Genomic DNA, 224,046 nt, shown 5'->3' with positions numbered 1-224,046 from the left:
GCCCGACGTCGCCGCGCGAGAGGGAGCGGCGGCGCGAGTCTTCTTCGACCGCGTCGCACGGCACCGCAGCGCTGCGATCGGCGGCGACAGCGTACGCGAGCACTTCGCGTCGGACTTCTCGAGCATGTTCATCGCGCGCGAGGGCCCCGAGACCTGCAACACCTACAACATGATCAAGCTCGCCGCCGAGCTGCACGTGCTCACCGGCGACGACGCCTACCTGTCATGGGCCGAGCGGGCGCGGGCGAACCATCTGCGCTCGGCACAGCATCCGCAGCACGGCGGCCTGGTGTACTTCACCCCGCAGCGCCCCGCGCACTACCGCGTCTACTCGCCCGACGCCGAGGGCTTCTGGTGCTGCATGGGGTCGGGGTTCGAGGCGCAGTCCCGCCACGGCGCACTCGTCTACGCGACATCGCCGGGCGAGGTGCGCGTGAACGCTTTCGTGCCGTCCCACGCGATCCTCGACGAGACCGAGATCGCCATCACCGTCGATGACGGCGCCGATCCCGCGGTGGTCCACGCGACCGTCGAGGTGCGCGCGCCGCGACCGACGCGCCTCGCGGTCCTCGTCCCGGACTGGGTCGAGGGCGCGGCGGTCGTCGAGATCGAGAGCAGGGCGGATGCCGGACACCGGCGTGCGGCGGCCGGGAGGCGGCTGGACGTCGAGGTCGGGGCCGGCGTCACGCTGCTGCGGTTCGCGCTGCCACGGCGGCTGCGCTTCGAGCGCCCGGCCGACGGCTCGGACTGGGCGTGGATCGTCGACGGCCCGGACGTGCTGGCGCGGCGCGAGCCCGACGACGCTGTCGCCTACCGCGGCAGCGGCGCGCGGATGGGACACATCGCCGTCGGTCCGCTGCGCGCGCTCGCCGACACCCCGGTGCTGACCGCCGATGCGCTCGACCGCGCCGTGCGCCTCGCGTCGGGGCGCCTCCGTGTTCCCGTCGCCGGCGGCGGTGCTGTCGACCTGGAGCCGTTCGCCGGCATCCACGACGCGCGCTACACGGTGTCGTGGCCCGTCGCGGAGGCGACGGATGCCGCCGCCGTCGCCGCTCGCCGCTCCGAGCTCGAGCGGATCGACGCCGCGTCGTTGGGTATCGAGGCCCGCACGCGTGATGTCGTCGGGTTCGGCGAGCAGCAGCCGGAGTCCGACCACGGGCTCGCGGCATCCGACGAGGTGATCGGCGTGCAGGGCGACGCCCGCTGGCGCCGCACGCGCGGCGCGCTCACCCTGACGCTGCGCGACTGGAGCGGCACGGCCGATGCACTGCGGGTCTCGTGGCTCGGCGGCGATGACGAAGCGCGCCTGCGCGTGTCGGTGGGGGACCGGGTGGTGCTCGACGAGCCGGTGCCCGCCGGCACCGGCGACGCGACGCGCGAGGTGGCTCTCGGGTCGGCGACAGGCACGGTGGAGGTTGCCGTGCGGATCGAGGCGGCGGGAGCGATCACGCCGCGTCTGCGGGAGCTGCGCCTGCTGTCGGCGGCCTCGGACCGCTGACCTCGCCTGCGGCTGCCGCGGAGAGGCGAGAACCGGCGGGCGTCCGGCCGCTGCGTGCTGCCCGGGAGTCGCAGGCTTCCCGGCGGGGGTTCCTGGTGAAGCTGGACCGAAGACCGAAGACCGAAGACCGAAGACCGAAGACCCGCCCGAACACCGCACCGAGGATCAGGAGCGCAGCGTCCGCGCGAGGTACGCCAGGGCCTCGTCCTGCATGGCGGCGGTGAACTCGTGGCCGGCGTCGTGCCAGGCGCCGGTGTAGCGGCGGCCGAGCAGGGCGCGGAGGCGGGTGTCGGCATCCCTCATCCCCTGCGGCGGGAAGAGCTCGTCGTGCTCGCCGTACTGCACGAGCACCCGGCGACCCAGGGCGGCGAGGTCGGGCAGGTCGAAGCGGCTGGCGAGGCCGGGGGAGTGCAGCAGCCACGAATGCGTGTCCAGGTAGTCGGGAACCAGCGACGCCGACATCGCCATCATGCCGGAGACGACGGATGCCGCGACCCGACCGTCCAGCGCCGCCACGAACAGCGCGCGCCCGCCGCCGCCCGAGAAGCCCAGCGCGCCGAGGCGTGCGGCGTCGACTCCCGGCCATCCGGCGAGAACCTCGAGAGCTGCGAGATCATCCGTCGCGACGGCCCCGGCGAAGCTCGTGCCGAGCGCTCCGGCGGCCTTCGCGAGGCCGTACTCGTGAAGCGATGAGAGCTCGTCGAAGCGCTCCTCGTCCGAGAGCGTCTCGCCGCGCTCGCGGTGGAGTGCGTCGAGCGCGGCACCGAGCCGCGCCAGCACGTCCGGCGGTGATGACAGGTCGAACGCGCGGCTGCCCCACGAGAAGGCATCGGGCGCCAGCACCGCGAAGCCGGCGCGCGCGAGGTCATTGGCGGGCGTCCGGCCGGCGTAGCCGCGGGCGCGCAGGCGGGCGGCGCTCGGATGCGGTGCGCGGCCGGTGTCGACGAGCTGCTCGGCGCCGGTCGAGCGCACACCGCCGTGGGCGTGCAGCGCGAGAACGCCGGGCAGATCGCCGTCGTTCTCGGCGGGCTCGAGCAGATAGGCGTGGGTGCGGGGACCGAACCCGAGCGACCACGACACCAGGCGGCCGCGCACATCGTCGACCACCCATTCGCGCTCGACCCGCACGTCGCCGGCGGTCGCCGCACGGACCCCCAGCACGTCGACCAGGACGCGGCGGTCTGACGATCGCTCGTCCACAACCGCGCTGCCGGGCGCGATCGCCGCCTCGCCGGCGTCGACGGGCACGAACGCCGGAGCGCCCGCCAGGTACGCCGGCCAGTCGTCGTACCCCGCGAGCGCTCCTGTGCTCATGCGTTCGGGTTCAGCGTGCGACGCGGGCACGCAGATGCGGCGACACGGATGCCGCGAACCCGGCGGCGGTGCGCTGCACGGCGACGAGCGGGTCGGTGGCCCAGATCTCCTCGTTGAAGATCTCGACCTCGATGTCGCGGTCGTAGCCGGTCGCCTCGACGGCAGTGGTGAGCGAGGCGAAGTCGATGACGCCGTCGCCCGGGTAGTGGCGGGCCAGCAGCACGTCGGCCGGGAGCGGGGTCTTCCAGTCGCACACCTGATACGTGGCGATGCGGCCCTCGCGACCGGCGCGCGCGATCGAGGGCAGCACGTCGGGATCCCACCAGATGTGGAAGGTGTCGACGGTCGCGCCGACGACGGCCGGGTCGAAGTCTGCGGCGATGTCGAGCGCCTGACCGAGCGTCGAGACGACGCAGCGGTCGGATGCGTACATCGGGTGCAGCGGCTCGATCGCGAGCGTCACGCCGGCGGCGGCGGCATCCGGAACCAGCTCGCCGATCGCATCACGCACCCGCTCGCGGGCACCCACCAGGTCGCGAGACCCTTCGGGCAGGCCGCCGGCGACGAGCACGAGGATCGCGGTCGAGCCCTCGGCGCCCGCGGCGGCGAGCGTCGCCGCCTCTTCGATCGCGACGCGGTTGTCGTCGATCGACGCCCGGCGGGCGGGGCCCTCGGGCATCGTGAAGAAGCCCGAGCGGCAGTGCGTCGTGAAGCGCAGTCCCGAGTCGGTGAGCATCGACGCCGCCGTGGCCAGGCCGACCTCCTGCACCGGCTCGCGCCACAGGCCGATCGCCGAGACGCCCGCCTCGGCGGTCACCCGCAGCGCGGTCGCGAGGTCGGCGTACTTGATGGTCGCCTGATTGATCGACAGGCGGGGATCAACGCTGCTCATGCGATCACCCCGGGAACGTCGACGCCGTTGTGGCGGAGCATGCCGTGCCAGCGGATCATCGCCAGCTCCGGCCGCTCGAGGGCGAGCGACGCGTTCGCCAGCTCGACGATGCGCGACAGGTGCGGGAGGCTCCTGGCCGAGTGCAGGCCGCCCACCATCTGGAACGCCGGCTGGTGGCCGTTGAGCCACGACAGGAACGCGACGCCGGTCTTGTAATAGAACGTCGGCGCGGCGAAGACCTGGCGGCTGAGCTCCTCGGTCGGGCCGAGGATCTCGAGGTACCGTGCCGGGTCGCCGGCGTCGAGCGCCTGGATCGCGGCCGAGGCGACCGGCGTGATCGCGGCGAAGGCACCGAGCAGCGCGTCGGAGTGCTGGCGTGCGCTCGCCGCATCGCGGTCGGGCTGCGTCGCTTCGGGGACGTCGGCGCCGCCGATCAGCCCGACGTAGTTGAAATCGTCGCCGGTGAACATGCGCACGCCCTCGGGAAGGCGCTCGCGCACCGACACCTCGGAGGCGGCATCCAGCAGGCTCATCTTGACGCCCGCGACCTTGTCGACGTTCTCCTCGATGATCTCGAGCAGCACCGCCGACGCGTCGCGCCAGTCGGGCGAGCCGAAGTAGCCCTCGAGCGACGGGTCGAACGCGGTGCCGAGCCAGTGCAGCACGACCGGGGTCGTGGCGGACGCGAGCACCTCGCGGTAGACACGGCGGTAGTCGTCGGCCGACTCCGCGACACGGGCGAGGTGGCGCGAGGCCATGAGCACCGGGCCGGCGCCCTGCTCCTCGGTGAAGTGGAGCTGCTCCTTGTAGGCGTCGATCACCTCGTCGATCGATATGCGCTCCTCGTCGACATGGTCGGTGTTGACACCGACGACGACCGAGCCGCCCTCTTCGCGGGCGACCTGCGCCGAGCGGGCGATGAGGTCACGCGTGGCGGCGGCGTCGAGGCCCATGTTCCGCTGGGCGGTATCCATGGCATCGGCGACGCCGAGTCCCCACGAGTACACGGCGCGGCGGAAGTCGAGCGTGGCGTCCCAGTCGACCTCGGCCGGCCGGCCCGGGGTGTTGTCGGCCCAGGTCTGGGGCACGACGTGCGCGGCGGCGTAGGCGACGCGGCTGCGGAGCGGGCCCTCGGGCTTGGTGTAGCCCGGGGACTCGTTCAGCTGCACCGTCGAGGTCGCGCCGTCGGGTGAGAGGAGTGTGAGCTGCGGCATCCGGCGATCCCTGCTCAGTCCAGGGACAGTGCGGGCAGCTCGACCTTGCGGCCCTCACGGCTCGACTGCAGGCCGGCTTCGGCGAGCAGCACGCCGCGCGCGCCCGAGAGCAGGTCGAACTCGTACTCGGTGCCGAGCACGTACGACTCGAGGAACTCCTCCCACTGCTGGCGGAAGCCGTTCTGGAACACGTCGTTGGTGGGAACCTCTGCCCAGTCCGCGTCGTAGTCGTGGTCGTCGGCCAGGTCGGGGTTCCAGACCGGCTTCGGCGTCGCGTTGCGGTGCTGGATCTTCGCGCCGAACAGGCCGACGACGGCCGACCCGTGCGTGCCGTCGACGTGGAACTCGACGAGCTCGTCGCGGTTCACGCGGACGGTCCACGACGAGTTGATCTGCGCGACGATGTCGCCCTCGAGCTCGAAGATGCCGTAGGCGGCGTCTTCGGCGGTCGCCGTGTAGTGCTCGCCCTTCTCGTCCCACCGGTCCTGGATGTGCACGGCGGCCTGCGCATAGACGGTCTTGACGTCGCCGAACAGGTTCTCGAGCACGTAGTTCCAGTGCGGGAACATGTCGACGATGATGCCGCCGCCGTCCTCGGCGCGGTAGTTCCAGCTGGGCCGCTGGGCGGGCTGCCAGTCGCCCTCGAACACCCAGTAGCCGAACTCGCCGCGCACCGACAGGATGCGGCCGAAGAAGCCGGAGTCGATGAGGCGCTTGAGCTTCTGCAGCCCGGGGAGGTACAGCTTGTCGTGCACGACACCGGTCTTCACGCCGGCCTCCTGCGCGAGCTTGGCGAGTTCGAGGGCCTCCTCGACCGTCTCGGCCGTGGGCTTCTCGGTGTAGATGGTCTTGCCCGCGGCGATGGCCTTGCGCAGGGCCGACGCACGCGCCTTGGTCACGAGGAAGTCGGCGTAGATCTCCCAGCGCGGGTCGGCGAGTGCGGCGTCGAGGTCGGTGGTGTAGTCCTCGATGCCATGCTTGGCGGCGAGGTCGGCGAGCTTCGCCTCGCTGCGGCCCACCAGGAGCGGCTTGACGGTCACCTTCGTGCCGTCGGCGAGCTCGATGCCACCCTGGTCGCGGATCGCGAGGATCGAGCGCACCAGGTGCTGGCGATAGCCCATGCGGCCCGAGACGCCGTTCATGATGATGCCGATCTCACGCACGGCGGGGCGGGCGGAGGCCTCGGCCGAGGCCGGGGCGAGTGTCGTGTCAGTCACGGGGTCCTGCTTTCTTCTCTGAAGGCTCGTGGGTACCCGGCGGTGCGGTTCAGCGACACATGCGGGTAAACGCTTTCCAGTAGTGTGCCACGCGATCGGATGCCGCGCAAGCGCTTTCCGGTCGCGACCGGTCTGTGCTGCCGGGCGTCGGTCTGCGCGCCTGTCACGGTAGAGAGTCGACACGACTCGCGACAGGCGAGCCAGGGTCAGGCCCGCAGCAGCACGCAGCCGTGCGGCTCCAGTGCGAGCCGCACGACCGAGCTGCCGGGCGCGACGCCGCGCGCGGCATCCGACTGCACGTGAACGGGTTCGACGGAGACGTCCGAGCCGCTCCAGACGTCCACCACGCGGGCCGGCGCGGGACCGAGGCCGAGCGACCGCGTGTCGAACGGCACCTCCCGAGCCTCGTCGCCGGTGTTGAACACGGCGGTCCAGCGCGTGTCGCCGCGTGCCGCGGTCCACACGACGAGGTCCCGCTCGCGCAGGAGCTCGCGGTTGCCGGCGGAGTCGCGCAGGATCTCGAGCACCTCGTCGTTGGTGAACAGCGCGATCGTCTCGGGCGCGCTCGTGGGCAGGTCGCCGCCGATCATGAGCGGGGACCGCGCCATCACCCAGAGCGTCACGAGCGCGCGGCGCTCGGCGAGCGTGAGCGCACCCTCGCGGGGCTCGCCGCGCTCTGCGCGCAGTCCGATGCGTCCGAGCGGCAGCATGTCGGCATCGGGCCAGCCCTCGGGTCCGCCGAGCGGCGCCCAGCGGGCGAGGCGCGCGAAGTTGGGCTCGATGTCATCCCAGCGGTCCCACACGTCGTCGCACACGCGCCACATCGTGGCGTGCGCGCGCAGGTGGTCCAGGTGCGCGGCCGACAGGTCGCGGCCGGGCGAGAGCGAGAGCGCGATGTCGCGGTCGGCGCGCTGCACGGCGCGCGAGTAGGCCTCGATCTCGGGCACCTGGTACGGCCACAGCATGTCGTCGGCCTTGAGGAAGTCGACACCCCATTCGGCGTACTGCGCGACGCACGAGTCGTAGTACGCCTGCGCGCCGGGATGCGCGTGATCGAGGCCGAGGTAGTGGGGGTTCCACTCGCAGACGTTCGCCGGGTCGGCGATCTGCGACGCCGTGGCGTCGGTCCCGGCGATCGGGACGTCCGCGGCGACCGCGACGCGAGGGATGCCGCGCATCACGTGGATGCCGAGCTTGAGGCCGAGCGCGTGCAGGCGTGCGGCGAGCGGCGCGAAGCCCCCGCCGTCTGCGGAGCTCGGAAACCGCGCGGGGTCGGGTTGCAGGCGGCCGAAGCCGTCGATGATCAGCGGCGCCGTCTCGTTGTACCCGTGCGACCGCGCCGTGGGATCGGCCCAGTCGATGTCGACCACGATCGTGTCCCAGCCGTGCGGCAGCAGGTGCTCCGCCATGAACTCGGCGTTGGCGAGCACCTCCGCCTCGGTGACGGTGGTGCCGTACGAGTCCCAGCTGTTCCAGCCCATCGGCGGCGTGGCGGTCTTGCGCAGCGTCATCGCTCTCTCGTCTTCCTGTCGTCAGCGACATGTTCAGGGTTTCCGCTCGGCGGGGTCTTCTCGGTCCACAGCGTGCGCTCGTCGATCCGGGCGGCGCTGACCTCGCACAGTGCGCGGTCGGATGCCGCCAGCCGGGCGGCGGCGTCGGCCGGCAGGTGCACGCGGCTGTCGGTCCGCAGCGGCAGGACGCGCAGCTCGACGCGGGTCGCCGGGCCGGCTCCGATGTCGCGCAGGTTCGCGACGAGCTCCGACCCGTCCCAGAACCGGTCCGTCGCCGTGACCCCGTCCACGCGCAGCTGCGCGACGTCTCCGGCCCACTGCACCCGCAGCACGGCATCGTCGTCGAACGCTTCGGGCACGTCGAGGCGGTACACCGCGGCGTGGGCGTCGAGCACCGCATCGTGAGGTGCGGCCTGCCTTCCGTCGCGCGAGCCGTAGTCACCCGACGGCATCGTCTCGGGGCGTACCAGCCGGATGGGGACCGATGCCGCGCGCTCAGGCTGCGGGCCGCGCTCAGGTGCCGAGGTGCTGCCGACCGCCGAACGCTGAGCGGCGGTGGCGTCGGCGGCTTCCCACTCGAGGTCGCGCCATGCGCCACCGCGATAGTCGCGCAGATCGGGCTCGGCGCCGCTCGCCCGCACGGCGACCCGGCCGTCGGCATCCCACGTCACCTCGCCGGCGCCGACGAGCAGCCGCCGCCCGCCGGCGGCGGCGTCGACGACCCAGACGTGGTCGGCGGCGTCGGCGGCGAGGACGAGCACGTCGAGCGCGGCGCCCTGCGGCTCCTCGATGCGCAGCGGCGCCGCTCCCGGGGTGAGGCGGTGAGTGGAACCGTCGTGTGCGAGCTCCACGGGGATGCCGGCATCCTCGATCAGCACCAGCGTGGGTGCGCCGTCGCCGGTCGCAGCGGGAAGCACGGTGAGCGCGGAGGCTGTCGCCCAGTCGACGGTGACGCCGCCCAGCTCGAGCCCGAGCGGCCAGCGGGCCAGCGTCCCCGCGGGGATGTCGACCGGAGCGGTGGGCAGCTCGACCGCGCCGCCGGCGGTCTCGACGCGGAACCGCGCACCGCGGCAGGTCGGAAGCGGCACATGCGGCTGATGCCACCCGATGAACAGGAACCCCGAGCCGTCGTCGACGCGCACGGCCCAGCGCAGGGTCTCGGCATCCTCGACTCCCGCCGGGCGGACGTCGGGAAGATGAGACGGCAGGGGCGCGAGCCGCTCGCCGAACGCCTCGATGAACGCATGCTGGCGTCGCAGCGCCGCATGGCTCGGCGCTGCACGGCCGGACTCGCCGATCGGCGCATGGAAGTCGTAGCTCAGCCGCGTCATGTCGTTGGGGTAGTCGGTGGCCTGCGTCTCTTCGAGGCCGGGCCCGGGGTTCGTGCCGCCGGCGTACATGTAGTAGCCCTGCCAGGCCGAGCCGCTGCCGAGCTTGGCGTGCGCGACCGCCGCAATGTCACGGGCGTCGGGCCGCGGCCGCCGGTGGTACGCCGTCGCCATGCCGCCGCCCAGCTCGCACGTGGCGGCGGGGAACCACGGCGACAGCTCGGCGCGGCCGGTCGTCGAGGCATCGTCGGCGCCGCGCACGTCGGCGCCGATGCCGGGATCGTCCCAGGTGTCGGAGAAGAAGTAGTGCGCGCGGAAGGTGGGGTCGCACGGGGCGCCCGGGTCGACCCAGAACCCGTCGCCGTAGCCGCCCCAGAGCGGCAGCACCTCGGGGTCGGGGAGCTGGGCGCCGCCCCATGCGGTCGCCGTCCACAGCGGTGCCGACAGGCCCGCCTCGCGTGCCAGCCGCTTCAGGGTGGCAAGGTGACCGGGCTGGTCGTAGAGCTCGTTGTCCAGCTGGATCGCCAGCACGTTCTCGGGGGTGCACCGCCCGGCGAGGGCATCCGCGATGCGCGCGAACCACTCGCGCACGAGGTCGAGGTATGCGGGGTCATCGGTGCGATGGCGCACCGCCGCGTGCTGCACCCAGTCGGGCAGTCCGCCGTTGCGCATCTCGCCGTGCACCCAGGGGCCGATCCGCAGCACGATCTCGAGACCCTCGGCCCGCACCGCGTCCACGAACGCGCCGACGTCGAATCGTCCGTCGAACCGCGCCTGACCGCGCACGGGCTCGTGGTGCAGCCAGGGCACGTAGGTCGAGACGACCGACACGCCGCCCGAGCGCATGAGGCGGAGCCGCTCGGTCCACCGCTCGCTCGGCACGCGCGTATAGTGCAACTCGCCCGAGACCGGCAGCCACGGCCGCCCGTTCCGCAGCAGGCTGCGGCTGGTCACCGCGAGCCCGCGGCGCCGGTCCTCGACGTTCGCCATGGCGGGCCGAAGCTCGTCGCGCCCCGGCCGGGTCGCGTCCACTCGCAGCATCAGGGTCTCCGATCGGCGGGGGAGGAGGGGATCAGGGGAGGAGATGCGGGGAGCGGAGGAAGCATTCGCGGAGAAACGTCCTCCGCTCGTCACATCTCCTCCGCTCCTCGCGGTGATCACGCGAGTCGGATGGCTGCCCACGACACGGCGGGCAGTGCGACGGTGAGGACGTCGCCGTCGACGGATGCCGCGGCCTCGCGCACCCCGACCCGCTCCGTGTTCTCGAGCGTGTTGGCCGCGTAGAGGTCGTCGTCGTGCAGCAGGTGCGACTCGATCACCTCGACGCCGCGTCCGAGCTCGCGCACGAGCGGGGTCAGGTCGACACGGAGGTCCGCGGCATCCGTCGTCGAACGGTTCACCACGAACAGCGACACGCCCTCGTCGTCGATCGTGGCGACGGCGTTCAGGGTCGGCACATCGCCGAGCTTCTCGCTCGTGAAGGATGCCGACGACACGGGCACGCGGAGCGCCCGGCCCTGCCCCAGACGCGAGGTGATCGCGAACGGGAAGAACGTGGTCTGCCGCCACGCCGGGCCGCCGGGCTCGGTCATGATCGGCGCGATGACGTTCACGAGCTGCGCGAGGGATGCCGAGCGCACGCGGTCGGCGTGCTGCAGCAGCGTGATGAGCAGGTCGCCGAAGACCACCGCGTCGAGCGCGTTGTACTTGTCCTCGAGCAGGCGCGGCGCGACGGGCCAGGCGCCGCCCTTGAACTCGTGGCCCGACTCGGTGCCGTCCTCGCGGTGCAGGTACCAGACGTTCCACTCGTCGAACGAGATCATGATGCGCTTGTCGTTCTTCTTCGTCGCCGCCACGGTGTCGGCGATCGCGACGACCGACTCGATGAAGCGGGCCATGTCGACGCCCGAGGCGAGGAACTCCTGCGCATCGCCGTCGTGCTCCTGGTAGTAGGAGTGGCACGAGATGAAGTCCACGTCGTCGAACGTGTGCTCGAGGACCGTGCGCTCCCACGAGCCGAAGGTCGGCATGCCGCGGCCCGACGAGCCGCAGGCGACCAGCTCGACGCCGGGATCCAGCATCCGCATCGCCTTCGCGGTGCGCGAGGCGAGCTTGCCGTAGTCGTCGGCGTCGAGGTGCCCGATCTGCCACGGACCGTCCATCTCGTTGCCGAGGCACCACATCTTGACGCCGAACGGCGTCTCGCGGCCGTTCGCCGTACGCTGGTCGGTCCAGGCCGTCTGGGCGTCGCTGTTGGCGTACTCCAGCAGGTCGAGCGCCTCGGGCGTGCCGCGGGTGCCGAGGTTGACCGCGAGCATCAGCTCGCTGCCGACCCGGTCGAGCCAGGCCTGGAACTCGTGCAGTCCGACCTCGTTCGTCTCGGTCGAGTGCCATGCCAGGTCGAGGCGGCGCGGCCGGCCGGCCTTCGGGCCGATGCCGTCCTCCCACTTGTACCCCGAGACGAAGTTGCCGCCGGGGTAGCGGATGGTGGAGACCCCCAGCTCCTTGACGAGCTCGATCACGTCGGTGCGGAACCCGTCGCTGTCGGCGGACGGATGCCCGGGCTCGAAGATGCCGTCGTAGATGTGTCGGCCGAGGTGTTCGACGAACCCGCCGAACAGGCGCCGGTCGATGTCGGCGATCTCGTAGTGCGGATCGAGGCGTGCGGAGGCGTCGGTCGGAGAGGTCATGGGGCTCCTTCTGCGAAGAGGTCGGTCGGAGAGACGGCGCGCGTGCGCAGCGCCGGCGGTGAGGGTCAGGCGGACGCCGGCTCGTGCCGGAGCACCAGCGAGATGGCCGCGGATCGGGCCGGCAGCCGGTAGCGCGGCAGGACGCCGGGTCCGCAGGTCGCGGTGCCGACGCCCGACTGGGCCAGGTCGATCGACACGAAGGTGCGGCCTTCGGCGGGCAGCTCCCAGTTGTGCGCGGTGGCCGCGAGAGCCTGCCGGCTGTGGCGCGACACCGTGAGTGCGAACGACCTGTCGAGCGTCGAGACGTGCAGCGCACCGGAGCGCGTGCGGATCCGTGCGTCGCGGACTCCCACGCGCGAGCCGCTCTCCTGCGGGCGGACGTTGTCGACGGTGAGGTCGTCGGCGTCGAGGTGCCACCACCCGAACCTGGCCGCGGAGCGCAGGTCGGGGTAGCTCGGCATGGGGCCGTAGCCCGCGATGTCGGCGCCCAGCGGCTCACCGTCGAGGACGAAGTCCAGGCCGAGCCGGGCCCATTCGGTCGTCCACGCGTCGTTGGGCTCGAGCTCGACGTCGAGGCGCACGGCGTCGTCCGCGATCGCGGTCCACCGCAGGCGGGCGTCGATCGCGCTGGCGAGGATCGGCGTGCCCGTCCGGGTGCGCACGACCAGGCCTCCGTCGCCCGCGCTGAGGTCCACCAGGCGCGTCACCATGCGGTCGATGCCCGCCGCCCGCCACCGGTCGGCGTACGACGGCAGGTCGAGCTCGTCGTTGCCGAGGTCGCGGTCGTTGTCGGTCGGGGCGCGCCAGACTCCCACGGTCGGTCCGGCGATCGCCAGGCCCGCCAGCGCCTGGAGGCCGCCCGTCGCGACGTCGAAGCGCGCGGCGCCGACGCTGTCCTCGCGCGGCTCGGCGGCGCTCGCCGCCGGCTGGGCGGGATGCCCCTCCGTCACGTGCTGGCCGCTTCCGACCACGTGTCCGGCGTCCGCCCAGGGAGCAGCGACGGTGGTGACCGCCTCCACGGTGAGCACGTCCGCGACGCGCGGCGCGGCATCCGTCCGGCTCTCCTCGGGCAGGTCGACGGAGACCGTCGAGCGCGGCGGGCACGGCGGGAGATCGAGCGTGCCGGATGCCGTGACCTCGCCGTCCACGACGCGCCTCCAGTGCACGGCGACATGCGCGAGACCGAGGAAGTCGTACCGATTCGCGACGTGGACCGCCGAGCGGTCCGCGTCCACGTTCACCGCCACCGGCGCGATCACGGCCGCGTAGTGGAGCAGACCCGGGCGCGGGTTGCGGTGCGCGTCGACGAGCCCGTCGATGACGAAGTTGCCGTCGTGCACGTCCTCGCCGAAGTCGCCGCCGTACAGGATGCGCGTCTCGCCCGAGGGCCCGTCGACGGCGATGCCCTGCTCGACCCACTCCCAGACGAACCCTCCCGCATGACGCGGGTACGCCTCGAAGAGGTCCCAGTACTCCTGGAGGGCGCCGGGGCCCGTCCCCATGGCGTGACCGAACTCGCACTGCAGGAACGGCAGCGTGCGGCGGTGCATCTCGGCCGGGGTGGCATCGTGCGGCGCCGGCCGGAGCGTCTCCTCGCCGATCTCGCGCACCTCGTCATGGGGTGCGTACATGCGCGAGTACACGTCGACGTAGCGACTCGCGTGATCGCCCTCGTAGTGGATGAGCCGGCTCGGGTCGGTCAGCTTCGCCCACCGCGCCATCGCCTCGAGGTTGGAGCCGGAGTGCGACTCGTTGCCGAGCGACCACATGATGACGCTCGCGTGGTTCTTGTCGCGGTGCACGGTGCGCCGCATACGGTCGAGGAAGGCGTCGCGCCAGGCCGGATCGGCGCTCGGGTTGCCGCGCCAGCCTACGTGCTCGAAGCCGTGCGTCTCGAGGTCGCATTCGTCGATCACCCAGAAACCCAGCTCGTCGAACAGGTCGAGGACGTCGGGATGCGGCGGGTAGTGCGACGTGCGGACCGCGTTGATGTGATGGCGCTTCATCAGGAGCAGCTCGTCTCGGGCGACGGTGGCGTCGAAGACGCGCCCGTGCCGGGGTCGGTGCTCGTGCCGGTTCACGCCGCGCAGCATGATCGGCGCTCCGTTGACGAGGAGGCGTGCGTCCCGCACCTCTACCCGCCGGAACCCGATTCGCACCGTGACCGCCTCGCTGCCGGTGCGCACGGTGGCCCCGTACAGGCGGGGCCGTTCCGCGCTCCAGGGCTCGACGCCGGGGATGCGCAGTGTCTCGCCCGCGGGGACGTCGTCGATGCCCAGCTCCGCGATGGTGAGACGGGCGCTCCCGCCCTGGTCCACGACGGCGGTGATGTCGAGAATCCCCTCGGATGCCGTCGCGTCGTAATCGGCGTGGACGAACAGGTCGTCGATGCCGCCGTCCGGCCGGCCGAGCAGAGTGACGCTGCGGAAGATCCCCGGCAGCCACCACATGTCCTGGTTCTCGAGGTACGTCGCATCGCTGAACTGGGCCACGCGCACGGCCAGGCGGTTCACGCCGTCGGCGAGGATGCCGGACACGTCGAACTCGTGGGTGAGCCGGCTTCCGCGCGTCGTGCCGAGGAGCGTGTCGTTCAGCCAGACCTCGGCAGCGGATTCGATCCCGTCGAAGCGCAGGAGCCTGCGACCGTGGGCGAGAACCTCGGGCGAGGCGTGGAAGTCGAGCCGGTAGTCGCCGATCCGGTTCGCGTCCGGCGGGTGCGGCGGGTCGACGGGGAAGGGCATCTGCACGTTGGAGTAGGCGGGCGATCCGTACCCCTGCAGGTTCCAGTGGCCGGGCACCTCGATCGTCCCCCAGTCCGCGGCGTCCTCGTCGCGCCACTCGTCGGGGGCGGTGCGCAGGGACGGCGAGACACGGAAGCGCCACGCGCCGTCCAGCGATTGCTGCGGAGCGTCCGAGTGCAGGCGGGCGCGGGGAGGGATGGTGCCGGACCCGGGGCGGGTGGTGGCGATCTCCATGGATTCCTCATCGATGAGTGAAGAGCGTCGAAGCTCGACCTTACCGCGTGGAATGCGTTTACCCCAGACGGGGGATCTCCACGGGAAGGCGCTTGCCCGCTGGTGAACTTTGCATTAATGTCCTAACATCGTATCAGCGATCGGATCCGTCCTTCGGGGCGGTGACACACACGGGGCGCGAAATCCCGCGCTCATCGACAACGACGTTGACCCTGGTCTCCCGGGGTGAAAGGGAAGTCCAATGAAGCATTCAGTCTCATCCCGCACGCGAGTGGCTCTCGCCCTCGCAGCGGCTGCCCTGACCGCCGTCTCGCTGACGGCGTGCAGCTCGGGTGACGCCGGCGAGTCCGACGAGCCGATCCAGTTCTTCCTCTCGGGCGACGCCAACCAGGGTGGCGGCTACGCCCACATGGCCGAGAAGTACGAGGAAGAGACCGGCGTCAAGGTCGAGATCGTCGACATCGCCAACGACGACCTCGCCACCAAGCTCCGCAACGCGGCGCAGGCCAACGACCTTCCGGCCATCGCCCGCGTCGGCGCCGTCGACCCGGTGTGGCGCAACGTCACCACCGACCTGTCGGACATCACCGACGGCAGCGAGATCCGCACCGACCTGTCCGACAAGGACGACGACGGCAACGTCATCTCGCTCCCGTCCGACATCACGGCGGTCGGCATGTTCATCAACAAGACCCTGTTCGACCAGGCGGGTGTCGCGTACCCGACCAGCGAAGACGACATCTGGACGTGGGACGAGTACGTCGCGGCCGTGAAGCAGGTTCAGGCCGCGACCGGCACCAGCTACGGCATGGTGATGGACAAGTCCTCGCACCGCCTCAAGGCCCTGCTGTACGAATTCGGCTCGGACTACTTCCAGGCCGACGACAGCGGCGAGTTCAGCACCAACGGCCAGACCAAGGTGGCGCTGGAGTACTTCAACTCGCTGAACGACGACTCGTTCATGCCGCGCTCCGTCTGGCTGTCGGATGCCGACCCCAACGCCCTCTTCAAGAGCGGCGACGTGGTCTCGTACCTGTCGGGGTCGTGGCAGATCGCGGACTTCGCGGTGAACATCGCCGACTTCGAGTGGGCCTCTGTCTACATGCCGCAGGAGGAGGAGCGCGCGACCAACTTCGGCAACGCCGCGTCGATCGTCGTCTTCGACGGTCCGCAGGAGGAGGCCGCGCACGACTTCATCAAGTGGCTGTACGAGCCGGAGAACTACACGGAGCTGTCGGAGACCTCGTCGTTCATCCCCGCGATCGACGGACTCGACATCACGTACGCGTCGCACGCGGACGCCTTCGCCATCTACAACCAGGACATCGCCGCCTCGCCGAAGATCGTGGGCGAGATCAAGGCGATGGAGCTGCAGTACGGCGCGCAGGGCGTGACGACCGACGGCGACCCGGTGCGTGACGAGACGGTCAAGTACCTCAACGGCGAGCAGGACGTGGACACCACGATCGCGAACATCAACGCGCTGTTCACCGACCAGCTGGGCGCCCTGGAGTGACCATGTCCACCACCAAGTCCGTCGAGGGGCGCAGTGCCGAGACTTCTGCGCTCATCACCGTGGGGCGGGGCGCGCGTCGCGCGCGCCGCCCCCGGCGGAGCTCTACGAGGTTCGTGCTCGCCCCGCTGGTGTTCATCGCGGCGGCGGTGGTGCTCTTCGCACTCTTCTTCCTGTGGCCGGGAGCGCTCGGACTCTGGTACTCGTTCACCGACTACTCGGGTGTCGGCACGCCCGAGTTCATCGGGGCCGAGAACTACATCGACCTCGCGCAGGATCCGGTGTTCTACACCGTGCTCGGCCGCACCCTGCTCTACACGGTGCTGTCGGTGCCGCTGCATTACGTCGCGGCACTCGGCATCGCCATGCTGCTGACCAGCACCTTCGCCAAGGGCAAGTCGGTGGCGCGGATCATCTTCTTCCTGCCGTGGCTCATCTCGCCCATCGTGGCCGGTGTCATCTGGAAGTGGCTGTTCGGCGAGAACTTCGGCCTCGTGAACTACCTCATCGAGATGCTCGGAGGCAACGGGCTGCAGTGGGAGACCAATCCCAACCTGGCGCTGGTGCTCATCCTCATCGTGAGCACGTGGGGCGGGACGGCGTTCAACATGCTGCTGTTCATCGCCGCCATCCGCAACATCCCCCAGTCGTATCTCGAGGCCGCCCAGCTGGACGGCGCCAACGGCTGGCAGCGGTTCTACCGGATCGTGCTGCCGCTGCTGCGGCCCACCTCGTTCATGGTGATCCTGCTCACCACGATCGGGGCGATGAAGGAGTTCGCCATGGTCCAGGCGCTCAACGGCGGTGGGCCCGGCACGTCGAACATGTTCATCGTCCAGTACATCTACCGGACCGGATTCGAGCGCGCCGACGTCGGCTACGCCAGTGCGGCGTCGATGGTCCTCATGGTGATCCTCATCATCATCGCGATCATCCAGCTGCGCTTCGACAAGAGGAACGATCTCGCATGACGACTCTTCGACCCGGGACCCGCACCGGCACTGCCGGCACCAGCACCGCCCGCCCCCGCGCGCGCACTCGCACGTCCCGTCCTCTCCGCGCCCTGCCGAGCAGCCTCGTGCTCTGGCTCCTCGCCCTCGGGTTCCTCATCCCGGTCGCGTGGTTCCTCCTCAGCTCGTTCAAGCCGGGGTCCGAGCTGTTCAGCCTGCCGCTGACGCTCTTCCCCGAGAACTGGACGGTCAGCGGCTACACGACCGCCTGGAACCGCTTCAACTTCGCGCAGTACTTCCTCAACACCTCGATCGTCGCGGTCGTCACGACGGCGCTCACCGTCCTGGTCAGCGCCATGACCGGCTACGCGCTCGCCAAGTACCAGGCGTGGTGGCTGAAGCTGTTCTTCATCTGCATCCTGGCCACGACGATGCTGCCGACCGAGGTCATCATGCCGAGCTCATTCGCCGTGGTGCGCGACCTGGGTCTGTACAACACGCTCGCCGGCATCATCGTGCCGTCGATCATCACGGCCACCGGCATCTTCATGTTCCGGCAGTACTTCAAGACCATCCCCGACGAGCTGCTCGAGGCGGCGCGCATCGACGGCGTCTCGGAGTTCGGGGCGTTCTGGCGGATCATGCTGCCGCTGGCGAAGCCGATCGCGGTGGTGCTGGCCATCTTCTCGTTCCAGTGGCGATGGAACGACTACATCTGGCCGCTCATCGTGCTGCGCGACCCCGACCGCTACACGCTGCAGGTCGCGTTGCGCTCGATCGTCGGAGCGGACAACGTCGATTGGTCGGTGCTCCTGTCGGCCTCGGTGATCTCGCTGGTGCCGATGCTCATCCTCTTCGCGATCTTCCAGCGGCAGATCATGAACGCCGACGTCAACTCGGGCCTGAAGGACTGAGATGGCGGAGGACTCCCATTTCCATGCGGTGCTGAGCGAGGCGGTGGCCGACGAGGTCCGGATGTCGCTGGTCACCGCGATCGATCCCGGCGACGGGCACCGCCGGCTCATGGATCGGGCGAAGCTCTTCGTGTCGGCATACGTGTGGCCGCGGTCGGCGCACGCCGGCGATCCGGCGCTCATCGTGGCCGCGCACGAGAGCGTGCGTGCGCTCCGCGCCCGGCAGGGCGCCGGAGGGCTTTTCATCGGCGGCGACAACGTCGACTCGCCGCCCGACTCGTCGTTCACGGTGAACGACCTGTGCGACACGCTGCACATCATCGGTGCCGCGCCGGTCGGGGCCCGGGACGCGCTCGCCGAGCTGGCCAGGGAACTCGATGCGATCGCGGACGCCGTGGAGCCCGCCCTCATCGCGGGCGGGGTGCACACGCCCAACCACCGCTGGGAGATCTCCGCCGCCCTGGCGCGCCTGCATCGCCGGCGCGCGTCGCCGCAGCTGCGCGACCGCGCGGCCGAGTGGCTCGCCGAGGGCATCGACATCACGCCCGACGGGGTCTACTCCGAGCGCAGCGCGAACTACGCGGCCTACGTCTCGAACCCGTCGCTGAGCGTCATCGCCGATGTCCTGGACCATGACGAGGCGCGCTCCGCCGTCGTCCGCAATCTCGAGAGCACCCTCGGACTCATCCACCCCGACGCCACCGTCGAGACCGTGCACTCGCGTCGGCAGGATCAGCTGCGCCGATTCTCGGTGGCGCCGTACCTGACGGCGTACCGGCGGTATGCGGTCGAGCTCGGCCGGGGAGACTTCGCCTGGGCCGCGTCGCGCGCACTGCACGCGGGCATGATGCACCCGGGCGCCGTGCTCACGGACCTCCTCATCACGCCGCAGATCGGCGAGGAGCTGCCGGATGCCGCACCGCCGGCTCCGCGAGGCCGCTGGGAGCAGTCCGCCCTCGTCGTGGATGCGTCTCCGCGTCGACGCCTGGTGGTGTTCGGCGGAAGCGACTATCCGCGGTTCCGCCGCGTACGCTCCGGCCTGTCGGCCAATCCCACGTTCCTCCGCATGTTCGCCGGCGACGCCGTGCTCGACTCGGTGCGGCTCTCCCGCGACTTCTTCGGCCTCGGTCCGTTCCGCGCCGACCGGATCGTCTCCGAGCCCGGGCCCGACGGCGCGCTGCATCACGAGCTGCGCGAGACGGTGGCCGCGCACTACTACCAGCCGATGGACGCCGCGCGTCGTTCGCCCTCCGGCGAGTACGCGTTGAGCGACGACGGCCGGTTCTTCGGCTCGATGGCGTTCGCCGACCGCGCGCGGGACGAGGTGCGCCTGCGCACCACGGTCGAGATCCACCCCACCGATGAGGGCGCGGTCGTCGCGATCGCGATCGACGGTCCCGACAGTCCGTGGGCACTCGAACTCGCGTTCCGGGACGGTGGTCGGTTCGAGGGCGTGACGACGCAGGATGACGGCGTCGCACTGCTGACCGGCGGGGTCGGACGCTACCGGGTCGGCGGCAGCGTCATCGTCTTCGACGCGGGCGACGGGTACGCCGCGCAGGGACCGGGACGCTATCACCCCGGCGAGGACTACGCGTTCCTCGGCGCGACGGATGCCGCGGACGGCCAGCGGGTCTACCTCACTGGCCGCTCGCCCGGCCGTCTCGAGCTCACGCTTCGCGCCGAAGGCGGCGGCCGATGAGCGCCGTCGTCGACGCGGTCGGCTTCCACGCGCTGCGGACGCTCCGCGCCGAGCGCCCGCACGCCGTCGAGGAGGCACTGTCGTCGCGCCGTCGCCGCGACATCGTGCGCGGCGACGGGAGGCTCTTCATCGTGGCCGCCGATCACCCCGCGCGCGGCGCCCTGTCGGTCGGAGGCCGCGACGACGCGATGGCGAGCCGGTACCTGCTGCTGGAGCGGCTGGCGATCGCCCTCGGGCGTCCCGGCGTCGACGGCGTGCTGGGAACGCCCGACATCATCGACGACCTCGCGCTGTTGGGGCTGCTCGACGACAAGGTGGTCGTGGGCTCGATGAACCGCGGCGGCCTGCGCGGTGCGAGCTTCGAGATGGACGATCGCTTCACAGGCTACGACGTTGCGTCGATGGTGCGCTCGGGTGTCGACTTCGCCAAGGTTCTGCTGCGCGTGAACCTCGCCGACACCGCGACCGCGTCCACGCTGGAGGCGACCGCGCGTGCGGTGACCGCCGCGGCCGAGGCCCGCATGCCCATCATGATCGAGCCGTTCATCAGCCGCTGGGCGGGCGGACGCATCGTCAACGACCTCACGCCCGACGCCGTCGTGCTCTCGCTGGCCATCGCCGCGGGGCTCGGCGCCAGCAGCGCGTACACCTGGATGAAGCTGCCGGTCGTGCCCGACATGGAACGCGTGATGCAGGCGACGACCCTGCCGACGCTGCTTCTCGGCGGGGACTCCGGCGGCGACCCGGACGATACCTTCTCCTCGTGGGAGGATGCCCTCGCCCTGCCCGGCGTCCGCGGGCTGACGGCGGGGCGCGCGCTGCTGTATCCGCCCGACGGAGATGTCGCGGGCGCCGTCGACGCCGCCGCCCGCCTCGTCCACCCTCTAGACCCGATGGAGACGTCCATGCACAGTGCCGAGGAGACCCGATGAACGCCGAGGTGGCCGGTGCGCCGGTGAGCTTCGGCGTCTTCGAGATGACGCCCGAGGGCGCGGCCACCGTGGCGGCCGACGACATGCTGGCCGTGCTCGCCGACGCCGGCTACGGCGGTGTCGACCTCGGTCCCGTCGGCTTCCTCGGTCGCGACGCCGAGCTGCGATCCCGGCTCGCGCACTTCGGGCTCGAGCTGGCCGGCGGGTGGGTGCAGCTGCCGCTGTCGGACGACGAGGCGTTCGAAGCCTCGCTCCCGTCGCTGCACGAGGCTCTGCGCGTGTTCTCGGATGCCGCCGAGGCGGGGCCCCGCCGGCTGCCGCTGCCCACGCTGGCCGACGACGGCTCGCTCACCCGCCGAGCGCATCCCGGGCGCGGGGCCGAGGTGGACGCGCTCGACGCCCGCGCATGGGAGCGGCTGTTCGCCAACACCGAGCGCGCCGGCGCGATCGTGCGCGCCGCCGGCTTCGAGCCGACGTTCCACCACCACGCCGGCACCTTCGTCGAGTCGCCCGACGAGATCGACCGCTTCCTCGCCCATGTCGACGTCGATCTCACCCTCGACACCGGTCACCTGCTCATCGCCGACGGTGACCCCGTCGATGCCGTGTCGCGCTGGGGTGACCGCATCAACCACCTGCATCTCAAGGACGTCGATCGCGCCGAGCTGCGACGCGTGCTCGCCGGCGGCGGCGGGATGACCGAGGTGTGGTCGTCAGGATCATTCGTCGCCTTCGGCCACGGCGATCTCGACCTCGCACGGGTGATGGATGCCATGGCCGCACGCGGTTTCGACGGCTGGATCGTCGTCGAGCAGGATGTGCTGAACACACCCGACGTCGACATCGACGCATTCCGCGCCGCGCGCGGCGACGACCAGCGTGTCAACCGCGCGGCGCTGCAGCCCTGGGCCTGACGCCCGACTCCCGCACGAACCGATCCCTCACCGACAAGGACACCACCGTGACCGACGCCCCCCTCCGCTTCGGCCTGATCGGCACCGGTCGCATCGGCCAGGTGCACGCCGCGAACATCGCCACGAGTCCTGACACCGTGCTCTCCTGGGTCGCCGACCCCATGGTCGACGGCGCCCACGCCGTGGCCGAGCGCTTCGGCGGTCGGGTGACGGATGCCGCTGACGAGCTGTTCGCCGCCGGTGACGTGGATGCGGTGCTCATCGCCTCGCCGACCCCGACCCACGTCGACCTGATCGCGCAGGCGGTCGATCGCGGCATCCCGGTGCTCTGCGAGAAGCCGATCGACCTCGACATCGCCCGCGTCGAGGCGCTGCGCCCGAAGGTCGCGGCCTCCGGCGTACCCGTCGCGCTGGGATTCAACCGCCGCTTCGACCCCGCGTTCGCCGAGGTGCAGGCGCGCGTCGCGGCGGGCGAGATCGGGGCTCTCGAGCAGCTCACGATCATCAGTCGTGATCCGGCCGCGCCACCCGCCGCCTACATCGGGGTCTCGGGCGGCATCTTCCGCGACATGACGATCCACGACTTCGACATGGCCCGGTTCTTCCTGCCCGACATCGTCGAGGTGACGGCGGTCGGCACGACGACCTTCGATGACGGCGCGCGCGAGCACGGCGACTTCGACACGGCCGTCGTGACGCTGCGGGCCGCCTCCGGTGCCGTCGTCACCGTCATCAACTCGCGCCACAGCGCGGTCGGCTACGACCAGCGGCTCGAGGCCTTCGGCGCGAGGGGCTCGCTGCAGGTGGCGAACCGCTCGACCAGCCTCGTCAGCCTCTCGACCGCCGAGCGGGTGGACGCGCGAGCGCCGTTCGAGGACTTCTTCCTGCAGCGCTATGCCGACGCGTACGCGGCGGAGCTCGACGCCTTCGTCGCCCTGGTGCGCGGCGGCGCCTCGACGAGCCCGACCTTCGAGGACGGCCGCGCCGCGCTGGTCCTGGCCGACGCGGCGCAGCGGTCCGCGACCGAGCACGTCTCGGTGGCCGTGCACACCGACTGATCCGCGCGGGCATCGACCCCGCAGACGAAACACGGATGCCGCGGCACGAGGCCGCGGCATCCGTGTTCCTGCCTTCGACAGGTCCCAGGTTTCGACGAGTTCAGCCGAGGATGGCGTCCGCCTCGGAGAAGAACTGCGTCACGGCGTCGTCGACCGAGAGGGCGCCGAGGCCGATCGACTTGCCGAGGTCCCAGAAGGTCTGCTCGAGCGAGCCGTATCCGACGACCGGCACGGGCGGGGCGTCGCCGATGCGGTCGGCGGCGGATTCGATGTAGTCGGCGACCTGCTTGTCGGCGCCCTCGAGGGTCGTGCCCTCGAGCTTCGACGACGACGCCGGGAAGCCGAGCGTGGTGCCGAAGATCTCGCCGGCCTCGGGGCTGTTCACCACGAAGTCGAGGAAGAGCGCCGCGGCCTCGGGGTGCTCGGTGTTCTTCGCGATCGCCACCTGCAGACCGGCCTGACGGTAGAGGTCCTTCGAGCCCTCCTCAGCGGTGGGCGGAGCGACGATCGAGATCGACGAGGCGCCCGAGTCGGCGAGGTAACCGCCGAGGAAGTTGCTCCAGCTCATCTCGCTCGCCGTGATGCCGGCGCCGAAGCCCGACTTGGGGGAGAGCTCCTCGAGCTTCTGCTGCGGCACGGTGACGCCGTCGCGGATCTCGGCGCCCGACTCCCAGAAGTCGCGCAGCTCGTCCTCGGTGAAGCCCAGCTCGCCGTCCTCGGTGTACAGGTTGCCGCCGTTGGCGCGGAGCGCGAGCTCGAACACCTGGATGCGCTGCGTGTAGTCGGTGCCGCCGTAGACCGCGCCGCCCGTGGCGTCCGTGACGTCGGCCATCCAGTCGTCGAAGTCGACGAAGCTGGTGCCGGCCTCGGGTGCCTCGACGCCCGCCTGCGCGACGAGGTCGTCGTTGACGAAGTTCGCCCACAGGCTGTAGCCGGTCGGAAGCGAGTACTGCACGCCGTCGAGCGCGCCCGTGCCGAGCAGCGAGTCGTCGAACGTGGTCGTGTCGATGTAGTCCGACACCTCGCCGAGGTCGAGCAGGTTGCCCGACTCGGCGTACTGACGAAGGTAGCTGTCGGAGAACTGGAACACGTCGGGCAGTCCGCCGCCCGCGGCCTCGGTCTGCCGCTTCTCCCAGAAGCTCGGGAAGTCGGTGAACGAGGTGTTGATCGTGATGTTCGGGTACTCCTCGTTGAACGCCGCGATCAGGTCGTTGTAACGGGTGGCGCGGTCGTCGTTGCCCCAGAACGCGAAGTCCAGGGTGACCTTCTCGTCGGGGTCGAAGGCGGCGGCCTCATCCGGCTCGCCGCCGGCGCAGCCGGCGAGGACGAGTGCGGCGCCTGCGGTCAGGGCGGCTGCCGCGAACAGGGTGCGAGGTGCGGGCATCAGGGTGCTCCAGTCGTTGATCGGGTTGGGGTCAGGAGAGGCTCAGGGCATCACGCGCGGCGGACGCGGGGGCGGGGCCCGCGCCGGGGATGACCGGTGCGGTGATGAAGGCGACGCCCTGCGCGTCGAGCACCACACGGTCGACGGCGACGCCGGTCTCGGCATCCGTTCCGTCGATCGCGATCTCGACCCGGGCGTCGCCGTGGTTGATCAGGGTGACGAGGTCGCCGCGGCGTGCCGCCTCGACGCCTGCGGGCAGTCCCTCGACCACGGGACGGACACCGGATGCCGCGACCACGGTCGCCACGACGGCGCCGAGCGCGTCGGCCACGCCGCTCGCACCGCCGCCGGCGGAAGGGCCGTTACCCACCGGCCGCTCACCCGCCGGCACGGTCGCGACGTACCAGGCCTCGCCGGATCCGTAGCGGTGGCGCGTGAGAGCGGGCGATCCCGCCCGCAGACCCGACGCGAACGAAGCGACGACGTCCGCTCCGGCCGCGTGGACGGCCTCGGCGACCAGGCGGCCGCGCTGCTCCGCGCCGTCGAGGCCGAACGTCACGGTGCCCGCCGCGGCGGCGGTGCGCGCGGCGCGGACGGCGTCGGTGCTGAGGGCGCCCACGCCGCCGGCGCTCGCCGCGGATCCCGCGAGCGCGCCGAAGTCCTCGAACCGCAGGCCGAGCACGGGCCCCAGCTGCGTCAGGAATCCGCCGTCGCGGAACTGGTCGTGCTGGTCGACGATGTCGGTGAAGGGACCGGTGAGCAGAGTCCCGCCGTCGTGGACGAAGCGCGCGAGCGCGGCTGCGCCCTCATCGCGGAGGAGGTACAGGGCGGGGGCGACCACCAGTCGATAGGCGTCACCGACCTCTTCGGGGCCGACGATGTCGACCTGGATGTTGCGGGCGTGGAACGCGCCGTACCACTCCAGCACGAGCGCCAGGTAGTCGACCTCGGTCGGGTGGTCGCGCTCCTCGACCGCCCACCAGTTCTCCCAGTCGAAGACCAGTGCGACCTGCGCGTCGCGGCCGGGCGCGGGAAGCTCCGGCAGCGCGGCCAGGCGCGCGCCCAGCTCGGTCACGGCGTCCCACGTGCGGGTCTGGGTGCCGGCGTGGGGCAGCATCGCCGAGTGGAACTTCTCGCTGCCCGCGCGGGACTGGCGCCACTGGAAGAACATGATGCCGTCGGCACCCCGCGCGACGGACTGCGCGGTCTCGGCCATCAGGGCGCCGGGGCGCTTGCCCGGGTTGGCAGGACGCCAGTTCACGGCATCCGTCGCCTGCTCCCACAGCAGCCACGGCACACCCGGCTTCAGCGAGCGGATGAGGTCGCGCTGGAACGCGGCGTCGCGCACGCGGTTCGGGTTCGCGGGGTCGGGGTAGCAATCGTCGGCGATGACGTCCATGAACGGCGCCCACTTGCGGTAGTCCGCCGGCTTGAACGGGCCCATGAAGTTCGTGGTGATCGGCTGCGTGGCGCCGGCGCGCTGCAGGATCTCGCGCTCCATGAGGTAGCACTCGAGCAGCATGTCGCTGGTGAAGCGCCGCCAGTCGAGCATCGACGACGGGTTGTGGCTGTAGGGGGCGAGACGCGGCGGGAAGATCTCGTCGAAGGCGCCGTAGCGCTGCGACCAGAAGCTCGTTCCCCAGGCCGCGTTCAGCGCGTCGATCGTCTCGTACCGGTCGCGAAGCCACACGCGGTACGCGTCGCGCGCGGCATCCGAGAAGTCCATCCAGAGGTGGCAGCCGAACTCGTTGCCCACGTGCCACATCACGACGGCGGGGTGGTGCGCGTAGCGCTCGCCCAGGCGTCGCACCAGCTCACCCGCGAGACGCCGGTACGTCGGCGACGACGGGGCGAAATGCTGGCGGCTTCCCGGCCAGTACGAGGCGCCGGACTCGTCGGCGGGAAGGGTCTCGGGGTACGTGGCGCTCACCCAGGGCGGGGGAGAGGCGGTGGCGGTCGCGAGGTTCACCGCGATCCCGCCCGCGTGCAGCTTCTCGATGACGGTGTCGAGCCAGGCGAAGTCCCACACGTCCTCGGCGGGCTGGATGCGCGACCACGCGAAGATGCCGAGGCTGACGATGTTCACGCCGGCCTCCTGCATGAGGCGCACATCGTCGTCCCACACCTCTTCGGGCCACTGGTCGGGGTTGTAATCGGCGCCGTACAGCACGTCGAGCAGCTCCTGTCTCGGTCTTGCAGCGGGGTTCGGAGGCCGTGTCAGCGACGGCCGCGGCGCGCCGGGACGGCGACGACCGCGAAGGCGGCGCAGCCGAGTCCGGCGACGATGAGCGGGGCGAGCATCCACGTCATCACGCCGACGAGCACGGCTGCAGCGGCGAGGTACAGGGCGCCGACGGGATCGGCCGCGAGCGCGGACGGGATGCCGCGGACCGCGCCGCGCCAGCCGTGCTCGGGCGTCCAGGCGCCCGCGGCCCCGAGCAGTGCGACCGCCCCGGCCACCAGCCCCAGCCATCCGACGATCGAGATGAGCGGACCGCCGGGCAGCGCGCCCGAGTTCGCCAGGTCGATGTCGAGCAGCAGCAGGAGCGTCAGCGCGATGGCGGCGATGCCGACGACCAGTCCGCCCGGGAGCGCGGCACGCCAGTCCTGCCAGAACGTCCGCACGTGCGACTGCTCGGCGTTCACATACCGGCGCAGGTGTCGGATGCCGGCGGCCAGTGCTGCGGGGAGCGTGACGACGAGGATCCCGGCGACGGTCACCAGCAGGCCGGTGAGCAGCACCTCGCCGAACAGCGCGAAGGCGCCCTTCGCACCCGGGAAGCGGGCGGGCTCGCGCTCCTCGAGCGTCGGGCCGCTGCCGGAGGCGTCGGCCCGGCGCGCGGCGCGGAGTTCTCGGCGGTTCATGTGCTGTCTCTTTCCGGGATCCGTCAGCCCTTGAGGCCCTGGGTGGCGACGCCGTCCACGAGGAAGCGCTGGAACACCAAGAAGAAGAGGAGGACGGGGATGAGGGCGATGAACGACGCGGTGACGGTGGCGCCGTAGTCACTGACCGAGGTCTGGTCGTTGTAGAGGCGCAGCGCGATCGGCAGCGGGTAGTTCTCGGGGCTGGTCAGGTACAGCAGGGGGCCGAGGAAGTCGTTCCAGGCCCAGATGAACGCGAAGATCGAGCAGGTGATCAGGGCAGGCTTGATCAGCGGCAGGATGATCGACCAGAAGATGCGCATGTGGCCGGCGCCGTCGATGCGCGCCGCCTCGTCCATGTCGCGGGGCATCTGGCGGATGAACTGCACGAGCAGGAACACGAAGAACGCCTCGGTGGCAAGGAACTTCGGCAGCAGCAGCGGCCAGAAGGTGTCGATCATGTCGAGCCGGTTGAAGATGATGTACTGCGGGATGATCACGACGTGGAACGGCAGCAGCAGCGTGCCGATCATCGCGGCGAACAGCACGCTGAGACCCTTGAACTGGATGCGGGCGAACGCGTACGCGGCCAGCGACGACGACAGCAGCACGCCGATCACGGAGCCGGCGGCGATGATGAACGAGTTCAGGAAGAACCGCCACATCGGCACCCCGGCGATGCCCTCGAACACCTTCGTGTAGTTGTCGATGGTGGGCGCGTTCGGGATGAGGCCCATGTTCGAGCCGAACTCGCTGTTGGGCTTGAACGTGGCGAACAGCAGCCAGACCAGCGGGTAGAGCACGACCGCGGTGACCGCGATGAGCACGATGAACCAGATCACGGTCTGCCAGGTCTTGCGCTTGACCTTGCGTCGCGGGGCGCGGGGGGTGGCGTCGACCTGGTTCTCGAGGGTGGCGATGGCGGGTTCGCCGAAACTTGTGGTGCTCATCGGTTGTCTCCGGCGTAGTGGACCCAGCTTCGCTGGGTGCGGAAGAGGATGAAGGCGATGACGGCGACGACGATCAGCAGCACCCAGGCGATGGCGGCCGCGTAGCCCATCTGGCCGTCGCTGAAGCCGCGCTTGTAGAGATACAGGGTGATGAAGTTCGTCATGCCGGCGGGGCCGCCGGTGCCGTTGCTGATGATGTAGGCGGACGCGAAGACCTGGAACGCGCCGATCAGGCCGAGCAGCAGGTTGAAGAAGATCACCGGGGACAGCATGGGCAGCGTCACGGCGCGGAACCGGTGCCAGGCGCCGGCGCCGTCCATCTCGGCTGCCTCGTACAGCTCCTTGGGGATCTGCTTGAGGCCGGCGAGGAAGATGACCATGGTGGCGCCGAACTGCCAGATCGCGAGGAGGATCATCGCGGGCAGCACCAGCGCGGGGTTTCCGATCCAGCCGCCCAGATCGATGCCGATCGAGGACAGGCCGTTGTCGACCGGGCCGTCGCTGGCGAACATCGCCCGCCACACGATGGCCACCGACACGGACCCGCCGATCAGCGACGGTGCGTAGAACGCGGACCGGAAGAACCCGGCGCCACGGTCGCGGTAGTTCAGCAGCATCGCCACCGCGAGAGCCGCGGCGAGGGTGATCGGAGTGCCGACCACCACGTAGATCAGCGTGATCTGCGCCGACTGGATGAACGCCGGGTCGCTGGTGAACATCCGGATGTAGTTGTCGAAGCCGATCCACTTCGGCGGACTGAAGATGTTGTAGCTCGTGAACGACAGGTACAGCGAGTACGCCATCGGGATCAGCGTCAGGCCGAAGAACCCCACCAGCCACGGCACCAGGAACCCGTAACCGGCGGCCGTCTCCTTCACGGCACGCTTGCGCATGCCCGGACGATCCACCTGCTCCGGACGGGACCGGCGGAACAGGGAACGACGCGATGACTTCTCACCGGTCACGATGACTCTGGTCGCTGTGGTGCTCACGAGACTCTCCGATACGGGTTGGGAGTGGTGTTCCGGGCCCGGGCGCTTCGTGCACCCGGGCCCGGAAGGCTGTCACTGGTTGAGGACGACGTCCATCTCGGCGAAGAACTGCGAGACCGCGTCATCGACCGTGACCGTGCCGAAGGCGAGCTCGGTGCCCAGCTGGCGGAACTTCTCCTCCAGCGTGCCGTAGCCGACGATCGGCACCGGCGGGGCGTCGCCGAGGCGGTCGGCGATCGAGGCCTCGTAGTCCTTGACCTGCTGGCTCAGCGGGTCGAGCTCGGCGGCCTCGAGGGCGGTCTCCGATGCCGGCAGGCCACGGTTCGTGCCGAAGATCTCGCCCGACTCGGGCGAGTTCACGAGGAAGTTGACGAGCGTCGCCGCGGCCTCCGGGTGCTCGGTGCTGGCGGAGATCGTGTGGAGCATCGAGGGCTTGAGGTAGAGGTCCTTCGCGCCTTCCTCCGTCACGGGCGGAGCGATCAGGCCCAGCTCGGTGTAGCCCGCGCCGAGGCCGGCGAGGTAGCCCGCGCCGAAGTTGTCCCACGTGAGCTCGCTGGCCGTCAGCGCGCTGTCGAAGGCGCCCTTCGGGGCGACCTCCTCGACGCGCTGCTGCGGGATGCCGATGCCGTCGCGGACGTCCTGGCCGGACTCCCAGAACTCGGTGAGGCGCTCCTCGTCGAAGCCGGGCGTGCCGTCCTCGTTGAAGAGGTTCTCTCCCTCGGAGCGCAGCTGCAGCTCGAAGTTCTGGATGCGGCCGGTGAAGTCGGCACCGCCCCAGAACTCGCCGCCGGCGCCGTCGGTGACCTCGCCCATCCACTCGGCGTAGTCGTCCCAGCTGCCGCCTTCGAACTCTGCGACGCCCGCCTTCTCGAGGAGGACCGGGTTGGTGAAGAGGCCCCACGCGTTGGTGGAGGTGGTGATGCCGTATGTCGTGTCGTTGACGACGCCGATGTCGAGGATGTTCTCCGGGAGCGGGTCGGTCTCGATGATGTTGCCGAGGTAGGGATCGAGGTCGAGCAGCAGGTTGTTCTCGGAGTACTGACGCAGGTAGGAGTAGTCGAACTGCATGACGTCGGGGAGGTTGCCGCCGGCCGCCTCGGTCTGCCGCTTCTCCCAGAACTCGGGGAAGGTCAGGAACGTGGCGTTGACCGTGATGTTGGGGTATTCCTCGTTGAACGCGTCGATCGCCTGGTTGTAGAGGTCGGCGCGCACGTCGTTGCCCCAGAACGCGAGGTCGAGGCTGACCTCCTCGTTGGGATCGAAGGTCGGGGCGGCATCGGGGGCCTCATCGCTGCCGCCGGCACAGCCGGCGAGCACCAGGGCGGCGCCGGCCGCGATCGCGGCTACGGCGAGTGCCCGCTTCTTGCTGAACATCCTTGTCCTCCTTGTGAACGTCTGCGTTCGCTTCTCCGCGCGAGACATTCGTCGTCTGTGAGTGCGGTGTGGGCGCATCCGGGTGCAGAACGTGCGGTGCTGGAAAGCGCTTGCCCGCTACGGTACCTGTTCTAAAAACGTTTCGCAAGACGTTCACGAGAAACTTTGGAACGATTCAGTAACGAGCGCGCGCGTGGTCGGAGTCGGATGCCAAACCGCCGACATCGGGCCGCTCGGGCGGCGGGCGGCCCGTGGACCTCAGCTGCTCAGTGGTCGGGGCGGAGGTCGATCACGGCGCTGGCGAAGCTCTTGCGGTGCGTCGGGTGCGCGGCGAGGTCGGCCGGCGTCACCACCGCGCCGTCGGCATCGGCCGACGCGTAGATCGCCGCGACCAGCTCGATCGACCGGGCGGGGGCATCGGCCGTCGGCGGGAGCGGAGCCCCCGATCGCAGCGCATCGAAGACGTCGCGCAGCAGATAGATGTGGTCGCTGCGCTCCTCGGGGCCGGTGATCTCCCACGTCGCCGACTCATCGGCGTCGACGTGAGCGGCGGGCGTGATGCGCCAGTCGTCGTGGCCGTGACCGTACAGGTGGTCGACAGTGATCGTGGCCTTCTCGGTGTCGATGCGGATCGCGCTCACCTCGCGCGGTGAGAGCGTGCTCGAGACGACCTGGGCGACCACGCCGCCCTCGAACACGACGGTCGCCGTCGACACGTCCTCGGTCTGCGTCTCGCGGTCCAGGCGCCACAGTCGGCCTTCGACGCGAGTCCAGTCGCCGAGCAGGAACGCGAGCAGGTCCAGCTGGTGGATGGCGTGGCCGAGGGTCGTACCGCCGCCTTCGGTCTCCCACTTGCCGCGCCACGGCACCGCGAAGTAGGCGGCGTCGCGGTACCACAGCGTCTGGCATTGGGCGACGAGCGGGCGCCCGAGCGCGCCGGAGTCGAGCAGCCGCTTCACGTGCGCGGGCGCCGTGCCGGTGCGCTGCTGGAAGACGACCGCGAGCCGGCGGTCGGCGGCGGCTGCGGCATCCGTCATTTCCTGGAGCTCGTCGAGCGACGGTGCCGGGGGCTTCTCGACGACCACGTGCGCGCCGGCCGCGAAGGCGGCGATGGTCTGCGCGGCGTGCGCGCCCGGGGGAGTGCAGACGTGGACCACATCGGGGTGCTCGGTGGCGAGGAGGGTCTCGAGGTCGTCATAGACGACGGGTCCGCCGTAGGAGGCGGCGAAGGTCTCGGCCGATGCGCGGCTGAGGTCGGTCACGGCGACCAGCTCGGCCCGCGGGTACGCGGCGATCGCCCGCGCGTGCGAGTGGGCGATCGCCCCGGTGCCCACGATGGCGCAGCGCAGGTTCTCGGTCACGGTGGCTCCTTCGGGTGGATCGAGGGCGGATGCCGCAGCCTGCGGCATCCGCTCCTCCAGGGTAGGCGGTGCGAACGGAAAGCGCTATCCCGCAGCGGCGGTCGCCCCACGAGCCGGCAGGCTCCCGTCAGCGCGGCCGTCCGGCCTGCGTGGCGTGGAGGTGGGCGTAGCGGCCCTCGGCGGCGAGCAGCGCGTCGTGCCCGCCGACCTCGACGACCTCGCCGTGCTCGAGGACGACGATCCGGTCCGCCTGGCGGATCGTCGACAGGCGGTGGGCGACGACGAGGGTGGTGCGCCCGCGCATGAGGCGGTTGAGCGCGTCCTTCACGAGTTCCTCCGACTCGGGGTCCAGTGCCGACGTCGCCTCGTCGAGGAGGAGGATCCGCGGGTCGCGGACGAGCGCCCGCGCGATCGCGAGACGCTGTCGCTGCCCGCCCGACAGGCGGGCGCCCCGCTCGCCGACGACGGTGTTCCAGCCCTCGGGCAGCCGGTCGACGAACTCTGCCGCGTTCGCATCGCGCAGCGCCTGGTGCAGTCGCTCCTCCGACACGTCGTCGAGGCCGTACGCGATGTTGTCGCGGATGGTCCCCTCGAACAGCACCGACTCCTGCGGCACGACCGAGACGGCCTGGCGCACCGTCCGCAGGTCGAGGCTCTGCATGTCGGCGCCGTCGAGCAGGATGCGCCCCGACGTCGGGCGCACGAAGCCCAGCACGAGGTTGAGCATCGTCGACTTGCCCGATCCCGACGACCCCACGAAGGCGACGGTCTCGCCGGGCGGGATGTCGAGCGAGACGTCGTGCACGGCATCCCGTTCCGCCCCGTCGTAGCGGTGCGACACGTGTTGCAGCTCCAGGTGGCCGCCGACCTGGGCGACCGCGCGCTTGCCCTCGTTCTGCTCGAGGTCGGGCTCCTGGAGGACCTCCGAGATCGAGCGCATGGACTCGAGGCCGCGGGCGCCCACCGGGATGAGCATCAGCAGCGACGTCAGCCCCTGCGTCAGCAGGGTGAAGTACGTCGACAGCAGCACGACCTCGCCGGGAGTGATCGGGAGGATGCCGGTGAGCGCGAAGATCGCGGCGAGCACGAGGCATCCGAGTCCGAGCAGCTGCATCGTGACCCACGAGATCGACGCGACGTGGCCGTTGAGCATGTCGAGGTCGAGCCCTGCGCGGCGGACGCCGTCGGCACCGGCCTGGACGCGCGAGACGGCGGTGCGCTCGAGGCCGTGCGCGCGGGTCACCGGGATGAGTGAGGCCATCTCGCCGACGCGTGCGGCGAACCCCTCGACCTCGCGACGGAACACCTCGTTGCGGGCGCGCGAGCGGCGGCTGAGTGTGGCGCGCAGCACGAGGGCGATCGGCACCGCGAGAGCGTACACGGGCAGGAACTGGGGCACGGCGATCGCCGTCATCACGATCGCGCCGATCAGCACCATCGTCGACGACAGCAGCGGGTGCGTCACCTGCTGCAGCATGAGCTCGACGTTCTCGACGTCGCGCACCACCTTCGTCTGCACGATCGAGGAGCTCACCCGCGTGTGGTAGCCGATCGACAGGCTCTGCAGGCGCGCGGCGAGGGCGTTGCGCAGGCCGGCGCCGGTGTCGCGCACGACCGTCATGAAGTTGCGCGTGTACACGATGTGCATCGGGTAGTTCTGGATGAGCAGCACCGCCGCGATCGCGAACCACACCAGCACGGTCGACACATCGCCGCCGGTCGCGACGAGGTCGATGATCTTCGCCGTCACGACCGGCAGGAACCACAGCGGGATCTCCTTGCACGCGAACGCGAGGATGGCGGCGGTCATGCGCGCGGGGCGGCGCGCGAGCAGCGCCAGCACCGAGCGGCCTGGGCGGGGGTTCTGGGCGATGGTGATGATGCGCACCGCGCCGGTAAACGCTTTCTGCGTCATGATGTCATGGTACTGACGGATGCCGCCGCCGCGGCACGACGGAGGGTTCCATGACGTTCGAGCGGCACGACCGCCCGCCTCGGCGACGGCTCACTGCCGACGTGACAGCCCGCGGTCTGGGCGCCTTGTCCCGCGGGTCGGGCGGCTGAGGCCGTGGATCTATCCCGCGGTCGAGGCGCGGACGACGAGCTCCGGCTGATAGATCACGTTCCCGAGATCGGCACCGGCGGTGCCGGCGATCCGGGCCAGCAGGATCTCCGCGGCCGTGCGGCCCATCTCGCGGGCAGGCTGGCGCACCGAGGTGAGCGGCACGCCGGCGATCGCCGCGAACTCGATATCGTCGTAGCCGACGACGGCGACGTCGTCGGGCACGCGCACGCCGCGCGAGATCAGGCCGTGGACGAGTCCGATGGCGAGGTGGTCGTTCGACGTCACGATCCCCTCGGGCCGTTCGGCGGAGGACCGGGCCGCGAGCTGCTCGCCGAAGGCGCGGCCGAGATCCGACGTGGTGCGAGACGTCCAGATGGGCTCAAGGGAGGCGCCGTCGTGCGCGGCGACGGCCAGGCGTGCGCCCTCCAGGCGCTCGCGCACCTGCCGCACCTCTTCACGCGCCCCCACGAAGGCGAGGCGACGGCGCCCGGTCGCGAGCAGGTGCTCGGCCGCGAGCCGGCCGCCGGCGAGGTCGTCGAACGAGACCGAGGGCAGCTCGCCGCTGTCGTCCACCGCATCGACCAGGACGACGGGGATGCCGCGGCCGCGGAGCCGCTGCAGCCAGGGCTCGAGGGGCCCGAACGGGCTGACCAGGGCGCCCTCCACCTGCACGCGCTCGAAGAGCTCGAGGTGATCGCGTTCCTTGGCGACGTCGTCGCTGGAGTTGCCGACGAGCACGCGGAGCCCCGCGGTGGATGCCGCGTCCTCGGCGCCGGCGACCATGTCGGCGAAGAACGGGTTCGCGATGTTGATCACGGTCATGCCGAGGAGGCCCGACCGGCCCGCGCGCAGCTGCTGCGCCGCCTGCAGCGGCACGTAGCCGAGCTGGTCGGCGGCCGAGCGGACCCGGTCGACGAGACGCTCGCTGACCATGTGCGGACGGTTGAGCGCGTTCGAGACGGTGCTGATCGATACGCCGGCGCGTTCGGCGACATCACGGATGCCGACTCGCTTCATGTCGCTCGTCCCGTCCTGTTCTCCCGGCGCCCGACCGGGAACGGGCGCCCCCGCGCGCCCGGTCCGACCATGGTAGGCGTTTTCCCTCGTATGGACGCCGTGCGCAACCGCGCCCGATCGTTACCTCCGCGTTACGCGAGGACATTTGACGAATCAGGCCCTCCCGCCTACTCTTCAATCGAAGCGGTTCGAAATCGAAGCGATTCGACACTCGATCCCGAAAACCCGCCCTCGATGGAGCGGCAGCCACGTACACGAAGGAGTGACATGGAACGGCGTCATGCTCACCCGGCGGCAGTCTCGGCGGATGCCGCGCACCCGGGCACGGTCCGATGACCACGCAGGCTCAAGCGCAGACGGTCTTCCAGGAGGCCGCCGTCCACAACCTCGATCAGGGGGCGAAGCGACGCCGCGGTCGCCGGCTGCGTCCCGCAGGCAGCCGCACGTCGTTCACGCTGTTCCTCTGCATCGTCCCGTTCCTGGTCCTGGCGTTCCTGTTCTCGTACCTGCCGCTGTACGGCTGGATCTACTCGCTCTACGACTACAAGCCGGCCCTCGGTCTCGAGGGCAGCGAGTTCGTCGGGCTGCAGTGGTTCCAGATGCTCGTGAGCTCGCCGACGCAGATGGCCCAGATCGGCCAGGTGCTGATGAACACCCTGGCGATCAGCTTCCTGGGCATCGCGACATCCGTGCTGCCGTTGTTCTTCGCGATCCTCCTCAACGAGGTCAAGGCGCCGTGGTTCCGCAACTCGGTGCAGACCCTCACCGCGCTCCCGAACTTCATCTCGTGGGTGCTCGTGTACATGATCGCCTTCTCGCTCTTCTCCAGCTCGGGGCTGGTCAACGATGTGCTCAACGATGCGGGGCTGATCACGGCGCCGATCAAGTTCCTCGACAGCGACCAGAACGTCTGGATCACCATGACGCTCTGGAGCATCTGGAAGGGACTCGGCTGGGGAGCGATCATCTACCTCGCCTCGATCGCGGGCATCGACCAGTCGCTCTACGAGTCGGCACGCATCGACGGCGCCGGGCGCTTCCAGCTGATGCGCTACATCACCGTGCCGCAGCTCATGCCGACCTACCTCGTGCTGCTGCTGCTGTCGATCGCCAACATCCTCAACAACGGCATGGAGCAGTACTACGTGTTCCAGAACGCGTTCAACAAGGAGTGGATCCAGGTGCTCGACCTGTACGTCTACAACATCGGCATGACGGGCAACAGCCTGTCGCTGGCCACCGCGATCGGCATGCTGAAGAGCCTCATCTCGGTCGCCCTCCTGCTCACCGTCAACGCGGTCTCCAAGCGCGTCCGCGGCGAATCGATCGTCTGAGGGCCGGGTCATGACCACGACGATGACGAAGACGCTCACTACGGCCAAGCGCGGCGACACCTCCGCCCGCTACCGGGTGACGGTCGGCGATGTGCTGTTCCGCATCGCGAACTACGCGCTGTTCCTGCTGTTCGCGATCATCTGCGCGTACCCCTTCTACTACCTGATCATCAACTCGGTCAGCGCGAACGACGTCTCAGCGCTCGGCGACGTGCGCCTGTGGCCCGTCGGGTTCCACCTGTCCAACTACACGCAGGTGTTCCAGCTGCCGGGCCTGCCCATGGCGACCGTGGTCAGCGTGGGCCGCACCGTGATCGGCACCGTGCTGACGGTGCTCGCCTCCGCGTTCCTCGGGTTCATGTTCACGCAGACCCGCATGTGGGGACGCAAGTTCTGGTACCGCTTCCTGATCATCACGATGTACTTCAGCGCGGGCCTGATCCCGGTGTTCATCATCATGAAGACGCTCGGCCTCACCAACAACTTCTGGGTCTACGTGCTGCCGTTCGTGGTGCAGCCGTTCAACGTGATCCTCGCCAAGACCTACGTCGAGTCGATGCCGCGAGAGCTGCAGGAGGCCGCCGAGGTCGACGGCGCCAACATCCTGCAGGTCTTCTTCCGGGTCTACCTGCCGAACATGACGCCGATCCTCGCGACGATCGCGATCTTCAGCGCGGTGACGCAGTGGAACAGCTTCCAGGACACGCTGATCTACATCACCGATCAGAGCCTTTACACGCTGCAGTACCTGCTCTACATGTTCATCAACCAGGCGTCGAGTCTCGCGCAGGCCGCGCAGAACGCCGGCGGCAATCTCGGCCAGATAGCCGGGGTGGCGACCCAGCAGACGCCGACCTCGATACGCATGACCGTCTCGGTGCTGGTCGTGCTGCCCATCATCTTCATCTATCCCCTGTTCCAGCGCTTCTTCGTGAAGGGCATCATGCTGGGCGCCGTCAAGGGTTGACGGCGGCCACGCACCACCAAGAAAGGAAAGCAATGAAGCTTCGAAAGAAGGTGTCCCTGGCGCTCGTGGCGCTGCTCGCCGCGGGATCGCTGGCCTCGTGCAGCGCGGGCGGCGGCGACGATCAAGGTGCGATCGACCAGTTCCCCGAGAAGTGGGACAAGGAGATCACGATCGACGTGTTCGACGGTCTCGCGAACTACATGGGCGTCCAGCAGGGCTGGTTCGCCAAGATCGTCAAGGACAAGTTCAACATGAAGTTGAACATCATCGCCCCGAACGTCGCGGGCGGTGGCGACACCTTGTACAACACGCGCGTCGCCGCCGGTGACCTGGGCGACCTCATCATCACCGACAAGGGTGAGAAGCTCGACGAGCTCATCGAGGGCGGCCTGGTGCAGGACTCGTCGAACTACTACCCGGCGATGGACAACGCCGCCGAGTTCGACGCGGCCGTCGAGAAGCTCAACGACGGCAAGGACGGCATCTACGGCTTCCCGTCCGCGGTCTCCTCCCTCAAGCCCACCGAGCCGTCGGAGGGCCTGAATCCGACCTTCGGCCCGTATGTCCGCTGGGACTACTACAAGGAGCTCGGCTACCCCGAGATCGGCACGCTCGAGGACCTGCTCCCGGTGCTCGCCGACATGCAGGCGGCCCACCCCACCGCCGACAACGGCCAGCCCACCTACGCCTTCTCGCTGTTCAAGGACTGGGACGGCAACATGATGGTCACCGCCAAGCAGCCGGCGTGCTTCTACGGCTACGACGAGATCGGGTTCGTGCTGGCCAAGGCCGACGGGTCGGACTACCAGAGCATCCTCGACCCCGACGGCGAGTACATCCGCAACCTGAAGCTCTACTTCGACGCCAACCAGCTCGGTCTCGTCGACCCGGAGTCGACCACGCAGAACTACGACACGCTGTTCTCGAAGTTCCAGAACGGCCAGGTGCTGTTCTCGTGGTGGCCCTGGCTCGGGCAGTCGGCGTACAACACCGAAGAGAACATGGCCGCCGGCAAGGGCTTCGAGATGGCGCCCCTGCAGGACCAGAACATCTTCTCGTACGGCGCCGAGGCGTACGGCGGCAAGCAGGTCTTCGCGATCGGGTCGAAGGCCGACGACCCGGAGCGCATCGCCGCGTTCGTCGACTGGCTGTACTCCGCCGAGGGCGCGTACGCCAACAGCAGCCAGACAGGAGCCTCAGCCGGACCCCAGGGTCTCACGTGGGAGGTCAACGACGCCGGCGAGCCCGAGCTCACGGACTTCGGCAACCAGGTGTTCCTGCAGGGCGGCGCGACGGTTCCCGAGGAGTGGGGCGGCGGCGAGTACGCCGACGGCGTCTCCGCGCTGAACCTCAGCGCGGTCCTCCCGATCGACACGGACGCCGAGACCGGCCTGCCCTACAGCTACACGTTCTGGCCGACCTACCAGGCCGCCATCGCCAACCCGCTGACCGAGGACTGGTCGGCGAAGATGGGCGACGTCACCTCGACGATGGAGTACCTGCAGGCCAACGACCAGGTGCTCGTCGCCCCGGGTGCCAGCTACGCGGCTCCTGCCGACGACTCCGAGATCGAGACGCTGCGCAACCAGGTCAAGGAGATCATCAAGCAGTACTCGTGGCAGATGGTCTTCGCCGAGAGCGAGGCGCAGTTCGAGTCGCTCCGCGACGAGCTCATCGAGACCGCGAACGGCCTCGGCTACGAGCAGGTGCTCGAGTTCGACATGGACAACGCGAAGTCGCAGAACGACGCGCGAGTCGCCGTGGCGGAGGAGTTCGCAAACTGATATCCGCATGACGCGAGGGGCCCGGGATGCTGCATCCCGGGCCCTTCGTCTGTGTTCGGGGTGGGGCATCCGCGTCCCCCTCGGCGGCGACCGGTGTGGGAAACACGGATGCCGAGGGTGGCTGTCGCGGATGGCGTCGGCTGCGTTCCGAGGCGGCCCGCACGCCACAGCGCCGCGCGCCGCCCGGCGCGTCAGGCGTCGTGGCGGGTGAAGACGCTCCGGAAGAGGAAGGCGGTCGCGTAGGCGCCGACCGAGAAGCCGATCGTGCCGACCAGGATCGCGGCCGGCGGGAACAGGATCATGAGGGCGACGGCGGTCACCGGGATCACCAGCACGCCCAGCGTGCGGACGGGCTCCGCGGCGGGCAGCAGCAGGGCGTTCTTGAGCGTCTGGCGCACAGTGTTGCGGAAGTACGCCACCTGGGCCATCGCGTACAGGAACGCCGCGAAGAGGTACACCGCGCCGATGACCGCGGCGATGCCGGCCGCGCCCGCGAGCAGCGCGGGGTGTGAGAACCAGAAGACGCTCGAGAAGCCGAGCAGCGCGGCCGGGAGCAGCAGGCACAGCATGAGGACGGTCGCGCGACCGAAGTTGGCGCGGAACGCCGGGAAGTAATCCTTGAGGGGCCGCCCGCTCTCGTCGTCGGAGTAGCGGAGGGTCACCTCGTACAGTGCGCTGGTGGCGGCGCCGATCGTCACGACCGGAAGGCACAGCACGATGTACAGGAGGTTGAGTCCGACGAAGGTCAGGAACGTCGAGAAGCCGCCGATGGTGCGGCTGTCCGGGTCGATCCGCATCAGCGGGTCACCCGCTGTCCGGCGTGGGGCGGGGAGGCATGCGCGCAGGTCACCGTCATGTCGCCGCGGGCACTCCGGTCAGGGCGGGCGGCAGCAGTCGCACGGCCGGCTTCGCGCCGTTCGCGAGGATCTCGCAGATCATGTCGGTCGCGGCGGCGCCGATCGCCTCGGCCGGCACGGCGATGCTGTCGGCGAGCCCCGACACCGACCGGGCGACGTCGTCGGGGCACAGCGCGACGACGGCGAGGTCGTCGCCACGCACGTGACCGCGCTGTGCGATCGTCGTGGCGACGTGCGGCAGAGCGCCCTCGTTGTGGACGAAGAAGCCGGTGATGTCGGGGTTCTCGGTCATCACCGCCTCGACGGTGGCGACCGACTCGGCGCTGCTCGGGCACGCGTGCACGGTGCCGGTCACGCCGTTGGCCTCGCACGCAGCGAGGAAGCCGCGCGCCAGGCGGTCGGCGTAGGAGGTGTGGCGCGACATGACCTCGGGCGGCGAGCCGATGAGGGCGAGGCGCCGGTGTCCGAGCGCGACGAGGCGATCCACCGCGAGCCAGCCGGCGGCCTCGAAGTCGAAGTCGACGCACGGGATCGCGCGCCGCCCCTCGGGGAGGCCGATCAGCACGCTCGGATGCCCGAGGCCCGAAAGCGTGTCGATGCGCGGGTCGTCGGACTCGACATCCATCACCAGCAGGGCGTCGACCATCGATCCCTTGGCCGCCCGCTGCAGGGCCTTGGCGTCGTCGCTGGCGAGCAGCAGGATGTCGTAGCCGTGCTGGCGCGCCTGCGTGACGACGCCGGTGACGATCTGCATCACGACGTGCACGTCGACGCCGGTGCGCAGCGGCGCCTGGAGGCCGATGACGTTCGTCGAGCGCGACGCCAGCGAGCGGGCGCCCGCGTGCGGGCTGAAGCCGAGGTTGTCGATGGCCTTCTCGACGCGGTCGCGCGTCTCCTGCGAGATGGCCCGCTTGCCGCTCATGACGTACGAGACCGTCGAGATCGACACGCCCGCCGCCTGTGCGACGTCCGCGATCGTCACCATGAGGTTCCCCGTTCTCCTGCTTCGATCACCCGCGTGGTTCCGGGGGCGAGCTCGTACGTGCCCAGCGGACCGTCCGGCCCGTGCACCATCATTGTCGTCGGTCGCGCGCCCGCCCGAAGCCGCGACCGCACGAGGCGTCCGCCCGCCCATTCGACGTCCACCGACACGTCGCCACGGGAGCGGATGCCGCGCACGGCGCCGTCCGGCCATTGCGGCGGGAGCGCGGGCAGCAGCAGCAGCCGCACGCGCGCGGGGTCGATCGACTCCGCCTCCGATCGTGGCAGAGACCCGGTCTGCTCGGCCTGCTCGTCGAAGGACTGCACGAGAGCCTCCGCGATCGCCGCAGTCACGCCCAGGTTGCCGTCGATCTGGTACGGCGGGTGCGCGCTGAAGAGGTTCGGGTAGAGCCCGCCGCGGTGGGCGGCAGTGCTCTCCGGCTCGTGCCCTTCGCGGGCGGCGCCTTCGTCGGCGGGTCGAAGTGCCAGCCGCAGCTGGGCGTGCACCGCCTCCCCGTCGCCCAGGCGCGCCTGCATGCCGGCCCGCCACGCGAGCGCCCAGCCCGTCGACTCCGGACCGCGCAGGCGGATCGACTCGGATGCCGCGCGCGCGAGCTCCGGCGTGCCCTCGGGCGTGATCTGCGCGAGCGGGAACAGCCCGAGAAGGTGGGACAGATGCCGGTGCTCCGGCTCGGCCCCGGTGCGTTCGCGATCCCACTCGAGCAGGTCGCCCCGCGCCGAGACGCGCGGGTCGGGCAGCCTCCCGGTGCGCGCAGTGAGCTCCGCCACCCAGCTTTCGTCGATGCCCAGCGCCGCGGCGCCGGCACGGCAGACGGCGGCGAGCTCCCGCAGCAGTGCGACATCCATCGTCGCGGTGACCGCGACGCCGCGCTCGCGGCCGTCGGCGTCGAGGTAGTGGTTCTCGGGCGAGGTCGACGGACTCGTCCACGCGCGCTCGCCGTCGTCCTGGATCCACGACAGGGCGAAGGCCGCGGCCGAGGCGAGCGCCGGCCAGGCCTCGTCGCGCAGGAACCTGCGGTCGCCTCCGAACGCGTAGTGCTCCCACAGGTGCAGGGCGAGCCACACGCCGCCGAGCGACCAGTTCGCCCACGCCGGGTCGCCGTGGCCGGCGCCCACGGGTGCCGCGTAGGCCCAGGCATCCGAGTTGTGGTGGGCGACCCAGCCGTCCGCTCCGTACAGCTGCCGCGCGACGACCGGGCCGGTGGTGTCGGACAGCCGCCGGGTGAACCGCAGCAGCGGCTCGTGGCACTCGGCGAGGCTGGTCGTCTCGGCCGGCCAGTACGCCATCTGCGTGTTGATGTTGAGGGTGTACGCGCTGGACCACGGCCCAGGGAGCTCGGCGTTCCAGAGACCCTGCAGCGTGATCGGCAGCCCGCCGGGCTGCGACGACGCGATGAGCAGGTACCGTCCGTAGTGGAACGCCAGCGCCGCAAGTGCGGGGTCGTCGCGCTCCTGGGCGCGCCGCACCCGGTCAACGGTGTCGACCGGGCCGGCGTCGATGCCATCGGGGGCGGGCAGCTCGAGCGCGCAGCGCTCGTAGAGGACGCCGTGGGCCGTGCCGTGGGCTCCGAGGAGCGCCGTCGCGGTGGCCGCGACGTCGGCGGACGCCGGGATACCGCCGAGCAGATCCTCGGCGCGCTGCAGCGCATCGCGGTCGTCGGCGGGCTCGCCGGGCAGCGAGGGTGCGGTGGCCGTCGCGACGGCGAACAGATGCGTGGTCGCGGCGGCGCTGCTGAGGACGCCGTCGGCCACCTCGGCGGAGCCGAAGGAGCGCACGACGACCGCACCGTGGCGTCCGATCCGCTCGTCGTATCGGACCGGCTCGGCCGGCTGCTCGTGGCCGGGCGCGACGTCGATCGGAAGCCACCACTGCGTGGTGAGGGCGCTGCCGGAAGGACCGGCGCCGGAGCGCGGGCGCAGCAGCGATCCCACCTCCACGTTCACCTGCACGGGCTCGCTCGCGGTGATCTCGTGCATGATCGCCCCGGTCACGAGATCCGCCCAGGTGCGGTGGCGCACATCGACGCCGCCGGCGCGGTACTCGTGTGCGGCGACGCCCGTGGTCAGGTCGAGGCGGCGCGACACCGGCCCCGCTGCCTCATCGGACGCGAGCACGTCGATGTCGATCCAGCAGAGCGGCAGATAGGCCTGCACCCAGGGCGTCTGCATCCGCTGCAGCAGCGCGTCGGCGGCGTCGAGATCGCCCGCGTCGATCGCCGCACGGATCGCCTCGAGCGCCTCCGCTCCGCGCGCGGTGACGCCTTCGAGCGGATCGGCGTCGGCGTGACCCGACCACGCAGTGATGTCGTTGAGCCAGAGCTTCTCGCCTCCCGCGCGTCCGGCGCACATGGCGCCGCGCAGGCCGTTGCCGACGGGGTACGCCTCGAGCCACCGTGAGGCCGGAGCGGACGCGCGCAGGGCGTGGAGAGCCTCGGAGGGAAGGCGCGTGGCCGCATCATCGCGGCGCGTGGACATCGTCACACCCTTAGTATATGGTCTCGGTGTTGAAGCGCTTCGAAAGATCGATGCCCACTTCGGCTTCCGCTCGTCGAACACCCCGCCCGCCGCACGAAACTCAGCGAAGAGGTTCTCCGCTCCATGGCCGCCACTCCCCACCCGCGCCGCACCGACACGTTCGGCGAACTCACCCGCGAACTGGGCATCTGCTTCGGCGGCGACTACAACCCCGAGCAGTGGCCGCGTGAGATCTGGGACGAGGATGTCGAGCTCATGGTCCGCGCCGGCGTCAACCTCGTGACGGTCGGCGTCTTCAGCTGGGCACGCCTCGAGCCGTCGCCGGGGGAGCGGGACTTCGCCTGGCTCGACGAGGTGCTCGACCTGCTCCATGCGCACGGCATCGCCGTCGACCTCGCTACGCCGACCGCGTCGCCGCCGCCGTGGCTCGGCATCCTGCACCCCGAGACGCTGCCCGTGAACGCCGACGGCGTGCGCCTCGCCGCCGGATCGCGCAACCAGTTCACGCCGGCCTCGCGGATCTATCGCGAGCGCGCGCTGTCGATCGCGACCGCGCTGGCCGAGCGCTACACGACCCACCCCGCGGTGCGCATGTGGCACGTCGGCAACGAGTTCGGCCAGATCGACTTCGGCGACGACGCCGCACGCGAGTTCCGGCTGTGGCTGGCCGACCGCTACGGCACCATCGACGCACTCAACGACGCCTGGGGCACTCTCGTGTGGGCGCAGCGCTACCGCGACTTCGACGAGATCGTCCCGCCGCGGCGCATGCCCTACCTCGTCAACCCCGCGCAGTCGCTCGACTTCCGCCGCTACACGTCGTGGGCGCTGCAGCGCGTCTACGCCGAGCAGCGAGACGCGATCCGCGACGCCGGTGCGACGCAGCCGGTCACCACGAACTTCATGGGGTTCGAGCCGCTCACCGACCTGTGGGAGTGGGCGGGCGGCGTCGACGTCGTCGCCGACGACCAGTACCCCGACCACGCGGCCGCCACCGCGTCGTCCGACATCGCCCTCGTGCAGGACCTCATGCGCTCGCTCGGCGACGGCCGCCCCTGGGTGCTCATGGAGCAGGCGGTCAGCGCCACCTCGTGGCGCCCGCACAACCTGCCCAAGAGCCGGGACCGCGCGCGCCTGGACTCGCTGCAGGCCGTCGCGCGCGGCGCCGATGCGATCTGCTTCTTCCAGTGGCGCCAGGCGCGCACGGGCGCCGAGCGCTTCCACTCGGCGCTCCTGCCCCATGCCGGAGCCGACACCGAGGTCTTCGAGGGCGCCTGCGCACTGGGCGCCGAGCTGCAGCGGCTGCGGCCGGTGGTCGGCGGCCGGGTGGCGGCATCCGTCGCGCTCCTGTTCGACTGGCCCTCGCGCTGGGCCGCCGACGAGCCCGGCCGCCCGACCGAGCGGCTCGACACCCTCGAGCAGGTCCAGCGCTGGCACCGCGCGCTGTGGCGCCGCGGCATCGCCGTCGACCTGGTGCGCCCCGGCGCCGACCTCTCGGCGTACCGGGTGGTGCTCGTGCCGCACACCTACATCGTCGAGACGGATGCCGCGACCAGCCTCCGCGCGGCAGTCCAGAGCGGTGCGAGCCTCGTCGTGGGTCCGTTCTCGGGGGTCGCCGACGTGAACGCAGGCATCCTCACCGGGCGTTCGCCGGTGCTGCTGCGCGATCTCGTCGGGGTCAGCGGCGAGGAGTGGGTGGGGCTTCCCGATGCGCCGACGCCGCTCACGGTCGAGGCCGCCTGGACGACCGGTCCGGCGACGGCCGAGGCGACCGTGCTCGGCGAGCGGCTGCGCGCCGACGGCGCGGACGTGCTCGCCCGCTTCGGCGAGGGGCATCTCGCCGGAGCGCCCGCGATCACGCGCTACGCCGTCGGTGGCGGCACCGCCTGGTACGTGGGCGCCGTCGCGTCGGACGAGGCGCTCGCCGCCGTCCTCGACGACGCGCTCGACGCCGCGGGCGTGACCGGCGTCGTGCCCGATCGCGTGCTGCCCGACGACGTCGAGGCCGTGCGACGCGGCGCCGCGCTCTTCCTTCTCAACCACGGTCAGGCGACGCGGCACCTCACGGTGCCCGGGCCGCACCGGGATCTCTTGTCGGACGCGGACGTCGACGGGCGGGCCACGCTCGCCCCCGGCGCCGCCATGGTGCTCATCGAAAGGCACGCAGAGTGAAGTTCACCGATGGCTACTGGCTCACCCGGCCAGGGCTCGCCCCGCTGTACGCGGTCGAGGTCGACGACATCCGCCACGACGAGGCGGCCGGCACCATGACGGTGTACGCCCCGACCGCCGTGATCCGCGACCGGGGCGACACCCTCAACCGCGCGATGCTGACGATGACGCTCTCGGCCCCGGCGCCCGGCGTCGTCAAGGTGCGGGTCGAGCGGCACGCGGGCGCCGTGCACCACGGCCCCGACTTCGAGGTGTTCGGCGAGGAGGGCTTCCAGCCCGACATCGCGATCGACGACCAGTGCGGCGTCCTCACTTCCGGCTCGCTGGCCGCGCGGGTCTCGCGGTCCGCCGGTCAGTGGCGCGTCGACTTCGAGAGCGACGGGCGCGTGCTCACCAGCTCGCTGCCGCGATCGATCGGGCACTTCACCGGCACCAGCGGCAAGAACGGCACGACCGGAACCCCCGGCACCGCGGGCACGGCCGCCGGCGGCACGCAGCCCACCTGGGTGCACCAGCAGCTGAGCATCGAGCCGGGCGAGCGCGTCTACGGGCTCGGCGAGCGCTTCGGCGCGTTCGTGAAGAACGGCCAGGTCGTCGACACGTGGAACGCCGACGGCGGCACGTCGAGCGAGCAGTCGTACAAGAACGTGCCGTTCTACGTCACGTCGCGCGGCTACGGCGTCTTCGTCGACAATCCCGCCAACGTCTCGTTCGAGGTCGGCAGCGAGGTCAACTCGCGCGTGCAGTTCTCGGTCGACGGCGAGTCGCTCGACTACTACGTCATCGCCGGCCCCGAGCCGAAGGACGTGCTGCGCCGCTACACCGCACTCACCGGGCGTCCGGCGCGGGTGCCGGCCTGGTCGTTCGGGCTCTGGCTCACGACCTCCTTCACGGCCAGCTACGACGAAGACACGGTGAGCGCCTTCGTCGACGGCATGGCCGAGCGCGACATCCCGCTGTCGGTCTTCCACTACGACTGCTTCTGGATGCGGGAGTACCAGTGGACGGACTTCGAGTGGGACGCCCGCGCCTTCCACGACCCGGTCGGTCAGATCGCGCGGATGCACGAGCGGGGCGTCCACGTGTCGGTGTGGATCAACCCCTACATCGCCCAGCGGTCGGCCCTGTTCCGTGAAGCGGCCGACAAGGACTACCTGCTCCGGCGCATCGACGGCAGCGTGTGGCAGTGGGACATGTGGCAGGCCGGCATGGGGCTCGTGGACTTCACGAACCCCGAGGCGGCGGACTGGTACGTCGCGAAGCTGCAGGGACTGCTCGACCAGGGCGTCGACGCGTTCAAGACCGACTTCGGCGAGCGGATCCCGGTCGAGGGCGTCGTGTGGCACGACGGGTCGAACCCCCACCGCATGCACAACTATTACGCGAAGCTCTACAACGAGGTCGTCTTCCGCGCGCTCGAGCGGCACCACGGCGTCGGCGACGCGGTCGTCTTCGCGCGGTCGGCGACCGCCGGGTCGCAGCAGTTCCCGGTGCACTGGGGCGGCGACAACGACTCCACCTTCCTCTCGATGGCGGAGTCGCTGCGCGGCGGTCTGTCGCTCGCGATGTCGGGCTTCGGCTACTGGAGCCACGACATCGGCGGGTTCGAGGGCACGCCCGACCCGGGCCTGTTCAAGCGGTGGCTCGCCTTCGGCCTGCTGTCGTCGCACTCGCGACTGCACGGCTCCTCGTCGGTGCGCGTGCCGTGGGCGTTCGACGACGAGGCCGTCGACATCGCCCGGGAGTTCACCAAGCTGAAGATGCGGCTCATGCCGTATCTGGCCGGTGCGGCCGAGCAGGCGCACACGGACGGCACGCCGATGATGCGTCCGATGGTGCTGGAGTTCCCCGGCGACCGCTCCGGCTTCGACGCCGACACCCAGTACATGCTGGGCGAGTCGCTGCTCGTGGCCCCGGTGTTCACCGCCGACGGCAGCGTGGAGTACTACGTGCCCGAGGGGCGATGGACCTCGCTCCTGGACGGATCGCTCGTCGACGGCCGCCGGTGGGTGGCCGAGACCCACGGCTACGACTCGGTGCCGTTGCGCGTGCGTCCCGGCACCGTGCTGCCGTTCGGCGCCGACGACAGCCGCCCCGACTACGACTGGGCGGACGGCGTGACCCTGCGCTGCTTCGAGCTGCCCGACGGCTACGACGCCGTCACGACGGTGCCCGGCCACGACGCGAAGGGATCCATCGGCGCCTCCGGTGCCACCACGTTCCGCGTGCGCCGAGAAGGAGGGACGATCATCGCCGCGTCGGACGACGCCCGCGCCCCGTGGGCGTTGCAGGTGGGAGAGCGGATCGTCCGGGCCGAAGCAACAGGAGAGATCCGCATCGAGATCGAGGAGGACTCACGATGAGTGAGACGGTGACCGAAGACCTCGAGACGGCCGCGCAGCAGCCCCTCGAAACCGCCGACGCCGGTGGACCCGGCGCGCCCGGCGCACCCGGCGCGCCCGCCGAGGAGCAGCCGCTGTTCCGGCGGGTCGACAAGCCGCTCGAGGCGCGTGCGCGCGACCTGCTCGACCGGCTGACGTCCGACGAGCGCCTCGCGATGCTGCATCAGGCGGCACCCGCGATCGACCGACTCGGGCTCTCCGCCTGGCACACCGGTTGCGAGGCGCTGCACGGCGCCGCGTGGCTCGGCCGGGCGACGGTGTTCCCGCAGCCCGTCGGCCTCGCCGCGACGTGGGACACCGACCTCGTCGAGAAGGTGGGCGAGGTGGCCGCGATCGAGGTGCGCGCCAAGCGTGCCGAGAACCCGCTCGTGAGCCTCAATGTCTGGGCACCGGTGGTCAACACGCTGCGCCACCCCGCGTGGGGGCGCAACGAGGAGGGCTATTCCGAAGACCCCCACGTCACCGCTGTGTTCGGCACGGCGTACTCGCGGGGCCTGCGCGGCGACCACCCCCGGGTCTGGCGCACGGTACCGGCGCTGAAGCACTTCCTCGCCTACAACAACGAGACGGATCGCTCCACGACGTCGTCCGAGATGTCACTGCGCACGCTCCATGAGGAGGAGCTCCCGGCCTTCCGCGGCGCTATCGAGGCAGGTGCCGCGGGCGGCATCATGCTCGCCTACAACCGGGTCAACGGCATCCCGGCGCACACGCAGCCCGAACTCGTCGCCGAGGCCCGGTCATGGACCGACGAATCACTTGCGGTGGTGTCGGATGCCGGAGCGCCGACGTTCCTCGTGACCACCCAGCGCTCGCGGCCCGACCACGTCCACGCCGCCGCGGCGCTGGTGCGCTCGGGGCTCGACTCGTTCACCGACAACGAGACGAACGCGGCGCCGACCATCGGCTACCTGCGCGAGGCTCTCGAGGCCGGGCTCCTCACCACCGACGACATCGACCGGGCGGTGGTGCGACTGCTCGAGCTGCGCATCCGCACCGGTGAGTTCGACGGCGCCGACGACCCGTACGCGGGCATCGGCGTCGAGGCGATCGACGCGCCGGAGGCGCGGACGCTCGCCCGAGAGACGGTGGCGCGCTCCGTCGTCGTGCTGCGGAACGACGACGGAGTGCTGCCACTCTCGGATGCCGCGAAGGTCGCGGTCGTCGGACCGCTCGCCGACCTCGTGCTCACCGACTGGTACGCCGGCACGCCGCCGTACTCGGTGGGCATCGGCGCGGCGGCGGCCGAGCGCTTCGGCGCGGCGGAGGTCGTGACCGGCGCCGACACGGTGGCCCTGCGCGCCGCGTCGAACGGCCGCTACGTCGTCGCCGCCGCGGACGGCTCGGTCGTCGAGGCTTCCTCCGACTCCGCCGGCGACGACGCGCTGTTCGACGTCACGGACTGGGGCGACGGCATCCTCACCCTCCGCTCCCACGCGAGCGGGCTGCTCGTCACCGGCGGCTCCTGGCCGATGCGCGCCGACGCCGCCCGCGTCGGCGGGTGGATCGTGCAGGAGAGCTTCCGCGCACACGTGCACGCCGACGGCACCTGGTCGCTGCTGCACCTCGGCACGGGCCGCTGGGTGCGTACCTTCCGCGACTCCGGGCTGCTCGCGGCCGAGGCGGTGACCCTCGAGAACGCCGAGCGGTTCGGCGTGCGCGTCGTGCGCTCGGGCGCAACCGCGGTCGCCGAGGCGGCCGCGCGAGCGGACGCCGTCATCGTCGCGGTGGGCAACGACCCGCACCTCGCGGGGCGCGAGACCGAGGACCGCCCGCACCTGCGGCTGCCCGCCGCGGCCGCAGAAGTGTGGCGCGCGGCACGCGAGGCGAACCCGCACGCGGTGCTGACGGTCGTGTCGAGCTACCCCTACGTGCTGGACGATGTGGACGCCGCCACCGTCGTGTGGTCGAGTCACGGCGGTCAGGAGCTCGGGCACGGCGTCATCGACGTGCTCTCGGGCGATCGCGAGCCGTCCGGCCGCCTGTCGCAGAGCTGGCCCGCCACCGAGGAGCAGGCGGGCGATCTGTTCGACTACGACACGCTGCGGCAGGGTGCGACGTACCGGCATCAGGCCGGCGCGCCGGCCTTCGCCTTCGGTCACGGCCTCACGTACGCGCCGGTCGCGTACGAGTCGGTGACGCTGACCGAGGCCGCGTCCGTTGCGGCGCCGGCGCCGACGCACCGTCACTCCGGCTTCGCGCCGCGCACGAATGAACCCGTCGTCCGGGCGGTGGTTCGGGTGCGCAACACCGGCGACCGCGATGCGGAGGAGCTCGTGCAGCTGTACGCGCTGCCGGCCGGCGGCTTCGCGATCGCGACGCCGCGCCGGTTGCTCGTCGCGTACCGCCGCGTGCGGCTCGCCCCCGGCGAGGTCCGCGACGTCGAGCTGTCGTTCTCGCCCGACCGCCTCGCGGTCTGGGATGACGACGTGCGTCTGCCGGGAGCGGTCGAGGACTGGCTCCACGTCGGCGCGCTCCGGGTGCAGCCGGGGTCCTACGTCGTCGCGGCAGGTCCCTCGGCCTGGGACCTCCCCGTCCGCGACAAGCTCGAGGTCACCGCACGCTGACCGGAATCGCGAAAGGGTGGATTTCCGCACACGGCGCGCGCGGAGATCTGCCCTTTCGCGACTCCCGGGGTTGCGACGCGGAGCGAGCAGCGCCGGCGAGACGAGGCGTCGCCCCTCTCCTCAACAGGTCAACCGGCCTTCCACAGGAGACCCGGCACTCGAAGCTCCTGCGGAAGCGCGGTCGACCTGTCGGGCGTGCGGCACGCTGAGCGCCGGCGAGACGACGTGCTCAGGGCGCGAGCTCGGCCGCGAGGGCGCGGGTCTCGTCGGGAGTCCAGATGCGGTCGCCGAAGACGTGCCGGTGCGCGAGCGAGAGCTCGGCTCCGGGCGCGAGCACGATGTGCTCGTCGAACGAGGGGGAGGGCGCGAGGATCGGGAACGGCTCGCTGCGCACGAACCAGCGGATCGCGGGGCAACCGCTCGACGAACCCGCGAACGCGAGCACCGTGCCGCCGCCGTCGGACTCGTCGTGCTCGCCCGACAGCGCGACCCACGAGGCGTCGAGACCCATGACGGCGTCCGCGCCGGCGTCGTCGGGCAGGCCGTCGGCCAGCACGCGACCGCCGGTCCAGGCGCGCGGCATCCGGATGACGAACCCCGTGTAGCCCGCGTTCGGGCGGCCCTGCGTGGTCGGGCTGCCGAACTCGAGGTCGCGGCCGGCGATGTTGCGGAGCGTCGTCGAGAAGTCCAGCAGCCACAGGCCGCGCTCGGCGTCGACGCCGTGGAAGCGGTGCGTCCGGGCCTCGGCGACCCACTCCTCACCGCCCTGCGTGATCCAGGTGAGCTGCTCGGTGAACGACACCTCGGCGCCGGCATCCGTCATCTCCGTGAAGCCGTCGTGGCGCATGCGGCCGACGTTGTCGAGCAGGGCATAGTCGCCGGTGCCGGGGCGGTACGTGTTGCCGCCCCAGAAGTTCTCGCCCGACACGTGGGTCCACGTCATCTGCAGGCCCTTGTGCCAGCGGTGGTCCCAGGGGCGGTACGCCGTGAGCGGAGCACCGTCGAGCGCACGCACCGGATGCAGGAAGGGCTTGGGTCCTTCCGAGGGCGCGCCGCCCGGGTCGAAGGCGTACCGCGCGATGTCGACGCCGGCCGGACCCACGCGGCCGGAGGCTCCGCTCGACGCGCCGGCGGCGAGTGGAAGGGCCGTGAGGACGGTCACGGTCAGGTCGGTGTCGTCGAGGCGGAGCGTCAGATCGGGCACGGTCTCATTGTGGCGCATCGGGACGGAAAACGCTTCCCCACGCGAGCGGACGCGCGATTTTCCCGCTCGCTCAGGCCCCGTGTCAAGGGGCACCGGTTTCCGGGCGCTCCCGCCCGGGGAGCGGTAGCGTCTTCGACATCTCACAGGAGACACCGCACCCCCCGCGGTGTCCACGAGACAAAGGAGAGATCATGCTCTGGACAATTCTGGGCCTCATCATCATCGGCCTCATCGCCGGCCTCATCGCTCGCGCCGTCATCCCCGGCAAGCAGAGCATGGGCATTCTGTTGACGATCGTCCTCGGAATCGTCGGCTCGTTCGTCGGCGGCTTCCTGGGCTTCCTGATCTTCGGCAGCGACCCCAACGGCGGCTTCCTGCAGCCGGCCGGCATCATCGGTTCCATCCTCGGCGCGATCATCGTGCTCGGCCTTTACGTGCTGATCACGCGTCGCCGCGGCGTGACGCGGTCCTGACCGCACCGGGTCGCCCGGCCTCGCCGCCGAGCACCCGCGGACGACAGACCGTCGCCCGAACCCATGCGTCCCTCGCGTGGGTTCGGGCGATTCTGTGTGCAGGGAAGGCGGGAGTGTGACTCCGCGCCCCGGCCGTCCGTCCCGAGGGCCCGTCGGCGGAAAGCGTCAGGCGCCGGTGAACGTTGCCGACTCGCGCGGGTCAGGCGCCGGCGAGCGCCTGCGACACCACCTCGCGGGCCTCGGCCTGCACCTGTGCCAGGTGCTCGGGACCGCGGAGCGACTCGGCGTAGAGCTTGTAGACGTCCTCGGTGCCCGACGGGCGAGCGGCGAACCACGCGTGCTCGGTCTGCACCTTGAGTCCGCCGATCGCCGCCCCGTTGCCGGGCGCGTGCGACAGCTTCGCGGTGATCGGCTCGCCGGCGAGCTCGGTCGCGGTGACCGCCTCGGGCGCCAGCTTTCCGAGGGCGGCCTTCTGGGCGGGGGATGCCGGGGCGTCGACGCGCTGGTACGCCGAGGCGCCGAACTCGGCCTCGAGCTCCGTGTAGCGCTGCGAGGGGGTCTTGCCGGTCACCGCGAGGATCTCGGCGGCCAGCAGGCACAGCAGGATGCCGTCCTTGTCAGTGGTCCAGACGCTCCCGTCGCGGCGCAGGAACGACGCGCCCGCCGACTCCTCGCCCCCGAACGCGACGGATCCGTCGAGGAGACCGGGGACGAACCACTTGAAGCCCACCGGAACCTCCAGCAGCCGACGCCCCAGGGACTCGGCCACGCGGTCGATGATCATCGAGCTCACGAGCGTCTTGCCGATCGCGGCATCCGCGGGCCATTCCGGGCGGTGGGAGTACAGGTAGTCGATCGCGACGGCCAGGTAGTGGTTGGGGTTCATCAGCCCCGCATCGGGCGTCACGATCCCGTGACGATCGGCGTCCGCGTCGTTGCCGGTCAGGATGTCGTACTCGTCGCGACGGCCGATGAGGCCGGCCATCGCCGACGGCGACGACGGGTCCATGCGGATCTTCTCGTCCCAGTCCAGCGTCATGAACCGCCACGTCGGGTCGACGTCCGGGTTCACGACGGTGAGGTCGAGCCCGTGCACCTCTGCAATGAGCGCCCAGTACTCGACGGAGGCGCCGCCGAGGGGGTCCGCGCCGATGCGCACGCCCGCGCGGCGGATCGCCTCGACGTCGATGATGTTCGAGAGGTCGCGCACGTAGGCGTCTCGGAAGTCGTACTCGCCGAGCGTGTCGGCGTCGATGTCGCGGAACGGCGTGCGCGCCACGCCCTCCAGGTGCGCGGCGATGAGCTCGTTCGCCCGGTCGGCGATCCAGCCGGTGGCGTCGGTGTCGGCCGGGCCGCCGTTCGGCGGGTTGTACTTGAAGCCGCCGTCGCGCGGCGGGTTGTGGCTCGGGGTCACCACGATGCCGTCGGAGCGGCTCGGATCGGCGGCATCCTTCCCGCGGTTGTACGTGAGGATCGCGTGGCTGAGCGCCGGCGTCGGCACCCAGGAGTCGCGGGCGTCCACTCGCACGTCGACGCCGTTGGCGACGAGCACCTCGATGGCGCTGCGCTCGGCCGGAAGCGACAGGCCGTGGGTGTCGCGACCGAGGAACAGGGGCCCCTCGATGCCCTGCGACCGGCGGTAGTCGACGATCGCCTGTGTCGTGGCGAGGATGTGGGTCTCGTTGAAGCTGGCCGACAGCGAAGAGCCGCGGTGGCCGCTGGTGCCGAACACCACGCGCTGCTCGGGCACGCCCGGATCCGGGGTGATGTCGTAATAGGCGGAGATCACCTCATCGATGTCGATGAGGTCGGATGCTTCGGCGGGCTGTCCTGCGCGACTCATGCGTCCCAGTCTGCCTGCCATCGCCGTGCCGCGCATCGTCGTGTCGCCCGAGGACGGTGCCGCAACTCCTCCGAATGGGCGGGAACGGCCGGAATCGTGCGACGCAGGCTCGGTGGGCCCACGGTCGAGAGGCGCTGGTGCGCGGCTAGGCTGGCACGCGTGACTTCCGAGGTCGCCTCCGCCGAGGCATCCGTTCCCACCCGCCGCACGTACAGCTATCTCGGGCCCGCGGGCACGTTCACCGAGGCGGCGCTCGCGCAGGTGCCCGAGGCGCGCGGCCACGAGTGGAGGTCGGTCCGCAACGTCGGCGAAGCGCTCGCAGACGTCGTCGAAGGTCGATCGGATGCCGCGATGATCGCCATCGAGAACTCCGTCGACGGCGGGGTGTCGACGGCGCAGGACGCCCTCGCGACCGTGCCCGGGCTCCGCATCGTAGGGGAGTACCTCGTGCCCGTCGAGTTCGTCTTGGTCGGGCGACCGGGCGCGCGGCTCGAGGACGTGTCGCTCATCGCGGCGCATCCGGTGGCCTACGCCCAGTGCCTGCAGTGGCTCTCGGGGAGCCTCCCCGCCCACGCCCACGTGCCGGCGGCCAGCAACGTCGCCAGCGCGATGGGCCTCCTCGACGGATCGAGCGATGCGGATGCCGCGATCGCACCGCCCGGCATCCTCGAGCACCACGAGCTCGAGCTGCTCGCCTCGAACATCGGCGACAACCCGAACGCCGTCACCCGCTTCGTGCTCGTCAGCCGCACGGTCGTGCCGCCGCCCCCGACCGGCGCCGACAAGACCTCGCTCATCGTCGAGCTGCCCGACGACCACCCCGGTGCCCTGCTCGAAATGCTCGAGCAGTTCGCCACCCGGGGCATCAACCTGTCGCTGCTCGCGTCCCGGCCGATCGGCGACGAGCTGGGCCGGTACCGCTTCGTCGTCGACGCCGATGGGCACCTGGAGGACGAGCGGATGGCCGACGCCCTCCTGGGCCTGCGCCGCTTCAGCCCGCGCGTGACCTTCCTCGGCTCGTACCCGCGGGCCGACCGCGCCGTCGTCCGCTACCCGGAGCGGTACGCCGACGACGTGTTCGTCGAGGCCCGCGACTGGCTGCGCGGGCTCATCTCGGGGGAGCCCGAGGTGCAGGAATGACCGCCGAGGCGTTCGCCTTCGACCCCGCGAACGAGATCCACGCCCGCGCGCTCCGGCGCCTCGAGATCGAGCAGGTCGCCTGGTTCGGCACGATCGGCCGTGACGGCTACCCCCACGCCGTGCCTATCTGGTTCCTGTGGCGCGACGGGCGCGCGCTGATCATGAGCGAGCCCGAGACGGCGAAGGTGCGCAACCTCCGCGCGAACGACCGCGTCCTCCTGCACCTGGAAGCCGGTGCCGACGGCGAGCAGCTCACCGTCCTGCGCGGTACGGCCGCGATCTCGCCGGAGCCGTCGCGCGGCTGGGTCGAGCGGATCGGAGACGCCTACGCGGCGAAGTACGACGCGTGGCTGCAGCGGCTCGGCCTCACGACCGCGACGATGGCGGAGCGTTACTCGGTGGTCATCGAGGTCACGCCGCACAAACTGCTGGCCTGGTAGGTCGGCGCTCGGTCCTGGGGCTGAGTGCGGTGGCCTGCTGCGCGGGAATCTCCTCCGGCGCGCTTACCCGCGGCGTCGGGTTCGCCGGCGGGCTCACCTCCGGCGTCAGGACGCGAGGCCGAGCTCGGCGGCGAGCAGCTCGAGCGTCTGCAGGCGGCCGGGGGCGGCATCCATCGGCTCGTTCTCGTACGAACCGGCGATCGGCGAGATCATGACCTCGTCGACGCCGTGCCGGGAGGCGAAGGCGCGGAGGTCGGATGCCACGGCCGGCGCAGTGCCGACGAACCACTTCGCACGTGCCGACGCCATGAACGTGTCGCCGAGACCGGCGAACTCGGCGGCGTCGGCGATCGAGGCCTCGACGGTCTCGAGGGCCACGAGCGGCCGGTTCGTGCGCAGGCGGGCGGTCATGCGCAGGTTCGGCAGCACGCGCGCCTCCGCCTCGTCGTCCGTCGGCGCGACGAGGACGTTCGCGGTCAGGAACGTCCGCGGGGCGGCGAGCGTCTCGGATGCCACGAACGCCGTGCGGTAGAGCTCGAGCGCCCGCTCGAGGCCCTCTCCCGAGAAGTGGTTCGCGAAGACGTACGGCAGGCCGAGGGATGCCGCGAGCTGCGCCGAGTAGTCGCTCGAGCCGAGCAGCCACACCTCCGGCGTCGTGGTGGCGGCCGGCGTCGCGTGCACGTCGTACGTGCCGCCCGACGTGAAGCGCAGGGAGGCGCCGTCGGGAGCGACGAGGGAGAGGATGTCGCGCACGTGGTCGGGGAAGCGCTCGACGTCGCTCGTGGTGCCGCTCTGGCGCAGCAGCTGGGTGATGACCGGGTCGGACCCGGGCGCGCGACCGAGGCCCAGGTCGATGCGACCGGGGGCGAGTGCCTCGAGCGCCGCGAACTGCTCGGCGACCACGAGCGGCGAGTGGTTCGGCAGCATCACGCCGCCGGAGCCGAGGCGGATCCGCGAGGTCCGTGCCGCCGCGGCCGCCGCCAGCACCGGCGGCGTGGTCGAGGCGACGGCGGGCATGTTGTGGTGTTCGGCGAACCAGTAGCGGCGGTAGCCCAGCCGGTCGGCGGCGTCGACCAGGGAGAGGGATGCCGCGACCGCCTGCGCGCTCGTCTGGCCGGTGCGCACCGGGACGAGGTCGAGGACGGAGAGGGCGAAGTCAGGCGTGGCCGGGGCGGGGACTGCAGTGCTCATCCTCGACTGCAACCGCCGGCCCCGGCATCCGCATTCCGGATCGGGCCGGATCTCGCGGGATCCGGCCCGATGACGCGGTGCTCGGTCAGGGGAGGCGGTTGCCCTTCGCGATGTTCTCACGCAGCTCGGCGGCGGTCTGGCGCGCCGTGTACGCGGGCCGGTCGCGCTCCAGGCGCCATGACTCGCTGAGCGGTCCGGCGCTGACCGTGTCGAACCCGAGGGCGTCGTAGACGCCCGTCACGAGCTCGACGGCATCATCGTGGTCACTCGCGGTGCCGAGGGCGCGGCGGTCGGGATCGCCCGCCGGCAGACCGGTCGTGTTGATCTCGGACGCGAGGATCTGGTTGAACGCCTTCACCACCTTCGAGGCGGGCAGGTGCGCCTGCACCAGTCCGGATGTGGTGGCCTCGCCGCGGTCGAGGGCGTCGATGTGGCCGTCGCGCTCGAAGTAGTAGTTGATGGTGTCGAGCACGATCTTGCCGGCGAGCGCCTCGACCGGCAGATCCTTCAGGGCCTTGAGCGGGACGGTCACCACGGCGATGTCGCCGGCGTCGGCCGCGTCGGCGGCGGTCGCGGCGGTGACCTTCGGTCCGAGCTCGGCGACCAGGCCGGCCAGACTCTCGGGTCCGCGCGAGTTGGCGATCACGACGTCGTACCCGAGTCCCGAGAAGGCGCGTGCGAGCGCGCTGCCGATGTGTCCTGCACCGATTATTCCGATCGTTGTCATGACGGGCGGCAACCGGGTACGGGCCGCACGCATTCCGCGCCTCGACACGGGAGGACATCCGGGAAACGTTTTCGGCAAGCCGCCCCGGCGCCCGGGGAGCCGTGTGACGATGTCGGGATGGACTACGTGCATCTCGGACGAACCGGCACCTCCGTCTCGCGGATCGTGCTCGGCACGATGAACTTCGGCGACCGCACCTCGGAAGAGGACGCCTTCGCGATCATGGACCGCGCGCTGGAGCTCGGCGTGAACTTCTTCGACACCGCGAACGGCTACGGCGGCGCAGGCGGCCGCGGCACCACCGAGGAGATCATCGGCCGGTGGTTCGCCGCCCGCCCCGGCGTGCGCGACGACATCGTCCTGGCGACGAAGGTGCACTCGCCGATGGTCGATCCCACGCCCGACGGCGACGTCGTGAACGCGCGCGGCGCGTCGGCGTGGCAGGTGCGCCGGGAGGCCATCGGGTCGCTGCGCCGGCTGCAGACCGATCGCATCGACCTCTACCAGTTCCATCACATCGACCGGCACATCTCGTGGCCCGAGCTCTGGCAGGCCATGGAGGTGCTGGTGGCGCGCGGCGAGGTCGTCTACACCGGCAGCTCGAACTTCGCGGCGTGGAACATCGCGCAGGCGAACGAGATCGCGAAGCACCGCAACTTCCTGGGGCTGGTCAGCGAGCAGTCGCTGTACAACCTCGTGCAGCGCTCCATCGAGCTCGAGGTCATCCCCGCGGCGCAGAACTACGGCCTGGGCATCCTGCCGTGGTCGCCGCTGGCGGGCGGGCTGCTCAGCGGCGGATCCTCGGATGCCAACGCACGGTCGGCCACGGCCCGCGTCGCGTCCCAGCGCGAGGAGCGCGTTGACCAGCTCGCCGCCTACGAGCGCTTCGCCCGCGAGCGCGGCTGGGCGCCGTCGGCCCTCGGGCTCGCGTGGCTGCTGCACCAGCCGGGTGTCACAGGGCCGATCATCGGCCCGCGCACCGTCGAGCAGCTGGAATCCGCGGTGTCGGCGCTCGACATCCGGCTCAGCGACGACGACCTGACGGCGCTCGACGAGCTGTTCCCCGGCCCCGGCGGTCAGGCGCCCGAAGCGTACGCCTGGTAGTGATCGCGGCGGGCCGGTCAGTCGCGCGCGGCGCGCTTGACGTGCTCGTACGCGTCGAGCGCAGCCTTCCGTGTCTCGCCGAGGTCGACGATGGGCTCGGGCGAGTCCTCTCCGAGATGCTCGGGTGCCCACTCGCGCACGTAGTGCCCATCGGGATCGAACTTCCTTGCCTGCAGCTGGGGGTTGAAGATGCGGAAGTACGGCGCCGCGTCGGCGCCCGACCCCGCCACCCACTGCCAGTTGAACGGGTTGTTGGCGGCGTCCGCGTCGACGAGCGTGTCCCAGAACCACTCCTCGCCGCGCCGCCAGTCGATGAGCAGGTTCTTGACGAGGAAGGATGCCGCCACCATCCGCACGCGGTTGTGCATGTAGCCCGTGTGCCAGAGCTGCTTCATGCCGGCGTCGACGAGCGCGACTCCGGTGCGGCCCCGCTGCCAGGCGTCGAGGTGGGTGGGCTGCAGCCGAGGCCACGGGAAAGCGTCGAACTCGGGCCGCAGGTTGCGCCTCGCGAGATCGGGGTGGTGGAAGAGGACGTGCCACGCGAACTCGCGCCACCCGAGTTCGGAGAGGAACCTGCCTCCTGCACCCGCTTCGACGGTCTCGTGCCACACGGTGTGCGGGCTGAGCTCGCCCCAGCGCAGGCGCGGTGAGAGCAGCGAGGTCGCGCCGGCGCCGGGCTCGTCCCGGGCGCGGTCGTACTGGGCGAGGTCGTCGCGCAGGAACTCCTGCAGCCGCCGACGCGCGGCCGGCTCACCCGGCTCCCACGTCTCGCGCAGTCCGCCCGCCCAGTCCGGCCGGGTGGGCAGCAGCGCCCAATCGCCGAGCGAGTCCGATGCCGGAGTTCGGCCCGGCCCGGCGATCTCCCGCGGTTCGGCGAGCGGCGCGCGCGGTGCGGGGAGAGCGAGGCACGCGCGCCAGAAGGGTGTGAACACCGAGAACGGGGTCCCGGCGCCGGTGCGCACCGTCCACGGCTCGAACAGCAGCGAGGCCGCGAACGATGAGACCTCGACGCTGTCGGCGCGGAGCGCGGACTTGAGGCCGGCATCGGCCTCGCGCTCGGGCCCGCCGTAGCGCCGGTTCCAGAAGACCGCGCCGGCCGCGGCATCCGACACCGTCTCGCGCACCACCCGATCGGCCGGGCCGCGCCGCAGCACCAGGGCGCCGCCGCGCTCGCGCAGCCGTTCACCGAGGGAGGTGAGTGAGTGGTGCAGCCACCAGCGCGCCGCCTCGCCGAGCGGGCGGATGCCGGAGCTCTCCTCGTCGAGCACGTAGAGCCCGATCACCGGCTCATCCCGGTCGAGGGCCGCTCGCAGCGCGGGGTTGTCGGCGAGGCGGAGGTCGTCACGGAACCACACGACCGAGGGACCGGGCATGGGCCCATCCTGCCGCGCGACCAGGTTGCCGGACCGGTCTTGACAGGTCGGCGACGATCGGCATGCGCCGCTTGCGCACACTTGCGCGATCCTGCAAGTTCTTGCGTACACTGAGCGCATGTCGAAGCGTCTCGCCGAAGTGGCGCGCAAGGTGGGGGTCAGCGAAGCCACCGTCAGTCGCGTGCTCAACGACAAGCCCGGGGTGTCGGAGGCCACGCGCCAGGCCGTGCTCACCGCGCTCGACGTGCTCGGGTACGAGCGGCCCACCAAGCTCCGCGGTGAGCGGGCGCGTCTGGTCGGACTCGTGCTGCCCGAGCTGCAGAACCCGATATTCCCCGCGCTCGCAGAGATCATCGGCGGTGGCCTGACGCAGAATGGCTACACGCCGCTGCTGTGCACCCAGAACGCCGGGGGCATCACCGAGTCGGACTACGTCGACCTGCTGCTGCAGCAGCAGGTGTCGGGCGTGATCTTCCTCGGCGGCAATTACAGCCAGGCGGATGCCGCGCACGAGCACTACGAGAGGCTCCGGCAGGTGCACCTGCCGACCGTGCTGGTGAACGCGCGCATCGACGCCCTCGACTTCGCCACCGTCTCGACGGACGACGGCGCAGCCGCGGAGCAGGCCATCCAGCACCTGCATCAGCTCGGCCACCGCCGAATCGGCCTGCTTCTCGGGCCGCTCGACCACATCCCCTCGCAGCGCAAGCTCGCCGCCGCGCGCCCACTGCTGGAGCGCCTGGGTTCACCACTCGCGGACTCCCTCGTGGTCCGGGGCCTGTACTCGCTCGAGTCCGGCCAGGCCGGGGCATCCCGGCTCTTCGCGGCCGGAGCGACCGCCATCGTGTGCGCCAGCGACCCGCTCGCCCTCGGCGCCGTGCGCGCCGCACGGCGGCACGGCCTGCGGGTGCCCGACGACGTCAGCGTCGTCGGGTTCGACGACTCCTTCCTCATGAGCTGCACCGAACCGCCGCTGACCACCGTGCGCCAGCCCATCGAGTCGATGGGACGCACCGTCATCGAGCTGCTGCTCTCGCAGATCGCGGGAACGACCGAGCCCGGCGACGAGCTGCTGTTCGAGCCCGAGCTCGTGCTGCGGTCCTCCACCGGTCCGGCCGCCGACACCTCGCGCTGAGCGTCCCTCCTTCCCCCTTTCCCCTGCGCTGGGGTGTTCCCGGCCGCAGCACGCGCGGGCGGAAGATCGCGCTCCGCAGGAACCTCCTTCACGCGCCCTGATGCAAAATCGTGATCTTGCGCGATTCTGTAGAAGAGTTGCAAAGGACGAGCACCACGAATACATTCGTCGCATCGAGTCCTTCCATCGACGACGAGGAGTCACGTGGACACCGAGGTCCTCACCCGCGGCGAACGAGCCGTTCCCGCGAGCGACAACCCGCTGTGGTGGCGGTCGGCCGTCATCTACCAGGTCTACGTCCGCAGCTTCGCGGACGGGAACGGCGACGGCACGGGCGATCTCGCGGGTGTGCGTGCCCGTCTCGGCTACCTCAAGGACCTCGGCGTCGACGCCCTCTGGTTCAACCCGTGGTACCCGAGCCCGCTGGCCGACGGCGGCTACGACGTGCAGGACTACCGCGACATCGACCCCCGGTTCGGCACGCTCGACGAGGCGGAGCTGCTGATCCAGGAGGCGCTGGCCCTCGGCATCCGCACGATCATCGACGTGGTGCCGAACCACATCTCGGATCAGCACCCGTGGTTCCAGGCGGCACTCGCCGCAGGTCCAGGCAGCCCCGAGCGCGAGCGCTTCTGGTTCCACCCGGGCAAGGGTGAGAACGGCGACGAGATCCCCACGCGCTGGGTGTCGAGCTTCCAGGGCGAGACGTGGACCCGCACGACCAATCCGGACGGCACGCCGGGGGAGTGGTACCTCCACATGTTCACGCCTGAGCAGCCGGACCTGAACTGGAATCACCCCGACGTGCGCCGCGAACACGAGGAGATCCTGAGGTTCTGGTTCGACCGCGGTGTCGCCGGTGTGCGCATCGACTCGGCAGCGCTGCTCATCAAGGACCCCGAGCTTCCGGAGGTCGGCGACAAGAAGGGGCCGGGGCAGCACCCGACCGAGGACCGCGACGAACTGCACGATGTCTATCGGTCATGGCGTCAGATCGCCGACTCCTATCCGGGCACGCGGGTGCTCGTCGGCGAGATCTGGGTGGCCGATATCGTGCGGTTCACCAACTACCTGCGTCCCGACGAGATGCACACCGCGTTCAACTTCGACTTCCTCGCGCGACCGTGGGGAGCGGCATCCTTCCGGGAATCCATCACCGCGACACTCGCCGCGCACGCGCCCGTCGGCGCGCCGAGCACGTGGGTGCTCAGCAACCACGACGTCACGCGTCCGGTCACCCGCTACGGGCGTGAAGACACGGCGTTCGCGTTTCTCAAGAAGCGGTTCGGCGTCCCCACCGATCCCGAGCTCGGCCTCCACCGCGCCCGCGCGGCGGCTCTGCTCGTCGCTGCCCTTCCGGGGAGCCTGTACATCTACCAGGGCGACGAACTCGGGCTGCCCGAGGTCGAGGACCTGCCCCTGGAGCTCATCGAGGACCCGATGCACTTCCGCTCCGGCGGGACGGATCCCGGACGAGACGGATGCCGCGTACCGCTGCCGTGGGCCGGCGAGCGCGCGCCGTTCGGCTTCAGCTTCGGCGACGCACGCGCCTGGCTGCCCCAGCCGCAGGGCTGGAGCTCCCTCACCGTCGCAGCGCAGGACGCCGACCCCGCGTCGACCCTCAACCTGTACCGCGACGCGCTGCGACTGCGGCGGGAGCTTCCCGAGCTCGGCGATGGTCCCCTCGAGTGGTGGGACGACGCCGTCCCGGCCATCGCTGGACACGGCTCGAGTACCGCAGCCGACATCCTGGCCTTCCGCCGAGGCGACGGCTTCGCGTGCGTCGTCAACACGGGCGACGACCCGGTCGAACTGCCCTCCGGCACGAGCCTGCTCCTCTCGAGCGGCCCGCTTCAGGCAGGACGGCTGCCGGGCAACGCCGCCGCATGGCTGCGGCTTGCGCCCAGAGCATCCGCCTCCGATCCCTCACGCACCACCATCACCACGGAGCAGTCCGCGCCGAGAGGCTGACGCGGGGCTCCCCCCAGAAAGGAAAGACGATGAAGTCACCAGCAAGGGTCCTGCTCGCCGGCGTCGCCGCTCTGGCGACCGTCGGCGCGCTCGTCGGCTGCTCGGCGCCCGGCGGCGACGACAGCAACGACGGCAAGGTAGAGCTGCGCGTCGCGACGTTCCCGCCGGGTGCCGACGAAGCCGCCTACACGGCGTTCGCCGACCAGGAGAAGCAGTTCGAGAAGGAGCACCCCGACATCGACATCATCGGGGTCGAGTACGAGTGGGAGGGCCCGACGTTCGCCGTGCAGCTCGCCGGCGGCAGCCTTCCCGACGTCTTCACCGTGCCGTTCACGGACTCCAAGACGCTCCTCGAGAACGGGCAGCTCATGGACGTCACCGCCGAGGTCGAGGAGCTCGGCTACGAAGACAACTTCAACCCGATCATCCTCGACGGCGTCAAGGATGCCGACGGCAACATCTTCGGGTTCCCGCGCCAGGCGTACGCCATGGGGCTGCACTACAACCGCGACCTGTTCGAGCAGGCGGGGCTCGACCCGGACCAGCCGCCGACCACGTGGGATGAGGTGCGCGAGTACGCCCAGCAGATCCACGACGCCACCGGCAAGGCCGGCTACGCGCAGATGGCCATCAACAACACCGGCGGCTGGCAGCTGACCGCGCAGACCGTCGCGCGCGGCGGACGCACCCAGGTCGACAACCAGGACGGGTCCGCCGAGTCGACGATCGACAACGACGCGACGAAGGCCGCGCTGCAGTTCCTGCACGACCTGAAGTGGGAGGACGACTCGTTCGGCGCAAAGGTCGATCTCGACTGGGGCACCATCAACCAGGAGTTCGCCGCCGGCAACATCGGCATGTATACCTCGGGCTCCGACGTCTACACCGCCCTGGTGCGCGACTTCGGTCTCGACCCGGCCATCTACGGGCTGGGCGTCGTGCCCATCGAGGGCGACGACCCCGGCACGCTCGGGGGCGGCGACATCGCCGTCATCAGCCCCACCGTCGATGACAGGACCAAGGAAGCCGCGGTCACCTGGATCGACTGGTACTACATGCAGAAGCTGATGGACGAGGACGCCGCAGTGGTCGACGCCAAGACGCTCGCCGAGTCCGACCAGGCCGTCGGCACGCCGCTGCTGCCGGTGCTCAGCCGCGAGTTGTACGAGGAGTCGCTCACCTGGATCGAGCCGTACATCAACGTGCCGCGCGACCAGATGACGGCCTTCACCGACAACATCTGGGAGCAGACGCCCGTCGGCGAGCCGAAGCAGCAGACCCAGGAGGTCTACGCTCTCCTCGACACGGTCGTCCAGACGGTCCTCACCGACGAGAACGCCGACATCGACGCCCTCCTCGCGCAGGCCCAGACCGACGCCCAGGCGCTGCTCGACGAGTAGCAGATGAGCGGATGCCGCGGCCCCGTGCCTCGCAGGCGCAGGGTCGCGGCATCCCCGACATGATGTCTCGTCTCGCTCGGCGGACCGAGCACCCACCACACAGCAGAAGGCAACGATGACCGCGACCCTCCCGGAGCGTCCCGCAGCCGCGGCGGCGTCCCCACGCGCCGTACCGCCGGCTCGGCGCAGGACGCGACGCACCCCGCTCACGTGGTACCGCGGGGGCGGACTGGCGAACCTCCTGTTCGTGCTGCCGATGGTGTTCGTGTTCTTCTTCTTCTCGTGGTCGCCGATCGTGCAGTCGGTGCTGATGAGCCTGCAGAAGACGAACCTCATCGTCTCGGAGTGGGTCGGGCTCGACAACTACATCGCCGTCATCACCGATCCGCAGCTCGGGCGGGCAGTGATCAACACCGTCTACTTCGCGGTGCTGGCGCTCCTCTTCGGGTTCCCGCTGCCCCTATTCATGGCGGTGCTCATGAGCGAGGTGCGGCGGGGCAAGGGACTGTACTCGGCGCTCGCCTACCTGCCGGTGGTCATCCCGCCGGTGGTCGCGGTGCTGCTGTGGAAGTTCTTCTACAGCGCCGATCCCTCGGGCGTCTTCAACACCGTACTGGGGTGGTTCGGCATCCCGCCGCAGCCGTGGATCTCGTCTGCGGTGCAGGCGATGCCGTCGCTCGTCCTCGAGGCGACCTGGGCGGCGGCCGGCGGCTCGATCATCATCTACCTCGCCGCGCTGCTGTCGGTGCCGCCGGAGCTGTACGACGCGGCCGAGGTGGACGGCGCGGGCATCTGGCGCAAAGTGTGGCACGTCACGCTGCCGCAGCTGCGCGGCATTCTCTTCATCATGCTGATCCTGCAGGTCATCGCCACCGCGCAGGTGTTCCTCGAGCCGTTCCTCTTCACCGGCGGCGGACCGGCGGGGGCGACCAAGACGATCCTGCTGTACATCTACGACAAGGCGTTCCGCAACAGCCTGGGCGGGGACTACGGCGAGGCCACCGCGGTATCGGTGCTGCTGGCGATCGTGCTCGCGATCCTGTCCTGGCTGTACTTCAAGCTCACGAACCGCTGGAGCACGCAATGAGCGCCCCGATGTCCACCTCGCCGCTGCGCGAGGGCATGCGCGGCTTCCTGTCGCGCCGCGACCGTTTCGGCAGGCGCAAGCGCGAATCGATCGACGATCTCGCCGAGCGCACGATCGTGTCGGCGTCGGAGCGACGCCGGCCCGGCACCCGATTCGGGATGTCGGTCACCCATGTCTTCCTGTTCGTCACGCTCGTGATCGCCGGTCTCGGTCCCATCCTGTGGCTCGCGAAGTCCGCCGTCACCCCCACGCAGGACACCCTGCAGCAGCCCTTCGCCCTGTGGCCGAACGGCATCGACTGGCAGAACCTGTCGACCGCGTGGAACGACATCCACATCGATCAGTACTTCTTCAACACCATCGTCATCGCGGCAGGGGCGTGGTTCGTGCAGCTGTTCATCGCGACGACCGCCGGGTACGCGCTGTCGGTACTGCGGCCGACGTACGCGCCTGTGCTCAATGCCCTGGTGCTGGCGACCCTGTTCATCCCAGGCATCGTGCTGCTCGTGCCGCTATACCTGACCATCGTGCGGCCCCCATTCCTCGGTGAGGACGTGAGCCTGCTCAACAACTACCTCGCCGTGTGGCTGCCGATGGCGGCGAACGCCTTCAACATCCTGCTCGTCAAGCGGTTCTTCGACAATCTGCCGCGCGAGGTGTTCGAGGCTGCGAAGACCGACGGAGCCGGACCCTTCCGGCTGTTCTGGTCGATCGTGCTGCCGATGTCGAAGCCGATCCTCGGTGTCGTCTCGGTGTTCGCGATCATCGCGGCCTGGAAGGACTACCTCTGGCCGATGCTGGTGCTTCCCGACCCGGCCGTGCAGCCGCTGTCGGTGCGGCTGCCGGCAGTGCAGTCGCAGACCGAGCTGGACGTGTTCCTCGCTGCGCTCGCCATCGCGACGCTCATCCCGATCGCGATGTTCCTGCTTTTCCAGTCGGTGTTCCTGCGCTCGGCGGGTCTCGGCGGCGCCGTGAAGGGCTGAGTCTCGTCAGAGGCCGTCGGTGTCGTGGCCTTTGGGCACGACGACCAGGAGTGCGGCGGGGGCGACGCGGGTCTTCACCGAGAGGGCCTTGCCGAACTCGTCGCCGTCGAGCTGCACGGGACGCGGCTCGTGGGTCGCCAGCTCGATGCCCGCGCCGCGCGAGTAGATCACGGCGTTGTCCTTGGTGCGCAGCGACAGCACGCGGCGCCCGGCGCGGAAGCGGCGGAGGAAGCTGTTGTCCCACGCGACGCGCCGCCAGACGAACAGCCAGCCGAACGGACCTTTGGGTTGGAAGATGACGATGTCCAGCGCGCCGTCGGCGATGGAGGCCTCGGGGATGAGGTCGAGTCCCGCGGGCAGCTTCCCGCAGTTCGCGAACAGCACGCTCTGCACCCGCGAGGAGTGCAGGCGGTGCCCGGGCAGCTCGTAGACGACGCGGAACGGCTTGGCGTACGGCAGCGCACGCGCCGCTCCGTCGACGTAGGCCACCCAGCCGACGGTCTTCTTCAGCTGCGGGTTGGTGTTGGCGATCATCGCGGCATCAAGGCCGATGCCGCCCATCACCACGAAGGCGTGCTCGGCGGTCGTCCCGTCGGGACGGCTGAGCTCGGTCCAGCCGACGTCCATGGCGAGCCTGTCGCCGTCGAAGACCGCCCGCACCATGGCGTCCGGCTCGGTCAGCGGCAGCCGCAGATTGCGGGCGAGCAGGTTGCCGGTGCCGCTGGGCACGATCGCGAGAGGAACGCCGCTGCCGCTCATCGCCTCCGACACGGCGCGCACGGTGCCGTCGCCGCCGGCGACGAGGACGGTGTCGGCACCCTCGTCGAGCGCCTGACGGGTCACGTCGTCACCGAGGTCGTCGACCGTCGTCTCGTAGAAGAGGGGCTCGGCCCAGCCGGCGTCCGCCGAGAGCCGGGTGACGGTGTCGCGCAGGGTGTCGGCATCCACCTTGATCGGGTTGTATACGAGGGCCGCCTTAGGCGAGGGGCGCTCACCTGCTGTCTCCAAGGGGCGGGTCCGCCCCGCCGGGTCGACGCGCCGCGCGTAGCCGGTCTCGCCATCCGCCGTGTCGGCCTCGACGTCGTCGGGCTCGCGGATCACATCGTCGGGCTTGGCGGCCTCGGCCGGGTCGGGCGCTTCCGGCTTGGACGGCCCGGCCGGCGTGGCGGGTTCGACGTCGGAGATCGTCTCCTCGATCTCCGCCTCGGCGAGGTCGAGTTCGGCCGTGCTGGGCCCGTCGGCATAGATCGCGTCGGCGGGATGCGGGATGAGGTCGGCCTCGGGCGGTGTGTCCTCGGGTCGTGCGTCCTCGGGTCGTGCGTCCTCGGGTCGTGCGCCGTCGCTCGATCCAGATGCCGCCATGTGGTCCAGAGTAGGACGGGAAACGCCGGTCGGGCGCATCCGAGGTGAAGGTATCTGCGCGGGTGTCTCGGCGGCGAGGCGGTCGGGAACCGTCACACTCTGCCCTCGTGGAGGCGCCGACTAAGCTTGCAGGGTGATCGATCCCGTGCTGCTTCGCGACAATCCCGAGCTGGTCAAGCGCTCGCAGGAGGCGCGGGGCGAGTCGCCCGACACCGTCGACGTCGCCGTGGAGGCCGATCGGGCACGACGCGCCGCGATCACGGCGTTCGAAGAGCTTCGCGCCGCGCAGAACGCCCACGGCAAGAGAGTCGCGCAGGCGCCGAAAGAGGAGAAGGCGGCGCTCGTCGCCGAGGCGAAGCAGCTGAGCGAGCAGGTGAAGCAGGCTCAGCACGCGGTCACCGCCGCTGAGGAGGCCTCCGCCGAGGCCTTCGCCGCCCTCGAGAACATCGTCATCGAAGGTGTGCCGGCCGGCGGTGAGGACGACTTCGTCACGCTGCGCACCCACGGCGACGTCCCCGCCTTCAGTTTCGAGCCCCGCGACCACCTCGAGATCGGCGAGCGGCTCGGCGCCATCGACATGGATCGCGGCACCAAGGTGTCGGGCAGCCGGTTCTACTTCCTCACCGGCATCGGCGCGCGCCTCGAGATCGCGCTGATGAACCTCGGCCTCGACCGCGCGCTGCAGGCGGGCTTCACACCGATCATCCCGCCGACACTGGTGCGCCCCGAGGTGATGCGCGGCACCGGATTCCTCGGCAAGCACGCCGCCGAGGTCTACCACCTCGACGACGAGGACCTCTATCTCGTCGGCACCAGCGAGGTACCGCTCGCCGGCTACCACATGGACGAGATCCTCGACCTCTCGCGCGGCCCCAAGCGCTACGCCGGCTGGTCGACCTGCTACCGCAGCGAGGCCGGGTCCTACGGCAAGGACACCCGCGGCATCATCCGCGTGCACCAGTTCAACAAGCTCGAGATGTTCGTCTACACCACCCCCGAAGAGGCAGAGACCGAGCACCTGCGCCTCGTCGAGCTGCAGGAGCGCATGCTGCAGGACCTCGGCCTGTCCTACCGCGTGATCGACGTCGCGGCGGGCGACCTGGGTTCGAGCGCCGCTCGCAAGTACGACGTCGAGGCCTGGGTGCCCACGCAGAACGCCTACCGCGAGCTCACCTCCACGTCCAACTGCACGACCTACCAGGCACGTCGGCTCGACATCCGCTACCGGCCGGAGGGCGGCAAGACGCAGCCGGTCGCGACGCTCAACGGCACGCTGGCGACCACCCGCTGGATCGTGGCGCTGCTCGAGACGCATCAGCGGGAGGACGGCTCGGTCACGGTGCCGGAGGTGCTGCGACCGTTCCTCGGCGGACTCGAGGTCATGGAGCCGATCGCGTGACCGACGCGCACCTGCCCGCGACCGGGTCGATCAAGGTCGTCGCGCCGAAGAAGGCCGCGAAACTCGTCGAGCGGGTGGCGCGCGACACCGAGAACCCCGCGGTCGCGACCGAGCAGCTGCTGATCGCGCTCGACATCGACGGCACCGTGCTGCTCGAAGACGAGTCGCTGAGTCCGGGAGTCGTCGACGCCGTCGAGCACGCCCACCGCGCGGGGCACGAGGTCATGGTCGCGACTGGTCGCAGCTGGGAGGGCACCCGCGGCATCGTCCGCGTGCTGGGGATCGCGCCGGAGTTCGTCGTGTGCTCCAACGGCGCCGTCGTCCTCAAGCGCCTCGAGGCCGACGAGCTGCAGTACGAGCGCTGGCATGTCGAGACCTTCGATCCGAGTGCCGTACTCGAACAGCTGCGCGAGCACCTGCCCGACGCCCGTTACCTCGTCGAGCTGCCCGACGGCCGTCGGCTGTACACGGAGTACCTCGAGGACTGGAATCTCACGAACGCGCGCCGGGTGCCGTTCGAAGAGCTCGGTGCGCAGCCCGTGTGCCGCATCGTCGTCGTGTCGCCCGACAAGCGTGAGAAGGACTTCGTCGACCTGGTGGCCCGGATCGGGCTCAACCACGTCTCGTACGCCGTCGGCTGGACCGCATGGCTCGACATCGCGCCGCAGGGCGTCGACAAGAGCACCGGTCTCGAACTCGTGCGCACCGAGCTCGGAATCGACCCTGCTCATGTGCTCGTGATGGGCGACGGCCGTAACGACGTCGGCATGTTCCGCTGGGCGCTCGACAACGGCGGGCGTGCCGTCGCGATGGCACAGGGTCCGCAGGAAGTGCGGGATGCCGCGGGCGAGACCACCTCGTCGGTGCACGAGGGCGGCGTCGCGGCCGTGCTGCGCCTTCTCTGACGGGAAAGCGTGCGTCCTTCAGAGGATTGCCAGGCGCCGTTGGAAGAATGGGGCGACAGTGCTGTCGGCTAGACTCGACGCCTGTTCGACGGATGCTGCCCTCAGGGGCGGTATCGGTCGGGAGGGTTGTCCGAGCGGCCGATGGACCTGGTCTTGAAAACCAGTGGGCAGCAATGTCCCGTGGGTTCGAATCCCACACCCTCCGCAGAAGTGATGTGCCGGGGGGCGACCGTGAGACCGCAGCATCCCTGAGAGGAACCGAGTGAGCTCGACGCACAAGCCCACGAGACGTGGCCGCCGAACGGTGGCCCGTCATGGTGAGCTGTCGTCTCCGGGCCCGTTCGGCTTCGTCGCGAAACTCATCGGCATCGTCGCCGCGGTGGTGCTGGTCTCGGGCATCGGCGTGGCGGCATATGCCGTCACCGACATCACCACCAGCTTCACGGCCGATGCCGTCGAGCTGGAGGGCCAGGGATCCGTTCCGCCCGATATCGGGGCGATCGAAGGCGGCGTCGACATCCTGCTCGTGGGCACCGACGAATGCGAAGAGGAGTACGCCTACCTCTTCGGTGCCCGCTGCACCGGTGCGGATGCCGGCGGTCAGCTCAACGACGTCAACATGCTCGTGCACATCTCCGACAATCCGCGCCGGGTGACGGTGGTCTCCTTCCCTCGCGACCTGATGATCCCGATCCCGTCGTGCACGCGCGAAGACGGCTCGACCACGTCGGCGACCTCCAAGACGCAGATCAACGAGGCGTGGGGGTACGGCGGCCTGTCATGCGTCGCGAAGACGATCAGCGACCTGAGCGGCCAGAACATCCCGTTCGCCGCCAAGGTCAGCTTCGGCAACGTCATCAACATCACCGACGCGATCGGCGGCGTCGATGTCTGCATCGGCAACGGCGGCATCAAAGACAAGTACACCGCCATCAACTGGCCGGCGGGTCCGCGCACGATCCAGGGCGTCGAGGCGCTGCAGTTCCTGCGCACCCGCCACGGCCTGGAGAACGGCAGCGACCTGGCGCGCATCAGCAACCAGCAGCAGTACATGTCGAGTCTCGCCCGCAAGCTCGTCAGCAGCGAGGTGCTGTCCGATCCGGGGACGCTGTACAAGCTGGCCACCACGGCGGTCGACAACATCACGCCGAGCGAGTCGCTGACCAACCCGATGACGCTCATGCAGATCGCGCTGGCGATCAAGGACGTGCCGTTCGAGGACATCGTGTTCGTCCAGTACCCCGTGCTGACGGACCCCGCCGACGTCAACCGCGTGGTGCCCGACCACGACTCAGCCGATCAGCTGTGGGCGGCGCTCGCGGCGAACGAGTCGATCGAGGTCACGCACGACCAGGATCTCACCGGAGGAGTGATCGTGGCCGACCCGCAGCCCACTGAGCCGACCACCGATCCCGCCCCCACCACCGACCCCACGGCCACGCCTGCGCCGAGCGAGCCCACGGTGGCGCTTCCCGACAACATCCCCGGTCAGAACGCGGCACAGCAGACCTGCTCCGCCGGCAACGTCAGGGCCAACGGCTGATGGCGGCGTCGAAGCGGTCCTCGCGAGAGGGCCGGGCGCCCCTCGCGCGCCACGGTGCCCTGAAGTCGCGGCATCCGCTGGTCACCGTGTTCGCCATACTGGGCGTCGTGCTCGGCGTCTTCGGCGTGAGCGCGGCCAGCCTCGCGGCCTACAACGTGTGGGATGCGACGCAGACGGTGGCAGCCAACGCCGTCGTGCTCGACGAGGGCGAGGTGCTGCCGCCGTCGCTGGGCGCGATCGAGGGTGGCGTCAACATCCTCATGGCCGGCACCGACTCGTGCGAGGGCGACAACGCGAAGCTGTCGTCCGCCTGCCAGCGCGGCGACACGGAGGGTGAGCGCAACGACGTCACCATGCTGGTGCACATCTCGGACGAGCCCCGTCGCGTGACGGTCGTCTCGTTCCCGCGCGACATGCTGGTGCCGATCCCGTCCTGCCCCAAGGAGGACGGCAGCGGCAACTACTCCGCGATGTCGTCGCAGATGATGAACGCGTCGTACCAGTACGGCGGCCTCGCCTGCACCGTGCTCACGGTCGAATCCCTCATCGAGGACAAGATCGACTTCGCCGCCGCGATCCGCTGGACCGGCGTCATCAACATGTCCGACGCCATCGGCGGCGTCGACGTGTGTGTGGCAGACGACATCAGCGACGTGCACACCGGCCTCAGCCTGACCGCCGGCAACCACACGCTGCAGGGCGTGCAGGCGCTGCAGTTCCTCCGCATCCGCCACGGCATCGGTGACGGCTCAGACCTCGGCCGCATCTCGAACCAGCAGCAGTTCATGTCGTCCATGGTGCGCAAGCTGCAGTCCGGCGCCGTGCTGTCGAACCCCGCCACCCTGCTGAACCTCGCGTCGACCGCGATCAACCAGGTACAGCAGAAGCAGTTGGTGCTCAGCTCCGGTCTCACCAACCCCACGCTCATGGTGCAGATCGCGATGGCGGTCAAGGACGTGCCCTACGAAGACATCGTGTTCGTCCAGTACCCGACGCGGTATACCTCCGGCGAGGGCGCCAGCCGGGTGGTGCCGGTGAAGGATGCCGCGACCGTGCTGTTCGACGCGCTCAAGGCCAACCAGCCGCTGACGCTCACCGGCGACGCCAGCCAGGGTTATGGCGTCGAGGTGACCGGGGAGGCCGTGAAGCCCGAGGTGGCGCCGACGCCGGCCGCGACGGCGGAGGTGGGGGAGACCCCGGCCGCCGGTGAGACGCCCGCGACGGCGGAGACGCCCGTACCCGAGCAGCGGGTCGAGCTGCCCTCCGACATCGCGGGGCAGACTGCCGCGCAGACGACGTGCACGCAGAAGGAAGGCCGGTAGCGCCTTCCGCGTGGCCGTGTCCAGTTCGCGGTGAACCGAGCGGGCCGGGTCGTCAGACCGGGTGCCCTTGGCTGTCGGTGTGATCGCGTTGGGTGGAGAACTTCGAGACGAAGACGAGCCAGCTGCCGTCTGCCTGCAACGTTGCGACACCGCCGTCCTGCCAGATCCCGTTCTCCGGCCACCACTGCGAGCCGGCGGGGTCACCCTGATTCTGATGGACGTTGTGCATGCCCAGCACCGAGGCCGGTGCCGCGTTCTCGGGGAATGGCTCGCCCCACACCAGGGTGAGCGCGCCGACGCGCAGCGTCGCCTCCAGTGCCTCGGACGCCTGCAGATGGTCGCCTGAGCGCCAGGGCCGAAGCACCGGGATCCAAAACCACGACCGCTCGGCGGGCACAGCATCCCTCACTCGGAACAGCCAGTGCAGGAGCCGTCGGATGCCGATCACGCGCAGGGCGGGATGCCGGATGACATCGATCGCTCCGGTCGTCGGCGCGGACACGAGCCGGGTGAACGCCGGCGACGGCAGCGTCGGCCAGCCCAGCTTGGCACTCGTCGTGCGAATGGTCTTCCACTGGACGCCGGCCGCAGAGTTCTTGCTGTCGACGTCGATGGCCACCCGGAACTCGCGCGCTCCGCTGCGCACCCGGAGGTTGACGTGCCACCACCGCCCGAACTCGTCCGGGTCGTCCCGCACGTGCGACGTGAGGGTCCCGCTGAGCACTCCGTACTGTGTGAACGGCATACCGGGAAGAGCGCTGCGCTCGCGCGGGTGATACGAGGATGCGGCCCGAGGTGACCACGGGGGATGTCGCGTCGGCCGCACCGGCGGGTGCAAGAAGCGGCGTCGGTCTCGGTTATGATTGCTGGGTGCATCCGTGCTTCGCGGCCGGATGCCTGGAGACGTCGCATAGTCAGGCCTAGTGCACCACCCTGCTAAGGTGGAGTCCTCGTAAGGGGACCGAGGGTTCAAATCCCTCCGTCTCCGCACTGTCTCCCTTCCCGACTCCGTTGAGTTTCCGGGGTTTTCTGGCTATTTGCTGACCTTGTTCGGGTGACAGGTTGGGCGCGGCTCGTTCGCTCTCCTTCGCTCCTACGGGTCGAACCGGGGTTGTCAACACCCGCCTGAACACCATGCCCGCTGCATAGTGTTGGCGGCGCGGCGAACAGATACGCCGGGAATCGATGGCGATCATGCATGACTGTGGAACCACGACCAGGACGCGCGCGGCGCGATCGAGGACGAACTGAATGTCTGCGAAGAAGGCGATCAAGTCGTCGGGCAAACGCCTCCCCAAGCGGCTGTACGAGGCTGAGCTCGAGCGTCTCCAGGTAGAGCTCGTCGAGATGCAGCAGTGGGTGGCAGCGACCGGCGCGCGCATTCTGGTGATCTTCGAGGGTCGCGACGCCGCGGGCAAGGGCGGCGCGATCAAACGGGTGGTGCAGTACCTCAACCCAAGACATGCGCGCGTCGTCGCACTGCCGAAGCCTTCGAAGAAGGAGCGCGGCCAGTGGTACTTCCAGCGCTACATCGAACGGCTGCCCACCAAGGGTGAGATCGTCCTGATGGACCGGTCCTGGTACAACCGCGCGGGAGTAGAGCGCGTGATGGAGTATTGCTCCGAGGAGGAGTATCAGGCCTTCCTCCGTCAGTGCCCGATAGTGGAAGGTCTGTTGATCGAGGACGGGATCATCCTGATCAAGTACTGGTTCTCGGTCTCGGACGACGAGCAGCAGTCGAGGTTCGAATCCCGGCTGGGGGACCCGATGCGTCGGTGGAAGCTGTCTCCGACCGACCTCGAGTCGATCCTGCGGTGGGAGGCATACTCACGAGCGAAGGATGCGATGTTCGCTGCGACAGACACTTCCGAGTCGCCGTGGTGGACGATCGAGAGCGATGACAAGCGCCGCGCGCGGTTGAACGTGATCGGACACTTGCTGAGCAGCATCCCGTATCAGCGTCTCCAACTGGACGACGTCTCGATTCCCGATCGACCTGACGCGAACGACTACGAACGACCGCCCATCGAGCAGTTCCGTTACGTTCCCGACCTGGCCGGTCAACTCCTCAAGGCCAAGACCAAGCGGTCCTGACGCGCAGCGTCGGCAGCGCCCGCGGCGGGCGGCTCGAGTGACCGGGACGTGAGCGACGCCGCCGCGTCCAGCCCACTCGAGACTCTCGAGCGGGCTGGACGCATCGCCGATGCTCAGAGCGCCGCGCGCAAGCCTTCGTCCAAGGGCGTCGTCGGGCGACCGAGCAGGCGCGAGAGCGTGCCGTCGGTCTCGGCGAGTGCACCGTCGCGAATATTCGCGTCAAGTGCCGTCACGAAGCCGACCGTGCCGGCGTCGAGGCCGGCGGCCTCGAGTGCGACGGCGTGCTCCGCGGTCGTGAGCGCGGTGTAGCGCACCTCTCGGCCCGTCAGCTCGGACGCAGCAGCGGCAAGCTCATCGAAGCTCCACGCGACGTCGCCACCCAGCTCGTAGACCCGGCCGATGTGCCCGTCCTCCGTGAGCGCGACCGCAGCGGCCTCGGCGTAGTCGATGCGGCTGGCAGAGGCGACGCGGCCCTCGCCGACGCTCGCGGCGATGACGCCGGTCTCCTTGGCGCGCGCCACATCGGCGACGTAGTTCTCGGTGTACCAGTTGTTGCGAAGGATCACCGCGGGGATGCCGGACGCTGCGATGGCCTCCTCGGTCGCCTTGTGCTCGGGTGCGAGCACAAGGTCGCTCGTCGTCGCCTTCGACGCGCTCGTGTAGACGAGCTTCGCGACGCCTGCGGCGCGAGCCGCATCGATGACGGCCTGGTGCTGCACCGCGCGCTTGCCGACCTCGCTGCTCGAGATGAGCAACACGCGGTCCACGCCGTCGACGGCGGCCGCAACAGTCTCGGGAGCGTCGTAATCGAGGGTCACGACCTGCACGCCGCGATCGGCGAGGTCGGCGGCCCTGGCGACATCGCGCGCGCCCGCTCGGATGGCGGATGGCTCGACGCCGCGAGCAAGGAGGCTGTCGATGACGAGGTGGCCGAGCTGGCCCGTGGCACCGGTTACGAGGATGGTCATGAGGAGTCCTTTCTCAGGGATCGCTCACGACAACGCCATATCTCTTACCCGCCTTCCCGCCGGAGGGTACCCACTTTCCGGTAAGGTACCCACATGGTGGTTAGTTTCGCGCAGATCCGCGCGTCGCAGGATCGCATCTTCGACGAGGGCTGCGGCACGCGGGTCGTCCTGGATCACATCATGAGCAAGTGGGGAGTGCTCGTGCTCTCTGCCCTCTCCGACGGAACGCTGCGGTGGGGCGAGCTGCGACGGCAGGTCGACGGCATCAGCGAGAAGATGCTCGCGTCGACCCTGCGCACCCTCGCCTCCGACGGGCTCGTGCATCGGGAGTCGTTGCCCAGCGTTCCTCCCCACGTGGAGTACAGCCTCACGCCTCTCGGCCGCGACCTGATGGAACGGATGCTGCCGCTCGTCGCGTGGGTCGCCGACCATGCCGACGCCATGGTCGGGAGACCTTAGCGGGCCGAGACGGCGGATCCATTGATCTGCGCAGGCCGGTTCGTCATGCTCGGCTGGTGGGCAGATTCGAAGGTCTCGAAGCCGGCGCGACGCGGATCGCGACGGATCTTGTCGCTGGGATCCGAGCATGGCGGTGATCGGGGACGTTCGAGCGCTGGGTGCGGGGTTGGAGCGCTCGTACCCCGTGTATGTGCACGGGAGGTTGAAGTTCCGCGTCGGTCAGATGGTGTATGTGGCGTTCTCGCTCGACGAGAGCGTGATGGGATTCGCCTTCCCCAAGGAGGAGCGGGCGGCGCTCGTGGGGGGCGATCCACGCAAGTTCCAGATGCCATCGGCATCCGACCTGCGCTTCAACTGGGTGCACGCGGATCTCGCATCACTGGAGCCCGCAGAGGCCCGTGAGCTCGTCGTGGACGCCTGGCGCATGGTCGTCCCTCAGAAGCTCTCTCGCGCCTACGACCTCGCGCATCCAGACGGCCCGGGTTGAGGGGCCTGGACGGACGCCATCCAGCTCGATCCTGGCGACCCGTCGGCAGCTCGAGAGTGCCGTGGGTACGAGTCGGGCGGGGCGCGCCACGCGCTCCGGCCGGCGGCGAGCGCTACGCCGGTTTACGCCATACGGACACGTGGCTGGTGCTGTCGGAGGTGAAAGGCGTGCGCTTCCAATCCTCGTATCGTTCCTCGAACACGAGACCCGCGAGCCGCGCCATGAGGTCGCACTCTGCGGGCCAGATGAAGCGGAAGTTGCTCGCCCCGTACCGGACCGAGCCGTCGCTGTCTCGGCTGTAGTGGTGCGAGGTGCCCTGCTGGGTGACGAGATCCATCGTGTCGAAGCCGAGGTGAGAGTCGCTGACGTCGAAGGGGACCGCGGTCTGGCCGGGTGGGAACCGCCGCAGCGGCGGCACCCACAGCTCGATGACGAAGCGTCCACCCGGCGCGAGATGGTCGGCGGCGTTCTGGAAGCACGCCACCTGCTCGTCTTGCGTGCGCAGATTGCCGATGCTGTTCCACACGAGGTAGACGAGCGAGAAGGCTCCCGAGACCTTGGTGGTCGCCATGTCGCCGACCGTGACGGGGATGTCGTCGGCGGATGCCTTCGCCCGCAGTTGGTCCGCCATCGGCTGCGACAACTCGATACCCGCCACGCGGATGCCGCGCGCCGCCAGCGGGATCGCAACCCGGCCGGTCCCGATCGCGAATTCGAGAGCCGGTCCGTGGCCCGCGAGGTCCGCGAGGAAGTCGACCGCCGGGTCGAGCACCTCCGGCGCGAACATGGCCGCAGAAGAGGAGTCGTAGCCCCGCGCGGCCTCGGCATCCCAGTAGTCGCTGCTCACCATTCGCCCGACGCTAGCCGAACCTCTGCGTCCGTGTCAGGGTGACAGGCCAGCGAGCGGCGTTGATGTCGTGCACGAGTCGAGGCGTGCTCCATCGGCTGATCGCGCAGCGCCTCGATCTACAGGCCGCGTCCGTGTGGCTCGCCGCCGTCCGGACCGGCGTCATCGTGCCCTGTCAACCCGACGATTCGGAGCACGCGGCCCCGCTAGGTTGTTGCCCGTGACTGCGGAGAAGAACGCGAATCTGGCGCAGAAGGTGGCTCGGTGTGCGAGCGACCGCGACCTCACGGTCGCGGTGGCGGAGTCCCTGACGAGCGGGCTGCTCGTGAGTGCGCTGGGCGCAGCCGACGACGCATCGGTGTGGCTGCGCGGCGGGGTGGTCGCTTACGCGACGGCGGTGAAGCAGAAGGTCCTCGGGGTGTCGCCGGGCCCGGTGGTGAGCGCTCGATGCGCGGAGGAGATGGCCGCCGGGGTGGCGGCGCAGCTGGACGCGGATGCCGCTGTCGCGACGACCGGAGTGGGCGGACCAGACAGCGAGGAAGGCCATGAGCCGGGGACGGTCTACATCGGCTGGTGGGTTCACGGACAGGTCGGCAGCAGGCTGTACGACTTCGACGGCACACCGGAAGAGGTCCTGGAAGCGACGGTCGCTGCTGCGCTCACCGACCTCTTAGGTGCCATGGATGCCGCCGAGCGCGGGGAGTCCTGACGGTCGACGCCGTGCTGTCCGCTCATCGTCGCGGCGAGCGCGCCGTCAGAGGCGGTAACGCAGCAGCTGCATGTCGGTGGTGCCGGGTTCCAGACCTTCGTCGACGAAGCCGGCGCGCTCGGCGACATGGCGTGCGACAGCGTTCGCCGGACGAGTCCGCACGACGACATCCGTGCCCGGCGCGACGAGGGGTGCCAGCGCGAGCGACTGCTCTACGACGATGCGCGCCAGCCCGCGCCCCTGCGCGGCCGGGGCGAAGCGGTAATAGACGTTGAGCACCGACCGACCCTCCAGCCTGTGATTGCGGATGCCGCCGAGGCCGGCGAACACCCGCGCGCCGTCCTCGGCCTCGGCGCCCGGCACGCCCTCCGGCCAGTCCGCCGCGGGGAGGAGCACCGCCCAATACCCGAACCCGTACTCGGCCCAGTGGTCGAGCATCGGCTCCAGGAACCGCGCGGAGTGTTCGACGTCGGCGTGCGTCTCCTGCGGGTCGTAGCGGTACACGGAAGGGTCGCTGTGGACGGCGAACACGCCCGCGGCGTCGGCTTCGGACGGCCGGCGCAGCAGCACTCCGGTATCGGTGGTGATCCGCAGCGCCCGTCGGCGCGCCTCCTCTGCGGTCGTCATGCGGTGAGGGTGACGGCGCCGACGAGGACCGCGACGAGGACGTCGAGCACGGCGCAGAAGCGGGCGAGCGCGTGGTCGACGACCCGTCCGGTGCGATGGTGCTGGATGTCCCACGCGGCGTGGCCGAGGAGTGCGGCCGCGACCAGCAGGCCGCCGACCGTCGGATCGAGCTGCAGGGCGAGCACGGCGGTCGCGCCGAGCACGAGCATCGCCGCGGTCTGGAGCGGCAGCGCCCACCAGGGATGGGTGCGGCGCGAGGCCGGCCCGACGACGAGGAGCACTCCGGCGAGCGCGAGCAGCCACGGCATGGCGTCCAGATCTGCGAACTTGTCGAGCGTGATGAGAGCGAACGCGATGCCGAAGGCGACCCACGCCGCCCACCGCCGCTGCGTTGCGGCCGCCGCGAGATAGACGAGACCGGATGCCGCGACCACAGGGGCGACGGCTCGTCCGTCCGTCAGCCCGTATGCCGTGGCGGCCGCGACCAGCACCGCGAGGGCGATGGGCCATGCGATCTGCCACCAGGTGCCGGCACGTCCGTGCGGCAGCGGGTGCTGAGGCGACTCGTGCGTCAGGACGGCATCCATCTCCAACCCCTTTTCTTGAACACTGGTGTGCGAGTTATTAAACTGTACGCTGGTGTCCGAGTTAATGGAAGCGATTCCTCGATCGCCGCGGTGTACGAGCCTAGGGTGACGCGCCAGCAGGCTAAAGTGCACATGACTGTCTGGTTTAGGAGGGCATCGTGGCCGCAGCGGAAACGAAGGTCGCCGAGCCTGCGCGTGCGTCCTCCCAGGATCGGACGAAGCGCGCGGATGCCGTGCGCAATATCGAGGCGATCGTCGCCGCCGCCACCCGCCTCCTCGCCGTCGACCCCGACGCGAGCATCAACGACATCGCCAAGGCCGCGCACGTCGGGCGAGTGACGCTCTATGGTCACTTCGACTCTCGCGCGACGCTCATCCGCGAGGTCGTGGACCGCGCGATCGCCCAGACCGACGAGGCGCTGGCGAGCCTCGACCTCGACGGCGACCCCCGCGAGGCTCTCGGCCGTCTGCTCGAGGCCACCTGGCACCTGACCCACCGTTTCGGTGCCGTCGTCGTCGCGGCCTCGCAGGCACTGCCGCCCGAGCAGATCCGCCGTGCCCACGACGAACCCGCGGCCCGGGTGCGTGCACTGCTCGAGCGCGGACGCGACGCCGGCGAGTTGCGCCGCGACATGCCCATCGACTGGCAGATCAGCGTGATCCAGGCGATTCTGCACGGGGCGTCGGCGGCTGTTCATCGTGGCGAGATCACCGCCGAGGAGGCTCCTGCCCTGGTGCGTGACACGATCCTCGCCGCGGTCGCCGCCTGACACTCGGCTCACCGGCCGAGGTCGCCCGGCTCGGCCCCGGCCTCGGCGTCGCCTCGGATGAAGGCTGCCGCGGTCACACAGGTTTCACGCGCCCGGAACCCGAAGCGCCAGGGCTCGCCCTCAACGGCTGCGACATCGCCTCTTGTCGAACATGCGTGTACGGTTTATCGTACTCGTACATTGGTGTTCAACTTGCGAAAGGTCGTCGTCGTGCACACTTCAGATCCCGCAGCCGCGAAGGCGCTCCCCACCGCCGATCCGTCCCGCTGGCGCATCCTCGCCCTGCTGGGCGTGGCACAACTGATGCTGATCGTCGACGTCACGGTCGTCGCCATCGCATTGCCCCAGATGCAGGTCGATCTCGGTCTGGACCGGACGACGGTCGCGTGGGTCGCGAGCATCTACGCACTGGTGTTCGGCGGCTTGATGCTGCTCGGCGGCAAGGCCGCCGACATCCTGGGTCCACGTCGCGTGGTGCTGGCCGGCCTGACGGTGTTCGTCGTCGCCTCGCTGCTCGCGGGACTCGCGGGCAGCGGCGAGATTCTGCTGCTCGCCCGCGCGCTCCAGGGCGTGGGTGCCGCTGCGATGTCGCCCGCGGCGCTGTCGGTGATCGTGCGCACATTCGCGGGCGCGGAGTTGACCCGTGCCCTCGGCGTGTGGTCTGCCCTCGGCGGTGCAGGCGCGGCGATCGGCGTGCTCCTCGGCGGCCTGCTGACCGCCGGGCCGGGGTGGCCATGGGTGTTCTTCGTCAACGTCCCCGTCGGCATCCTGCTGCTGGTCGGTCTGGTGCGATCGGTCCGACCGCTGCCGGGATCCGGCGGCCGCCTCGACGCGGTCGGTGCGGCGCTGGTGACCGCGGCAACGGGCGCGGCGGTGTACGGGCTCGCCGCCGCCGGCGACGACGGCTGGTTGAGCGCCTCCACTCTCATCGCGATCTGCGCGGCGCTCGCGGGATACGGGCTCTTCGCATGGCGGATCCGCACCGCCGCGGCCCCGCTCATCGAACCGGCGATGCTGAGGCGAGGACCGGTGCTGCGCGGGCTGGGGCTGATCTTCGTCGCGGCCGCCCTGATGATCTCGGTCTTCTTCCTGGGCTCGTTCTCGCTCCAGCAGCTCCACGGATTCACGGCGCTGGAGACCGGGCTGTCGTTCCTGCCCGTCGCCGCCGGCACCATCCTCGGCGCCACCCTCGGCGGACGCATAATCCCGCGGTGGGGCGTGCGGACGGTCTCGGTCGCCGGGCTGCTTCTCACCGCTGCAGGACTCGCAGCGGCGGCGGGGATCTTCTCCATGACGGTGCTGATCGTCGGCACGAGCGTCGCGGGCTTCGGCGTCGGAGCGGTGTTCGTGGCGGCCGCGGGCAGCATGTTCTCGGCGGTGGAGCCGGGCGAAGCCGGCGTGGCGTCCGGCGCGCTGAGCACCTTCCACGAGTTCGGCGCCGCTGCGGGGGTGTCCGCCGTGTCGAGCGTGGCGGCGGCGGCGCTCCTGGCTCCCGGCTTCGCCGCCTTCGCCTCGGGCTACTGGTTCGCCGCAGCCGTGGCGCTCCTGGCCGGTGTGGCGTCGCTGCTGTGGCCGCGGCGGGCGGGCTGACGGATGCCGCGGCCCGGCGCGGACGGGATCAGGGCGTCTCGGCCACCGGCCGGGGGAGGAGGGCGCGGACGACATCGGCGGCCGGGCTCGAGGCGCGGCTCGCCGGCTGACCGATCCGGCCGCTACGGCACGCGCACGACCGTCTTCCCACGTGAGCCGCCCGCGGCGACGAGCCGGAGCGCCTCGGCGGTCTGGTCGAAGGGCAGCACGCGGCCCACCACGGGCCGCAGCGCCCCGTCGTCGACCAGTCGGGCGATGTCGCGCAGCTGCTCGCCGCTGGCACGCATGAACAGGAACTCGTAGCTGACGCCGAGCTTTCGCGCCTGCCTTCTGACCTTGCGGCTGAGGCCGCGGATCGCGAGGCGCACCAGGGGATTGAGTCCGGCCTCCCGGCCGAACTGCGGGTCGGGTGGGCCCGCGATGCCGATTGCTCGCCCGCCCGGCTTCAGGATCTGCAGCGACCTCTCGAGGTTCTCGCCGCCGACGCCGTCCAGCACGAGGTCGAAGCCGCTGAGCTGCTGCGCGAAGTCCTCGGACCGGTGGTCGATGACGGCGTCGGCGCCGAGATCGCGCACGAACTGTGCGTTCGCGCGGCCGGCGGTGGTGGCGACCGTCGCGCCCAGGTGCTTGGCGAGCTGGATCGCGATGGATCCGACGCCGCCGGCGCCTCCGTGGATGAGCACCTTCTGGCCGGGTTGGAGCCGACCGCGCTCGACCAGCGCCTGCCACGCCGTCAGCGCTACGAGCGGCAGCGACGCCGCGGCCACGATGTCGACCGAGGCGGGAGCGACCGCGAGGTCGGCTTCGTTCACCGCGATGCGCTCGGCGAACGTGCCGATGCGATCGTCGTCCGGGCGACCGTAGACCGTGTCGCCCGGCTTGAGGCCCCGTACGTCGGCGCCGACCCGGATCACCGTTCCCGCGACATCGTGGCCGAGGATGAGCGGAAACGCGTGCGGCAGGATCTGCCGGAACTCGCCGAGCCGGATCTTCTCATCGAGGACGTTGACCCCGGCGGCGCGCACGCTGACAAGGACGTCGGAACGTCCGACGTGCGGCTCGGGCACCTCGATCTGCTCGAGCGGGCCCTGGAATGCGGAAACGGCGAACGCCTTCATGTCTCTGTCGTGCTCCTCGTCGTGGGCGAGGCATGCCGTGCACCTCGATGCTACCGATCATACTCAAGAATGAGTGCACTCGATAATCGTCGGTCGCGTCGCTCAGTTCGCGCGTCTGCAGCAGCGACCGGAAGCCGCGTCGCCTCACCGCCTCGGCACGCGCTCGTGCAGCTCGTGAAGCTCGGCGGCGGCGCCCGCCGCCGCGAGACGCCCACCTCCGCGAGACACCCGCCGCATCGACTGACGGGATCTCGGCCGTGCGCGCCGCCGGGCGCGTTAGCATCGCACCGATGGAACGCGTCGGACGAGAGGCAGGCCCGATGAGCCTGGATGAGATCGACCCCACGGTGCCGCCCTCGGGCGAGGGCTGCGCCGACTGCGATGCGGTCGGCGGCTGGTGGGTGCACCTGCGACGGTGCGCCGTGTGCGGGCACGTCGCATGCTGCGACACGTCTCCGGCGCAGCACGCCACCGCGCACTTCCGCACGAGCGGGCATCGCTACGTGCGCAGCTTCGAGCCGGGCGAGGACTGGTTCTGGGACTACGCCGCGCGGGACTACGTGGACGGGCCCGACCTCGCGCCGCCCGTGTCGCGACCGGCTGCGCAGCCGTCGCCCGGCCCGGCGGGCAGGCTGCCCGCCGATTGGCGGGAGCTGATCCACCGATGACGTCGCACGAGATCTCACCGGCGAAGCAGCGCGAGATCGAACGCATGATGAAGCCGGCGCTGTCGGACGCGCAGTGGCAGCGGCTGATCGCCTTCGGCGAGCCGCAGGAGGTCGCCGAGGGCGAGTACCTCTTCCAGGCCGGCGATCTCGACTACGACCTGATCCTGGTCGACACCGGCGAGGTCGAGATCGTCCGTGTGGCGTTCGGCTGGGTCGGCGAGACGGTGGTCGGAACGATGGGTCCGCGCAGCTTCGTCGGCGAGCTGGGCCTGCTGAACGGGCAGGGCGCGTTCCTTTCGGCTCGCGCGTCGCGCGCCGGCCGGATGCTGCGCGTCAGCCGGGCGCGCCTGCGCCTGCTCATGGCCGAGGACGACGAGCTCTGCGACATCGTCCTGCACGCGCTGTGGGCCCGGCGCGAGATGCTCCGCCGCGGACCGGCGGCGCTCACGCTCAAGCTGGTCGGCCCGCGGTCGTCGCGCGACTTCCTGACGCTGCGCAGATTCGCGGAGCGGCTGGACCTCGTGCACACGGCCGTCGAACTGGTCCCCGGCGAGCTCGGTGTGCTCGCCGAGCACGGGATCACGCTCGACGACCTCCCCGTCGCCTTCATCCAGGGCGAGCCGATGCCGCGGGCGACGCCGGGCATGGTCGCGGAGCGCCTCGGGCTGAGCTATCAGGCGCGCGCCGATGAGGTGGTCGATCTCGTCGTCGTCGGGGGTGGACCGGCCGGTCTGGCCGCGGCGATCTACGGGGCGTCCGAAGGCCTCGACACGGTGCTGCTGGATGCCGTCGCCCCAGGTGGGCAGGCGGCGGCGACCTCGAGGATCGAGAACTTCCTCGGGTTCCCGTTCGGAGTCAGCGGCGGCGACCTCATCGGCCAGGCCTCGCTCCAGGCGCTGAAGTTCGGGGTCCGCGTCTACGCGCCCTGCGAGGCCGTCGACCTCCGACCCGTCGGCGACGACATCGACATCGCTCTGACCGACGGGCGCCTCATCCGCACGCGGACGGTGATCGTCACCTCCGGCGCCGCCTATCGCACCCTCGATCTGGAGCGGTGGAACGAGTTCGAGGGCGCCGGCATCTACTACGCGGCGACACCGCTCGAGCTGCGTCAGGTGATCGAGTCGCCGGTCGTCGTCGTGGGCGGCGCCAACTCCGCCGGCCAGGCGTCGCTGTATCTGGCGGCGAACGGCTGCCCCGTGCACCTCGTGGTGCGCGGCTCCGAGCTCGGCACCCGGATGTCGTCGTACCTCGTGGATCGCCTGCTCGAGGACCCGCGCATCGACGTCCACACCGGGTCGCGCGTCGTGGGGCTCGACGGGGACTCCGCCCTCGAGCGCGTGAGCATCGATTCGGTGGGGGATGTCGCGGCGCGCGGCCTGTTCTGCTTCATCGGCGCCGAGCCCGCCACGTCCTGGCTCGCCGACCTCGACCGTGATGCCGACGGGTTCCTCCGCACCGGCACGGACGTGTCGGTCCAGTCGCTCCAGCGCTGGCAGGGACTCAGGAGGGAGCCGCTGCCGTTCGAGACCTCCGTGCCGCGGATCTTCGCGGCCGGCGACGTGCGCCGCGGGTCGATGAAGCGCGTCGCCGCCGCTGTCGGCGAGGGCTCCAGCGCGGTCGCGTCGGTGCACCGGGCGCTCGCCGACTTCCGCTGAGCGGGTCCGGCGACAGCCGGCCGACGCTTCGCCCGACCCGCCGCGGCAGGTGGGTTCGGCCTGCGCTGGACCCGAGCCGGCGGGTATCACCGCCGTCGTCGGCCCCTCCTTGCCCGTGGTGGAGGTACCACCGGGCGTGCGCTCGGAAGGGACGCGCCGATGGATGGAGGAAACCATCATGAGGTCCAGAATCGTCTCCATACTCGCCGCGTGCGCAGTGACGCTCGGGGTGGTGGCCGTCAGTCCGCCCGCGTACGCCGCTCCACCGGACCGGGTGCGCGTCATCGTCGAGCTCGACCGCAAGGCGTCGGCCGACGAGGTCGTGCGAGGAGTCGCCGGGGGTGCGACCGATGTGAAGAAGACGGCCACGATGCCGTACGTGATCATGGAGGTGCCGGAGCCGGCACTGCGAGGCCTGAAGAACAATCCGCACGTCGTCGGCGTGGTGAAGGACTTCGCCGATCCGCCTGCGCTCGCCAGCACACTGCCGGTCGTGAACGGCGACGACGTGCAGGCGCTCGGCTACACCGGCGCAGGTGCCACCGTGGCGATCCTCGACTCCGGCATCGATGCCGATCATCCGTTCTTCGGATCGCGGATCGTCGCCCAGCACTGCTTCTCCGACCCCGGGGACGACGACGGCGACGGCGATGAGGCGAGCCTCTGCCCGGACGGCACGACCGAGGACACCTCGGCCGACATCGACAGCGACAACAACGCGACCTGTGTGAACGGCGGCGGCAACATCTGCGACCACGGCACGCACGTCGCGGGCATCGCAGCCGGCAGGTCGGCCGACGACGCGGGGGGTTCGCCTCCGGGCAACGGTGTCGCACCGGGCGCCCAGATCATCGCGGTGCAGGTGTTCACGCGGGTCAACGTCGCGAGCGATTGCGCACCCAACCCGGCACCCTGCGTACTGTCGTTCGTCTCGGACCAGATCCAGGGACTCGACTGGGTGCGCGGCCAGGCGGCCGCGAACCCGGGTTGGAACGTCGTGGCGAGCAACATGAGCCTCGGCGGGGGCAACAACTCGTCGGCCTGCGACGGTGACACGCGCAAGGCGGCGATCGACAGCAACCTGGCAGCCGGCATCGCGACCGTCATCGCCTCGGGGAACAACTCGTTCCTCAACGCGGTGGGCGCACCGGGGTGCATCTCTACGGCGTTCACCGTCGGTCGCACGAACGACGACGACACGACGACGAACTCGGGCAACCGCGGTGCGCTGCTGGACGTGATGGCGCCGGGATCGTCGATCGACTCCGCGATCGACGATGACGTGTACGGCAGCAAGAGCGGCACGTCCATGTCGACGCCGTTCGTGACCGGAGCGCTGGCCGTGCTGCGGTCGGCCTATCCGTCACGGCCGATCGCCAACCTGCTGGCCGACATCACCTCGACGGGCGTGCCCATCACCTACACCACGAACGCGGCCGGGACGACGACGAACACCACGCCGCGCCTCGACCTGCTCGCGGCGCTGCAATCGCCGAACGCGGCCCCTGTGGTCGCCGCGGACGTCGCCGCGGTGACGGTGGACGAGGGAGCGCAGGCGACGAACACCGGAACGGCGACGGATGCCGACGGCACCATCACCGCTCTCACTGCGAGCATCGGCACGGTGATGCCTTCGGGTTCGTCGTGGTCATGGTCGTACACACCGGCCGAGGGACCCGCCGACGAGACGGTGACCATCACCGCCACGGACGACAAGGGCGAGACGGGCCAGACGTCGTTCTCGCTGCACGTCGACAACGTCGCGCCCGCGGTCGTGGTCGACACGGTGACCGCCGCCGACGAGAACGCCGTCGTCACGCTCGCGGCGCACTTCGCCGATCCGGGTGTCAACGACACGCACACGGCCAGCGTGGACTGGGGCGACGGCACTGTCACCGCGGCCACGGTGAGCGGCACCGCGGTCGAGGCGACGCACGTGTACGGTGACGACGGCTCGTTCCCGGTGACCCTCACCGTGACCGACGACGACGGCGGGGCGGGTTCCGACGCGGGCACGGCGACGGTAGCCAACGTCGCCCCGACGGCCGAGATCACCGGACCGCCGACCACGTCGTGGAACGGGCAGGACATCGTGTTCGGCACCGCCGGCGACCCGGTGGCGTTCGAGGCGCGGGGCACCGACCCGGGCAGTGACGACCTGGTGTTCGCGTGGGAGTACGGTGACGGCGCGACCGCCGTTCACACGAGCCTGGTGAACCCGCCGGCGGTCGACGGCGACCCGAGTCCGAGCATCCAGCCTCGGGATGTGACGGATGCCGCGCCGCACACGTACGCGATCGCGTGCGCCGCGACCACCGGCGTCGAGGTGTCGGACGATGACGGGGGCTCGGCGTCCGACGATGTCCAGGTCGTGATCCTGGGCACCAGCACGGATGCCGGAACGCTGGGCGTGTGGCAGACCGACTACCGCGACAAGCGCAGTGCGCTGCACACGGAGCAGGAGAAGCTGTGCCTGCTGTCCGTCGTTCGGGTGCTGAGCGCGGTGTTCGACGAGAAGGTGCCGCTCACGACCATTCCGCAAGCGGTGTCCGCACTGTGGCCGAAGCAGACGAAGAACGCCGAGAACCAGTTCGACGCGCATCTGCTGTCGCTGTGGCTCAACGTCGCCGACGGGTCGATCGCGCTGAGCGATCCGGTCGACACGAACGGCGACGGCATAGCCGACTCCACGGTCGGCGCCGTGATCCAGGCCGGCGAAGCCGCGCGCACGGCGGCTAGTCCGTCGCAGAGCGCGCTCACCTCGTTCAAGAACCTGTTCGAGGCGATCAACGCGGCCGCGTGAGCCGACACGCGGGGCCCGGCCGGACGGCCGGGCCCCCCTGTGTGTCGGGGGGTCTGGTGGTACCTGTCACGCCGGGGTCTCCCGTCGGCGCCGCCACGGGAGTGAGATGGGGATGCCGCGGGGAGCGAGCGCCCCGGGCGCGAGGAGGAACCATGCACACCAGGAAGCTCGGTCAGGGCCTCGAGGTCTCCGCTATCGGCATCGGCGCGATGGGGATGTCGATGAGCTACGGCCCCAACCCCGGCGACCGCGACGACATGATCGGCGTGCTCCGCTACGCGGTCGAGCACGGCGTCTCGTTCATCGACACCGCCGAGGTCTACGGGCCGTACGACAACGAGGTGCTCGTCGGCGAGGCGATCGCCCCGATCCGCGACCAGGTCGTCGTGGCCACCAAGTTCGGGTGGAACATCGTCGACGGCAGCATGCAGGGCACGGACTCGCGGCCCGAGCAGATCCGCCGCGTCGCCGACGCGTCGCTGCAGCGGCTCGGCGTCGAGGCGATCGACCTGTTCTACCAGCACCGGGTCGACCCGGGCGTGCCGATCGAGGACGTCGCGGGTGCCGTGGGCGAACTCGTCGCGGCGGGGAAGGTGAAGCACTTCGGGCTCTCGGAGGCGGGGGCCGGGACGATCCGCCGCGCGCACGCGGTGTTCCCGGTAACGGCCGTGCAGAGCGAGTACTCGCTGTGGACCCGCGACCCCGAGCCCGAGGTGCTGCCGACGTGCGTCGAGCTCGGCATCGGCTTCGTGCCGTTCAGTCCGCTGGGCAAGGGCTTCCTGACAGGCACCGTGTCGGCCGAGTCCACGTTCGGCGCCGATGAGATCCGCGGCCGGGTGCCCCGCTTCCAGCCCGACAATCTGCGGGCCAACCAGGCCATCGTCGACGGGGTGCGCGACGTCGCCGATGCACGCGGGGCGACGCCCGGCCAGGTGGCCCTCGCATGGCTGCTGTCCCGGCATCCGTTCATCGTCCCGATCCCAGGAACCCGCCGACGCGAGCGCGTCGACGAGAACGCCGGGGCATCCGCCGTGCCGCTGTCGGCGGACGACATCGCGACTCTGGACGCGCTCGCCGCCGTCGTGGCCGGCAACCGCTACGACGACGGCGGCATGGCGATGGTGGGTCTCTGACGACCACGGCGACGGATGCCGGTCAGCGCGCAGCCGCGCCTGCGGCATCCGTCTCCGCCGCCGTGGCGTCATGGGCCGCGAACTCGGCTGCCTGAGTGGCCGCCCACGACGCCAGCAGCTTGAGGCCATCGGCGGACGACGAGTTCATCGGGGCCGTGTAGACGTTGAGCACGAGGCCCGGTTCGCTGGGCAGGTCCATGGACTCGTAGTTGAGATCGAGATCGCCGACCACCGGATGGTGCAGGCGCTTCAGGCCGCTGCGGTGGAACTTCACGTCGCGCGACGCCCAACGCTCGCGGAACAGCTCGCTCTGCGTCGAGAGTTCTCCGACGAGCCGGATGAGGTCGGGGTCATGCGGGTTGCGGCCCGCTTCCATCCGCAGCATCGCCGCGGAGTCGTGGGTGATCTGGTCGTAGTCGCGCCAGAACTCGCGGGCCGCCGGGTTGAGGTAGGCGAAGCGCGTGGTGTTGACCGGCCGCCGCGGGTCGTCGAACACGGGGGAGTAGAGCGCGCGCGCCAGGAGGTTCGCCGCGATGATGTCGTGCCGTCCGTTGCGGACCCAGGCAGGCGCCTCGGTGATCGCATCGAGCACCTGCATGACGGCGGGGCGCACGGTGGACGCGGCGCGCCGTGCGGGCTTGCGGGCGGGGCCCGCTGCGCGGGCGAGGTCGAACAGGTACTGGCGCTCCGCCTCGTCGAGCTGGAGGGTGCGGGCGATCGCATCCAGCACGCCCTCCGAGGCGCCTGCGAGATTGCCGCGCTCGAGGCGCACGTAGTAGTCCACCGAGACGCCGGCAAGCATCGCCACCTCTTCGCGACGCAGCCCCGCGACGCGGCGGTTGCCGCCGTACGCGGGCAGTCCCGCCTGCTCCGGGGTGAGCCGGGCGCGGCGCGAGCTCAGGAACTCCTTCACCTCGGCACGAATGTCAGCCATGACTCCACGCTAGGCGGCGCGGAGCGCCGGTGACAGGCTCTGCGAATGCCCGTCGGGCGTGATCACCACCCGCCGCGGGTCGGCGTGTGCCCCTCGCGGGCGTCGTCGGGCATCGCCATCTCGGCGCGCACGCCGAGCAGGCGGATCGGGCGGCCGGGCTCGATCTTCGCGATGAGCTCGAGGGTGCGCGCCAGCACGACGGCGCGGTCGGCGGTCGAGGGGATCTTCTTCGTGAAGGTCTTGGTGAGGAACGGCGCGTAGCGCACCTTGAGTCCGAGGCCCACGACCGGGCGGTCGTCGGCGGCCACCTCGTCCAGCACCTGGTCGAGCAGGCTTCTGGCGGCTGCTTCGATCTCGGCCGGATCGACGATGTCGGCCTGGAACGTGGTCTCCTTGCTGTGCCCGCGGGCGACCCAGGGCGTGTCGTCGACGACGGCCGAGCCGTCGCCGCGCCCGAGCTGCCTGTACCAGAGGCCCATCCGCGGCCCGAACTCGCCGGTCAGGGCGGTCTCGTCGGCGACGGCGAGCTCGGCAACGGTGCGGATGCCGAGCAGCGCGAGCCGCTTCGACACCTTGGACCCCACGCCCCAGAGCTCGATCGTCGGACGCTCGCCCATGACCTCGAGCCAGTTGTCGGCGGTCAGTCGGAAGGTGCCGCGTGGTTTGCCGAAGCCCGTCGCGACCTTTGCCCGTACGAGCGTGTCGCCGATGCCGACCGAGCAGTGCAGCCGCGTGCGGTCGAGCACGTCCTGCTGCAGACGGCGCGCATACGCCTCGGGGTCGTCGGTCTCGGTGCCGACGAACGCCTCGTCCCAGCCGAGCACCTGCACCACGGCGCCGGGCTGAGCGCGCAGGGCCGCCATGACCTGCTCGGAGGCTGCCAGGTACAGCGGTGCGTCGACCGGCAGGATCACGGCATCCGGGACCTTCCGCGCCGCGATGCGCAGCGGCATCCCCGACCCGACGCCGAACTCGCGCGCCTCGTACGACGCGGTCGAGACGACGGCGCGCTCCGTGGGGTCGCCTCGGCCGCCGACGATGACCGGCTTGCCGGCGAGCTCCGGGCGGCGCAGCACCTCGACCGCCGCGATGAACTGGTCGAGGTCGACGTGCAGCACCCACCGCTTGACCAGAGGAGCGGACGGCCCGGCTGCACTCCCGACCCGGGCTTCGCTCATGACCCCGCCTCTCGCGACCGGCGCATGTCCTGAGACTAGGCCGCATCGCCGACAGAGCGCACGTGCCCGCGCCCGGCCGGTCAGTCGGTTCCGGCGTCCGCTCACTATCGTCCACCACGCCGAGCGTCAACCCCGTGCCCCGGCACTGCCGGGTTTCGTACGGTGGCTGTTCCAGTGAGAGGAGCCGTCATGGCAACCAGCATTGTGACAGCACAGATCGACGTCGACGCCCCGATCCGGGCCGTGTACGACCAGTGGACGCAGTTCGAGGAGTTCCCGCGCTTCATGTCGGCGGTCGAGCGCATCGACCAGCTCGACGACCAGCGGACCCACTGGGTCGTCAACGTCGGGGGAGTGGAGCGCGAGTTCGACGCCACCATCACCGACCAGGTCCCCGATGACCACATCTCGTGGGCGAGCCACGGCGAGAAGGTCCACACCGGCCGCGTGAGCTTCCTCCCGGCCGGCGACGGCACCCGCGTCTCCCTCGAGATGACCTGGGTGCCCGAGTCGCTGACCGAGAAGGCCGGCGCTGCGCTCGGCATCGACGAGCGCGCCGCGGAGAAAGACCTCGCGCGGTTCAAGGAGTTCATCGAGGAGCGCGGCCGCGAGACGGGCGGCTGGCGCGGCGAGATCCACGGCACGCCGACGCGCGACGTCTGACCGAGCTCGAGAACAGGAGAACCCCATGTCCGACAGCCTTCCCGCAGACATCCCCCCGGCGCCCGACGGTCAGGTCGGGGTGCAGCCGCTCCGCGACCGCGACACGTCGATCGAACCGGACCCCACACGCGACCCGGCGCAGGCCGAGTGGGATCGCACCACTGCGCTCGACGCCGGCGAGGACCCCGACATCGAGACCACCACCGGCGACGATCCGGCGCACCTGCCCTCCGATGACGAGGAGGTGCCGCGCGAGGACCTGCCGTCCTCGGCGATGCAGCCCGACACCCAGGGTTTCAGCCCGGAGATCGCCGAGCTCGGCGAGACCGGCCAGGGCGACCTCGCGCCCGAGGACTACTAGGCAGGCGGCGTGCAGATCCTCCTGTGGCCGATCCACGGCGGCTACACCGACGCCTTCGTCCGCGGCGAGCACGAGTACCTGCTGCCGGTACCCAGCGTGCTGCCCGGCGAGGACGACGGCGTCAGCGGCTGGGAGTGGGAGCGGGCGCGCCCGGTCGCCCTGGAGGCCCTGCGCTCCGAAGCCATCGACATCGTCGTACTGCAGCGGCCGGAGGAGATCGCACTCGTCGAGTCGCTCACCGGTCGCGTGCCCGGCCGCGATCTGCCGGCGGTCTACCTCGAGCACAACACGCCTGGTCCCGGCGCGTTCACCACGCGGCATCCGCTCGCCGACCGCCGCGACATCCCGATCGTCCATGTCACGCACTTCAACCGGCTGTTCTGGGACAACGGCACGGCGCCGACGACCGTTGTCGAGCACGGCGTCCCCGACCCGGGTCCGCTCTACTCCGGGGAGCTCGCCCGGATCGGGGTCGTCGTCAACGAGCCGGTGCGGCGGTGGCGTGCCACCGGCACCGACCTGCTGCCCGCGTTCACTCCCGAAGCACCGCTGGACGTCTTCGGCATCGACGCCGGGCGGTTGCGGGACACGTTCGAGGACCCCGCGATCGTGGGGATCGAGAGTCTCGCGCCGGGGCGTCTGCACGCCGAGCTCGCCCGGCGCCGCGTGTACCTGCATCCGTTCCGGTGGACCTCGCTCGGGCTGTCCCTGATCGAGGCGATGCATCTCGGGATGCCGGTGGTCGCGCTCGCGACGACCGAGGCCGTGCGGGCGGTCGCCGCCGGCACCGGGGTGGTCTCGACCGACGTCGACGATCTGCGCCGGGCCGCGCGTGCCTTCCTCGAGGAGCCGGAGTGGGCCGCGGAGGTCGGCGCCCGGGCGCGCGAGCACGCGCTGGCGCACTACGGCCTGCCGGCGTTCCTCGAGCGATGGGACGAGGTGCTCCTGGAGGCGATCGCGGCCCGGCCGGGCTCCGGCATGGTCTATGCGAACGCGAACAGCGGCGGGAACGCCACGACGACGATCGCCGCCCACGCGAGGTAGACCGGCAGGAAGCCTGTCTGCCACCGCTCCAGGCGCTCGAACGGCGTGCGCCGCATCGCGAACCGCAGCTGCAGCCACGCGGCGCCGACGAGGTTGGCGAGCAGGATGACGTTGAGTCCGAGCGAGGCGAGCTTGTTCGGGCTCGCCCCCCACTCGGCGATCCGGCCGATCATCGCGACGAGCACCATGATGTCGACGACGAGCGCCGCCACGACCATCAGCAGCTGCAGCCGGTCGAACCACGACGGCGGCGCGAGCGGCTCGCGGGCCGACAGGGCGTAGAGAAGCAGGCCGACGACGACGACCAGCACGATGTCGAACAGGATCAGCAGGTCCCGCTGCCCGAACGCCTCGGTCTCGCCCCCGTCGACGAGGTTCCCCTGCAGGAGGCCGGCGACGATGAAGGCGAGCAGCAGCAGCGTGAACAGGGGAGTGAACAGCTTGGTCAGCACCGGCGCGATGTTCTCGATGACGCTCTGCTTCGCCTCGACGAGCCACGCGGCGACGACGACGGCTCCTGCGACGCCGCACGGCACCATGAACTGCTCGACGAACCATTCCGCGTCGAGGCCGATGGCCGAGAACACGCCCATCGTCAGCGCCACGAGCACGCCGCCGCCGAGGGCGATGAGGGCGAGGTAGACCACCCATTCGCCGGTGAACCGGATGAAGTCCATGCGGGCGCGGCTCGATCTGACGCGCCCGTCGACGTACGCGATGCCGGTCACGATCCACAGCGCCACGGCGACGTGGGTGGCCGCGAGCACGAGGGTCGCGCCGTCCGGCGCGAAAGGGTAGACCGCCATCACGACGGCCGCGAGCACGAACGGGACGCCGACCACGGCGACGGTGGCGACGGTCGCCCGGCGGCGCACCAGGAAGTACGCCGCGAGGAAGGGCAGCACGAGCAACGCTGCGAAGCGCGCGTAGAAGGCCGGTTCTTCGCCGAAGCGGATGCCGAACAGCGCCGGGATCTGGATCGCGAGGGCCGCGCCGATCGCGAGCCCGACGGCGAGCCGAAGGCCGCCGCCGCTGCGCGGCGCGCGCGGTTCACCGGGGAACATCAGCTGCTTCCAGAGCCGGTCGGAGTGCTCGCGCGCGAATTCCCGAGAAAGGTCGTCGAGTCCGCCGAGTCGCTTAACGGCGACGAGGAACGCCTCATCGCCGTCGAGGCCAGAGGCCTCGAGCCGGTCGATCTGGCCGCGCAGGTGGTCTTCGAGCTCGTCGACGTCGCGGCCGTCGATCGCCTCGGGGCGCGAGACGTACGCGCGCCACGCCGAGATCTGGTCTTCGATGCGGGGTTCGAGGTCGTCCGCCATGTCACGCACCCCCGAACACCGGCGCGCCGGCGAAGTCGGTACCGCCGTCGCGGTCGGACCACACCCGCTGCAGCGCCCGGCTCACCACCGCCCACTGCTGTCGCTGCTCGGCGAACGCCGCGCGGCCGCTGGTGCTGAGGCGGTAGTGCTTGCGCGGGCGACCGCTGGGGGAGGCTCCCCACGACGACTCCACGTGCCCGAGCCGCTCCAGCCGGTGCAGCAGCGGGTAGAGCATGCCGTCGCTCCATTCCAGCTCGCCGCCGGACAGCTCGCCCACGCGCTGCAGGATGGCGTAGCCGTACGACTCGCCGTCGGCGAGGATGCCGAGCACCATCGGCGTCGCCGCCGCGGCGACCAGGTCTTTGCCGATCTTCATATCGCACTCCATACGTAGAAGTCCTATGTACATAGAAGTACAAGTTACCTAGAACTGCAAGGCAAGAGGCTGATGACGCCACGTGACGGCGCACGCGGGCTGCGGGAATGCGTTCGCCCGCGGCGTGTTGGGATGGGAGGAGCGAATCGCCGCCCCGCCCCGGACGAAGGACCCGCATGACCCTCCCCACGAGCACCCCCGAGACCGTCACCGACGCGCGCTGGGAGGCTGTGTCGTCCGAACACGGCGTCGCGGCGCTGCGGTACACGCACTGGCTGGATGCCGAGGCCCGCGCCTATGACGGCGCACCCGGCCTCTGGCGCGCGGTCGACGACCGGGTGGTGGGCACCGGTCTGCGCGCACAGGCGCCGGACGCGCCGCTCGACGAGGTCGTGCTGGCGCCCGGAGAGCACCTCGATGTCGGACGACTGCGGCTGAAGGCGATCAGCCGCGAGGGTGCACCCGCGCTGCGCGTGTTCGACCCCGAGACTCCCGGGCGCACGGGGCTGCGCGGCATCCTGTCGTTCCCGCATGACGACGGGTGGGCGCTCCCCGGTGTCTTCCGCCCCGCACCCGAGGGGCAGATCAACGTCATCCGGAGCGTCGACGGGTACGAGCGCGAAGAGCCGGCCGTCGGCACGATCGCCCTCGAGGTGGGCGGCACGCCTGTCGAGCTCACCGTGACCGGCGACCCGGCATCCGGTCTCAGCGCCGTGATCGCGGATGCCACGAGCAACGTCGACGCGTACCGCTTCCGGTTCCTCGAGATCGACCCGCCGGCCGCCGACGGAGCGGTCACCGTGGACTTCAACAACGCCTACCTGCCGCCGTGCGCCTTCAGCGACCACTACGTGTGCCCGCTGCCGCCGGCGGGCAACCGGCTCGGCGTCAGGGTGGAGGCCGGGGAGCGCGCCACCGTCCTCGACTGAGCCCGGTCGACTTCGGGCGACCGCCACGTGCCGGTCGCGACGCGCGGAGCGGTACGAGGACAATGGTGCCTCAGCCGGAGGGTGTCCGGCATGGCCCGATCCGAGGAGCCGACATGGCCCGTTCCCTCTCCGAGATCCGCGAACGCTCCCGCGAGCGCGCCCGGCTGCGCGCCGCGGCGCGCTCCGAGCTGAAGAACACCGCGTACGAGATCTTCATCGGCGCGCTGTCGATCCTCTCGATCTTCAACCTCGTGTTCGTCTACGTGATCGCGGGCGACTCCGCGATCGAGCTCGTGCTGTCGGTCATGAACGCCCTGTTCAGCGCGATCTTCCTGGGCGACTTCATCTTCCGCATCTCGACGGCGCCGTCGGCGGGCCGCTACTTCTTCCGCGGCTTCGGGTGGGCGGACCTGCTCGCGAGCCTGCCCTTCCCGCAGTTCAAGATCCTGCGCGTGTTCCGCCTGCTGCGCGTGTTCCGGCTGCTGCGCGAACTCGGCCCGCGCACGGTCTGGGCGACGCTGGTCCACGACCGCGCCAACAGCGCGCTGATGACCCTGCTCCTGATGGGCGTCCTCGTGCTGCAGTTCGGCAGCATCACGATCCTGGCGGTCGAGGAACACGCGGACGGCGCCAACATCAAGACGGCGTCGGACGCGCTCTGGTACACCCTCGTCACGATCTCGACCGTCGGCTACGGCGACCAATACCCGGTCACCAACGCCGGCCGGCTCATCGGCACCCTCATCATCGTCGTCGGCGTCGGTATCTTCGGCACGTTCACCGGTTACCTGGCCAACCTGTTCCTCGGGCCGCGCAGGGCCGAAGCGGAGGCGGCGCAGACGGATGCCGCGCCCGTTCATCAGCGCGACGAGCAGCCCGACGAAGCCACCGCCGACGCACCCGCCGCGATCACCGCGCAGCCGTCGATCGCGCGCCACGCGGCGAAGGGAGTGGCGGCCGGCGCGGTGGCGGGTGCCGTGAACGCCGGCGTCTCGGCCGGCGCGGGCACGGCGGACGGCAGCGATGCCGACGGCCCGTCGGCCGGCGTGACCGATGCGGCAGCTGCCGCCGTGCCCGATCCGGGCGACACGGCCGAACGGCTCCGCACGCTGCTGGCGCAGTCCGAGGAGGCGATGGCCGAGATGCGGCGGCTGCTCGCCGCCGCACCGTAGCCCGGCGGGCCGGGCTGATGCCCGAGAGGAGCGTCAAGCCTCAGCGGTGCGGGGGCCCTGCGGGCGGGTCGAGCTGCGGACGATCAGATGCGTCGGCAGCGGTGTGTCCTCGGTGACGCTGTCGGGCTCCTCGACTGCGATCAGAACCTTCTGCATCATGAGCTCGCCGAGGCTCGCGAAGTCCTGGCGCACGGTGGTGAGCGCCGGGTAGAGATAGCCCGCCTCGGGCACGTCGTCGAAGCCCACCACGCTGACGTCCTCGGGCACGCGCAGTCCGCGCTCGCGCAGCGCCGACAGCAGACCGATGGACATGTGGTCGTTGGATGCGAACACCGCCGTGCCGGGGTCGATGTCGAGATCGGCGCCCAGCCGGTAGCCGCTCGCCGCGGACCAGTCGCCGTGCCTCGGCTCGACGACCTCGAGGCGACGCGACCCGAGTTCGTCCCGCCAGCCGCGGATGCGCTCGACGGCGTCCGGAGCGCGCTGGGGACCGGCGAGATGGAGGATCCGGGTGTGGCCGAGTTCGGCGAGGTGTCGGACGGCCGATCGGGCGCCGCGGTACTGATCGATCGAGACGATGAGGGGGCTCCGCCGCGCGGTCGCGGCGGCGGCGACCACCGGGATGCTGAGATCGAGGCCCCGCACGACCTCGAGCACGCCGATGTCGACGACGATGAGCACGATCGCGTCGACGCGCTGACGGAGCAGAGACTCGATCACTGCCCGCACGGCGGCGGGGTCGGGATCGAGCGCGCTCACCGTCTCGACGCTGTAGCGCTCCGCGCGGGCCGCGAAGTTGAAGGCCGTCGCCACCGATGTCGGGCCGTAGTCCGAGACACCGGGCGCGACGAGCCCGATCGTGCGGGTGCGGCGCGTGACCAGTGCGCGGGCGGCGGGGGAGGGGCTGTACCGCAGCTGCGCGATCGCCTGCTCCACCCGTGCGCGCGTCGCGGGGCGGACGTTGGGCAGGTCGTTGAGCACCCGCGAGACCGTCTGGTGCGAGACGCCGGCGAGCCGGGCCACGTCGAAGATGTTCGCGGAGCGTGCCTGCTTCTCGTCGGTCACCGAGCTCCCTCCTCGTCGGCGTCGTCGGCCTGTGCGACGAGCGCCATGAGGGATTCGACGGTGAGCGAGTCGGACGGCAGCGTGTCGACCACCCGGCCCCCGCGCAGGATCGCGACGCGGCCGGCGACGCGCAGCACCTCCTCGAGCTCGGCGGAGATGAACACCACGGACAGTCCGTTGTCGGCGAGCTCGCCGACGAGGTTCTGGATCTCGACCTTGGCGCCCACGTCGATGCCGCGCGTCGGCTCGTCGAGGACGAGCACGCGCGGCGACAGCGCGAGCAGTCGTGCCAGCAGCACCTTCTGCTGGTTGCCGCCCGAGAGCGTGCCCGCGGGGCGGTCCGGGTCGGGGGGCCGGATGTCGAGCGCCTCGATCCAGCTCATCGCCAGTTCCCGGCGGCGCTGATCCCGCATGCGCCGGAACACGCCCCGCTCCGCCTGCAGTGCGAGGGTGATGTTGTCCTGCACGCTGAGTTCGCTGATGATCCCCTCGGTGCGGCGGTTCTCCGACGAGTAGACGATGCCGAACGCGATCGCCTCGCGCGGGCTTCTCGGCTCCATCGATTTGCCGCTGATCCTGATGATCCCGGCGTCGAGCCGGTCGGCGCCGGTGATCGCGCGCGCCAGCTCGGTTCGTCCCGACCCGAGGAGGCCCGCGAATCCGAGCACTTCACCCTCATGCAGCGCGACGTCCGCGTCGGCGATGCCGGGAGCGACTGTCACGCCCTGAGCGTGGAGGAGAGCGGATGCCGCCTCCGGCGCGGCGTCCACGCGGTCGCGTGTGCCGAGATCCGAGACGCTGCGCCCGAGCATCTTCTCGACGAGGTCGATGCGCAGCAGCTCCGTCGGCAGGTACTCGCCGACGAGCCGGCCGCCACGGAGGACGGTGATGCGGTCCGCGATCTCGTAGACCTGGTCCAGGAAGTGCGAGATGAAGACGATTGCGACCCCTCGCTCCTTGAGGTCGCGCATGACGCGGAAGAGTTCGGCCACCTCGTCGATGTCGAGGCTCGAGGTGGGCTCGTCGAGCACGAGCACCCGCACGTCGATCGAGAGCGCCCGCGCGATGGCGACGAGCTGCTGCACGGCGAGCGAGTGGCTGCCGAGCATCGACGCCGGATCGATGGTCAGGCCCAGCCCCGAGAGCACTTCAGCGGCGCGCTCCCGCATGGCCGACCAGTGGATGGTGCCGAGTCGACGCGGCTCCCGGCCGAGGCAGATGTTCTCGGCGACGGTGAGGTTCGGCAGCAGGTCGATCTCCTGATAGACCGTGCTGATCCCGGCGCGCAGCGCATCGGCCGGTGTTCCGAAGCGGACGGGATGGCCGTCCAGCTCGATGAGTCCGCTGTCGAGGTGCAGGGCCCCGGTGAGCGCTTTGATGAGCGTCGACTTTCCGGCGCCGTTCTCTCCCATGAGAGAGTGCACCTCGCCCGGGAAGACGCGGAAGCGCACGTCGTCGAGCGCGGTCTCCGCGCCGAACCTTACCGTCGCCCCGGTGAGTTCCATGAGCGGACGCCGCTCGTCCATCACGCCATTATGTCGTGAGACGCGAACGGGCCCGCTCATGGCACTCGGGTCATCGGCGACGGTCGGACCGCGTGACGATGAATCGCTGCACGACGATGAACACCAGCAGCAGCCCGCCGATGATGATGCGGGTCCACGACTGCTCCGCGCCCATGAACGCGATGACGGTCTTGATCACGCCGTACACGAGCACGCCGATCATCGACCCGATCACGTAGCCGGAGCCACCCGTCAGGAGCGTGCCGCCGATGACCACCGCGGCGATCGCATCCAGCTCGGTGCCCACGCCGTTGAGCGGGTAGCCGGCGCCCGAGTAGGCAGTGAGGACGAGGCCCGCGAGGCCTCCGCAGACGCCGCTGATGACGTAGACGAGGATCTTCGTCCGCGCCACCGGCAGACCCATCAGCCGCGCCGACTGCTCGTTGCCGCCGATGGCGTAGATCGTGCGGCCGAATCGGGTCCACTGCGTGATGAAGACGCCGATCGCGACGATGAGCAGGGCGAGGATGCCGGTGGGCGTCAGGTACCAGTCGCCCACGGTCAGCCGCGTCCGCTGCAGCCACAGCACGGCGGGGTCTTCCACGCGGATCGACGAGAGGCTGACCACGAACGCCAGCCCGCGCGCAAGGAACAGGCCGGCGAGCGAGGCGATGAACGGCTGCACGTCGAAGTAGTGCACGAGCACTCCGATCAGCAGCCCGATCGCGGCGCCGCCGAGCAGCATGAGCGGTATCGCCACGATCGCGGGCAGCCCCTCGGCCAGCAGCTTCGCGCACAGGATGCCGGTGAACGCCATCACGGAGCCGACCGACAGGTCGATGCCGCCCGTCAGGATCACGAACGTCAGGCCGACGGCGAGGATCAGCAGGTAGGCGTTGTTCAGCAGCAGCGCCGACAGATTGCGAGGCGTGATGAAGTTGCCGAACGCGAGCTGCGCGCCCACGAGGAGCACGATCAGGATCACGATGGCCGCGAACGTCGGCATGAGCGACGAGTGGCGGCTCATGAAAGTGGCATAGCGGGCACCGAGCGTCGGGCGCCCGGCCTCGGTCTGAGTCGTCGTGGTCATCGGACCGCCTCCGCCTTCGTCGGCTCCGTCGTGGTCGAGGGTGTGGGTGCGGACGTGCTCGGACCGCCGCCGCCGGAGCGGCCACCACCGCCGGAGCGGCGCGAGGCGATCAGCCCGCGGGCGAATCGGTGCAGCCGCGGCGACTGCACCAGGACGACCACGACCACGACGGCTGCGAAGAACACGGGCGCCTGCGCCGACGGCACGCCGAGGAACAGGATCGTGGACTCGAGCGTCTGGATCGTGAGGACGCCGACGACCGTTCCTGCGATGGTGAACTTGCCCCCCATGAGCGACGTGCCGCCGAGTACGACGGCGAGGATCGCGTAGAGCTCGATGTACAGCCCCGCGGCATTCGCGTCGGCGGCCATGATGTTCGAGCTGTAGAGCACGCCCGCCATGCCGGCCAGCACCCCGCTCGCGGCGTAGGCGCCGAAGACGATGCCCCGGGCGCGGACGCCCGCCAGCCGGCTCGCCTCGGGATTGATGCCGACCGACTCCGTCAGGACGCCGAGCGCGGTGCGCCGCTCCAGCAGGGCGATCACCGCGATCGCCGCGATGGAGATGAACAGGGCGAACGGGAGTCCGATGACGTATCCCGTCGCGATGAACTTGTAGGGCGCGCTGGTGACCGTCGTGATGAACCCGTCGGTGATGAGCAGGGCCACGCCGCGTCCCGCCAGCATGAGCACGAGGGTCGCGATGATCGGCTGGATGCCCAGCACGGCGATGAGGAAGCCGTTCCAGACGCCCAGGACGAGGGCCACGAGGATGCCGATCAGGAGCGCGACAGCGACGGTGGCACCGCTGCCCGGGTCACCGGAGGTGTCGATGATCGTCAGCGCCACCGCGCCCGAGACGGCCATGATCGCGCCGACCGACAGGTCGATGCCCCGGGTGGCGATGACGATCGTCATGCCGAGGGCTACGAGCATGAGCGGGGCGCTGTTGCGGAGGATGTCGATCAGCGCGCCGTACAGCTGGCCGTCGCGCACGGTGACGCTGATGAACTGCGGCCGCGCGATCGTGTTGACCACGATCAGTGCGAGCAGGGCCGCGACCGGCCAGAACAGCCGGTGTGTGATGAGCTTCTTCACGCTGCGCTCCCCTCGCCCTCGTTGGCGATGTAGTCGATGAGCAGATCGAGGTCGACGGTGCTGGAGTCCAGCTCGCCGATGCGGCGTCGGTCGCGCATGACGACGACCCGCTGTGCCAATCGAAGCACTTCTTCGAGTTCCGATGAGATGAAGACGACCGACAGCCCCTGCGCCGAGAGCTCGGCGACCTTGCGCTGGATGTCGGCCTTCGCCCCGACGTCGATGCCGCGCGTCGGCTCGTCGAGGATGATGAGCTGCGGCGCGGTCGCCAGCCACCGGGCGAGCAGCACCTTCTGCTGGTTGCCGCCCGACAGATTGCGCACCAGCATGTCGGGGTCGGCCGGCCGGACGCCCAGCGCCGAGATGTACTCCGAGACCACCTGGTCGCGCTCCGCGCGGCGCACCGGCCGCATCCATCCGCGCTTTGCCTGGATGCCGAGCACGATGTTCTCGGCCACCGTCAGGTCGGCGATGATCCCCTCGGCGCGGCGGTCCTCGGAGGAGAACGCGATGCGGTGGTCGATCGCGTGCCGTGGCGATGTGAGCCGTGCCGGCCGACCGGCGATCTCGACGGCTCCCGAGTCGGCCTTGTCGGCGCCGTACAGCAGCCGCACGAGCTCGGTCCGTCCGGAGCCGAGGAGCCCGGCGAGGCCGACGACCTCGCCCTCGTAGATGTCGAGGTCGGCAGGCTCCAGCATCCCTCTGCGTCCGACCCCGGTGGCGCGCAGCACCGGCACCGCCGTGCGGTCGATGACGCGATCCGCGGTGCGCGAGATCGCGGCGAGCTCGTCGAGCTCGCGCCCGATCATCTGGCTCACGAGGCTGTCGCGGGGCAGATCCGCCGCGACGTGCTCGCCGACGAGCCGGCCGTTGCGCAGCACCGTGATGCGGTCGGAGATCTCGTAGACCTGGTCGAGGAAGTGGCTGACGAACAGGATCGCGACGCCGTGGTCGCGGAGTTCCCGGATCACCGCGAACAGGCGTTCCACCTCGCCGCGGTCGAGGCTGGAGGTGGGCTCGTCGAGGATGAGCACCTTGGCGTCGAGAACCATGGCGCGGCTGATCGCCACGAGCTGCTGGATCGCGATGGAGTGGCTCGAGAGGATCGAGCGCGTGTCGATGGTGAGGCCGAGGCCGGCGAGGTGGTCGGCGGCGAGCCGGTGGACCGACTTCCAGTCGATGCCCGCACGGCCACGCGGCTCGTGCCCGAGCATCACGTTCTCGCCGACCGAGAGGTTGGCGCAGAGGTTGACCTCCTGGTAGACGGTGGAGATCCCCGCTGCCTGAGCGTCGGCGGTCGCCGAGAACACCCGCTCCTCGCCGTCGACCGCGATCGTGCCGCTGTCGATCTGGTACACGCCGGTCAGCGCCTTGATGAGGGTCGATTTTCCGGCGCCGTTCTCGCCCATGAGGGAGTGGACCTCGCCGCGACGCAGCGTGAAGTCGACGTGATCGAGGGCGAGGACGCCGGGGAAGCTGATGGTGATGCCCCGCATCGCGACGGCGGGGATGTCTTCGTTGACGGTCATGCGCATCCGTGCTTTCGTATCGAGTCCGACGTCCGTCGGGGATCGGCCTCGCCGACCCCCGACGGACGCGGGGACGGGGATCAGTACGCGCGGGAGTCGATGACCTCGGCGGCCTGCTCCTGCGTGAAGGACTGGTCCTCGACGTAGACTTCCTTCTCGACGTCCTTGCCGTCGAGAACGTCGGTCACAAGGCCCGCGGCGAGCTCTCCGAGTAGCGGGTTGCACTCCACGATGAAGTTGATCTTGCCGTCGACGAGGGCCTGCATGCCGTCATGCACCGCGTCGATCGAGATGATCTTGATGTCTTCACCGGGAACGCCGCCCGCAGCCTCGATCGCCTCGATCGCGCCCAGCGCCATGTCGTCGTTGTGCGCGTACAGCAGGTCGATGCCGTCCACGCCGTACTTCTGGAGGAAGCCCTCCATGACCGTCTTGCCGCCGTCGCGCGTGAAGTCGCCGGTCTGCGAGTCGATCGTCTCGATGGACGTGCCCTCGATCGCCTCGTTGAAGCCCTCGGCGCGGTCGTTCGCGGGCGCGGAGCCGGTGGTGCCCTCGAGCACGACCATCTTCGTCGGAGTGTCGGCGAAGTTCTCGGCCGCCCACTCGCCGGCGGTCACGCCCTCCTTCTTGAAGTCGAGGCCGACCCAGCTGGCGTAGAGGTCGTCGGACGAACTGACCGTGCGGTCTTCCAGCACGACCGGGATGCCGGCATCCGACGCCTCCTGGAGCACGTCATCCCACCCGTCCTCCACGATCGGGGCGATGACGATCGCGTCGACGCCCCGGCTGATGAAGTCGCGGACCGCCGCGATCTGGGCCGCGGGGTCGTTGTCGGCCGCGTTGAAGATGAGCTCGAAGCCGTTGTCCTCGGAGAACGCCTCCTTCATCGACTCGGTGTTGGCGCTGCGCCAGCCCGACTCGGAACCCGTCTGCGCGAAGCCGACCGTCACGAGCTCGTCGCCGCCGTCGCCACCTGCGCCGGCTCCGTTGCCCGAGCTCGCGCAGCCTGTGGCCACCAATGCCAACGCTCCCAGAAGCGCTGCACCGGCGAGAATCCTCTTCTTCATTCCCAAAACCTCCTCGTTCGGGTCCGGCATCGACGCCGGTATCAGTGTGCCCCGGGCCGCACTCGTGCCGCCCGTCCGCCTGAATGTTAGCCTTCACATTCCCGGATCGCGCAAGATGTGAGCGGTAACATTTGCGTAACGCGGGCGGTCCGGTGGTTCGTTCACGTCGGAAATCCAGTGCAATTCTGCGGAAAGTGAGGGATCACATCCGCGAAGCGTGGCAGACACCGGCCATCGGGGTCGCTGGCGAAGCGGATGGGCGCGTTCACAATGCGCCCGGCGGCGGACACCCCGTCCGCGGGGTATGCCTCGGGATCAGCGGCGCGAGGCCACCGCGTTCCAGACGCCCGCACCGAACACGACGGTGGCGGCTACCAGCGGCGCGACCAGGGCGTTCGCCGCGCCTGAGGTGTCGGCCACGAGACCGGTGACGGCCGCTGCGGCGGACTGTCCGACGACGACGGCCGAGCCGAGCATGGTCATGACTGTCGCCGAGCGCCCTCTGGGGCTGTAGGCGGCCGCGAGGCTGTACTGGGTCACGAGCGTAGGGCCGATGCCCACGCCGATCACGAGCAGGCAGATCGCCATCGCGCCGACGGTGCCGACGAACGGCAGCGAGAGGGCTCCGCCGACGAGGATCGCCGCGAACGTCAGCCACCGTGCCCGCAGGGTGAAGCGCGCCGGGAAGAGCGCGACGCCGAGAGCCAGCGCGGCGGATCCGATGCCCATCGCCCCGTAGACGAGGCCGGCCTGCTCGGGCACGCCGCGCTCGGCCATGAACGCCGTGAGCGAGGTCAGCATGGCGCCGAAGAACAGGCCCATGCCGAGTGCTCCCACGACGGGGGCGAACACGCGCGCGCCGAAGAGCTCGCGCAGCGGCGCCTGTTGGGGGCGGGCGCCTCCTGCGGATGCCGCCGCCTTCGCGGCGGTCGGGTGCAACGCGAATGCGGTCACGAAGACCAGGCCCAGCACGGCCGCGCCGATCACCGGTGCCGCAGGGTTCAGCGTCGTCGCCAGCAGGCCGACGATGACCGGGCCGAAGACGAACACGATCTCGTCCGCCGCGGACTCGTACGCCATCGCGCCGTTCACGACGGGCGTGCGGCGCTCCTGCGGGTACGCCCGCCCGATGATGCCGACCAGGCGGCTCCGCGAGAGGGGCGCGACCTGGGGCATCGATGCGCCGATGAAGAAGGCGACCGCCAGCAGTGCGGCATCCGGCACCGGCGCGAAGGCCAGCCACGCGAAGGCGGCGAGCATGACGCTGTTGGTCGCGCCGGCGATCAGCAGCACGCGGCGCTGACCGAAGCGGTCGGCAGCAGCACCGAGGAGGGGCCCGACGAGTGCGGTGCCGAGGCCGGTCATCGCGCTCGTCGCACCGCCGAGTGCGAGCGATCCGCGCGCCGATACGACGAGCGTCAGGATGCCGACCACCATCATCGCGAACGGCAGGCGCGCGATCAGCGCGATGGGGAAGTACGCGTAGCCGGCTTCGCGGATGAGGCTCGGGCGCCGGGCGGTGTGCGCAGGGCGCTGTCGTGCGCCGGTGAGTGTCGTGTGCATCGTGGTTCGGGGCTTTCCGGCCGCAAAGTGCGGCATAGCGTGCCGCCTTGTCCGCAGCGGAGAGGCCGCAGACAGGTAGATGCACATCGAGGATGGCTCGGCCAGTCTACCGGTGCCACCTGAGCGGCGCCTGGCGACGGGTCATGCCGGAAGGCGGGGGTCAGAGCACGGCGCCGACCATCGCCTCGCCGAGCGGTGTGCGGCGGTGCAGCACGCGCGCGCCCTCGCGCGTGCTGGCGAGAAGGCCCGCATCGCGCAGCACGGTGAGGTGGTGCGACGCGGTGGAGATCGCGAGAGCGGTGTCGCTCGCCACCTGGGAGGTCGTCCTCGGCTCGTGTGCGTCGAGCAGGATGCGGGCGCGCGCAGGGCCGAGCAGGGCGCCGAGGGCGGTGGTCACGTCGGCGGAGTCGCGCGCCCACGTCGCCGTCACTCCCTGGGCCGGGTAGAACAGCGTCGGCTGCGCGGGTGGCTCGGTGAGCACGAAGCACCCCGACGCGCCCATCACCGACGGCACCAGCACCAGCCCGCTGCCGCGGCAGTCGACGACCTCGCTCCAGATCCGCATCGTCACGCGCACCGCCCCGTCGGTCCACGCGACGCGATCGTGCAGCGTCTGGATCATGGCGCCGATGCCGCTCTCGGCGATGCGCCGGGATCGCACCGCGATGTCGGCGCGGAGCAGCCGCTCCAGCTGCGTCCACACCGGGGCGACGCCGGCGTTCCAGACCGAGAGCCACGCCTCCGCGATCATGGCGCGGGCGCGGTCGGGCTGGTCGAGCATGCGCTGCACGGCAGCGCGACGGGCGCCCTCGGTGCGCACGAGCACCTTGGTCATATCGACGCGGAACCGCTCGTCGTCGATGTCGCGCAGCCGCTCCGCCTCCGCCTCGGGCGTGAGCTCCCACGTCGGAGTGGTGGTGAAGAAGTCGGGGAAGTAGCCCTCGTCACGGATCAGCAGCGCGAGCACCTCGAAGTCCTCGCGCGTGATCGCGCCGCGGGTGGCCCGCATCCATCCCCACTGCAGCGGGTACTCGTCGGGTCGCAGCAGCGCGCGCACCGCGTGGCACAGCTCGTGGCCGGGCGAGACGCCGAACCGGATCGCGGTCAGGTCGTCCGGCGCGAGCTGGAAATCGACGAACTTTCGATCCACATCGAAACTATAGGCCGCCTCGCGGGCGACGAGGAGGCTGAAGTCACACCGACAGCAAGCGGACGGAGCACCTCATGCCCACCACCATTCCGGCCATCGTCCCCGCCGCCGACCTCGTCGTCGGCACGGGCCGCCTGCGCCGATTCATCGGCGTCGAGCACGGCGCGGCCGTCTCGTACTTCTTCGTCGACAACGAGCCCGGGCAGGGCCCCGACATCCATCGCCACCCCTACGCCGAGACCTGGGTGCTGCTGGAGGGGCAGGCGCGCATCACGATCGACGGTGAGACGCTCGATGCCGTCGCCGGCGACACGGCCACCGCCCCTGCGGGCGCATGGCACGGCTTCAAGAACTCCGGAAGCGGCCGGTTGCGCGTGCTGTGCATCCACGCCTCGGACCGCATCATCCAGGAGTGGCAGGACGAACCCGGCGTGCTCGACATTCCCACCGGCGACTGATTGGATCCGGTTCATGACATTCCAGGCATACCTCGACAACATCGAGGAGAAGACCGGCCTCACGCCGCGCCAGTTCGTGGAGCTGGCGCACGAGAAGGGCTTCGACGAGAGCACGAAGGCCACGCCGATCGTCGAGTGGCTCGCCGCCGACTACGGCCTCGGCCGCGGGCACGCGATGGCGCTCGTCCACGTCATCACCAAGGGCCCGCAGATCAGCGACAGGCACGTCGGCACCGGCACCGCTCACTCCGATCCGTCGAACACGCTGTGGCTCGACGGCAAGGCGACCAACCCCAACCGCTGAGTCACGTGGCGACGGGGATCCACACGCGCATCGTGGAGGGTCCGCGTTCCGCCCACTCGTGGTACGCGACGAGCGGGACCTCCGCGGTCCCGACACCCTCGTCCCACGGTGCCGTCGCGCTGCGGCGTGCCTCGAGGCGCGAGGCGCCCACGGGCTCGCGCGATTCGTCGGCCCTGCGTGAGTAGGGCCACGCGCCGGTCTCATCCGCGTCGTCCGGGATCACGACCTCCACCCAGACCCGGCCGTCGCGCCAGAGCGGCGCTGCGCCGCGGGCGAGCGCGACGCCGGCGACATCGTCGACGCCGAGTCCACCGAGATCCACGGATTCGAGGGCGAACACCTCGGGCCCGCGTTCGATCGCCAGGCACCCGCGCACCGCGTCGATCCGCGGGTCGGGCGACACGATGCGCGGCGCCATCGGCAGGTGCAGCTCCACGACGTCGCCCTCACGGAACGCCCGGCGCACCTCGACGAGACCGGGGGAGGCCTCGCTCTCGTCGCCGCTCTCGCCGGCCGCCTGAACACGCAGGCGGGCTCCCGCCGCCCACGCCGGCACGCGCAGGGTGAGCGTCCACGGGCCGCCGGGTGCGGCGTCACGGCGCATGATCACGCGGATCCGGCCCGACGCCGGGTAGTCCGTCTCGACGTCGAACGCGACGTCCCGGCCGTCGGGCAGCGTCGTGCGCACGCTCGCGGGGGCGTACTGGTGCAGCTGCACGCCGTCGTCGTCGGAGGTCGCGAGGTAGGCGTCGAGACTCGCGAGCGTCCGCGCGACGTTCGGCGGGCAGCACGACACCTCGAACCAGGGGGCGCGCAGCGACGACGAGGCGCGCGGCGAGGTGGCCTCCTCGTCCGCGGGCACGCCGGGCACACGCTGGTGCAGCGTGTTGGCGTAGAAGAACGCGCGACCGTCGGGCGCGGGAGAGGTGGCCACGACGTTGTACAGGGTGCGCTCGATGAGGTCCGCGTGGCGCGGGTCGCCGCCCGCGAGCAGCAGGCGCCACGAGGACATGACCGATCCGACGCCGGCGCAGGTCTCGGAATAGGCGCGGTCGGCGGGCAGCTCCCAGTCCTCGCCGAACGCCTCGTCCTGATGGTGCGAACCCTGGCCGCCGGTGACATACGTCCGCCGCGCGACGGTGCGGTCCCACTGCCGACGGAGCGCCCCGAGCAGCTCATCGTCGCCGGTGTCCACCGCGACGTCGGCCGCGCCTGCCGCCAGGTAGTTCGCACGCACCGCGTGGCCGCGCAGGGCGGTCGCCTCGCGCACCGGCACGTCGTCCTGGAAGTACCTGCGCCCCCATTCGATGTCCCGGAGCGTGCCCCGGCCGTGGCGCTCCACGAACAGGCGCGCCTGCTCGAGGTAGCGCGGCTCGCCGGTCGCCCGGGCGAGTTCGGCGAGCCCGACCTCGACCTCGGCGTGGCCGCATATCGCGTCGCGTCCGTCGGGCCCGAACTCCGCGCACACGAGGTCGGCGGCGCGCACCGCGATGCGGAGCAGTCCGTCGTCCGCACCCGGGCGTGTGCGCTCCCGCGCCACGGCCGCCTGGAAGAGGTGGCCGAGGCAGTACAGCTCGTGGCCCCACTCGAGGTCGGACCACCGCGCGCCCTGGCCCTCGCGGCCGAACCGGGTGTTGAGGTATCCGTCGGCCTCCTGGGCCGCCGCGACACGGCGGACGACAGCGCGGAGCCGCGCTTCGAGGCCGGCGTCGTCGGTGCGGCCGATCTCCCAGGCGAGCGCCTCGAGGTACTTGTACACCTCGGAGTCCGAGAACTCGCGTCCGCGGCGTCCGGCCGGCAGCGTGCCGGCGGCGGCACGGTCGAAGTTGCCCAGCCAGCCCTCGGATTCCAGGCGGCTCTCGATGTGCGCGAGCGTGTTGCGGCCGTTGACGGCCTGCCGCTCGCCCCAGAAGCCGCCGGTGATGCGGACCTCCTGCTGACCGAGGGGGCGGAGGCGGCCGCGCGCCGGAGCGACGGGTGCCTGGGGCGTGGTGGTGGTCTGCATGGTCATCCCTTGAAAGCTCCCGACATGAATCCCCGGACGTAGTGGCGCTGCAGCACGAGGAACAGCACGATGCAGGGGAGGGCAAGCACGACCACTCCCGCCTCCGTCGCCCCGTAGTCGATGACGCCCTGCACCTGTACGCGGAGGTTCGAGACGGCCAGGGGCAGCGTCATCCGGTTCGTGTCGGTGATGAGGATCAGCGGCGCCATGAAGTCGTTCCAAGCCGCGAGGAAGGCGAACATTCCGACGGTGATGAGCCCTGGCTTGACCGCGGGCAGCAGCACGAGCCGGAGCGCCCCGAAGGTCGTCGCGCCGTCCACCAGGGCCGCCTCGTCGAGCTCGCGCGGGACGGACTCGAAGGAGATCCGCATCATGAACATCGAGAACGGCAGCTGGAACATCGTGAGCACGATCGCGACGCCGACCAGGGAGTTGCTGAGGCCCACGGCATTGAGGATGACGTACAGCGGGATGAGCAGCGTCGTGTACGGCACCATCAGGATCGCGAGCACCGTGAGGAACAGCAGGTTCTTCCCGGGGAACGAGAATCGCGCGAAGGCGTAGCCGCCGAGGGTGGAGACGACGAGGGTCAGCAGCACCGTCAGCAGCGCGACGAACGTCGAGTTGCCCAGGTACACCCAGATGCCCGCCTGGTACCCGGCGAGCGCCGCGTAGTTGCCGAGCCCCCAGCCTTCCGGCTGACTGGTGCCGGCACGCGGGGCCACGGACGACACCGCGGTCCAGATGAGCGGGTAGAGGAACATGATCGCGATCGCCGTGGTCAGCACGGCATACGGGATGCCGAACACGATGCGCGCCGCGGGGGAGCGCCGCGCGCGGCGGGAGGGCTGCACCTCGATGAGGCGGGTCGAGGACGGAAGTGTCTGTGCGGACATGGTGGGAACCTCAGTCCTCGTCCGTGCGGCGGAACGCGCGCAGCTGGAAGATGTTGATGACGATGAGCGCCAGCAGCACGATCACCGACAGTGCCGCTGCGATGCCGAGGTTGTTCTGGCCCTGGAAGGCGACGTTGTAGATGAGCTGCACGATCGTCATGGTGCTGTTGTCGGGTCCGCCCTTGGTGAGGATGTAGAACTGCTCGAACGCCAGCAGCGAGCCGGTGACGCACAGCACGATGGTGAGTGCGAACGTGGGCCGCAGCAGCGGAAGCGTGATGCCGCGGAAGGTCTGCCACGCCGAGGCGCCGTCGATGCGCGCGGCCTCGTAGACGTCGTCGGGGATGGCCTGCAGGCCCACCAGCATGAGCAGCATGTAGAAGCCGGCGTACCGCCACACGATCAGGAACACGGTCGACCACAGCGCGCCCTCGGGGGTGCCGAGGAATGTGAAGCCCCACGACTGCATGAGGTCGGCGAACGGACCTGCGTAGGGCGAGTAGAGCACGTAGAAGAGGAGGGATGCCGAGGCGAGGCCGAGTGCGCTCGGCACGAGGAACGACGTGCGCAGCAGCGACTTCCACCGTGTGGACTCCTGCACCAGCAGCGCGAGCCCCAGGCCCAGGCCGATGAGGAGGATCGTCGTGATGACCGTGTACTTCAGGGTGAACCAGATGGCGTCCCAGAAGAGGCGGTGGTCGACGGCGTCGACGTAGTTCTCGGGGAGGTTCCAGCCCTGGTTGCCTGAGAGCAGCGGCCAGTCGGAGGCCGACATCTGCAGCACGAGCAGCAGCGGCAGGAGGAAGACGAACACCACGAACAGGGTGGTCGGCGATGCGTAGAGCCACCCGCGCAGCGCCTCGCGCCGGGCGCGCGACGAGCGGTGCGGCGGCGGGGACGGGGTGGTCGGTGGACTCGTCGGCGGACTCAGCGTCTCGGCGGACATGGCGTTCGTTCTCCGGGGGATGGGGGCGGTGGCCCGGTCGCCCGGGCCACCGCCGCGGCTCACTGCGCGAGGATCTCGGTGATCGCGTCGTTGTCGGTGTCGACCGTGTCGGTGCCTTCGAGCACGGCGTTGCGCACGAGCGTCAGCCAGGGGCTGCCGGGAGCGTTGAACGCCTGCTGGAAGTTCAGCGCCACGGGCGTGTCGCCCTGCGAGGCCACCTCGTTGATGGTCACGAGCCGCGGGTCCTTCGCCGCGTACTCGTTGTCGGCGAAGTCGGCGCGCGAGACGACGTCGTTGTCCTTCGCCAGGACGTCCACCTGGGCCTCCTCCGACATCAGCCAGGTGAGGAAGTTCCAGGCCTGGGCAGCCTTCTCGGAGTCCTTCGAGATGCCGATGCCGTCGCCGCCGACGAACGTCGAGGCGCCGCCGTCGACGCCCGGGATGCCGGCGACACCCGCGTCGAACGGGGTCGACGACAGCAGGGTCGCGGGGTAGAACATCAGGCCGACGTTGCCCTCGGTGAAGCCCGCGGTCCAGGTCGGACCGGCCTCGTCCTGCGAGCTGGGCAGCACGGCGCCCGACTCCCACAGATCGCGCCAGGTGTCGTAGACCTCCTTGGCGGCGTCGTTCGCGAGCAGCGACTCGTGGCCGTCGTCGCTCAGCACCTCTTCACCGGACGCCCAGATGCTGGGGAACCACGTGAAGACGAGGCATCCGCCGCAGTTCAGGCCCGTCGCGGTGCCGTACACGCCGTCCTTGCCCAGCGCCTGGATCTTCTTGGCCGCATCGGCGTACTCCGCCATGGTGGCGGGAGCCTTCTCGGGGTCGAGCCCGGCCTCTTCGAACAGCTCCTTGTTCCAGAACAGCATCGACAGGTCGAGCACGAAGGGCAGGACATGCTCCTTGCCGTCGGCATCCGTCCCGGCCGAGAGGTGGCCCTGATTGATCTGGTCCTTGTAGTCGAGGCCGTCGACCTGGGCGCTGATGTCCTGGAACAGGCCCTGCTCGACCCAGTTCGGCACGTAGACGATGTCGGCGGCGAACAGGTCGGGCAGCCCGCCCGAGCCGGCAGCGGCGCCGACCTTCGCGACGTAGTCGTCGTTGGGCACGACCGTCAGTTCGACCTGGTTCTCGTGCGAGGCGTTGTAGGCGTCTACCAGCAGGTTCGCCTGCTTCTCGAGCGGTGCGCGGGTCCAGAGGGTGAGGGTCGTCCCGTCGTCCGTGCCTTCGGCCGGGATGTCCTCCGCAGGCGTCGCCGCGCCGCCGCCGGCGCAGCCGGCGAGGCCCACGAGGGCGCCTGAGAGGAGGAGTGCGGTCGCCGCGCGCCAGCCGGCGGCGCGACGTCGGGTGTTGGTCATTGCAGTCTCCTTGGCTCGTCTTCGAGCGTGCGCGTGCAGGATCGCCGCGCCGCTGCCGTGATGGATTCCGAAATTATCGAAACCGCTTTCGGCACGGTATCGTGAGAGTTCACGAGCGGTCAAGACGCTACTTCGATAACGTTTCCGCAACGAGGAGGGGTGATGGCCGCCAACGAGTCCGGGGGACGCAGCGCGACACTGAGCGATGTCGCGAGGCGTGCGGGAGTGTCGATCGCGACAGCGTCGAAGGCGCTCAACGGCCGGGAGGACGTCGCGCCGGCGACCCGGCGGCGTGTGATGGATGCCGCTGAAGAGCTGTCGTTCACGCCCAACGCCATGGCGCGCGGCCTCCTCGCGGGACGCACCGGCACCGTGGGCTTGCTCACGAGCGACCTCGAGGGCCGCTTCATGATCCCGATCCTGATGGGTGCCGAGGACGCCTTCGGTGCCGGGCAGGTCAACGTGTTCCTCTGCGACGCACGCGGCGACGCGATCCGCGAGCAGCACCATCTCAAGGCGCTGCTGAGCCGCCGCGTCGACGGCATCATCGTCGTCGGCCGCCAGACCGATCCCCGGCCCTCGCTCGGTCAGGAGATCCCCGTGCCGGTCGTGTACGCGTACGCGCCCTCCGACGACCCGCGCGACCTCTCGCTGACGCCCGACAACTACGCCGGCGGCCGGCTCGCCGTCGAGCATCTCATCGCCTGCGGCCGCACCCGCATCGCCCACATCACCGGCGACCCCGCCTACGCCGCCGCACAGGATCGCATCGCCGGGGCGCGGGCGGCGCTCGACGCGGCCGGCCTCGAGCTCGTGGGCGACGCGATGTTCTCGGAATGGACGGAGCACTGGGGGCGGGATGCCGCCGCCATGCTGCTGCAGCGGCACCCCGATGTGGACGCGATCTTCTGCGGATCCGACCAGCTCGCCCGCGGCGCCCTCGACACCGCGCGCGATCTCGGCCGTCGCGTGCCGGAGGATCTCGCCGTCATCGGCTACGACAACTGGGAGGTGCTGTCGACGAACTCGCGGCCTGAGCTGACGAGCATCGACGCCAATCTCCAGCAGCTGGGTCGCCAGGCGGCTCAGCGGCTGTTCGACGCGATCGACGGCGTCGACATCGGCGATGGCACCCACCACCTGCCCGTGCGCCTCATCATCCGCGGCTCGACCATCGCGCGCCGCTGACGCGGCAGCCGCTTCGCGCGCCCGCGGCTGCGCGCACGCCGGCGCAGAAGCTAGGCGCGCCCTCGTCGCCGCCACCAGGGGTGACGACGCCGCTCGGCGGCATCCTCCGCATCCGCCTGCGCCTGCGCCGCGACGCGCGCACTGCGCCGCTCGCGCCACGCCGCCACTTCGGCGTCGATGTCGCGAGTGGGCGTCACGACCGGCGGACCGCCCTGCAGCTGCCGCCGGGCATCGATGACGCGACGGTTGAAATCCTCGAGCGCCTCGCGCACCTCTGCCTCGCGCGACAGCGCGTCGAGCCGGCCGTCGAGCTCGGTGTTCTCGACGCGGAGCCTGAGGGCCGGCGGGCCGAGCCCGGTGAGCTTCTCTGTCTCGATCTTCCGGCGGATCCACCAGTCCGGATCATGCGTCGCGCCGAGGCCGGGGATCGGCTTGCCCGCACCGGGCAGGTCGTTGAACTCGCCCCGTCGGATCGCCTGCTGGATCGAGTTCTCGACGACCGCAGCACGCTCCGCCGCCGAGAAGCCCCGTGCCGGCGGTGCGGCGGCCTCTGCGGCATCCTCTTCGTCCGATGTGTAGCCCTGATCGCGCTGCCACTTCTGGAAGCGGTAGCGCTCAGCGGCTTCGCGAGGCCCCTCGGTCATGACCCCGGGATGTGATCCCGCCACGAGTGCTGCGGGTCGTACCCGAGCAGACGCCGGGCCTTGTCGATCGAGAGCAGGGTGTCGTGCTCGCCGAACTCGCGGGTCGGCACACCGGGGAAGACCTCGGCGACGAGCTCGGCGTTGGGCCGCGACATCACGGTGTCGGCGGCGGCGATGATGTACGTCTCGAAGCCGGGCGGGGCGACCTCGAGCGCGCGCTGCACGGCCTGGGCGCCGTCGCGGGCGTCGATGTAGCCCCACAGGTTCCACTTGCGCTGCCGCGCGTCGGCGTCGTACGAGGGGAACGCCGCGTAGTCCTCGGGCACCATCACGTTCGAGAACCGCAGTCCGGTGATCGACAGCTCGGGATGCCACCGCACGAGCTCGACGGCCATGCGCTCCTCGAGCGTCTTCACGAGCGAGTACACCGACTCGGGGCGCGGCGGATACTCCTCGTCGACCGGGATGTACGGCGGCGGCACGTCGAACGGCAGACCCAGCACGGTCTCGCTCGACGCGTAGACGAGGCGACGGATGCCGAGCCTCACGGCCGCCCAGAAGACGTTGAAGGTGGCCGTCATGTTGTTGTGGAAGGTCGCCACATCGGAGCGGATGCCGGGGGCCGGGATCGCGCCGAGATGCACGACCGCGTCGAACCCGTCGTGGCGGTCGCCGACCGCGGTGAGGGCGTCGACGACCTGGCCGTAGTCGGTGAGGTCGACCTGGACGAAATCGGGACCGCGGGTGCCCACGACGTCGATGCCGATGACGTCGTAGCCGGCCGCGCGCAGTTCGCGGGCGACGACGGTGCCGAGCTTGCCGGACGAGCCGGTGAGGGCGATGCGCATGACTCCAGCCTGCCATTTCGCGGGGCCGGCGGGGCGACCGGGCGACGGGCGATGTCAGTGCGCGGCGGCCGCATCGGGCGCTGCCGACGCCGTGTCGCTGAGCCGGCGGAGCCGCTGCCGGGCGAAATCCTGCGCGCGCGGGCCCTCTTCGAGCGCCTTCGCCGACACCGCGAGCACGATCCTGGTGAGGGTCACGACGGGAAGCGGCGACCGGCGGAGCCCGAGCAGGCGCCGGTAGCTGCGCGGCAGGCTGGCGACGGCCGCCGCGAACAGCACCCGGTAGGCGATGCGCATGACGCCCGTGAAAGGCGCGGTGCGGAGGAACCGCACCACGTCGTCCACGCGGTCGTCGCGGCGGAGCTCGCCGCGGGCGAGGAACCCGTCCATCCGCGCGAGCAGTTCCGCCTCGGTGAGCGGCGGGTTCTCCAGGCGCATGAGACGCCCGGCCTGTGCCCACTCGCCGACGTACGCGTCGGGGCCGCCGGGGATCGGTCCGCCCCACCGCTGGTGCGCACCCAGGAACGCCTCGGTGAAGGCGAGGTGCACCCACTCGACCAGGTCGGCATCGCCCGCCGAATAGGAGCGCTCGCCCGCAACGGATTCGTACGAACCCTGCACCCGCTCGTGCAGTCGCGCGACGCGCTGCGTCTCGCGCGCCGCCTGCGCGGTCGAGCCGTAGGTGACGCAGATGATCCACCGCACCGTGCCCGTGAGGCGCCCGATCGGATCGTCGCGGTAGCGCGAGAAGTCGTGGACTCCCGCCATCGCACCCGGGTGCAGCGCCTGGATGAGCAGCGCGCGGATGCCGGCGACGAACGTTCCCGTGCCCGCGTGCACCGTCCACACGGCGCCGCCGTCGGCGAAGTACCCGGCGTCGTCGCCCTCGGCGAGTGCCCGAACCCACGGCGGCGTGCCGTCGGGGTCGCCGGCGAGGGCGGTCAGCAGCCGCGCGCGCAGCGTCGGCCGCGGCCTCTTCGAAGAGCGTGCACCCATGCGTCCAGCGTGCCACCGACATGACGAGGCGGGGCCGGTTCGTGGTCGGCCGAGTCGGTGCGTGCGCAGCGACTCGCCCCCGCGCACGACGCCACTCGCTGCCGATCGCCGGAGTCCGCAGGGGTGCCGACGCCCGGATAGGGTGTGCGCCATGGACGACACGCGGCCGCTGCCCGCCGACCCCACCCGGGTGGGCGTGCGCGATGTGGCGCGGGCGGCCGGCGTGTCGACGCAGACGGTGTCGCGTGTCATCAACCAGCACCCGAACATCCGGCCCGAGACCCGCGACCGCGTGCTGCAGGCGATAGCCGCGCTCGGCTACCGGGTCAACAACGCCGCCCGCACCCTCGGTACCCGTACGACCCGCACCCTGGGCGTCATCGCGTCCGACGCGACGCTGTACGGGCCGGCGGTGGGTATCGCCGCGCTCGAGGCGGCCGCCCGCGACGCCGGACGCTGGATCGCGACGGCGTACTCGGACGCCTCGGACGAGGCATCCGTCCGCGATGCGGCCGATCGACTGCTCGGCCAGGGCGTGGACGGGCTCATCGTGCTGGCACCGCACGCGGCCACGCTCACGGCGCTCACCGGTGCGCACCCGGGAGTCGCGATCGCTGCGCTGCACACCGGACCCGGCGCCGAGCAGCAGGAGGCGGGCGCCGCTCTCGCGATCTCGCACCTCATCGAACTCGGCCATCGGCGCATCGGCCGGGTCGCCGGACCCGAGGAATGGCTCGAGGCGCGCTCACGCGAAGCGGGGATGCGGCGCGCGCTCGAGGGTGCGGGGCTCGGCGTCGAGCCGCACTGGAGCGGCGACTGGACCGCCGCCGCCGGTGCTGCGCTCGCCGGGCGCATCGCCGCCGCCGTCCGCGCACCGGGCGGGCCGACCGCGGTGGCGGCCGCGAACGACCAGATGGCGCTGGGCCTCATCGCCGGCCTCCGCGAGGCGGGCGTCGATGTGCCGGGCGACGTGAGCATCGTGGGCTTCGACGACAATCCGGATGCCGCGTTCTACCGCCCGGCGCTCACCACGGTGGGGCTCGACCTGGCGGGGGAGGCCCGCCGGGCCGTCGCGGTCGTCCTCGGCGAGCGGCCCTCGGCCGCCGGCGCACCCCGGCTCATCGTGCGCGCCTCCACCGCCCCGCCGCGCTGATCCCGCCCGTCCGCTGCGCCGATCCTGCCGCGTCGTCGCGGCGATCCTGCCGGCCCGCGCGACCGGACGAGACCGCTCGCCGGTCGCGATCCGTGTCGAGCAACCACGGATCGCGACAGCGGAGCTGCCGGCTGCCGGGAGAAGCGGGTTGGCGACCGGCGATGTTACCGGTAACATCATTCCGCGCGACCGAGCGAGCCGCGCGACCGCACGAGACCCGACGGAGGACCCCGTGACCACCCCCGAGCCGACGACTCCGGCACCCGCGTTCACCCCCGACGTCGAGGCATCCATCGCCGCCGTCCGGGCCGACGTCGCGAAGCTCCACGGCGAGCTGGTGCGCTACGGCCTCGTGGTCTGGACCGGCGGCAACGTGTCGGGACGCGTTCCCGGCGCCGACCTCTTCGTCATCAAGCCGTCCGGCGTCTCGTACGACGATCTCGCCCCCGAGAACATGATCCTGTGCGATCTCGACGGCAACGTGATCCCCGGCACGCCCGGCAGCGACCGCAGCCCCTCCAGCGACACCGCGGCGCATGCCTACGTATACCGCCACATGCCCGACGTGGGCGGCGTGGTGCACACGCATTCGACGTTCGCCGTGGCCTGGGCCGCGCGCGGCGAGGAGATCCCGTGCGTCATCACCGCCATGGCCGACGAGTTCGGCGGGCCGATCCCCATCGGCCCGTTCGCGATCATCGGCGACGACTCCATCGGCCGCGGCGTCGTCGAGACCCTGACCGGCCATCGCTCCCGCGCCGTGCTGATGCAGAACCACGGCCCCTTCACCATCGGGGTGTCGGCGAAGGACGCGGTCAAGGCCGCGGTCATGGTCGAGGACGTCGCTCGCACCGTGCACTACGCGCGTGAGGCCGGCCCCCTCATCCCGATCCCGCAGGATGCGATCGACCGCCTCTTCGACCGCTACCAGAACGTCTACGGCCAGTCGTCCGACGAGCGCCGCGACGGTGCCGATGAACCTCGCGACGGCGCCGAAGAGCGCGCCGCAGGGGTCGGCCGATGAGCGCCGACGCGATCCGGTCCGGGCGCACGGCGCTCGGCATCGAGTTGGGCTCGACGCGCATCAAGGCGTGCCTCGTGGACGCCGACGACCCGGCGAAGGTGCTCGCCGTGGGCTCGCACGCGTGGGAGAACCGGTACGAGTGGGGGCTCTGGACCTACTCGCTCGACGAGGTGTGGACGGGGCTCCAGGCCACGTACGCCGATCTCGTCGCCGACGCGCAGCAGCGCCACGGCGTCGCGCCCGAGACGTTCGGCGCGATCGGCGTCTCGGCGATGATGCACGGCTACCTCGCCTTCGACGAGGCGGGCACGCTGCTCGTGCCGTTCCGCACGTGGCGGAACACCAATACCGGCCCCGCGGCGGCCGAGCTCACCGACGCGTTCGGCGTGAACATCCCGCTGCGCTGGTCGATCGCGCACCTTCATCAGGCGGTGGTGGATGCCGAGCCGCATGTCCCCGACATCCGCTTCGTCACGACGCTCGCCGGCTTCGTGCACGAGCGCCTGACGGGGGAGAAGGTGCTCGGCGTCGGCGATGCGTCGGGGATGTTCCCGATCGACTCCGCGACGAGCGACTACGACGCTGGCATGCTCGCGCGCTACGACGAGCTCGCCGCGGGGCGGCTCCCCGTCCCCCACGTCTCCGAACTGCTGCCGCGGGTGCTCGTCGCCGGCGCGTCGGCGGGTGCGTTGACGCAGGACGGCGCCGCCCTCCTCGACCCGACGGGCGCGCTGCGCCCCGGCATCCCGTTCTGTGCTCCCGAAGGGGACGCCGGCACGGGGATGGTGGCGACCAACGCCGTCGCGCCGCGGACCGGCAACGTCAGCGCGGGCACCAGCATCTTCGCGATGGTCGTTCTCGAGCGGCCGCTCGAACGCGTCCACCACGAGCTCGACCTCGTCACGACCCCGTCCGGCGACGCGGTCGCCATGGTGCACTGCAACAACGGCGCCAGCGAGCTCGCCGCCTGGGCGGGCATGTTCGCCAGGTTCGCCGCCGCGTCGGGGACACCCCTCGCCGACGACGCCGTATACGAGACGCTGTTCCGCGAGGCGCTCGAGGGCGAAGCGGATGCCGGCGGACTGCTGGCCTACAACCACCTCGCCGGCGAGCCGATCGCCGGCCTCACCGAAGGTCGCCCGCTGTTCGTGCGCACGCCCGACAGCCGCTTCACGCTCGCGAACGCCATGCGCGCCCAGCTCTACGGCGTTTTCGGCACGCTCGCGCTCGGCATGCGCGTGCTCGACGACGAAGGGGTCGGCCTCGACCGCATGTTCGCGCACGGAGGCATGTTCCGCACTGCCGGGGTCGCGCAGCGCTTTCTCGCCGGCGCGCTGGGCGCTCCGGTCTCGGTGGGCGACACCGCCTCGGAGGGCGGGGCGTGGGGCATCGCCGTGCTCGCGGCCTACCTGCCGCATGCCGGCGAGCTGAGCCTGGCCGCCTACCTCGAGGACCGCGTCTTCGCGAACGCGGCGATCGCGACCGCCGAACCCGACCCCGCCGATGTCGCGGGCTTCGCCGCCTATCTCGACCGCTATCGCGCGGGCCTGGCCGTCGAGGTCGCCGCCGTCACCGCCCTCTGAAACCGAAGGAACCACGATGACCCGCACGCCCCTGTCCACCTCGCTCGACGCCTACGAGATCTGGTTCGTCACCGGCAGCCAGAATCTCTACGGCGACGAGACGCTGCGCCAGGTCGCCGAGCAGTCACAGGCCGTCGCGGAGGGCCTCGCCGGCCTTCCCGTCAAGGTCGTGTGGAAGCCGGTGCTCAAGGACTCCGACTCCATCCGCCGTCTCGCTCTCGACGTCAACGCGCGCGACGACGTCATCGGCGTCGTGGCATGGATGCACACGTTCAGCCCCGCGAAGATGTGGATCGCGGGACTCGACGCGCTGCAGAAGCCGCTCCTGCACCTGCACACGCAGGCCAACGTCGAGCTGCCCTGGGCCGAGATCGACTTCGACTTCATGAACCTGAACCAGGCGGCGCACGGCGACCGCGAGTTCGGCTACATCCAGACGCGCCTCGGCGTCGCCCGCAAGACCGTGGTGGGCCACGTCTCGAACCCCGCGGTGCGCCAGCAGGTCGAGGACTGGCAGCGCGCCGCCGCCGGCTGGGCCGCCTCGCGCACGCTGAAGCTCGCCCGCTTCGGTGACAACATGCGCTACGTCGCCGTCACCGAGGGCGACAAGACCGAAGCCGAGCTCCGCTTCGGCGTGCAGGTCAACACGTGGGGAGTGAACGAGCTCGTGGCGGCGGTGGATGCCGCGTCCGACGCTGAGGTCGACGCGCTGGTCGCCGAGTACCTCGAGTCCTATGACGTCGCCCCCGAGCTGCGGCCGGGCGGCGACCGTCACCAGTCGCTGCGCGACGGCGCCGCCATCGAGGTCGGGCTGCGCTCGTTCCTCGAAGAGGGCGGCTTCGGCGCCTTCACGACCTCGTTCGAGGACCTCGGCGCGCTGAAACAGCTGCCCGGTCTCGCCGTGCAGCGCCTCATGGCCGAGGGCTACGGCTTCGGCGCCGAGGGCGACTGGAAGACCGCCATCCTGGTGCGGGTTGCGAACGTCATGGGCGCAGGCCTCCCCGGCGGCGCGAGCCTCATGGAGGACTACACCTACGATCTGGTAGCCGGCGATGAGAAGATCCTCGGCGCTCACATGCTCGAGGTCTCGCCGTCGCTGACCACCGCCAAGCCGCGCCTCGAGGTGCACCCGCTCGGCATCGGCGGCAAGGACGACCCGGTGCGTCTCGTCTTCACGGCCGACCCCGGGCCGGCGCTGGTCGTCGCGATGAGCGACATGCGCGACCGCTTCCGTCTCGTGGCGAACGTCGTCGAGAACGTCGACGCGCCCGACCTGCCGAAGCTCCCCGTCGGCCGCGCCGTTTGGAAGCCCGCGCCGGACTTCGCCACGAGCGCCGCCTGCTGGCTCGCGGCCGGCGCCGCGCACCACACGGTCATGACCACCGCGGTGGGCATCGAGGTGTTCCGGGACTTCGCCGAGATCGCGGCCACCGAGCTCGTCGTCATCGACGAGGACACCACGGCGCGCGGCTTCCAGCGCGAGCTGCGCTGGAACCAGGCCTACTACCGTCTCGCACAGGGGCTCTAAGCCCGTCGCAGAATCCTCGGTCTCGATGAGACCGAGGATTCCGCGCGAAGCAGGGGGCACCGCCCTCGGTCTCGGCGCACATCCCCTGGTTCGAGGCGCGCGACCCTCGCCGCTACTGTGGTTGGCGGCATCCCCGATCTCCAAGGAGCCCTCATGGCACGTCCCCCCGCATCCGGAATCCAGCACGCGCTCCGCGCCGGCGACTACGAAGCCGTCGTCGCGAGCGTCGGCGCGACGCTCCGCTCGCTCACGTATCGCGGCCGCGACCTCGTCGTGCCGTTCGAGGCCGACGAGGTGCGCCCCGCCCATCGCGGTGCGACCCTCGCGCCGTGGCCGAACCGCGTGGTCGACGGGCGCTACTCGTTCGGTGGGCGCGACTTCCAGCTGCCTCTCACCGAGCCCGCGCGCTCGCACGCGTTGCACGGCCTGGCGACGTGGCTCGACTTCGAGCCGATCGACAAGGGCCCGGATCACGTGACCCTGGCCGCCGTCATCCAGCCGCAGACGGCCTACCCGTGGCGCATCGTCGTGACGACCACCTTCGCCCTCGGGCCGGAGGGGCTCACCCAGACCGTCACCGCTCACAACGAGAGCGACGAGCCGGCGCCGTGGGGCACCGGGCCGCACCCGTACCTCGTCGCCGGCGACGGCCGCGTCGACGGCTGGACGCTCGAACTGCCGGCGACGCAGGTGCTCGCCGTCACGGCGGACCGCCTCATCCCGACAGGTCTCGTCGCGGTCGACGCCGAGGACCCGGAGCGCTTCGACTACCGGTCGGCGCGGCCGATCGGCTCCGCCGAGATCGATCACGCGTACTCCGGTCTCGCCCGTGACGCCGACGGGACGGCCACGGTCCGGGTGACGGATGCCGCCGGCTCGGGCGTTCAGATGTCCTGGGATGCCGCGTGCCCGTGGGTGCAGGTGCACACCGCCGACAAGCCGGACGCCGCGCAGAGCCGGCTGGGACTGGCCGTGGAGCCGATGACCTGCGCACCCGACGCCTTCAACGCCGACTCGTACGACTACGACGCGGGCCTCCTCGTGATCGAACCCGACGCCTCCGTCAGCGCGTCGTGGCGGATCGGCGCCATCGGCTGATCAGCCGCCGCCGATCAGCGTCATTGCTGATCCGGCGATCGCGGTCCGTCCCGCGATGTGCCGCACACGACGAAGGCGGAGCCGGCCCCCCGGTCGGCTCCGCCTTCATCATGAGCGGGGCTCAGGTGCTGTCCCGCAGGTCTTCCTTGATGTCGTTGCGCGTCTTCACCGAGTCGCGCTCCGCTTCGGCCTTCTTGACGTCGGCATCAGCCTTCATCTCGTCGACCTTGTCGCCGACTCGATCGGTGGTGTCTTCCCACGCGTCTTTGATCTTCTCGCCGACGGCCGCAGCCGTCTCCTTCGCGTCGTCCATGAATCCCATCGATCTCTCCTCTCGTGAGGGATGACATCGACGCTACGCCGGGGCCTTCGACCCGGTCAGGGGCTTGCACACAGGCGAGCCGCTTGATACGGAGGGCTGCGACGGCGCATGCGGGACGCAGCCGAGGCCCCAGCCGCGGGCGTGGAGCACAGGCGCGACGGCGAGCGCGACGCCCATCGCCCCGGCCCCACCGCAGCCGCGGTCAGCGGATCGGGGTCGTGGTGTCGATCGCGTCGCGCAGCGGCCGTCGCATGGGCGCCCAGTAGCGGGTCGGCGTGACGCGCGCGAGCACGTCGACCAGCCGCGCCTCCCGCCCGATCATGGTGCGGGGGCGACGGCGGATCGTCGCCTCGACGATGCGGGCAGCGGCATCCGCGGGTTCCGTGTGATACATCGCCGCCTGGGCAGAGGCGGCGCGCTGGGCGATCGCGGGATCGATCGCCGCGGCATATCGGCCGTGCAGGATGATCCCGGTCTTCACCCCGGCCGGGTAGACGGCGCCGACGGTGACGGTGGAGCGCTCCAGCTCGTGCCGGAGCGATTCGGTGAACCCGCGCACAGCGAACTTGCTCATCGCGTAGGGGATGCGTCCCGCCGGTGCGGCGAGGCCGTAGATCGACACCAGGTGCGTGATGTGGGCGGCGGGCTCGCGCCGCAGCGCCGGCAGGAGCGCCTTCGTGACGTTGACGGTGCCCCACAGGTTGACGTCCATGAGCCAGCGCATCTCGGCCATCGTCAGCTGGTCGATGTCGCCGAGCATCGACGACCCGGCGCAGGTCACGAGGGATTGGACGTGGGGATGGGATGCTTCGACCTCGGCGGTGACGTCTGCCACCGCGTCGTCGTCGGTGAGGTCGACGACGTGCATCGTGTGGCCTGTGCCCGCGAGATGTGCGGCGACTGCGGCGAGCCCGTCGGCGTTGCGGTCGAGGAGTGCGATGCGGGCACCGCGCGAGGCGAGCTGGCGAGCGACCTCGGCACCCATCCCGGCGGCTCCGCCCGTGATGACGGTGGTGCGTCCGCGCACGTCCAGGGGTCGCGTTCTCGTCATCAGCTGCCTCTCGCTGTGCTCGTCGCCGTCGACGGGCCGTGCCTACGATTCTCGCTGACTCGGGACGCCGCTTCGGACGCTAGCCTTCTGGGGGGAGGTGCGATGGGCAAGACCGCAGAGGCGATCGCCGAAGGGGTGTCCATCGCGTCCGCCGCAGCACGGCTGGCGATCCGCAACCGCATCCTCGTCGAGACGATCGCGCATGACGAGCAGTTCGACGTGGTCGCCTTCACCCCGTTCGCCCGCGAGACGCTGACGGCGCTCGCCGATGAGCAGGACGAGGCGGCCGCCCTCGTGAAGCGTCAGCGCAAGAAGGCGTGGGGCAAGTTCACCGACCCCGACGGCACGCACGACTACCGCGACCGCGACACCCGCAACCTCCGCCGGCGGGGTCGGCAGTATGCCGGCGTCGCACAGGCGCTCCGGCGCATGGCAGACGACCCGCACGTCGTGCGCTCCCTCATCGAGCAGTCGCGCGACGCCGCATGGGGAGATGTCGAGGCCAACCTGCAGCGTCGCCTGCGCGTCGAGGGCATGCGGCCCGAGCTCGATCCGGACTACGACCGCATGCGCGCCGCTCGCATGCAGTCCATCCGCCTCGTCGACCTGCCTCGCCTCGCCGCGCACAAGCGTCATCGTGACGAGGAAGACACGGATGCCGCACCCGCGGCCGAGCCCGCCGCGGCGTCGCCGCGCATCTCGGGCATCGACGTCAGCGAGCTCGACTCCTGACACCCGTCGGGTGTGGGCGTACCCTCGAGCCGTGTCCGACGACGTTCCACCGCACCCCATGCGCTTCCCGCCGGAGCACCCGCTGACCGAGCGCGTGCGGCGGCTGTGCATGGCGTATCCCGAGGCGGCCGAGGTGCTCGCGCACGGCCGTTCGACCTTCCGGGCCGGAAAACGTCAGTTCGCCATCGTGGGTGCCGCCCACGACGACGCGGGCGCGGTGGAATTCATCCCCGACGACCTGGAGCGTCCGGCGCTGCTCGAGCGGGACGACGTCTTCGTGCCGCCCTACGAGGGTGCGTACGGGTGGCTCGCCATCCGTGTGGATGCGGATGCCGGCGACTGGGAGTTGCTCGGCGAGCTCCTCGACACCTCGTACCGTCGTGTCGCCCTGCAGCGGCAGCTGCGCGCACTCGACGCTCAGGACGTATGACGAACGAGCCCGGGGGAGGAGAACACGCCCGGGAATCCGGCATCCTCGCGCCGATTCGCGCCGGGGGTGGCCGTGAGGTATTCTTGACGACGTTGTGCGCTGCTGCGAACGACATGCGCCCGTAGCTCAATGGATAGAGCATCTGACTACGGATCAGAAGGTTAGGGGTTCGAGTCCCTTCGGGCGCGCACTGTGTTGAGACAGTGACCTCGAGAAAAGCGCCGGTTCGCCGGCGCTTTTCTTGTTTCTCCGGCTCAGTGACCGGATGGGCGAAGCGTCGTTTCGATGTGCGCGCGAGGCGCATCAGAAGTCTCCTGCCGTGGACAGCTGGAGATACCGCCCGGGAATTGGTTCCATTGTGTTCCAGCGTGCAGAGTCCGGGTCGTGATCGAGAACGCGGGTGGGTCAGTTCACCCGCGGTCCTCCGCTCGTTCGTGGGTGATCAGAATCACGTTGCCGTCGGGATCCTCGACCATCGTCGCGTAGGGCTTCATCAAGTAGCCGGGGGAAGACGTGCCCTTGTAGCCGGCGGCGGTGAGTCGCTGCCATGCGGCATCCACGGCCGCGTCGCTCTCCACGAAGAACTCCACGACCTGCTGGTAACCGCCGCGCTCGGGACGGATCCAGTTGGCGTCGAAGCGCTGGGCAACGGGGTCGGTGGTGATGATGAGGCGGATGGTGCCGCCTTCCTTCCAGGCGGCGACGGGGCGCTCGGGGTGAGGATCGGGGACATCGAGCCCGACGAGGCGGTAGAAGTCGATCGAACGCTGAAGATCGCGGGCGTAGACCACGACCATGCCGAAACTCACACCGCTGGGGGCGTTGTCGTGTTCGATGGTCTGGGAGGCGGCTTCGCCTGCTGTAAGTGATTCGTTGGTCACGGTAGATAATCTACGTAGGTGTATGAATGAGTGCAAGATCCAGAAATGACGATGGTCCGGGTGAAGACCTGGGCGCGCTGCTGAGCCAACTCCTCGGCGTCGTTGTCGAGCGCGAAGCGCCGATCCTGACCGCGCATGGCGTGACGATGTGGGAGTACGTCATCCTTGACCGCCTGGCCCGTGAGGACGGGCTGGCGCAGAAGGAGCTCGCCCGTCGGAGTCGGCGCGACCCCACACGTTTGATCGGGCATCTTGACGTGCTGAGCGACCGCGGTCTGATCGCCCGTGAGGTCGACGGCGCCGATCGCCGTCGCCGCACCGTGCGACTCACCGATGCCGGCCGCGAGCTGGTCCGCTCGGCGGGCGACGACATCCGCCAGATGGAAGCGGCCCTTCTGGACGGGCTTGCGGTTGACCTGCGCACGTCTCTGGCCGCTGTCCTGAGCCGGACAGGCGCACCATCCTCACTCGTCGACGACGGATCGGACTAACGTTCCCGGCGACGCGAACGCCGCGCCGCAGTAACGGATGGGCACGGCGACGCGGTACGCGGGCTCAACTCGGGGCGATGATCAGGCGATCGATCTTGCCCTCGCGGAGCCGGAAGGTGATCGGGCTCGTGCCGTTGTACCCGCCGCCGGTCACCCGGACGGTGACAACGTGACTGTCCGGCTCGGCGCCGGCCTCAACGCCGACGACCTCGAAGTGGGACCGCTGGCCGATGTTGTCGCTGCGGTTCCACGCGGCGACCCCTTCGCGGCCGACGAATACGCGACCCCAGTCATCCAGGATCGGGTCGTCGCTGAACGCCTCCAAGAAGGCGTCCGAGTCGCCGCGGTTGGTCGCGTCAACGAACTCTCGGATCGCGGTGGGAAGAACGACGCCGGTCATGGACGTAGCCCCTTCACTTTCCGTGTGGGTCGAGATGGTTCACCGCGGCCACGGTCTCGTCGTAGTCGCCCCGTGCCTCGCCGTACCGGAGGAACTTCACTCGCTCGACCTGAATCTCTCGGGCGTCGGGGTTGGTCTCGATCAGGCCGATGACTTCGGTGATGAACTCATCCAGCGGCATCGCGAACTCGCTTTCGCGCTGGCCGGGTACCAGGTCGGTTGCGACCGACGGCGGCTGCAGCTCGGAAACCTTCACCGTCGTGCCGGCGAGCTGGAGGCGCAGCGTCTCGCTCAGCATGTGGATCGCCGCCTTGGTGGCGTTGTAGCTGGGCGTGACCTGCAACGGGGTGAACGCGAGCCCTGAGGAGACCGTCATGATCGTCGCGTCCGGGCGGGTCTGGAGATGCTCGATGAACGCCGCGATGAGCCGGATCGGGCCGAGCAGGTTGGTCGTGACGGTCGCCTCCGCGGTGGCCAGGAATCCCTCCGGTTTGCTCCAGTCCTCGAAGTGCATGATCCCCGACATGGTGATGAGCACGTTCAGCTCGGGGTGCTCCGTGATCACCTTGTGCGCGGCCTGGCTGATGCTGTCCGGGCTGGTGGTGTCGATCTGCACGGCGTGGATGGCGGGGTTGGCGGCCACGATCTGCGCGAGGAGGTCGGTACGACGACCGCCGACGATGACCTCGTTGCCCTTCGCGTGTAGAGCGAGGGCGAGCTCGAGGCCGATGCCGCTGGTCGCGCCGGGAATGAAGATGGTGTTTCCGCTGATATGCATGCCTCGAGTGTTGGGTCCCCGAAAGATGTGTGCCAGAGAGCGGTTATCGGGGGAGAACCAGTCTCTGTTTCCGCTCGACGGGTGCGCGGAGACTAGTGAGCATGGATCGTGAAGCTCTTGGGAAGTTCTTGACCCGCCACCGCGAGAGCCTGCAACCTGCCGACGTCGGTGTCACAGTCGGCCCCCGCCGCCGCGCGATCGGTCTCCGCCGGGAGGAAGTCGCGCAGCTCGCAGGGATGTCGACCGACTACTACACCCGCATGGAACAGGGCCGCAGCACCCAACCGAGCGCGCAAATTCTTGGCTCCCTCGCCCGCGCCCTCCGCCTCACGCCCGACGAACGCGATTACCTGTTCCGGGTGTCCGGGCTCGATGCGCCCGACCGGCACAACAGCGGAGACTACGTGGCACCCTCGCTGCTGCGCGTCCTGGACCGCTTGTCCGATACGCCTGCCCTCATCATCTCCGTCCTCGGAGAAACCCTCGTCCAAAACGAGCCCGCCCGCGCGCTGTTCGGAGACGTCAGCCGGTACACCGGTCTCGAGCGCAGCGAGGTCTACCGCTGGTTCGTCTACCCCGACACGGAGCGCCGACGCTACCCCGAGAGCGATCACGACCGCCAAAGCCGCGCTCAAGTTGCATCCCTCCGGGCCGCGCTCGGCGCGATGGGGCCAGCGTCACGCGCCGCAGAACTCGTCCGCGAGCTCACCCGCCGGAGCCTCGAATTCACCGCCCTCTGGGATCAGCACGAAGTGCACCGCCGCTTCGCCGACCACAAGACCCTCATCCACCCCGAGCTGGGCGAGATCGAGGTCGATTGTCAAGTGCTCTTCACCGAGGACGAGTCGCACGCATTGCTCGTGCTGACAGCCCCACCGCGCAGTGAATCCGCCAGCAGGCTCGAACTGCTCGCCGTCCTCGGTAACCAGCAGTTCACCACCGGCCGCTGACCGATAACAATCGAATCCGGCAACAGCGCGGAGCGCACCGCCGTGAGGTCGACACGCCACGCGGATACCCCGGCTAGCGGCAGGTGCCTCGACACCGTCGGCGGCGGCACCGGCAACGGCACACGTGCCCACATCTGGGATTGTCATGCCGGCGCCAGCCAGAAATGGACGCTACCCGGATAGCAGACGCAACCCGGGGCGGTCGTACCGTGACCGCCCCTCGCGTCCTCAAACACGGCAACCACCTGTGTGAAGTGTTCGCGCGACGATCGCCGGGATATCCCGCTGCAACCGCGGAACCGTCCGCTCGGACGGGTGAGGCGCCCACGCGAAATGGTTGTCGATGTAATCAGCCGGGTGCGCAGCGTGGCTGACGCACGCGAGCAGGTGCCGGCCCACCACGCCACGAGCCTCTCACCGCGGTGTCCAGAGGCGGCGTGGCGTGTGGAGTCCGAGTCAGTGGCGCGAGCGCACGGACCACAGGTCGAGACCTTGTTCTTTCACCGCTGTGGCTGCGGCGGCCACAGCGCCGGTAGCGACCACGTCGGCACCGAGCCTCGAGATGACGAGATCTGGGGCGGGCAAATCCAGATCGGTCGGGAGAGCGCGACGTGCCGCGGCCACTACCTCGTCGACCCCGGCGGAGATCGCTCCGGAGATTACGACCCGTTCTGGGTCGAACATGCTTCCCAGCACGCTGACGATGCGGGCGAGGACGGCACCGACGCGCAAGACGATGCGTCGCGCGTCGTCGTCTCCAGCCGCGGCCAGTTCGAGAACGGCGCGTCCGTTGATTTGCTCGGGGGAGAGTGAGGCGAGGGCACTGCCCGGCGTCAGCTCTTTGCGGACGGCGGCCTCAGCGGCCCACGCGGCGGCGCGGGTACCCAGCCCGTCCGCGGTGCCGACGCCGTCGACGTGGTCGAACGCGACCATCTCGCCGACGCCGCCGTGACGCCCGCGGAGCAGATGCCCGTCGACGACCACACCAGCGCCGAGTCTGGCTCCCGCGAGGAGGGCGATGTAGTCGCGGCATCCGACGGCCGCACCGACGGTTCCCTCGGCGACAGCGGCGAGCGACGCGTCATTCTCTATCCGTGCGAGGGGCGCCCACGCGAAGGCATCGACGAGATCGGGATTCATCCGTTCCCAGAATCCGCTGGGATGCCTCGGAGAACGTCCGTGTTCGTTGACGGGTGCCGGCACTCCGGCGCAGATCGCGAGCACGTCGCGGCGGGCCTTGCCGGCGTCCGCGAGCGCGTCGTCGAGGGCGGAGAGGATAAGGTCGCGTCGCGTCGCCGCGTTGTCGCGGTCGGGTTCGAGAGTCCGCCGCTGTGTCGCTAGCGGCCGTGAACGAAGGTCGGTGACCACGGCCGTGACATGCACGTTGCCCGCGTCGACGCCGACCAGCACCGCTGCGTCATCGTGGAGCTCGAAGCGACGGGCCGGGCGGCCCTTGCGATAGGTCCCGGCCTCGCGCGCGTTGGGCAGTTCTCGCAGGAGGCCGCGTTCCACGAGCGAGTCCATCGCGTCGATCGCAGTGGTGCGCGTGAGACCGGTCGCCTCCATCGCGTCCGTGGCGGTGAAGTCGGCGACCTCCCACGCGTAGGCGAGCACGGTGTCGAGGCTCGCCGGCCACGACGTGGTTGTCGGTAGCAATGTCGTCACAGATCTTGACCCTCTCTGTCCCGCCCTGCAATACTGCCCTGCGAGCATTGATATTGCGAGTAGATTTATTCACCGGTTATTCCATCGCGAGGACGCGAAACGGAGGACGAGGATGTCGGAAAGAAGACGCATGCGACGCGCCGGGGCGGTGGGGGCGGTGCTCGCGCTCGGCGCCGGGCTGCTTGCCGGGTGCTCGGTTGACGGACGTGAGAGCATCCGCTTTACGTTCAGCAAGCGCGAAGCGCTCGAGTTCATGAACGAGGTTGTCGCCGAGTACAACGCGTCCCAGAACGACGTACGCGTCGAGATGGACACCTCGGGGGTCGACGTCGTTTCGGCGAGCTTCGTGCGCGGCAATCCGCCCGACCTCATGCTCGCGAACTACAACTTCGAGGTCGCCCGATTCGTGCAGCGGTGTGCACTGAGCGACCTGTCCGAGACCGATGCCGCCGCCCGTATCCGCGACGACCTTCAACCGCTCATGGATCAGTACGGCAGGTGCGAAGGCCGCACCAGCGCACTGCCGTACTCGGTGATGGCGTCGTCGGTGATCTACAACAAGGAGATCTTCGCCGAGCACGGGCTGGACGTGCCGCAGACCTGGAGCGAGCTGCTCGAGGTGTGCGCAACGCTGCAGGGTGCGGGCGTCACACCGTTCTACGCCACCTTCAAGGACGACTGGACGATCGGGCAGGGCTGGTACGACTACTCGGTCGGCGGCTCGCTAGACGTCGTCGACTTCTTCGACCGCCTCGCCGCGGAGGGGACGCTGGTCGGTGCCGATTCGGATGTCTCGTTCCAGAAGGACTTCGCCGAGCCGATGGACCGGATGCTCCAGCTCGCCGGGACGTACGTGAACGACGACGCGGCGAGTCGGGGCTACGGCGACGGCAACCTGGCGTTCGCGAACGGCGAGGCGGCGATGTACCTGCAAGGGCCGTGGGCGTTCAGCGAGATCGCGAAGACGTCACCCGATCTCGAGCTCGGCACGTTTCCCCTACCGGTGACCGACGACGCCGACGATCTCGCGGTCCGCGTCAACATGGATCTCGCGGCGATGATCCCCGACGCCTCGCGCCACAAGGAGGCCGCCCGCGACTTCCTCGAGTACCTCTACGAACCTGCGCGCATCGAGGCCTACAACGCTTCGCAGCTCGGCTTCACGCCGACGACGGATGCCGCGCCGCCGGACGACCCGCGGATCGCGGGCATGCAGGAGTATTACGACGACGGCCAGGTCTACCAAGGTCCCTCGGTGCTGGTGCCCAAGACGATCCCGGTCTTCAACTACACCCAGTCGATGGTGTTGGGGGCGGACGCGGCCTCCGTGCTGCGCACCTTGGATCAGGACTGGGCGCGCCTGGCCTTCCGCCAGCCCGCGCCCTCCAGTGAGACGAAGGAGTCAGCACGATGAGCGCGACCACCACGATCGTCACCCAGGGCGACCCGACGTCCAGGCGCAGCAGTCGCCGAGTCGAGCCGATCTACTACCTCTTCCTGCTCCCGAGCCTCACGCTGTTCACGCTGGCCATTGCGGTGCCGGGTGCCATCGGCATCTTCTTCAGTTTCACCGACTCCATAGGCATCGGCGACTGGAACTTCATCGGCCTGACGAACTACATCGCGCTCTTCAGCGACCCGGCGATCCTGCAGAGCTACTTGTTCACGTTCGGCTTTGCAGTGGCCACGGTGATCGTCGTCAATGTGGTGGCGTTCCTGCTGGCGGTCGGACTGACCTCCCGCATCCGGTTCAAGACGGGCCTGCGCACGGTCTTCGTGATCCCCATGGTGATCTCGGGCATCATCATCGCCTACGTCTTCAACTTCCTGTTCTCGAACTCCATCCCGGCAGCGGGCGGTGCGCTCGGGGTCCCTTGGCTGGCGACCAGCCTGCTGGCCAACCCCGACCTCGCGTGGGTGGCGATCGTGATCGTCACGGCATGGCAAGCGATCCCGGGCACGCTACTCATCTACATTGCGGGACTGCTCGCGGTCCCGGGAGACGTGTACGAGGCGGCCGATCTCGACGGCGCGTCCACGACGCAGCAACTGTTCCGCATCACCCTGCCGCTCGTCGCCGGGTACGTCGTGATCAACGTGATTCTCGGCTTCAAAGGCTTCCTCAACGCCTACGACATCATCGTCGGCCTCACCAACGGAGGTCCGGGCACCGCGACCCGCAGCATCGCCATGACGATCATTGCGGGCTTCAACGGCGGCGACTACGCCTACCAGATGGCCAACGCGACCATCTTCTTCGTCGTCGCCGTCCTCATCTCGCTCCTCCAGCTCTCGCTCACGCGCGGAAGGAACCAGTTCTCATGACCACCAGTCAGCCGGCGCTCGCCTTCGAGCAGGCAGACGTGTCCGTCGGCCTGCAGAAGGTCCAGCCCGCGAAGCGTCCGCAGCTCACCGAGCGGGTGAGCTGGTCGGGCACGATCATCCTCATCCTGTGCGCCGTCACCGTGCTGCTGCCCCTCTACGTGACGATCTCGATGGCGTTCAAGACGACCGGGCAGGCCGTCGACGGCAACGCGTTCTCGCTGCCCGCCCCCTTCAGCGTTGAAGGCTTTGTGGAGGCGTGGACCCTCACCAGGTTCCCGGTGGGCGCGGCGATCTCGTTGTTCGTCACCGCCGGCACCGTCATCGCGACGATCGTCCTCGCTGCGTTCGCGTCGTACGCGATCGTGCGCAACTGGGACCGCCGGCTGTTCCGGTACTCGTTCTTCTACCTGCTCGCTGCAATGTTCATCCCGTTCCCGGTCGTGGCGCTGCCGCAGATTCAGCTCACCGGACGCGTCGGGCTTGACAACCCGGTGGGAGTCATCCTGCTGGCGACCATGTTCCAGCTGAGCTTCAGCGTGCTCCTGTTCACCGCGTTCCTGCGCTCGATCCCGATCGAGCTCGAGGAGAGCGCACGCATCGACGGCGCCACCACGTGGCAGACGTTCTGGCACATGATCTTCCCACTCCTGGCTCCGATGAGCGCCACGGTCGGCATCTTCGCGTTCCTCTACGCCTGGAACGACTTCATGATGCCGTCGCTGATCATCTCCGATCCGGCAATGCAGACGCTCCCAGTGCGGCAGAACCTGTTCCAGACGCAGTTCAGCAACAACTACAACGTCTCGTTCGCTTCGTACCTCATGGCCATGGCGCCCGCCATCGTCGCCTACCTGTTCACGCAACGTTGGGTCATGGAAGGCGTCACTCAAGGCGCTGTCAAGGGCTGAGCCCTCCGGCCCCCGCCCTCTCTCGTACCCCTGTCCGTCAGGCAACCATCGGAAGGAACCCCTCAGCCGTGACACCCTCCCTCGACCTCGCATTCGACACGTCTCGCGACGCCGACCTCGCACCGTGGTGGCGTCAGGCCGTCGTGTACCAGATCTATCCGCGCAGCTTCGCCGACTCGAACGGCGACGGCCTCGGCGACATCCCCGGCATCACATCGCGCGTCGACTATCTCAGCGAGCTCGGCGTCGACGCGGTGTGGCTGAGCCCGTTCTACCCGTCTGAACTCGCCGACGGCGGCTACGACGTCGCCGACTATCGCAACGTCGACCCGCGCCTGGGCACGCTCGACGACTTCGACGCGATGCTCGCCGCGTTGCATGCGCGTGGCATCAAGGTCGTGGTCGACATCGTGCCGAACCACACGTCGGACCGGCACGCGTGGTTCCAGGAAGCACTCGCCGCCGGACGCGGATCGGCGGCCCGCGAGCGCTACATCTTCCGCGAGGGCAAGGGCACGGGCGGCGCCGAGCCGCCCACCGACTGGCTCTCGGTCTTCGGCGGATCGGCGTGGGAGCGCGTCGAGGACGGCCAGTGGTATCTCCACAACTTCGCCACCGAGCAGCCCGACCTCAACTGGCACCACCGCGACGTGCACGAAGACTTCCTCACGACGCTGCGGTTCTGGTCAGACCGCGGTGTCGACGGCTTCCGCATCGACGTCGCGCACATGCTCACGAAGGACCTTACCGAGCCGCTTCCCTCGCGCGACCAGCTGGCGCTCATCCCACAGGACGGCAATCACCCGCTGATCGACCGCGACGACGTGCACGACATCTACGCAGAGTGGCGCACCGTGTTCGACTCGTACGACCCGCCGCGCACCGCAGTAGCCGAGGCGTGGGTGCACCCCTCGCGCATCCACCTGTACTCGCGACCCGAGAGCCTCGGTCAGGCGTTCAGCTTCGACCTGCTCGTCGCGGACTTCGACGCCGACCAGTTCCGTCGCATCATCTCGGACAACCTTGCGCTCGCGGCCCAGTCGGGATCCTCGAGCACGTGGGTGCTGTCGAACCACGACGTCGTGCGGCACGCGACGCGGTACGGCCTGCCTCACGCTGCCAGCGACGACGGGTGGCGTCATGACGACGAGCGGCCCGGCAACGCGTGGCTCGTCTCGGGGGGCGCTGTGCCGGCGCTCGATCGTGAGAAGGGCTTGCGACGGGCGAACGCCGCGACGCTGTTCCTGCTGGGCCTTCCGGGGTCGACCTACCTCTATCAGGGGGAGGAGCTCGGCCTGCACGAGGTGTCGGACATCCCGGCATCCGAGCGTCAGGACCCGACCTTCTTCCGCACAGCGGGCGCCGAGATCGGGCGAGACGGATGCCGCGTGCCGCTGCCGTGGCGTGCCGACGGGCGGTCGTTCGGGTTCGGTGACGGCGGCGCACACCTGCCGCAGCCCGCGTGGTTCGCCCGGCACGCCGTTGACGCCGAGGCTGACGACCCTACGTCGACACTCAACCTCTACCGTGAAGCGCTGCGTCTACGCCACGAACTGCAGACCGGCGAACAGCTGGAGTGGCTGCCGACCGGACGCAGCGACGTACTTCGCTTCGCCCGCCCCAATGGCTGGCAGGTGGTGACGAATTTCGGCGTCGAGCCGTACGCGCTCGATGACCGGGGCCAAGTGGTTCTCGCGAGCTCCGAAACCTCCGCGGGGTCCGTCGCGCCCGACACGACCGTCTGGATCGCTCCCGCGCACCTCGGACCCGTGTAGCGGGGAGCGGCACGGTCTCCTCGAACCTCGTCCGTCGCGGTTCGAGGAGATCCGTAGCAGTGCGGGCCAGCGCGTCTCTGGCTGAGCATGTAAAACGATTGAGTCGTCGCGTCGACGATTGACCTGACGGTAGAAACGTCAAACGTCTTGACGCAAACGACGTTGCGATTTCGTTATTCGGACGCCCACCGGATCCACCGCGCGATTCGTTGCGCTGACGTTCGTCCGTGGGGTGGGAACAGTTCCCGCCGCCCCACGGACAACATTGAGAGCGTCCTAGAGACCGTGCCCGGACCGACCGACCGGTCGACCGTCAGGTTGGTCGCGAATCTTGGCGCACCTGCGCGGAACGGTCGGTCTTCAGCGCTGCTTGATGCGCGCACACCGTCACGAATCAGGCCGCTTGACGGTCCTGCTCATAGGGGGTGCATCCATCCCACGCGTGAGCCAAGAGATCAGGAGTGCCAGACATGCACGACCACAATTCCATCTACGACAACCTCGAACCTGCTCAGCGCCCGGAGGTCCAGGTTTTATCATCTGTGGATCTCGCAGCGATCGACGGTGCACGGGACGCGATGACAATCCACGTCACTCTCCCGCCCGCAAGTCCAGGAACACGCCCGCATCGCCATTCGGGCCCCGCCTTCGGCTACGTAGTCGAAGGTGAACTTCTCTTCGAGCTAGAGGGCGAAGCCCCGCGGGTGGTGAAAGCAGGTGAGACCTTCTGGGAGCCCGGTGGAGACGTGATCCACTACCAGGACGCCAACAACCTCGCAGACGAATCCACCACGTTCGTGGTCACCATGCTGTGTATCCCGGGCGAGCCCATGCTCACTCTCGTATCGGAGGAGGAGCTGAGCAGCAGAAGCGCCCGCCGCGTGCCGTCGTCGTCTTGATCGCACTGACCCCCTGGAGGTCCCGCCCAGTTGGAACGAGCCCGCCGCCCGCCATCTCTGGCGGAGCGGTGGGTCTCACACGAAGTCGAGCCAACCTGGATGAGGCGTTCGTTCGGCGTCACGGGTTGGTGCCGTCGGGGTGCAGGATCTTCCTCTTGGCGAGGAAGGCATCCCTGCCGGACAGCATGTTTCGCGTTCGGTACCGCGGGTGAAGGGTGTGGTGCCTGGTGGTCAGCCCTCACACCCTCACTCTCAGTTCTTGCCCTGTGTGGCGAGCCACTCGTCGAGTGTTGTTGGTGAGGTGCTGATCGACGAGATCGACGCGGGCGGATCCGGCACCGGGCACCAGCGTTGCGACACTGATCCTCCACGGAATGCATGACTCGTCCGCTCGCTTCCCGGTTGCGAAACGACTCGTGCCGCGCACCCTTCCACCGTCTCGGTCCACCGCCACGACCGCTGTGAAGGGCGTCTGAACTTTCGGCCGACGCGTCGCCCGCAACCCGGTCGAGCAGTGCGCGGATGCCCGTCCCTTATCGCGCGCAGTGGCTACTGATGGGGAGCTGGTGCCGTGGAAATTCCGATCCCATCGAGCCAATCGGAGAGAAGCGCGGCCACGAGACCGGGACGCTCGTGGGGAAGTGCATGTCCTGCGTCGCCCGCAGTGACCACGGTGGCACGCGGGTACCGATCGCCGAGGCGCTGTTGCCGTTCCCAGCCGACCCAGTGATCGTGTCGGCCCGAGATCACCAGCACCGGCGCGTCTATGGCTACCGTGTCGGGGTCCGCGCTGTGTGGTCCCGCGGTGATCGCGCTCTCCAATGTCTGCTCGTCGACCTCTCCGACGACGGGGATCACCGCGCGACGGAATCGATCGAGAGTATCCGCCGTTCGGACCACGAAGTACCCCTCGTACTCGGCGCGCTGATCGGGATCGAGTTCGGTGGACACGTGATCGTCTCGAATCACTACCGGTGCAGGGGTGCGCTGTTCCCCGGGTAGAGCCGGGCAGATCAGCGCGACTCCGGCGATCCGGTCGGGATGCCGGGCCGCGATCGCGCGCGCGAAGTGTCCGCCGAACGAGTGCCCGAGCACCAGAAATCTGCCGGTCGGTGCTTCCCTGTCGAGGAGGAGGTCTACCAGGTCCAGCACGTCATCCGGTTGCCGAACCCCCGATGAGGGGCGGGACTCGCCGTGGCCGGGCAAGTCGATGTACACCCGACGCACCGGCCGTGCATCGATCATCGGCTCGAGGAAGCTGCGCACCTCGCTGCGTGCGGAGTACGCGCCGTGCAGAGCGAGGAGCGGGATGCCGACGCCGACGCTGTCGTAAGCCAGCGACGCCGTGTCGCTCAGCTGAACCCGCATCGTCATGTCCCCATGATCGTTCAGGCGATCCGCCGACCCAAGCGACTCTGACGATCAGCCCGCAGCGTGGTCCCTTGCAGCGCCGCGCCGAAGCGTACTTCAGCGATAGTCCCCGCCGGCAGATCCGATGATCTGTCGCATGACCTCGACCGAGATCTCCTCGGGTTCACCGTTGACCCACTCGTGGACCGTGAACGGAACGCCAAGACGACTGAGGTAATCGGCGGTCTTCTCGAGCCGTGGCACGACCTGGATGTGGTCGGTGCCGAACAGCGCTGCGGTGTAGAGGGGCTCGCCGTCGCGGATCGCGCGCCGCAATTCGACGCTGGAGCGCCCCGTGATCCGGTACAGCGACTTCAGCACCTCGCTACCGAAGTCGGGCGTTCCGGCGATCGTGAGCGAGAGGGCGTTATCGGGCGCTGTCATCTCTCCATCCCAGCATGTGACACAGCTATCGGAGTCGCGCCGACAAGGCAAAAGCCTCCCGCGTGCGATCCCCGTGACTACGGCCGCGTGCCTCGAGCCCGACTCGTTCGTCGACGCTCTACTCCGCGGTCTTCTCGACCCACGTCACCATGAGGTACGGGCTGTATACGTAGACGATGGTGTCGCCCTTCCAGGCGATTTCGATCGTGCCCTTGCCTGCGTTCATCGCGGAGATGATCTGGGTACGCACGGCTTCCCACGCGCTCACGTCTACGAACCGGAATTTCTTGTACGCCGTCGCGGGACCGATGTAGAGCGTCACATCCGTTGCCATGCGACGCACTTTATCGGCGTCGCGGAGTCGCGTCGCGCACGCCGGCTTCGAATCGTCGCGCACGACGACGAGTTCCGGCTCGTCGTCCCGGACAGCGCTCGAGTCGTTCGTCGAGCTGCTGCAGATCGTGAATCCGTTCTGCCAGCTGCGCCAGCTGCGCCAGCTGCGCCCGCTGCTCGCGCAGCGGCGCGCCAGAGGCAGAAGCCACGCTCTGATTCCTGCTTCACGCTGTCTGGCTGGGCGAGCCCTTCTCTGGGCAGGCCCCGTCTGGTAGCCATGAGCATGACTTTCAGGCCAGACGAGTCGCCGACAGAGGCGGCGCGACGCATCATCGACGAGAACTCGTACGCAACCCTCGCCACCGCCGACGTCGACGGACGACCGTGGGTGACACCGGTCTGGTTCGCGGAACGCGGTCTGCGCCAGTATGTCTGGGTGTCCCGAACCACGCGGCGACACTCGCAGAACGTCGCCCAGCGCGCCGAGATCGCGCTCGCCGTGTTCGACTCGACCGTCCAGGTGGGTTCCGCGAGCGCGGTGTACGTGGAGGCGGCCGCAGCGCAGGTGCCGGACCACGAACTCGCCGCTGCACTCGCGGTGTTCAACGCAAAGTGCGAGGCATCCGGACTGTCGACCTGGGACGAGTCGAAAGTCTCGGGAGACTCGCCCCACCGGTTGTACCTCGCGACGGCGTCGCAGGTGTGGGTCCTCGACGAACACGAGAACCGGGTGCCCGTGCTTTAGCCGGGGGCGCGCTCACACGCCGAGCGGTGCCCGGCAGCAGCAGCACAAACCGGTCGACTTGAGGGCGGGAGGGCATCGTCTGCCGCGGCGGCTCGTGGCGACCAGCACGACACGGTTCGCGAAGCGCCCGTCGGCGAACCTGGATCGCGTCAGGACACGGTCCAGCCGATGACCCGCAGTACCTCCCGCGCCGCGTCCTCCTCGCTCCGGTCATGCGTCGAGACCAGCACGTCGCGGATCTGCTCCAGATCGGTCCGGGCGGCATGGTGATCCACCCAAGCGCGAAGTGACACCCGCCACTCGTCCGTCGGTTCCCGCTCGGTCACCCTCGCTTTGAGCACGTCGAGGGGGGCAGTCAACTCGCACACGACGAAGGACGCTGCTGGGACCGCGGCGCGTATCTGCTCGAGTCGCTCTGCGTCGGCGACGACGGTGGGGATGATCACGCGAATGTCGGGCACCTGCGCGTAGTTCGGCCAGATCGCCGCGAGGTTGGCGAGCCAGAAGTCTCGACGGGGCGACGGGAAGATGAGGTTCAGCTCGTCGGCATCGATGACGGCGTGTGGGATGCTGTCGGCCCGGAGTTGCTCGGAGATCGTCCGAGCCAGCGTCGTCTTCCCCGAGCCAGGTGAGCCGTGCAGGATCAGGACGTGCGCGGAACTCACCCGGCGACGATACCAACACCCACGCGGGGCGCGCGCGGTTGGGTCGCTGGGCGCGGCAGCGGACTCGCCTCGCCAGTGCCCGGTCGGGCCTTCGTGCGTAATCTGCCGAGCTCAGCGCAGCGCGGCCACAAGGTGTGCGTTGCGCTTCGCGAGCGGGTCGCTGAGCCTGCGACTGCGCGCTCTGAATCAGCGATCTTCGACATCCACCAGCCAGCCGGCGAGTGAGCGCGCGCTCAGTTCTGTGGGTGGATCGCTCATGTTGGTGCCAGCCCTCGGCAGAGGGGCGTGCATTTCTGCCGAGGGCAGCCGCACGCCGCGGGTCGGCTCGAGCGTGGCAGTGCCAGGCAGGGGAACAATCTCACTCACATACCGTGACGGTCTTGAGCCGACGAACATGCCGCCGCCGAGGTCACGGCGGACCATCGGCCAGTCCTCGCCGTCCGGAGGCATGACTGCATCCGGCGGCGCACCGTGACCAGGACGACGCAAGGAGCGACGTTCCGCGACTTCATGCGCGACTGCGTGCACGGCGGTCACGCGACCGCGCACCCGATCGGCGAATTCCTCTTCGTGGTGCGACTCGACTGCGTCCACCGTTGCGACCAACGCCGGACCGAGCAGCTCAGCGAGCGACGGATCCGGGCTGCGCGTCGCGATGCCGAAGTCGACCTCGTCGCCGACAACGAACGCGTCACCGCAACACGCCCACTCCCATTCCGTCAGCCACACGCGCGTCATGCTGCCCACGGTAGCGAGTGCTGTGGATCCCGTCTCCGCCATCGGTCTGAAGCCGGGGCTTCGGGAGTGCAACGAATGAGATCGGCACCGACTGCGTTCAAGCGGCCCGATCCCCGAGGCGGATGCTGTCACCCCCGCGCCGCACGCGCAACCCGAACGCGACCCCCGCCAGCACTACCACCACGACCCCGTACCCCGCGACGACAGCGCCCAAGCCGACAACCCCCACCAGCGCCCCCGCGATGACCGCGGGCACACCGAACGACAGGTATGCCAGCACGTACAGCACGGCGAACGTGTCTGCCCGCTCGGCCGCGGGAATCCGCGGAGCCAGGGAGGCGATCACACCGGAGAACCCGGTGCCGAAACCCATCCCGGTCACCGCGGTCGCGATGAGGTAGAACGGCAGCGACTCGACACCGAGCGCGACCAGCGACAGCAGTGTCCCTGCACCGAGCGCTGCGGTGCCGAACAGCACCAACGTCCGCGCCGTACGCTTCCGCAGCACGAATGCCGCCACGGCGCCGACGCCGGCAAGCAGCACGACCCCGAGCCCCTGCCAGAAGTGCACCTCGCCGCCCAGCTCACTGCGGACGATGTTCGCGCCGAGCGACAGGAACAGTCCGCCTGTCGCCCAACCGGCGACCACGGCCGGAGCTCCGCGCCAGAAATCCGCGCGGATCGCCGACGGAACCGTCAACCGGAAGCGCAGCGACCCCCACACTCCCGGCCTGCGCGGAGCAGTCTCCGGCACCAGGAAGAACAGCACCGCGAGCACCGCATACACGGTGCTCAGCGGAGCGAACACGTCGAGCAGCGCGGTGCCGCTCACGTCGAGCAGCACGCCCGAGACCAGGGCGCCGAGGGCAAGACCGATGCCGGGGCTCAGCGCGTTCCAGAGTCCCGCGATGCCCGCGCGTCCGTCCGGCGCGAAGTCGAGAGCGGTCGCCGACAGCGCTGAGATGAGCAGACCGCTCGCCACGCCCTGCAAGATCCGGGCGAAGAACAACAGAGCGACGGCATCCGCATGCCAGAACAGGAACATGCTCCCCGACAGCATTACGAACCCTGCGATCACCACCGGTCGACGGCCCACATGGTCCGAGAGCGAGCCGGCGGTCAGCAGGGTGAGCAGCAGCGCCCCCGCGTACACCGCGAACACGGCGCTGATGACGATCGCATCGAACCCGATGCTCTGCGCGAGTACCGGGTAGAACGGCGAGGGCGCACTGGCCCCGACCATCATCAGGATCTGCGACGCGATCGCCAGGACGAAACCGAAATGGGTGCGACGCGGGAGCGCTTCGTCTCGCTTCGCCCGCTCGACGACTGCGCTGGAGGCGGTGTTGGTCATGGCTGCTCCCTCGGTTCGAATTATCTCGAACTATTGGAGCGTACGTGCCTCAGCGCGATTGTTCAACTATTATCGAACTATGTCTGGGGATCTTCCGCACCCCGAGCGCTCCGAGATCCAACTGACGGACGTGCTCTTCGCGCTCAGCGACCCCGAGCGCCTCGCTATCGCGCGCCAGCTCGCCGATGGTCCCCTCGACATGGCCGCCTGCCATGCCACTGACCCGAGCCTGCCGAAGTCCACCAAGTCGCACTTCATGAAAGTCCTCCGCGAGGCCGGCGTCATCCGCAACGAGCCGAACGGGCGCGGGCGGATGCTGACCCTCCGGCGCGAGGATCTCGACGAGCTGTTTCCGGGATTGCTGGAGTCGGTGCTTCGGAGCTGACCTGCCGCATCCTGGTTCCGGCGGAACGCGCCCCCGTGCACACTGGGTGGTTCTGCATCTTGCCCCACTCGGCCGCCAGCACGCCGGCGAGCGGATGTGATGAGACGGGACGAACACCCGATACGGTACGAGCGTCCGGACTCTGCGGTTTGGCTCATCCGCCCGCTGACGTGGCAGCGCGAGGGCGACGAGGCGCGCGCTTCAGGCCGGATTCAGCCGGCGAGGGCCAGACTGGGGCCGATGCGGATTCTCGTGGTGGATGATGAGGTGCGCCTCGCCGACGGCATCCGTCGTGGACTCGAGGCGGAGGGGTTCGGGGTGGACGTCGCCCACAACGGTGTGGACGGGCTTTGGCGTGCCCGGGAGACCGCGTACGACGCCATCGTGCTCGACCTGATGATGCCGGGCATGAGCGGATGGAAGGTCTGCGAGGCGCTGCGGGCAGAGGAGAACTGGACGCCGGTGCTCATGCTCACGGCGAAGGACGGCGAGTGGGACCAGGTCGAGGCGCTCGAGACCGGCGCCGACGACTATGTGACCAAGCCCTTCTCGTTCGCCGTGCTCGTCGCCCGTCTGCGTGCGCTGATCCGCCGAGGCGGTGTCGAGCGGCCGACGGTGCTCGAGGCGGGTGATCTGCGGCTCGACCCCGGTGCCCGTACTGTGCGGCGCGGCGATACCGACGTCGACCTCACGTCGCGGGAGTTCTCCGTGCTCGAGCACCTCATGCGTCACCGCGGTCAGGTGATCTCCAAGCGCGATCTGATCGCCGGCGTCTGGAACGACGACTTCGAGGGCGACCCGAACATCGTCGAGGTCTACGTCGGTCACCTGCGGCGCAAGGTCGACCGGCCGTTCGGCCGAACGGCGATCGAGACCATCCGCGGCGCGGGTTACCGTCTGGCGGCCGACGGTGGCTGAGCGGCGTAGCCGTTCGCTGCGGACCCGCATCACCGCGGCCTCGACGCTGGTCGTCGCCGCCGCGCTGGTGCTAGGGGCATTGGCGTTCTACGGCATCCTGTCCGTCAGCATCCGCGACGCCACTTTGAGCGCGGCCGAGACGCGCGCCGAGCAGCTCGCGGCCAGGATCGACGCCGAAGGACCGGCGGTGGTGACCGAGCTGGACGACGACGTCGCGCAGGTCCTCGACGAGGGCGGGCGCGTCGCCGCCGCGTCGGAAGAGGCCGACAGCGGCGACCTGCCCGACATCGACGGAGCCCCCGTGATCGCCTACGACGACGAGGCGATGGTCGTCGTGCGGGAAGACCTCGACGAGGGCGGCACGCTGCTTCTGGCCGTGTCGGTGGAGGATGACCAGAGCACACTCGCCACGGTCGCGCTGCTGCTCGCCGTCGCGGTCGTCGCCGTAGTCGCGCTGGTCGCCGCGATCACGTGGTGGGTGGTCGGACGTGCTCTCCGCCCGGTGGAGCGCATCCGCGCGGAGGTGGACGACATCTCCGCCGATCGCCTCGACCGGCGCATCGCCGTGCCGGCATCGGGCGACGAGATCGCCGCGCTCGCCGGCACGATGAATCGAATGCTGGATCGGTTGGATGCCGCAGCCCCGGCGCAACGCCGGTTCATATCGGATGCCTCGCACGAGCTGCGATCCCCGCTCGCGACGATACGCCAGCACGCCGAGCTGGCACAGCTGCACCCGGACGCGACGTCGGTCGGCGATCTCGCCGGGGTGGTCCACGACGAAGGACTGCGGATGCAGGAGCTCGTCGACGCGCTGCTGCTGCTGACGCGGCTCGACGAGAGTCCCGTGATCCGCCAGGAGGCCATCGACCTCGACGACCTCGCCTTCGCGGAGATCACGCGGCTCCGCGCCGCGGGCGCGGTGGTCGATGGGTCCGGCATCCATGCCGCACGGGTGCGCGGTGACGTCCGCTTGGTGGGCCGGCTCGTGCGCAATCTCGCCGACAACGCGGCGCGGCACGCGCGATCGGCTGTCGCGATCGGGGTGCTCGAGAGTGACGGGCAGGTGCTGCTGACCGTCGATGACGACGGCCCGGGCGTTCCGGCGGCGGAGCGCGAGCGCATCTTCGAGCGCTTCGTGCGCCTCGACGAGGGACGTGCACGCGACGCCGGCGGCAGTGGGCTGGGCCTGGCGATCGCCCGCGCGATCGCGGAGGCCGAGGGCGGCAGCGTGGGCGTCGAGGATTCGCCGCTCGGCGGCGCGCGGTTCACGGTCGTGCTTCCCGCGGCACCCTGAACAGGGCTTCAGGATGCTTCAGGCCTGCTTCAGCGACCGATCGGCACCATCGGAACATGGATGACAAGAACAGCACCCCCGAGACTTCCCCCGCCCGCCCCGCCGATCAGACCGAGGTGGTCGCCGCGGCTCCGGCCCCCGCCCCGGGCGGCCAGGCCGACGTGATCGCGGGCCCGCCTGAGGCCGTTCCCGCCCGGAAGGGCCGTCGCACCCGCAGCCTGCTGATCGCGGGCGGCGCAGTGCTCGCGGTCGCCGTCCTCGCCGGTGGCGGCATCGCGGTCGGCGAGGCGATCGCGGACGAGGCCGACGATGACGACACCACGTCGTCGGTGTCGGCCGACTCCAGCGACGACGACTCGCGCGACGACAGCGCCGGCGACGACAGCGACAGCGCCGCCGGCGATCTGTCGAATCTGGGCACCGACTCCGCCGACGACCTGGTCGCGATGATCGACGCGGCATCCGCCGCGGGTGAGGGCGAGCCGGTGTCGATCGATCTGAAGCGGGACGGCGGCGCCGAGGTGACGCTCGAGGCCGAGGGCGGTGCCGAGACCGAAGTGCGCGTCGACGCGTCGGGCGAGGCGTCCGTCGTATCCACCGAGTCCGCCGACTCGGACGACACGGCGCCCCAGAACGTCCTCGACGCCGACGCGATCGCCGCGATCGTGGATGCGGCGCTCGCCGAGGCCGACGGGCGCATCGTCGAGATCGAGGCCGATGACGACAGCACCTCGCCGTGGGACGTCACAGTTCTGACCCAGGGCGGCGAGTTCGTCGAGATCGACCTGGACGCCGAGTTCGCGGTGGTCGCCGCCGGCGACGAGAGCGACGACTGAGCACGGCGCGAAGAACGGCGGCCGCCTGACCGCGCCGGTCGGACGGCCGTCGTTCGCGGTTGCGAGTCAGCTGCCGTCGCGCAGGTCGCCGAGTGTCGTCCGCGCGAAGCTCACTTGGTCGAACCAGACGGCGCATCCGTCACCGGTCGGGCTCTGACCTTCGAACCCGAGCTGCACGTCGCCGATGTCGTCGCCGAGCGCGAACGCGCGGACGAAGTGCCACCGATCACCGTCGGTGGAGGCGTGCAGGGCGAAGACCCGCCCGATTCGCGAGACGCGGAGCCAGACCGCGTCGCCGTCGACGGTGAACGAGTTGGCGTCATCCGACACCCCGCGGGTGACGACCGACACCACCATCGTCTCTCCTGCCGGCGACCGCTCGAAGCACAGCTTCGCCCAGTGCCGCTCGTCGGCCCAGATGAGCAGAACGGCGGCGTCGAACATCGCCCGGAAGTCCGCGCCCACGCGGGCCGAGAAGACGAAATCGCCCGCGCCGGGCGCGCCCAGCAGCGTGACTGCGTTGAGCATCGTCTCGGCTGCGGTCCCGCTCTCGCCGCTCGGGTCGACGAAGAGATCGCTGTGAGCGGGGGCGAGCACCTCCACCCGGTCGGGGGCGACGGTCCACTTCGAGCCCTGCGAGGGGGTCAGCTCGAACGGGACGCCGGAAACGGCGAGGGATGTCGACATCGAAGTGCTCCAATGTGGCGGTGGGTCGGTCTCGGATGCCGAGGATCGACGGATGCCGCGGTGGCGGCATCCGTCATCATCATGCCTGGGGTGCGCAGCGGCCGCGCAATGCGCAGACGCAGCTGGTGCGAGGACCGTCGATCGCGGCGACGCCCGCGGAGTCGGCCCGTACGGTTCGCCGGCTCATCGCGTACGAGGCGGCGCGACGGACTCGCGCCAGATGACCTTCTGCAGGGCACCCTCCTGCGTCGGTGGCTCAGTTCCGCGGATGGCGGCGAGGAGGCGCTGCATCGAATGAGCGCCGAGGCGCTGGCGATCCTGGAACACCGTCGTGAGCGAGGGGATGAAGTGGGCGCTCATGGTGAGGTCGTCCCAGCCCGTCACGCTCACATCCCCGGGAACCGTCCACCCGCGTGTGACTGCGCCACGGATGGCTCCGGCAGCGAGGACGTCGTTGGCAGCGATGATCGCCAGCGGCGGTGTGTCGTCGGGAAGCGACTGCACACTCTCGGTCGCCGTGAGGCCGCTCCAGTCGCCGCCGGCCACGCCGAGCGACTCGAGGCCCAGGCGATCGATCGTCGCGAGATACGCGTCTCGGCGTGCGACCGCGGCCGGGTAGTCGGGCGGTCCGGCGATATGCAGGAACCTCCGGTGGCCGATCTCCGCGAGCCTCTCCATCATCTCGGCCACCGGACGGGCGTCGCTGAAGGCACCGGTCGCATGCATGTTCTCGTCGAATTCCGAGAGCGACAGCAGCACGGGAGCGGAGTCCGACGTCTGCTGCGGCGTCCGGATGGGGGAGAACGAGAGGATGCCTTCGTACTCACCGGACTCGGCGACAGATGCGAGGTCGTCCGCGCGCTCCTCTGGTGAGGACGCGAGGCTGATCACCTCGACGACGTAGCCGGCGTCGCGTGCCGTGGCGGAGGCCCCCTCGAGCACCGGGAAGAGGTTCAGGCCGGAGACGGGGATGACCACGGCCAGCCGTCCCGTCCGCTGGGTTCGCATGGAGCGGGCGGCGAGGTTCGGGCGGTAGTTCAGCTCGGCGGCCGCCTCGAGCACGCGCTCGCGCGTCGCGGCTGAGATGCCGCTGCGGCCCGTGAAGACGAACGAGACCGTCGTCTGCGAGACGCCCGCGCGATGGGCCACATCGTGACTGGTCGGGCGCTTCCCCATGAGTTCATCCCCCATCTCCGACATCCTGCCCGGAAAAAGTACTTGACCGTTCGGACGTGTCCTCCATACTATCTACTACGTCTTAGTAATACGTAGTAAAGACTTGCGAGGAAGCAATGCTCAGAATCGGGATCATCGGCACCGGCAGTATCGCGAGCGCCCACATCAGTGGGTATCTGGCGTTCCCCGGGCAATGCGAGATCGTCGCGCTCGCCGATGTCATGCCGGGCAAGGCCGCCGCGAAAGCGGAGGTGTTCGGACTGACGGGCGCGGTCGGCTACGACGACCCGCTGCGCATGATCGCGGAGGCGCGACTCGACCTCGTGAGCATCGCGACGCCGCCCTCGTCGCACGCGAAGCTCTCGATCGCCGCATTGGACGGCGGCGCGAACGTCCTCGTGGAGAAGCCGATGGCCCCCTCCCTCGAGGAGTGCGATGCGATGCTCGCGGCGCAGGAGCGTTCGGGGAGGATCCTCTCGGTCGTCGCGCAGAACCGCTTCCGCGACGACCTCGCCACTCTCAAGAGCGTCGTCGATTCCGGGCTTCTCGGCTCGATCTCGCATGTGCGCGTGGATTCCGCCTGGTGGCGGGGTCTGCCGTACTACGACCTGTGGTGGCGCGGCACGTGGGAGAAGGAGGGCGGAGGCAGCACGCTCAACCACGCCATCCACCACATCGACCTGCTTCTGTGGCTACTGGGCCGGCCGACAGAGATCACCGCGATGCTCGCGAACGCACAGCACGACAACAGCGAAGTCGAGGATCTCTCCGTTGCGGTGTTCCGGTACGGGCGGGGCCTCGCGCAGCTGACGAGCTCGGTCGTGCATCACGGCGAAGAGCAGGAGATCGTCATCCAGGGCGAGAACGCACGCGTCTCGCAGCCCTGGAAGGTGGTGGCCGAGCGAGCCGACGGCGGAGGGTTCCCCGCGAAGGGCGGCGACCCTGAGCTCGTCGCTGCCATCGAGGCCATCGCCTCGCGTCGTGAGCCGCTGCGCCACCGCGGACACGAGGGGCAGATCGGCGACCTGCTGTCCGCCGTCCGCGACGGCCGCGCCCCCATCGCGGACGGCCGGGATGGCCGCAACGCGATCGAGGTCGTCACGGCGATCTACAAGGCGGGAATCGAGCGCACGTTCGTGTCGCTGCCTCTGAAGGCGGACGACCCGTACTACCGGGCCGGCCAGCTCGTCGCGCATGCCCCGCGCTTCTCCGAGAAGCAGACCTCCCTGGTCGAGGCGGCCTCGTCATGAGTGCCTCGTCATTCCCCGGCGGCACCTCGCTGTCGCACCTCGGCATCTACGCGGATGCCGCCCCCGACGGCGTGTGCGGTGGAAGCCCCCACATGCACCTCGTCTCGACCGAGGCGTACGTCGTCGTCGAGGGTCGCGGCGCGCTGCAGACGATCGACCGTGAGGGGTTCCGCGAGACCGAACTCGAAGCGGGATCGGTCGTGTGGTTCACGCCCGGCACGATCCACCGCGCCGTGAACCGCGGGGGTTTGAAGGTGATCGTCCTGATGAGCAACGCAGGGCTGCCCGAGGCCGGCGACGCTGTCATGACCTTCCCCGCCGACATCGTCGCCGACCCCGACGCGTACGCCGCGGCCGCGTCCCTGGGCGAGGCGGACGGCCGTGAGGAGCGTGTGTCACGACGACGCGATCTCGCGGTGGCCGGCTTCGAGGCGCTGCGGGACGCCGTCATCGCCGGGGATCGCGGACCTCTCGCGGACTTCCACGCCGCGGCCGGCGCACTCGTCCTTCGCAGCGCCGGCGCGTGGGGCCGGCTCGTGCGGGAGCGCCCGCTCGCCCAAGCCGAGCGGTCGCTGGCGCTCACCGAGGCGATCGCGCAGGGCGATGTCGCGCACCTGGGCGAGGCGCGGGTACACGAGGCGCCTGCCCAGGCCGCCGACCGCGGATACGGCATGTGCGGCCGCATCCGCGCCTACGACGTCACTGATCTTCAGGAGAATCACCGATGAACCACCCGTACACGTTCGATCCCCTCCCGCAGCCGGTCGTCGCCCCTGGCGAGTTCGTCTTCGCGGCCGTCGGCCTCGACCATGGGCACATCTTCGGCATGGCCGACGGCCTCATCGCCGCCGGTGCGGTGGTGAAGTGGGTCTTCGATGAAGACGCCGATCGGGTCGCGACGTTCACGCAGCGGTACCCCACCGCCCGCGTCGCAACGTCAGAGCAAGAGGTGCTCGATGATCCCGAGGTGCACCTCATCGCGACAGCGGCCATCGCATCGGAGCGTGCGCCGATCGGGCTGCGCGCGATCGAGGCCGGCAAGGACGCATTCGTCGACAAGGCGCCGCTGACCACCTTCGCCCAGCTCGAGGCCGTCCGTGAGGCCACTGCGCGCACCGGTCGCAAGTATGCGGTGTACTACGGCGAGCGCGTGCACTCCGAGGCTGCGATCCTCGCCGGCCAGCTCATCGAGCAGGGCGCGATCGGCACGGTGCTGCAGGTCGTGTGCTTCGGCCCGCACCGCATCGGCGGGGGACGGCCGGACTGGTTCTACGATCCCGAGCAGTACGGCGGCATCCTCTGCGACATCGGCAGCCACAACTTCGAGCAGATGCTCTTCTACACCGGGGCCACCGACGGCCGGGTCTCGACCTCGACGGTCGCGAACTACGCGCACTCCGAGACACCGGGACTGCAGGACTTCGGCGACGCGCACGTCGTGCTCGACAACGGCACGACCGGCTACGTCCGCGTCGACTGGTTCACCCCCGACGGTCTGGGCGTGTTCGGCGACGGACGCACCCTCCTGCTGGGGACCGACGGCTACATCGAGCTGCGCAAGTACATCGACATCACGACCGACAACGGCGGCGGCCAGGTCATCCTCGTCAACCAGGAAGGCCAGTACCGCTTCAATGCGAACGGCATGACCGGCTTCCCGTACTTCGGGCAGCTCATCCGAGACTGCATCGACCGCACCGAGACCGCCATGACCCAGGCCCATGCCCTGAAGGCCGCGGAGCTCAGCCTTCAGGCGCAGGGCGAAGCGCTGGTGCTCGCTCCGTAGCACGCATCTGAACCACGACGATGTGGAGTTCTCATGACACAGTCCCTTGAATCACCCCTGTCACTGGTGGGCGATCCGCCGCCGGCCAACGAGACGCGGGTCATCACGACGGCACGGACGAAGCGGCGGCTCTTCCGAGGCGAGCCGACCCCTCGCGCCAAGCAGTCGTGGCGTCGAGCACTCGCTCGCGACTGGCGGCTCTACACCTTCCTCATCGCACCGCTGATCTTCCTGCTGGTGTTCAAGTACGTCCCGATGCTGGGCAACATCATCGCCTTCCGCAGATTCCGCCCTGGAGGCTCGATCTTCGGAGACGAATGGGTGGGGTTCTACTACTTCGAGACGTTCATCTCGAACCAGCAGTTCTGGACGGTGTTCTGGAACACCGTGATCCTCGGAGCGCTCACCCTGCTGATCACGTTCCCGCTGCCGATCATCCTGGCTCTCATGCTCAACGAGCTGCGGTCGCGGCGGTTCAAGCGCATCGCGCAGACGATCTCCTACTTGCCGCACTTCATGTCGGTCGTCATCGTCGCGGGGCTCGTGCTCCAGCTCACGGCACTCAACGGCACCGTCAACCAAGTGGTCGAGGCCATGGGTGCCGACCCCGTGCCGTTCATGCAGCGGCCGGAGTGGTTCCGTGCGATCTATGTGTCCTCCGAGGTGTGGCAGACCGTCGGCTGGGGCACGATCCTCTACCTCGCGGCCCTCACGACGATCGACGACCAGCTCTACGAGGCGGCGCGGATCGACGGCGCCAACCGGTGGCAGCAGACGTGGCACATCACGCTGCCCGGCATCCAGCCGACGATGATGGTGCTCCTCATCCTGAACATCGGCACGTTCATGTCCGTCGGATTCGAGAAGGTGCTGCTGCTGCAGAATCCGCTCATCTACTCCACGGCAGACGTCATCGCCACCTATCTGTACCGCGTCGGCATCCAGTCGGCCCAGTTCTCCTACGGCACGGCCATCGGGCTCTTCGAAGCCCTCATCGGCCTCGTGCTCGTGCTCGGCGCGAACGCCCTCTCCCGTCGAATGGTTGGAACCTCGCTATGGTGACCGAATCCCTGCCCCAGAAGCCGGACATCGCCCACGTCCGCAGAGAGACCGGGGTCATCCGGGAGTCGCGCGGGACTCGGGTGTTCCGCGCCGTCAACGTGATCTGCCTGCTGCTGGTCTGCGCCGTCACGCTGTACCCGTTCGTCAACCTGGTCGCGAAGGCGTTCTCTTCCGAGGGCTACATCGCCGCCGGCGAGGTCAATCTCATCCCGCGCGGGTTCAACCTCGACACCTTCCGCGTCGTGCTGAGCGATCAGCTGTTCTGGACGAACTACGCGAACACGTTCCTCTACACCGTCGTCGGAACGATCATCGCGATGGCGTTGACGACGACATATGCGTATGCGCTCAGCAAGCCGTATCTCAAGGGACGCACGTTCTTCGTCGGCGTCGCGGTCTTCACGATGTTCTTCGGTGGCGGCCTCATTCCGAACTACATCCTCATCGCCAACTACCTCGGCTGGCGCAACAGCATCTGGGCCATCGTCGTGCCGGGTGCCCTCAGCGTCTTCAATCTTCTCGTCATGAAGTCGTTCTTCGAGAACTTCCCCGCCGATCTCGAGGAAGCGGCAGCCATCGACGGGCTGTCGACGTACGGCATCTTCTTCCGCATCGTTCTGCCCCTGTCCAAAGCGGTCATCGCGACGATGACCCTCTTCTACGCGGTGAGCCTCTGGAACTCGTGGTTCAGCGCGTTCCTCTTCATGGACGACAAGAGCCAGTTCCCTGTGACGGTCTACTTGCGCAACCTCATCGCTGCGGCGACGGGAACGCAGGAGGCCACTGGTGGCGAGGCCGTCCAGATCGCGTCCAACATCCAGGCCGTGACGATGCTGCTCACGGTGCTTCCGATCATCTGCCTCTACCCCTTCATCCAGCGCTACTTCGTCTCGGGCGTGATGCTCGGGTCCGTCAAGGGCTGAGATGCACCCCTCTCGAATCCATCCCCGCCGAACGACGACGTTCAAGAACAGGAGACAATCATGACCATCACCCGCAAGGTGCTCGCGGGCTTCGCAGGCCTCGCCGTATGCGCGGTCGCGCTCGCCGCGTGCTCGAACAGCCCCACCGATGAGGCCGTCGCGAACGACGACGGAGTGACCATCGACGAGGCCCACTCCGTCGGAGCCATGGAGGACTTCGGCGTCGACGTCACCTTCAAGGCGACCGAGCCCGTCGATTTCTCGATCATGTACCGCGACCATCCGAACTACCCGGTCAAGGACGACTGGTCGGTCTTCCAGCACCTCGCGGAGGACCAGAACGTCACCTTCTCCCGCACCGACATCCCGATGGCCGACTTCGACCAGAAGAAGGCCCTGCTCATCGGCAGCGGCGAGGCGACGGACATCATCTCGTCGAGCTATGCCGGGAGCGAGACCCAGTTCGTGTCGGGTGGCGCCCTGCTGCCCGTGTCGGACTACTTCGACTACCTCCCGAACTTCATGCAGAAGATCGAGGACTGGGGTCTCGAGGAGGACCTCGACAACCGCCGCCAGGCGGACGGGAAGATCTACCACCTTCCGGGCCTGCGCGAGGCGCCGGACGTCCAGTACTCCGTCGTGATCCGCGAGGACCTATGGGAGAAAGCCGGGATCACCGAGGACCCCGCCACCTGGGACGAGTATCAGGACCAGCTGGTGAAGGTCAAGGAGGCCAATCCCGAGATCGACTACGCGATGTCGGACCGCTGGACGGACTCGCAGACACTGGGCTCGCTTCTGAACGTCATGGCGCCGAACTACGGCACCGCTGCCGGATGGGGGTATGCGAACACCTGGTATGACGACGAGGCCGGGGAGTACGTCTTCACGGGAGCGACCGACGAGTACAAGGAGGTCGTGTCCTACGCCGCGGACCTGGTGGCGGCCGGGGTGCTCGACCCCGAGATCACGCAGAGCGACGACCAGGCGGTCCAGAAGTTCGTCTCCGGCCGATCGGCCGCCATCTCGGGGAACACCCAGGCACTCGCCGAATATCGGGCGAAGCTGGCGGATGCGGGCCGAGGGGACGTCCCCATCCGCCTGATCTCGGTGCCCGGTGGACCTGCTGGTTCGAATATGGCGAGCGGACGGTTCACGTCGGGGCTGCTGATCGGCAGCGAGGCAGCGGACAAGCCGTACTTCAAGGCGCTCCTGCAGTTCATCGACTGGCTCTACTACTCCGACGAAGGGCTGGAGTTCGCCCAGTGGGGCGTCGAAGGCGAGACCTTCACCCGCGAGGCGGACGGCACGCGGAAGCTCAACGACGACATCGCCTGGAGCTCGATCAACGCGGGGGCGCCGAAGCTGCTGAATGCGGACTTCGGCTACAGCAACGGCGTCTTCCTGCTCGCCAACGGGTCCTCCCGGGACCTCGTGCTCTCGATGATGACCGATGAGATCGCGGCATGGACCGAGGAGCAGCTCGACGCGAAGGAGCAGCTGCCGACGGCGCCCGCTCCGCTTCTGAACGAGATCGAACTCGAGCAGACGTCGCTCCTCCAGACGCAGCTGTCGGACGCCGTGCAATCCGCGACCGCGTCGTTCATCACCGGTCAGCGATCGATCGAGGACGACTGGGACGCGTACGTCAGCGAGATGGAGAGTCTCGGCGCGAGCCAGCTCATCGACACGATCAACACCGCCCTCGAGCGGGCCCGGAGCGAGTCCGGCGAGTGAGGCCCGGTGGGCCGGCAGCCTTCCGCCGCCGGCCCACCGTCCCCTTCCGAAGGAGAAGGAACATGAGTGTCGACCATCGCCCGCATCGGGCCCACATGGCGGACGAGATCGGCCGCGGGCCGCTCTCCCGCGGGGCGGCCGTGGTGTATCGGATGCTGGTCCTCGAGGTCCAGCTCGTGCTCGCGACGCTTCCTACGATCGGCGCGGTCCTGCTGCTCGACCGCGACGCGTCGAACCTGCCCCTGTTCGTCCTCGCGCTGCTGCCGGTCGCTCCGGCACTCGTCGCGGGGGTGTCGGCGATTCGCGCGGGGGCCCGCGCCCACGACCTGGCGCCGGGCAGGTACTTCTTCCGCGCCTATCGTCGAGACCTCGGTGCGACGCTCGTCTGGGCTGTCCCCGTGAGCCTCGTCCTCGCAATGCTCACGTTCAATCTCATTCATCTCGACGGGGTCGACGGCGGATCGGTGATCCGCCCCTTCTTGCTGCTGCTGGCCTCGCTCGTCATCGTATGGGCCGGCCACATGCTCGTCCTGACTGCGGGGTTCCGTTTTCGCACCCGCGATGCCGCGCGCATCGCACTGTCGCAGATCGTCCCTCGGTGGGGCTACTCGCTGGGCGTCCTGTCACTCGTCCTCGTCGCCGCATTCGTCGTGCTCATCGCATCCGAGGTGGTCCTGCTGCTCTTGCTCTGGGCGTTCGTCGGTCTTCTCGCACTGATGGCGCGTCCCGTCTTCCACCACGTCATGACGAGGTTCACGGACGATGCCTGACCTGCGACCGCGACCGCTCTCGCATCTCGTCACCCGTGCGCTCGAGCGGCACGACCTGGTCGGCCCGTACGCCGACGTCCCCGGCCTCGAGCTCGCCACGCGCATCGCGGCAGACGGACAGGCCGTCGACTTCCTGCTCCACCACGGTCCGCGGGACGCGACGATCCGCCTTCACTCCGATGGCACGGACCTGCTCACGGGTCGTGAGCTGGATGCCGGTGACGTCATCGTCCTGCATCCGACCGACGTCATCGTGATCCGCCGCATGCAGCCGTCGCGGGGGTGAACCAGCACACGCCGAAAGGCGAGCGCACGCCGGGATCAGTGCCCGATCCGCCGGAACGGCGCCACCGTCGCCCGTACCGCGTCCGCTGCGCCCCACTCGTCGTCGAACTGGGCGATGACGGCGAGGTGCTGCCGCAACTGGAGGATCGGCATGCGCACGCGCCAGTCTCGATCGAGGGAGGTCAGCTCCGCGTAGCGGTCGAAGAACACCCCTGCCTCGGCAGGTGGCGCGGTCGTCCACAGATGCGCGAGATCCACCTCCGCCCACATGTACGAGACAGCGGGGTCGATCAGCGCGGGCTGTCCGTCCGCCGAGCTCAGCACGTTCTGCGCCCACAGGTCGCCGTGCGTCAGACAGGCGGGCTTGTCGGGGAGCAACTCGGGAAGTCGTGCGCACAGGTTCTCCAGCGCAGACCGGTCCGCGGGGGAGAGCGCCGCCTCCACGCGGGGTTCGTCGAGCCACCGCAGCAGCCGGTGCTGAGCGAAGAACTCGAATCCGTCGTGCTCCCAGGTGTTGACCTGCCGACGGCGACCCAGCCAGTTGTCGCGGTGCCAGCCGAACCTCGGGTGCGAGGTGGTGGTGTGCAAGCGGGCCAGCGCGTGCGCGAGCTGCTCCCAGAAGGCTTCGGAGGCGGCCCTGGGTCTCAACACGGAGAGGACGAGCAGGTCGCTCCCCGCCAGTAACACCTGGGGGGTCACGACGCCGCCGAGCGCTCGCAGAGCGTCGAGACCCTCGGCCTCGGTGACGAAGGCATCGCCCGACGGCGCGGCGAACGCCTTGACGAAGATCGATCCACCGTCGGCGAGCCGCGCGATCCCCGCGGTCGCAGCGAGCCCACCGGTCACGGGCTGGATCGAGACGACGTCGGTGATACCGGCCGAGCGCAGCCGCTCCCTCAGCAAGGCGATCGCATCGAGCATCGACGGCTCCTCGACTTTCTGGCCCGCACGTGCCGGTGCTCGCCGAGTCCGGATTCAACCACGGAACGCGAACGCATCCGGCGCACCGCGCGGGAGAGCCGCGAGTACTCCGGCGATACGACGTCGGCGTCGCTCGCGATCCCTTGGCATACAGTAGGCACCCTCAGCACGCCGTTGAAAGGTGCCCTGTATGGCGACAGATGTTCCGCTCGGCCTCGCAGACCAGTCGCTTTCCGTGAAGATCTACGAAGAGCTGCGGGAGCGCATCATCGAGGGCACCCTCGCCGCGGGCGAGCGCATCAGGGAGCGGGAGCTCGCGGCCGAGTTCAACGTCTCACGCATCCCGATCCGCGAGGCGATGCCGCGTCTCGAGGCGGAGGGCTTCATCAAGACCCTGCCGCGCCGGGGGGCGGTGGTGACCGAGATGACGCTCAACGACGTCGAGGAGCTGTTCGTGGTGCGCTCGAGCCTCGAGGTGCTCGCCGCCAAGCTCGCCGCACAGGCGTGCGCGGGCGGTGCGTCGTCGGACGAGCTCTTCGCGCGACTGGCGAGAGCAGAGACCGCACTGGACGCCGGCGACGACCGGGACATCGCCGGCGCCAATTCCGCGCTGCACGAGGAGATCCTCGACCTGTCGGGCAACACGCTCCTCATCGGACTGATGGGGCCGATCAACGGTCGCGTCCGCCGGCTCTTCCGACTGGAGGCCGAGCGTGACCAGCGCGTGCTCTGCGCGGAGCATCGAGAGCTCTGCCACGCGATCGCGGACGGCAACGTCGAATGGGCGGGAGCGCTCGCCTACGCGCACGTCGAGCACAGCAGGGTCGACTCGCTGCGGCTCATGAGACAGCGTCTCGAGCACTGACGACGGCGCTTGGCCTACCAAGCGGATCGAAACATGCAGTTTACGTAGCGCCTGATCGAGCGAAACACGGGAATGGAATCTTGTATACCAAGTTCCTCCTCTTCCCGAAGGGTCCTCGGTGCCACGTTCGCTCCTCCTCCTCGACGGCTCGCTGCCGGACGGCTCACGCGCCGACCTGACGATCACCGACGGGTGCATCACATCGGTGTCGCCGGCGACCGCGGTGACGTTCGACGCACCCGGGGTGTCGTCGCCGCGATTCGCCGTCGCGCTGCAGGAGGGGACCGCGAGCGCACTCGCCGCCATCGACCTCGAGGGACGCCTCGTGCTGCCGGCGCTCGTGAACGGCCACGCCCACCTCGACAAGACGTTCGCGGGCTCGCCGTGGCAGCCGCACCGCCCGGGTGCCACCGTCCGGGAGCGGGTGGTCGCCGAGCGTGCCATCCGTGACGAGCTCACCGCCACGGTCACCGAGCGGGCGGCTGCGCTCGCCACCGCCATGATCGGGTTCGGCACGGGCACCGTCCGTACGCACGTCGACATCGACACCGCGGTGGGGCTGTCGTCGCTCGACGCGCTCCTCGAGCTGCGTGACGAGCTGCGCGACGTGCTGCGCGTTCAGATCGTCGCGTTCCCGCAGAGCGGCATCCTCGCGTCGCCCGGCGTGGGGCGCCTGCTCGCCGAGGCCCTCGCCGCCGGCGCCGACGTCATCGGCGGGCTCGACCCGGCCGGCTTCGACGACGACGCGGAACGCCACCTCGGGATCGTGTTCGCGCTCGCCGCCGACCACGGCGTCGGTGTCGACATCCATCTGCACGATCTGGGCGAGATCGCCGTCCGCCAGTACGCGCTCATCGCGGCGAAGACGCGCGAGATCGGGCTGCACGGGCGTGTCACCGTCAGCCACGCGTACGGGCTGGGCTCGATCTCGGCCGAGGCGGCACGCCGCGTCGGAGCCGAGTTCGCCGACGCCGGCGTCGCCATCATGACCAACGGCCCGGCGGGTCCCATGCCTCCCGTTCTCGCTCTGCGCGAGGAAGGCGCCGTCGTCTTCTCGGGCTCCGACAACATCCGAGACGCGTGGTGGCCGTTCGGCGACGGCGACATGCTCGCGGTGGCCCGCCAGGTCGCCTACCAGTCGAACTTCCGCACCGACGACGAGCTGGCCGTCGCCCTCGACATGGTCACCGGTGCCGCCGCCCAGGCGCTGGGTGTCGGTCCGTACGGCGTGGCGCCCGGCGCCCCTGCCGACCTCCTCGTGGTCGACAGCCTCTCGCCGGCGGCCACCGTCGCCGCGAACCCGAGCGACCGTCTCGTGCTGCACGGCGGCCGCGTCGTCGCCGCCCAGACCTCCGCCTCCCACAGACTCGCGCCCCGCACCCTCGGCGCGTTGGCCACCCGGCCGTGATCCACCCGTTCCTGCAGCACCCGACCCCGAACCCGGAGTGAACATGAGAACCACCAGGACCCGCCTCGCCACCGCCCTCATCGCCGCGCTCGCCGTCGGTGCGCTCACCACCGCCTGCGCCGGCGGCTCGGCCACTGCGCCGACCACGGCCGCTCGCGACGAGACGGTCATCATCGGCACCGGCGCGACGCCACAGACGCTCGACCCGGTGCTCGCCTCGGACGTGCAGACGGACTTCACCGTCGGCGGCGCCTACGACAAGCTCATCGACTACGACGAGGACGGCGCGATCGTGCCCATGCTCGCGACCGAATGGGCCTACAACGCGGACGCCACCGCCGTCACCCTCACCCTCCGCGACGACGCCACCTTCCACAGCGGAAACCCGGTCACCGCGGCCGACGTCGTGTACACGCTCGACCGCATCAAGGCGCTCGGCGTGGGCGTCGCCTCGTTCCTCTCGTCGTACGCCTCCAGCACCGCCGTCGACGACACCACCGTGGAGATCGCGCTGTCGGGCACCAACACGACGTTCGTCGGCGCCCTCAGCAAGGTCTACGTCCTGGACTCGGCACTCGTGTCGGAGCACGAGGGCGACGACCACGCGCAGGCCTGGCTCGCGACGAACGACGCCGGCTCCGGGCCGTACGTCATCACCGACTACACCGCCAACCAGCAGGCGACACTGGAGCGCTACGAGGACTCCTGGCGCTTCGACGAGGCGCGACCCGCGAGCCTCGTCTACCGCTACATCACCGAAAGCTCGACCCTGCGCGACGAGCTGAAGTCGGGCGGGGTGGATGTCGCCACCGGCATCGTCGGCACCGACCTCGACGCGCTCGCCTCGACCGATGGCCTGGAAGCGCTGCAGCTGCCGAGCCCGCTCCAGCTGTTCGTCATGATGAACACGCAGGAGGGCATCACCGCCGACCCGCGCGTCCGCGAGGCGATCAAGCTCGCCTACGACTACGAGGGGCACATCGCCTCGATCCTGAGCGGTCGAGGGTCGGTCGCCTCGGGCCTGGTGGCTCCGACGGTGGCCTGCCGCGTCGACGCCGGACCGACGGAACAGGATGTGGACGAGGCGAAGGCACTGCTCGACGAGGCGGGCGCTGTCGGCGCGACCGTCACGATGGCCTACCAGGCGCAGATCCCCGAGCACCAGAAGGCCGCCACGCTCCTGCAGTCGAACCTCAAGGACATCGGCCTGACGCTGGAGCTGCAGACCGTGACCTACCCCGAGTACGTCGCGATGATCGAGTCTCCCGAGACGACGCCGGACCTCGGCCTGCTCTGGGACTTCCCGTACTACCCCGAGATCGGACCGATGCTCTTCCGGGTCTACGACTCGCAGTTCATCGGCCAGACGAACTACGCGCTCTACTCCAACCCCGAGGTGGACGCGCTGCTCGAGGAGGGCATCTCGACCGTCGACCCCGACGCCGCCTGCGACCTTTTCACACAGGCGCAGGAGCAGATCCTCGCCGACGACGTCAGCGTCAACGTGTCGAACCCGGTGACCACGATCATGCTCCGCGACGGCGTGGGCGGCATCAGCTACTCGCCGACGTACCAGCTGTTCGACCCGACGATGCTCGTCGTCACCGAGTGACGCCGCGGTGGCCCCGCCGCACGGCGGGGCCACCGTCCACCCCGACCGAACCGAAACGAGGAGGCCCGAATGGCGACCTATATCGCCAAGCGGCTGGGACTCGCGCTCCTGAGCGTGTGGGGCATCATCACGATCGTCTTCTTCATGACGAAGCTGATCCCCGGCGACGCGGCGCGCGTCGCCGCAGGACGCACCGCCACCGCCGACCAGATCGCGCAGGCCCGCGAACGCCTGGGCCTCGATCTGCCGGTGATCGAGCAGTACGTGGTGTTCCTCGGCCGCGCGCTGCGCGGCGACCTGGGCCAGTCCGCGTCGACACACCAGAGCGTGGTGAGCGACCTGTCCGGGACCGTCCCCACGACGCTGCAGCTGGTCGTGGTCACCATGATCCTGACCGTGATCGTCGCGGTACCGCTCGGGGCGCTCTCGGCCGCGCTCCGCGACCGCGCCCCGGATGTGTCGGCGCGCATCCTGTTCGTCCTCGCGGGCGGCGTGCCCGTGTTCTGGCTCGCCATCCTCTTCCAGTGGGGGTTCGCATCCACACTGGGGTGGCTCCCCATCTCGGGAGCCAACTCCTTCAGCATGGCGCCGCCGCCGGTCACCGGCTTCACGCTCGTCGACTCGCTGCTCGCCGGCAGCCCGCCGATGTTCGCCGACTCGCTGTCGCATCTGATCCTCCCGGCTCTGGCTTTGAGCGCGCCGTTCATGTCCACCATCGCCCGCAACGTGCGGTCGAACATGATCGGCGCCCTCGACTCGGACTACGTCTCGTTCGCCGTCTCGAAGGGTGCGGGGCCTGCGCGCGTGGTGCTGCACCACGGACTGCGGTCGACCATGGGGTCGACGCTGACCCTGCTCGGCATGCAGTTCGGCTGGATGATGGGCGCCGCCCTGCTCGTCGAGAGCGTGTTCGCCCTGCCCGGCATCGGGACCTACCTCAATCAGGCCGTCCTCAACCAGGACACCTTCGCCGTCCTGGGCTGCGTCCTGGTCATCGGCGTCGTCTTCACCGTCGCGAGCCTCGTCGTCGACGTCGTGCAGATCTGGACAGACCCGCGCGTGCGCGAGTCGCATCTGACGGGAGCCCGCGCATGACGCTGACCACCGATCCGCCGGGACTCGATGAGGAGACCTCCTCGCCCGACGACCCGCGTCCACGCCCGCCACGCACGGCGGAGTGGCTCACACCCGCCGGTCTCGGCGGCGGGATCTCGAAGGGGCTGCGGGGTCTGTTCGGGACGCACGCGGGAGCGCTGGACCGCGTCGCCATCGTCGTCTCGGCGGCGCTCGTGGTCGTCGCGATCATCGGCCCGCTGCTCGCTCCGTACGACCCGTACCTCGCCATCCCGTCCGACGCGCTGCTGCCGCCCAGCGCCGCGCACTGGATGGGGACCGACGACGCGGGGCGCGACGTGCTCTCGCGGCTCCTCGTCGGTGCCGGCATGACGCTGCTCGCGGCGATCGCCGTCGTCGCGCTGTCCACGCTCGTCGGCGTCGTCGTCGCCTGCGCGGCGGTGCTCTCGCCTCGGGGGGTCGACGCCACCATCATGCGGATCTGCGACATGTTCATGGCGCTGCCGTCGATGGTGCTCGCGCTCGGCATCGCCGCCGCTCTCGGCCCGTCGCTCGGCTCGGTCGTTCTCGCCATGGTCATCGCCATGTGGCCCGGCACGACCCGCCTCGTCCGCGGCATCCTGCGGGTGTCGATGAACTCGGCGTACGTCGAGTCGGCGAGGGTGAACGGCATCCGCCGTATCCCGACCCTCGTCCGCCACGTGCTGCCGAACTCGATGGATTCGGTGTACGTCCAGGCGAGCATGGAGATCTCGGGCGCCGTCGTCCTCATGGCGGGTCTCGCCTTCCTCGGCGTGGGCGCACCCCCGCCCAGCGCCGACTGGGGCGCCATGGTCGCCCAGGGCCGCGAGTACATCACCACCGCGTGGTGGGTCACCACGTTCCCGGGACTGGCCATCACCATCGCGGCGATCGCCTTCGGGCTGCTGGGCGATGCCCTCCGCGTCCGTCTCGACCCGAGCCTGCGGAGGAAGCGATGACCGACGCACCCGTCCTGAAGATCACCGATCTCACGGTGCGCGTCCCTGCCGCCACACGCACCGACTCCGGTCACGGCGACCTCACGCTGGTCGACAGGGTCAGCCTGACGATCGCGCGCGGAGAGCGCGTCGCGCTCGTCGGCGAGTCCGGCTCGGGCAAGTCCATGACCGCGAAGGCCGTACTGCGGCTGGATCCCACGGTCGAGCTGTCCGGCTCCGTGCGGGTGGCGGGCCAGGAGGTGGTGGGTGCCCCGGAGCGACGACTGCGTCAGCTGCGCGGATCCACGGTCTCCATGGTGTTCCAGGACCCGATGACGGCCCTCAACCCCGTCCTCACGATCGGCGACCAGGTGGCCGAACCCCTCGTGATCCGAGGCGTCGGCCGCCGGGCGGCGCGACGCCAGGCCGTCGAGATGCTCGATCGGCTGGGTGTGCCCTCCGCGGCCACGCGCCTCGGCGCCTACCCCCACGAGTTCTCCGGAGGGATGCGCCAGCGGGTCGTGATGGCCGCGGCGCTGATCGCCGGACCGCAGCTGCTCATCGCCGACGAGCCGACCACCGCACTGGACGTGCGCGTGCAGGAGCAGGTGCTCGACCTCCTCGAGGAGCAGTCCCGCGAGCTCGGGCTCGCCGTGCTGCTGATCACCCACGACCTGGCGATCGTCGCGGGGCTCGCCCATCGCGTCGCGGTGATGCGTCACGGCCGCATCGTCGAGGACCGCCCGGTCGACGACCTGTTCCGGTCGCCCGAGCACGCCTACACCCGCGGGCTGCTGGCATCCATTCCGAGTGTCGACGCCGATCCGAACGTCAGGCTGCAGACCGTCGAGGACGTCATGCGAGCGGATGCCGCGGCATCCGTCCCACCCGCGCTCGTAAGCGGCGCCATCCTCGAGGAGGCACGGCGATGAACACGCTGACCACCGACGGCGTCGACCTGCGGGTCGAAGATCTCGTCAAGCGCTTCGGGCGGGAATCGCGGGAGTTCACCGCCGTGGATCACGTCTCGTTCAGCCTCGGCGCGGGGGAGACGCTGGGACTGGTGGGCGAATCCGGGTCGGGCAAGTCGACCACCGTCCGCTGTCTGATGGGACTCGAGCGGCCGCAGGCCGGGTCCCTGGTCTACAACGGCCTCAACCTGCGCCGCATGACCTATCGCGCCGAGCGCGTGTTCCGCTCGCAGGTGCAGATGGTGTTCCAGGACCCCTACTCGAGCCTGGATCCCCGCATGACGATCGGGCAGATCGTGTCGGAGCCGCTCCGCGTGCACACCGACCTCGACGCCGCCGGCCGTCGGGCCCGCACCGCCGAGATGCTCGAGCGGGTCGGCCTCGATCCGGCGCACGTCAAACGGTACCCGCGCAGTTTCTCGGGAGGCCAGCGACAGCGCATCGCGATCGCGCGGGCGCTCGTGGTGAGGCCCCGCGTGCTCGTGTGCGACGAGCCCGTCTCGGCGCTCGATGTGTCGGTGCAGGCCCAGGTGCTCAACCTCATCAAGGACATGCAGGCCGAGTTCGGCCTGTCGGTCCTGTTCATCGCGCACGACCTCGCCGTCGTCCGGTACCTGTGCGACCGCCTCGTGATCCTCGAGAAGGGCCGCGTCGTCGAACAGGGGACGCGCGAGCAGGTCTACGAGCGCCCCACCCACCCCTACACGCAGTCGCTGCTGGAGGCCGTGCCACGGGCGGATCCCGCCGCCGAGCGGCAGCGACGCGAGAACCGCCGCCGAGCGGCGGCCGCCCTCGTCCCGCACCTCGACAAGGAGATCGCCGCATGACCCGCGTGGGAACCGACGTCAAGTTCACCGACGGCAGGAGCGGATGGGGCGACCCCCTCCAGACGCTGCGTGCCGTCGCCGCCATGGGGCTCGAAGGCGTCAACGTGCGCACCCTGGATGAGATCGCACCGACCCTCGATCCGGGGTTCCTGCGGGACTTCGCGCAGCTCGCGGACGAGCTCGACCTCTACGTCGAGATGGGGGTCGGCAAGGTCAACCCGTACATGACCGCAGAGCTGCCGCGGGTGCGGGACCTCGGGGACGGGAGCTACCTCGCCGGCATGGAGCGGATGATCCGCACGTGCGCCGAGTTCGGCTGGACCGAGACCTGGACAGCGGTCGGCGGCTACAAGCCCTACCCCGGCATCTTCTTCACCGACCGCTTCCGCACCGACGCCGACTGGGCCGATCAGCTGGCCGCGACCGAGGGATTCCTGCATCGGCTGGCACCGGTGCTCCGCGAGACGGGTGTGCGACTCAACCTCGAGACGCACGAGGAGATCACCACGTTCGAGCTGCTGCGGCTCATCGACGCGGTCGGCGAGGACGTGCTGGGCGTGTGCCTCGATCCCGCCAACCTCGCGGTGCGCGCCGAGGTCCCGCTCGAGGGGATCGCCCGCATCGCGCCCCACGTGCGCACGACCCAGCTCCGCGACGCCGCGCTATGGCGCACCGAGGAGGGGCTGTCGCGCTTCATCGCCCCCTGCGGTGAGGGCGTCATCGACTGGGATGCCGCGCTCGATCTCGTCCTCGCGCAGAACCCGTCGATCAACCTCACGATCGAGCCGATCGGCGTCGTCCGCGCCGAGATGAAGCTGCACGTCGCCGACCCGACGTGGCGGGCGGGGCATCCCGATCTCACCGACGAAGCGCTGCAGAGCCTCGATGCGCTGGCCGTCGCATACGAGGCCCGCGCTGCCGCCGGCGACGCCGAGTCGCTCGCGCAGCTGCGGGCGCTCCGGCCCGACAGCGAGCTGGAGCAGTTCCTGCTGCGCTGCGCCGCCCACCTGCGCGCGACCCTCGCCGGGCGCACGCCCCCCGCCCTGCCCGACGCAGGCCCGTACACCGCCGAGCCCGCCCCCGTGCCGACCCGATGACCGAAGGAGCCCCCATGACCCTCACCCATGCCCCCGCCGCGCTCTCCGAGCTGGGTGCCGCCGTCTCGTGCGAGGTCGTCTATCCGGACCACCCCGACTACGACCTGCTCCGGCGCGTCTGGAACGCCGACATCGACCGGCTTCCCGCCGCCATCGTGCGCTGCCGCGACGCGCGCGACGTGTCGGACGCCCTGCGCTGGTGCGTCGGCAACCAGGTGCCCCTCACCGTGCGCGGCGGAGGCCACAACCTCGCGGGCACCGCGGTCGCCGACGGCGCGGTGCTCATCGACACGGCGCTGCTCGACGGGGTCGCGTTCGACCTCGAGGCGGGCACGGTGACGGTCGGAGCCGGATGCCGGTGGGGCGACGTCGACCGCGCCGCCCAGCCGTACGACCTCGCCGTTCCCGCCGGTGTCGTCTCGCACACGGGCGTCGCCGGACTCACGCTCGGCGGCGGCTTCGGCTACCTCGCGCGGATGCACGGCGCGACCGTCGACCACGTCGTCGAGATCGAGGTGGTCGTCGCGGACGGCCGCATCCTGACCGCGAACGCCGAGGAGAACCCCGACCTGTTCTGGGCGCTCAAGGGCGCCGGTCACAACTTCGGCATCGCGACGCGGTTCACGTTCCGCACCGTGCCGCTCCCGGGCCTCGCGACGGTGCGTCAGGCGCTCTTCCCGGCATCCGACCGCACCGCGATCATGCGGCACTTCCGCGAGTGGGGTCTCGACGCCCCCGGCAACATCGGCACCTACCTGCGGCTGCTCCGTGCCCCCGAGTACTGGTCGCAGATCCCCGCCGAGCACCGCGGACAGCCGATCCTTTCGCTGGCGACCGTGTTCTACGGCGACCCTGCCGACGAGCCGGCGGCCACGGCGGGGATGTTCGCGCTCGGCACGCCGATCTACCAGAGCCTGCGCACGATGCCGCACGTGACGCTGCAGCACGCGACCGACGACGAGTTCCGATACGGCATCTCGCACTACTGGAAGCACCTATTCCTGCAGGACTTATCGGACGCAGCGATCGAGACCGTGATCGAGATGAGCGACGCCTACACGGGCCGCGCCCTCAACTCGAGCGCCCACATCGCCCACCAGGTGATGTGCCCGTTCGAGATCATCGCCGGCCGACGCACGCCGCGGGACTCGTCGAACGACTCGACGGCCGGCGTCGGCGCTCCGTTCGGCGCCAACATCGGAGCGGACTGGGAGTATCCCGGCGAGAAGGCGCCGCTCGTCGCGTGGGCCAAGCGGTTCGACGAGGCGCTGGCGCCGCACAAGGCCGGGACCTACATCAACTTCACCTCGGTCGCCGGCGACGAGGCGGTGGCGCGCGCCGTCTACGGCGCCAAGTACGAGCGTCTCGTGGCGGTCAAGCGCTCGTACGATCCGGCGAACGTCTTCTCGCGCGGCCTGGTCGACCTGAGCCCGACGGCAGGGGAGCTCGGATGATGCGCCGCGTCGGCACCGACACCAGCAAGTTCCCCGGGGCTGCCGAACTCGGCGCCATCGGCACCCTCGAGCAGGTCGCCGCCCTCGGGCTCGAGGGCGCGTTCTTCCGCTCGGCGTTCGCGCTGAGCCCGACGCTCGACGGCGGCGAGCTGTCGGCGGTGACGGATGCCGCCGCCGACCTCGGACTGTACCTCGAGGTCGGCGTCGCCAAGGTCAACCCGTTCGCGACGCCGGAGGCGCCCGAGATCCGCCGCCTGGGCGAAGGGGACTACCTGCTCGGGATGGAGCGGATCATCCGCGCCGTGACCGCGGCGGGCATCACCGAGCTGTGGAGCGCGACCGCGAACTACCAGTTCCGCATCCGCGGCCTGTATGCCTGCGACCGGTTCCGGACGGACGTGGACTGGGTCGATCAGCTCGCCGCCACGGCCAAGGTGCTCGACCGGCTCGCTCCGCTGCTGCGCGAGACCGGCGCGCACCTCAATATCGAGACCCACGAGGAGATCAGCTCGTTCGAGGTGGTGCGCCTGGTCGAGGCGGCGGGACCCGACGCGTTCGGCATCACGTTCGACACCGCGAACGTGCTGGTCCGCGGCGAGGACCCCGTGGCCGCTGCGCGCCGCGTCGCGCCCTACACGCGCTCGACGCACGTGCGCGACGTCGCCCTGCACCGCACCGATGACGGCATCGGCCGCTTCCTCGCCCCCGTGGGCAGGGGCGTCATCGACTGGGAGGCGCTGCTCGGCGAGCTGGACCGGGGAGGTGCGACGGCCAACCTGTCGATCGAGGGCGTCCTCGGCATGAACGCCGAGATGCCGCTGTACGTCGACGACCCGCGCTGGTGGACGGGTCATCCCGATCTCACGGCCGACGAGTTCGCGGTCGTCGAAGGGCTCACCGATCGCTATGAGGAGCGCGCACGGGCGGGCACGGCTCCCGGGCTGGACGGCCTCCGCGCTCGCGTCGACTCCGATGAGGCGCTCGCCTTCATCACCGAGAGCGCGGCGGCCCTGCGCGCCGCTCTCGCCGCCCGCGTCCCGACATCCACCGCGGCCTGAGCCGCATCCGACCGACTCCGAGGAGCGAACATGACCCTGACCATCGTCCCCAACTCCGTCGCCACCGACAGCGACTACTTCCCCACGCTGAGCCTGGCCGAACGCGACCGGCGCTGGGCGAACGTGCGCGCGTTCCTCTCCGAGCAGGGGATCGACGCCCTCGTGATCTTCGGCCAGGGGCGCAACGCCAACGACTCGTACCTGACCAACGAGGAGTCGCACGCGACAGTGCTCTTCACCCCGACCGAGGAGCCCCTCATGCTGGTCGGCGACGTGCCGATCAACCGCTACGACGGCGCGGGCGCGCGCTACGAGCGCTGGACCGACAGCTGGCTGCACGGCAACCCGATCGCCAACCTCACCGCGGTGCTGAAGGAGCGGTCGCTGGATGCCGCCACGATCGGCGTCGTCGGCCTCACCAGCCGCGCCGTCGGGCAGTGGAACGGCGTCATCCCGTTCCGCACGTGGACGAACGTGCTGGGCGCGCTCCCGAAGGTCACCTGGGTGGACGTGGCCGACGCCTTCGAGACGCTCACCCAGTTCAAGAGCGCCGAGGAGCAGGAGATGATCCGCAAGGCGGCCGCCATCGGCGAGGCCGCCTGCGCCGCCTACGTCGAGGCCACCCGGGTCGGCGTGCGAGAGAGCGTCGTGACGGCTGCGGCGATCAACGCCATCGTCGCGGGCGGCGGGTGGATGCGCGCCCCCTTCATCCTCGAGCGAGCCGGCTCGCATCGCTTCGGCTGGGGACAGCCGGAGTGGTTCGGCATGGGCGGCGCCCCGTACGTCCTGGAGGCCGGCGACAGCATCGCCTCCGAGATCTTCGCGTACTACGGCGGGTTCGAGTCGCAGCAGCAGATCGACGTCGTCCTCGGTCAGCCGGACCGCCTGCTGCGGGAGCTCGAGGACGTGTGCCTGGAGTCGTACCACGCCGGCATCGCGGCGCTGCGTCCCGGCATGCGCTTCGCAGAGCTGGCCGAGATCATGGACGAGCCGCTCAAGCGCTCGAAGACGTGGAACACCGGGCCGATGGTGCAGACGGTGTCGGGCGTGCTCTACAACTCCGCGACGCGCATCGACCCGAGCGTCGATCCGGCACTCGCGCACCTGCCCACGCTGCCGTCGGGTGTGGCGCTGGACGGCGACTTCGAGATCGGCGAGGGCGTAGCGTTCGCGTTCGAGCCGAACGCCCTCCGCGACGGCAAGCGCGTCTGCATCGGCGGCACCGTCATGCTGACCAGCCGGGGGATCGAAGAGCTCAACACCATCCCGAACCGTCTCGTGGTGGTCGACGCATGAGCGCCGTCGTCCCTTCGGCCGAGGCGGCCGCGGCCACCGGCGCGCTGCGCGTCGGGCCCGCGATGCTCGCACGCGGTGCGGCGACCGGCCCGCTCGCCGGCACGGTCACCGTCACCAAGGATCTGTTCGACGTCGCCGGCCAGCGCATCGCCGCGGGCAACCCCGACTGGCTCGCCGATGCGGAGGTCGCGACGCGCAACGCGGCAGCGGTGCAGCGCTGGGTCGACGCTGGGGCGAGCGTCGTCGGCATCTCGCACACGGACGAACTCGCCTTCAGCCTGTCGGGTACCAACGTGCACTACGGCACCCCGCGCAACCCGCACGATCCGGACCGCATCCCCGGCGGCTCGTCCAGCGGCTCGGCGGCCGCGGTCGCCGCCGGGCTCGTGGATTACGCCCTGGCGACAGACACCGGCGGCTCGACCCGCGTGCCCGCGTCGTACTGCGGCATCTTCGGCATCCGCACGACGCACGGCCGCGTGCCCACCGCGGGTCTGGTGCCCCTCGTGCCCCGCTTCGACACCGTGGGGGTGCTCGCCGCCACCGGCGAGGACCTGGAGCGTGCGACGCGGGTGCTGCTGGGCTCCGCGCCCACGCCCGACGTCGCACGTGCGGTGCCGCGCATCGTGCTCGCGCGAGACGTGCTTGCTCTCGCCGACCCCGACACGGCCGACGCCGTGGCTGCGGCCGTCGATCGGCTCGCCGAGCAGCTGGGGGCGGAGCGCACCCTCGTCGACCTCGCCGGTCCGGAGACCCTGGGTCGCTGGCGCTCGGCGTTCATGGCGCGTCAGCTCCCCGAGATCTGGCGCACTCACGGCGCATGGGTCACGGCGAGGGAGCCGTCCTTCGGCCCGGGCATCACCGCGCGCATGAACGACGCCCGCAACGCCCCGACCGACGCGATGCACCTCGCCGACGAGGCGCGCGACGAGATCCTCGCGCGACTCGCCGAGATCCTTCCGCAGGGTGCGGTCCTCGCCTTCGCCGCGGCATCCGGTCCAGCGCCGCTCATCGATCTGGATGCCGCGGCGAAGGGGTCGCTCCGTGGCCGGACCATCGCCATGACCTGCATCGCGGGACTAGCGGGACTGCCCGCCGTGTCGCTGCCGCTCGCCGAGGTCGACGGGCTTCCGGTGGGCGTCTGCCTCGTCGGCCGCCCGGGCGACGACGAGCTGCTGCTGGCGGCCGCGCGATCCGCCGATGCGCTGACCCGGGGGCGCGCGTCGAGCGCGGTGCCCGCCGCGACGGCATGAGCGCCGGCGCGCGCACCGGCGCACTCGTGCTGACGCGCGCGTCGGTGCGCGACGCGGACGGCCTCGTCGACATCCTGCTCGAGGACGGTCGCATCACCGGCATCACAGCGGCGGGCGAGGGGATGCTCCCGCCCTCCGCCGAGATCGCGGACGTCGACGGGCGCGTCGTCGCTCCGGCGTTCTCCGAGCCTCACCTCCATCTCGACAAGGCGCTGCTCGGCGGCCCGTCCAGCGGCGGTGCGCTCGATGCCGCGATCGCTTACACCGCCGAGCGCAAGCGCTCCTTCACCCACGCGGATGTCGAGGCGCGGGCCGAGCGCGTGCTGGCGGCCGCGCTGCGGGCGGGCACGACCGCGATCCGGGCGCAGACGGAGGTCGACCCGACCGTCGGCCTGCTCAGCGTGGACGTCATGCACGACCTCGCCGCGCGGCACCGGGACTGGCTCGACCTGCAGATCGCCGTGTTCCCGCAGGAGGGCATCCGCTCCCGTCCCGGCACCCTCGCACTCATGCGCGAGGCGCTGCTGATCCCGGGCACGGTGGTCGGCGGCTGCCCGTACACCGAGGCCGATCTGGCGGATGCGCGGGCGCACGTCGACACCGTGCTCGACCTCGCGGTCGAATTCGGCACCCTCGCCGACCTGCACCTCGACCTCGCGGACGACGCGACCGATGAGCGCTTCGCGCTCGCCGACTACGTGGCCCAGGCGACGGCGGCGCGAGGGCTGTACGGGCGTGTCGCCATCGGCCACGTCACGACACTCGGCGCGCTCGAGCCCGACCGACGCGCACGCACGCTCGATGCACTGGCCGGCGCCGGTGTCGCAGTGGTGGTGCTGCCGGCCACCGACCTCTACCTCGTCGGCCGGAACGATCGGAGATCCGTGCGCCGAGGCGTCGCGCCGATCGGCGAGCTGTGGCGCCATGGCGTACGCACCGCGGTGTCGTCCAACAACATCCGCAACGCCTTCACCCCGACGGGCACGGTCGATCCGCTCGACATGGCCCTCCTGCTGGGACGCGTGACCTTCGCGTCCGATGTGAGGGATTTCGCCGCGCTGCATCGCGCGGTCACGTCGGATGCGGCGCGTGTCATGGGCTCCGCGCGAGCTGAGGGCATCTCCGTCGGTGCTCCTGCGGAACTCGTCGTGCTCGACTCGCAGGACCCGGAGAGTGTCGTCGTCGACCAGCCTGCCCGCCGCCTCGTGGTCGCACGCGGGCGGATCGTGTACTCGTCGACCGTGTCCGAGCGGTTCCATGGCTCGCTCGCCGATCATCTCGGGGCCCTCCCGACTCCACTGACTGCGCCTGCGTGACGAAATGATGACGATGAGCGATATCGCGCGCCCACGCCCCGCCGCCCCCGCTTCGGCGGCAGCGGTCCCTCGGTTCCGCCCGCTGCAGCCGGGCAGCGGTGAGATACCGGGAGACCACTACCTGCGCGCCGGCGATGAGACGACGATGTGGGGTCGTCTGCCGTGCGAGACGGATGCGCCGGTGCTCTCGATCCGGCCGGGTGAATCGGTCACCATCGACACGGTGAGCCATGAGGGTCTCCTCGAAGATCAGGGTTCCGACCCGGTTGCCTTCTTCGCGGCTCACGGCGTTGCGGCATCCGACGTCCTCGACGACGCCGTCGCCATCGCCGCATCGAGTCGCCGCAACGCCGAGACCGACGGTCCGCACGTCGTGACGGGGCCGATCAGGGTCGAGGGCGCGGCACCGGGAGACCTGCTCAAGATCACCGTCGTGCGGTTGCAGCCTCGCGTTCCGTACGGGGTCATCTCGAATCGGCACGGCCGAGGAGCCCTGGCCGGAGAGCTTCCGCGCGGCACTGCCAACGTGAGCGTGTTCGCCCCCCTGATGACCCGTCCAGAGGGCATGTTCGGGCTGCTGCCGGTCGTCGAGGGCGGAGAGCCGGCCGTGTCGTTCCCTCTGGCGCCCTTCCTCGGAACGATGGGCGTCGCCGTGGCCGGGTCCGTGCGACCGCACTCGGTCCCGCCGGGCCCCCACGGGGGGAACATCGACATCAACCTGCTCGTCGAGGGAACGGTGCTCTACCTCCCGGTGCAGGTGGACGGAGCGCTTGCCTACGTCGGCGACCCGCACTTCGCCCAAGGAGACGGCGAGGTGGCGCTCACCGCCCTGGAGGCATCCCTGCGCGCGACGCTCCGAATCGATGTCGTCCCCGCGGCACAGGCGGTCGCCGCGTTCGGGATGCTGAGCGGCCCCTTGATCCGCGCGAGCGGATGGATCGTGCCCACCGGACTCGGCCCGGATCTGGACTCGGCCATGCGCTCATGCGTCCGGGCAGCGCTGTCTCTTCTGCAGGCGCGCTGGGGGATGGACGAGCATCTCGCCTACGCCTATCTGAGTGCGGCGACGGACTTCGACATCTCGCAGGTGGTCGACATCACGGTCGGCGTGCACGCCCGCATCCGCGAATCGGACTTCAGCGAGGTCGCGCGGTGACCGGCGTCGACGAGGCCCCTGCCGCCCTCCTCGCGGCGTTCGACGCGTACGAGCGTGCGCTCGCTGCCAACGACCTCGCCGCACTGGATGCGAGCTTCGCTCGTGCCGACGACACCATCCGCTCCGACGACAGCGGACTGCTCGTCGGACACGGCGCCATCAGCGCGTTCCGAGCGGGACGAGGCGGGATCCGGCCGCGTCGGATCTCGGACATCCATTACCGCCGGCTCGGCGACACCACCGCGCTCCTCGTCTCGGAGTCCCAGTACGAAGACGGCGGCCGTGGGGTGCAGACCCAGATCTGGCAGAGCCGGGGAGGTGGGTGGGTGATCATCGCCGCACACGTCACCGCGCGGATCCGGCGGCTTGACCGCCCAGGTGAGCCCTGAGTGCATTGACATCTGGCGGGGCATCGTGAATAGTTAGGTATATGCCTAACTATTCTGCCGAGCTGGACGCGGTGCTCCGAGCACTCGCGGATCCGACCCGGCGGATGGTCGTCGAGCGCCTCGCGAAGTCCCCGGCGGTCGTGTCCGACCTCCTGGGGCTGGTCGCGATGACGCTGCCGTCGCTGCTTCAGCACCTGCGCATCCTCGAGGACGCGGGAGTCATCACGTCCAGCAAGCAGGGACGCGTCCGCACTGTGAGCCTGCGACCGGGCGCCCTCGATGTCGTGCGCGTCTGGCTGGGCGAGCAGCGGACACCCGCCGAGCGACAGGCAGACCGCCTCGGCAACCACCTGACCCGCATCACCGACAAGGAGACCTCGCAATGACCCGAGTCCGCATCGACCTGTTCTCGTCGCTCGACGGATACACCGCGGCTCCCGATCCCATGGCCGACAACCCCATGGGTGAGGATTGGGGCCCTCTCACGGCGGCCTACGCGGCCACCCGCACCTTCCGGCAGAAGGTCTTCGGCGACACCAGCGGCGCGGGCACGACCGGCGTCGACGAGTCCTATGCCGCGGCGTTCTTCACCGGCGTGGGTGCCGAGATCATGGGCGCGGCCATGTTCGGCCTGCACGCGAATCCCGACGACCCGGACTGGAAGGGGTGGTGGGGCGATGAGCCGCCGTTCGGCTGCCCCGTCTACGTGCTCACGCACTCCGCACCCCGCCCGTCGATCGCCATGGTCAATGGCACGACCTTCCATTTCCGCAGCGGGGCGATCGAGGAGGTGCTCGCGGAGGCCACCGCCGCCGCCGGCGGGCTCGACGTCCGGGTCGGGGGCGGCGTGCGGACCGCACAGGAGTTCCTGCGGGCCGGTCTCGTCGACGATCTGCACGTCGGGATCGCGCCGATCGTGCTCGCCCGGGGCAACCGCGTGTGGGACGACCTTCGCGGCCTCGAGCACACGCACCGCGTGACCACCGAGGTCGCCGAAAGCGGCACCATCCACGTCACCTTCACCCGAGAGGAGCAGCGATGACGATCGAGCGCCGGCTCGCCCACGCCGGGTTCACCCTCACTCGCGACTATCCCGTGCCCGTCGAGCAGGTCTGGCAGGCGTTCGCCGATGGGACGCAGAAGCGCAGCTGGTTCGGCGACGGCGATGCCTTCGACTCGCGCGAGTGGGCATTCGACTTCCGTGTCGGCGGACGCGACGTCGACGAGGCGCAGTTCCACAGTGGACCGCTGTCACGGTACGAGGCCGTCTACACCGACATCGTCGAGCACGTGCGCATCGTCACGACCTACGACATGTGGCTCGACGGCATCCACATGTCCACCTCGGTGGCATCCCTCGAATTCGAGCGGATCCCCGAGGGCACCCGGTTCACGCATGCTGAACACGGCGTCTTCTTCGACCGGTTCTGGGCAGACGGTGACAACCGCGAGGAAGGAACGCGAGGCCTGCTCGAGGCGCTCGCCGGCCACCTCACGTAGACGCGGTCGGTCCGCGGCTCCGCTGTCGCCGATGACCAGTCGTCAGGCGAGGTACGGGTCGACGAGCAGTGGTCCGCGGATGTCGCGGAGCGCGTCGATGAGGCGCTCGAGGCCCTTCGGGTTCCATGCCGACATCTGCAGATCGAACGGGCCCAGAGGTTCGAGCCTGCCCGTGCGGATGCGGACCACCTCCCATCGCGCAGAGCGCAGGGCACGGTCTTTGCGGAGGTCGGCGTCCTCGCGCTTGCCGACGTGTTCGAGACCGTGGCGGCCGGTGCTGTCGTACTCGATGGCGACGCGCAGTTCAGGAAGCAGGATGTCGGGCCACACCTCGACGTGGTCGAAGAACGGCCGCGCGACGCGCACGGCGTTCGCGCCCGGTGTGACCGAGAGACGGGCGAACAGGTCGGCGCGCAGCTGCGCTTCGACCGCGGACGCAGGCTTCGGCGCGCATTCCGAGTGGAACGGCTCGCCGACGGGCAGCTCGGGTGTCTTCGCGCACACCTGCAGCTTGCGTCTCGGCGTGCGGGACCGGAGGACCGCACGGCCGGTGGGGTTGGCGACGGCGGCCGGGACGGGGGAGTCGAGTGGGGTCACCACGTCCCGCATCGGCAGGGCGCGGGTGGGTCGGGCGAGGTCCACGCACTCGGGGCACCAGGCGGAGCGACGGCGTTCGCGTCCGGGGCGGTTGCGCTGCTCGTCGGGAGTGGCGGCGAACTTGTGGCCGGCCTCGCACTGCCACAGCAGCAGCACGTCGGCGGCGGGCGGCACCTGGCTCAAGACGATGCCGGCGTTGAGCTCCGGATGGTACTGGCGGATGAGCGCAGGGAACGGCGCCCACGCTTCGCGGTAGCTCCCCACCGGGTAGGGGACTTCCGACCCTTTGGAGAACTGGCGGCGGGCCCACCACAGTTCGACACGCTCCGCCATGGGAGCAGGGTAAGCGCGGCCGACGACATCGCTGCCGTGGCCGGTCGGAGGCGATTTCTCGGGGGCACTCGTGTTCGGGCAGCAACGGCGTCGACCAACCCGGATCGCGACCGAGCTGTGCGGCGCGGGCGACCGACGCCGCGCCGAAGCGGTCGCGAACCGCATCGAGCACCCCATCGAGGCGAGACCCGTCTTCCCAGTCGATGGGCAGCTCCGGCGGGACGCTGTCGGCGCGGCCGAGCTGAGACAGCGAGACGCCGATGAGGGTGATGCCGCGCTCGTCGATCTCGGGTTGTGCGGAGGCGAGCAGCCCCCGCGCGACCTCGAGCAGCAGGGCGGTGCGATCGGTCGCGAAGCGGAACGTGCGGGATCGGGTGGCCTTCGCGTAATCCCCGTAGCGGAGGCGCAGCACGACCGTCCGGCACACGCGGTCGCGGTCGCGCAGGCGGCGAGCCAGCCGATCGACGATCTGCGTCAGGAAGAGGTCGAGCTCTTCCGCCGTGCGCGGGTGGTTGCCGAGGGCGCGCTGAGAGCCGATCGACCCACGGCGCCGCGTGGTGTCGACGGGGCGCGGGTCGCGCAGCCGGGCGAGCGCGTGGAGGTGCGCACCGGTCGCCTTGCCCAGCAGCCTCTCGGCGGTCGCGGCTTCGAGCTCGGCGAGCTGCCCGACGGTGTGGATGCCGAGGCGGTGGAGCTTGTCGGCGGTCACGGCGCCGACGCCCCACAGCCGTTCGACCGGCAGCGGCAGCAGGAACGCCTCTTCCTGGTCGGGCTCGACGACCAGTAAGCCGTCGGGCTTGCTGACGGCGCTGGCGACCTTGGCGAGGAACTTCGTCCGCGCCACTCCGACCGAGATGGCGAGCCCGACCTCTGTGCGGACCCGTTCACGCAATCGCACCGCGACCTGCTCGGGCGTGCCTGCGATGCGTCGCAGACCACCGACCTCCAGGAAGGCCTCATCGATCGAGAGCCCCTCCACGAGCGGCGTCGTGTCGCGGAAGATGGCGAACACGTCTCGGCTGGCCGCGGAGTACGCGTCCATCCGCGGCGGCACGACCACGGCATCCGGGCAGAGCTCGCGGGCCTGCCGGCCGCCCATCGCCGTGCGCACGCCGCGTGCCTTCGCCTCGTAGCTCGCCGCCAGCACCACGCCGCCGCCGACGATGACAGGCCGTCCGCGCAGCGCAGGTGCGTCGCGCTGCTCGACCGAGGCGTAGAAGGCGTCGAGGTCGGCGTGCAGCACGGTCGCCTCGCTCCGCATCCCGCCCTCCCGCCGATCGTCCCCGTGCGGATCATCGCACCTACCGGGGACACCACACCCGGCGCGTCAGGTCAAGCCCCAAGACGCGGTGGCGCCCAGCGGATATCCCTATTCCACAGACAACCCCCACTGCTTGAAGGTGAGCAGACATGATCACATTCGGATCAGCTCTCCGCTCCGTCGGAGACACCCTGCGGAAGCTCTTCGACCGTCGGCGCCCGCGGCGGAGCACCTGGAAGGCGACCCTCGCAGACGTTCGCCGTGCCGAGGACCACCACTTCCCGAATCCGTGAACGCGCGGGCGGGACGTCGGCCGACGCCCCGCCGTGGCTCACTCGTCGGCCGGGTCGGTGATGACGCCGGTGGGCTCCGCTTCCTCCACGATGTGACGCCAGCCCAGCTCGTCGGCGGTCGTGCGACCCGCATCGATCGCCTCCTCGCGGCTGGAGAAGCTCTGCGAGAGGTCGGGCCGCTCCGCCACGGCCACCTCCCACTGTCCGCGGTTCGAACGGGTGACGACGGTGTGCTCGGTCTCGGCCATGATTCCTCCCGTAGGTGTTCCCGCCATCCTTCGGCGTCCTCAGCGATGCGTCGAGTGGGTTGACCGCGGAAACGGCTGGCTCACCGCCGTCAGTGGATCGGGCGGCGTGAGGACGTACCAACGGCCCGCACCCGGGCTCCCGACCTCGGCTTCGTCGGAAGCCGGCGACGGTTCACGGAGAGGCCGGAGTCCAGGACAGTCAGCCGGGGATCACTCAGCGCGGCGATCGCAGCCGCGAGGCCGGCGATCGCGATCTTCTCACCCGGGCAGCGATGGCCGGTCGCCACACCGGCGCCGCCATGCGGGATGAAGGCGGACAGCGCCTCGTAGTCTTCGACGCCGCGGAAGCGCTCGGGATCGAAGGCCGTGGGGTCCTCCCAGGAGCGGGCGTCCGTGTTGGTGCCGAGGATGTCGAGCACCACCCGACCGCCGGCGGCGAGGTGCTGACCGTCGAGGTCGACATCCTGGGTGGCCCACCCGGGCAGCATCGGCACGAACGGCGCGGTCCGCCGGATCTCCTGGGCGAACATGATCGCCAGGGGACCGCCCACCAGCGTCGCCCGTTCCGCCGTCTCGGCGGCGATGCGGGCTCGCCACTCGGGCCGGTCGTGCAGCTCTTTGGCGGCGAACGCGACGAAGCGCGCGACGGCGATCATCGGCCGGATCGAATTCTGCAGCTCCACCCCCGCGAGCTGTGCGGGCAGCAGCTCACCGGCCGGATCGCGGTGCCAGGCCCAGGAATGCAGGGCCGTCCCCTGCGCCGCAGCGAGGTCGCCCGCGCGCACCGCCTCGATGACCCGTCGCGCATGCCGGTCGGACCAGCGTCGATTCACCGCGGCGGCGACATAGGCGGGGGAGTAGGGGGCGCCGAAGCCGTCCACGATCTGCGCGAGGCGCGCCGCCCAGCGGGTCTTGGCAGCGGGCGTACCCGGCAAGCCGGCCCACGCCATGATCGCGCGGCCCAGCGCACCGACCGCTGCATCGTAGGCGGAGCGGTGACCGCCGTCGAGCCACGCGTCGCGCTCGTGGCGCCACTCCCGCTCCAGCAGCGGCTGCAGTCGTCGGACCTCTGCATCCTCGTAGGCGACGTCGACGAAGGTCGCCTTCCGGTGGCGGTGCTCGTCGCCGTCGAGGCTGTGCACCGAGCCGTTGCCGAACAGCGTGTGCTGCACGATCGCGGGCATCGCACCGTGCCGGGCGATCCGCGTCTCGTCGTAGAAGACCGCCACGCCCGCTGAGCCGCGCACGAGAAGCGCTTCCCGGCCCAGCAGTCGCATCGGGGCGGATCTCGCACCGTCGCGTACCCGTCGCCAGATCCGCGCGCCGAAGTCGTAGCCGCGGACGAGGACCGACAGCGAGTCGTCGGCCAGTGCCGGCCTCATCGAGGCGCCCGCATCAGCAGCGCTCGGGCTTCACCGGCGGACGATGCGGGATCGGTATGGGCCGGGTCGTCCCGGAACTGCGCCGACCGTGGCGGATCAGATCGCGCAGCACCGCGTCGGCGGTGCGGTAGTGGGTGGGCAGGCCCACCGGGTGGAGCCACACCACATCGACGCCGTCCAACGGGGCCTTGCTGACGCACGCGACGACGCTTCTCGCGTCGGTCGTGGCTACGTGCGCGTCGCGGATGATCCACGTCGACTGATCCACGCGCTGCAGGTCGTACTGCCGCCCTGTCGGACGGACCTGGGGGTCAAGCATCACCATCGTTCGATCACCTCTCCTGTCCGGTGCCGGACCACGGCGATGCGGATTTCGCTGTTCTCATTTCGGTGCCTCCACGCTGATGCAGCGAGTCGATTCTCACCGACGAGGAGCCTGGCGTTCGCGGGGTTGACAAACTCCGCACAGGGCACCCGGCATGCCGCGACGGGGCTGCCACGACCCGGCAATGACGGCCGACGGGGGGCGGAGCGCGAGCTATTTCCGGGGGCCGCTGTCGATCCGCTGCGCCGCGATGGGCAGTGCCACCGCCAGCGAGATGCAGAGGACTCCGGCGACGAACACCAGCGCCGGCAGGAACGGCGCCGCGAAGGCCGAGCCGACCAGGTACATGCCGCCCAGGAGCAGGATGAGGTAAAGGACGAAGAGCATCGCGGACCCTCTCTCGAACCACCTCCGTCGCGTGCGCGCGGAGCTGCTACTTGCCTATCGCAACGCCGAGCGATTCACCAGGGGCACTGGCGCACCGTCGGTGTCACGCGAGAATGGCGCCATGAAACTCGTCCAGGTCGCTCAGCACGCCGACGATCTCGAGCGCGCCGCCGGCTTCTACACCGACCTCCTCGGTGTGGCGCCCGCGGCGGTGTTCGATCCGCCGGGACTTCTCTTCTTCGACCTCGACGGCGTCCGGCTGCTGCTCGACCGCGGGGCGCCGACGGCTCTGCTCTATCTGCAGGTCGACGACGTGCGCGCCGCCGTCGAACGCCTTGAGCACCGCACCCACGTCGTCACCGGCCCGCACGTGATCTTCACGCACGAGGACGACGCGCTCGGTCCGGCCGGTCACGAGGAGTGGCAGGCGTTCGTGGAGGACTCCGAGGGCAACACCGTCGGTCTCGTCTCGTTCCACCCACGGGCGTGAACTCGGCACACTGCCTCGTCGGATGACTCTTCTCCAGGCATCCTGCCCCTCACGACTCGGTAACGGCGTGCAGATCGCATCGTCAGCGGCGTTAGCCTGGTGACGATGAGCGCCTACGTCTCGGCGTTCGAGCTGTTCTCCATCGGCGTAGGACCCTCGAGCTCCCACACGGTCGGACCCATGCGGGCCGCCCACGACTTCGTCGTCCGCCTGCGAGACACGGGCGTGCTGCGGCAGGTCGGCCGGGTGACCTGCACGCTGTACGGCTCGCTCGGCGCCACCGGCATCGGTCACGGAACCCCGGATGCCGTCGTCGCGGGACTCCGGGGACTCGAGCCCGAGACGGTGGATCCGGATGCGGTGCGCTCGGCGTGGAGCGCATGGCCCGACGGGCAGGCGCTCGAGCTCGCCGGCGCCCAGGCCGTGCGCTTCGAACGCGGCGACATCGTCTTCGCACCGCGCACGCGGCTCCCCGGGCACCCGAACGCGATGACGCTCGAAGCGTGGGCCTCTCCCGCCGAGGGGCCGGCCCGCGCGGTGGCCGCGGCAGGCGTGCGCGAGACCGGATCGTCGTCGGTGACGGCTGTCGCTCCCGCCACGGATGCCGGACTCCTCGTCCGCGAGACCTACTACTCCGTCGGCGGCGGGTTCATCCGCCGCGAGGGCGACCCGCCCGCGGGTGCCGGTGCTGCGGGCGCGGCCGTGTTCCCCCTGGACTTCGCGAGCGCCGAGCAGCTGCTGGCGCTGTGCGATGAACGCGGCATCACGATGGCGGAGGCGGCACGGCTCAACGAGGAGTCGCTGCGCCCCGACGAGGAGATCGCCGCCGGCCTGGACGCCATCTGGGATGCGATGGCCGCCTGCGTCGAGGCGGGCCTCGGATCCGGCGGCGTGCTGCCGGGGATGCTCGGCGTCAAGCGGCGTGCGGCGTCGATCCGCGAGCAGCTCGAGGCCGCCGAGGCCGACGGGCGACGTGAGCTGCCGGGGGAGTGGCTGGGGGCGTTCGCGCTCGCCGTCAACGAAGAGAACGCCGCGGGCGGCAGGGTGGTCACCGCGCCCACCAACGGCGCTGCGGGCATCGTTCCCGCGGTGGCCATGTACTGGTGGCGCTTCCTCGCCGACTCGGGGCTCGGCGCGGGCAACGCGGTCACCCCGTACGGCGAGCTCGTGGGCAGCGCCCTGCTCGGATACCCCGGCCATGGCGCGGACGCTGCCGAGCCGTCGCGGTGGAACGAGCAGCAGAGGGCTGAGGCGAACCGTCGCCGCGGCATCCGTCGCTTCCTCCTCACCGCCACCGCACTGGGGTCGCTGTTCAAGGCCAACGCGTCGATCTCGGGCGCCGAGGGTGGCTGTCAGGCCGAGGTCGGGTCGGCGTGCGCGATGGCCGCCGGTGGGCTGACGGCGGTCATGGGCGGCACCAACCGGCAGATCGAGAACGCGGCCGAGATCGCGATGGAGCATCATCTCGGCCTGACGTGCGACCCTGTCGGCGGTCTCGTGCAGATCCCCTGCATCGAGCGCAACGCCATAGCCGCGTCGACGGCCGTGACGGCGGCGCGTCTCGCACTTCGCGGCGACGGCTCGCACTACGTCTCTCTCGACGCCGTCGTGGAGACCATGCGGCAGACCGGCATCGACATGTCGCACAAATACAAGGAGACGAGCGAGGGCGGCCTCGCGGTCAATGTCATCGAGTGCTGAGCGGCGGTCCGTTCGTTCAGAGCGAACGCTGAATCATTTAGCACTCGCATGGGGAGAGTGCTAATCTGGACGTAGTTGAGCCGGGTGGGCTCAACTCCCAGACAGAGAGGAGATTCCCATGGCCACCTACGACCCGTTCCGTGACCTCGACCGTCTTGCATCGAGTCTCTTCGACACGCGCCGCGGCCCGCGCCGCATGCCGATGGACCTCTACCGCGACGGCGACCACTACGTGCTGACCGCCGACCTGCCGGGCATCGACCCGGGCTCGGTCGACATCGACGTCGACGGGCAGCTGCTGACGATCCGCGCCGAGCGCACTCTGACCAGCGGCGAGGACGTCAAGTGGATCACCCGCGAGCGCGAGGCGGCGAGCTTCCTGCGCCAGCTCAACCTCGGCCAGGGCATCGACACGGAGCGCATCTCGGCCAGCTACGACAACGGTGTGCTGAGCGTCACGATCCCGGTGAGCGAGAAGGCCAAGCCGCGCAAGATCGAGGTCATGTCCGAGGGTGGGACGCCGACGATCAAGGCGCACGAGTCCAACGACGCGCCGCAGCCGATCGAGCAGTAGGCACGCTCATTCACACGGATGCCCCGTCCCGGCCGGGACGGGGCATCCGTCGTTCTGGGCGCCTTAGGTTCGGGCCGCCCCTGTGAAGTGCCGTCGGCATCGCGCCTGGTACGACTCGATGCCTCCCACCTGGTCGCTCGTCGGACGGAGCGGATCGCCGCCACCGCCGGTCGACAGGCGCTGATGGAACGCCGCGTCCTCGCCGCAGACCGCGCACACCGCCGTGAGCTTGAGGACGTCCTCGGCGATCGCCATGAGCGCCGGCAGCGGCTCGAACGGCCGGCCATCGAAGGTGACGCAGAGGCCCGACACGACGACGTCCACGCCTTCGGCGACCAGCGCATCGACGGCGTCGACGAGTCCCGGGCCGAAGAACTGCGCCTCGTCGATCGCGACGAGATCGAGCCCGCGCCCCTGGACCGAGGCGACCAGCGCCTCGACGTCGGGCACCGAGCGCGACGGCACGCTGAGCCCGGAGTGGGAGCTGACCTGCCCCTCGCCGCGACGGTCGTCGAGGGCGTGGCTGACGACGTCGACCGACAGGCCGGCGATGCGGGCGCGGCGGACGCGACGCATGAGGTCCTCGGACTTGCCGGCGAACATCGGACCCGCGACGACCTGCAGCCTCGCCTGAGTGCGCGTGTGCATGGCGCCCAGACTACGTCGGACCCGGGACCGGATCACGTGGTCGCCGGCCGAGTGCAGACGTAGGCTGACCCCGTGGTGGAGTACGTCGTGCCGGCGCCGAAGCGACGTCGCGGTCGCCCGCGGGCCGGGCAGTCCGATGCGCGCGAGCGGATCCTCACCGCCGCCATGGACGAGTTCGGCGAACTCGGGTACGACGGCGCCACGATGCGCGGCATCGCCGGCAGGGCCGGCGTCGATGCGGCCCTCGTGCACCACTACTTCGGCACGAAGGCCGACCTCTTCGGCGAGACGGTGGGCGCGCCGATGCGGCCCGACCTGGCCATCATCGAGATCCTCGCCGGACCCCGCGACGAGGTGGGGAATCGGATCGTGCGGTACCTGCTGGAGACCTGGGAGGACGCCGACGTGCGCCGTCGTGGCGTCGCCCTGCTGCGTACGACGATCGGAAACAAGCTGACGACGCCGCTGCTGGCGGGGTTCATCTCGCGCGAGCTGCTCGCGCGCATCGTCCGCGCGCTCGACGTCCAGGACGCCGAACTGAGAGCGGCGCTCGTGGCCTCGCAGGTCGCCGGCCTGCTGATCGCCCGCTACGTCCTGCGACTGCCGGCGCTGGGAGAGGCATCCGTCGACGAGCTGGTCCGGCGCGTGGGGCCGACGGTGCAGGGCTACCTCTACGGCTCGTGACGCCAGGGCGGGACGGCCCGACCCCTTGACACGCGGTCACAGCGGGCGCATTATTCATCACGTGATGAATAGCGCGGGGACGGATGCCGTCAGCGTGCGTGATCTGCACGTGCGACGCGGCAAGACCGAGGTCTTCACCTCGCTCGATCTCGACATCCCGCGCGGTCAGATCACCGGCTTGATGGGTCCATCGGGGTGCGGGAAGACGACGCTCATGCGCGCGATCGTAGGCGTGCAGAAGATCGCCGGCGGCTCGGTGACCGTGCTCGGCGAGCCGGGGGGATCGCGGGCCCTCCGCAGGCGAGTGGCGTACGACACGCAGGCGGCGTCGGTGTACGGCGACCTCACGATCCAGCAGAACCTCCGCTACTTCGCGCGGCTGGTCGGGGCGCCCGGTCGCGACGTCGATCGCGTCATCGAACAGGTCGGCCTCGCCGACCAGCGGGATCAGACCATCGACTCGCTGAGCGGCGGGCAGGAGAGCCGCGTCTCGCTGGCCGTGGCGATGCTCGGCGATCCCGAGCTGCTCGTCCTCGACGAGCCGACGGTGGGCCTCGACCCCGTGCTCCGGGCCGAGCTGTGGGCGGTCTTCCGCGCTCTGGCCGACGCCGGCGCGACGCTCGTCGTCTCGAGCCATGTGATGGACGAGGCGGTGCGGTGCGATCGACTCGTGCTGATGCGGGCCGGTCGCATCATCGCCGACACGACGCCGGACGGCCTGCTCGCCGATACCGGGACGACGGATCCGGATGCCGCCTTTCTCACCCTCATCGAACGCGACGCGGTTCGGCAGGCCCAGGGACCGCGCGCTCCGGGCGGTTCGCCCGCTGAACCCCACCCGCTGACGCGCCGCGAACTTCGAGAAGCGCACCCGCCCGAGGCGCCGGCGAACCCCACAGACGAAGGGAGCGGCTCGTGAACGGCGTGCTGACGCTGGCGACCGCCGGACGCGTGCTGCGGCAGCTCAGCCACGACCCGCGGTCGATCGCGCTCATGCTCGTCGCGCCGAGCCTGCTCGTCGGCTTGTTCGCCTGGCTGTTCAGCGACCAGGAGGGCGTGTTCGACCAGTTCGGCGGACCGATCCTGGCGCTGTTCCCCTTCATCGTGATGTTCCTCATCACGTCGATCACAACGCTCCGCGAGCGCCGATCGGGCACCCTCGAGCGGCTGATGACGACTCCGATCGCCAAGCCCGACTTCATCGTCGGATACGCCCTCGCGTTCGGGCTGATGGCGACGCTGCAGGCCGTCATCACCGTCTCCTTCGCCGTCTGGGTGTGCGGGCTCGACGTCGAGGGGCCGCTGTGGCAGCTGGGGCTGGTGGCCGTCGTCGACGCGATCCTCGGCAGCGCGCTCGGGCTGCTCGCCAGCGCGTTCGCCCGCACCGAGTTCCAGGCCGTGCAGTTCATGCCGTTGATCGTGTTTCCGCAGATCATCCTCGGCGGCTTGTTCATGCCGCGCGAGGACATGCCCGAGGCGCTGTACCAGATCTCGAAGGTGCTGCCGCTGAGCTACGCCATCGACACGATCAATGCGGTGACGGCCGGCGACGAGGGCTGGGACGTGTTCGGTCCACTTCTCGTCGTGGTGGCGTTCGCCGTCGGAGCGCTGATCCTGGCCTCGCTCACGCTCCGGCGCCGGACCCCGTAGCGGCGGGCGATCAGCAGCTGGGCTGCTTCTTCCGCAGCTTGGCGGTGAGGTCGCGCAGCTGGCTGAGCTCGTCGTCCGAGAGCAGCGACATCCGCTCGGCGATGGCCCTGCCGTGGGCGCTGGCGATGCGGCGGAACAGCGAGGCGCCGGCGTCCGTCGCGTGGACGAGCGACCCGCGCCCGTCGTCGGGATCCGCGCACTTCGTGAGCAGTCCGCGCGCCACCATGCGGTCGACGAGCCGTGAGACGCTGGGCTGGCTGATGAGCATGTTCGCGGTGACGTCCCGCAGCCGGGCGGTGAGGTCGTCGGAGCGAGTGACGGTGAGGAGCACGTCGTACTCGGCCTGACTCAGCATCTCTTCGTCGAAGTCGCCGTTGATGTCGCCGAACACCTCGTGCTGGGCCCGGAAGAGGCTCTCCCAGGCGTCGATGGCGAGACGGCGGTCGGTCATATCGTCAAGAGTAGGGCAGGCCGCGGACCCTAGGCTGGCCCCATGGCGTCTTCTGCAACCGCGTCGTGGCGCGCGCGCCGTCTCGGAGCGACGGCACTGCTGCTCGCCCTCTTCGCGGGCCTTCTCCTCGCAGGCGTCGTCGCTGCTCCGGCTCATGCGGACGTCGACGACTTCTCGTTCGAGAGCCTCGATGTCGAGTACCAGCTCGGTCGTGCCGAGGACGGCACGAGCACGCTCACCGTGGTCGAGACGTTCGTCGCGCTCTTCCCCGAGTCCGACCAGAACCACGGCATGCGGCGGCTCATCCCCGACAACTACCAGGGGGCGCCGTTGAACCCGCACCTCGTCTCCATCACGGACGAGAACGGTGCAGCGCGTGACGCCGAGACCGAGGAGGAAGACGGGGTCTTCTCCATGACCTCGCGTGCCGACGAGTTCGTCCACGGTCGCCAGACGTACGTCTTCACCTACACGCTCGAGAACGTCACGCGGTACTTCGCGGACACGGGCTCGGACGAGTTCTACTGGGACGTGAACGGCACTCTCTGGTCCCAGTCATTCGGCCGCGTCACGGCACGCGTGACCATGCCGGACGACGTGGATGCCGCACGCACGGGTGCGCAGTCCTGCTACGTCGGCTACCAGGACGAGACCCGGACGTGCGCCATCGGCGACTCCGACAGGGCGGTCGTGGCAACCGTCGAAGGGGTCCAGCCGTACCAGACGATGACGATCGCGATCGGGTTCGAGCCCGACACCTTCACCGAGTTCGACGCCTCGTATCTGGCGTCGCCGTGGGGTTGGCTGCAGGGGACGGTCGCGCTTCTCGGGCTCGGCACCGCTGTGGTCTTCGCGGTCATCACGCGTGCGCGGCACCTCCGCGACGAGCCCGGGCGACCGGTCATCATCGCCGAGTACACGCCCCCGCGCGGAATCGACGCCCTCGAGAGCGCCGTTCTCCTCGGCCACACGTCTAAGGCGATCCCGGCCGAGGTGCTCGAGCAGGCGGTGGTCGGCAGCATCCGCATCGAAGAAGGCCCGCAGAAGCTGTTCGGCGGCACACGTCTGAAGGCCGTGCTCCAGAATCCATCGCTCGCCGACGGAGATGGACGGATGCTGCTTCCCGGCCTCTTCCCGTCCGGCATGCCGGGCGAGGAGTTCGAGTTCGGTCGCACCGACACCAGGTTCTCGTCGACGGCGCAGAAGGTGCTGAAGGCGGCAACCTCCGAGCTGACGACGCGTGGGCTGCGTCGCAGAGTGCCGGTCGGCCCGCGGGCATGGCCGGTGGTGATCGCGATCGTCTCCGCCGTGCTCGTCCTGCTCTTCGGCATCGGAGCCCTCGTCGCCTACGTGACGCCGTGGATTCCCGTGGTGCTGATCATCGGGGCGGTGCTCGTCGTGCTGGTGGTGGCGGGGTTGGTGTCGCACAAGCCGCTCACCGCCGCCGGAGCCGAGACCCGCGACCACCTGCTGGGTCTGAAGCAGTTCATCGAGTGGGCGGAGGCCGATCGGATCCGGATGCTGCAGTCGCCGCAGGGCGCCGAACGGGTGCCCGTCGACGTCTCGGATCCGCGGGTGAAGCTCAAGCTGTACGAGACCCTCCTTCCGTACGCCGTCGTGTTCGGCCAGGAGAAGCGGTGGGCGGAGGAGCTCGCCGTCCTGTACGGCGAGGGCAACTCGCCCACCTGGTACGCCGGATCTTCGGGCTTCCATGCGGCGGCCTTCTCTGCGGGCATCTCGACACTCTCGTCGTCGGCCTCCGCTTCGTCGTCCTCGGGCGGTTCGTCGGGTGGCGGTTCCGCCGGCGGTGGCGGCGGTGGTGGCGGCGGCGGAGGGGTGTGAGTGCTCGGTCACTGCGAGGACACCTCGCGGCGCGGGTGACGTGCCGCCCGGTGGCGGGCTGACCTGCTGGCGCGCAGCGCGGCAGTGCAGGTCAGGCGGATCGCGCGCGCTGCAGTTCGGCGTGGAGGACCCGGTTGGCGGATCGCCACGGCCTTCGCGCATCCACCCACGTCGGCGGCCGCACCTGGGGCATGCCATCGAGCATGCGGATCTCCCACCCGCTGGTCTCGATCGTGCGGTGATGATGCCAGCAGAGCATCACGCCGTTGTCGACCTGGGTCGGGCCGCCCCTCGCGTGCTCGACGACGTGGTGGATCTCGCACCACGCAGCGCGGACCCGGCACCCGGGGATGACGCAGCCGCCGTCGCGGGCGCTGATGGCCTTCCGCTGCCAGTGGCTGAACACCCGGTCGGTGACCGCGAGGGCCTTGATGCGGCCGTTCGCGCCGAGCGTGACGCGATGGATGGTGCCGTGGCATCCGATGTGACGCGCGAAGGTCGCCGGAACCGGCACCTCGCCGTCCGGCCCGTCGACGAAGGCGACGCCGTCTGCGCGCTCCAGTTGATCTGCGGCCACGGTGACCACGAGCGTGGGCGCGGCTCCGCCCAAGGTGGGGCTGTCGGCGGACGCTGCCGCCGCCGCGAGGATGCCGGCGAACGCGTCGTGCCGCTTCTGATCGGCGGTCCGCGGGTCGTGGACGTGCTCGTCTTCGGCCGACCCGCCGGCGCCGGGCGGCTTGACGTCGACGAATCGCGGAGTGCGGTCCTGGACGCGAGGATTGAGGCTGGCGTCGAGCAGCCGTTGCAGCGTGGCAGCGACGTCGGCTGTCACGTTGCCATGCACCGGGAAGAGGCTGTTGCGTTCGCGTCCGAGCCGGAAGGTGCGCATGCGCTCGCTGTCTTCGTCCGGCAGCGTTCCGTCAGGATCGAGGAACAGCGCCCACGTCTGCGCCATGATCCGCAGCTCGTAGATGCTGCAGGGCGGGGTCCCGGCTTCGCCGACGGCAGCCTGCACGAGCTCGGCTTCGGCGGAAGCGAGGTCGTCGGCGGTGCACCTCCGCTGAAGGGGACGGAGCGCATCCGCGATCGTGGTGACGGCGTCGAGGCTGAGCCGACCCGTGGCGAGTTCCCGCCGAGCGTGATCGAGCGGCGCAGGCCGATCCTGTCCGGTCAGCGTCGGTCGTGTCGTGATGGCACGGGCGGTGCGCAGACGCGCGCGAGCGGTGGCGTTCGACACGTGAGTGGCACGCTCCAGCAGCTCGATCGCGCTGTCGCAGCCGAACGCCGCCGTCAGCGTGACGTCGGCGGCACTCGGCTCGCTGCGTCGCCCGACCTCTCCGGCGACGCTGAGGCGGGCGGCATCCGCCCATCGGCCGATCTCTTCGACGATCTTCAAGGCCGCCACGAGATCGTGGTCGGAAAGCACGCGATGCCCTTCGCGATAGAGGGCCTGCCTCAGCGCGTCGCCGAGCACCGCTGCGATGTCGCGGAGGTCGGCGAGGGGGAAGGTCATACCCCCATCATGCCGAGGGGTTCCGACGTTCGAGCGGAGTCAAATCGCAGGTCAAGGGCGATTTCTGTGGAAAACCCGCGTGGACGTGCACACCGCGTCTGCTGTGGAGGAGAGGACGCCGCTGAGGGCAAGAGTAAGGGCCGGTCGGAGAGGCTACCGACCGGCCCTTGTCCCTTGCACCAAGAGTGTCCTGCAATCACATGCCGGTAGCTGCCACAGCAAAACAACTACCGTGCATGCACTCTATAACGGCGAGGTAACGAAGGGAAGGGTTCGTCGTTATCTTTTTGTGATTCATTTCCTGTGAGTCCGCCGGCGCCCTGATGCGGGCCCTTTCGTCGCTCCCCGCACCCCGCGTCGCCCACAATGGTCAGACCGAGAGGAGCCGCTGTGATCAGCATCCGAGATCGTGTTGTCCGGAGCGCGCCGTTCGACGGGGCCGACACCGTACGCGGCCTCGTCGTCGAGTGGGGTCCGGTCACAGGACGTTTCGATGCGGAGGTCGCAGAGGGTGATCTGGCCCTCGTCAGCAACATCCACGTGCTGCCGATGCTCGGCGACATGGCGGTGCTGGTCCGCACGCAAGGTCAGTGGGAGCTGCCGGGCGGCACGATCGAGCCCGGTGAGACGCTCGAGGAGGCGGTCCACCGCGAGCTGGAGGAGGAGATCGGCGCCTCGCTCGCACGATTCACGCCCGTCGGCGTCCTGCGGTGCCGCTCGACCGCGGCGCAGCCCGCCCGAGTCCACCTTCCGCATCCCGAGTTCAACCTGCTGCTCGGGTGCGTCGACGTGGCCGGCATCCGGCAGCCGACAGGGTGGGGAGCCGGCGACGGCCATTCGGAGATCTCGATCGTCTCCCTCAGCGAGGCGCTGGATCGCCTGGCGGCATCCTCCGACCACCACGTGATGGCGAAGATCTTCTCGGTGTTCCTTGCGTCGAAGGAGCGGGTGCCATGAGTGGAGGTTCATGGACGCCCGCCGCCGCATCCTGATCGCGACGGATCTCGACGGCACCCTCGTGCCCGACGACACCGTCGCGCTGCCGCCGCACACGGCGAGCGTGCTGCGGCGCCTCGACGACGCCGGAGTGCCCGTCGTCTTCGTCACGGGCCGGCCGCTGCGATGGATGTCGGGGTTCTGGCCGCACGTCGGAAGCCATGGCCTCGCGGTCGTCTCGAACGGCGCACTGACCTTCGATGCCCACGCCGGCACGATCATCACGCTGGCCGGCATAGAGGCCGAGGCGGGCATGGCGATCTGCGCAGCCATCGAGGCCGAGCTTCCCGGCGCCTGGTTCGCGATCGAGTGTGCGGACGGCATCCGCTTCGCGCCCGAATATGTCGAGCCGTATCCGTCGCCCGGCGCGCCGCGCGGCACGCTCGCCGAGATCTGGACCGATCCGGCCGTAAAGCTGCTGGTGCGGCATCCGGACGTGCCGGCAGCGGTTCTGCACGACCGCGTCGAGGCGATCGTGGGGGATCGTGCGACCGTGACATGGTCCGTGTCGGGACTCGTCGAGATCAGCTCCGCAGGCATCACGAAGGCGAGCGCACTCCGCCACCTGTGCCGGCGCCTCGGGATCGATGCCGCGGACGTCATCGCGTTCGGCGACATGCCCAACGACATCTCCCTGCTCACCTGGGCCGGCACCTCCTACGCGGTCGCGAACGCGCATGAATCGGTGATCCGTGCCGCCGATCACATCGCCCCACCCTGCGCCGAGGAAGGCGTGGCGCAGGTCCTCGATCGGCTCCTCGATGAGCTCGCCGCTGCCGCCGCCGACGCCGGGAAAGCCGGACCCTGAGCGCCCCCGAACGCGCGCTACGGCAGCGCCGCTGCCGCCGCCGGCACTACGACGCAGGCCGAGGGGCGGCCGGCGACACCCGCCCCGTTCTTCTTCGACCCCGGCTCCTGGCCCTTCGTCCACCACGAGGCGGTCCACACGGCGCCGTCATACGTCACGACGTCGCCCTCGTCGTACACCGCGGTGGACGACCACGCCGGCGGAGCGGTCGAAGCGATCCCGACGTGTTCGGCCGCGTGTGCATCGCGATCAACGGTCGCGGCATCGTCGTCGGCGACGACACTGTTTCCACCCCTTGACCTCGGCATCCTGATGTGTACAGTGTGAACATACGCACTCGCACACTCGGAGGTTCCGATGCAGAGCACGACCCAGCAAGCCCTTCCGCCCGTCGTCGACGCCGAGACGTGGCGGCGTGAGCTCGCCGACCTCCGGGTTCGCGAGAAGGCGGCGACGCGAGAACTCGACGCGATCGCCGCACAGCGGCGGCGACTGCCGATGGTCGAGCTGCCGGAGTACACGCTCGTCGGCAAGGACGGCCCCGTGCGTCTGGCCGACATCTTCGAGGGCAAGTCGCAGCTCATCGTCTACAACCACATGTGGTTCGAGGGCAAGGAATGGCACTGCCCCGGCTGCACCGGCTTCACCTCGCAATACACGCGTCTCGACTTCCTCGAGGCGTACGACGCCCGGTTCGTGATCGTGACCCAGGGGCCGATCGACGAGGCGCTCGCGTACCGCGAGAAGACCGGCAACCGCATGGAGTGGTACTCGACGGCCGACAGCCCGTTCGGCGCCGACATGGACGCGCCCGCGGGCGGCGGGTTCGCCGTGAACGTGTTCCTCCGCGACGGCGACACGGTGTATCGCACGTGGCACACGAACGGCCGTGGCACCGAGCAGCTGAGCCACACCTTCCCGCTCATCGACCTGCTGCCGTACGGCAGGCAGGAGGTGTGGCAGGACTCGCCGGAGGGGTGGCCGAAGTCCGACACCTACGACGGCTGGTTCACGTCGCAGAAGATCGCCGAGCTGTACGGCGCGGGTCAGGCTCAGGGCTGAGGACGACGGATGCCGCGCCCGGCGCGCGCGGCCGGCTGACCCCCTCGCGCCCGCGGCGACGTGCGCCCGGCGCGCGCGGCCGGCTGACCTCCCTCGCACCCGCGGCGACGTCCGCCCGGCGCGCCGGCGTTTCGCGGATGTGGGTGGGGCTCGCCAGTATGAGAGGCGATGCGTACTGTCACCTCCCGCCGCCTGCTCGCATCGAGCGCGCTCGCCGCGGCGCTCTGGATGCTCGTCGTCGGCGCGCGATGGGTGTTCTCGCAGCTCCCCGGCGGGGGCGCCCAGCTCGGAAGCCTCGTGCCCGACCTCGTCTCGCCGTCGCTGCTCTGGGGTCCGGTCGGCGGATGGCTCATCGTGATCGGGCTGGGCGGCGCGATCGCCGTCGGGCTCTGCCATCTTCTGTTCACCGCGCTCGCCGCGCGTCACGGCGCGCTCCTCGTGGGCGCGTGGTTCGCCGCCGTCGCCGCGGGTGCGGTCGTCGGACTCGCCTTCGACGTCGCCGCGGCGTGGAGCTTCGTCGCGGTGTCCGGACCCCGCGGAATCCTGGTGGGCGAGTTCGGCGCTCTGGCGGCGGCGGGCGCCCTCTGGGGTCTGGCCGTGGGATGGCTGCCGGGCCTCGTCGCTCGAACCCCCGCTCCGGCGCGCGCAGACGCTGATGCGGCACCGCAGGCCCGGCGTCCGGTCTGGCTGGTGCCGGCGGCGGCCGTCGCGGTCGTGGCCGTGGTCGCGGGCGGGGTCCTGGCCGACCAGGCGCGCACCGACGCGATCCAGGCGGAGGCCGACGCCCAACGTGAGATCGAAGCGCAGAACACCTTCGGCGCGCTGCCCGACCCGCACGCACCGGGCGAGCCGGTGCCCACGGCCGCTCCGGCATCCGGCGATCTCGACCCACAGTGGTGCACGCCCGACAAGGCGACGCCGCTGCTCGGCGAACCGGACGCGGCGACCGGACATCGCGGCCTGCCGATCCGGCTGATGAACTTCTCGGATGAGCCCTGCGTCATCGAGGGCTACCCCGACGTGGCATTCGGCGACCAGAACCAGCACCTGCTCGCGGTCACGATCGAGCAGGGCGGCTCGTTCATGACGCAGGACCCCGGACCGCAGCGCATCGAGGTGCCCGCCGGCGGGTACGCCGTGACCTACCTCGGGTGGGACGCGGCTTCGCCGCACGGCGCGCTCGTCACGAAGACGGTCTACGCTGCGCCCACCGCCGGCATGGTACGTGGCTCGTGGGGACTGGACTTCGACCTCGACATCGTGGAGGGATCGACCGTCGCGATCACCGCGTGGGCGCTCGATCCGAACCCGTTCCCCTCGAGATGAAGGAACGCGGATGCCGCACCCGGACGGGTGCGGCATCCGCGTCTCGCGTCACACGCTTGCTCAGCGACCGGCGGCCGACGGATCAGTACCAGTCGGTGGCCTGCGAGTGCCCCCATGCGGCGCAGGGGGTGCCGTACGAGCCGGCGATGTAGCCGAGGCCCCAGGCGATCTGCGTCGCGGCGTTGGTCTGCCAGTCGGCGCCGGCGCTGGCCATCTTGTTGCCGGGGAGGGACTGCGGGATGCCGGTGGCACCGCTTCCGGAGTTGTAGGCCTGGTAGTTCCAGTCCGACTCCTTGTCCCACAGCGACTCGAGGCACGAGAACTGGCCGTCGCCCCACCCGTACTGCGAGGCGGCCATCTGGCGCGCGGTCGCCTTGGCGCCCTCGGGGGTGTTGGCGGCGGCGAGGGCGGCGGCTGCCGCCTCGGCCTGGCGCTGCGCCTCGGCGGCGGCTGCGGCGGCCGCTGCGGCCGCCTCTTCGGCGGCCTTCTGCGCCTTGGCGGCGTCGAGGCGCTCGCGCAGTTCGGAGATGCGCGCGGAGACCCCGGCGGTGACGCGGGTCGCGTCGGCGGTGAGCCCGGGGACGAGCAGCATGGGGACGAGATCGAGCTTCGACAGGCGGTCGGTGGCCTGCTCGAGCGGAGCGGTCTCGATCGACGTGTCGGGCAGGCCGAGGTCGAGGCCGGATGCGGCGATGTCGGCGGTCACGGCGGTGGCCTCGGTGAGCGCGACGCGCGCGGCGAGCACGGTGCTCTGGGCGTCGACCCGGATGTCGCGCAGAGTCGCTTCGGGCGCGGTGGCCGAGGCGATGGCTGACGCAGCCAGCGGGGCGGCGTTGGCGAGCGTCGGCGAGGCGAGCGTGAGGCCCGTCGTGAGGACGATGCCGAGGGCGGCGCCGGCGGCGACGGCGGGGACGAAGAAGCGGCCGCGGCGGCGGCGGGCAGGAGTGAGTGACGAGTCTGAGTGCATGACGAACGTACGATCCTTCGGGTTTCGCGCCGCGGGTATCGGCGCCGTGCGCCCTCGGGTCGGACGCACAAGTGCCCGAGTCTGCCTCATGCCGTCTGGACGACTCCCGGTGTTTTCCTGAACGAAACGTGGGAGGCGTTTTCCCTGAAAGTCCTGATCCGAGGCTGGAGAAGGTCCGCTCGGACGCCGAAGACGAAGGGGGGAGGATGCCGGATTCCCGGCATCCTCCCCCCTCCAGGGAAGCGATTCAGACCGTGCGGTGCGCCGTGTAGTACGCGAGCAGGGCGCGGGTCGAGGCGTCCTGCGCGGCGATCGCCGCCTCGTCGCCCTCGATGGCCGGGGCGATCTGCAGGGCGAGCTGCTTGCCCAGCTCGACACCCCACTGGTCGAACGAGTTCACTCCCCAGATCACGCCCTGGGTGAAGGTGATGTGCTCGTACAGCGCCACCAGCTGGCCGAGCACCGACGGGGTCAGTGCGGGCGCGAAGATCGACGTGGTGGGCTTGTTGCCCGCGAAGGTGCGGGCGGCCACGAGGGCGCCGGTGGTGCCCTCCGCCTCCACCTCCTCGGCCGTCTTCCCGAACGCCAGCGCCTTGGTCTGCGCGAGGAAGTTCGAGAGGAACAGCCCGTGCACGTCGCGCCCGTCGTCCGACAGCGGGTAGGCGGGGTTCGCGAACGCGATGAAGTCCGCCGGGATGAGCCGGGTGCCCTGGTGGATCAGCTGATAGAAGGCGTGCTGGCCGTTCGTGCCGGGCTCGCCCCAGAAGACCTCGCCGGTGTCGGTCGTCACGGGGGAACCGTCCCAGCGCACCGACTTGCCGTTCGATTCCATCGTCAGCTGCTGCAGGTACGCGGCGAAGCGGCTCAGCTGCTGTGCGTAGGGGAGCACGGCGTGGGACTGGGCGCCGAGGAAGTTCGTGTACCAGACGTTCAGGAGCCCCATCAGGACGGGGACGTTGCTCCTGAGCGGAGTCGTGCGCACGTGCTCGTCGACCGCGTGGAATCCGGCGAGCAGCTCGCGGAACACGTCGGGTCCGAGCTCGATCATGAGCGACAGCCCGATGGCCGAGTCGACCGAGTAGCGGCCGCCGACCCAGTCCCAGAACCCGAAGGCGTTCGCGGTGTCGATGCCGAAGGCCGCGACCTTGTCGAGTGCGGTCGACACGGCGACGAAGTGGTGGGCGACGGCATCCGTCCTCGCCTCCTCCGAGCCGTCGATCGCGCCGGCCGCCTCGAGACCGGCCCAGAGCCAATCGCGGGCGAGGCGCGCGTTCGTCAGCGTCTCGAGGGTCGTGAAGGTCTTCGACGCGACGATGAACAACGTCGTCTCGGGGTCGAGCCCCTTCGTCTTCTGCGCGAGGTCGGTGGGGTCGATGTTCGAGACGAACCGAGCCTCGATGCCGGCGGTCGCGTAGGGCTCCAGGGCCGCGGAGATCATGACGGGGCCGAGGTCGGATCCGCCGATGCCGATGTTGACGATGTGGGTGACCTTCTTGCCGGTCGCCCCCGCCCACTCGCCGGAGCGCAGGCGGTCGGCGAACGCCGTCATCGCGGTCAGCACCGACTGCACGTCGGCGTCGATGTCCTGGCCGTCGACGACCAGGGCGGGCTGGGCGCCCGCGGGGCGGCGGAGCGCGGTGTGCAGCACCGCGCGGTCCTCGGTGGTGTTGATGTGCTCGCCGGCGATCATCGCGGCGTAGCGCTCGGCGACGCCGGTGTCCTCGGCCAGACGCACGAGCGCGGCGAGGATCTCGTCGGTCACGAGGTTCTTCGACAGATCGACGTGCAGGTCGGCGAGCTCGAAGCTCAGCCGTTCGGCGCGGCGCGGATCGATCGCGAACCAATCGCGCAGATCGGGGGCGAACGAATCGCGGAGGGAGCTGAGCTCGGCCCAGGCGGACGTGGTGGTGGCATCGACGGGAGCGGTCACGCCCTTAACGTACCCGCGGCGACGCGCGCCGTGGTTACGGGTTACTCACCGACCGTGCGGTCCGGTTGTGAGTCTCGCGCGGGCCGCCGGGCTAGGCTCCCGGCATGGCGGTGAGTCAGACCAGGCGGGCCCGCGCGGCTCGGCGCCGTGCACGACGCGTGGCCGCCGCCGACAATGACCTCACCGTCGACGAGTGGCAGGCGCTCCTCGAGGCGTGGGCCTCGTGCGCCTACTGCGGCACCGAGGCCGGCCCGTTCCAGAAGGACTGCGTGCTGCCCATTTCGCGCGGCGGCAGGTACACGTTCGAGAACGTCGTCCCCGCGTGCCGTTCGTGCAACGCGAGCAAGAGCAACGACGAGGTCACCGGGTGGCTGCGCCGCAAGCGACTCGACGAGCGTGCCTTCCTGCTGCGGCACGTCGAGGTGCTCCGCGCCTGGCGCGGTGTCGCGGAAGCGGCCATCGAGGAGGCCGGGCAGGCGGTGGCGGTGGTCGACGAGGAGGTGGGCGCGCCGTGACGGTCGGCATCCGCCCGTACGAGTCTGGCGACTGGGGCGACATCGCACGCATCCACGATGCCGCGCGCATCGACGAGCTTCGCGGTGCGGGCCTCCTCGAGGCGTTCCTCACCCTGGCCGACACCTACGAGAACGAGGGCCTGTTCGACGACCAGGTGTGGGTCGCCGAGTACGAGGGGCGTGTCGCCGGCTTCATCGCGGGCCGTGTCGGCGCGGAGGGCGGCGAGATCACGTGGATCTACGTCGACCCCGCCCTCTACCGCCGGGGCATCGGCCGCGCACTCGTCGAGCACTTCCTGGCGCGGGCGGGCGGGCCGGTCGAGCTCGAGGTGCTGGACGGCAACGCCGCCCGCGACTTCTACGAGTCGCTCGGCTTCGTACGCACCGCGACGACCACGGGCAAGCTCGCCGGCAACGAGACCTTCGCCGCGACCGGCCACACCCTCGTGTGGACTCCGGCGCAGCCCTGACCGACGGCAGGGACGAGGAAGCGGCCCGCGCGATTCGGGTTCGCGCGGGCCGCTGGTTCGGGAGGGCGGACGCTACTGGGCGGCGTAGCCGCCGTCGACGAGGTGGTAGCTGCCGCTGATGAAGGTGGCGGCATCCGATGCGAGGAACGCGACGAGGTTCGCGACCTCCTGCGACTCGCCCAGACGGCCGAGGGCGTGCTTGGCGGCCAGCGCCGCCTGCGCGTCGGCGTCGAGGTTGGCGTCGACGAGCGGTGTGTGGATGAAGCCGGGGCCGACCGCGTTGACGCGGACGCCCTGAGCGCCGTACTCGAGTGCTGCGTTCTTGGTGAGGCCGACGACGCCGTGCTTCGCCGTGACGTATGCCGACGACATCGGGATGCCCACCGAGCCGAGCACCGACGAGATGTTGACGATGGACCCGCCGCCGTTGCGGGCGATCGCGGGCGCCTGAGCGCGCGTGCCGTAGAACACCGCGTTCAGGTTGATCTCGATGACCTTCTGCCACGAGTCAATCGGGTACTCGCCGATCGGCGCGGCTGCGCCGCCGATGCCGGCGTTGTTGACCGCGATGCGCAGGGGCGCGAGCGCCTCTGCGGCGTCGACGGCCGCCTGTCCGACTGCGGGGTCGGAGACGTCGCCGACGAACGCGACCGCCGTGCCGCCGGCGCCCGTGATCTCCGCGACGACCGCGTCCGCGGCATCCTGTCGCACGTCCGCGACGACCACCGCCGCACCGTTCTCGGCGAGAGTGAGGGCGACAGCCCGGCCGATGCCGGATCCGGCGCCCGTGACGATCGCGGAACGCTCCGCGACATCGTACGTAGCCATGATGTACCTCCGTAGGCGGCGTCAGCGCGTGGCGCCGGGTTGTTTCTCCGACACATGTCGGTTACTCATGGGTTAACCTACACCTGTCGAAAAGATTCCCGGAGGTGGAATGGACCCCCGCAAGCAGCGCAGCCGCGATCGCCTGTACTCCGCCGCGCTTGCGCTCGCTGCCGAGCGACCGATCTCGAGCCTCACCGTGACACAGCTCGCCGACGCGGCCGGCGTGCACCGCTCGACGTTCTACGAGCACGCCGATTCGCCTTCCGGACTCGTCGACGCCGCCCTGACGGCCGAGCTCGACGTCCTGCGCGACGAGCTGATGAAGGACCGATCGGATGCCGCCACCGCCGTCGCCACGGTCACCGAGGGCGTCCTTCGCCACATCCTGCGCCACGTCGACATCTACCGCCGCGAGCTGGCGCACGGGGGAGGGGCGCTGCACGCGATGCTGAGCCGGCACTTCCGCGGCACCACCGAGATCCTGCTCGAACGCGGGCGGGTGCAGCTGCCGCTCACCGCTGACGGCGTCCCGGACGCGGCCGTCGCGGATGCCGCCGCGCGCTTCCTCGCCGACGGCACGGTGGGAGCCATCGACGGGTGGCTGCGGCATCCTCGTCCCCGCGTGGAGGACTTCCTGCGCGTCTATCTGGCGCTGCTGCCGGAGTGGTGGCCGCATCGTCCCGTGGTCTGACTCCACGGACGTCGCTCAGCCGTCGTCGGGGCGCCCGAGCAGCGCGATGCCGTCGAGCACCGCACGATGGGTCGCCGGTGAGTCCAGCACCCGGAAGTGCCCGGCCGCGGGCACCGAGATGTTGGTGGCGCCGTCCAGGGCGCTGCCTTCGGGGATGTGCGGGTCGAACGGGCCGAAGATCGACACGATGCGCCCGTTGATCGACGTCTCGCGCCCGAGCATGACGATCGTCTCGTCGTCGGGGAGGAATGCCCGGATGCTCGGGTCGACGAAGATGCGAGCCCGTCGGGCGCCGGCGAACGGCGTCGCGACGGCCACCAGCCCGAGGAGGCCGAGCGGACGTGTGCCGGTGCGCGGCGTCGCAGCGGCGGCGGCATCCGTCGGATCCTCGCCCGAGGTCGCGGCCCTCGCCGCTTCGACCGCGGCACCGGAGGTCACCAGCACGTGCTTGCCGATGAGCCCGCCCTTGCTGTGCGCCACGAGAACCACGCCGGCCCGTGGCGGCGGGGCGTCGGCGAGCACGCGCTCGAGACGGTCGGCGGTATCGGGGATGCTGCGGCGGTTCACGCCCAGTCCGTGGACCACCCGCACCCGGTGGCCTGCGGCCGCCAGGGCATCGCCGAGGGGGCGGAGGAACGTCCAGTGCTCGTACACCCCGGGGACGAGGTACACCTCGGGAAGGGCGGGGTCGCCCTGGCGCCAGGATGCCGGGATGGGACGCGGCCGGCCGATCGACCAAGGGAGCGAGAGCACGGCGAACTGCCGTCGCGCGGCATAGAGGTAGTCGGCGGCCCACCACAGCGCATGCCGTACCGGCGAGGAGCGCGGGGCTGCGCCGGATGCGGCACGGTCGACCATGGTGCGCAGTCTACGAGGGGGGCGGCACAGCCGTGCCCCGCACGCCCGTGATCGCCGCTTCCACGACGGATGCCGCGAGCGCGTCGACGATGGGCGCCGGCTGCCAGCGCACCGGGCCGTGCACGGCGATCTCGGCGAAGCCGTGGACCGAGGACCAGCACGCCCATTCGGCGAAGGGTCGCCGATCGGGCGCGAGGGCGCCGGCATCCACCATCGCGTCGAGCGTGTCCATGAGCAGGCGGAACGGGGCGACGAGCTCGTCGTCGAGCGTGACGATGGCGTCGCTGGCGTGGGTGTCCTGCGTGAAGAACGCGGTCTCGAACCAGCCGGGCTCCGCGCGGGCGAAGTCGATGTACGCCAGCCCGACACGGCGCAGGCGCTCGATCGTGGCGGCAGCGGGCGCGAGGCCGTCGGGGGTCGCGGCGACGCGTGAGGTGATCGCGCCGGCGAGGGCGAGCTGCGCCTCGCGGGCGACGGCCCGCACGAGAGCGTCCCGGTCGGCGAAGTGCCGGTAGGCCGCGTTGGGAGAGACGCCGGCGGCACGGGTCGCCTCTCGGAGTGTCACGGCGCCGGGGCCGCCGGTGCGCGCGAGCTGCAGTCCGTGACCGATGAGGGCCTGTCGGAGGTCCCCGTGATGATAGGTCCGCACGGGTGAAGTCATTGCATCCTCCCGCCCGAGTGTGTACGGTGTGAACATTGCATGTGAACACTGTCCACATCGAGCTTAGACCCTCGCTCTTGCCTCCCTGACCGAGAACACGCCTAAGGAATCGACATGAGTCAGACGAGCCCCGCGGGGCCCGCCTCCGACGAGGATCTTCACGCACACCCGGGTCCGCGGACGCTGCGCGCCTTCTACCAGGTGCTCGTCAACACCGCGCTGGCGAACGTGACGAGCAGCTACCTCTGGTTCGCGCTCACGTTCTGGGTGTACCTCGAGACGAAGTCCGTGCTCGCCACCGCGATCATCGGCGGGTCGTACATGCTGCTCGTCGCCGTGTTCGGCGTCGTGTTCGGCGTGATCGTCGACCGCATGAAGAAGAAGGCGGTCATGCTGCTCTCGAGCATCGTGACCGCGGTCGCCTACCTGCTCGCGGGCGCGATCTTCCTGACGATCCCCGAGAGCGCGCTCCTGGACTGGGGTGGGCTGTGGTTCTGGGCGTTCGCCGGCGTCATCCTCATCGGCGGCGTCGTGGAGAACCTCCGCAACATCGCGCTGTCGACCACGGTCACGCTGCTGGTTCCCGCCGAGCGCCGCGACCGCGCGAACGGCCTGGTCGGTGCCGTGCAGGGCATCGCCTTCATGGTGACGAGCGTGTTCTCGGGCCTGTCGATCGGCCTTCTGGGCATGGGATGGACAGTCGCGATCGCCATCGCGGCGACGGGCGTCGCGCTGGTGCATCTGCTGTTCGTGCCGATCCCCGAGCGGGGCGTCGCCCACGTCGCCGGCGACAACCCCGCCGCTGCGCCGCAGGGGTTCGGGTTCCGCGGAGTGATCCCCGCCGTGATGGCGGTTCCCGGGCTGCTGGCCCTCATCCTGTTCTCGACGTTCAACAACCTCGTCGGCGGCGTGTTCATGGCCCTCATGGACCCCTACGGGCTGACGCTCTTCTCGGTCGAGGCGTGGGGCATCGTGCTCGGCGTGACGAGCTTCGGGTTCATCATCGGCGGCGCGCTCGTCGCCAAGTTCGGTCTCGGCAAGAATCCGGTGCGCACCATGCTGCTCGTGAACATCGGCATCGCGCTGCTCGGAATGAGCTTCGCCATCCGCGAGTGGTGGTGGCTGTACGCGCTCGGCATCCTGATCTTCATGGCGCTCATGCCGATCGCCGAGGCCTCCGAGCAGACGATCGTGCAGCGCGTGGTGCCGTACGACAAGCAGGGCCGCGTCTTCGGCTTCGCCGCGAGCGTGGAATCGGCGGCGGCGCCGGTCTCGGCGTTCCTGATCGGTCCGATCGCCCAGTTCTGGCTCATCCCGTTCATGGAATCGCCGGAGGGCCAGGACTCGTTCGGCTGGCTGCTGGGCGACGGCGAGGCCAGGGGCATCGCGCTGGCGTTCGTCGGGGCGAGCCTGGTGCTGCTGCTCGTCGTGCTGCTCGCCTTCTTCTCGAAGCCCTACCGCGAGCTGTCGGATGCGTACGCCGCAGCGCCGCCGTCGCTGCCCACCGAGGAAGAGGGGGCGGACGCCGCCGCGGCGGGCGCCAGCCCGGCGGCAGACGATCTGCGCTCGGGCCTGCGCTGACGCCCGGCGCGGTCGGGCGCGGCCGGGAGCGGGGCCGCCGCGACCGGCCACGGCGGGACGGCCTGCGCTCTGGCCTGCGCTCGTGCTCCTGGACTCGAGGTCAGAACCGCGTGAGACCTGCCGCAGCGGCCTCGTCGGGGCGGCCCGGGAACACGTCGAGCCCGAAGCCGGCCGTGTCGACGCTGATCGTGAGGAGCGTCGCCCACTGATCCACGCGGGGCAGCGCAGGGTCCGGTGTCATGCAGACGGCCGCGTCGGCGCCCAGACCACCGCAGACGGCCAGCGCCCGCGCGGTGGGATCGAGGCCCGCGAGGTCGCCGCGGACGGCATCGAGGTGGGCGAACCGCTCGAGGGTCGTCGAGTCGGCCGGCATCGTGTCGCCGGCGAACAGGGCGTCGTCGAGGAAGTGGTTCGTGTGGAACAGCCACCCGTCGGCGCCGGGCTCGACGACGCCCAGCCCGGCGGGGGACAGCTCGAGCGATGCGGCGCGGGAGCCGCCCGCACCGGGGACGGTCTCGAAGACGGTCAGCACCGTCGAGGCGCTCACCGTCGCGCCTTCCGTGATGCGCCGGGCGTCGGCGATCGAACGCGCCTCGTCGAGGATGCGCCGCGCGACCGCATGGACGGGCACGCCGCCCTCATCGGAGTCGGACGCGTGCGACAGGATGTTGAAGTGCAGGCCCAGCCCGGCGCTGTTGACGCCGATCTTGGCCGCCGTGCCGAACTCGGTGAAGAGCTTCACCTCGAGTCCCGCACCCGACGAGAACGCCCAGAGCAGCCCCTCCGGCACGAGGAAGTCGTGCCAGTCCCACGTCTGGATCGACTCGGCCGCCTGGCCGGCACCGACGTGGACAGCGGTCGAGCACTCGCCCTCGGTGCCGGGGGGTGCCGCCGCGAGGATCTCGGTGCGCGCGCCGACGGCCGCGAGACGCCACCGGTCGAGCCGTGCGGCGTCGGCGATCGCGTCCGCCTCCGCCGCGAGGTCGGGCGCCCACACCGCGAGGGCGGCGCCGCTGCGCTCGGCGATGCCGCGCACTTCGTCGGCCGGCATGCCGAGCTCGGCGAAATGCGCGAGGTACAGCGCCGCCGTGCGCTGGAACTGCGGCGCGAACGCCGTTCCCAGCTCGCGGCCCCGGATGGCCGGATCCTGCGAGGTCGACGCTGCGGTGCGAAGCTGCATGACTGTTCCTTCGGAGGGTCGGGTTCGAAGCGCGCCCCAGGCGATTCTGCCCTCGAACAGAGTGGCGCGGGCGGCTGGAGGCGGATCAGAGCTCGGGCGTACGCGGGGGAGCGGTTCGCCGCGGACGGAGCGCCTCGAACGCGGCGGCCCAGGCGAGCAGCTCGGGGTCGCTGTATGCGCGCCCGGCGAGCGTGAGTCCGACCGGCATCCCGATGTCGTCCATCGTGCCCATCGGAACGGTGACCGTCGGCACCCCGAGGTGGCGGATCGCGAGGTTGCCATTGGCCACCCAGACGCCGTTGCGCCAGCCGAGATCGGCGGACGCCTCGTTCACGTCCATGTCGGCCGGGCCGACGTCGGCGACAGCGGGGAAGACCACGGCGTCGAGGCCGAGGTCCGACATCCACTCCTCCAGGTCACGGCGGCGGGTCTCCTCGAGCCCGCGAAGGCCGCCCTCGATCTCGGGGATGTCGGTGAACGACGCGTACGGGTGCTCCCGCACCTGCGCGGGATAGGCGGCGATGTCGTCGTCGAACCCGGTGTAGCGGTCGGGGAGGGCGCCGGGCGGATGCGGGAAGATCGCGGCGGGGTCGACGTCCTCCAGCCGGTCGAGCGCCGGGTCGCCGTTCGCCCGCAGGAAGTCGTCCCACGCCCATGCCGAGAGGTCGACGATCTCGCGGTGCAGGAACTCCGGGGTCACGAGTCCGCGCGTCATGATGGTGGGCGCACCCGGGCGGTCGCCCTCGTAGTTCGTCACGACGGGGAAGTCGACCTCCACGACCTCGGCGCCCGCGGACTCGAGATCGCGGCGTGCCGTCTCCCAGAGCGCGATCACGGGAGCGCGGGTCTCGACACGCGTGCCCGTCGGTCCGCCGATTCCCCCGTCGGGGTTCGTGCCGGCCTCGGCGTCGGCGTTGATGTACATCCGTGGCACGCCGAAGCGGCGGCCGGTGAGCGTCGCGCGCGCGTTGTCGATGTCGGCGGAGCCGAGCGCGGGGTACGAGCCGGGACGCGTGGCGGCGGCATCGGGGAGCGGGATCCACGGCTGCGCGCGCCAGAAGTCGCCACGGGTCTCGGGGTCGCGGGCGACGAGCACGTCGAGGATCTCGAGCATGTCGGCCATCGTGCGCGTGTGCGGCACGACGACGTCCATCGTGGGCACGAGCGGCCAGTTGCCGCGCACCGAGATCACACCGCGCGACGGCGTGTATGCGCACAGCGCGTTGTTCGACGCCGGCGCCCGGCCGCTCGACCAGGTCTCCTCGCCGAGTCCGAAGGCGGCGAACGACGCAGCGGTCGCGGTGCCCGAGCCGTTGGACGATCCCGATCCGAACGCCGACGTGAGGTAGTCCGCGTTGTAGGGACTCTCGGCGCGGCCGTACACGCCGCGCTGCATGCCGCCGTTGGCCATCGGGGGCATGTTGGTGAGGCCGATCAGCACGCAGCCGGCCGCGCGCAGCCGCTCGATCGAGAACGCGTCGCGCTGGGCGACGAGGCCGGCGAACGCGGGAGAGCCCGCCGCAACGGTGAGTCCCTTCGCGAGGAACGAGTCCTTCGCCGTGTACGGGATGCCGTCGAGCGGTCCGAGCGTGCGGCCTTCGGCGCGGCGGAGATCGGATGCCGCAGCCTCTGCCCGCGCGTCGGGATTGCGCACGACCACGGCGTTGAGCGCGGTGGCCGTGCCCGGGACGTCGAACGCCTCGATGCGGGCGAGGTACGCGTCGAGGAGCTCGACGGCGCTGACCGCGCCGGAGTCCAGTGCCGATCGGAGCTGGGCGATCGTCGCCTCGACGACGGGGAAGTGACGGGTCATCGCTTCGTTCCCTGGGGTTCGACGGACACGCCGCCCGGGTGAAGCGCCGGCTGCTGCTGCGTGATGCAGTGGATGCCGCCGCCGCCGGCGAAGATCTGGCGGGCGTCGACGGTCACCGCGCGGCGACCCGGGTAGGCCGCCTCGAGGATCTCGCGCGCCTGCGCGTCCGCGCGCTCCTCGCCGAAGCCGCAGGCGATCACGCCGCCGTTGACGACGAGGTGGTTGACGTAGCTGTAGTCGACGAAGCCCTCGTCGTCGCGCAGCGCCTCGGGCGCGGGCAGGTCGATGATGTCGAAGGCGCGGCCGGCGGCATCCGTCTGCTCCGACAGGAAGGCGCGCAGCGCGCGCGACACCTCGAAGTCGGGGTGCTCCGGGCTCTGCTGCGCGTGCAGCAGCAGGCGGCCGGGAGTCGGGATGGTCGCGACGATGTCGACGTGCCCGTTCGTGCCGAAGTCGTCGTAGTCGCGGGTGAGGCCGCGGGGGAGCCACACGGCCTTCGTCGCGCCGATCGTCCGGTGAAGCTCCGCCTCGACGCGCGCCTTGTCCGCGAACCGGTTTCGCCGCGGGTCGAGCTGCACAGTCTCGGTGACGAGGACGGTGCCCTCGCCGTCGACGTGGATGCCGCCGCCCTCGTTCACGAGCAGCGAGCTGACCACCTCGGCTCCCACCAGCCCGGCCGTGAAACGGGCGTGCTCGGCGGCCTTGGCCCACGACGCCCACTCGGGGGCGCCCCAGCCGTTGAACACCCAGTCGACCGCGCCGAGGATGCCGGGGCGCTCGTCGTCGACGACGAACGTGGGCCCGTGGTCGCGGAACCAGAACTCGTCCACGGGCGTCTCGACGATCTCGATGGCCGAGTCGAGCATGCGCCGTGCGCGTTCGGACTTCGACGGATCGACGAGGATCGTCACCGGCTCGAAGTCGGCGACGGCGTTGGCGACGGCGCTCCACGCCGCGTAGAAGCGCTCCTGCTCGGCCGGATCGTCGCCGAGCGTCGGCCCCTCGTTGGGGAACGCCATCCAGGTGCGCTCGTGCGGATCGCCTTCGTGCGGCATCCTCCAGGCCATCGTCGCCCTCATCTCTGCTCGGCTCGCGGGGAGGTCCGGCTTCGGGTGGTCGTAATTGATCTGTCGATCAATAAAGAAGATATCTATGCTGGCGAGAACATGTCAAGCACATCGTCACGACCGCGCACCCGCAAGGCTCCCGCCGAACGCGCCGCCGAGATCGTCGCCGCGGCGACCGCCATCGCGCGCGAGCACGGCCTCAGCGCACTCACGCTCCGCGCCGTAGCCGAGCGGGCGGGAGTGGCCTCAGGGCTCGTCGCCCACTACCAGCCGTCGATGGACGACCTCGTGGCACGTGTGTACGCCGACCTCGTCGAGGAGGAGGTGCGTGACGTCGAGCAGGTCGTCGGCGTCATCGCCGACCCGGCGGCACGGCTCGGCGCGCTCATCGACACGCTCATGGACGGCGCACGCGACGAGCTCACGGTCGTCTGGGTCGAAGGCTGGGCGATGGCCCGCCGCAACGATGCGCTCGCCGTCGCGGTGCGCGCGCAGATGCAGCGGTGGCAGACGCTCGTCGAGGCGATCGTGGCGGACGGATGCCGCACCGGCGCGTTCTCGACGACCGAGCCCGGCGAGGTGGCGTGGGAGCTCATCGGCATGATCGACGGGCTCAACGCCCAGTCGCTGGCGCGCGGCACCGACACCACGCGCTTCGCCCTGCGCACCGCCCGCGCCGCCGAGGCGCTCGTGGGGGCACGGCCAGGATCGGTCCCGGTCAGCGCATGAGCCGCGTCCGTGGGAAGGTTTGACGACCGTGGGCGAACTGGACGATCCGGTGGTGGTGGAGTTCCCGCTCCGCGGAGAGGGCTGGATGGCCGTCACGACCCCCGCCGCCCGCATCCCGAGCCACGGCGTCGACATCCTCGGGCAGCGCTTCGCCTTCGATTTCGTGCGCGTCGACGACCGGCCGGGCGTTCACGTGCATCCCGCGTCGACCTTCACCGCCTCCACCGTCGGCGGACGCACCGACGAGTGCTACGCGTGGAACGCGCAGATCCACGCGCCGTTCGACGCGGAGGTGGTGGCGGCATCCGACGGCGTCGCCGAGCGCCGGTGGATCAATCCGTTCCGCGAGGCGGCGCGGATGGTGTGGAACGGCATCACATTCCGTCCCGACAGGATCCCGGCGATCCTCGGCAACCATGTGATCCTTCGCGCCGGAGACGTCTACGCGGGCTTCGCGCACCTCCGCCCCGGCACCGTGCGCGTGGGCGTCGGCGACCGCGTCGCCACGGGCGACGTCATCGGCAACGTCGGCCACACCGGCAACTCGACATCGCCGCATCTGCATTTCCAGCTGATGGACTCCGCCGACCTCATGAGCGCCAAGGGGATCCCGTGCGCGTTCGCCGCCTACGACGCGCGCGCGGACGACGGCTCCTGGCGACGCGTCGAACGCGGGATCCCGGGCTCCCGCGAGCGGATCCGCTCGGTGGAGGCCGGCTCCGGCTCATAGCGCTACCGCCTCCCGCTTCCCGGCCCATGGCGCTACCGCCTCCCGCTTCTCGGCACATGGCGCTACCGCCTCCCGCTTCCCGCCGCAAGCCCCCTCCGCCGGCACGCGTGCCGCCGTACTTTCAAGGCAAGCGAAGGGAGAACGCCATGACCACCCAGAACCCCTACCCCGGACCGATCGGCGACGACGACGACCCGATGCGGGACGACACCGCCGACGACTCCGACGGCATCCTCGACCCGATCCTCGACGGCGACGACGACCGGCCGCTCGATCCCGACCTGGACGACGACCAGCTCGACAGCGCCGCCGCAGACGAGCGGGCCGCGACCGAGGGCACCCTCGACGTCGACGATCGCCCGTGAGGCCGGGTGCGCGCGACGACGCGCGCGCGGCGGAACAGGGCCAGGATGGAGGAATGAACGCGATCCCCACCGTGATCCTCAACGACGGCGCCTGGTTCCCCGAGCTGGGCCTGGGCACCTACAATCTGCGCGGCGAGGAGGGGATCGAGGCGATGGTCGCGGCGATCGACTCCGGCTACCGCCTGCTCGATACCGCCGTCAACTACGAGAACGAGGGCGAAGTGGGCGAGGCCGTTCGCCGCAGCGGAGTGGATCGCGACAAGCTCCTCGTCACCTCGAAGATCCCGGGGCGCCACCACGGCCGCCAGGAGGCCATCGACAGCATCAAGGGATCCCTCGACGTGCTGGGCCTCGACCGCATCGATCTGCACCTGATCCACTGGCCCAACCCCAGCGTCGGCCGGTACGTCGAGACGTGGCGCGGCATGATCGAGGCCCGCGACCTGGGTCTCGTGCGGTCGATCGGCGTCTCGAACTTCACAGAGGACCAGCTCACCGAGCTCATCGAAGAGACCGGCGTCGCGCCCGCCGTGAACCAGGTGGAGCTGCATCCGTACTTCCCGCAGGAGGCGCTGCGCGCGTTCCACCGGACGCACGGCATTCGCACCGAGAGCTGGAGCCCGCTCGCGCGCCGCAGCGAGCTGCTGACCGAGCAGCTCATCCACGAGCTCGCCACCGTCCACGACGTGACGCCGACGCAGGTCGTGCTGCGCTGGCACACGCAGCTGGGCAGCACGCCGATCCCGAAGTCCGCCGACCCCGACCGCCAGCGCGAGAACGCCGACGTGTTCGGGTTCACGCTCACCGAAGACCAGGTCGCCGCGATCAGCGCGCTCGAGCGCGGACGCCTCTGGGACGGCGATCCCCTCACGCACGAGGAGATGTAGCCGCGGCATCCGACGGCCCGGCAGGAATCGCGAAAGGGGTATGTCTCCGCACGCGGACGCGACGGAACATGCCCTTTCGCGATTCCAGGTGGGGGCGTGTGCGACCGTTCAGGCGTCGGGGAGGGCGTCGAGCCACTCGCTGAAGGTCTGCGTGCCGCGGAGGGCATCGGCGCCGGGCAGGAGCGCACCCGACCGGAAGGCCCGGCCGAGCGTGCCCGGTGTGTTCACGACCGGCAACGGCGCGCGATAGCCGATTGCGTGCGCGTAGCGATGCACCATGTCGGCGAGGCTCTCCTCGCGCGGGCCCCCGAGGTCGGTCGTCCGTCCTGCCGGGCCGCGTTCGGCGAGGTCGACGAGGTGCTCCGCCACCTCCCGGACGGCCACAGGCTGGATGCGCCCGGTCGAGGCGACGTGGGCGCCGGCGTGGGTGCGGTGGAACATCATCGCGGCGTATTCGTGGAACTGCGTGGTGCGCAGGATGGTCCAGGGAACGACGCCGCCGGCCACCAGTCGCTCCTGCGCGAGCTTGCCGGCGTAATAGCCGTCGGGCGCCGCCTCGGCGCCGACGATGGTCAGCACGAGGTGATGCGGCACGCCGGCCGCGCGCTCCGCGGCGAGGAGGTTCTTGGTCGCCCCGGCGAAGAACATCACCGACACGTCGGGCTTCGCCGTCACCACGTTCGTGACATCGATCAGCGCGTCGATCCCCTCGAGCGCACCCGCCAGACCGGCGCCGCTCAGCAGCTCCACCCCGGTGCGCCGCGACAGGAGGACGACGTCGTGGCCGCGCCCGCGGGCGATCGCGGCGACGTGCTCGCCCGTCATCCCAGTGCCGCCGGCGATGGCGAGTCTCACGGATCCTCCTGCGCATGTGTGGCACGGCGCCCCGGAGCCGACTCACACCCAGGGTATCCGCCGCACCCGGCAGATTCGAGAGAGGGGTACGAGCGGCCCGGGTCCGCTCGGGGGAGAGTACGCGCCCGAGCCGCTCACGGCGGCAGCACGACGAGCGCACCGCGTCCGATCGGGCAGAGGGGTCGAGAGGGTCCGCAGATACCCGCGCGTCAGTTCAGATCGCTCAACCAGTCCGCGAAGGTCTGCGTCGTCAGCACCGCGTCGCTCCCCGGCAGGGCGAGGCCGGCGCGCATCGCCTTCATCTGCGCTCCCGGCAGGCTCACCGAAGGGACCCATCCACGATGGCCTGTGCGCCGCGCGTACGCCTTCACCATCTGATCCATGGCCTCCTCGCGCGGCCCGGCGAGATCCGCGGTGCGGCCCTGCGGTGCGCCGGTCGCGAGCGCGGCAAGACGCGCCCCGACGTCCCGTGCTGCGATCGGCTGCACGCGCGCCCGCGGGGCGAGGTGCAGGGGCCCGAGTTTGGCGCGGTCGAACAGCTGCCCTGCGAACTCGTGGAACTGGGTCGCCCGCAGGATGGTCCACGGCACCTGGGACGCCTCGACCACACGCTCCTGCGCGAGCTTGCCGGCGTAGTAGTCGTGCGCCATCCGATCTATCCCGACGATGGAGAGCAGCACGAGGTGAGGGACGCCGGCCCGCGCGGAGGCCGACACGAGGTTGCCGGTCGCGGTCTGGAAGAAGCGGATCGCGGCGTCGGCCGACAGCGTCGACACGTTCGAGGTGTCGACGACCGCGTCGACGCCCGCGACGGCGGCATCGAGACCGTCTCCGGTGGAGAGGTCGACCCCGGTGCGCCGACTCAGCGCGACGGCGTCGTGCCCGTCCGCTCGCAACGCCTCGACGACCCGGCTTCCGACGACACCCGTGCCTCCCGCGACCGCGACTCTCATGACCTCACTCCTCCCGGCGACCGATGTCTCCATCATGCGCACTCTCGACCGCCTCATCCCGCAGGCGCGACGGAGGCGTTCCTTCGCCTGATGGGGGTCGGTTAGCGTGGAGCCATGGCGACGACCCCCACCGACTCCACTCCCTTCGATTCGCTGGCCGACTACATCGCGCTCCCTCGCGTCGAGGCCCTCGCCCTCTCTCCCGACGGGCAGACCGCCGTGCTCACCGTGGCGGCGCTCAAGAAGGACGGCACGGGCTATGAGCGCGCGCTCTGGGCTGTGCCGGCGGACGGTGGGGGCGCGCCCCGACGGCTGACGCGATCGGCCAAGGGCGAGGCGGGCGCCGCGTTCACCGCGAGCGGCGACATCCTGTTCGTGTCCGCGCGTCCCGACTCCGAAGGCGACGCCGACGACGAGTCCGGTCAGCTGTGGCTGCTGCCGGCGGCCGGCGGCGAAGCGCGTCCCGTGACGCGGCTCGCCGGCGGCGTCGACGGCATCGCCGCGACGGCCGAGGCGTCCGACCGCCTCGTGATCTCGGCGTCCCTCCTTCCGGGGGCCGACACGCTCGAGAGCGAGGCCTCCCTGCGCGGCAGGCGCAAGGAGAAGAAGGTGTCGGCCATCCTGCACGACACCTATCCCGTGCGCTTCTGGGATCACGACCTCGGCCCCGCGGAGCCGCACCTGCTCTCGATCGACGTCGACGCGCTCGAAGACACCATCGCCGCCGAGGTCGCGGAGGCCGCGGCGGAACAGGAGCAGGCCGCCGAGGCGGTGAAGGATGCCGTCCCCGGCGCCGACGCTTCGGCATCCTCCGCGGAGGAGAAGCCGTACCCCGCCACGCTGCCCCGCCCGCGCGACCTCACGCCGAAGCCCGGGCGCTCGGCCGACCACGCGGAGGCGGCCCTCACCCCGGACGGCACCACCCTGATCGCGTCGATCGAGCATCGCGAGCAGCGCGCCGGCCGGCGCGTGATCGTCGCCATCGACACGGCGACGGGCGAGCGCACGACGCTGTTCGACGAGGTCGACGTCGACTACGAGATGCCCGCCGTCAGCCACGACGGCACGCTCATCGCCTATCTCCGCACGGTCAAGAGCAGTCCGGTCGCCCCGACGGACTACGAGGTGTGGGTCGCAGACATCGACGGCTCCGGCGCCCGCCGCATCGCCGCCGACTGGGACCGCTGGGCGTCGTCGTTCGCGTTCGCCGCCGACGACTCCGCCCTCATCGCCACCGCGGACGACGACGGCCGCGGACCGGTGTTCCGCCTCCCGCTCGACGGCGGTGCGCCCGAGCGGCTCACCGACGACGACTTCGCGTACTCCAACGTGCTCGTCGATCGCGGCACGGGCGACCTCGTCGCCCTGCGCTCCTCCTGGGTCGTGCCGCCGCATCCGGTCCGCATCTCGGGCGACGGCACGGTCATCGCGCTCGCCACGCCGGCGACGACTCCTCGCGCACCGGGCTCGATCACCGAGGTCGACACCACGGCCGAGGACGGCGCTCGCGTGCGCGGCTGGCTGCTGCTGCCCGACGGCGCATCGGCCGAGGCGCCGGCGCCGCTGCTGCTGTGGATCCACGGCGGTCCGCTCAACAGCTGGAACGCCTGGAGCTGGCGCTGGGCGCCACTGCTCGCGGTGGCGCGAGGCTACGCGGTGCTGCTCCCCGACCCGGCGCTGTCGACCGGCTACGGCCTCGATTTCATCGCTCGCGGCTGGAACAGCTGGGGCCACAAGCCCTACACCGACCTTCTCGCGATCACCGACGCCGTCGAGGCTCGCGACGACATCGACCAGACCCGTACGGCAGCGATGGGCGGCTCGTTCGGCGGCTACATGGCCAACTGGGTCGCCGGTCACACCGACCGCTTCCGCGCGATCGTGACGCACGCCAGCCTGTGGGCGCTCGATCAGTTCGCCGGCACCACCGACAGCTCCGAGTACTGGCAGCGGATCTTCACGCCCGAGGCGATGGTCGAGCACTCACCGCACCGGTTCGTGCGCGACGTCCGCACGCCGCTCCTCGTCGTGCACGGAGACAAGGACTACCGCGTGCCGATCGGCGAGGGGCTGCGGCTGTGGTCGGAGCTGGCCGAGCACCACGCCGACGCGGACGGTCGGATGCCGCACCGCTTCCTGTACTTCCCCGACGAGAACCACTGGGTGCTCAAGCCCCAGCACGCCGTGATCTGGTACGAGACCGTGTTCGCCTTCCTCGCCGAGCATGTGCGGGGCGAGGAGTTCCAGCGACCCCAACTGCTCGGCTGAACCTCGCCGTCGACTGACGGAGTCCGGCGCGCGACTCAGGACGCGTGCCGGACTTCGCAGTCGCTTCCCGGCGACAGGATCGCCTCGTGGCCGTCGTCGAAGCGCACGACCAGCAGCGGACTCTCGCCGCCGCCTCGGACCTCGATGACCTCGCCGGCGCGCTCCGCCGCTCCTACGACGCGACCGTGGATCACCACGCGGTCGCCGACGCTCGCCTGCATGCGGACCACCTCCTGGCGCTCACGATACGACGCCGCGGGCACGAGGGGTAGGGGCGTCGGCGACGCCGCGCGGTCGCGCTAGAGCTGTGCGCCGTCGTCGTCGCGGTTCTCGAGCCCGACGCTGCGCCCGCGCCACGACTCGTAGGCCATGAGCCAGCCGATCGACACCGCGGCGGCGAGAACGACGCCCAGCAGGACGCTGCCCCAGATCAGTCCGAAGACGATCCCCAGCGTGAACAGCAGCGCCGTCCCGAGCGCCCAGCCCGAGTGCCCGCGCGTCCAGCCCTTGCGTGTCGTGGTCATGTCGAAAGCCTAGGGCCCGACAGGCGACACGGGCGCTTCGACCGTCATGCTCTCGGTAGGTTGGACGTCGACGACCACGTACACGGAACGGATGCCATGACCCTGAACGTCAGCCCGCTCACCCTCGGCACCTCCGGCCTCGGACGCGACACCGTCCCGGGCTCACCCGAGGAGGAGAGCGCCGTCGCTTTCGCGGAGCAGCTCTTCGCGAGCACGCACGCGTTCCTCGACACCTCGAACAACTACGCGGGCGGACGCTCGGAGGCGGTGCTCGGCCTCGCGATCGTCCGCATCGGGCCGGATGCCGCGACCCGCGTCATCTCGAAGGTCGACTGCGATCCCGAGACGGGCGCGTTCGATCGGGAACGGGTGCTGCGCTCGTTCGACGAGACCGTGGCCCGCCTGGGCGTCGACCGCCTTCCGCTCCTGCACCTCCACGACCCGTATACAGCGACGTTCGACGAGGCGATGGCGCAGGGCGGCGCGGTGGAGGGACTCATCGAGTTGCGCGAGTCGGGCCGGGTCGACGCCATCGGCGTCGCCGCCGGGCCCGTCGGCCTCATGGCCCGCTACGTCGGCACCGGCGTCTTCGATGCGGTGCTCGTGCACAATCGCTTCACGGTCGTCGACAGCTCCGCTGCGCCGGTGTTCGCGGACGCGCACGAGCGGGGGATGACGGTGTTCAACGCGGCGCCCTTCGGTGCCGGCATCCTCGCCACCGGCCCGCGCGAGGGCGCGATGTACGGCTACCGGCCCGCGACGCCCGAGCTGCAGGAGTGGGTCTCGCGACTGGAACGCGTCTGCGTGTCGTTCGGCGTGAGCCTGCCTGCCGTGGCGCTGCACTACTCCCTGCGGTCGCCCCTGGTCGACTCGACCGTGGTGGGGCTGTCGTCGGCGCACCGCCTCACGCAACTCGACGAGCTCGCCGCGACGCCCGTGCCCGACGATCTGTGGACCGAACTCGACTCGCTCGGGCCCGCGCCGTCGACCATCGACGACAGCGCCTACGCCTGACGCCGCCGCCCGCTCCCGCCCGTGGGAGGGCGGCGCTGCAACCTGAGACCGGACCCCGGCGGCGCGCCGGGGTCCGGTCGTCCGCTCAGGACTGCTGCGCGTTGACCGCGATCATCCAGTCGATGCCGTAGCGGTCGGTGAGCATGCCGAACCGGCCGCCCCACGGCGGTGTGTCGTAGGGCATCGTGATGGTTCCCCCGTCGGCGAGCTTGTCCCAGAATCGCTGCAGCGCGGCCTCGTCGTCACCGCTCACCGATACGGAGATGCCGGCGGGCTTCTCGTAGGGCATGCCGGTGGGCGTGTCGGCGCCCATGAGGACGAACCCGTCGGGGCTGGTGAGCTGCGCGTGCATCACGAGGTCGTTCTCGGCGGGGTCCTGCACCATGCCCTCGAACTGGCCGAACGTCGAGATGTCGAGGTCGCCGCCGAACACGGATTGGTAGAAGGTCATGGCCTCGCGGGCTTCGTTGCGGAAGGACAGATACGGGTTGAGGCTGGGCATGTCGAACTCCTGAAGTGGATGGTGGATGCCGCGCCCGGCCGCGTGGCGCGTCCCAGTGTGGCCGTGGCCTCCGACATCCACAAGGACCCGCGGCGCGGCTCGCGCAGCGACGGTGAGCACCCGGCCACGCTCAGGCCGCCGACGCGCCGGTCAGCGGGCGCGGTGGTCCTGGGGGTGCAGGCGCGGTCCGCGGCGAGGCTCGCGCACGCCGCTCGCGCCGATCAGCCGGATCACGCGCTGGCGCTGACCGGGCCAGGCGGCGAGGAGCCGCAGCATCCCGTCGTCGTCGACGCGGTGTCCGGTGAGGGCGAAGCCGACCTCGTGGGCGAGGTGGTAGTCGCCGACGCTCACGGCGTCGGGGTCGCCGAGCGCGCGGATGCGGGTCTCGGCCGAGGTCCAGGGGCCGACGCCGTGCTGGCTGACGAGCACACGATCGACGGCCTCGCCGTCGTCGGCGGCGAGCACGGTGCGCACGATCGCATCGCCACGGCGAGCCGCTCGCACGATCGTCTGGGACTGAGGCGGCTCGAGCCCGGCGCGATGCCAGACCCACGAGGGGACGTGCTGCCAGCCGTCGACGGTCGGCGGCGCGAACATCGGTGCCGGTGTGGGGCCGGGCGCGCGTTCGCCGCACCACGTCACAACGCGCCGCCAGGCGGCGAAGGCCTGCATGCCCGTGACCTTCTGCTCGAAGATCGCGCCCACGAGCGCATCGAACACGAGACCCGTGCGCGACAGGCGGAGGCCGGGGTTGCGGTGGTGCGCGTCGGCGATGAGCGGATGCCGGCTCGCATCGAAGTCCGCCGCGTCGTCGTCTGCGCCGCACAGGGCGGGCAGCTGCGAGAGCGCCCATTCGCGACCGGGTCCCCACGCGGCGCCGCGGATCACGCCGGGATGGGTCTCGCGGATCGCGAGGGTGGCGATACCCGCCGGCGTGCGGCTCACGCGCCAGATGACCGATCCCGAGACCGTCATCGTCGGATCGCCGGCACCGCGCCGCTGGTACAGCACGGTGCGGCGAAGATCGAGGGGATGCCGCGGCCGGTACTCCGTCTCGAGTGGCCGGCCCGGGTCCGGGCGCGGGTCGCGGGCCGCGGCGGCTCGCTGACCGAAGCGCTCGGCATCCCTCGCCCGAGGAATGCGCGAGAGCGAGGTGGTCATGCCGCCCACCCTACGCCCCGGCCTCCGACATCCGTGCCGAGGGCTCGGCGCTCAGAAGCGGTCGGGCGACGGGGTGCCGTGACCGTAGCGGATGACGACGTCGGCGTGGCGGTCGAACCGGTAGCCGACACCGCGCACGGTGCGCACGATGTCCTCGTAGCGGCCGAGCTTGGCGCGCAGGCGCCGCACGTGCACGTCGATGGTGCGCTCGCCGGGAGCGTCGTCGTCGGTCGTGCCCTGCCAGAGCGAGGTGACCAGCTCGGTGCGCTCGATCGTGCGGCCCTCGCGGAGCACGAGGTACTGCAGCAGCTCGAACTCCTTGAAGGTGAAGGCCGCGGACTCGCCGTCGATGAGCACGCGCTTGCGCGAGATGTCGACGACCACCCCGCCGGTCGACGGGTCTTCGTCCTCGGGCTCTTCCTGCTTGGTGCGGGCGACCGCAGAGGGCTCGTGGAGGGCGAGGCGCACGACGTCGACGTCGCGGCCGCCGGCTCCGACCGGCGCGAGGGCGACGGTGGCGTAGGTCTCGGCGGAGGGCGCGAGCTCGGCGATCGTGCGCCGCAGCGCGTCGACGATCACGCCGAGGCTGACGCCGGACGCGGCGGCCTTGGCCTCGTCGAGGCCGACGTAGAGGGCGAAGCCTCGCGGTGCGGTGCCGGCGGGAAGAGCGCGCGAGGCCTGCGGGGCGTCGGCCGCCGGCGCGGCGGGCGCCTCGACCGCGGCCGGCGTGTTCACGGCGCGGAGGTGGCGGACGGGAGCGGTGGTGGGACGGTCGAGGAGAGCGGTGGTCGACATGATGATGGTCCTTGCGGGAGGAACCCGGAGAGCGGAACCGGGTTGGATGTGCTGCGGCCCGGATCGTCGGAGGCGATGAGGCCGTCGGCCTGTGGAGGCCGGTGCCCGACGTTGGGCGGTGTGCGAAGCGGATCCGGGTGCGCGTGATCGACGCACGAAACCGGTGCTTCGGGGGACTCCGTGCGATCCGTTTTCAGAAGCGGAGGAGGAGTCCGACGGGGGTCACCGTGCTAGTGGCACATTCGACAACACATGGCAACGCGACCGGCCATCATCATGCCGGCAGTCCTGTTCGCCTCCCGGGCGGACAGATACAGCGCGTTGTCAGTCATGTGGCCGATTATGACCGACTTTGTCGGAATACGTCAAATCGCACGCATGCCGAGCCCCGATCGTTTCGGAATGTGACAGATTGCTCAATCCCCATGGCGGCGGTGCTGTCGCGTCGGCCCCGCTCGAGGAAGATGGCCGCCGGACACTTTCTGCGTGCACGCTGAGCGATCGCCGGAACGTGGGTCGAGATGCGTCCCGCCGGCCCCCGCCGGGCGTAGCCTGTGCGGGTGAATGAGCTGCGTTTCCAGAAAGAGACGGACGCCTCGAGGTACACGCTGCACCGCGGCGACGACCTGGTCAGCGTGCTCGACTACCGCGACGACGGCCGTACCGTCGCCATGACGCGCGCCTACACCGTGCCGACGTTCCGCGGCCACGGCTACGCCGGCGCGCTGGTCGAGCGGGCGATCGAGGAGCTCGAGCAGAGCGGCGACCGGAAGGTCGTCCCGGTGTGCTGGTACGTCGCGGACTGGTTCGAGGCGAACCCCTCGCGCCGCGGCATCCTGAATCAGCGTTCGTAGCGGCGGGGTCGCCGACTGCGGCGGATCCTCTTGTCAAGCCCATGTCGTCGTGCTCCGCCGTGACGGAGGCTGGGGATGGACGAGAGGAGTACCCGATGGAACGTGATCGGTCTACGCAGAACGATCTGCCCGAGGGTGTGATCAACGCCGACCCCGGGGGCGGCTGGGACGAAGTGGGCCACGGCGAGTCGCGCGAGCGCAGCGCCGCGGTGACGGAAGCCGACCTGCTGACGGATGCCGCACTGCAGCCCGACGACCCGGTCGAGGGGGAGGCGGCCCGACAGGGGGCCGATCCCGATCTGGTGGCAGACACGACCGAGGGCGAGGAGCCGTGATGAGCACGACGGGCAACGAGTACGAGCAGACGGGCGTGAACTATCCCGACCGCGGGGACGCCGACGGGGCGCAGGGCACTCCCGGTGCGGGTGAGCCCGTCCGCGACGAGGCGCCCGCCGCGCCGCCCACCATGAGCGAGCCGGCGCACGACGCGGGCGACGCTCCCGCGGCGAACGAAGCGCCGCCGAGCGAGCAGAGCGCCGAACCCCCGGCCGCGCCGGCCGCCGAGCCGAGCCACGAGGCAGTGGGCATCGGCGTCATGGACGGCGAGGACCACCACGGCCACGACGAGGGCCGCGACACGTTGACGGCCAGCCAGGCCCAGCAGACCCCCGGGGGCCTCGGCACCGAGCAGGAGCAGCGTCTGCCGGCCATGTCGCAGAACAACGCCTCCGACGTCGACAAGGTCGCGGGCATCGTCGCGCAGACGCGCTCCGACCTCGGCACCGAGCCGATGGAGAGGATCGCTGAGGTGCTGCGCCAGCGCCTCAGCCAGTCGGGGGTGGACCTTCCCGACAACGACATCCAGGAGCTCGCGCGCCAGTTGTCCACCGGGGATGCCGACAGCCCGGCGGAGCCGGGACGCGCCACGTCGGGCTGAGACCGCGATCCGCGACTCATCGTGCACCGCCCGGCCCTAGGCTGGGCGCGTGCAGATGGAGGCGTTGTTCACCGCCGTCGCCGTCGGGTTCGAGGCGGTCGGCGCCGCCGCGATGATCATCGGATTCGCGGTCGCGCTCGTGCTCGGCGCCCGCTCGCTCGCGCGGCACGAGGGCGGACAGGCCGCGTTCACGGTGTTGCGCACCACGCTCGGGGCCGCGATCCTGCTGGGGCTCGAGGTGCTGGTCGCTGCCGACCTGATCCGCACCATCACCTCGAAGCCGTCACTCGAGGATGCCGCGATCCTGGGGCTCATCGTCCTCATCCGCACGATCCTGTCCATGTCGATCCAGATCGAGATCGAGGGCACGCTTCCGTGGCGTCGCGCTCTGCTGCGCAGCGGCGGTCAGATGATCGGGGATGCCGTCGCACGCGACCGCACGGCGGAGCAGCAGGCGTCAGCCGCTCGCGGGTCCGCGACTCCGGACCCGCGCGCCGGCTGACGAGCTAGGCGACCGCGCACACGGTGGTGCACTCTTCGGCCGTGTGCAGTCCGATCGGCCTCGGCCACGCGACGCGCGCGGGGCGCGCGACGACGGGGATCGACGGCATCCGGTGCGTGGCGGTCAGCTTCCGCTCGCGAATCGACGCCAGGAGCGCGTGCTCGCGTTCCCTCGTCCAGGTGTCGTGGCGGTACTGCTGTTCGGCGGCGTATACAGCGAACATGGTTTCCTCCGTTGGTTCCGACAGAGTGAACCTACGCGGGGGCTCCGACATTGCCGCGTCGCGGCCGGATGGCAGGAATCCGTCGCAGTGCGGCGGTCCGGCGACCGGACTCAGGCCTCTCCGGCGAACGTCCGGATGAGGCGCGCGGCGGGCGCGGCATCCCGGATCATCGTCTCGTGACCGTGGTCGGGCACCTCCGCCAGGCGCCCGTCGGGGAGGCTCTCGGCGACCCGGGCGCACCACTCCTGCGGAGCCACCAGGTCGTCCTCGCCGCGCAGCACCAGCGCCGGCACGTGCGCGCGGGAGAGGACGTCCTCGGGACGGTGAGTCAGCATGGCGCGGAACTTCGCACGGATCCGCGGGCCCGCGTGCACGTACTCGCGCGCGCCGAGAGCGATCACGCGGGGACTCTCGACCGCGATGTCGCGGAGCAGCCGCCACAGCTGTCTCGGCGCGGTGCGGGCCGAGGGATCCACGGTGGGCCCGACCAGGACGATGCGGTCGGCGACCGCGGGATGGCGCACCGCGACCTCGAGCGCGATCTGCGCGCCCATCGAATGCCCCACCACGACCGCGGGAACGCCGACCCGCTCGCGGAGATAGGCGGCCACGAGATCGGCCATGCGCTCGATGGTGAGCACGCGTGCGGGCTCGGGAGCCTCCCCGTAGCCCGGGAGATCCAGCGCGATGACCTCGCCATCGCCCAGGTGGCGGGCGAGGTCGGCGAAGACGGCGCGGCCCATGCCGATGCCGTGGACGAGCAGGTACACGCGCTCGCCGTGACCCCGGCGCTCGGCGATGATGGTCGCGCCGCCGTGCGCGAACTCCTCGACTCTCGGCACGTCAGGCGGTGCCCGGCTGATCGCGCAGTCCGACGCGGTCGGGGATGTCGAAGTGCACATGCGGGAGCCATGCCGACGGCTCCGGCCACGGCCGTGACGCCGGGAGCGACCGCAGGCGTGCCCGCAGCGCCGAGCCGGAGGCTTCGACCGGCAGGACGCGGGACGGCGCGTGGTGAGCCAGGGCGCCCAGCCACCAGTGCCGCCAGGTGCCCTCGATCGCCTCGGGCCCCGCGACGACGTAGTAGTCCGGCATGACGGCCTCGCCGGAGTCGAACAGCGACAGCAGCAGGTCGACCTCGGTCTCGAGCGAGCCGAGGGTGCAGCGCTCCTCGTACAGCTCCACCCATGCGGCGGCGACGTGCTCGAGCGGATCGGCATCGTGCACCACGTAGGGGGTCGACACGGAGGCGACCAGGTGCGCCGCGACGGCGGGCCCCGCCTCGCGCAGTGACAGCGCGACCAGGGCGGGAACGTCGGCCAGGCCCGTCAGCAGCTCGTCGCTGTCGGAACCGACGAGCGCCACGACGGTGGATCGGGGTGCGGTGTCTGCGTTGTGCGCCATGTTTCACGATACGACGAACGGGGCCTCGGCGGGTGGGCGCCCCGCCGACCCGGAGCCGGGCACTCCGCGCAGCGGCGGTCCCGCGCTGCGTTCCGGCGCCGAGTAGTGGGCGGCCGCGGGCCTTCACTCCGCGCTCAGTACCACGGTCGACAGGTCGGCGCCGAAGGTGAAGCGGGCGTCGACCGCACCGCCGCGCAGCACGCCCGGCAGCCACCGCGAGGCGTCGTCCCACATGCGCGGGTACGGCACGGCGTCGAGCGGGTACCAGCGCGGCGTGATCTCGTCGGTCTCGACGGGCACGCCGACCCACCGTCGGCAGACGAACACCGTCGAGCGCTGCGACCAGGCCGGCCGGGTCGGGAAGTGGTAGTCGATCGTCCCGGCGAGGTGGAGATCGGATGCCGTCACCCGCACGCCGACCTCTTCCATGACCTCTCGCACGGCGGCCTCCTCGGCGGACTCACCCGGGTCGAGCTTGCCGCCGATGCCGACGATCCTGCCCTGGCCGAGCCCGGTGCGCTTGTCGCCCAGGAGCACCTCGGCGCCCGTCGGACCGCGCCGCAGCAGATAGACGACGCAGACCTCGGGCAAGGACACGGATCGAGAGTACGCGCCCGTAGGGCGGGCGACCGGGAAGGCTGCGGTTCGCCGCCGTGCGGCCTGCCTCGCCACGGATGTCAGGGGGCGAACGTACCGTGTGAGCATGCGGATCCTGCACACTTCGGACTGGCACATCGGGCGGTCGTTCCACGGCCACGCCACGCTCGATGCGCTGCGTCGCGTGCTCGATTCCCTCGTCGAGCAGGTGCGCGAGCACGACGTCGACCTCGTGATCGTCGCGGGCGATGTGTTCGACTCCGCGACCCCGGCGGCAGGCGCCTACACGCTTCTCTCCGACACGCTGCTCGGCCTGGCCGACGCCGGTGCGACGGTCATCGTCACGAGCGGCAACCACGACTCGGCCGCACGACTGGGGTTCCAGTCCGCGCTGCTGCGCGACGGAGTGCACGTGATCACCGAGCCCGCGACCGTGGGGACGCCGGTGACCCTCACGGACGAGCACGGACCCGTCCACGTCTACGGCATCCCATATCTCGAGCCGGTGCTGCTGCGCACGGTCTGGCCGGGGGTGCGCACCCAGGCCGACGTGCTGGCCCACGCGATGGACCTCGTGCGCGCCGACGCGGCACAACGCGGCGGCCGGTCGATCGCCGTGGCGCACTGCTTCGCCGCCGGCGTGGAACCGACACCGCACCTCGAGCGCGACATCCAGCAGGGCGGGCTCGACATCGTGCCACTGGCGACCTTCGACGGCGTCGACTACATGGCGCTCGGCCACATCCACGGCCGCCAGCAGCTCTCGCCGCGCGTCCGGTACGCCGGAGCACCTCTGCACTACAGCTTCGACGAGGGGCACAAGCCCCGCGGGTCGTGGCTCATCGAGCTCGACGCCGACGGTCTCGCCGCCGACGGCGCCACGGTGCAGTGGCTGCCGCTGCCGGTGCCCCGCACCCTCGTGACGCTGACGGCGACGCTCGACGAGCTGCTCGCCGACGAGCGCTTCGCCGGGCACGCCCGGGACTGGGTGCGCGCCGAGTACACCGACCCGCTGCCGCAGCGCGACCCGATGCGCCGGCTTCTCGCGCGGTTCCCGCACTGCGCCGAGGTCCGCCATGCGCCCGCGGCAGCCCGCACCGACGACGCGCGCACCTACGCCCAGCGCGTGCGGACCGCGCGCAACGAGGCCGAACTCGTCGACGCGTTCCTCGCCCACGTCCGCGACGGGGAGGGTGCGTCGGAGCGTGAGGCCGAGCTCGTCGGCGAGCTGCTCGACGAGCGCACCCGCGTGGAGGCCACGGCGTGAGGCTGCATCATCTCGAGCTCACCGGCTTCGGGCCGTTCCGTGAACGGCAGAGCGTCGACTTCGAGGCGTTCGAGCGCGACGGCATCTTCCTCATCGCCGGCCGCACCGGCGCCGGCAAGTCGAGCATCCTCGACGGCGTCTGCTTCGCGCTCTACGGCAGCGTCCCCCGCTACGAGTCGGGCGACAAGCGGCTGCGCAGCGACCACTGCGAGCCGGAGGATCCGACAGAGGTGCGTCTCGAGTTCACCGTCGGCGACCGTCGCTGGCGGGTGACCCGCGCCCCGGAGTATCAGCGTCCGTCCCGCCGCGGCGGGGGACTCACCACCGAGCCGACCCGCGCCGAGCTGGAGGAGCTCGTCGACGGCGACTGGATCGGTCGGGCGGGCAAGCCCCGCGACGTCGGCCTGCTGCTCGACGAGGTGCTGGGCCTCAACGCCCAGCAGTTCCAGCAGGTGATCCTGCTCGCGCAGAACCGGTTCTCGCGGTTCCTGCTCGCCTCCGGCGCCGAACGCCAGTCGCTGCTGCGCGCGCTCTTCGGGACCCGGCGCTACGAGGAGTACGCGCGCGAGCTGGGGGAGCGCAGCAAGGCCGCGCAGCACGAGCTCGACGCGCTCGGCGAACGGGCGCGCACCCTGCTCGACCAGGCCGAGCGCCTCATCGCGGCGCAGGAGCCGGTCGCGGCGGAGCATGGCGAGGCGGCGGCGCCGGTCGACCTGGTGGCCCGCCGTGCCGCGGTCGAGCTGGGAGAGCAGCGTGCCGCGTACCGCCTCGACACGCTCCGGCGTGAACGGTCGAGTGCCGACGAGGCTCGCGCGGCCGCCGAGGCCGCCCACGCGGAGCTGGTCGCCCTGGCCAAGGCCCAGCAGGAGCTCGCCCGAGCGCACGAACGCCTCACGGTGCTCGAGGATGCCGGCGCGCAGATCGCGATCGACCGTCGGCGGCTGCAGCATGCCCGCGCGGCCGAGGTGCTGCGGGCGCCGCTCGAAGCCGCGCTCGCAGCGGACGACGCGGCCGCGGCGAGCGAAGCCGCCGTCACGGCGGCGGAGGCGGCGTGGCAGCGTGTCGCCGCCGGAAGCGGCGAGGAGGTCGCCGCCGACCTCGCCGAGCTCGTGGAGCGCCTCACCGGGGAACTTGCCGTGTGGACCGCCGCGCTCACGCATGAGGCCGCCCTCGCCGAGGGCGAGGCACAGGTCAGGGATGCCTCGACCGAGGCGGCGCGCCTCGAAGCCGACGTCGTCGCCCTCGACGCGCAGCGCGCCCAGGTGCCCGCCGAGCTCGCGCGCCTCGAGGCGGAGCTCGAGACGGAGCGCGAAGCCGCGGCGCGGCGCGACCCCGCGCGCGTGCGACGCGACGAGACGGAGAGCCGGCTCGCCGCCGCCGAGGAGGCGGAGCGGCTCGCCGCCGCCCAGCGCGAGGCCGAGATCGCCCACCGAGATGCGGCCGCTGCGGCCGCGACGGCGGCGGCAGC

At 70.4% G+C, this 224,046-nt stretch carries 212 protein-coding genes, 3 tRNA genes and 1 pseudogene (1 of these 216 only partly in view); 121 read left to right on the top strand and 95 right to left on the bottom strand.

Features of this window, described 5'->3' with window-relative positions; all coding sequences use genetic code 11:
* On the top strand, positions 1 to 1,498 hold the 3' portion of the coding sequence (locus Q9R08_RS14110; protein WP_308868733.1) for a beta-L-arabinofuranosidase domain-containing protein. 806 nt of this gene lie to the left of the window's left edge; the window shows 1,498 of its 2,304 coding nt (coding positions 807–2,304); the start codon falls outside the window, past its left edge; it ends in the stop codon at positions 1,496 to 1,498.
* Between the two features lie 165 nt (positions 1,499 to 1,663).
* Here Q9R08_RS14110 and Q9R08_RS14105 read toward each other — a convergent pair whose 3' ends face one another.
* From Q9R08_RS14105 to Q9R08_RS14070, 8 genes are all read right to left on the bottom strand, one after another.
* Positions 1,664 to 2,812 (bottom strand): dienelactone hydrolase family protein, encoded by a 1,149-nt coding sequence (locus tag Q9R08_RS14105; RefSeq protein WP_308868732.1) that lies wholly within the window; start codon positions 2,810 to 2,812, stop codon positions 1,664 to 1,666.
* 10 nt (positions 2,813 to 2,822) lie between these two features.
* Positions 2,823 to 3,704: a sugar phosphate isomerase/epimerase family protein gene (locus Q9R08_RS14100; protein ID WP_308868731.1), complete on the bottom strand. Its 882-nt coding sequence runs from the start codon at positions 3,702 to 3,704 to the stop codon at positions 2,823 to 2,825.
* Positions 3,701 to 4,918 (bottom strand): dihydrodipicolinate synthase family protein, encoded by a 1,218-nt coding sequence (locus Q9R08_RS14095; protein WP_308868730.1) that lies wholly within the window; start codon positions 4,916 to 4,918, stop codon positions 3,701 to 3,703. The genes Q9R08_RS14100 and Q9R08_RS14095 overlap by 4 nt, the downstream gene beginning before the upstream one ends.
* Positions 4,919 to 4,932: 14 nt before the next feature.
* Positions 4,933 to 6,135 carry a Gfo/Idh/MocA family protein gene (locus tag Q9R08_RS14090; RefSeq protein ID WP_308868729.1) on the bottom strand — a complete coding sequence of 401 codons (1,203 nt, stop codon included), beginning with the start codon at positions 6,133 to 6,135 and terminating at the stop codon, positions 4,933 to 4,935.
* Between the two features lie 206 nt (positions 6,136 to 6,341).
* A complete protein-coding gene (locus Q9R08_RS14085) occupies positions 6,342 to 7,646 on the bottom strand; it encodes a glycoside hydrolase family 27 protein (RefSeq protein WP_308868728.1) in 1,305 nt (434 codons plus the stop codon).
* Positions 7,643 to 10,015 (bottom strand): beta-galactosidase, encoded by a 2,373-nt coding sequence (locus tag Q9R08_RS14080; RefSeq protein ID WP_308868727.1) that lies wholly within the window; start codon positions 10,013 to 10,015, stop codon positions 7,643 to 7,645. Before Q9R08_RS14080 ends, Q9R08_RS14085 begins: the two co-directional genes overlap by 4 nt.
* 116 nt (positions 10,016 to 10,131) lie before the next feature.
* Positions 10,132 to 11,664: an arabinosylfuranosidase ArfA gene (arfA, locus tag Q9R08_RS14075; protein ID WP_308868726.1), complete on the bottom strand. Its 1,533-nt coding sequence runs from the start codon at positions 11,662 to 11,664 to the stop codon at positions 10,132 to 10,134.
* Positions 11,665 to 11,729: 65 nt separating this feature from the next.
* A complete protein-coding gene (locus Q9R08_RS14070) occupies positions 11,730 to 14,639 on the bottom strand; it encodes a glycoside hydrolase family 2 TIM barrel-domain containing protein (RefSeq protein WP_308868725.1) in 2,910 nt (969 codons plus the stop codon).
* A gap of 241 nt (positions 14,640 to 14,880) precedes the next feature.
* Between Q9R08_RS14070 and Q9R08_RS14065 the strand changes: the two genes are divergently transcribed.
* The 7 genes from Q9R08_RS14065 to iolG are packed head-to-tail and all read left to right on the top strand — an operon-like array spanning position 14,881 to position 22,622.
* On the top strand, positions 14,881 to 16,155 hold the full coding sequence (locus Q9R08_RS14065) for an ABC transporter substrate-binding protein (protein WP_308868724.1): 1,275 nt from the start codon (positions 14,881 to 14,883) through the stop codon (positions 16,153 to 16,155).
* A 2-nt stretch (positions 16,156 to 16,157) separates the two neighbouring features.
* Positions 16,158 to 17,123, top strand: coding sequence for a carbohydrate ABC transporter permease (locus Q9R08_RS14060; RefSeq protein WP_308868723.1), 966 nt, complete (start codon positions 16,158 to 16,160; stop codon positions 17,121 to 17,123).
* Positions 17,120 to 18,016 (top strand): carbohydrate ABC transporter permease, encoded by an 897-nt coding sequence (locus tag Q9R08_RS14055; protein WP_308868721.1) that lies wholly within the window; start codon positions 17,120 to 17,122, stop codon positions 18,014 to 18,016. The genes Q9R08_RS14060 and Q9R08_RS14055 overlap by 4 nt, the downstream gene beginning before the upstream one ends.
* A gap of 1 nt (position 18,017) precedes the next feature.
* On the top strand, positions 18,018 to 19,718 hold the full coding sequence (locus Q9R08_RS14050) for a hypothetical protein (RefSeq protein WP_308868720.1): 1,701 nt from the start codon (positions 18,018 to 18,020) through the stop codon (positions 19,716 to 19,718).
* Entirely contained in the window at positions 19,715 to 20,650 is a 936-nt protein-coding gene (locus Q9R08_RS14045) for a Cgl0159 family (beta/alpha)8-fold protein (protein WP_308868719.1), read from the top strand. The genes Q9R08_RS14050 and Q9R08_RS14045 overlap by 4 nt, the downstream gene beginning before the upstream one ends.
* The gene (locus tag Q9R08_RS14040; protein ID WP_308868718.1) at positions 20,647 to 21,564 is read left to right on the top strand and encodes a sugar phosphate isomerase/epimerase family protein; all 918 of its coding nucleotides are present in this window, start codon (positions 20,647 to 20,649) and stop codon (positions 21,562 to 21,564) included. The genes Q9R08_RS14045 and Q9R08_RS14040 overlap by 4 nt, the downstream gene beginning before the upstream one ends.
* A 47-nt stretch (positions 21,565 to 21,611) precedes the next feature.
* Positions 21,612 to 22,622 carry an inositol 2-dehydrogenase gene (gene iolG / locus Q9R08_RS14035; RefSeq protein ID WP_308868717.1) on the top strand — a complete coding sequence of 337 codons (1,011 nt, stop codon included), beginning with the start codon at positions 21,612 to 21,614 and terminating at the stop codon, positions 22,620 to 22,622.
* Positions 22,623 to 22,722: 100 nt separating this feature from the next.
* Here the strand turns inward: iolG and Q9R08_RS14030 are convergent, their stop codons facing one another.
* From Q9R08_RS14030 to Q9R08_RS13990, 9 genes are all read right to left on the bottom strand, one after another.
* On the bottom strand, positions 22,723 to 24,006 hold the full coding sequence (locus Q9R08_RS14030) for an ABC transporter substrate-binding protein (RefSeq protein WP_308868716.1): 1,284 nt from the start codon (positions 24,004 to 24,006) through the stop codon (positions 22,723 to 22,725).
* 31 nt (positions 24,007 to 24,037) lie between these two features.
* Positions 24,038 to 26,176: a beta-galactosidase gene (locus Q9R08_RS14025; RefSeq protein ID WP_308868715.1), complete on the bottom strand. Its 2,139-nt coding sequence runs from the start codon at positions 26,174 to 26,176 to the stop codon at positions 24,038 to 24,040.
* Between the two features lie 47 nt (positions 26,177 to 26,223).
* Positions 26,224 to 26,871 carry a DUF624 domain-containing protein gene (locus tag Q9R08_RS14020; protein WP_308868714.1) on the bottom strand — a complete coding sequence of 216 codons (648 nt, stop codon included), beginning with the start codon at positions 26,869 to 26,871 and terminating at the stop codon, positions 26,224 to 26,226.
* 23 nt (positions 26,872 to 26,894) lie between these two features.
* Complete coding sequence (locus tag Q9R08_RS14015; protein WP_308868713.1) at positions 26,895 to 27,818, bottom strand: carbohydrate ABC transporter permease; 924 nt, start codon at positions 27,816 to 27,818, stop codon at positions 26,895 to 26,897.
* On the bottom strand, positions 27,815 to 28,810 hold the full coding sequence (locus tag Q9R08_RS14010; RefSeq protein WP_418001354.1) for a carbohydrate ABC transporter permease: 996 nt from the start codon (positions 28,808 to 28,810) through the stop codon (positions 27,815 to 27,817). Before Q9R08_RS14010 ends, Q9R08_RS14015 begins: the two co-directional genes overlap by 4 nt.
* A 72-nt stretch (positions 28,811 to 28,882) precedes the next feature.
* Positions 28,883 to 30,184, bottom strand: coding sequence for an ABC transporter substrate-binding protein (locus Q9R08_RS14005; protein ID WP_308868711.1), 1,302 nt, complete (start codon positions 30,182 to 30,184; stop codon positions 28,883 to 28,885).
* 266 nt (positions 30,185 to 30,450) lie between these two features.
* A complete protein-coding gene (locus tag Q9R08_RS14000) occupies positions 30,451 to 31,545 on the bottom strand; it encodes a Gfo/Idh/MocA family protein (protein ID WP_308868710.1) in 1,095 nt (364 codons plus the stop codon).
* 127 nt (positions 31,546 to 31,672) lie between these two features.
* The gene (locus tag Q9R08_RS13995) at positions 31,673 to 33,460 is read right to left on the bottom strand and encodes an ABC transporter ATP-binding protein (RefSeq protein WP_308868709.1); all 1,788 of its coding nucleotides are present in this window, start codon (positions 33,458 to 33,460) and stop codon (positions 31,673 to 31,675) included.
* A gap of 159 nt (positions 33,461 to 33,619) precedes the next feature.
* On the bottom strand, positions 33,620 to 34,627 hold the full coding sequence (locus tag Q9R08_RS13990) for a LacI family DNA-binding transcriptional regulator (RefSeq protein WP_308868708.1): 1,008 nt from the start codon (positions 34,625 to 34,627) through the stop codon (positions 33,620 to 33,622).
* A gap of 332 nt (positions 34,628 to 34,959) precedes the next feature.
* Between Q9R08_RS13990 and Q9R08_RS13985 the strand changes: the two genes are divergently transcribed.
* The 3 genes from Q9R08_RS13985 to Q9R08_RS13975 are packed head-to-tail and all read left to right on the top strand — an operon-like array spanning position 34,960 to position 38,712.
* Positions 34,960 to 35,961: an ABC transporter permease gene (locus Q9R08_RS13985; RefSeq protein ID WP_308868707.1), complete on the top strand. Its 1,002-nt coding sequence runs from the start codon at positions 34,960 to 34,962 to the stop codon at positions 35,959 to 35,961.
* Between the two features lie 10 nt (positions 35,962 to 35,971).
* Positions 35,972 to 36,928 carry a carbohydrate ABC transporter permease gene (locus Q9R08_RS13980; RefSeq protein WP_308868706.1) on the top strand — a complete coding sequence of 319 codons (957 nt, stop codon included), beginning with the start codon at positions 35,972 to 35,974 and terminating at the stop codon, positions 36,926 to 36,928.
* A 32-nt stretch (positions 36,929 to 36,960) separates the two neighbouring features.
* Positions 36,961 to 38,712, top strand: a complete 1,752-nt coding sequence (locus tag Q9R08_RS13975; RefSeq protein ID WP_308868705.1) for a type 2 periplasmic-binding domain-containing protein — start codon at positions 36,961 to 36,963, stop codon at positions 38,710 to 38,712.
* A 191-nt stretch (positions 38,713 to 38,903) separates the two neighbouring features.
* Here the strand turns inward: Q9R08_RS13975 and Q9R08_RS13970 are convergent, their stop codons facing one another.
* The 3 genes from Q9R08_RS13970 to Q9R08_RS13960 are packed head-to-tail and all read right to left on the bottom strand — an operon-like array spanning position 38,904 to position 43,046.
* Entirely contained in the window at positions 38,904 to 39,509 is a 606-nt protein-coding gene (locus tag Q9R08_RS13970; RefSeq protein ID WP_308868704.1) for a YesL family protein, read from the bottom strand.
* Between the two features lie 55 nt (positions 39,510 to 39,564).
* Positions 39,565 to 40,554 carry a LacI family DNA-binding transcriptional regulator gene (locus tag Q9R08_RS13965; protein ID WP_308868703.1) on the bottom strand — a complete coding sequence of 330 codons (990 nt, stop codon included), beginning with the start codon at positions 40,552 to 40,554 and terminating at the stop codon, positions 39,565 to 39,567.
* Positions 40,548 to 43,046 carry a glycosyl hydrolase family 95 catalytic domain-containing protein gene (locus Q9R08_RS13960; RefSeq protein ID WP_308869094.1) on the bottom strand — a complete coding sequence of 833 codons (2,499 nt, stop codon included), beginning with the start codon at positions 43,044 to 43,046 and terminating at the stop codon, positions 40,548 to 40,550. Before Q9R08_RS13960 ends, Q9R08_RS13965 begins: the two co-directional genes overlap by 7 nt.
* A 123-nt stretch (positions 43,047 to 43,169) precedes the next feature.
* On the opposite strand from Q9R08_RS13960, the gene Q9R08_RS13955 reads away from it, so the two are divergent.
* The 3 genes from Q9R08_RS13955 to Q9R08_RS13945 are packed head-to-tail and all read left to right on the top strand — an operon-like array spanning position 43,170 to position 50,187.
* Positions 43,170 to 45,218: a beta-galactosidase gene (locus tag Q9R08_RS13955; RefSeq protein ID WP_308868702.1), complete on the top strand. Its 2,049-nt coding sequence runs from the start codon at positions 43,170 to 43,172 to the stop codon at positions 45,216 to 45,218.
* Positions 45,215 to 47,581 (top strand): alpha-xylosidase, encoded by a 2,367-nt coding sequence (gene yicI, locus Q9R08_RS13950; protein ID WP_308868701.1) that lies wholly within the window; start codon positions 45,215 to 45,217, stop codon positions 47,579 to 47,581. The genes Q9R08_RS13955 and yicI overlap by 4 nt, the downstream gene beginning before the upstream one ends.
* Positions 47,578 to 50,187, top strand: coding sequence for a glycoside hydrolase family 3 C-terminal domain-containing protein (locus Q9R08_RS13945; protein WP_308868700.1), 2,610 nt, complete (start codon positions 47,578 to 47,580; stop codon positions 50,185 to 50,187). The genes yicI and Q9R08_RS13945 overlap by 4 nt, the downstream gene beginning before the upstream one ends.
* Positions 50,188 to 50,416: 229 nt before the next feature.
* On the opposite strand, the gene Q9R08_RS13940 is transcribed toward Q9R08_RS13945, so the two are convergent.
* Positions 50,417 to 51,391: a DUF6807 domain-containing protein gene (locus Q9R08_RS13940; protein WP_308868699.1), complete on the bottom strand. Its 975-nt coding sequence runs from the start codon at positions 51,389 to 51,391 to the stop codon at positions 50,417 to 50,419.
* Positions 51,392 to 51,582: 191 nt separating this feature from the next.
* On the opposite strand from Q9R08_RS13940, the gene Q9R08_RS13935 reads away from it, so the two are divergent.
* Entirely contained in the window at positions 51,583 to 51,864 is a 282-nt protein-coding gene (locus tag Q9R08_RS13935; protein ID WP_308868698.1) for a GlsB/YeaQ/YmgE family stress response membrane protein, read from the top strand.
* 199 nt (positions 51,865 to 52,063) lie between these two features.
* Here the strand turns inward: Q9R08_RS13935 and pgm are convergent, their stop codons facing one another.
* Complete coding sequence (pgm, locus tag Q9R08_RS13930) at positions 52,064 to 53,707, bottom strand: phosphoglucomutase (alpha-D-glucose-1,6-bisphosphate-dependent) (protein ID WP_308868697.1); 1,644 nt, start codon at positions 53,705 to 53,707, stop codon at positions 52,064 to 52,066.
* Between the two features lie 159 nt (positions 53,708 to 53,866).
* Here pgm and pheA point away from each other — a divergent pair, with 159 nt between their 5' ends.
* Complete coding sequence (pheA, locus tag Q9R08_RS13925) at positions 53,867 to 54,847, top strand: prephenate dehydratase (protein ID WP_308868695.1); 981 nt, start codon at positions 53,867 to 53,869, stop codon at positions 54,845 to 54,847.
* Complete coding sequence (locus tag Q9R08_RS13920) at positions 54,844 to 55,287, top strand: pyridoxamine 5'-phosphate oxidase family protein (RefSeq protein ID WP_308868694.1); 444 nt, start codon at positions 54,844 to 54,846, stop codon at positions 55,285 to 55,287. The genes pheA and Q9R08_RS13920 overlap by 4 nt, the downstream gene beginning before the upstream one ends.
* 105 nt (positions 55,288 to 55,392) lie before the next feature.
* Here the strand turns inward: Q9R08_RS13920 and Q9R08_RS13915 are convergent, their stop codons facing one another.
* Both Q9R08_RS13915 and Q9R08_RS13910 read right to left on the bottom strand, forming a co-directional pair.
* The gene (locus tag Q9R08_RS13915) at positions 55,393 to 56,478 is read right to left on the bottom strand and encodes an LLM class flavin-dependent oxidoreductase (RefSeq protein WP_308868693.1); all 1,086 of its coding nucleotides are present in this window, start codon (positions 56,476 to 56,478) and stop codon (positions 55,393 to 55,395) included.
* A gap of 85 nt (positions 56,479 to 56,563) precedes the next feature.
* A complete protein-coding gene (locus Q9R08_RS13910) occupies positions 56,564 to 57,205 on the bottom strand; it encodes an NADPH-dependent F420 reductase (RefSeq protein WP_308868692.1) in 642 nt (213 codons plus the stop codon).
* 117 nt (positions 57,206 to 57,322) lie between these two features.
* Here Q9R08_RS13910 and Q9R08_RS13905 point away from each other — a divergent pair, with 117 nt between their 5' ends.
* Complete coding sequence (locus Q9R08_RS13905) at positions 57,323 to 58,309, top strand: aldo/keto reductase (RefSeq protein ID WP_308868691.1); 987 nt, start codon at positions 57,323 to 57,325, stop codon at positions 58,307 to 58,309.
* Between the two features lie 17 nt (positions 58,310 to 58,326).
* Here Q9R08_RS13905 and Q9R08_RS13900 read toward each other — a convergent pair whose 3' ends face one another.
* Positions 58,327 to 59,682 (bottom strand): cryptochrome/photolyase family protein, encoded by a 1,356-nt coding sequence (locus Q9R08_RS13900; protein ID WP_308868689.1) that lies wholly within the window; start codon positions 59,680 to 59,682, stop codon positions 58,327 to 58,329.
* A 118-nt stretch (positions 59,683 to 59,800) separates the two neighbouring features.
* On the opposite strand from Q9R08_RS13900, the gene Q9R08_RS13895 reads away from it, so the two are divergent.
* The 5 genes from Q9R08_RS13895 to Q9R08_RS13875 all read left to right on the top strand — a co-directional run bounded on the left by Q9R08_RS13895 (position 59,801) and on the right by Q9R08_RS13875 (position 66,258).
* The gene (locus Q9R08_RS13895) at positions 59,801 to 60,817 is read left to right on the top strand and encodes a LacI family DNA-binding transcriptional regulator (RefSeq protein WP_308868688.1); all 1,017 of its coding nucleotides are present in this window, start codon (positions 59,801 to 59,803) and stop codon (positions 60,815 to 60,817) included.
* 204 nt (positions 60,818 to 61,021) lie between these two features.
* Positions 61,022 to 62,788: a glycoside hydrolase family 13 protein gene (locus tag Q9R08_RS13890; protein ID WP_308868687.1), complete on the top strand. Its 1,767-nt coding sequence runs from the start codon at positions 61,022 to 61,024 to the stop codon at positions 62,786 to 62,788.
* Positions 62,789 to 62,817: 29 nt separating this feature from the next.
* Entirely contained in the window at positions 62,818 to 64,188 is a 1,371-nt protein-coding gene (locus Q9R08_RS13885; RefSeq protein ID WP_308868686.1) for an ABC transporter substrate-binding protein, read from the top strand.
* 115 nt (positions 64,189 to 64,303) lie between these two features.
* Entirely contained in the window at positions 64,304 to 65,275 is a 972-nt protein-coding gene (locus tag Q9R08_RS13880; RefSeq protein ID WP_308868685.1) for a carbohydrate ABC transporter permease, read from the top strand.
* Positions 65,276 to 65,283: 8 nt separating this feature from the next.
* Positions 65,284 to 66,258, top strand: coding sequence for a carbohydrate ABC transporter permease (locus tag Q9R08_RS13875; protein WP_308868683.1), 975 nt, complete (start codon positions 65,284 to 65,286; stop codon positions 66,256 to 66,258).
* Between the two features lie 6 nt (positions 66,259 to 66,264).
* On the opposite strand, the gene Q9R08_RS13870 is transcribed toward Q9R08_RS13875, so the two are convergent.
* The gene (locus tag Q9R08_RS13870; RefSeq protein ID WP_308868681.1) at positions 66,265 to 67,620 is read right to left on the bottom strand and encodes a diacylglycerol/lipid kinase family protein; all 1,356 of its coding nucleotides are present in this window, start codon (positions 67,618 to 67,620) and stop codon (positions 66,265 to 66,267) included.
* A gap of 133 nt (positions 67,621 to 67,753) precedes the next feature.
* Between Q9R08_RS13870 and serS the strand changes: the two genes are divergently transcribed.
* The 5 genes from serS (at position 67,754) to Q9R08_RS13845 (ending at position 72,789) form a co-directional block, all read left to right on the top strand.
* Positions 67,754 to 69,019 (top strand): serine--tRNA ligase, encoded by a 1,266-nt coding sequence (gene serS, locus Q9R08_RS13865; RefSeq protein WP_308868680.1) that lies wholly within the window; start codon positions 67,754 to 67,756, stop codon positions 69,017 to 69,019.
* Positions 69,016 to 69,924: an HAD family hydrolase gene (locus tag Q9R08_RS13860; RefSeq protein WP_308868679.1), complete on the top strand. Its 909-nt coding sequence runs from the start codon at positions 69,016 to 69,018 to the stop codon at positions 69,922 to 69,924. The genes serS and Q9R08_RS13860 overlap by 4 nt, the downstream gene beginning before the upstream one ends.
* 120 nt (positions 69,925 to 70,044) lie before the next feature.
* A tRNA-Ser gene (locus Q9R08_RS13855) sits at positions 70,045 to 70,129 on the top strand.
* Positions 70,130 to 70,186: 57 nt separating this feature from the next.
* Positions 70,187 to 71,467 carry an LCP family protein gene (locus Q9R08_RS13850; RefSeq protein ID WP_308868678.1) on the top strand — a complete coding sequence of 427 codons (1,281 nt, stop codon included), beginning with the start codon at positions 70,187 to 70,189 and terminating at the stop codon, positions 71,465 to 71,467.
* Between the two features lie 86 nt (positions 71,468 to 71,553).
* Positions 71,554 to 72,789: an LCP family protein gene (locus Q9R08_RS13845; protein ID WP_308868677.1), complete on the top strand. Its 1,236-nt coding sequence runs from the start codon at positions 71,554 to 71,556 to the stop codon at positions 72,787 to 72,789.
* Positions 72,790 to 72,841: 52 nt separating this feature from the next.
* On the opposite strand, the gene Q9R08_RS13840 is transcribed toward Q9R08_RS13845, so the two are convergent.
* Positions 72,842 to 73,534 carry a DUF2278 family protein gene (locus Q9R08_RS13840; RefSeq protein WP_308868676.1) on the bottom strand — a complete coding sequence of 231 codons (693 nt, stop codon included), beginning with the start codon at positions 73,532 to 73,534 and terminating at the stop codon, positions 72,842 to 72,844.
* 154 nt (positions 73,535 to 73,688) lie between these two features.
* Between Q9R08_RS13840 and Q9R08_RS13835 the strand changes: the two genes are divergently transcribed.
* Both Q9R08_RS13835 and ppk2 read left to right on the top strand, forming a co-directional pair.
* A tRNA-Ser gene (locus Q9R08_RS13835) sits at positions 73,689 to 73,777 on the top strand.
* A 263-nt stretch (positions 73,778 to 74,040) separates the two neighbouring features.
* A complete protein-coding gene (ppk2, locus tag Q9R08_RS13830; RefSeq protein WP_308868675.1) occupies positions 74,041 to 74,883 on the top strand; it encodes a polyphosphate kinase 2 in 843 nt (280 codons plus the stop codon).
* A gap of 113 nt (positions 74,884 to 74,996) precedes the next feature.
* On the opposite strand, the gene Q9R08_RS13825 is transcribed toward ppk2, so the two are convergent.
* A complete protein-coding gene (locus Q9R08_RS13825; protein WP_308868674.1) occupies positions 74,997 to 75,851 on the bottom strand; it encodes an SDR family oxidoreductase in 855 nt (284 codons plus the stop codon).
* A gap of 93 nt (positions 75,852 to 75,944) precedes the next feature.
* Between Q9R08_RS13825 and Q9R08_RS13820 the strand changes: the two genes are divergently transcribed.
* Together Q9R08_RS13820 and Q9R08_RS13815 are read left to right on the top strand one after the other, a co-directional pair.
* Complete coding sequence (locus tag Q9R08_RS13820) at positions 75,945 to 76,310, top strand: winged helix-turn-helix transcriptional regulator (RefSeq protein WP_308868673.1); 366 nt, start codon at positions 75,945 to 75,947, stop codon at positions 76,308 to 76,310.
* A 127-nt stretch (positions 76,311 to 76,437) separates the two neighbouring features.
* Positions 76,438 to 76,797: an MmcQ/YjbR family DNA-binding protein gene (locus Q9R08_RS13815; protein ID WP_308868672.1), complete on the top strand. Its 360-nt coding sequence runs from the start codon at positions 76,438 to 76,440 to the stop codon at positions 76,795 to 76,797.
* 112 nt (positions 76,798 to 76,909) lie between these two features.
* On the opposite strand, the gene Q9R08_RS13810 is transcribed toward Q9R08_RS13815, so the two are convergent.
* Positions 76,910 to 77,647, bottom strand: coding sequence for a class I SAM-dependent DNA methyltransferase (locus Q9R08_RS13810; RefSeq protein WP_308868670.1), 738 nt, complete (start codon positions 77,645 to 77,647; stop codon positions 76,910 to 76,912).
* Between the two features lie 217 nt (positions 77,648 to 77,864).
* On the opposite strand from Q9R08_RS13810, the gene Q9R08_RS13805 reads away from it, so the two are divergent.
* The gene (locus tag Q9R08_RS13805) at positions 77,865 to 78,353 is read left to right on the top strand and encodes a CinA family protein (RefSeq protein WP_308868669.1); all 489 of its coding nucleotides are present in this window, start codon (positions 77,865 to 77,867) and stop codon (positions 78,351 to 78,353) included.
* A gap of 45 nt (positions 78,354 to 78,398) precedes the next feature.
* On the opposite strand, the gene Q9R08_RS13800 is transcribed toward Q9R08_RS13805, so the two are convergent.
* Entirely contained in the window at positions 78,399 to 78,980 is a 582-nt protein-coding gene (locus Q9R08_RS13800) for a GNAT family N-acetyltransferase (RefSeq protein WP_308868667.1), read from the bottom strand.
* Entirely contained in the window at positions 78,977 to 79,567 is a 591-nt protein-coding gene (locus tag Q9R08_RS13795; protein WP_308868666.1) for a hypothetical protein, read from the bottom strand. The genes Q9R08_RS13800 and Q9R08_RS13795 overlap by 4 nt, the downstream gene beginning before the upstream one ends.
* A gap of 158 nt (positions 79,568 to 79,725) precedes the next feature.
* Here Q9R08_RS13795 and Q9R08_RS13790 point away from each other — a divergent pair, with 158 nt between their 5' ends.
* Both Q9R08_RS13790 and Q9R08_RS13785 read left to right on the top strand, forming a co-directional pair.
* Positions 79,726 to 80,337 carry a TetR/AcrR family transcriptional regulator gene (locus Q9R08_RS13790; protein ID WP_308868665.1) on the top strand — a complete coding sequence of 204 codons (612 nt, stop codon included), beginning with the start codon at positions 79,726 to 79,728 and terminating at the stop codon, positions 80,335 to 80,337.
* A gap of 183 nt (positions 80,338 to 80,520) precedes the next feature.
* Positions 80,521 to 81,927, top strand: a complete 1,407-nt coding sequence (locus tag Q9R08_RS13785; protein WP_308868664.1) for an MFS transporter — start codon at positions 80,521 to 80,523, stop codon at positions 81,925 to 81,927.
* Positions 81,928 to 82,049: 122 nt separating this feature from the next.
* Here the strand turns inward: Q9R08_RS13785 and Q9R08_RS13780 are convergent, their stop codons facing one another.
* A complete protein-coding gene (locus Q9R08_RS13780) occupies positions 82,050 to 83,045 on the bottom strand; it encodes an NADP-dependent oxidoreductase (protein WP_308868663.1) in 996 nt (331 codons plus the stop codon).
* A gap of 320 nt (positions 83,046 to 83,365) precedes the next feature.
* On the opposite strand from Q9R08_RS13780, the gene Q9R08_RS13775 reads away from it, so the two are divergent.
* The 4 genes from Q9R08_RS13775 (at position 83,366) to Q9R08_RS13760 (ending at position 89,307) form a co-directional block, all read left to right on the top strand.
* Positions 83,366 to 83,713, top strand: a complete 348-nt coding sequence (locus tag Q9R08_RS13775; protein WP_308868662.1) for a UBP-type zinc finger domain-containing protein — start codon at positions 83,366 to 83,368, stop codon at positions 83,711 to 83,713.
* Positions 83,710 to 85,371, top strand: coding sequence for an FAD-dependent oxidoreductase (locus Q9R08_RS13770; RefSeq protein ID WP_308868661.1), 1,662 nt, complete (start codon positions 83,710 to 83,712; stop codon positions 85,369 to 85,371). Before Q9R08_RS13775 ends, Q9R08_RS13770 begins: the two co-directional genes overlap by 4 nt.
* 178 nt (positions 85,372 to 85,549) lie before the next feature.
* The gene (locus Q9R08_RS13765; protein ID WP_308868660.1) at positions 85,550 to 88,174 is read left to right on the top strand and encodes a S8 family serine peptidase; all 2,625 of its coding nucleotides are present in this window, start codon (positions 85,550 to 85,552) and stop codon (positions 88,172 to 88,174) included.
* Positions 88,175 to 88,326: 152 nt separating this feature from the next.
* Entirely contained in the window at positions 88,327 to 89,307 is a 981-nt protein-coding gene (locus Q9R08_RS13760; protein WP_308868659.1) for an aldo/keto reductase, read from the top strand.
* 22 nt (positions 89,308 to 89,329) lie between these two features.
* On the opposite strand, the gene Q9R08_RS13755 is transcribed toward Q9R08_RS13760, so the two are convergent.
* Positions 89,330 to 90,241, bottom strand: a complete 912-nt coding sequence (locus tag Q9R08_RS13755) for a helix-turn-helix transcriptional regulator (protein ID WP_308868658.1) — start codon at positions 90,239 to 90,241, stop codon at positions 89,330 to 89,332.
* A gap of 62 nt (positions 90,242 to 90,303) precedes the next feature.
* Positions 90,304 to 91,419 (bottom strand): DNA polymerase IV, encoded by a 1,116-nt coding sequence (locus Q9R08_RS13750; protein WP_308868657.1) that lies wholly within the window; start codon positions 91,417 to 91,419, stop codon positions 90,304 to 90,306.
* 189 nt (positions 91,420 to 91,608) lie between these two features.
* On the opposite strand from Q9R08_RS13750, the gene Q9R08_RS13745 reads away from it, so the two are divergent.
* From Q9R08_RS13745 to Q9R08_RS13735, 3 genes are read left to right on the top strand one after another with little or no spacing between them, the layout of a single operon-like run.
* Positions 91,609 to 92,082, top strand: coding sequence for an SRPBCC family protein (locus tag Q9R08_RS13745; RefSeq protein ID WP_308868656.1), 474 nt, complete (start codon positions 91,609 to 91,611; stop codon positions 92,080 to 92,082).
* 25 nt (positions 92,083 to 92,107) lie between these two features.
* A complete protein-coding gene (locus Q9R08_RS13740) occupies positions 92,108 to 92,443 on the top strand; it encodes a sugar ABC transporter ATPase (protein WP_308868655.1) in 336 nt (111 codons plus the stop codon).
* Positions 92,444 to 92,452: 9 nt separating this feature from the next.
* A complete protein-coding gene (locus Q9R08_RS13735; RefSeq protein WP_308868654.1) occupies positions 92,453 to 93,487 on the top strand; it encodes a glycosyltransferase in 1,035 nt (344 codons plus the stop codon).
* Here the strand turns inward: Q9R08_RS13735 and Q9R08_RS13730 are convergent.
* The gene (locus Q9R08_RS13730; RefSeq protein WP_308868653.1) at positions 93,427 to 94,806 is read right to left on the bottom strand and encodes a permease prefix domain 1-containing protein; all 1,380 of its coding nucleotides are present in this window, start codon (positions 94,804 to 94,806) and stop codon (positions 93,427 to 93,429) included. The two genes, Q9R08_RS13735 and Q9R08_RS13730, sit on opposite strands and share 61 nt — an antisense overlap.
* A gap of 1 nt (position 94,807) precedes the next feature.
* Positions 94,808 to 95,182: a PadR family transcriptional regulator gene (locus Q9R08_RS13725; RefSeq protein WP_308868652.1), complete on the bottom strand. Its 375-nt coding sequence runs from the start codon at positions 95,180 to 95,182 to the stop codon at positions 94,808 to 94,810.
* Positions 95,183 to 95,358: 176 nt separating this feature from the next.
* Between Q9R08_RS13725 and Q9R08_RS13720 the strand changes: the two genes are divergently transcribed.
* Together Q9R08_RS13720 and Q9R08_RS13715 are read left to right on the top strand one after the other, a co-directional pair.
* Positions 95,359 to 96,111 (top strand): DUF1684 domain-containing protein, encoded by a 753-nt coding sequence (locus Q9R08_RS13720; protein WP_308868651.1) that lies wholly within the window; start codon positions 95,359 to 95,361, stop codon positions 96,109 to 96,111.
* 113 nt (positions 96,112 to 96,224) lie between these two features.
* Positions 96,225 to 97,283 carry a potassium channel family protein gene (locus Q9R08_RS13715; protein WP_308868650.1) on the top strand — a complete coding sequence of 353 codons (1,059 nt, stop codon included), beginning with the start codon at positions 96,225 to 96,227 and terminating at the stop codon, positions 97,281 to 97,283.
* Between the two features lie 33 nt (positions 97,284 to 97,316).
* Here Q9R08_RS13715 and Q9R08_RS13710 read toward each other — a convergent pair whose 3' ends face one another.
* From Q9R08_RS13710 to Q9R08_RS13675, 8 genes are all read right to left on the bottom strand, one after another.
* On the bottom strand, positions 97,317 to 98,348 hold the full coding sequence (locus Q9R08_RS13710; protein WP_308868649.1) for a LacI family DNA-binding transcriptional regulator: 1,032 nt from the start codon (positions 98,346 to 98,348) through the stop codon (positions 97,317 to 97,319).
* Positions 98,345 to 99,874, bottom strand: a complete 1,530-nt coding sequence (locus Q9R08_RS13705; protein WP_308868648.1) for a sugar ABC transporter ATP-binding protein — start codon at positions 99,872 to 99,874, stop codon at positions 98,345 to 98,347. Before Q9R08_RS13705 ends, Q9R08_RS13710 begins: the two co-directional genes overlap by 4 nt.
* Positions 99,875 to 99,923: 49 nt before the next feature.
* Positions 99,924 to 100,943: an ABC transporter permease subunit gene (locus Q9R08_RS13700; protein ID WP_308868647.1), complete on the bottom strand. Its 1,020-nt coding sequence runs from the start codon at positions 100,941 to 100,943 to the stop codon at positions 99,924 to 99,926.
* The gene (locus Q9R08_RS13695) at positions 100,940 to 102,040 is read right to left on the bottom strand and encodes an ABC transporter permease (protein WP_308868646.1); all 1,101 of its coding nucleotides are present in this window, start codon (positions 102,038 to 102,040) and stop codon (positions 100,940 to 100,942) included. The genes Q9R08_RS13700 and Q9R08_RS13695 overlap by 4 nt, the downstream gene beginning before the upstream one ends.
* Complete coding sequence (locus Q9R08_RS13690; protein ID WP_418001353.1) at positions 102,037 to 103,569, bottom strand: sugar ABC transporter ATP-binding protein; 1,533 nt, start codon at positions 103,567 to 103,569, stop codon at positions 102,037 to 102,039. The genes Q9R08_RS13695 and Q9R08_RS13690 overlap by 4 nt, the downstream gene beginning before the upstream one ends.
* Positions 103,570 to 103,649: 80 nt before the next feature.
* Complete coding sequence (locus tag Q9R08_RS13685) at positions 103,650 to 104,636, bottom strand: ABC transporter substrate-binding protein (protein WP_308868644.1); 987 nt, start codon at positions 104,634 to 104,636, stop codon at positions 103,650 to 103,652.
* A gap of 315 nt (positions 104,637 to 104,951) precedes the next feature.
* Positions 104,952 to 106,199 carry an MFS transporter gene (locus tag Q9R08_RS13680; protein ID WP_308869093.1) on the bottom strand — a complete coding sequence of 416 codons (1,248 nt, stop codon included), beginning with the start codon at positions 106,197 to 106,199 and terminating at the stop codon, positions 104,952 to 104,954.
* Between the two features lie 160 nt (positions 106,200 to 106,359).
* Entirely contained in the window at positions 106,360 to 107,349 is a 990-nt protein-coding gene (locus Q9R08_RS13675) for an ArsR/SmtB family transcription factor (protein ID WP_308868643.1), read from the bottom strand.
* A gap of 74 nt (positions 107,350 to 107,423) precedes the next feature.
* Between Q9R08_RS13675 and Q9R08_RS13670 the strand changes: the two genes are divergently transcribed.
* Both Q9R08_RS13670 and Q9R08_RS13665 read left to right on the top strand, forming a co-directional pair.
* Positions 107,424 to 107,807: a cupin domain-containing protein gene (locus Q9R08_RS13670; protein WP_308868642.1), complete on the top strand. Its 384-nt coding sequence runs from the start codon at positions 107,424 to 107,426 to the stop codon at positions 107,805 to 107,807.
* Positions 107,808 to 107,820: 13 nt separating this feature from the next.
* Entirely contained in the window at positions 107,821 to 108,111 is a 291-nt protein-coding gene (locus Q9R08_RS13665; RefSeq protein WP_308868641.1) for a DUF4287 domain-containing protein, read from the top strand.
* 1 nt (position 108,112) lies between these two features.
* On the opposite strand, the gene Q9R08_RS13660 is transcribed toward Q9R08_RS13665, so the two are convergent.
* From Q9R08_RS13660 to Q9R08_RS13645, 4 genes are read right to left on the bottom strand one after another with little or no spacing between them, the layout of a single operon-like run.
* The gene (locus Q9R08_RS13660) at positions 108,113 to 110,122 is read right to left on the bottom strand and encodes a glycoside hydrolase family 127 protein (protein WP_308868640.1); all 2,010 of its coding nucleotides are present in this window, start codon (positions 110,120 to 110,122) and stop codon (positions 108,113 to 108,115) included.
* Complete coding sequence (locus Q9R08_RS13655) at positions 110,119 to 111,012, bottom strand: carbohydrate ABC transporter permease (protein ID WP_308868639.1); 894 nt, start codon at positions 111,010 to 111,012, stop codon at positions 110,119 to 110,121. The genes Q9R08_RS13660 and Q9R08_RS13655 overlap by 4 nt, the downstream gene beginning before the upstream one ends.
* A gap of 10 nt (positions 111,013 to 111,022) precedes the next feature.
* Positions 111,023 to 111,958, bottom strand: a complete 936-nt coding sequence (locus Q9R08_RS13650; RefSeq protein WP_308868637.1) for a carbohydrate ABC transporter permease — start codon at positions 111,956 to 111,958, stop codon at positions 111,023 to 111,025.
* Between the two features lie 59 nt (positions 111,959 to 112,017).
* Positions 112,018 to 113,316 (bottom strand): ABC transporter substrate-binding protein, encoded by a 1,299-nt coding sequence (locus tag Q9R08_RS13645; protein WP_308868636.1) that lies wholly within the window; start codon positions 113,314 to 113,316, stop codon positions 112,018 to 112,020.
* 162 nt (positions 113,317 to 113,478) lie between these two features.
* On the opposite strand from Q9R08_RS13645, the gene Q9R08_RS13640 reads away from it, so the two are divergent.
* Positions 113,479 to 114,504 (top strand): LacI family DNA-binding transcriptional regulator, encoded by a 1,026-nt coding sequence (locus tag Q9R08_RS13640; protein WP_308868635.1) that lies wholly within the window; start codon positions 113,479 to 113,481, stop codon positions 114,502 to 114,504.
* 50 nt (positions 114,505 to 114,554) lie between these two features.
* Here the strand turns inward: Q9R08_RS13640 and Q9R08_RS13635 are convergent, their stop codons facing one another.
* The 3 genes from Q9R08_RS13635 to Q9R08_RS13625 are packed head-to-tail and all read right to left on the bottom strand — an operon-like array spanning position 114,555 to position 116,989.
* Positions 114,555 to 115,148 carry a DnaJ family domain-containing protein gene (locus Q9R08_RS13635; RefSeq protein WP_308868634.1) on the bottom strand — a complete coding sequence of 198 codons (594 nt, stop codon included), beginning with the start codon at positions 115,146 to 115,148 and terminating at the stop codon, positions 114,555 to 114,557.
* Positions 115,145 to 115,996 carry an NAD-dependent epimerase/dehydratase family protein gene (locus Q9R08_RS13630; protein ID WP_308868633.1) on the bottom strand — a complete coding sequence of 284 codons (852 nt, stop codon included), beginning with the start codon at positions 115,994 to 115,996 and terminating at the stop codon, positions 115,145 to 115,147. Before Q9R08_RS13630 ends, Q9R08_RS13635 begins: the two co-directional genes overlap by 4 nt.
* Before the next feature lie 54 nt (positions 115,997 to 116,050).
* A complete protein-coding gene (locus Q9R08_RS13625) occupies positions 116,051 to 116,989 on the bottom strand; it encodes an oxygenase MpaB family protein (RefSeq protein WP_308868632.1) in 939 nt (312 codons plus the stop codon).
* Between the two features lie 151 nt (positions 116,990 to 117,140).
* Between Q9R08_RS13625 and Q9R08_RS13620 the strand changes: the two genes are divergently transcribed.
* From Q9R08_RS13620 to Q9R08_RS13600, 5 genes are all read left to right on the top strand, one after another.
* The gene (locus Q9R08_RS13620) at positions 117,141 to 118,142 is read left to right on the top strand and encodes a LacI family DNA-binding transcriptional regulator (RefSeq protein ID WP_308868631.1); all 1,002 of its coding nucleotides are present in this window, start codon (positions 117,141 to 117,143) and stop codon (positions 118,140 to 118,142) included.
* A gap of 232 nt (positions 118,143 to 118,374) precedes the next feature.
* Positions 118,375 to 119,166: an L-ribulose-5-phosphate 4-epimerase gene (locus Q9R08_RS13615; protein ID WP_308868630.1), complete on the top strand. Its 792-nt coding sequence runs from the start codon at positions 118,375 to 118,377 to the stop codon at positions 119,164 to 119,166.
* Positions 119,163 to 120,749 (top strand): xylulokinase, encoded by a 1,587-nt coding sequence (locus Q9R08_RS13610; RefSeq protein ID WP_308868629.1) that lies wholly within the window; start codon positions 119,163 to 119,165, stop codon positions 120,747 to 120,749. Before Q9R08_RS13615 ends, Q9R08_RS13610 begins: the two co-directional genes overlap by 4 nt.
* Before the next feature lie 16 nt (positions 120,750 to 120,765).
* The gene (gene araA / locus Q9R08_RS13605) at positions 120,766 to 122,277 is read left to right on the top strand and encodes an L-arabinose isomerase (protein WP_308868628.1); all 1,512 of its coding nucleotides are present in this window, start codon (positions 120,766 to 120,768) and stop codon (positions 122,275 to 122,277) included.
* A 153-nt stretch (positions 122,278 to 122,430) separates the two neighbouring features.
* Complete coding sequence (locus tag Q9R08_RS13600; protein ID WP_308868626.1) at positions 122,431 to 123,375, top strand: aldose 1-epimerase family protein; 945 nt, start codon at positions 122,431 to 122,433, stop codon at positions 123,373 to 123,375.
* A 121-nt stretch (positions 123,376 to 123,496) separates the two neighbouring features.
* Here Q9R08_RS13600 and Q9R08_RS13595 read toward each other — a convergent pair whose 3' ends face one another.
* Positions 123,497 to 123,697: a hypothetical protein gene (locus Q9R08_RS13595; RefSeq protein ID WP_308868625.1), complete on the bottom strand. Its 201-nt coding sequence runs from the start codon at positions 123,695 to 123,697 to the stop codon at positions 123,497 to 123,499.
* 202 nt (positions 123,698 to 123,899) lie between these two features.
* Positions 123,900 to 124,748: an SDR family NAD(P)-dependent oxidoreductase gene (locus tag Q9R08_RS13590; RefSeq protein WP_308868624.1), complete on the bottom strand. Its 849-nt coding sequence runs from the start codon at positions 124,746 to 124,748 to the stop codon at positions 123,900 to 123,902.
* A 102-nt stretch (positions 124,749 to 124,850) separates the two neighbouring features.
* Between Q9R08_RS13590 and Q9R08_RS13585 the strand changes: the two genes are divergently transcribed.
* From Q9R08_RS13585 to Q9R08_RS13575, 3 genes are all read left to right on the top strand, one after another.
* The gene (locus Q9R08_RS13585) at positions 124,851 to 125,480 is read left to right on the top strand and encodes an asparagine synthase (protein WP_308868623.1); all 630 of its coding nucleotides are present in this window, start codon (positions 124,851 to 124,853) and stop codon (positions 125,478 to 125,480) included.
* Between the two features lie 31 nt (positions 125,481 to 125,511).
* Complete coding sequence (locus tag Q9R08_RS13580; RefSeq protein WP_308868622.1) at positions 125,512 to 125,910, top strand: MmcQ/YjbR family DNA-binding protein; 399 nt, start codon at positions 125,512 to 125,514, stop codon at positions 125,908 to 125,910.
* 115 nt (positions 125,911 to 126,025) lie between these two features.
* Positions 126,026 to 126,098 (top strand) — tRNA-Arg (locus Q9R08_RS13575).
* 222 nt (positions 126,099 to 126,320) lie between these two features.
* Here the strand turns inward: Q9R08_RS13575 and Q9R08_RS13570 are convergent.
* Positions 126,321 to 126,791 (bottom strand): VOC family protein, encoded by a 471-nt coding sequence (locus Q9R08_RS13570; protein ID WP_308868621.1) that lies wholly within the window; start codon positions 126,789 to 126,791, stop codon positions 126,321 to 126,323.
* A gap of 26 nt (positions 126,792 to 126,817) precedes the next feature.
* Between Q9R08_RS13570 and Q9R08_RS13565 the strand changes: the two genes are divergently transcribed.
* A complete protein-coding gene (locus Q9R08_RS13565; protein WP_308868620.1) occupies positions 126,818 to 127,282 on the top strand; it encodes a MarR family winged helix-turn-helix transcriptional regulator in 465 nt (154 codons plus the stop codon).
* Between the two features lie 64 nt (positions 127,283 to 127,346).
* On the opposite strand, the gene Q9R08_RS13560 is transcribed toward Q9R08_RS13565, so the two are convergent.
* Positions 127,347 to 127,682, bottom strand: a complete 336-nt coding sequence (locus tag Q9R08_RS13560) for a nuclear transport factor 2 family protein (RefSeq protein ID WP_308868619.1) — start codon at positions 127,680 to 127,682, stop codon at positions 127,347 to 127,349.
* Between the two features lie 13 nt (positions 127,683 to 127,695).
* A complete protein-coding gene (locus Q9R08_RS13555) occupies positions 127,696 to 128,460 on the bottom strand; it encodes an SDR family oxidoreductase (RefSeq protein ID WP_308868617.1) in 765 nt (254 codons plus the stop codon).
* Between the two features lie 101 nt (positions 128,461 to 128,561).
* Here Q9R08_RS13555 and Q9R08_RS13550 point away from each other — a divergent pair, with 101 nt between their 5' ends.
* Together Q9R08_RS13550 and Q9R08_RS13545 are read left to right on the top strand one after the other, a co-directional pair.
* Positions 128,562 to 129,410 (top strand): helix-turn-helix transcriptional regulator, encoded by an 849-nt coding sequence (locus tag Q9R08_RS13550; protein WP_308868616.1) that lies wholly within the window; start codon positions 128,562 to 128,564, stop codon positions 129,408 to 129,410.
* A gap of 42 nt (positions 129,411 to 129,452) precedes the next feature.
* Positions 129,453 to 129,593, top strand: coding sequence for an RICIN domain-containing protein (locus Q9R08_RS13545; protein ID WP_308868615.1), 141 nt, complete (start codon positions 129,453 to 129,455; stop codon positions 129,591 to 129,593).
* Positions 129,594 to 129,866: 273 nt separating this feature from the next.
* Here Q9R08_RS13545 and Q9R08_RS13540 read toward each other — a convergent pair whose 3' ends face one another.
* Positions 129,867 to 131,075 carry an ROK family protein gene (locus tag Q9R08_RS13540; protein WP_308868614.1) on the bottom strand — a complete coding sequence of 403 codons (1,209 nt, stop codon included), beginning with the start codon at positions 131,073 to 131,075 and terminating at the stop codon, positions 129,867 to 129,869.
* A gap of 130 nt (positions 131,076 to 131,205) precedes the next feature.
* On the opposite strand from Q9R08_RS13540, the gene Q9R08_RS13535 reads away from it, so the two are divergent.
* From Q9R08_RS13535 to Q9R08_RS13515, 5 genes are all read left to right on the top strand, one after another.
* Complete coding sequence (locus tag Q9R08_RS13535) at positions 131,206 to 132,489, top strand: ABC transporter substrate-binding protein (protein ID WP_308868612.1); 1,284 nt, start codon at positions 131,206 to 131,208, stop codon at positions 132,487 to 132,489.
* Complete coding sequence (locus Q9R08_RS13530; RefSeq protein WP_308868611.1) at positions 132,486 to 133,400, top strand: carbohydrate ABC transporter permease; 915 nt, start codon at positions 132,486 to 132,488, stop codon at positions 133,398 to 133,400. The genes Q9R08_RS13535 and Q9R08_RS13530 overlap by 4 nt, the downstream gene beginning before the upstream one ends.
* Complete coding sequence (locus Q9R08_RS13525; protein WP_308868610.1) at positions 133,397 to 134,308, top strand: carbohydrate ABC transporter permease; 912 nt, start codon at positions 133,397 to 133,399, stop codon at positions 134,306 to 134,308. Before Q9R08_RS13530 ends, Q9R08_RS13525 begins: the two co-directional genes overlap by 4 nt.
* Positions 134,309 to 134,376: 68 nt before the next feature.
* On the top strand, positions 134,377 to 136,083 hold the full coding sequence (locus Q9R08_RS13520; RefSeq protein WP_308868609.1) for a glycoside hydrolase family 13 protein: 1,707 nt from the start codon (positions 134,377 to 134,379) through the stop codon (positions 136,081 to 136,083).
* Positions 136,084 to 136,553: 470 nt separating this feature from the next.
* Entirely contained in the window at positions 136,554 to 136,982 is a 429-nt protein-coding gene (locus Q9R08_RS13515; RefSeq protein WP_308868608.1) for a cupin domain-containing protein, read from the top strand.
* Between the two features lie 549 nt (positions 136,983 to 137,531).
* Here Q9R08_RS13515 and Q9R08_RS13510 read toward each other — a convergent pair.
* The 3 genes from Q9R08_RS13510 to Q9R08_RS13500 form a co-directional block, all read right to left on the bottom strand.
* Positions 137,532 to 138,356: an alpha/beta fold hydrolase gene (locus Q9R08_RS13510; protein WP_308868607.1), complete on the bottom strand. Its 825-nt coding sequence runs from the start codon at positions 138,354 to 138,356 to the stop codon at positions 137,532 to 137,534.
* Between the two features lie 93 nt (positions 138,357 to 138,449).
* A complete protein-coding gene (locus Q9R08_RS13505; RefSeq protein WP_308868606.1) occupies positions 138,450 to 138,776 on the bottom strand; it encodes a hypothetical protein in 327 nt (108 codons plus the stop codon).
* Between the two features lie 118 nt (positions 138,777 to 138,894).
* The gene (locus Q9R08_RS13500) at positions 138,895 to 139,110 is read right to left on the bottom strand and encodes a hypothetical protein (RefSeq protein ID WP_308868605.1); all 216 of its coding nucleotides are present in this window, start codon (positions 139,108 to 139,110) and stop codon (positions 138,895 to 138,897) included.
* Between the two features lie 282 nt (positions 139,111 to 139,392).
* Here Q9R08_RS13500 and Q9R08_RS13495 point away from each other — a divergent pair, with 282 nt between their 5' ends.
* Positions 139,393 to 139,854, top strand: coding sequence for a pyridoxamine 5'-phosphate oxidase family protein (locus Q9R08_RS13495; RefSeq protein ID WP_308868604.1), 462 nt, complete (start codon positions 139,393 to 139,395; stop codon positions 139,852 to 139,854).
* Positions 139,855 to 140,003: 149 nt separating this feature from the next.
* On the opposite strand, the gene Q9R08_RS13490 is transcribed toward Q9R08_RS13495, so the two are convergent.
* From Q9R08_RS13490 to Q9R08_RS13480, 3 genes are all read right to left on the bottom strand, one after another.
* Positions 140,004 to 140,519, bottom strand: a complete 516-nt coding sequence (locus Q9R08_RS13490; RefSeq protein WP_308868602.1) for an AAA family ATPase — start codon at positions 140,517 to 140,519, stop codon at positions 140,004 to 140,006.
* Positions 140,520 to 140,705: 186 nt separating this feature from the next.
* Complete coding sequence (locus Q9R08_RS13485) at positions 140,706 to 141,257, bottom strand: DUF6578 domain-containing protein (protein WP_308868601.1); 552 nt, start codon at positions 141,255 to 141,257, stop codon at positions 140,706 to 140,708.
* 97 nt (positions 141,258 to 141,354) lie between these two features.
* Positions 141,355 to 142,611, bottom strand: coding sequence for an MFS transporter (locus tag Q9R08_RS13480; protein WP_308868600.1), 1,257 nt, complete (start codon positions 142,609 to 142,611; stop codon positions 141,355 to 141,357).
* A 79-nt stretch (positions 142,612 to 142,690) separates the two neighbouring features.
* Here Q9R08_RS13480 and Q9R08_RS13475 point away from each other — a divergent pair, with 79 nt between their 5' ends.
* From Q9R08_RS13475 to Q9R08_RS13460, 4 genes are all read left to right on the top strand, one after another.
* Entirely contained in the window at positions 142,691 to 142,996 is a 306-nt protein-coding gene (locus Q9R08_RS13475; protein ID WP_308868599.1) for an ArsR/SmtB family transcription factor, read from the top strand.
* Between the two features lie 240 nt (positions 142,997 to 143,236).
* Positions 143,237 to 143,914 (top strand): response regulator transcription factor, encoded by a 678-nt coding sequence (locus Q9R08_RS13470; protein ID WP_308868598.1) that lies wholly within the window; start codon positions 143,237 to 143,239, stop codon positions 143,912 to 143,914.
* Entirely contained in the window at positions 143,907 to 145,211 is a 1,305-nt protein-coding gene (locus Q9R08_RS13465; RefSeq protein WP_308868597.1) for a sensor histidine kinase, read from the top strand. The genes Q9R08_RS13470 and Q9R08_RS13465 overlap by 8 nt, the downstream gene beginning before the upstream one ends.
* A gap of 56 nt (positions 145,212 to 145,267) precedes the next feature.
* Entirely contained in the window at positions 145,268 to 146,047 is a 780-nt protein-coding gene (locus Q9R08_RS13460) for a hypothetical protein (protein WP_308868596.1), read from the top strand.
* 66 nt (positions 146,048 to 146,113) lie between these two features.
* Here Q9R08_RS13460 and Q9R08_RS13455 read toward each other — a convergent pair whose 3' ends face one another.
* Both Q9R08_RS13455 and Q9R08_RS13450 read right to left on the bottom strand, forming a co-directional pair.
* A complete protein-coding gene (locus Q9R08_RS13455) occupies positions 146,114 to 146,734 on the bottom strand; it encodes a DUF1349 domain-containing protein (protein ID WP_308868595.1) in 621 nt (206 codons plus the stop codon).
* 183 nt (positions 146,735 to 146,917) lie between these two features.
* Positions 146,918 to 147,925 (bottom strand): LacI family DNA-binding transcriptional regulator, encoded by a 1,008-nt coding sequence (locus Q9R08_RS13450; RefSeq protein ID WP_308868594.1) that lies wholly within the window; start codon positions 147,923 to 147,925, stop codon positions 146,918 to 146,920.
* Between the two features lie 101 nt (positions 147,926 to 148,026).
* On the opposite strand from Q9R08_RS13450, the gene Q9R08_RS13445 reads away from it, so the two are divergent.
* From Q9R08_RS13445 to Q9R08_RS13410, 8 genes are all read left to right on the top strand, one after another.
* A complete protein-coding gene (locus Q9R08_RS13445) occupies positions 148,027 to 149,160 on the top strand; it encodes a Gfo/Idh/MocA family protein (protein WP_308868593.1) in 1,134 nt (377 codons plus the stop codon).
* Complete coding sequence (locus Q9R08_RS13440) at positions 149,157 to 149,888, top strand: cupin domain-containing protein (protein WP_308868592.1); 732 nt, start codon at positions 149,157 to 149,159, stop codon at positions 149,886 to 149,888. Before Q9R08_RS13445 ends, Q9R08_RS13440 begins: the two co-directional genes overlap by 4 nt.
* Positions 149,885 to 150,946, top strand: a complete 1,062-nt coding sequence (locus Q9R08_RS13435; protein ID WP_308868590.1) for a Gfo/Idh/MocA family protein — start codon at positions 149,885 to 149,887, stop codon at positions 150,944 to 150,946. The genes Q9R08_RS13440 and Q9R08_RS13435 overlap by 4 nt, the downstream gene beginning before the upstream one ends.
* Positions 150,947 to 150,979: 33 nt before the next feature.
* Positions 150,980 to 152,008 carry an ABC transporter permease gene (locus Q9R08_RS13430; RefSeq protein ID WP_308868589.1) on the top strand — a complete coding sequence of 343 codons (1,029 nt, stop codon included), beginning with the start codon at positions 150,980 to 150,982 and terminating at the stop codon, positions 152,006 to 152,008.
* On the top strand, positions 152,002 to 152,931 hold the full coding sequence (locus Q9R08_RS13425) for a carbohydrate ABC transporter permease (RefSeq protein ID WP_308868588.1): 930 nt from the start codon (positions 152,002 to 152,004) through the stop codon (positions 152,929 to 152,931). Before Q9R08_RS13430 ends, Q9R08_RS13425 begins: the two co-directional genes overlap by 7 nt.
* A 60-nt stretch (positions 152,932 to 152,991) precedes the next feature.
* Entirely contained in the window at positions 152,992 to 154,668 is a 1,677-nt protein-coding gene (locus Q9R08_RS13420; RefSeq protein ID WP_308868587.1) for an ABC transporter substrate-binding protein, read from the top strand.
* A 62-nt stretch (positions 154,669 to 154,730) separates the two neighbouring features.
* The gene (locus Q9R08_RS13415; protein ID WP_308868586.1) at positions 154,731 to 155,438 is read left to right on the top strand and encodes a YesL family protein; all 708 of its coding nucleotides are present in this window, start codon (positions 154,731 to 154,733) and stop codon (positions 155,436 to 155,438) included.
* Positions 155,431 to 155,724: a Beta-galactosidase C-terminal domain gene (locus Q9R08_RS13410; RefSeq protein ID WP_308868585.1), complete on the top strand. Its 294-nt coding sequence runs from the start codon at positions 155,431 to 155,433 to the stop codon at positions 155,722 to 155,724. Before Q9R08_RS13415 ends, Q9R08_RS13410 begins: the two co-directional genes overlap by 8 nt.
* 35 nt (positions 155,725 to 155,759) lie before the next feature.
* On the opposite strand, the gene Q9R08_RS13405 is transcribed toward Q9R08_RS13410, so the two are convergent.
* Positions 155,760 to 156,644, bottom strand: a complete 885-nt coding sequence (locus Q9R08_RS13405) for a fructosamine kinase family protein (protein ID WP_308868584.1) — start codon at positions 156,642 to 156,644, stop codon at positions 155,760 to 155,762.
* 190 nt (positions 156,645 to 156,834) lie between these two features.
* On the opposite strand from Q9R08_RS13405, the gene Q9R08_RS13400 reads away from it, so the two are divergent.
* The 18 genes from Q9R08_RS13400 (at position 156,835) to Q9R08_RS13315 (ending at position 174,879) form a co-directional block, all read left to right on the top strand.
* The gene (locus Q9R08_RS13400; protein ID WP_308868583.1) at positions 156,835 to 157,509 is read left to right on the top strand and encodes a GntR family transcriptional regulator; all 675 of its coding nucleotides are present in this window, start codon (positions 156,835 to 156,837) and stop codon (positions 157,507 to 157,509) included.
* Positions 157,510 to 157,627: 118 nt separating this feature from the next.
* Entirely contained in the window at positions 157,628 to 158,917 is a 1,290-nt protein-coding gene (locus Q9R08_RS13395; protein ID WP_308868582.1) for an amidohydrolase, read from the top strand.
* Positions 158,918 to 158,960: 43 nt separating this feature from the next.
* Positions 158,961 to 160,529: an ABC transporter substrate-binding protein gene (locus tag Q9R08_RS13390; protein ID WP_308868581.1), complete on the top strand. Its 1,569-nt coding sequence runs from the start codon at positions 158,961 to 158,963 to the stop codon at positions 160,527 to 160,529.
* 69 nt (positions 160,530 to 160,598) lie between these two features.
* Positions 160,599 to 161,624 (top strand): ABC transporter permease, encoded by a 1,026-nt coding sequence (locus tag Q9R08_RS13385; protein WP_308868580.1) that lies wholly within the window; start codon positions 160,599 to 160,601, stop codon positions 161,622 to 161,624.
* Complete coding sequence (locus Q9R08_RS13380) at positions 161,621 to 162,583, top strand: ABC transporter permease (RefSeq protein WP_308868579.1); 963 nt, start codon at positions 161,621 to 161,623, stop codon at positions 162,581 to 162,583. The genes Q9R08_RS13385 and Q9R08_RS13380 overlap by 4 nt, the downstream gene beginning before the upstream one ends.
* On the top strand, positions 162,580 to 163,494 hold the full coding sequence (locus tag Q9R08_RS13375; protein ID WP_308868578.1) for an ABC transporter ATP-binding protein: 915 nt from the start codon (positions 162,580 to 162,582) through the stop codon (positions 163,492 to 163,494). Before Q9R08_RS13380 ends, Q9R08_RS13375 begins: the two co-directional genes overlap by 4 nt.
* The gene (locus Q9R08_RS13370) at positions 163,491 to 164,360 is read left to right on the top strand and encodes an ATP-binding cassette domain-containing protein (protein WP_308868577.1); all 870 of its coding nucleotides are present in this window, start codon (positions 163,491 to 163,493) and stop codon (positions 164,358 to 164,360) included. Before Q9R08_RS13375 ends, Q9R08_RS13370 begins: the two co-directional genes overlap by 4 nt.
* The gene (locus Q9R08_RS13365) at positions 164,357 to 165,457 is read left to right on the top strand and encodes a sugar phosphate isomerase/epimerase family protein (RefSeq protein ID WP_308868576.1); all 1,101 of its coding nucleotides are present in this window, start codon (positions 164,357 to 164,359) and stop codon (positions 165,455 to 165,457) included. The genes Q9R08_RS13370 and Q9R08_RS13365 overlap by 4 nt, the downstream gene beginning before the upstream one ends.
* A gap of 14 nt (positions 165,458 to 165,471) precedes the next feature.
* A complete protein-coding gene (locus tag Q9R08_RS13360) occupies positions 165,472 to 166,911 on the top strand; it encodes an FAD-binding oxidoreductase (protein ID WP_308868575.1) in 1,440 nt (479 codons plus the stop codon).
* Positions 166,908 to 167,969: a sugar phosphate isomerase/epimerase family protein gene (locus tag Q9R08_RS13355; RefSeq protein ID WP_308868574.1), complete on the top strand. Its 1,062-nt coding sequence runs from the start codon at positions 166,908 to 166,910 to the stop codon at positions 167,967 to 167,969. Before Q9R08_RS13360 ends, Q9R08_RS13355 begins: the two co-directional genes overlap by 4 nt.
* Before the next feature lie 30 nt (positions 167,970 to 167,999).
* Entirely contained in the window at positions 168,000 to 169,265 is a 1,266-nt protein-coding gene (locus Q9R08_RS13350; RefSeq protein ID WP_308868573.1) for a M24 family metallopeptidase, read from the top strand.
* Positions 169,262 to 170,518, top strand: a complete 1,257-nt coding sequence (locus Q9R08_RS13345; protein WP_308868572.1) for an amidase — start codon at positions 169,262 to 169,264, stop codon at positions 170,516 to 170,518. Before Q9R08_RS13350 ends, Q9R08_RS13345 begins: the two co-directional genes overlap by 4 nt.
* A complete protein-coding gene (locus Q9R08_RS13340; RefSeq protein WP_308868571.1) occupies positions 170,515 to 171,834 on the top strand; it encodes an amidohydrolase family protein in 1,320 nt (439 codons plus the stop codon). The genes Q9R08_RS13345 and Q9R08_RS13340 overlap by 4 nt, the downstream gene beginning before the upstream one ends.
* 13 nt (positions 171,835 to 171,847) lie before the next feature.
* Positions 171,848 to 172,990, top strand: a complete 1,143-nt coding sequence (locus Q9R08_RS13335) for an acetamidase/formamidase family protein (protein WP_308868570.1) — start codon at positions 171,848 to 171,850, stop codon at positions 172,988 to 172,990.
* Complete coding sequence (locus tag Q9R08_RS13330; RefSeq protein WP_308868568.1) at positions 172,987 to 173,379, top strand: AtzH-like domain-containing protein; 393 nt, start codon at positions 172,987 to 172,989, stop codon at positions 173,377 to 173,379. Before Q9R08_RS13335 ends, Q9R08_RS13330 begins: the two co-directional genes overlap by 4 nt.
* Before the next feature lie 41 nt (positions 173,380 to 173,420).
* Positions 173,421 to 173,765 carry an ArsR/SmtB family transcription factor gene (locus tag Q9R08_RS13325; RefSeq protein WP_308868567.1) on the top strand — a complete coding sequence of 115 codons (345 nt, stop codon included), beginning with the start codon at positions 173,421 to 173,423 and terminating at the stop codon, positions 173,763 to 173,765.
* Positions 173,762 to 174,421, top strand: a complete 660-nt coding sequence (locus Q9R08_RS13320; RefSeq protein ID WP_308868566.1) for a dihydrofolate reductase family protein — start codon at positions 173,762 to 173,764, stop codon at positions 174,419 to 174,421. The genes Q9R08_RS13325 and Q9R08_RS13320 overlap by 4 nt, the downstream gene beginning before the upstream one ends.
* Complete coding sequence (locus tag Q9R08_RS13315) at positions 174,418 to 174,879, top strand: SRPBCC domain-containing protein (RefSeq protein ID WP_308868565.1); 462 nt, start codon at positions 174,418 to 174,420, stop codon at positions 174,877 to 174,879. The genes Q9R08_RS13320 and Q9R08_RS13315 overlap by 4 nt, the downstream gene beginning before the upstream one ends.
* Positions 174,880 to 174,921: 42 nt before the next feature.
* Here Q9R08_RS13315 and Q9R08_RS13310 read toward each other — a convergent pair whose 3' ends face one another.
* From Q9R08_RS13310 to Q9R08_RS13285, 6 genes and pseudogenes are all read right to left on the bottom strand, one after another.
* Positions 174,922 to 175,809 (bottom strand): zinc-ribbon domain-containing protein, encoded by an 888-nt coding sequence (locus Q9R08_RS13310; RefSeq protein WP_308868564.1) that lies wholly within the window; start codon positions 175,807 to 175,809, stop codon positions 174,922 to 174,924.
* A 67-nt stretch (positions 175,810 to 175,876) separates the two neighbouring features.
* A pseudogene (gene dinB / locus Q9R08_RS13305) lies at positions 175,877 to 177,070 on the bottom strand (DNA polymerase IV); the annotation flags it as partial.
* A 331-nt stretch (positions 177,071 to 177,401) separates the two neighbouring features.
* Complete coding sequence (locus Q9R08_RS13300; protein WP_308868563.1) at positions 177,402 to 177,611, bottom strand: DUF2188 domain-containing protein; 210 nt, start codon at positions 177,609 to 177,611, stop codon at positions 177,402 to 177,404.
* 89 nt (positions 177,612 to 177,700) lie between these two features.
* Positions 177,701 to 178,993, bottom strand: a complete 1,293-nt coding sequence (locus Q9R08_RS13295) for a cytochrome P450 (protein ID WP_308868562.1) — start codon at positions 178,991 to 178,993, stop codon at positions 177,701 to 177,703.
* A 13-nt stretch (positions 178,994 to 179,006) separates the two neighbouring features.
* On the bottom strand, positions 179,007 to 179,312 hold the full coding sequence (locus Q9R08_RS13290; protein WP_308868561.1) for a hypothetical protein: 306 nt from the start codon (positions 179,310 to 179,312) through the stop codon (positions 179,007 to 179,009).
* Between the two features lie 219 nt (positions 179,313 to 179,531).
* A complete protein-coding gene (locus Q9R08_RS13285) occupies positions 179,532 to 179,705 on the bottom strand; it encodes a hypothetical protein (RefSeq protein ID WP_308868560.1) in 174 nt (57 codons plus the stop codon).
* A gap of 121 nt (positions 179,706 to 179,826) precedes the next feature.
* Between Q9R08_RS13285 and Q9R08_RS13280 the strand changes: the two genes are divergently transcribed.
* The 3 genes from Q9R08_RS13280 to Q9R08_RS13270 all read left to right on the top strand — a co-directional run bounded on the left by Q9R08_RS13280 (position 179,827) and on the right by Q9R08_RS13270 (position 182,470).
* Positions 179,827 to 180,195, top strand: coding sequence for a VOC family protein (locus tag Q9R08_RS13280; protein WP_308868559.1), 369 nt, complete (start codon positions 179,827 to 179,829; stop codon positions 180,193 to 180,195).
* A gap of 105 nt (positions 180,196 to 180,300) precedes the next feature.
* On the top strand, positions 180,301 to 181,896 hold the full coding sequence (locus tag Q9R08_RS13275) for an L-serine ammonia-lyase, iron-sulfur-dependent, subunit alpha (protein WP_308868557.1): 1,596 nt from the start codon (positions 180,301 to 180,303) through the stop codon (positions 181,894 to 181,896).
* A 118-nt stretch (positions 181,897 to 182,014) separates the two neighbouring features.
* Positions 182,015 to 182,470 (top strand): Hsp20/alpha crystallin family protein, encoded by a 456-nt coding sequence (locus tag Q9R08_RS13270; RefSeq protein WP_308868556.1) that lies wholly within the window; start codon positions 182,015 to 182,017, stop codon positions 182,468 to 182,470.
* Between the two features lie 63 nt (positions 182,471 to 182,533).
* On the opposite strand, the gene Q9R08_RS13265 is transcribed toward Q9R08_RS13270, so the two are convergent.
* On the bottom strand, positions 182,534 to 183,118 hold the full coding sequence (locus Q9R08_RS13265) for a thymidine kinase (RefSeq protein WP_308868554.1): 585 nt from the start codon (positions 183,116 to 183,118) through the stop codon (positions 182,534 to 182,536).
* Positions 183,119 to 183,190: 72 nt separating this feature from the next.
* Between Q9R08_RS13265 and Q9R08_RS13260 the strand changes: the two genes are divergently transcribed.
* The 3 genes from Q9R08_RS13260 to Q9R08_RS13250 all read left to right on the top strand — a co-directional run bounded on the left by Q9R08_RS13260 (position 183,191) and on the right by Q9R08_RS13250 (position 185,452).
* Positions 183,191 to 183,802: a TetR/AcrR family transcriptional regulator gene (locus tag Q9R08_RS13260; protein ID WP_308868553.1), complete on the top strand. Its 612-nt coding sequence runs from the start codon at positions 183,191 to 183,193 to the stop codon at positions 183,800 to 183,802.
* 64 nt (positions 183,803 to 183,866) lie between these two features.
* On the top strand, positions 183,867 to 184,721 hold the full coding sequence (locus Q9R08_RS13255) for an ABC transporter ATP-binding protein (RefSeq protein ID WP_308868552.1): 855 nt from the start codon (positions 183,867 to 183,869) through the stop codon (positions 184,719 to 184,721).
* Positions 184,718 to 185,452 (top strand): ABC transporter permease, encoded by a 735-nt coding sequence (locus Q9R08_RS13250; protein WP_308868551.1) that lies wholly within the window; start codon positions 184,718 to 184,720, stop codon positions 185,450 to 185,452. Before Q9R08_RS13255 ends, Q9R08_RS13250 begins: the two co-directional genes overlap by 4 nt.
* A 10-nt stretch (positions 185,453 to 185,462) precedes the next feature.
* Here the strand turns inward: Q9R08_RS13250 and Q9R08_RS13245 are convergent, their stop codons facing one another.
* The gene (locus Q9R08_RS13245; protein WP_308868549.1) at positions 185,463 to 185,903 is read right to left on the bottom strand and encodes a MarR family winged helix-turn-helix transcriptional regulator; all 441 of its coding nucleotides are present in this window, start codon (positions 185,901 to 185,903) and stop codon (positions 185,463 to 185,465) included.
* A gap of 42 nt (positions 185,904 to 185,945) precedes the next feature.
* On the opposite strand from Q9R08_RS13245, the gene Q9R08_RS13240 reads away from it, so the two are divergent.
* Positions 185,946 to 187,745, top strand: coding sequence for a DUF2207 domain-containing protein (locus Q9R08_RS13240; RefSeq protein WP_308868548.1), 1,800 nt, complete (start codon positions 185,946 to 185,948; stop codon positions 187,743 to 187,745).
* Between the two features lie 91 nt (positions 187,746 to 187,836).
* Here Q9R08_RS13240 and Q9R08_RS13235 read toward each other — a convergent pair whose 3' ends face one another.
* Positions 187,837 to 189,258, bottom strand: a complete 1,422-nt coding sequence (locus tag Q9R08_RS13235; RefSeq protein ID WP_308868547.1) for an HNH endonuclease signature motif containing protein — start codon at positions 189,256 to 189,258, stop codon at positions 187,837 to 187,839.
* Positions 189,259 to 189,648: 390 nt separating this feature from the next.
* Here Q9R08_RS13235 and Q9R08_RS13230 point away from each other — a divergent pair, with 390 nt between their 5' ends.
* Both Q9R08_RS13230 and Q9R08_RS13225 read left to right on the top strand, forming a co-directional pair.
* Positions 189,649 to 190,215 (top strand): NUDIX hydrolase, encoded by a 567-nt coding sequence (locus Q9R08_RS13230; RefSeq protein ID WP_308868546.1) that lies wholly within the window; start codon positions 189,649 to 189,651, stop codon positions 190,213 to 190,215.
* A gap of 10 nt (positions 190,216 to 190,225) precedes the next feature.
* The gene (locus tag Q9R08_RS13225; protein ID WP_308868545.1) at positions 190,226 to 191,062 is read left to right on the top strand and encodes an HAD-IIB family hydrolase; all 837 of its coding nucleotides are present in this window, start codon (positions 190,226 to 190,228) and stop codon (positions 191,060 to 191,062) included.
* Positions 191,063 to 191,079: 17 nt separating this feature from the next.
* Here the strand turns inward: Q9R08_RS13225 and Q9R08_RS13220 are convergent, their stop codons facing one another.
* Complete coding sequence (locus Q9R08_RS13220) at positions 191,080 to 191,370, bottom strand: carbohydrate-binding protein (RefSeq protein ID WP_308868544.1); 291 nt, start codon at positions 191,368 to 191,370, stop codon at positions 191,080 to 191,082.
* Positions 191,371 to 191,419: 49 nt separating this feature from the next.
* Here Q9R08_RS13220 and Q9R08_RS13215 point away from each other — a divergent pair, with 49 nt between their 5' ends.
* Together Q9R08_RS13215 and Q9R08_RS13210 are read left to right on the top strand one after the other, a co-directional pair.
* Positions 191,420 to 192,124 (top strand): DUF899 domain-containing protein, encoded by a 705-nt coding sequence (locus Q9R08_RS13215; RefSeq protein ID WP_308868543.1) that lies wholly within the window; start codon positions 191,420 to 191,422, stop codon positions 192,122 to 192,124.
* 168 nt (positions 192,125 to 192,292) lie between these two features.
* On the top strand, positions 192,293 to 193,450 hold the full coding sequence (locus Q9R08_RS13210) for a DUF4232 domain-containing protein (RefSeq protein WP_308868542.1): 1,158 nt from the start codon (positions 192,293 to 192,295) through the stop codon (positions 193,448 to 193,450).
* 82 nt (positions 193,451 to 193,532) lie between these two features.
* Here Q9R08_RS13210 and Q9R08_RS13205 read toward each other — a convergent pair whose 3' ends face one another.
* Together Q9R08_RS13205 and pgi are read right to left on the bottom strand one after the other, a co-directional pair.
* Positions 193,533 to 194,417 (bottom strand): aggregation-promoting factor C-terminal-like domain-containing protein, encoded by an 885-nt coding sequence (locus tag Q9R08_RS13205; RefSeq protein WP_308868541.1) that lies wholly within the window; start codon positions 194,415 to 194,417, stop codon positions 193,533 to 193,535.
* A gap of 247 nt (positions 194,418 to 194,664) precedes the next feature.
* Positions 194,665 to 196,347, bottom strand: a complete 1,683-nt coding sequence (gene pgi / locus Q9R08_RS13200; RefSeq protein ID WP_308868540.1) for a glucose-6-phosphate isomerase — start codon at positions 196,345 to 196,347, stop codon at positions 194,665 to 194,667.
* A 104-nt stretch (positions 196,348 to 196,451) separates the two neighbouring features.
* On the opposite strand from pgi, the gene Q9R08_RS13195 reads away from it, so the two are divergent.
* Positions 196,452 to 196,862 carry an HNH endonuclease gene (locus Q9R08_RS13195; protein ID WP_308868539.1) on the top strand — a complete coding sequence of 137 codons (411 nt, stop codon included), beginning with the start codon at positions 196,452 to 196,454 and terminating at the stop codon, positions 196,860 to 196,862.
* Entirely contained in the window at positions 196,859 to 197,332 is a 474-nt protein-coding gene (locus Q9R08_RS13190) for a GNAT family N-acetyltransferase (protein ID WP_308868538.1), read from the top strand. The genes Q9R08_RS13195 and Q9R08_RS13190 overlap by 4 nt, the downstream gene beginning before the upstream one ends.
* Positions 197,333 to 197,404: 72 nt before the next feature.
* Here the strand turns inward: Q9R08_RS13190 and Q9R08_RS13185 are convergent, their stop codons facing one another.
* Positions 197,405 to 198,160 carry an SDR family NAD(P)-dependent oxidoreductase gene (locus Q9R08_RS13185; RefSeq protein WP_308868537.1) on the bottom strand — a complete coding sequence of 252 codons (756 nt, stop codon included), beginning with the start codon at positions 198,158 to 198,160 and terminating at the stop codon, positions 197,405 to 197,407.
* Positions 198,161 to 198,269: 109 nt separating this feature from the next.
* On the opposite strand from Q9R08_RS13185, the gene Q9R08_RS13180 reads away from it, so the two are divergent.
* Positions 198,270 to 198,851: a TetR/AcrR family transcriptional regulator gene (locus Q9R08_RS13180; protein ID WP_308868536.1), complete on the top strand. Its 582-nt coding sequence runs from the start codon at positions 198,270 to 198,272 to the stop codon at positions 198,849 to 198,851.
* A 15-nt stretch (positions 198,852 to 198,866) separates the two neighbouring features.
* On the opposite strand, the gene Q9R08_RS13175 is transcribed toward Q9R08_RS13180, so the two are convergent.
* Both Q9R08_RS13175 and Q9R08_RS13170 read right to left on the bottom strand, forming a co-directional pair.
* Positions 198,867 to 199,709, bottom strand: a complete 843-nt coding sequence (locus tag Q9R08_RS13175) for an esterase/lipase family protein (RefSeq protein WP_308868535.1) — start codon at positions 199,707 to 199,709, stop codon at positions 198,867 to 198,869.
* A 10-nt stretch (positions 199,710 to 199,719) separates the two neighbouring features.
* A complete protein-coding gene (locus tag Q9R08_RS13170; protein WP_308868534.1) occupies positions 199,720 to 200,370 on the bottom strand; it encodes a TetR/AcrR family transcriptional regulator in 651 nt (216 codons plus the stop codon).
* 114 nt (positions 200,371 to 200,484) lie between these two features.
* Here Q9R08_RS13170 and Q9R08_RS13165 point away from each other — a divergent pair, with 114 nt between their 5' ends.
* Positions 200,485 to 201,951 carry an MFS transporter gene (locus Q9R08_RS13165; RefSeq protein ID WP_308868532.1) on the top strand — a complete coding sequence of 489 codons (1,467 nt, stop codon included), beginning with the start codon at positions 200,485 to 200,487 and terminating at the stop codon, positions 201,949 to 201,951.
* 100 nt (positions 201,952 to 202,051) lie between these two features.
* On the opposite strand, the gene Q9R08_RS13160 is transcribed toward Q9R08_RS13165, so the two are convergent.
* The 3 genes from Q9R08_RS13160 to Q9R08_RS13150 form a co-directional block, all read right to left on the bottom strand.
* A complete protein-coding gene (locus Q9R08_RS13160) occupies positions 202,052 to 203,131 on the bottom strand; it encodes a C45 family autoproteolytic acyltransferase/hydolase (RefSeq protein ID WP_308868531.1) in 1,080 nt (359 codons plus the stop codon).
* An 85-nt stretch (positions 203,132 to 203,216) separates the two neighbouring features.
* Positions 203,217 to 204,944, bottom strand: coding sequence for an amidase (locus Q9R08_RS13155; protein WP_308868530.1), 1,728 nt, complete (start codon positions 204,942 to 204,944; stop codon positions 203,217 to 203,219).
* Positions 204,941 to 206,011 carry an agmatine deiminase family protein gene (locus tag Q9R08_RS13150; protein ID WP_308868529.1) on the bottom strand — a complete coding sequence of 357 codons (1,071 nt, stop codon included), beginning with the start codon at positions 206,009 to 206,011 and terminating at the stop codon, positions 204,941 to 204,943. The genes Q9R08_RS13155 and Q9R08_RS13150 overlap by 4 nt, the downstream gene beginning before the upstream one ends.
* Positions 206,012 to 206,110: 99 nt before the next feature.
* On the opposite strand from Q9R08_RS13150, the gene Q9R08_RS13145 reads away from it, so the two are divergent.
* The 4 genes from Q9R08_RS13145 (at position 206,111) to Q9R08_RS13130 (ending at position 208,722) form a co-directional block, all read left to right on the top strand.
* Positions 206,111 to 206,740, top strand: coding sequence for a TetR/AcrR family transcriptional regulator (locus Q9R08_RS13145; protein WP_308868528.1), 630 nt, complete (start codon positions 206,111 to 206,113; stop codon positions 206,738 to 206,740).
* Between the two features lie 28 nt (positions 206,741 to 206,768).
* A complete protein-coding gene (locus tag Q9R08_RS13140; protein ID WP_308868527.1) occupies positions 206,769 to 207,470 on the top strand; it encodes a M23 family metallopeptidase in 702 nt (233 codons plus the stop codon).
* Positions 207,471 to 207,616: 146 nt separating this feature from the next.
* Positions 207,617 to 207,835, top strand: coding sequence for a hypothetical protein (locus Q9R08_RS13135; RefSeq protein ID WP_308868526.1), 219 nt, complete (start codon positions 207,617 to 207,619; stop codon positions 207,833 to 207,835).
* A gap of 53 nt (positions 207,836 to 207,888) precedes the next feature.
* Positions 207,889 to 208,722: an aldo/keto reductase gene (locus tag Q9R08_RS13130; protein ID WP_308868525.1), complete on the top strand. Its 834-nt coding sequence runs from the start codon at positions 207,889 to 207,891 to the stop codon at positions 208,720 to 208,722.
* 108 nt (positions 208,723 to 208,830) lie between these two features.
* On the opposite strand, the gene Q9R08_RS13125 is transcribed toward Q9R08_RS13130, so the two are convergent.
* Together Q9R08_RS13125 and Q9R08_RS13120 are read right to left on the bottom strand one after the other, a co-directional pair.
* Positions 208,831 to 209,577, bottom strand: a complete 747-nt coding sequence (locus tag Q9R08_RS13125) for an SDR family oxidoreductase (protein WP_308868524.1) — start codon at positions 209,575 to 209,577, stop codon at positions 208,831 to 208,833.
* A gap of 209 nt (positions 209,578 to 209,786) precedes the next feature.
* Positions 209,787 to 210,530 (bottom strand): SDR family oxidoreductase, encoded by a 744-nt coding sequence (locus tag Q9R08_RS13120; protein ID WP_308868523.1) that lies wholly within the window; start codon positions 210,528 to 210,530, stop codon positions 209,787 to 209,789.
* 114 nt (positions 210,531 to 210,644) lie between these two features.
* Between Q9R08_RS13120 and Q9R08_RS13115 the strand changes: the two genes are divergently transcribed.
* Positions 210,645 to 212,798 (top strand): S9 family peptidase, encoded by a 2,154-nt coding sequence (locus tag Q9R08_RS13115; protein WP_308868522.1) that lies wholly within the window; start codon positions 210,645 to 210,647, stop codon positions 212,796 to 212,798.
* Between the two features lie 35 nt (positions 212,799 to 212,833).
* Here the strand turns inward: Q9R08_RS13115 and Q9R08_RS13110 are convergent, their stop codons facing one another.
* Positions 212,834 to 213,019, bottom strand: a complete 186-nt coding sequence (locus tag Q9R08_RS13110) for a DUF1918 domain-containing protein (protein ID WP_308868521.1) — start codon at positions 213,017 to 213,019, stop codon at positions 212,834 to 212,836.
* 78 nt (positions 213,020 to 213,097) lie between these two features.
* Positions 213,098 to 213,322, bottom strand: coding sequence for a hypothetical protein (locus Q9R08_RS13105; protein WP_308868520.1), 225 nt, complete (start codon positions 213,320 to 213,322; stop codon positions 213,098 to 213,100).
* A gap of 96 nt (positions 213,323 to 213,418) precedes the next feature.
* Between Q9R08_RS13105 and Q9R08_RS13100 the strand changes: the two genes are divergently transcribed.
* Complete coding sequence (locus Q9R08_RS13100; protein ID WP_308868519.1) at positions 213,419 to 214,336, top strand: aldo/keto reductase; 918 nt, start codon at positions 213,419 to 213,421, stop codon at positions 214,334 to 214,336.
* Positions 214,337 to 214,421: 85 nt separating this feature from the next.
* On the opposite strand, the gene Q9R08_RS13095 is transcribed toward Q9R08_RS13100, so the two are convergent.
* The 3 genes from Q9R08_RS13095 to Q9R08_RS13085 form a co-directional block, all read right to left on the bottom strand.
* Positions 214,422 to 214,838, bottom strand: a complete 417-nt coding sequence (locus Q9R08_RS13095) for a VOC family protein (protein ID WP_308868518.1) — start codon at positions 214,836 to 214,838, stop codon at positions 214,422 to 214,424.
* A 150-nt stretch (positions 214,839 to 214,988) separates the two neighbouring features.
* A complete protein-coding gene (locus Q9R08_RS13090) occupies positions 214,989 to 215,999 on the bottom strand; it encodes a DNA-3-methyladenine glycosylase family protein (RefSeq protein WP_308868517.1) in 1,011 nt (336 codons plus the stop codon).
* A 51-nt stretch (positions 216,000 to 216,050) separates the two neighbouring features.
* The gene (locus tag Q9R08_RS13085; protein ID WP_308868516.1) at positions 216,051 to 216,794 is read right to left on the bottom strand and encodes a winged helix-turn-helix domain-containing protein; all 744 of its coding nucleotides are present in this window, start codon (positions 216,792 to 216,794) and stop codon (positions 216,051 to 216,053) included.
* A gap of 560 nt (positions 216,795 to 217,354) precedes the next feature.
* Between Q9R08_RS13085 and Q9R08_RS13080 the strand changes: the two genes are divergently transcribed.
* The 4 genes from Q9R08_RS13080 to Q9R08_RS13065 all read left to right on the top strand — a co-directional run bounded on the left by Q9R08_RS13080 (position 217,355) and on the right by Q9R08_RS13065 (position 219,087).
* Entirely contained in the window at positions 217,355 to 217,648 is a 294-nt protein-coding gene (locus Q9R08_RS13080) for a GNAT family N-acetyltransferase (RefSeq protein WP_308868515.1), read from the top strand.
* A gap of 95 nt (positions 217,649 to 217,743) precedes the next feature.
* Positions 217,744 to 217,983, top strand: a complete 240-nt coding sequence (locus Q9R08_RS13075) for a hypothetical protein (protein WP_308868514.1) — start codon at positions 217,744 to 217,746, stop codon at positions 217,981 to 217,983.
* Positions 217,983 to 218,585 (top strand): hypothetical protein, encoded by a 603-nt coding sequence (locus Q9R08_RS13070; RefSeq protein ID WP_308868513.1) that lies wholly within the window; start codon positions 217,983 to 217,985, stop codon positions 218,583 to 218,585. The genes Q9R08_RS13075 and Q9R08_RS13070 overlap by 1 nt, the downstream gene beginning before the upstream one ends.
* A gap of 55 nt (positions 218,586 to 218,640) precedes the next feature.
* Positions 218,641 to 219,087 carry a DUF1622 domain-containing protein gene (locus Q9R08_RS13065; protein WP_308869092.1) on the top strand — a complete coding sequence of 149 codons (447 nt, stop codon included), beginning with the start codon at positions 218,641 to 218,643 and terminating at the stop codon, positions 219,085 to 219,087.
* 4 nt (positions 219,088 to 219,091) lie between these two features.
* Here the strand turns inward: Q9R08_RS13065 and Q9R08_RS13060 are convergent, their stop codons facing one another.
* The 4 genes from Q9R08_RS13060 to Q9R08_RS13045 form a co-directional block, all read right to left on the bottom strand.
* The gene (locus tag Q9R08_RS13060; protein ID WP_308868512.1) at positions 219,092 to 219,310 is read right to left on the bottom strand and encodes a hypothetical protein; all 219 of its coding nucleotides are present in this window, start codon (positions 219,308 to 219,310) and stop codon (positions 219,092 to 219,094) included.
* Between the two features lie 110 nt (positions 219,311 to 219,420).
* Positions 219,421 to 220,152 (bottom strand): alpha/beta fold hydrolase, encoded by a 732-nt coding sequence (locus Q9R08_RS13055; protein ID WP_308868511.1) that lies wholly within the window; start codon positions 220,150 to 220,152, stop codon positions 219,421 to 219,423.
* Between the two features lies 1 nt (position 220,153).
* On the bottom strand, positions 220,154 to 220,714 hold the full coding sequence (locus Q9R08_RS13050) for a hypothetical protein (protein WP_308868510.1): 561 nt from the start codon (positions 220,712 to 220,714) through the stop codon (positions 220,154 to 220,156).
* 123 nt (positions 220,715 to 220,837) lie between these two features.
* On the bottom strand, positions 220,838 to 221,311 hold the full coding sequence (locus Q9R08_RS13045) for an 8-oxo-dGTP diphosphatase (RefSeq protein WP_308868509.1): 474 nt from the start codon (positions 221,309 to 221,311) through the stop codon (positions 220,838 to 220,840).
* Positions 221,312 to 221,417: 106 nt separating this feature from the next.
* On the opposite strand from Q9R08_RS13045, the gene Q9R08_RS13040 reads away from it, so the two are divergent.
* Together Q9R08_RS13040 and Q9R08_RS13035 are read left to right on the top strand one after the other, a co-directional pair.
* Entirely contained in the window at positions 221,418 to 222,578 is a 1,161-nt protein-coding gene (locus Q9R08_RS13040) for an exonuclease SbcCD subunit D (RefSeq protein ID WP_308868508.1), read from the top strand.
* A partial coding sequence (locus Q9R08_RS13035) for an SMC family ATPase (protein ID WP_308868507.1) occupies positions 222,575 to 224,046 on the top strand: 1,472 nt, incomplete at its 3' end. The genes Q9R08_RS13040 and Q9R08_RS13035, both read left to right, overlap by 4 nt.

It is taken from the genome of Microbacterium psychrotolerans (assembly GCF_031085295.1).
Taxonomy (GTDB): Bacteria; Actinomycetota; Actinomycetes; order Actinomycetales; family Microbacteriaceae; genus Microbacterium; species Microbacterium psychrotolerans.
The sequence above is the reverse complement of the archived record's forward strand: the minus strand, read 5'-3'. Positions and strand labels throughout refer to the sequence as shown.

Excerpts from the sequence above, each read along its gene's own strand:
- Q9R08_RS14105 (WP_308868732.1), bottom strand. The coding sequence starts at position 2,812 with ATGAGCACAGGAGCGCTCGCGGGGTACGACGACTGGCCGGCGTACCTG.
- Q9R08_RS14100 (WP_308868731.1), bottom strand. The coding sequence starts at position 3,704 with ATGAGCAGCGTTGATCCCCGCCTGTCGATCAATCAGGCGACCATCAAG.
- Q9R08_RS14095 (WP_308868730.1), bottom strand. The coding sequence starts at position 4,918 with ATGCCGCAGCTCACACTCCTCTCACCCGACGGCGCGACCTCGACGGTG.
- Q9R08_RS14085 (WP_308868728.1), bottom strand. The coding sequence starts at position 7,646 with ATGACGCTGCGCAAGACCGCCACGCCGCCGATGGGCTGGAACAGCTGG.
- Q9R08_RS14080 (WP_308868727.1), bottom strand. The coding sequence starts at position 10,015 with ATGCTGCGAGTGGACGCGACCCGGCCGGGGCGCGACGAGCTTCGGCCC.
- arfA (WP_308868726.1), bottom strand. The coding sequence starts at position 11,664 with ATGACCTCTCCGACCGACGCCTCCGCACGCCTCGATCCGCACTACGAG.
- Q9R08_RS14070 (WP_308868725.1), bottom strand. The coding sequence starts at position 14,639 with ATGGAGATCGCCACCACCCGCCCCGGGTCCGGCACCATCCCTCCCCGC.
- Q9R08_RS14065 (WP_308868724.1), top strand. The coding sequence starts at position 14,881 with ATGAAGCATTCAGTCTCATCCCGCACGCGAGTGGCTCTCGCCCTCGCA.
- Q9R08_RS14060 (WP_308868723.1), top strand. The coding sequence starts at position 16,158 with ATGTCCACCACCAAGTCCGTCGAGGGGCGCAGTGCCGAGACTTCTGCG.
- Q9R08_RS14055 (WP_308868721.1), top strand. The coding sequence starts at position 17,120 with ATGACGACTCTTCGACCCGGGACCCGCACCGGCACTGCCGGCACCAGC.
- Q9R08_RS14050 (WP_308868720.1), top strand. The coding sequence starts at position 18,018 with ATGGCGGAGGACTCCCATTTCCATGCGGTGCTGAGCGAGGCGGTGGCC.
- Q9R08_RS14045 (WP_308868719.1), top strand. The coding sequence starts at position 19,715 with ATGAGCGCCGTCGTCGACGCGGTCGGCTTCCACGCGCTGCGGACGCTC.
- Q9R08_RS14040 (WP_308868718.1), top strand. The coding sequence starts at position 20,647 with ATGAACGCCGAGGTGGCCGGTGCGCCGGTGAGCTTCGGCGTCTTCGAG.
- Q9R08_RS14030 (WP_308868716.1), bottom strand. The coding sequence starts at position 24,006 with ATGCCCGCACCTCGCACCCTGTTCGCGGCAGCCGCCCTGACCGCAGGC.
- Q9R08_RS14020 (WP_308868714.1), bottom strand. The coding sequence starts at position 26,871 with ATGAACCGCCGAGAACTCCGCGCCGCGCGCCGGGCCGACGCCTCCGGC.
- Q9R08_RS14015 (WP_308868713.1), bottom strand. The coding sequence starts at position 27,818 with ATGAGCACCACAAGTTTCGGCGAACCCGCCATCGCCACCCTCGAGAAC.
- Q9R08_RS14005 (WP_308868711.1), bottom strand. The coding sequence starts at position 30,184 with ATGTTCAGCAAGAAGCGGGCACTCGCCGTAGCCGCGATCGCGGCCGGC.
- Q9R08_RS13995 (WP_308868709.1), bottom strand. The coding sequence starts at position 33,460 with ATGACGCAGAAAGCGTTTACCGGCGCGGTGCGCATCATCACCATCGCC.
- Q9R08_RS13990 (WP_308868708.1), bottom strand. The coding sequence starts at position 34,627 with ATGAAGCGAGTCGGCATCCGTGATGTCGCCGAACGCGCCGGCGTATCG.
- Q9R08_RS13985 (WP_308868707.1), top strand. The coding sequence starts at position 34,960 with ATGACCACGCAGGCTCAAGCGCAGACGGTCTTCCAGGAGGCCGCCGTC.
- Q9R08_RS13980 (WP_308868706.1), top strand. The coding sequence starts at position 35,972 with ATGACCACGACGATGACGAAGACGCTCACTACGGCCAAGCGCGGCGAC.
- Q9R08_RS13975 (WP_308868705.1), top strand. The coding sequence starts at position 36,961 with ATGAAGCTTCGAAAGAAGGTGTCCCTGGCGCTCGTGGCGCTGCTCGCC.
- Q9R08_RS13970 (WP_308868704.1), bottom strand. The coding sequence starts at position 39,509 with ATGCGGATCGACCCGGACAGCCGCACCATCGGCGGCTTCTCGACGTTC.
- Q9R08_RS13965 (WP_308868703.1), bottom strand. The coding sequence starts at position 40,554 with ATGGTGACGATCGCGGACGTCGCACAGGCGGCGGGCGTGTCGATCTCG.
- Q9R08_RS13960 (WP_308869094.1), bottom strand. The coding sequence starts at position 43,046 with ATGTCCACGCGCCGCGATGATGCGGCCACGCGCCTTCCCTCCGAGGCT.
- Q9R08_RS13955 (WP_308868702.1), top strand. The coding sequence starts at position 43,170 with ATGGCCGCCACTCCCCACCCGCGCCGCACCGACACGTTCGGCGAACTC.
- Q9R08_RS13945 (WP_308868700.1), top strand. The coding sequence starts at position 47,578 with ATGAGTGAGACGGTGACCGAAGACCTCGAGACGGCCGCGCAGCAGCCC.
- Q9R08_RS13935 (WP_308868698.1), top strand. The coding sequence starts at position 51,583 with ATGCTCTGGACAATTCTGGGCCTCATCATCATCGGCCTCATCGCCGGC.
- pgm (WP_308868697.1), bottom strand. The coding sequence starts at position 53,707 with ATGAGTCGCGCAGGACAGCCCGCCGAAGCATCCGACCTCATCGACATC.
- Q9R08_RS13920 (WP_308868694.1), top strand. The coding sequence starts at position 54,844 with ATGACCGCCGAGGCGTTCGCCTTCGACCCCGCGAACGAGATCCACGCC.
- Q9R08_RS13915 (WP_308868693.1), bottom strand. The coding sequence starts at position 56,478 with ATGAGCACTGCAGTCCCCGCCCCGGCCACGCCTGACTTCGCCCTCTCC.
- Q9R08_RS13910 (WP_308868692.1), bottom strand. The coding sequence starts at position 57,205 with ATGACAACGATCGGAATAATCGGTGCAGGACACATCGGCAGCGCGCTC.
- Q9R08_RS13905 (WP_308868691.1), top strand. The coding sequence starts at position 57,323 with ATGGACTACGTGCATCTCGGACGAACCGGCACCTCCGTCTCGCGGATC.
- Q9R08_RS13900 (WP_308868689.1), bottom strand. The coding sequence starts at position 59,682 with ATGCCCGGTCCCTCGGTCGTGTGGTTCCGTGACGACCTCCGCCTCGCC.
- Q9R08_RS13895 (WP_308868688.1), top strand. The coding sequence starts at position 59,801 with ATGTCGAAGCGTCTCGCCGAAGTGGCGCGCAAGGTGGGGGTCAGCGAA.
- Q9R08_RS13885 (WP_308868686.1), top strand. The coding sequence starts at position 62,818 with ATGAAGTCACCAGCAAGGGTCCTGCTCGCCGGCGTCGCCGCTCTGGCG.
- Q9R08_RS13880 (WP_308868685.1), top strand. The coding sequence starts at position 64,304 with ATGACCGCGACCCTCCCGGAGCGTCCCGCAGCCGCGGCGGCGTCCCCA.
- Q9R08_RS13875 (WP_308868683.1), top strand. The coding sequence starts at position 65,284 with ATGTCCACCTCGCCGCTGCGCGAGGGCATGCGCGGCTTCCTGTCGCGC.
- Q9R08_RS13870 (WP_308868681.1), bottom strand. The coding sequence starts at position 67,620 with ATGGCGGCATCTGGATCGAGCGACGGCGCACGACCCGAGGACGCACGA.
- Q9R08_RS13840 (WP_308868676.1), bottom strand. The coding sequence starts at position 73,534 with ATGCCGTTCACACAGTACGGAGTGCTCAGCGGGACCCTCACGTCGCAC.
- ppk2 (WP_308868675.1), top strand. The coding sequence starts at position 74,041 with ATGTCTGCGAAGAAGGCGATCAAGTCGTCGGGCAAACGCCTCCCCAAG.
- Q9R08_RS13825 (WP_308868674.1), bottom strand. The coding sequence starts at position 75,851 with ATGACCATCCTCGTAACCGGTGCCACGGGCCAGCTCGGCCACCTCGTC.
- Q9R08_RS13820 (WP_308868673.1), top strand. The coding sequence starts at position 75,945 with ATGGTGGTTAGTTTCGCGCAGATCCGCGCGTCGCAGGATCGCATCTTC.
- Q9R08_RS13815 (WP_308868672.1), top strand. The coding sequence starts at position 76,438 with ATGGCGGTGATCGGGGACGTTCGAGCGCTGGGTGCGGGGTTGGAGCGC.
- Q9R08_RS13810 (WP_308868670.1), bottom strand. The coding sequence starts at position 77,647 with ATGGTGAGCAGCGACTACTGGGATGCCGAGGCCGCGCGGGGCTACGAC.
- Q9R08_RS13800 (WP_308868667.1), bottom strand. The coding sequence starts at position 78,980 with ATGACGACCGCAGAGGAGGCGCGCCGACGGGCGCTGCGGATCACCACC.
- Q9R08_RS13795 (WP_308868666.1), bottom strand. The coding sequence starts at position 79,567 with ATGGATGCCGTCCTGACGCACGAGTCGCCTCAGCACCCGCTGCCGCAC.
- Q9R08_RS13780 (WP_308868663.1), bottom strand. The coding sequence starts at position 83,045 with ATGAAGGCGTTCGCCGTTTCCGCATTCCAGGGCCCGCTCGAGCAGATC.
- Q9R08_RS13775 (WP_308868662.1), top strand. The coding sequence starts at position 83,366 with ATGAGCCTGGATGAGATCGACCCCACGGTGCCGCCCTCGGGCGAGGGC.
- Q9R08_RS13770 (WP_308868661.1), top strand. The coding sequence starts at position 83,710 with ATGACGTCGCACGAGATCTCACCGGCGAAGCAGCGCGAGATCGAACGC.
- Q9R08_RS13765 (WP_308868660.1), top strand. The coding sequence starts at position 85,550 with ATGAGGTCCAGAATCGTCTCCATACTCGCCGCGTGCGCAGTGACGCTC.
- Q9R08_RS13760 (WP_308868659.1), top strand. The coding sequence starts at position 88,327 with ATGCACACCAGGAAGCTCGGTCAGGGCCTCGAGGTCTCCGCTATCGGC.
- Q9R08_RS13755 (WP_308868658.1), bottom strand. The coding sequence starts at position 90,241 with ATGGCTGACATTCGTGCCGAGGTGAAGGAGTTCCTGAGCTCGCGCCGC.
- Q9R08_RS13750 (WP_308868657.1), bottom strand. The coding sequence starts at position 91,419 with ATGAGCGAAGCCCGGGTCGGGAGTGCAGCCGGGCCGTCCGCTCCTCTG.
- Q9R08_RS13745 (WP_308868656.1), top strand. The coding sequence starts at position 91,609 with ATGGCAACCAGCATTGTGACAGCACAGATCGACGTCGACGCCCCGATC.
- Q9R08_RS13740 (WP_308868655.1), top strand. The coding sequence starts at position 92,108 with ATGTCCGACAGCCTTCCCGCAGACATCCCCCCGGCGCCCGACGGTCAG.
- Q9R08_RS13730 (WP_308868653.1), bottom strand. The coding sequence starts at position 94,806 with ATGGCGGACGACCTCGAACCCCGCATCGAAGACCAGATCTCGGCGTGG.
- Q9R08_RS13725 (WP_308868652.1), bottom strand. The coding sequence starts at position 95,182 with ATGAAGATCGGCAAAGACCTGGTCGCCGCGGCGGCGACGCCGATGGTG.
- Q9R08_RS13720 (WP_308868651.1), top strand. The coding sequence starts at position 95,359 with ATGACCCTCCCCACGAGCACCCCCGAGACCGTCACCGACGCGCGCTGG.
- Q9R08_RS13715 (WP_308868650.1), top strand. The coding sequence starts at position 96,225 with ATGGCCCGTTCCCTCTCCGAGATCCGCGAACGCTCCCGCGAGCGCGCC.
- Q9R08_RS13705 (WP_308868648.1), bottom strand. The coding sequence starts at position 99,874 with ATGGACGAGCGGCGTCCGCTCATGGAACTCACCGGGGCGACGGTAAGG.
- Q9R08_RS13700 (WP_308868647.1), bottom strand. The coding sequence starts at position 100,943 with ATGACCACGACGACTCAGACCGAGGCCGGGCGCCCGACGCTCGGTGCC.
- Q9R08_RS13690 (WP_418001353.1), bottom strand. The coding sequence starts at position 103,569 with ATGACCGTCAACGAAGACATCCCCGCCGTCGCGATGCGGGGCATCACC.
- Q9R08_RS13685 (WP_308868644.1), bottom strand. The coding sequence starts at position 104,636 with ATGAAGAAGAGGATTCTCGCCGGTGCAGCGCTTCTGGGAGCGTTGGCA.
- Q9R08_RS13680 (WP_308869093.1), bottom strand. The coding sequence starts at position 106,199 with ATGCACACGACACTCACCGGCGCACGACAGCGCCCTGCGCACACCGCC.
- Q9R08_RS13670 (WP_308868642.1), top strand. The coding sequence starts at position 107,424 with ATGCCCACCACCATTCCGGCCATCGTCCCCGCCGCCGACCTCGTCGTC.
- Q9R08_RS13665 (WP_308868641.1), top strand. The coding sequence starts at position 107,821 with ATGACATTCCAGGCATACCTCGACAACATCGAGGAGAAGACCGGCCTC.
- Q9R08_RS13660 (WP_308868640.1), bottom strand. The coding sequence starts at position 110,122 with ATGACCATGCAGACCACCACCACGCCCCAGGCACCCGTCGCTCCGGCG.
- Q9R08_RS13655 (WP_308868639.1), bottom strand. The coding sequence starts at position 111,012 with ATGTCCGCACAGACACTTCCGTCCTCGACCCGCCTCATCGAGGTGCAG.
- Q9R08_RS13650 (WP_308868637.1), bottom strand. The coding sequence starts at position 111,958 with ATGTCCGCCGAGACGCTGAGTCCGCCGACGAGTCCACCGACCACCCCG.
- Q9R08_RS13645 (WP_308868636.1), bottom strand. The coding sequence starts at position 113,316 with ATGACCAACACCCGACGTCGCGCCGCCGGCTGGCGCGCGGCGACCGCA.
- Q9R08_RS13640 (WP_308868635.1), top strand. The coding sequence starts at position 113,479 with ATGGCCGCCAACGAGTCCGGGGGACGCAGCGCGACACTGAGCGATGTC.
- Q9R08_RS13635 (WP_308868634.1), bottom strand. The coding sequence starts at position 115,148 with ATGACCGAGGGGCCTCGCGAAGCCGCTGAGCGCTACCGCTTCCAGAAG.
- Q9R08_RS13630 (WP_308868633.1), bottom strand. The coding sequence starts at position 115,996 with ATGCGCATCGCCCTCACCGGCTCGTCCGGCAAGCTCGGCACCGTCGTC.
- Q9R08_RS13625 (WP_308868632.1), bottom strand. The coding sequence starts at position 116,989 with ATGGGTGCACGCTCTTCGAAGAGGCCGCGGCCGACGCTGCGCGCGCGG.
- Q9R08_RS13620 (WP_308868631.1), top strand. The coding sequence starts at position 117,141 with ATGGACGACACGCGGCCGCTGCCCGCCGACCCCACCCGGGTGGGCGTG.
- Q9R08_RS13610 (WP_308868629.1), top strand. The coding sequence starts at position 119,163 with ATGAGCGCCGACGCGATCCGGTCCGGGCGCACGGCGCTCGGCATCGAG.
- araA (WP_308868628.1), top strand. The coding sequence starts at position 120,766 with ATGACCCGCACGCCCCTGTCCACCTCGCTCGACGCCTACGAGATCTGG.
- Q9R08_RS13600 (WP_308868626.1), top strand. The coding sequence starts at position 122,431 with ATGGCACGTCCCCCCGCATCCGGAATCCAGCACGCGCTCCGCGCCGGC.
- Q9R08_RS13595 (WP_308868625.1), bottom strand. The coding sequence starts at position 123,697 with ATGGGATTCATGGACGACGCGAAGGAGACGGCTGCGGCCGTCGGCGAG.
- Q9R08_RS13590 (WP_308868624.1), bottom strand. The coding sequence starts at position 124,748 with ATGACGAGAACGCGACCCCTGGACGTGCGCGGACGCACCACCGTCATC.
- Q9R08_RS13585 (WP_308868623.1), top strand. The coding sequence starts at position 124,851 with ATGGGCAAGACCGCAGAGGCGATCGCCGAAGGGGTGTCCATCGCGTCC.
- Q9R08_RS13565 (WP_308868620.1), top strand. The coding sequence starts at position 126,818 with ATGAGTGCAAGATCCAGAAATGACGATGGTCCGGGTGAAGACCTGGGC.
- Q9R08_RS13560 (WP_308868619.1), bottom strand. The coding sequence starts at position 127,682 with ATGACCGGCGTCGTTCTTCCCACCGCGATCCGAGAGTTCGTTGACGCG.
- Q9R08_RS13555 (WP_308868617.1), bottom strand. The coding sequence starts at position 128,460 with ATGCATATCAGCGGAAACACCATCTTCATTCCCGGCGCGACCAGCGGC.
- Q9R08_RS13550 (WP_308868616.1), top strand. The coding sequence starts at position 128,562 with ATGGATCGTGAAGCTCTTGGGAAGTTCTTGACCCGCCACCGCGAGAGC.
- Q9R08_RS13535 (WP_308868612.1), top strand. The coding sequence starts at position 131,206 with ATGCGACGCGCCGGGGCGGTGGGGGCGGTGCTCGCGCTCGGCGCCGGG.
- Q9R08_RS13530 (WP_308868611.1), top strand. The coding sequence starts at position 132,486 with ATGAGCGCGACCACCACGATCGTCACCCAGGGCGACCCGACGTCCAGG.
- Q9R08_RS13525 (WP_308868610.1), top strand. The coding sequence starts at position 133,397 with ATGACCACCAGTCAGCCGGCGCTCGCCTTCGAGCAGGCAGACGTGTCC.
- Q9R08_RS13515 (WP_308868608.1), top strand. The coding sequence starts at position 136,554 with ATGCACGACCACAATTCCATCTACGACAACCTCGAACCTGCTCAGCGC.
- Q9R08_RS13510 (WP_308868607.1), bottom strand. The coding sequence starts at position 138,356 with ATGACGATGCGGGTTCAGCTGAGCGACACGGCGTCGCTGGCTTACGAC.
- Q9R08_RS13505 (WP_308868606.1), bottom strand. The coding sequence starts at position 138,776 with ATGACAGCGCCCGATAACGCCCTCTCGCTCACGATCGCCGGAACGCCC.
- Q9R08_RS13500 (WP_308868605.1), bottom strand. The coding sequence starts at position 139,110 with ATGGCAACGGATGTGACGCTCTACATCGGTCCCGCGACGGCGTACAAG.
- Q9R08_RS13495 (WP_308868604.1), top strand. The coding sequence starts at position 139,393 with ATGACTTTCAGGCCAGACGAGTCGCCGACAGAGGCGGCGCGACGCATC.
- Q9R08_RS13485 (WP_308868601.1), bottom strand. The coding sequence starts at position 141,257 with ATGACGCGCGTGTGGCTGACGGAATGGGAGTGGGCGTGTTGCGGTGAC.
- Q9R08_RS13480 (WP_308868600.1), bottom strand. The coding sequence starts at position 142,611 with ATGACCAACACCGCCTCCAGCGCAGTCGTCGAGCGGGCGAAGCGAGAC.
- Q9R08_RS13475 (WP_308868599.1), top strand. The coding sequence starts at position 142,691 with ATGTCTGGGGATCTTCCGCACCCCGAGCGCTCCGAGATCCAACTGACG.
- Q9R08_RS13470 (WP_308868598.1), top strand. The coding sequence starts at position 143,237 with ATGCGGATTCTCGTGGTGGATGATGAGGTGCGCCTCGCCGACGGCATC.
- Q9R08_RS13460 (WP_308868596.1), top strand. The coding sequence starts at position 145,268 with ATGGATGACAAGAACAGCACCCCCGAGACTTCCCCCGCCCGCCCCGCC.
- Q9R08_RS13455 (WP_308868595.1), bottom strand. The coding sequence starts at position 146,734 with ATGTCGACATCCCTCGCCGTTTCCGGCGTCCCGTTCGAGCTGACCCCC.
- Q9R08_RS13450 (WP_308868594.1), bottom strand. The coding sequence starts at position 147,925 with ATGGGGGATGAACTCATGGGGAAGCGCCCGACCAGTCACGATGTGGCC.
- Q9R08_RS13445 (WP_308868593.1), top strand. The coding sequence starts at position 148,027 with ATGCTCAGAATCGGGATCATCGGCACCGGCAGTATCGCGAGCGCCCAC.
- Q9R08_RS13440 (WP_308868592.1), top strand. The coding sequence starts at position 149,157 with ATGAGTGCCTCGTCATTCCCCGGCGGCACCTCGCTGTCGCACCTCGGC.
- Q9R08_RS13435 (WP_308868590.1), top strand. The coding sequence starts at position 149,885 with ATGAACCACCCGTACACGTTCGATCCCCTCCCGCAGCCGGTCGTCGCC.
- Q9R08_RS13430 (WP_308868589.1), top strand. The coding sequence starts at position 150,980 with ATGACACAGTCCCTTGAATCACCCCTGTCACTGGTGGGCGATCCGCCG.
- Q9R08_RS13425 (WP_308868588.1), top strand. The coding sequence starts at position 152,002 with ATGGTGACCGAATCCCTGCCCCAGAAGCCGGACATCGCCCACGTCCGC.
- Q9R08_RS13420 (WP_308868587.1), top strand. The coding sequence starts at position 152,992 with ATGACCATCACCCGCAAGGTGCTCGCGGGCTTCGCAGGCCTCGCCGTA.
- Q9R08_RS13415 (WP_308868586.1), top strand. The coding sequence starts at position 154,731 with ATGAGTGTCGACCATCGCCCGCATCGGGCCCACATGGCGGACGAGATC.
- Q9R08_RS13410 (WP_308868585.1), top strand. The coding sequence starts at position 155,431 with ATGCCTGACCTGCGACCGCGACCGCTCTCGCATCTCGTCACCCGTGCG.
- Q9R08_RS13405 (WP_308868584.1), bottom strand. The coding sequence starts at position 156,644 with ATGCTCGATGCGATCGCCTTGCTGAGGGAGCGGCTGCGCTCGGCCGGT.
- Q9R08_RS13400 (WP_308868583.1), top strand. The coding sequence starts at position 156,835 with ATGGCGACAGATGTTCCGCTCGGCCTCGCAGACCAGTCGCTTTCCGTG.
- Q9R08_RS13390 (WP_308868581.1), top strand. The coding sequence starts at position 158,961 with ATGAGAACCACCAGGACCCGCCTCGCCACCGCCCTCATCGCCGCGCTC.
- Q9R08_RS13385 (WP_308868580.1), top strand. The coding sequence starts at position 160,599 with ATGGCGACCTATATCGCCAAGCGGCTGGGACTCGCGCTCCTGAGCGTG.
- Q9R08_RS13380 (WP_308868579.1), top strand. The coding sequence starts at position 161,621 with ATGACGCTGACCACCGATCCGCCGGGACTCGATGAGGAGACCTCCTCG.
- Q9R08_RS13375 (WP_308868578.1), top strand. The coding sequence starts at position 162,580 with ATGACCGACGCACCCGTCCTGAAGATCACCGATCTCACGGTGCGCGTC.
- Q9R08_RS13370 (WP_308868577.1), top strand. The coding sequence starts at position 163,491 with ATGAACACGCTGACCACCGACGGCGTCGACCTGCGGGTCGAAGATCTC.
- Q9R08_RS13365 (WP_308868576.1), top strand. The coding sequence starts at position 164,357 with ATGACCCGCGTGGGAACCGACGTCAAGTTCACCGACGGCAGGAGCGGA.
- Q9R08_RS13360 (WP_308868575.1), top strand. The coding sequence starts at position 165,472 with ATGACCCTCACCCATGCCCCCGCCGCGCTCTCCGAGCTGGGTGCCGCC.
- Q9R08_RS13355 (WP_308868574.1), top strand. The coding sequence starts at position 166,908 with ATGATGCGCCGCGTCGGCACCGACACCAGCAAGTTCCCCGGGGCTGCC.
- Q9R08_RS13350 (WP_308868573.1), top strand. The coding sequence starts at position 168,000 with ATGACCCTGACCATCGTCCCCAACTCCGTCGCCACCGACAGCGACTAC.
- Q9R08_RS13345 (WP_308868572.1), top strand. The coding sequence starts at position 169,262 with ATGAGCGCCGTCGTCCCTTCGGCCGAGGCGGCCGCGGCCACCGGCGCG.
- Q9R08_RS13340 (WP_308868571.1), top strand. The coding sequence starts at position 170,515 with ATGAGCGCCGGCGCGCGCACCGGCGCACTCGTGCTGACGCGCGCGTCG.
- Q9R08_RS13335 (WP_308868570.1), top strand. The coding sequence starts at position 171,848 with ATGAGCGATATCGCGCGCCCACGCCCCGCCGCCCCCGCTTCGGCGGCA.
- Q9R08_RS13325 (WP_308868567.1), top strand. The coding sequence starts at position 173,421 with ATGCCTAACTATTCTGCCGAGCTGGACGCGGTGCTCCGAGCACTCGCG.
- Q9R08_RS13320 (WP_308868566.1), top strand. The coding sequence starts at position 173,762 with ATGACCCGAGTCCGCATCGACCTGTTCTCGTCGCTCGACGGATACACC.
- Q9R08_RS13315 (WP_308868565.1), top strand. The coding sequence starts at position 174,418 with ATGACGATCGAGCGCCGGCTCGCCCACGCCGGGTTCACCCTCACTCGC.
- Q9R08_RS13310 (WP_308868564.1), bottom strand. The coding sequence starts at position 175,809 with ATGGCGGAGCGTGTCGAACTGTGGTGGGCCCGCCGCCAGTTCTCCAAA.
- Q9R08_RS13300 (WP_308868563.1), bottom strand. The coding sequence starts at position 177,611 with ATGGCCGAGACCGAGCACACCGTCGTCACCCGTTCGAACCGCGGACAG.
- Q9R08_RS13295 (WP_308868562.1), bottom strand. The coding sequence starts at position 178,993 with ATGAGGCCGGCACTGGCCGACGACTCGCTGTCGGTCCTCGTCCGCGGC.
- Q9R08_RS13290 (WP_308868561.1), bottom strand. The coding sequence starts at position 179,312 with ATGCTTGACCCCCAGGTCCGTCCGACAGGGCGGCAGTACGACCTGCAG.
- Q9R08_RS13285 (WP_308868560.1), bottom strand. The coding sequence starts at position 179,705 with ATGCTCTTCGTCCTTTACCTCATCCTGCTCCTGGGCGGCATGTACCTG.
- Q9R08_RS13280 (WP_308868559.1), top strand. The coding sequence starts at position 179,827 with ATGAAACTCGTCCAGGTCGCTCAGCACGCCGACGATCTCGAGCGCGCC.
- Q9R08_RS13275 (WP_308868557.1), top strand. The coding sequence starts at position 180,301 with ATGAGCGCCTACGTCTCGGCGTTCGAGCTGTTCTCCATCGGCGTAGGA.
- Q9R08_RS13270 (WP_308868556.1), top strand. The coding sequence starts at position 182,015 with ATGGCCACCTACGACCCGTTCCGTGACCTCGACCGTCTTGCATCGAGT.
- Q9R08_RS13265 (WP_308868554.1), bottom strand. The coding sequence starts at position 183,118 with ATGCACACGCGCACTCAGGCGAGGCTGCAGGTCGTCGCGGGTCCGATG.
- Q9R08_RS13255 (WP_308868552.1), top strand. The coding sequence starts at position 183,867 with ATGAATAGCGCGGGGACGGATGCCGTCAGCGTGCGTGATCTGCACGTG.
- Q9R08_RS13245 (WP_308868549.1), bottom strand. The coding sequence starts at position 185,903 with ATGACCGACCGCCGTCTCGCCATCGACGCCTGGGAGAGCCTCTTCCGG.
- Q9R08_RS13240 (WP_308868548.1), top strand. The coding sequence starts at position 185,946 with ATGGCGTCTTCTGCAACCGCGTCGTGGCGCGCGCGCCGTCTCGGAGCG.
- Q9R08_RS13235 (WP_308868547.1), bottom strand. The coding sequence starts at position 189,258 with ATGACCTTCCCCCTCGCCGACCTCCGCGACATCGCAGCGGTGCTCGGC.
- Q9R08_RS13225 (WP_308868545.1), top strand. The coding sequence starts at position 190,226 with ATGGACGCCCGCCGCCGCATCCTGATCGCGACGGATCTCGACGGCACC.
- Q9R08_RS13220 (WP_308868544.1), bottom strand. The coding sequence starts at position 191,370 with ATGCCGAGGTCAAGGGGTGGAAACAGTGTCGTCGCCGACGACGATGCC.
- Q9R08_RS13215 (WP_308868543.1), top strand. The coding sequence starts at position 191,420 with ATGCAGAGCACGACCCAGCAAGCCCTTCCGCCCGTCGTCGACGCCGAG.
- Q9R08_RS13210 (WP_308868542.1), top strand. The coding sequence starts at position 192,293 with ATGCGTACTGTCACCTCCCGCCGCCTGCTCGCATCGAGCGCGCTCGCC.
- Q9R08_RS13205 (WP_308868541.1), bottom strand. The coding sequence starts at position 194,417 with ATGCACTCAGACTCGTCACTCACTCCTGCCCGCCGCCGCCGCGGCCGC.
- Q9R08_RS13195 (WP_308868539.1), top strand. The coding sequence starts at position 196,452 with ATGGCGGTGAGTCAGACCAGGCGGGCCCGCGCGGCTCGGCGCCGTGCA.
- Q9R08_RS13185 (WP_308868537.1), bottom strand. The coding sequence starts at position 198,160 with ATGGCTACGTACGATGTCGCGGAGCGTTCCGCGATCGTCACGGGCGCC.
- Q9R08_RS13180 (WP_308868536.1), top strand. The coding sequence starts at position 198,270 with ATGGACCCCCGCAAGCAGCGCAGCCGCGATCGCCTGTACTCCGCCGCG.
- Q9R08_RS13175 (WP_308868535.1), bottom strand. The coding sequence starts at position 199,709 with ATGGTCGACCGTGCCGCATCCGGCGCAGCCCCGCGCTCCTCGCCGGTA.
- Q9R08_RS13170 (WP_308868534.1), bottom strand. The coding sequence starts at position 200,370 with ATGACTTCACCCGTGCGGACCTATCATCACGGGGACCTCCGACAGGCC.
- Q9R08_RS13165 (WP_308868532.1), top strand. The coding sequence starts at position 200,485 with ATGAGTCAGACGAGCCCCGCGGGGCCCGCCTCCGACGAGGATCTTCAC.
- Q9R08_RS13160 (WP_308868531.1), bottom strand. The coding sequence starts at position 203,131 with ATGCAGCTTCGCACCGCAGCGTCGACCTCGCAGGATCCGGCCATCCGG.
- Q9R08_RS13155 (WP_308868530.1), bottom strand. The coding sequence starts at position 204,944 with ATGACCCGTCACTTCCCCGTCGTCGAGGCGACGATCGCCCAGCTCCGA.
- Q9R08_RS13150 (WP_308868529.1), bottom strand. The coding sequence starts at position 206,011 with ATGGCCTGGAGGATGCCGCACGAAGGCGATCCGCACGAGCGCACCTGG.
- Q9R08_RS13145 (WP_308868528.1), top strand. The coding sequence starts at position 206,111 with ATGTCAAGCACATCGTCACGACCGCGCACCCGCAAGGCTCCCGCCGAA.
- Q9R08_RS13135 (WP_308868526.1), top strand. The coding sequence starts at position 207,617 with ATGACCACCCAGAACCCCTACCCCGGACCGATCGGCGACGACGACGAC.
- Q9R08_RS13130 (WP_308868525.1), top strand. The coding sequence starts at position 207,889 with ATGAACGCGATCCCCACCGTGATCCTCAACGACGGCGCCTGGTTCCCC.
- Q9R08_RS13120 (WP_308868523.1), bottom strand. The coding sequence starts at position 210,530 with ATGAGAGTCGCGGTCGCGGGAGGCACGGGTGTCGTCGGAAGCCGGGTC.
- Q9R08_RS13115 (WP_308868522.1), top strand. The coding sequence starts at position 210,645 with ATGGCGACGACCCCCACCGACTCCACTCCCTTCGATTCGCTGGCCGAC.
- Q9R08_RS13110 (WP_308868521.1), bottom strand. The coding sequence starts at position 213,019 with ATGCAGGCGAGCGTCGGCGACCGCGTGGTGATCCACGGTCGCGTCGTA.
- Q9R08_RS13105 (WP_308868520.1), bottom strand. The coding sequence starts at position 213,322 with ATGACCACGACACGCAAGGGCTGGACGCGCGGGCACTCGGGCTGGGCG.
- Q9R08_RS13100 (WP_308868519.1), top strand. The coding sequence starts at position 213,419 with ATGACCCTGAACGTCAGCCCGCTCACCCTCGGCACCTCCGGCCTCGGA.
- Q9R08_RS13095 (WP_308868518.1), bottom strand. The coding sequence starts at position 214,838 with ATGCCCAGCCTCAACCCGTATCTGTCCTTCCGCAACGAAGCCCGCGAG.
- Q9R08_RS13090 (WP_308868517.1), bottom strand. The coding sequence starts at position 215,999 with ATGACCACCTCGCTCTCGCGCATTCCTCGGGCGAGGGATGCCGAGCGC.
- Q9R08_RS13085 (WP_308868516.1), bottom strand. The coding sequence starts at position 216,794 with ATGTCGACCACCGCTCTCCTCGACCGTCCCACCACCGCTCCCGTCCGC.
- Q9R08_RS13075 (WP_308868514.1), top strand. The coding sequence starts at position 217,744 with ATGGAACGTGATCGGTCTACGCAGAACGATCTGCCCGAGGGTGTGATC.
- Q9R08_RS13070 (WP_308868513.1), top strand. The coding sequence starts at position 217,983 with ATGAGCACGACGGGCAACGAGTACGAGCAGACGGGCGTGAACTATCCC.
- Q9R08_RS13065 (WP_308869092.1), top strand. The coding sequence starts at position 218,641 with ATGGAGGCGTTGTTCACCGCCGTCGCCGTCGGGTTCGAGGCGGTCGGC.
- Q9R08_RS13060 (WP_308868512.1), bottom strand. The coding sequence starts at position 219,310 with ATGTTCGCTGTATACGCCGCCGAACAGCAGTACCGCCACGACACCTGG.
- Q9R08_RS13050 (WP_308868510.1), bottom strand. The coding sequence starts at position 220,714 with ATGGCGCACAACGCAGACACCGCACCCCGATCCACCGTCGTGGCGCTC.
- Q9R08_RS13040 (WP_308868508.1), top strand. The coding sequence starts at position 221,418 with ATGCGGATCCTGCACACTTCGGACTGGCACATCGGGCGGTCGTTCCAC.